Annotated in this window: 194 protein-coding genes, 1 tRNA gene, 2 pseudogenes and 1 riboswitch; of the genes and pseudogenes, 80 read left to right on the forward strand and 117 right to left on the reverse strand. The window is 57.6% G+C overall.

Annotation, left to right across the window (positions count from 1 at the left end):
* Positions 1 to 411 precede the first annotated feature (411 nt).
* Entirely contained in the window at positions 412 to 1455 is a 1044-nt protein-coding gene (locus WKI41_RS17985) for a porin (protein WP_340194845.1), read from the reverse strand.
* A gap of 601 nt (positions 1456 to 2056) precedes the next feature.
* On the opposite strand from WKI41_RS17985, the gene WKI41_RS17990 reads away from it, so the two are divergent.
* The 4 genes from WKI41_RS17990 to WKI41_RS18005 all read left to right on the forward strand — a co-directional run bounded on the left by WKI41_RS17990 (position 2057) and on the right by WKI41_RS18005 (position 3629).
* A tRNA-Ser gene (locus WKI41_RS17990) sits at positions 2057 to 2147 on the forward strand.
* 351 nt (positions 2148 to 2498) lie between these two features.
* Entirely contained in the window at positions 2499 to 2918 is a 420-nt protein-coding gene (locus WKI41_RS17995) for a hypothetical protein (RefSeq protein ID WP_340194846.1), read from the forward strand.
* Between the two features lie 114 nt (positions 2919 to 3032).
* A complete protein-coding gene (locus WKI41_RS18000; protein ID WP_340194847.1) occupies positions 3033 to 3383 on the forward strand; it encodes a hypothetical protein in 351 nt (116 codons plus the stop codon).
* 69 nt (positions 3384 to 3452) lie between these two features.
* Complete coding sequence (locus WKI41_RS18005) at positions 3453 to 3629, forward strand: hypothetical protein (RefSeq protein ID WP_340194848.1); 177 nt, start codon at positions 3453 to 3455, stop codon at positions 3627 to 3629.
* Between the two features lie 3 nt (positions 3630 to 3632).
* Here WKI41_RS18005 and WKI41_RS18010 read toward each other — a convergent pair whose 3' ends face one another.
* Positions 3633 to 4430, reverse strand: coding sequence for an aldolase/citrate lyase family protein (locus WKI41_RS18010; protein WP_340194849.1), 798 nt, complete (start codon positions 4428 to 4430; stop codon positions 3633 to 3635).
* A gap of 8 nt (positions 4431 to 4438) precedes the next feature.
* A complete protein-coding gene (locus WKI41_RS18015; RefSeq protein WP_340194850.1) occupies positions 4439 to 5656 on the reverse strand; it encodes an NAD(P)/FAD-dependent oxidoreductase in 1218 nt (405 codons plus the stop codon).
* A 287-nt stretch (positions 5657 to 5943) separates the two neighbouring features.
* On the opposite strand from WKI41_RS18015, the gene WKI41_RS18020 reads away from it, so the two are divergent.
* Together WKI41_RS18020 and WKI41_RS18025 are read left to right on the forward strand one after the other, a co-directional pair.
* On the forward strand, positions 5944 to 6297 hold the full coding sequence (locus tag WKI41_RS18020; RefSeq protein WP_340194851.1) for a hypothetical protein: 354 nt from the start codon (positions 5944 to 5946) through the stop codon (positions 6295 to 6297).
* A 128-nt stretch (positions 6298 to 6425) separates the two neighbouring features.
* Positions 6426 to 7538, forward strand: a complete 1113-nt coding sequence (locus WKI41_RS18025; protein ID WP_340194852.1) for a pyridoxal phosphate-dependent aminotransferase — start codon at positions 6426 to 6428, stop codon at positions 7536 to 7538.
* Between the two features lie 190 nt (positions 7539 to 7728).
* On the opposite strand, the gene WKI41_RS18030 is transcribed toward WKI41_RS18025, so the two are convergent.
* Positions 7729 to 7995, reverse strand: a complete 267-nt coding sequence (locus tag WKI41_RS18030) for a sel1 repeat family protein (protein ID WP_340194853.1) — start codon at positions 7993 to 7995, stop codon at positions 7729 to 7731.
* Between the two features lie 504 nt (positions 7996 to 8499).
* Between WKI41_RS18030 and WKI41_RS18035 the strand changes: the two genes are divergently transcribed.
* Positions 8500 to 8838, forward strand: coding sequence for a DUF2147 domain-containing protein (locus WKI41_RS18035; RefSeq protein ID WP_340194854.1), 339 nt, complete (start codon positions 8500 to 8502; stop codon positions 8836 to 8838).
* Positions 8839 to 8909: 71 nt separating this feature from the next.
* Here the strand turns inward: WKI41_RS18035 and WKI41_RS18040 are convergent, their stop codons facing one another.
* Positions 8910 to 9542: a LysE family translocator gene (locus tag WKI41_RS18040; RefSeq protein WP_340194855.1), complete on the reverse strand. Its 633-nt coding sequence runs from the start codon at positions 9540 to 9542 to the stop codon at positions 8910 to 8912.
* Positions 9543 to 9670: 128 nt separating this feature from the next.
* On the opposite strand from WKI41_RS18040, the gene WKI41_RS18045 reads away from it, so the two are divergent.
* The 7 genes from WKI41_RS18045 to WKI41_RS18075 all read left to right on the forward strand — a co-directional run bounded on the left by WKI41_RS18045 (position 9671) and on the right by WKI41_RS18075 (position 15006).
* Complete coding sequence (locus WKI41_RS18045; RefSeq protein WP_340194856.1) at positions 9671 to 10162, forward strand: Lrp/AsnC family transcriptional regulator; 492 nt, start codon at positions 9671 to 9673, stop codon at positions 10160 to 10162.
* Between the two features lie 119 nt (positions 10163 to 10281).
* On the forward strand, positions 10282 to 12192 hold the full coding sequence (locus WKI41_RS18050) for a PhoX family protein (protein WP_340194857.1): 1911 nt from the start codon (positions 10282 to 10284) through the stop codon (positions 12190 to 12192).
* 210 nt (positions 12193 to 12402) lie between these two features.
* On the forward strand, positions 12403 to 13503 hold the full coding sequence (locus WKI41_RS18055; RefSeq protein WP_340194858.1) for an esterase: 1101 nt from the start codon (positions 12403 to 12405) through the stop codon (positions 13501 to 13503).
* A gap of 280 nt (positions 13504 to 13783) precedes the next feature.
* A complete protein-coding gene (locus WKI41_RS18060; protein ID WP_296017907.1) occupies positions 13784 to 13993 on the forward strand; it encodes a cold-shock protein in 210 nt (69 codons plus the stop codon).
* A gap of 111 nt (positions 13994 to 14104) precedes the next feature.
* A complete protein-coding gene (locus WKI41_RS18065; RefSeq protein ID WP_340194859.1) occupies positions 14105 to 14407 on the forward strand; it encodes a cold-shock protein in 303 nt (100 codons plus the stop codon).
* 10 nt (positions 14408 to 14417) lie between these two features.
* Entirely contained in the window at positions 14418 to 14654 is a 237-nt protein-coding gene (gene rpsU, locus WKI41_RS18070; RefSeq protein ID WP_340194860.1) for a 30S ribosomal protein S21, read from the forward strand.
* A gap of 130 nt (positions 14655 to 14784) precedes the next feature.
* Positions 14785 to 15006: a hypothetical protein gene (locus WKI41_RS18075; protein ID WP_340194861.1), complete on the forward strand. Its 222-nt coding sequence runs from the start codon at positions 14785 to 14787 to the stop codon at positions 15004 to 15006.
* A 193-nt stretch (positions 15007 to 15199) separates the two neighbouring features.
* Here the strand turns inward: WKI41_RS18075 and WKI41_RS18080 are convergent, their stop codons facing one another.
* Positions 15200 to 15748: a GNAT family N-acetyltransferase gene (locus tag WKI41_RS18080; RefSeq protein ID WP_340194862.1), complete on the reverse strand. Its 549-nt coding sequence runs from the start codon at positions 15746 to 15748 to the stop codon at positions 15200 to 15202.
* A gap of 85 nt (positions 15749 to 15833) precedes the next feature.
* Between WKI41_RS18080 and WKI41_RS18085 the strand changes: the two genes are divergently transcribed.
* From WKI41_RS18085 to amn, 3 genes are all read left to right on the forward strand, one after another.
* The gene (locus tag WKI41_RS18085) at positions 15834 to 16004 is read left to right on the forward strand and encodes a hypothetical protein (protein ID WP_340195032.1); all 171 of its coding nucleotides are present in this window, start codon (positions 15834 to 15836) and stop codon (positions 16002 to 16004) included.
* A gap of 8 nt (positions 16005 to 16012) precedes the next feature.
* The gene (locus WKI41_RS18090; protein WP_340194863.1) at positions 16013 to 16186 is read left to right on the forward strand and encodes a hypothetical protein; all 174 of its coding nucleotides are present in this window, start codon (positions 16013 to 16015) and stop codon (positions 16184 to 16186) included.
* A 78-nt stretch (positions 16187 to 16264) separates the two neighbouring features.
* On the forward strand, positions 16265 to 17770 hold the full coding sequence (gene amn / locus WKI41_RS18095; protein WP_340194864.1) for an AMP nucleosidase: 1506 nt from the start codon (positions 16265 to 16267) through the stop codon (positions 17768 to 17770).
* Positions 17771 to 17785: 15 nt separating this feature from the next.
* Here the strand turns inward: amn and WKI41_RS18100 are convergent, their stop codons facing one another.
* Positions 17786 to 18721, reverse strand: coding sequence for a lysylphosphatidylglycerol synthase domain-containing protein (locus WKI41_RS18100; RefSeq protein ID WP_340194865.1), 936 nt, complete (start codon positions 18719 to 18721; stop codon positions 17786 to 17788).
* A 105-nt stretch (positions 18722 to 18826) separates the two neighbouring features.
* On the opposite strand from WKI41_RS18100, the gene WKI41_RS18105 reads away from it, so the two are divergent.
* Complete coding sequence (locus WKI41_RS18105) at positions 18827 to 19837, forward strand: glycosyltransferase family 2 protein (protein WP_340194866.1); 1011 nt, start codon at positions 18827 to 18829, stop codon at positions 19835 to 19837.
* A 4-nt stretch (positions 19838 to 19841) separates the two neighbouring features.
* Positions 19842 to 21335: an ArnT family glycosyltransferase gene (locus WKI41_RS18110; RefSeq protein ID WP_340194867.1), complete on the forward strand. Its 1494-nt coding sequence runs from the start codon at positions 19842 to 19844 to the stop codon at positions 21333 to 21335.
* A gap of 101 nt (positions 21336 to 21436) precedes the next feature.
* On the opposite strand, the gene WKI41_RS18115 is transcribed toward WKI41_RS18110, so the two are convergent.
* The 3 genes from WKI41_RS18115 to WKI41_RS18125 form a co-directional block, all read right to left on the reverse strand.
* Positions 21437 to 21907 (reverse strand): OsmC family protein, encoded by a 471-nt coding sequence (locus tag WKI41_RS18115; RefSeq protein WP_340194868.1) that lies wholly within the window; start codon positions 21905 to 21907, stop codon positions 21437 to 21439.
* Positions 21908 to 21909: 2 nt separating this feature from the next.
* Complete coding sequence (locus tag WKI41_RS18120) at positions 21910 to 23280, reverse strand: aminotransferase (RefSeq protein WP_340194869.1); 1371 nt, start codon at positions 23278 to 23280, stop codon at positions 21910 to 21912.
* A gap of 79 nt (positions 23281 to 23359) precedes the next feature.
* The gene (locus WKI41_RS18125; protein ID WP_340194870.1) at positions 23360 to 24271 is read right to left on the reverse strand and encodes a diacylglycerol/lipid kinase family protein; all 912 of its coding nucleotides are present in this window, start codon (positions 24269 to 24271) and stop codon (positions 23360 to 23362) included.
* Between the two features lie 254 nt (positions 24272 to 24525).
* Here WKI41_RS18125 and WKI41_RS18130 point away from each other — a divergent pair, with 254 nt between their 5' ends.
* Positions 24526 to 25773, forward strand: coding sequence for an MFS transporter (locus WKI41_RS18130; protein ID WP_340194871.1), 1248 nt, complete (start codon positions 24526 to 24528; stop codon positions 25771 to 25773).
* Between the two features lie 8 nt (positions 25774 to 25781).
* Here WKI41_RS18130 and WKI41_RS18135 read toward each other — a convergent pair whose 3' ends face one another.
* A complete protein-coding gene (locus tag WKI41_RS18135) occupies positions 25782 to 28787 on the reverse strand; it encodes an autotransporter outer membrane beta-barrel domain-containing protein (protein WP_340194872.1) in 3006 nt (1001 codons plus the stop codon).
* A 504-nt stretch (positions 28788 to 29291) separates the two neighbouring features.
* On the opposite strand from WKI41_RS18135, the gene mgtE reads away from it, so the two are divergent.
* Together mgtE and WKI41_RS18145 are read left to right on the forward strand one after the other, a co-directional pair.
* Positions 29292 to 30665: a magnesium transporter gene (gene mgtE / locus WKI41_RS18140; protein WP_340194873.1), complete on the forward strand. Its 1374-nt coding sequence runs from the start codon at positions 29292 to 29294 to the stop codon at positions 30663 to 30665.
* A 121-nt stretch (positions 30666 to 30786) separates the two neighbouring features.
* Positions 30787 to 31239 (forward strand): GNAT family N-acetyltransferase, encoded by a 453-nt coding sequence (locus WKI41_RS18145; protein WP_340194874.1) that lies wholly within the window; start codon positions 30787 to 30789, stop codon positions 31237 to 31239.
* A gap of 13 nt (positions 31240 to 31252) precedes the next feature.
* Here WKI41_RS18145 and WKI41_RS18150 read toward each other — a convergent pair whose 3' ends face one another.
* The 6 genes from WKI41_RS18150 to WKI41_RS18175 form a co-directional block, all read right to left on the reverse strand.
* Complete coding sequence (locus WKI41_RS18150) at positions 31253 to 32161, reverse strand: homocysteine S-methyltransferase family protein (protein ID WP_340194875.1); 909 nt, start codon at positions 32159 to 32161, stop codon at positions 31253 to 31255.
* A 42-nt stretch (positions 32162 to 32203) separates the two neighbouring features.
* Positions 32204 to 32893 (reverse strand): ABC transporter permease subunit, encoded by a 690-nt coding sequence (locus tag WKI41_RS18155; protein ID WP_340194876.1) that lies wholly within the window; start codon positions 32891 to 32893, stop codon positions 32204 to 32206.
* Between the two features lie 10 nt (positions 32894 to 32903).
* Complete coding sequence (locus WKI41_RS18160; protein ID WP_340194877.1) at positions 32904 to 33626, reverse strand: ABC transporter permease subunit; 723 nt, start codon at positions 33624 to 33626, stop codon at positions 32904 to 32906.
* Between the two features lie 18 nt (positions 33627 to 33644).
* Positions 33645 to 34418: a transporter substrate-binding domain-containing protein gene (locus tag WKI41_RS18165; RefSeq protein WP_340194878.1), complete on the reverse strand. Its 774-nt coding sequence runs from the start codon at positions 34416 to 34418 to the stop codon at positions 33645 to 33647.
* 20 nt (positions 34419 to 34438) lie between these two features.
* Positions 34439 to 35218 (reverse strand): ABC transporter ATP-binding protein, encoded by a 780-nt coding sequence (locus tag WKI41_RS18170; protein WP_340194879.1) that lies wholly within the window; start codon positions 35216 to 35218, stop codon positions 34439 to 34441.
* A gap of 186 nt (positions 35219 to 35404) precedes the next feature.
* On the reverse strand, positions 35405 to 36241 hold the full coding sequence (locus WKI41_RS18175) for an undecaprenyl-diphosphate phosphatase (RefSeq protein ID WP_340194880.1): 837 nt from the start codon (positions 36239 to 36241) through the stop codon (positions 35405 to 35407).
* 386 nt (positions 36242 to 36627) lie between these two features.
* Between WKI41_RS18175 and WKI41_RS18180 the strand changes: the two genes are divergently transcribed.
* On the forward strand, positions 36628 to 37791 hold the full coding sequence (locus WKI41_RS18180; RefSeq protein ID WP_340194881.1) for a sensor histidine kinase: 1164 nt from the start codon (positions 36628 to 36630) through the stop codon (positions 37789 to 37791).
* Between the two features lie 9 nt (positions 37792 to 37800).
* On the opposite strand, the gene WKI41_RS18185 is transcribed toward WKI41_RS18180, so the two are convergent.
* Together WKI41_RS18185 and WKI41_RS18190 are read right to left on the reverse strand one after the other, a co-directional pair.
* Entirely contained in the window at positions 37801 to 39201 is a 1401-nt protein-coding gene (locus WKI41_RS18185; RefSeq protein ID WP_340194882.1) for a coniferyl aldehyde dehydrogenase, read from the reverse strand.
* Positions 39198 to 39599: a winged helix-turn-helix transcriptional regulator gene (locus tag WKI41_RS18190; RefSeq protein WP_340194883.1), complete on the reverse strand. Its 402-nt coding sequence runs from the start codon at positions 39597 to 39599 to the stop codon at positions 39198 to 39200. Before WKI41_RS18190 ends, WKI41_RS18185 begins: the two co-directional genes overlap by 4 nt.
* 135 nt (positions 39600 to 39734) lie before the next feature.
* Between WKI41_RS18190 and WKI41_RS18195 the strand changes: the two genes are divergently transcribed.
* Positions 39735 to 40751 carry a zinc-binding alcohol dehydrogenase family protein gene (locus tag WKI41_RS18195; protein WP_340194884.1) on the forward strand — a complete coding sequence of 339 codons (1017 nt, stop codon included), beginning with the start codon at positions 39735 to 39737 and terminating at the stop codon, positions 40749 to 40751.
* A gap of 61 nt (positions 40752 to 40812) precedes the next feature.
* Here WKI41_RS18195 and WKI41_RS18200 read toward each other — a convergent pair whose 3' ends face one another.
* From WKI41_RS18200 to WKI41_RS18220, 5 genes are all read right to left on the reverse strand, one after another.
* Positions 40813 to 41469 carry a pentapeptide repeat-containing protein gene (locus tag WKI41_RS18200; protein WP_425341070.1) on the reverse strand — a complete coding sequence of 219 codons (657 nt, stop codon included), beginning with the start codon at positions 41467 to 41469 and terminating at the stop codon, positions 40813 to 40815.
* A 272-nt stretch (positions 41470 to 41741) separates the two neighbouring features.
* Positions 41742 to 42245, reverse strand: coding sequence for a GNAT family N-acetyltransferase (locus WKI41_RS18205; RefSeq protein ID WP_340194886.1), 504 nt, complete (start codon positions 42243 to 42245; stop codon positions 41742 to 41744).
* Between the two features lie 228 nt (positions 42246 to 42473).
* On the reverse strand, positions 42474 to 44138 hold the full coding sequence (locus WKI41_RS18210; protein WP_340194887.1) for an electron transfer flavoprotein-ubiquinone oxidoreductase: 1665 nt from the start codon (positions 44136 to 44138) through the stop codon (positions 42474 to 42476).
* 384 nt (positions 44139 to 44522) lie between these two features.
* Positions 44523 to 45443, reverse strand: a complete 921-nt coding sequence (locus WKI41_RS18215) for a cation diffusion facilitator family transporter (RefSeq protein WP_340194888.1) — start codon at positions 45441 to 45443, stop codon at positions 44523 to 44525.
* Positions 45444 to 45495: 52 nt separating this feature from the next.
* The gene (locus tag WKI41_RS18220; RefSeq protein ID WP_340195019.1) at positions 45496 to 46890 is read right to left on the reverse strand and encodes an anti-phage deoxyguanosine triphosphatase; all 1395 of its coding nucleotides are present in this window, start codon (positions 46888 to 46890) and stop codon (positions 45496 to 45498) included.
* A 166-nt stretch (positions 46891 to 47056) separates the two neighbouring features.
* Between WKI41_RS18220 and WKI41_RS18225 the strand changes: the two genes are divergently transcribed.
* Both WKI41_RS18225 and WKI41_RS18230 read left to right on the forward strand, forming a co-directional pair.
* A complete protein-coding gene (locus WKI41_RS18225) occupies positions 47057 to 47845 on the forward strand; it encodes an SDR family oxidoreductase (RefSeq protein WP_340194889.1) in 789 nt (262 codons plus the stop codon).
* 83 nt (positions 47846 to 47928) lie between these two features.
* Positions 47929 to 48132, forward strand: a complete 204-nt coding sequence (locus WKI41_RS18230; protein ID WP_340194890.1) for a hypothetical protein — start codon at positions 47929 to 47931, stop codon at positions 48130 to 48132.
* A gap of 3 nt (positions 48133 to 48135) precedes the next feature.
* Here the strand turns inward: WKI41_RS18230 and blaOXA (WKI41_RS18235) are convergent, their stop codons facing one another.
* Complete coding sequence (gene blaOXA / locus WKI41_RS18235; protein WP_425341071.1) at positions 48136 to 48930, reverse strand: class D beta-lactamase; 795 nt, start codon at positions 48928 to 48930, stop codon at positions 48136 to 48138.
* Between the two features lie 171 nt (positions 48931 to 49101).
* On the opposite strand from blaOXA (WKI41_RS18235), the gene WKI41_RS18240 reads away from it, so the two are divergent.
* The 4 genes from WKI41_RS18240 (at position 49102) to WKI41_RS18255 (ending at position 52771) form a co-directional block, all read left to right on the forward strand.
* On the forward strand, positions 49102 to 49986 hold the full coding sequence (locus tag WKI41_RS18240; RefSeq protein WP_340194891.1) for a LysR family transcriptional regulator: 885 nt from the start codon (positions 49102 to 49104) through the stop codon (positions 49984 to 49986).
* Positions 49987 to 50132: 146 nt separating this feature from the next.
* Positions 50133 to 51425, forward strand: coding sequence for an Hsp70 family protein (locus WKI41_RS18245; RefSeq protein WP_340194892.1), 1293 nt, complete (start codon positions 50133 to 50135; stop codon positions 51423 to 51425).
* A 132-nt stretch (positions 51426 to 51557) separates the two neighbouring features.
* Complete coding sequence (locus WKI41_RS18250; protein ID WP_340194893.1) at positions 51558 to 52433, forward strand: uracil-DNA glycosylase; 876 nt, start codon at positions 51558 to 51560, stop codon at positions 52431 to 52433.
* Between the two features lie 149 nt (positions 52434 to 52582).
* Complete coding sequence (locus WKI41_RS18255; protein WP_340194894.1) at positions 52583 to 52771, forward strand: hypothetical protein; 189 nt, start codon at positions 52583 to 52585, stop codon at positions 52769 to 52771.
* Positions 52772 to 52961: 190 nt separating this feature from the next.
* Here the strand turns inward: WKI41_RS18255 and WKI41_RS18260 are convergent, their stop codons facing one another.
* Positions 52962 to 53825 carry a hypothetical protein gene (locus tag WKI41_RS18260; protein WP_340194895.1) on the reverse strand — a complete coding sequence of 288 codons (864 nt, stop codon included), beginning with the start codon at positions 53823 to 53825 and terminating at the stop codon, positions 52962 to 52964.
* Between the two features lie 222 nt (positions 53826 to 54047).
* Complete coding sequence (locus tag WKI41_RS18265) at positions 54048 to 54986, reverse strand: DMT family transporter (RefSeq protein ID WP_340194896.1); 939 nt, start codon at positions 54984 to 54986, stop codon at positions 54048 to 54050.
* 414 nt (positions 54987 to 55400) lie between these two features.
* Between WKI41_RS18265 and pepN the strand changes: the two genes are divergently transcribed.
* The 3 genes from pepN (at position 55401) to WKI41_RS18280 (ending at position 61049) form a co-directional block, all read left to right on the forward strand.
* The gene (pepN, locus tag WKI41_RS18270; RefSeq protein ID WP_340194897.1) at positions 55401 to 58049 is read left to right on the forward strand and encodes an aminopeptidase N; all 2649 of its coding nucleotides are present in this window, start codon (positions 55401 to 55403) and stop codon (positions 58047 to 58049) included.
* Positions 58050 to 58168: 119 nt separating this feature from the next.
* A complete protein-coding gene (locus tag WKI41_RS18275; protein ID WP_340194898.1) occupies positions 58169 to 58477 on the forward strand; it encodes a carboxymuconolactone decarboxylase family protein in 309 nt (102 codons plus the stop codon).
* Between the two features lie 175 nt (positions 58478 to 58652).
* Entirely contained in the window at positions 58653 to 61049 is a 2397-nt protein-coding gene (locus tag WKI41_RS18280; RefSeq protein WP_340194899.1) for a PAS domain-containing sensor histidine kinase, read from the forward strand.
* A 19-nt stretch (positions 61050 to 61068) separates the two neighbouring features.
* Here the strand turns inward: WKI41_RS18280 and WKI41_RS18285 are convergent, their stop codons facing one another.
* From WKI41_RS18285 to WKI41_RS18350, 14 genes are all read right to left on the reverse strand, one after another.
* A complete protein-coding gene (locus tag WKI41_RS18285; RefSeq protein WP_340194900.1) occupies positions 61069 to 62184 on the reverse strand; it encodes a metallophosphoesterase in 1116 nt (371 codons plus the stop codon).
* 155 nt (positions 62185 to 62339) lie between these two features.
* Positions 62340 to 65315 (reverse strand): bifunctional [glutamine synthetase] adenylyltransferase/[glutamine synthetase]-adenylyl-L-tyrosine phosphorylase, encoded by a 2976-nt coding sequence (locus tag WKI41_RS18290; RefSeq protein WP_340194901.1) that lies wholly within the window; start codon positions 65313 to 65315, stop codon positions 62340 to 62342.
* Between the two features lie 92 nt (positions 65316 to 65407).
* Entirely contained in the window at positions 65408 to 66820 is a 1413-nt protein-coding gene (locus WKI41_RS18295; protein ID WP_340194902.1) for a sensor histidine kinase, read from the reverse strand.
* A 3-nt stretch (positions 66821 to 66823) separates the two neighbouring features.
* The gene (locus WKI41_RS18300; protein WP_425341065.1) at positions 66824 to 67606 is read right to left on the reverse strand and encodes a response regulator transcription factor; all 783 of its coding nucleotides are present in this window, start codon (positions 67604 to 67606) and stop codon (positions 66824 to 66826) included.
* A gap of 306 nt (positions 67607 to 67912) precedes the next feature.
* Positions 67913 to 69463 (reverse strand): Do family serine endopeptidase, encoded by a 1551-nt coding sequence (locus WKI41_RS18305; RefSeq protein ID WP_340195022.1) that lies wholly within the window; start codon positions 69461 to 69463, stop codon positions 67913 to 67915.
* A 156-nt stretch (positions 69464 to 69619) separates the two neighbouring features.
* Positions 69620 to 70084, reverse strand: a complete 465-nt coding sequence (locus WKI41_RS18310; RefSeq protein ID WP_340194903.1) for a cytochrome c-type biogenesis protein — start codon at positions 70082 to 70084, stop codon at positions 69620 to 69622.
* Complete coding sequence (locus WKI41_RS18315) at positions 70081 to 72072, reverse strand: heme lyase CcmF/NrfE family subunit (protein WP_340194904.1); 1992 nt, start codon at positions 72070 to 72072, stop codon at positions 70081 to 70083. Before WKI41_RS18315 ends, WKI41_RS18310 begins: the two co-directional genes overlap by 4 nt.
* Positions 72069 to 72536 (reverse strand): cytochrome c maturation protein CcmE, encoded by a 468-nt coding sequence (gene ccmE, locus WKI41_RS18320; RefSeq protein WP_340194905.1) that lies wholly within the window; start codon positions 72534 to 72536, stop codon positions 72069 to 72071. Before ccmE ends, WKI41_RS18315 begins: the two co-directional genes overlap by 4 nt.
* The gene (ccmI, locus tag WKI41_RS18325; RefSeq protein ID WP_340194906.1) at positions 72533 to 73681 is read right to left on the reverse strand and encodes a c-type cytochrome biogenesis protein CcmI; all 1149 of its coding nucleotides are present in this window, start codon (positions 73679 to 73681) and stop codon (positions 72533 to 72535) included. Before ccmI ends, ccmE begins: the two co-directional genes overlap by 4 nt.
* A gap of 233 nt (positions 73682 to 73914) precedes the next feature.
* Positions 73915 to 74355 (reverse strand): hypothetical protein, encoded by a 441-nt coding sequence (locus WKI41_RS18330; protein WP_425341066.1) that lies wholly within the window; start codon positions 74353 to 74355, stop codon positions 73915 to 73917.
* A 147-nt stretch (positions 74356 to 74502) separates the two neighbouring features.
* On the reverse strand, positions 74503 to 75903 hold the full coding sequence (locus WKI41_RS18335; protein WP_340194907.1) for an ATP-binding protein: 1401 nt from the start codon (positions 75901 to 75903) through the stop codon (positions 74503 to 74505).
* Entirely contained in the window at positions 75893 to 76564 is a 672-nt protein-coding gene (locus WKI41_RS18340) for a response regulator transcription factor (RefSeq protein WP_340194908.1), read from the reverse strand. Before WKI41_RS18340 ends, WKI41_RS18335 begins: the two co-directional genes overlap by 11 nt.
* A 107-nt stretch (positions 76565 to 76671) precedes the next feature.
* Positions 76672 to 76941, reverse strand: coding sequence for a hypothetical protein (locus WKI41_RS18345; RefSeq protein ID WP_340194909.1), 270 nt, complete (start codon positions 76939 to 76941; stop codon positions 76672 to 76674).
* Positions 76942 to 77291: 350 nt separating this feature from the next.
* Positions 77292 to 77600 (reverse strand): Dabb family protein, encoded by a 309-nt coding sequence (locus WKI41_RS18350; protein WP_340194910.1) that lies wholly within the window; start codon positions 77598 to 77600, stop codon positions 77292 to 77294.
* 685 nt (positions 77601 to 78285) lie between these two features.
* Here WKI41_RS18350 and WKI41_RS18355 point away from each other — a divergent pair.
* Positions 78286 to 79947: an alpha/beta hydrolase gene (locus WKI41_RS18355; RefSeq protein WP_340194911.1), complete on the forward strand. Its 1662-nt coding sequence runs from the start codon at positions 78286 to 78288 to the stop codon at positions 79945 to 79947.
* Positions 79948 to 79984: 37 nt separating this feature from the next.
* Here WKI41_RS18355 and WKI41_RS18360 read toward each other — a convergent pair whose 3' ends face one another.
* Positions 79985 to 80416 (reverse strand): Lrp/AsnC family transcriptional regulator, encoded by a 432-nt coding sequence (locus WKI41_RS18360; protein WP_340194912.1) that lies wholly within the window; start codon positions 80414 to 80416, stop codon positions 79985 to 79987.
* Between the two features lie 123 nt (positions 80417 to 80539).
* Between WKI41_RS18360 and WKI41_RS18365 the strand changes: the two genes are divergently transcribed.
* The gene (locus WKI41_RS18365) at positions 80540 to 81640 is read left to right on the forward strand and encodes a saccharopine dehydrogenase family protein (protein ID WP_340194913.1); all 1101 of its coding nucleotides are present in this window, start codon (positions 80540 to 80542) and stop codon (positions 81638 to 81640) included.
* 183 nt (positions 81641 to 81823) lie between these two features.
* Here WKI41_RS18365 and WKI41_RS18370 read toward each other — a convergent pair whose 3' ends face one another.
* The 8 genes from WKI41_RS18370 to WKI41_RS18405 form a co-directional block, all read right to left on the reverse strand.
* Positions 81824 to 82252, reverse strand: coding sequence for a MucR family transcriptional regulator (locus tag WKI41_RS18370; protein ID WP_340194914.1), 429 nt, complete (start codon positions 82250 to 82252; stop codon positions 81824 to 81826).
* 413 nt (positions 82253 to 82665) lie between these two features.
* On the reverse strand, positions 82666 to 83007 hold the full coding sequence (gene mnhG / locus WKI41_RS18375) for a monovalent cation/H(+) antiporter subunit G (RefSeq protein WP_340194915.1): 342 nt from the start codon (positions 83005 to 83007) through the stop codon (positions 82666 to 82668).
* A complete protein-coding gene (locus tag WKI41_RS18380; protein ID WP_340194916.1) occupies positions 83004 to 83420 on the reverse strand; it encodes a cation:proton antiporter in 417 nt (138 codons plus the stop codon). Before WKI41_RS18380 ends, mnhG begins: the two co-directional genes overlap by 4 nt.
* Entirely contained in the window at positions 83417 to 83896 is a 480-nt protein-coding gene (locus WKI41_RS18385) for a Na+/H+ antiporter subunit E (RefSeq protein ID WP_340194917.1), read from the reverse strand. Before WKI41_RS18385 ends, WKI41_RS18380 begins: the two co-directional genes overlap by 4 nt.
* Positions 83893 to 85455 (reverse strand): Na+/H+ antiporter subunit D, encoded by a 1563-nt coding sequence (locus WKI41_RS18390; protein WP_340195024.1) that lies wholly within the window; start codon positions 85453 to 85455, stop codon positions 83893 to 83895. Before WKI41_RS18390 ends, WKI41_RS18385 begins: the two co-directional genes overlap by 4 nt.
* 17 nt (positions 85456 to 85472) lie before the next feature.
* Positions 85473 to 85850: a Na+/H+ antiporter subunit C gene (locus WKI41_RS18395; RefSeq protein ID WP_340194918.1), complete on the reverse strand. Its 378-nt coding sequence runs from the start codon at positions 85848 to 85850 to the stop codon at positions 85473 to 85475.
* Positions 85850 to 86269 carry a Na(+)/H(+) antiporter subunit B gene (locus tag WKI41_RS18400; protein WP_340194919.1) on the reverse strand — a complete coding sequence of 140 codons (420 nt, stop codon included), beginning with the start codon at positions 86267 to 86269 and terminating at the stop codon, positions 85850 to 85852. The genes WKI41_RS18395 and WKI41_RS18400 overlap by 1 nt, the downstream gene beginning before the upstream one ends.
* Positions 86266 to 88650: a putative monovalent cation/H+ antiporter subunit A gene (locus WKI41_RS18405; protein ID WP_340194920.1), complete on the reverse strand. Its 2385-nt coding sequence runs from the start codon at positions 88648 to 88650 to the stop codon at positions 86266 to 86268. The genes WKI41_RS18400 and WKI41_RS18405 overlap by 4 nt, the downstream gene beginning before the upstream one ends.
* A gap of 173 nt (positions 88651 to 88823) precedes the next feature.
* Here WKI41_RS18405 and msrB point away from each other — a divergent pair, with 173 nt between their 5' ends.
* From msrB to bioB, 3 genes are all read left to right on the forward strand, one after another.
* A complete protein-coding gene (gene msrB, locus WKI41_RS18410) occupies positions 88824 to 89234 on the forward strand; it encodes a peptide-methionine (R)-S-oxide reductase MsrB (RefSeq protein WP_340194921.1) in 411 nt (136 codons plus the stop codon).
* Between the two features lie 431 nt (positions 89235 to 89665).
* Complete coding sequence (locus WKI41_RS18415) at positions 89666 to 90241, forward strand: biotin transporter BioY (protein WP_340194922.1); 576 nt, start codon at positions 89666 to 89668, stop codon at positions 90239 to 90241.
* Complete coding sequence (gene bioB / locus WKI41_RS18420; protein WP_340194923.1) at positions 90234 to 91229, forward strand: biotin synthase BioB; 996 nt, start codon at positions 90234 to 90236, stop codon at positions 91227 to 91229. The genes WKI41_RS18415 and bioB overlap by 8 nt, the downstream gene beginning before the upstream one ends.
* Positions 91230 to 91268: 39 nt before the next feature.
* Here the strand turns inward: bioB and WKI41_RS18425 are convergent, their stop codons facing one another.
* Positions 91269 to 91664, reverse strand: a complete 396-nt coding sequence (locus WKI41_RS18425; RefSeq protein WP_340194924.1) for a rhodanese-like domain-containing protein — start codon at positions 91662 to 91664, stop codon at positions 91269 to 91271.
* A gap of 89 nt (positions 91665 to 91753) precedes the next feature.
* Here WKI41_RS18425 and ftrA point away from each other — a divergent pair, with 89 nt between their 5' ends.
* Positions 91754 to 92782 (forward strand): transcriptional regulator FtrA, encoded by a 1029-nt coding sequence (ftrA, locus tag WKI41_RS18430; protein ID WP_340194925.1) that lies wholly within the window; start codon positions 91754 to 91756, stop codon positions 92780 to 92782.
* A 57-nt stretch (positions 92783 to 92839) separates the two neighbouring features.
* Here ftrA and WKI41_RS18435 read toward each other — a convergent pair whose 3' ends face one another.
* From WKI41_RS18435 to WKI41_RS18445, 3 genes are all read right to left on the reverse strand, one after another.
* On the reverse strand, positions 92840 to 93340 hold the full coding sequence (locus WKI41_RS18435; protein WP_340194926.1) for a GNAT family N-acetyltransferase: 501 nt from the start codon (positions 93338 to 93340) through the stop codon (positions 92840 to 92842).
* Positions 93341 to 93436: 96 nt separating this feature from the next.
* On the reverse strand, positions 93437 to 94108 hold the full coding sequence (gene trhA, locus WKI41_RS18440; protein WP_340194927.1) for a PAQR family membrane homeostasis protein TrhA: 672 nt from the start codon (positions 94106 to 94108) through the stop codon (positions 93437 to 93439).
* Between the two features lie 116 nt (positions 94109 to 94224).
* On the reverse strand, positions 94225 to 94635 hold the full coding sequence (locus WKI41_RS18445) for a universal stress protein (RefSeq protein WP_340194928.1): 411 nt from the start codon (positions 94633 to 94635) through the stop codon (positions 94225 to 94227).
* Positions 94636 to 94853: 218 nt separating this feature from the next.
* Between WKI41_RS18445 and WKI41_RS18450 the strand changes: the two genes are divergently transcribed.
* Both WKI41_RS18450 and WKI41_RS18455 read left to right on the forward strand, forming a co-directional pair.
* Positions 94854 to 95714, forward strand: a complete 861-nt coding sequence (locus tag WKI41_RS18450) for a VOC family protein (RefSeq protein ID WP_340194929.1) — start codon at positions 94854 to 94856, stop codon at positions 95712 to 95714.
* A gap of 106 nt (positions 95715 to 95820) precedes the next feature.
* Positions 95821 to 96990, forward strand: a complete 1170-nt coding sequence (locus WKI41_RS18455; RefSeq protein ID WP_340194930.1) for an AI-2E family transporter — start codon at positions 95821 to 95823, stop codon at positions 96988 to 96990.
* A gap of 9 nt (positions 96991 to 96999) precedes the next feature.
* Here WKI41_RS18455 and WKI41_RS18460 read toward each other — a convergent pair whose 3' ends face one another.
* The 4 genes from WKI41_RS18460 to WKI41_RS18475 form a co-directional block, all read right to left on the reverse strand.
* The gene (locus WKI41_RS18460; RefSeq protein WP_340194931.1) at positions 97000 to 97737 is read right to left on the reverse strand and encodes a polysaccharide deacetylase family protein; all 738 of its coding nucleotides are present in this window, start codon (positions 97735 to 97737) and stop codon (positions 97000 to 97002) included.
* A gap of 57 nt (positions 97738 to 97794) precedes the next feature.
* Positions 97795 to 98715: a dihydrodipicolinate synthase family protein gene (locus WKI41_RS18465; protein ID WP_340194932.1), complete on the reverse strand. Its 921-nt coding sequence runs from the start codon at positions 98713 to 98715 to the stop codon at positions 97795 to 97797.
* Between the two features lie 119 nt (positions 98716 to 98834).
* Positions 98835 to 100295, reverse strand: coding sequence for a protein adenylyltransferase SelO (locus WKI41_RS18470; protein WP_340195025.1), 1461 nt, complete (start codon positions 100293 to 100295; stop codon positions 98835 to 98837).
* Between the two features lie 85 nt (positions 100296 to 100380).
* Positions 100381 to 102828 carry an EAL domain-containing protein gene (locus tag WKI41_RS18475; RefSeq protein WP_340194933.1) on the reverse strand — a complete coding sequence of 816 codons (2448 nt, stop codon included), beginning with the start codon at positions 102826 to 102828 and terminating at the stop codon, positions 100381 to 100383.
* 232 nt (positions 102829 to 103060) lie between these two features.
* On the opposite strand from WKI41_RS18475, the gene WKI41_RS18480 reads away from it, so the two are divergent.
* From WKI41_RS18480 to WKI41_RS18490, 3 genes are all read left to right on the forward strand, one after another.
* Positions 103061 to 104776 (forward strand): GH32 C-terminal domain-containing protein, encoded by a 1716-nt coding sequence (locus tag WKI41_RS18480; protein ID WP_340194934.1) that lies wholly within the window; start codon positions 103061 to 103063, stop codon positions 104774 to 104776.
* A gap of 64 nt (positions 104777 to 104840) precedes the next feature.
* The gene (locus tag WKI41_RS18485) at positions 104841 to 105011 is read left to right on the forward strand and encodes a hypothetical protein (protein WP_340194935.1); all 171 of its coding nucleotides are present in this window, start codon (positions 104841 to 104843) and stop codon (positions 105009 to 105011) included.
* Positions 105012 to 105043: 32 nt separating this feature from the next.
* The gene (locus WKI41_RS18490) at positions 105044 to 105292 is read left to right on the forward strand and encodes a hypothetical protein (protein WP_340194936.1); all 249 of its coding nucleotides are present in this window, start codon (positions 105044 to 105046) and stop codon (positions 105290 to 105292) included.
* Between the two features lie 41 nt (positions 105293 to 105333).
* Here the strand turns inward: WKI41_RS18490 and WKI41_RS18495 are convergent, their stop codons facing one another.
* The 6 genes from WKI41_RS18495 to WKI41_RS18520 form a co-directional block, all read right to left on the reverse strand.
* The gene (locus WKI41_RS18495; RefSeq protein ID WP_340194937.1) at positions 105334 to 105534 is read right to left on the reverse strand and encodes a heavy-metal-associated domain-containing protein; all 201 of its coding nucleotides are present in this window, start codon (positions 105532 to 105534) and stop codon (positions 105334 to 105336) included.
* Entirely contained in the window at positions 105531 to 105956 is a 426-nt protein-coding gene (cueR, locus tag WKI41_RS18500; RefSeq protein WP_340194938.1) for a Cu(I)-responsive transcriptional regulator, read from the reverse strand. Before cueR ends, WKI41_RS18495 begins: the two co-directional genes overlap by 4 nt.
* The gene (locus tag WKI41_RS18505; RefSeq protein WP_340194939.1) at positions 105953 to 108481 is read right to left on the reverse strand and encodes a heavy metal translocating P-type ATPase; all 2529 of its coding nucleotides are present in this window, start codon (positions 108479 to 108481) and stop codon (positions 105953 to 105955) included. Before WKI41_RS18505 ends, cueR begins: the two co-directional genes overlap by 4 nt.
* Positions 108482 to 108668: 187 nt before the next feature.
* Complete coding sequence (locus WKI41_RS18510; protein ID WP_340194940.1) at positions 108669 to 109304, reverse strand: class I SAM-dependent methyltransferase; 636 nt, start codon at positions 109302 to 109304, stop codon at positions 108669 to 108671.
* Positions 109288 to 110115, reverse strand: coding sequence for a class D beta-lactamase (gene blaOXA / locus WKI41_RS18515; RefSeq protein WP_425341072.1), 828 nt, complete (start codon positions 110113 to 110115; stop codon positions 109288 to 109290). The genes WKI41_RS18510 and blaOXA (WKI41_RS18515) overlap by 17 nt, the downstream gene beginning before the upstream one ends.
* 232 nt (positions 110116 to 110347) lie before the next feature.
* Positions 110348 to 110827 (reverse strand): YcgN family cysteine cluster protein, encoded by a 480-nt coding sequence (locus tag WKI41_RS18520; protein WP_340194942.1) that lies wholly within the window; start codon positions 110825 to 110827, stop codon positions 110348 to 110350.
* 183 nt (positions 110828 to 111010) lie between these two features.
* Between WKI41_RS18520 and WKI41_RS18525 the strand changes: the two genes are divergently transcribed.
* Positions 111011 to 113188 carry a PBP1A family penicillin-binding protein gene (locus WKI41_RS18525; protein ID WP_340194943.1) on the forward strand — a complete coding sequence of 726 codons (2178 nt, stop codon included), beginning with the start codon at positions 111011 to 111013 and terminating at the stop codon, positions 113186 to 113188.
* Positions 113189 to 113201: 13 nt separating this feature from the next.
* Here WKI41_RS18525 and WKI41_RS18530 read toward each other — a convergent pair whose 3' ends face one another.
* Positions 113202 to 114374: an MFS transporter gene (locus WKI41_RS18530; protein ID WP_340194944.1), complete on the reverse strand. Its 1173-nt coding sequence runs from the start codon at positions 114372 to 114374 to the stop codon at positions 113202 to 113204.
* Positions 114375 to 114641: 267 nt separating this feature from the next.
* Here WKI41_RS18530 and WKI41_RS18535 point away from each other — a divergent pair, with 267 nt between their 5' ends.
* Together WKI41_RS18535 and WKI41_RS18540 are read left to right on the forward strand one after the other, a co-directional pair.
* A complete protein-coding gene (locus WKI41_RS18535) occupies positions 114642 to 115073 on the forward strand; it encodes a DUF2231 domain-containing protein (RefSeq protein WP_340194945.1) in 432 nt (143 codons plus the stop codon).
* A 2-nt stretch (positions 115074 to 115075) separates the two neighbouring features.
* A complete protein-coding gene (locus WKI41_RS18540; protein WP_425341073.1) occupies positions 115076 to 116581 on the forward strand; it encodes a PQQ-dependent sugar dehydrogenase in 1506 nt (501 codons plus the stop codon).
* A gap of 69 nt (positions 116582 to 116650) precedes the next feature.
* Here the strand turns inward: WKI41_RS18540 and WKI41_RS18545 are convergent, their stop codons facing one another.
* Positions 116651 to 117085, reverse strand: a complete 435-nt coding sequence (locus WKI41_RS18545) for a DUF1801 domain-containing protein (RefSeq protein ID WP_340194947.1) — start codon at positions 117083 to 117085, stop codon at positions 116651 to 116653.
* A gap of 254 nt (positions 117086 to 117339) precedes the next feature.
* On the opposite strand from WKI41_RS18545, the gene WKI41_RS18550 reads away from it, so the two are divergent.
* The 3 genes from WKI41_RS18550 (at position 117340) to WKI41_RS18560 (ending at position 119088) form a co-directional block, all read left to right on the forward strand.
* Positions 117340 to 117675, forward strand: a complete 336-nt coding sequence (locus WKI41_RS18550) for a hypothetical protein (RefSeq protein ID WP_425341067.1) — start codon at positions 117340 to 117342, stop codon at positions 117673 to 117675.
* Between the two features lie 281 nt (positions 117676 to 117956).
* Positions 117957 to 118544, forward strand: a complete 588-nt coding sequence (locus tag WKI41_RS18555) for a DUF1214 domain-containing protein (protein WP_340194948.1) — start codon at positions 117957 to 117959, stop codon at positions 118542 to 118544.
* Positions 118537 to 119088, forward strand: a complete 552-nt coding sequence (locus tag WKI41_RS18560) for a DUF1254 domain-containing protein (protein ID WP_340194949.1) — start codon at positions 118537 to 118539, stop codon at positions 119086 to 119088. Before WKI41_RS18555 ends, WKI41_RS18560 begins: the two co-directional genes overlap by 8 nt.
* 33 nt (positions 119089 to 119121) lie before the next feature.
* On the opposite strand, the gene WKI41_RS18565 is transcribed toward WKI41_RS18560, so the two are convergent.
* Positions 119122 to 119322, reverse strand: a complete 201-nt coding sequence (locus WKI41_RS18565; protein WP_340194950.1) for a hypothetical protein — start codon at positions 119320 to 119322, stop codon at positions 119122 to 119124.
* 639 nt (positions 119323 to 119961) lie between these two features.
* Between WKI41_RS18565 and WKI41_RS18570 the strand changes: the two genes are divergently transcribed.
* Positions 119962 to 120879, forward strand: coding sequence for a DUF2336 domain-containing protein (locus tag WKI41_RS18570; protein WP_340194951.1), 918 nt, complete (start codon positions 119962 to 119964; stop codon positions 120877 to 120879).
* Positions 120880 to 120916: 37 nt separating this feature from the next.
* Here WKI41_RS18570 and WKI41_RS18575 read toward each other — a convergent pair whose 3' ends face one another.
* The 3 genes from WKI41_RS18575 to WKI41_RS18585 all read right to left on the reverse strand — a co-directional run bounded on the left by WKI41_RS18575 (position 120917) and on the right by WKI41_RS18585 (position 123907).
* The gene (locus WKI41_RS18575; RefSeq protein WP_340194952.1) at positions 120917 to 121258 is read right to left on the reverse strand and encodes a DUF1491 family protein; all 342 of its coding nucleotides are present in this window, start codon (positions 121256 to 121258) and stop codon (positions 120917 to 120919) included.
* Positions 121259 to 121455: 197 nt separating this feature from the next.
* Positions 121456 to 122412 (reverse strand): peptidoglycan-binding domain-containing protein, encoded by a 957-nt coding sequence (locus WKI41_RS18580; protein ID WP_340194953.1) that lies wholly within the window; start codon positions 122410 to 122412, stop codon positions 121456 to 121458.
* Entirely contained in the window at positions 122384 to 123907 is a 1524-nt protein-coding gene (locus WKI41_RS18585; protein WP_340195027.1) for a sensor histidine kinase, read from the reverse strand. The genes WKI41_RS18580 and WKI41_RS18585 overlap by 29 nt, the downstream gene beginning before the upstream one ends.
* A 489-nt stretch (positions 123908 to 124396) precedes the next feature.
* On the opposite strand from WKI41_RS18585, the gene WKI41_RS18590 reads away from it, so the two are divergent.
* Positions 124397 to 124807, forward strand: coding sequence for a DUF5330 domain-containing protein (locus WKI41_RS18590; protein ID WP_340194954.1), 411 nt, complete (start codon positions 124397 to 124399; stop codon positions 124805 to 124807).
* Positions 124808 to 125028: 221 nt separating this feature from the next.
* Positions 125029 to 125445 carry a SufE family protein gene (locus tag WKI41_RS18595; RefSeq protein WP_340194955.1) on the forward strand — a complete coding sequence of 139 codons (417 nt, stop codon included), beginning with the start codon at positions 125029 to 125031 and terminating at the stop codon, positions 125443 to 125445.
* A gap of 36 nt (positions 125446 to 125481) precedes the next feature.
* On the opposite strand, the gene WKI41_RS18600 is transcribed toward WKI41_RS18595, so the two are convergent.
* Positions 125482 to 125883 (reverse strand): DUF930 domain-containing protein, encoded by a 402-nt coding sequence (locus WKI41_RS18600; RefSeq protein ID WP_340194956.1) that lies wholly within the window; start codon positions 125881 to 125883, stop codon positions 125482 to 125484.
* 231 nt (positions 125884 to 126114) lie between these two features.
* On the opposite strand from WKI41_RS18600, the gene WKI41_RS18605 reads away from it, so the two are divergent.
* Genes WKI41_RS18605 through WKI41_RS18615 form a run of 3 tightly spaced genes read left to right on the forward strand, consistent with a single transcriptional unit; the run spans position 126115 to position 128784 of the window.
* Positions 126115 to 128214, forward strand: a complete 2100-nt coding sequence (locus WKI41_RS18605) for a S9 family peptidase (protein ID WP_340194957.1) — start codon at positions 126115 to 126117, stop codon at positions 128212 to 128214.
* A 31-nt stretch (positions 128215 to 128245) separates the two neighbouring features.
* Positions 128246 to 128488 carry a hypothetical protein gene (locus WKI41_RS18610; protein ID WP_340194958.1) on the forward strand — a complete coding sequence of 81 codons (243 nt, stop codon included), beginning with the start codon at positions 128246 to 128248 and terminating at the stop codon, positions 128486 to 128488.
* A gap of 8 nt (positions 128489 to 128496) precedes the next feature.
* The gene (locus WKI41_RS18615; protein WP_340194959.1) at positions 128497 to 128784 is read left to right on the forward strand and encodes a hypothetical protein; all 288 of its coding nucleotides are present in this window, start codon (positions 128497 to 128499) and stop codon (positions 128782 to 128784) included.
* A 95-nt stretch (positions 128785 to 128879) separates the two neighbouring features.
* Here the strand turns inward: WKI41_RS18615 and dmeF are convergent, their stop codons facing one another.
* From dmeF to WKI41_RS18630, 3 genes are all read right to left on the reverse strand, one after another.
* Positions 128880 to 129929, reverse strand: a complete 1050-nt coding sequence (gene dmeF / locus WKI41_RS18620) for a CDF family Co(II)/Ni(II) efflux transporter DmeF (RefSeq protein ID WP_425341068.1) — start codon at positions 129927 to 129929, stop codon at positions 128880 to 128882.
* Positions 129930 to 129936: 7 nt separating this feature from the next.
* The gene (gene dmeR, locus WKI41_RS18625; protein ID WP_113262088.1) at positions 129937 to 130209 is read right to left on the reverse strand and encodes a Ni(II)/Co(II)-sensing transcriptional repressor DmeR; all 273 of its coding nucleotides are present in this window, start codon (positions 130207 to 130209) and stop codon (positions 129937 to 129939) included.
* Between the two features lie 109 nt (positions 130210 to 130318).
* Entirely contained in the window at positions 130319 to 131083 is a 765-nt protein-coding gene (locus WKI41_RS18630; RefSeq protein ID WP_340194961.1) for a sulfite exporter TauE/SafE family protein, read from the reverse strand.
* 160 nt (positions 131084 to 131243) lie between these two features.
* Here WKI41_RS18630 and WKI41_RS18635 point away from each other — a divergent pair, with 160 nt between their 5' ends.
* Positions 131244 to 131657 carry a MerR family transcriptional regulator gene (locus WKI41_RS18635; RefSeq protein ID WP_340195028.1) on the forward strand — a complete coding sequence of 138 codons (414 nt, stop codon included), beginning with the start codon at positions 131244 to 131246 and terminating at the stop codon, positions 131655 to 131657.
* 57 nt (positions 131658 to 131714) lie between these two features.
* On the opposite strand, the gene WKI41_RS18640 is transcribed toward WKI41_RS18635, so the two are convergent.
* Both WKI41_RS18640 and WKI41_RS18645 read right to left on the reverse strand, forming a co-directional pair.
* Complete coding sequence (locus tag WKI41_RS18640; protein ID WP_340194962.1) at positions 131715 to 132263, reverse strand: YbhB/YbcL family Raf kinase inhibitor-like protein; 549 nt, start codon at positions 132261 to 132263, stop codon at positions 131715 to 131717.
* Between the two features lie 98 nt (positions 132264 to 132361).
* Entirely contained in the window at positions 132362 to 133177 is an 816-nt protein-coding gene (locus WKI41_RS18645; protein ID WP_340194963.1) for a helix-turn-helix transcriptional regulator, read from the reverse strand.
* 342 nt (positions 133178 to 133519) lie between these two features.
* Between WKI41_RS18645 and WKI41_RS18650 the strand changes: the two genes are divergently transcribed.
* A complete protein-coding gene (locus WKI41_RS18650) occupies positions 133520 to 134008 on the forward strand; it encodes a GNAT family N-acetyltransferase (RefSeq protein WP_062425795.1) in 489 nt (162 codons plus the stop codon).
* A gap of 24 nt (positions 134009 to 134032) precedes the next feature.
* A pseudogene (locus WKI41_RS18655) lies at positions 134033 to 134561 on the forward strand (type 1 glutamine amidotransferase family protein).
* Here WKI41_RS18655 and WKI41_RS18660 read toward each other — a convergent pair.
* From WKI41_RS18660 to WKI41_RS18695, 8 genes are all read right to left on the reverse strand, one after another.
* Positions 134558 to 134875 carry a hypothetical protein gene (locus WKI41_RS18660; protein WP_340194964.1) on the reverse strand — a complete coding sequence of 106 codons (318 nt, stop codon included), beginning with the start codon at positions 134873 to 134875 and terminating at the stop codon, positions 134558 to 134560. The pseudogene WKI41_RS18655 and the gene WKI41_RS18660 sit on opposite strands and share 4 nt — an antisense overlap.
* Before the next feature lie 4 nt (positions 134876 to 134879).
* Positions 134880 to 135587, reverse strand: coding sequence for a CbtA family protein (locus WKI41_RS18665; protein WP_340194965.1), 708 nt, complete (start codon positions 135585 to 135587; stop codon positions 134880 to 134882).
* 11 nt (positions 135588 to 135598) lie between these two features.
* Positions 135599 to 135781: a CbtB domain-containing protein gene (locus WKI41_RS18670; protein WP_340194966.1), complete on the reverse strand. Its 183-nt coding sequence runs from the start codon at positions 135779 to 135781 to the stop codon at positions 135599 to 135601.
* A gap of 144 nt (positions 135782 to 135925) precedes the next feature.
* Positions 135926 to 136133: riboswitch (cobalamin riboswitch) on the reverse strand.
* A gap of 54 nt (positions 136134 to 136187) precedes the next feature.
* Positions 136188 to 137105: a c-type cytochrome gene (locus WKI41_RS18675; protein ID WP_340194967.1), complete on the reverse strand. Its 918-nt coding sequence runs from the start codon at positions 137103 to 137105 to the stop codon at positions 136188 to 136190.
* A 79-nt stretch (positions 137106 to 137184) separates the two neighbouring features.
* Positions 137185 to 137616, reverse strand: a complete 432-nt coding sequence (locus WKI41_RS18680; RefSeq protein ID WP_340194968.1) for a c-type cytochrome — start codon at positions 137614 to 137616, stop codon at positions 137185 to 137187.
* A 177-nt stretch (positions 137617 to 137793) separates the two neighbouring features.
* Positions 137794 to 138444, reverse strand: coding sequence for a LysE family translocator (locus WKI41_RS18685; protein WP_340194969.1), 651 nt, complete (start codon positions 138442 to 138444; stop codon positions 137794 to 137796).
* 136 nt (positions 138445 to 138580) lie between these two features.
* Positions 138581 to 139429, reverse strand: coding sequence for a metallophosphoesterase (locus WKI41_RS18690; protein WP_340194970.1), 849 nt, complete (start codon positions 139427 to 139429; stop codon positions 138581 to 138583).
* Positions 139430 to 139553: 124 nt separating this feature from the next.
* Positions 139554 to 140156 (reverse strand): superoxide dismutase, encoded by a 603-nt coding sequence (locus WKI41_RS18695; protein ID WP_340194971.1) that lies wholly within the window; start codon positions 140154 to 140156, stop codon positions 139554 to 139556.
* A gap of 217 nt (positions 140157 to 140373) precedes the next feature.
* On the opposite strand from WKI41_RS18695, the gene WKI41_RS18700 reads away from it, so the two are divergent.
* Positions 140374 to 140712, forward strand: coding sequence for a hypothetical protein (locus WKI41_RS18700; RefSeq protein WP_340194972.1), 339 nt, complete (start codon positions 140374 to 140376; stop codon positions 140710 to 140712).
* A 3-nt stretch (positions 140713 to 140715) separates the two neighbouring features.
* On the opposite strand, the gene WKI41_RS18705 is transcribed toward WKI41_RS18700, so the two are convergent.
* Positions 140716 to 141258 (reverse strand): GNAT family N-acetyltransferase, encoded by a 543-nt coding sequence (locus WKI41_RS18705; RefSeq protein ID WP_340194973.1) that lies wholly within the window; start codon positions 141256 to 141258, stop codon positions 140716 to 140718.
* A gap of 103 nt (positions 141259 to 141361) precedes the next feature.
* On the opposite strand from WKI41_RS18705, the gene WKI41_RS18710 reads away from it, so the two are divergent.
* Positions 141362 to 142261, forward strand: coding sequence for a LysR family transcriptional regulator (locus tag WKI41_RS18710; RefSeq protein WP_340194974.1), 900 nt, complete (start codon positions 141362 to 141364; stop codon positions 142259 to 142261).
* On the opposite strand, the gene WKI41_RS18715 is transcribed toward WKI41_RS18710, so the two are convergent.
* A complete protein-coding gene (locus WKI41_RS18715) occupies positions 142221 to 142829 on the reverse strand; it encodes a LysE/ArgO family amino acid transporter (RefSeq protein WP_340194975.1) in 609 nt (202 codons plus the stop codon). The genes WKI41_RS18710 and WKI41_RS18715 overlap by 41 nt on opposite strands.
* A 90-nt stretch (positions 142830 to 142919) precedes the next feature.
* Between WKI41_RS18715 and WKI41_RS18720 the strand changes: the two genes are divergently transcribed.
* Positions 142920 to 143855: an ArgP/LysG family DNA-binding transcriptional regulator gene (locus tag WKI41_RS18720; protein WP_340194976.1), complete on the forward strand. Its 936-nt coding sequence runs from the start codon at positions 142920 to 142922 to the stop codon at positions 143853 to 143855.
* Positions 143856 to 143884: 29 nt separating this feature from the next.
* On the opposite strand, the gene WKI41_RS18725 is transcribed toward WKI41_RS18720, so the two are convergent.
* Positions 143885 to 144769 carry a branched-chain amino acid aminotransferase gene (locus tag WKI41_RS18725; protein WP_340194977.1) on the reverse strand — a complete coding sequence of 295 codons (885 nt, stop codon included), beginning with the start codon at positions 144767 to 144769 and terminating at the stop codon, positions 143885 to 143887.
* A 235-nt stretch (positions 144770 to 145004) separates the two neighbouring features.
* On the opposite strand from WKI41_RS18725, the gene tam reads away from it, so the two are divergent.
* Positions 145005 to 145775 (forward strand): trans-aconitate 2-methyltransferase, encoded by a 771-nt coding sequence (gene tam, locus WKI41_RS18730; RefSeq protein WP_340194978.1) that lies wholly within the window; start codon positions 145005 to 145007, stop codon positions 145773 to 145775.
* A gap of 52 nt (positions 145776 to 145827) precedes the next feature.
* On the opposite strand, the gene WKI41_RS18735 is transcribed toward tam, so the two are convergent.
* Together WKI41_RS18735 and WKI41_RS18740 are read right to left on the reverse strand one after the other, a co-directional pair.
* Entirely contained in the window at positions 145828 to 146196 is a 369-nt protein-coding gene (locus tag WKI41_RS18735) for a VOC family protein (RefSeq protein ID WP_340194979.1), read from the reverse strand.
* Between the two features lie 44 nt (positions 146197 to 146240).
* Positions 146241 to 146945: a helix-turn-helix transcriptional regulator gene (locus WKI41_RS18740; RefSeq protein WP_340194980.1), complete on the reverse strand. Its 705-nt coding sequence runs from the start codon at positions 146943 to 146945 to the stop codon at positions 146241 to 146243.
* A 164-nt stretch (positions 146946 to 147109) separates the two neighbouring features.
* On the opposite strand from WKI41_RS18740, the gene WKI41_RS18745 reads away from it, so the two are divergent.
* Positions 147110 to 148390: a TadE/TadG family type IV pilus assembly protein gene (locus WKI41_RS18745; protein WP_340194981.1), complete on the forward strand. Its 1281-nt coding sequence runs from the start codon at positions 147110 to 147112 to the stop codon at positions 148388 to 148390.
* Here the strand turns inward: WKI41_RS18745 and WKI41_RS18750 are convergent, their stop codons facing one another.
* A complete protein-coding gene (locus tag WKI41_RS18750; RefSeq protein WP_340194982.1) occupies positions 148391 to 149290 on the reverse strand; it encodes a LysR family transcriptional regulator in 900 nt (299 codons plus the stop codon).
* A 137-nt stretch (positions 149291 to 149427) separates the two neighbouring features.
* Between WKI41_RS18750 and WKI41_RS18755 the strand changes: the two genes are divergently transcribed.
* Positions 149428 to 150609, forward strand: a complete 1182-nt coding sequence (locus WKI41_RS18755; RefSeq protein ID WP_340194983.1) for an MFS transporter — start codon at positions 149428 to 149430, stop codon at positions 150607 to 150609.
* An 88-nt stretch (positions 150610 to 150697) separates the two neighbouring features.
* A complete protein-coding gene (locus WKI41_RS18760; RefSeq protein ID WP_340194984.1) occupies positions 150698 to 151525 on the forward strand; it encodes an aldo/keto reductase in 828 nt (275 codons plus the stop codon).
* Positions 151526 to 151578: 53 nt separating this feature from the next.
* Here the strand turns inward: WKI41_RS18760 and WKI41_RS18765 are convergent, their stop codons facing one another.
* Together WKI41_RS18765 and WKI41_RS18770 are read right to left on the reverse strand one after the other, a co-directional pair.
* Positions 151579 to 152583 carry a sensor histidine kinase gene (locus WKI41_RS18765; RefSeq protein WP_340194985.1) on the reverse strand — a complete coding sequence of 335 codons (1005 nt, stop codon included), beginning with the start codon at positions 152581 to 152583 and terminating at the stop codon, positions 151579 to 151581.
* Between the two features lie 359 nt (positions 152584 to 152942).
* Complete coding sequence (locus WKI41_RS18770) at positions 152943 to 153701, reverse strand: SDR family oxidoreductase (RefSeq protein WP_340194986.1); 759 nt, start codon at positions 153699 to 153701, stop codon at positions 152943 to 152945.
* 103 nt (positions 153702 to 153804) lie between these two features.
* On the opposite strand from WKI41_RS18770, the gene WKI41_RS18775 reads away from it, so the two are divergent.
* The gene (locus WKI41_RS18775) at positions 153805 to 154224 is read left to right on the forward strand and encodes a winged helix-turn-helix transcriptional regulator (protein WP_340194987.1); all 420 of its coding nucleotides are present in this window, start codon (positions 153805 to 153807) and stop codon (positions 154222 to 154224) included.
* A gap of 47 nt (positions 154225 to 154271) precedes the next feature.
* On the opposite strand, the gene WKI41_RS18780 is transcribed toward WKI41_RS18775, so the two are convergent.
* The gene (locus WKI41_RS18780) at positions 154272 to 154664 is read right to left on the reverse strand and encodes a DUF937 domain-containing protein (protein WP_062438236.1); all 393 of its coding nucleotides are present in this window, start codon (positions 154662 to 154664) and stop codon (positions 154272 to 154274) included.
* Between the two features lie 215 nt (positions 154665 to 154879).
* Between WKI41_RS18780 and WKI41_RS18785 the strand changes: the two genes are divergently transcribed.
* Positions 154880 to 156445, forward strand: coding sequence for a helicase HerA-like C-terminal domain-containing protein (locus WKI41_RS18785; protein ID WP_340194988.1), 1566 nt, complete (start codon positions 154880 to 154882; stop codon positions 156443 to 156445).
* 121 nt (positions 156446 to 156566) lie between these two features.
* Positions 156567 to 156788 (forward strand): annotated as a pseudogene (locus tag WKI41_RS18790) (GNAT family N-acetyltransferase); the annotation flags it as partial.
* On the opposite strand, the gene WKI41_RS18795 reads toward WKI41_RS18790, so the two are convergent.
* The 3 genes from WKI41_RS18795 to WKI41_RS18805 all read right to left on the reverse strand — a co-directional run bounded on the left by WKI41_RS18795 (position 156777) and on the right by WKI41_RS18805 (position 158428).
* Positions 156777 to 157541: an RES family NAD+ phosphorylase gene (locus WKI41_RS18795; RefSeq protein ID WP_340194989.1), complete on the reverse strand. Its 765-nt coding sequence runs from the start codon at positions 157539 to 157541 to the stop codon at positions 156777 to 156779. The pseudogene WKI41_RS18790 and the gene WKI41_RS18795 overlap by 12 nt on opposite strands.
* Positions 157501 to 157881: an MbcA/ParS/Xre antitoxin family protein gene (locus WKI41_RS18800; protein ID WP_340194990.1), complete on the reverse strand. Its 381-nt coding sequence runs from the start codon at positions 157879 to 157881 to the stop codon at positions 157501 to 157503. Before WKI41_RS18800 ends, WKI41_RS18795 begins: the two co-directional genes overlap by 41 nt.
* A 121-nt stretch (positions 157882 to 158002) precedes the next feature.
* Entirely contained in the window at positions 158003 to 158428 is a 426-nt protein-coding gene (locus WKI41_RS18805; protein ID WP_296017204.1) for an organic hydroperoxide resistance protein, read from the reverse strand.
* 351 nt (positions 158429 to 158779) lie between these two features.
* Between WKI41_RS18805 and WKI41_RS18810 the strand changes: the two genes are divergently transcribed.
* Positions 158780 to 159226 carry a MarR family winged helix-turn-helix transcriptional regulator gene (locus WKI41_RS18810; RefSeq protein WP_340194991.1) on the forward strand — a complete coding sequence of 149 codons (447 nt, stop codon included), beginning with the start codon at positions 158780 to 158782 and terminating at the stop codon, positions 159224 to 159226.
* Positions 159227 to 159455: 229 nt separating this feature from the next.
* On the opposite strand, the gene WKI41_RS18815 is transcribed toward WKI41_RS18810, so the two are convergent.
* From WKI41_RS18815 to WKI41_RS18835, 5 genes are all read right to left on the reverse strand, one after another.
* The gene (locus WKI41_RS18815; RefSeq protein WP_425341069.1) at positions 159456 to 160193 is read right to left on the reverse strand and encodes a L,D-transpeptidase; all 738 of its coding nucleotides are present in this window, start codon (positions 160191 to 160193) and stop codon (positions 159456 to 159458) included.
* A gap of 194 nt (positions 160194 to 160387) precedes the next feature.
* A complete protein-coding gene (locus tag WKI41_RS18820) occupies positions 160388 to 161272 on the reverse strand; it encodes a L,D-transpeptidase (protein ID WP_340194993.1) in 885 nt (294 codons plus the stop codon).
* A 208-nt stretch (positions 161273 to 161480) separates the two neighbouring features.
* The gene (locus WKI41_RS18825) at positions 161481 to 162419 is read right to left on the reverse strand and encodes an alpha/beta hydrolase family protein (protein ID WP_340194994.1); all 939 of its coding nucleotides are present in this window, start codon (positions 162417 to 162419) and stop codon (positions 161481 to 161483) included.
* A gap of 93 nt (positions 162420 to 162512) precedes the next feature.
* Positions 162513 to 164138: a cisplatin damage response ATP-dependent DNA ligase gene (locus WKI41_RS18830; protein WP_340195029.1), complete on the reverse strand. Its 1626-nt coding sequence runs from the start codon at positions 164136 to 164138 to the stop codon at positions 162513 to 162515.
* Positions 164139 to 164140: 2 nt separating this feature from the next.
* Complete coding sequence (locus WKI41_RS18835) at positions 164141 to 165151, reverse strand: ligase-associated DNA damage response exonuclease (protein WP_340194995.1); 1011 nt, start codon at positions 165149 to 165151, stop codon at positions 164141 to 164143.
* A 140-nt stretch (positions 165152 to 165291) separates the two neighbouring features.
* On the opposite strand from WKI41_RS18835, the gene WKI41_RS18840 reads away from it, so the two are divergent.
* Complete coding sequence (locus WKI41_RS18840) at positions 165292 to 166116, forward strand: diguanylate cyclase (protein WP_340194996.1); 825 nt, start codon at positions 165292 to 165294, stop codon at positions 166114 to 166116.
* On the opposite strand, the gene WKI41_RS18845 is transcribed toward WKI41_RS18840, so the two are convergent.
* Complete coding sequence (locus WKI41_RS18845) at positions 166085 to 167605, reverse strand: MDR family MFS transporter (RefSeq protein WP_340194997.1); 1521 nt, start codon at positions 167603 to 167605, stop codon at positions 166085 to 166087. The two genes, WKI41_RS18840 and WKI41_RS18845, sit on opposite strands and share 32 nt — an antisense overlap.
* A gap of 109 nt (positions 167606 to 167714) precedes the next feature.
* Between WKI41_RS18845 and WKI41_RS18850 the strand changes: the two genes are divergently transcribed.
* The gene (locus WKI41_RS18850; RefSeq protein ID WP_340194998.1) at positions 167715 to 168221 is read left to right on the forward strand and encodes a MarR family winged helix-turn-helix transcriptional regulator; all 507 of its coding nucleotides are present in this window, start codon (positions 167715 to 167717) and stop codon (positions 168219 to 168221) included.
* Positions 168222 to 168256: 35 nt separating this feature from the next.
* Here WKI41_RS18850 and WKI41_RS18855 read toward each other — a convergent pair whose 3' ends face one another.
* Entirely contained in the window at positions 168257 to 169720 is a 1464-nt protein-coding gene (locus WKI41_RS18855) for a sensor domain-containing protein (RefSeq protein WP_340194999.1), read from the reverse strand.
* 321 nt (positions 169721 to 170041) lie between these two features.
* Between WKI41_RS18855 and WKI41_RS18860 the strand changes: the two genes are divergently transcribed.
* A complete protein-coding gene (locus tag WKI41_RS18860; protein ID WP_340195000.1) occupies positions 170042 to 170701 on the forward strand; it encodes a glutathione S-transferase family protein in 660 nt (219 codons plus the stop codon).
* A 105-nt stretch (positions 170702 to 170806) separates the two neighbouring features.
* Here the strand turns inward: WKI41_RS18860 and WKI41_RS18865 are convergent, their stop codons facing one another.
* Positions 170807 to 171811 (reverse strand): asparaginase, encoded by a 1005-nt coding sequence (locus WKI41_RS18865; protein ID WP_340195001.1) that lies wholly within the window; start codon positions 171809 to 171811, stop codon positions 170807 to 170809.
* 74 nt (positions 171812 to 171885) lie between these two features.
* Here WKI41_RS18865 and WKI41_RS18870 point away from each other — a divergent pair, with 74 nt between their 5' ends.
* Entirely contained in the window at positions 171886 to 172665 is a 780-nt protein-coding gene (locus WKI41_RS18870) for a DUF3750 domain-containing protein (RefSeq protein WP_340195002.1), read from the forward strand.
* Here the strand turns inward: WKI41_RS18870 and WKI41_RS18875 are convergent.
* The 4 genes from WKI41_RS18875 to betI all read right to left on the reverse strand — a co-directional run bounded on the left by WKI41_RS18875 (position 172608) and on the right by betI (position 178016).
* Entirely contained in the window at positions 172608 to 174017 is a 1410-nt protein-coding gene (locus WKI41_RS18875) for a chloride channel protein (protein ID WP_340195003.1), read from the reverse strand. The two genes, WKI41_RS18870 and WKI41_RS18875, sit on opposite strands and share 58 nt — an antisense overlap.
* A 166-nt stretch (positions 174018 to 174183) precedes the next feature.
* Positions 174184 to 175836: a choline dehydrogenase gene (gene betA, locus WKI41_RS18880; protein ID WP_340195004.1), complete on the reverse strand. Its 1653-nt coding sequence runs from the start codon at positions 175834 to 175836 to the stop codon at positions 174184 to 174186.
* Positions 175837 to 175923: 87 nt separating this feature from the next.
* Positions 175924 to 177387: a betaine-aldehyde dehydrogenase gene (gene betB, locus WKI41_RS18885; RefSeq protein WP_340195030.1), complete on the reverse strand. Its 1464-nt coding sequence runs from the start codon at positions 177385 to 177387 to the stop codon at positions 175924 to 175926.
* Positions 177388 to 177404: 17 nt separating this feature from the next.
* Positions 177405 to 178016 (reverse strand): transcriptional regulator BetI, encoded by a 612-nt coding sequence (betI, locus tag WKI41_RS18890; RefSeq protein ID WP_340195005.1) that lies wholly within the window; start codon positions 178014 to 178016, stop codon positions 177405 to 177407.
* Positions 178017 to 178300: 284 nt separating this feature from the next.
* Here betI and WKI41_RS18895 point away from each other — a divergent pair, with 284 nt between their 5' ends.
* The 3 genes from WKI41_RS18895 (at position 178301) to WKI41_RS18905 (ending at position 181580) form a co-directional block, all read left to right on the forward strand.
* Positions 178301 to 178528: a ribbon-helix-helix domain-containing protein gene (locus WKI41_RS18895; protein WP_340195006.1), complete on the forward strand. Its 228-nt coding sequence runs from the start codon at positions 178301 to 178303 to the stop codon at positions 178526 to 178528.
* A 169-nt stretch (positions 178529 to 178697) separates the two neighbouring features.
* On the forward strand, positions 178698 to 180491 hold the full coding sequence (locus tag WKI41_RS18900; RefSeq protein ID WP_425341074.1) for a bifunctional diguanylate cyclase/phosphodiesterase: 1794 nt from the start codon (positions 178698 to 178700) through the stop codon (positions 180489 to 180491).
* Between the two features lie 102 nt (positions 180492 to 180593).
* A complete protein-coding gene (locus WKI41_RS18905) occupies positions 180594 to 181580 on the forward strand; it encodes an NAD(P)H-quinone oxidoreductase (RefSeq protein WP_340195031.1) in 987 nt (328 codons plus the stop codon).
* A 354-nt stretch (positions 181581 to 181934) separates the two neighbouring features.
* Here WKI41_RS18905 and WKI41_RS18910 read toward each other — a convergent pair whose 3' ends face one another.
* The 4 genes from WKI41_RS18910 to WKI41_RS18925 form a co-directional block, all read right to left on the reverse strand.
* On the reverse strand, positions 181935 to 182972 hold the full coding sequence (locus tag WKI41_RS18910) for a sulfate/molybdate ABC transporter ATP-binding protein (protein ID WP_340195008.1): 1038 nt from the start codon (positions 182970 to 182972) through the stop codon (positions 181935 to 181937).
* Between the two features lie 11 nt (positions 182973 to 182983).
* Positions 182984 to 183871, reverse strand: coding sequence for a sulfate ABC transporter permease subunit CysW (gene cysW / locus WKI41_RS18915; RefSeq protein WP_340195009.1), 888 nt, complete (start codon positions 183869 to 183871; stop codon positions 182984 to 182986).
* Entirely contained in the window at positions 183864 to 184721 is an 858-nt protein-coding gene (gene cysT, locus WKI41_RS18920; protein WP_340195010.1) for a sulfate ABC transporter permease subunit CysT, read from the reverse strand. Before cysT ends, cysW begins: the two co-directional genes overlap by 8 nt.
* A gap of 130 nt (positions 184722 to 184851) precedes the next feature.
* Complete coding sequence (locus tag WKI41_RS18925; protein WP_340195011.1) at positions 184852 to 185877, reverse strand: sulfate ABC transporter substrate-binding protein; 1026 nt, start codon at positions 185875 to 185877, stop codon at positions 184852 to 184854.
* A 528-nt stretch (positions 185878 to 186405) separates the two neighbouring features.
* On the opposite strand from WKI41_RS18925, the gene WKI41_RS18930 reads away from it, so the two are divergent.
* Genes WKI41_RS18930 through cysN form a run of 3 tightly spaced genes read left to right on the forward strand, consistent with a single transcriptional unit; the run spans position 186406 to position 189634 of the window.
* Positions 186406 to 187173 carry a phosphoadenylyl-sulfate reductase gene (locus WKI41_RS18930; RefSeq protein ID WP_340195012.1) on the forward strand — a complete coding sequence of 256 codons (768 nt, stop codon included), beginning with the start codon at positions 186406 to 186408 and terminating at the stop codon, positions 187171 to 187173.
* Positions 187174 to 187205: 32 nt separating this feature from the next.
* Positions 187206 to 188159 carry a sulfate adenylyltransferase subunit CysD gene (cysD, locus tag WKI41_RS18935; protein WP_111847601.1) on the forward strand — a complete coding sequence of 318 codons (954 nt, stop codon included), beginning with the start codon at positions 187206 to 187208 and terminating at the stop codon, positions 188157 to 188159.
* Entirely contained in the window at positions 188159 to 189634 is a 1476-nt protein-coding gene (cysN, locus tag WKI41_RS18940) for a sulfate adenylyltransferase subunit CysN (protein WP_340195013.1), read from the forward strand. Before cysD ends, cysN begins: the two co-directional genes overlap by 1 nt.
* Positions 189635 to 190054: 420 nt before the next feature.
* Here cysN and WKI41_RS18945 read toward each other — a convergent pair whose 3' ends face one another.
* The 5 genes from WKI41_RS18945 to WKI41_RS18965 form a co-directional block, all read right to left on the reverse strand.
* A complete protein-coding gene (locus WKI41_RS18945; RefSeq protein WP_340195014.1) occupies positions 190055 to 190786 on the reverse strand; it encodes a methyltransferase domain-containing protein in 732 nt (243 codons plus the stop codon).
* Positions 190787 to 190829: 43 nt separating this feature from the next.
* On the reverse strand, positions 190830 to 191492 hold the full coding sequence (locus WKI41_RS18950; protein ID WP_340195015.1) for an NTP transferase domain-containing protein: 663 nt from the start codon (positions 191490 to 191492) through the stop codon (positions 190830 to 190832).
* The gene (locus WKI41_RS18955) at positions 191468 to 192142 is read right to left on the reverse strand and encodes an HAD-IB family phosphatase (RefSeq protein WP_340195016.1); all 675 of its coding nucleotides are present in this window, start codon (positions 192140 to 192142) and stop codon (positions 191468 to 191470) included. The genes WKI41_RS18950 and WKI41_RS18955 overlap by 25 nt, the downstream gene beginning before the upstream one ends.
* A 115-nt stretch (positions 192143 to 192257) precedes the next feature.
* Positions 192258 to 193823: a CDP-glycerol glycerophosphotransferase family protein gene (locus tag WKI41_RS18960; RefSeq protein WP_340195017.1), complete on the reverse strand. Its 1566-nt coding sequence runs from the start codon at positions 193821 to 193823 to the stop codon at positions 192258 to 192260.
* A gap of 91 nt (positions 193824 to 193914) precedes the next feature.
* On the reverse strand, positions 193915 to 195117 hold the full coding sequence (locus tag WKI41_RS18965) for a glycosyltransferase family 2 protein (protein ID WP_340195018.1): 1203 nt from the start codon (positions 195115 to 195117) through the stop codon (positions 193915 to 193917).
* Positions 195118 to 195572 lie beyond the last annotated feature (455 nt).

A 195572-nucleotide genomic window follows, 5' to 3' on the forward strand; every position in this document is an offset into this window, starting at 1 on the left:
TTATTGATCTGACACAAGGATGGATTCGTCTCCGATGATAGGATTCAAATTTGAGTGTACACAATTTTTATCTGATGCACTTAATATATTAGCGACATCTTACTTGAAAGTGCGGCGCTGGTGCCAATGCCCCTCGGTTTTGGACGAGACATGCGGACATGATAGGCGGGGCTTTTGCCACCGCCACTCCCCTTAGTGAGTGTGCCGTCTTACCTCTCGATCCAATTTGATAACGAGTTCCTCTCGCGTGGATAGCGGCGGGCGGACAAAAACACTGAAAATTGGAGTGTGGCTTAAGCCCCCAGCACATGCTCGGGCTCCAGGATCGCGTCCGGACAATACTCACATCACGTATCATAAAAAAACCCGGCTCGAGAGCCGGGTTTCCATCACTGACAAAGTCAGATCAGATTAGAACGAACGCTGAAGACGAACGAAACCAGTCCAAGCCTTCGGGGTGTTGTCAATGTCGAGGTAGTTGACAGCAAGCTTTGTGGAGAGACCGTCGGTGATTTTGTAATCAACCGTAAGACCGCCCTTCCAACCATCGTTGTTGGAGAAGTTGTCCTGAGAAACCAGGCCATAGTTGCTGTAGTACTGAACGCCAGGGGTGATGGTCAGCTTGTCAGTTGCCTTGTAAGCGTACTGAGCAGCAATCGCCCATTCAGAAACTGCGAAGTAAGCGTTTGCGCCGGAAGCCCAAGCAGCACCCAGACCGAGCTGGCCAGGACCAACGTCAGCCGTTGCGATGATGCGAGCAGCACCGTTGCTGCGGTCTACGTCGTAGCCACCGAGAACTTCAACGGCTGCGCCGCCGAACTTGCCACCGAGAGCGCCAGAGAAGCCAACGTTGTTAGGCTGGTCGCCAGTTACGGTGTAGGTTACGCCTTCCAGTTCGTCGACCGACAGACCAGCGTAGAACGAGCCAGCGTCGTAGGTGTAACGAATGGAGTTGAACAGCGTGTTGGAAGCGAGGTTGTCGGTTTCGCCAGAAAGACCAGCGTCCCACCAGTTGTAGAACTTACCGACCTTCAGGCCACCCAGCTCGATGAAAGCCTGTTCAACGAACACAGCGTCCGTAGCAACGGTTGTGCCAGCGTTGTCAGTGTTGCCCTGGAGGCCGATGTAGCCACGCAGAACGCCGAGCTCGGTGTCAGAGCGTGCGTCAATGTTGAACTGAGCGCGCGAGAAAGCATCCCAGTCAGACGTGCGGTTGTTGGTGCCAGTGCCGATGCCGGTACCACGGTTGACGTCAACCTGGAAACGAACGAAGCCGTCGAACTTCAGGCAGGTTTCGGAACCAGGAATGTAGAAGAAGCCAGCGCCGAAAGCGTCGCAAACGCGAACGTATTCCAGGGGCTCAGGCTCAGCAGCGACGATAGCGTCAGCGGCCTTTGCGCCAGATACTGCTGCAAGAGCTGCAGCGGAGCCAATGAGAAGGCTCTTGATGTTCATGTTGACCTCCAGTCAAGTTTTCATAAGGGTCTGGGTTCTTAAGCTGAAGGACAGCATTCCCTGCCCCATTCCCGTTTTTTTGAAAACGAGCGATCCACCGCCGCGCTTCCGGGGCCGAAAATACAAGAGCTTGCGTTGTGCGCAATCGGCAAACCGATTTATGACAGCTATAACTAGGTGCTTCACATAACCATGTTGCTGAAAAAACACAATTTAGGGCCCGACACGGTTGAGTTGATTACCAAATAGTTAATAAAAACAGACACAAAGACATTATATTAGTTATCTAAAATATAGATTTCACGCCACTTGATGAACAGCTTAAGAGCGACACGATAGACGCTATAAGAAGAATTTAAATCGCCTTATGGGTGTAAGGAGAACGCGGGAAGGCCTGGCTTGGAGTCCATAGCATCGAAGAATCGCATCTTCTCAGCTCGGGAATCACTCAAAATAGCGACTCGATTGTCACGCACTTGAAATCAACCAGTTGTCGGACACCCTCATGAGGACTGAAAAGCCGGTCATTGACAGGTCTTTTTCAACTCGCTCATTAAAAGCGCTTGCATTCGTTTTTCTTACGCAATAATCAGGCGGCACCGGAGAGGTGGCCGAGTGGTCGAAGGCGCTCCCCTGCTAAGGGAGTATACGTCAAAAGCGTATCGAGGGTTCGAATCCCTTCCTCTCCGCCATTTCCCAAATTGTCCGAACCGAAGACATAGGTAACAGTTTGCACCTGAGACATAGGTGCCAATCTCGTGCCGAGCGGCGTGAGCTGACTTCAACAAGACATTCAGATACGCATCTATCAGACGCGCTCCTATTCCTGAGTATTATCCAGGCTTCGTTGAGCGGTACCTGTAGGGCTAGTTTGTGACATGCCTGCAGAGGGACGGCCGATAAGTCTTGATCTCTTCTTTCCACTCAAGAACACTAGAACAGCGATACCGAGTTGCAGCATAAGTTACACGCGCTGAGGCTTGTTTCGTACGGCCCAGCGGGCGTATTGCTGACGAACATGACTTACCCGAGGACAATTGTCGGTGAGGATTTCAGGACTATTTACAGTCACATTGTTTCTCGCCTCGTTTGGCAGCGCTGCCGCAGAGCTTAAGTGCAATAAAATCGGCCCTGATCCCTATGGGCAGAAAGAGTCTCTGCTAGTGAATGGCTCAACTGGGGTCTTCAGCTACATCGCTGCGGATGGCAGCTTGCAAGTCGTCGAACTCAAATGCGCTTCATTCCTCGGTGACGAGGCCACCCGCAAAAATGGCGTTCTCTGCAGTTATGTGTTCGAACGCAAAGATGGCCTCACCACTGAGCATTACCTGATCCATTCAGTATCGAATTTCACAACACTCACTCGATCAAGCTTGGTCGAAAATTCGAAGCGCGAGAAACAAAGCGCAGCCCACTACGCTAGCGTAACGCAGGATATGGTGTCATGCGAGGGGGCGCCTTAGAATTGGAGGTTCATTCACCGGCCAAAAGTGGGGAGCATTTCACCTTTGTCTGCTTTGGAACATTCTCGTCTTTGGTTGCGTTATGGCCTCGGAAACAACATGAGGTGATTTCAAATGGCACAGACCAAATTGAACGTCGTTGAAGATTCTGTCGAAAACCAGATTGCAGAGCTTCGCTCCCAGATCGCGTCTCTTTCTAAGTCTGTTTCGGCCCGTGCAGGCTCGCTCTCCGAGGAAGCGTCTGACTTTGTGGACGAAGCAAAAGGTCGCGTACAGCGCGTGGCGCAGAGCGCAGCGGAAACCGTGAAGGCGCAGAGCCACAACGTGGTGGAAGCTGTCAAGGAAAACCCGGCGACCGCTACATCCGTTCTGACGGTCGTAGGCGCGCTCGGCTTTGCTCTTGGTTACTTCGTCGCGAACGCCTCCGCCCAGCATAACAGCAGCAGCCTGTATCGCTGGCGCTAACGGCGTCGATATAAAGGGCAGGAAGGTGACCCCTTCCTGCCCTATTTCTTTTTGGAATGGAGAAGCCAAGTGCAGCTCTCTCAAGAGATTGAAAACGCCTTGTCCGCCTATGCGCGGAACAATGGCATGACCAACGATGAGGCCATCGCTCGCATCCTGCGCGAGAGGTTGATCGCGGAAGGTCATCTATCATCCGGCCAGGAAGGCATCCCGCCGGAGAAGCTCAACGCCACCAACGACGACTGATAGTCAGTAGCTCGATGCTGTCGGCGCCGGTGCGGCGCTCTTGTATCGGGACGCAAGCCGACGCAGCACATTCGAGAATTCGAACACATCGGCACCGACGGCAACGAATGAAGCGCCAAGTTCAAGATAGCGCTTATTGTAATCCTCGTTGAACGTCAAAATGCCTGCAGCCTTGCCTGCGCCAACGATCTTGCGAATAGCATCTTCGATGACGCCTTGAACTTCAGGCTCATCAATCTTGCCGAGATATCCCATATCGGCAGCCAGATCTGCCGGACCGATAAAGACGCCATCCACGCCTTCGACATCCAGAATATTGTCCAGATCGGCAATTGCGGCGCGTGTTTCCGCTTGGATGAGAAGACATACATTGTCAGACGCCGTCTGATTGTAATCACCAACGCTGCCGAAAGCAGATGCGCGGGCAACGACCGCGCCCATACCACGGATGCCATGCGGTGGATAATGCATGGCCGAAACGAGCGCACGCGCCTGCTCGGCCGAATCGACCATCGGCACGAGAAGCGTGCGCGCGCCCGCATCCAGCATCTGCTTGATGATCCAGCTCTCGCCCATTGGCACCCGGACGACGGGCTCCGAAGCCGATGTCGCGAGAGCCCGCAACTGTTCGATGATGCTGCGAAGATCGTTCGGGCCATGTTCGCCATCGATGACGAGCCAGTCGAAACCGGCTGTGCCGGCAATCTCGGCGGTAATCGCCTCGCCCATGTCAAGCCAAAGCCCGATTTGCGGCTCGCCGCGATGGATAGCGGTCTTGAAGCGGTTCTCGGAGGTGGGCATGGCAGTCCTCATGTCAAAAGTAGTTTCAAATCGGCAGCGTGGTCAGCAAGCACAGCACGGTTCGGACACACGCCCGATTCGAGCAGCTTCTTGCCAGTGACGTACGCCTTGGCGTCGTTGATCGCATCGACGGCGACAAAGCGGCCTTTTCTGAAATACCAGATGGAATGGCTACCTTCACGCTGACCCGGGCGCAGCACGGTCTCATCGTACCCAGCGTTAAAGCCGGCGATCTGCAACTTCACCTCATATTGATCCGACCAGAACCACGGTTTTGGCTGATATGGTTTTTCTTGTCCTGCAAGCACCAGAGCTGCGGCTTCGGCCTGATCAACGGCGTTCTGTACCGATTCCAGCCTGACGGAGGCGCCCTCCATCGGCAAAAGCGCGCAGTCTCCCATGGCGTGGATATCCGGATCGGATGTGCGGGTAAATTCGTCCACCAGGATTCCGTTGCCGACCTGCAGACCTGATTCGCGGGCAAGGCGATCGTTCGGCGTCACACCAATACCGGCGATGACGAAATCGACATCCAGCGTCGAGCCATCAGAAAGCTCCGCCGTTGCGACGCGTCCGTCCTTGCCATCCAGTCGCACAAGGCCAGTCTTCTCGCGAATGGAAACGCCCTTTGCTACATGGACGTCTCGCATGATGGCCGCAGTTTCCACCGACGCCACGCGCTGAAGAATACGGTCCGCCATTTCGATCAGCGTCACGTCCAGCCCAAGCTGGCGCGCAACCGCGGCTGCCTCCAGCCCAATGTAACCGCCACCGATCACCAGCAACCGGCGACCGGGCTGCATTTCCTGCATGAGACGATCGGCGTCGCGCTTATCGCGCACTGTCAGAACGCCCTCGAGATCACCACCGACACCTGCCGGAAGTTCGCGCGGAGCAGCCCCGGTTGTCAGTGCGAGCTTATCATACTCTAGCAGGGAGCCATCCTGCATTCGCACCGTCTTTGCTGTGCGGTCGATCTCTTCCACCCAGGTCGAAAGACGGATATCGACATTGTTCTCTGTAAACCATTCCGCCGGGCGAAACTCCAGCCGATCGAAGGTCATCTCACCCATCAGATACTTTTTGGAGAGCGGCGGACGCTGATAGGGAAGCACATCTTCCGAGCCGATGATGGTGATTGGGCGCTCATCCTTCAAGGAACGAAGCTTTGCAGCAAGGGCAAAAGCTGCCTGTCCAGCGCCGACTATGACCAGTCTTCCTGCCATATAAGATGCTCCACCAAAACCGTCGTCTCAATTACTCGCGAAGGCGTAACGGCAAGTACGCTCCGCGTCAACTCTATGCGTCCTCTCCTGCTCGAAACACTTCAACAAGCTCGGCGCAACCTTCTGCAGGCAATAGTGTTTTTAGCGGTAAGACAAGCTCGGCAGGCCATGGAACTGCAAGCGTCCGAAACGAAACAGACATCTCGATTTTTAGCGATTTTATTCAGTATCCCGCAAGGCAGCAGGCGTATCATTCAAGGACGAGAAGAGGCAATCGGGAGGTTGTCATGACACTCAATATCGACATCAAGGCAAAGGACACCGCTGCGCAAGACGAGATGTATGAGAAGTATGTGATCGACCGCCCCGGCAAGATCACCTTCATCGGTCATCATCTCAGCACCAGCAACACGATGCGGTGCCTTATCCGCAAGATCTCGCTGTTTGGCGCGGATATCGAAGTCAGCCCACATCTCGATCTTCCCAACAACTTCTACCTTGAGATCATCGGCATCCGAGACGAGATCGGATGCACCCTGATCCGCCGGGAAGAGGAAAACGCGGCCGTCGGCTTCAATATGTTGATCGACCCTGAGTTCCTGCATCACATTCGCCGGTTGAGCTTCGAAACGTCGCTCTGACGAACCGGACGTAGGACGCCGCGAAAAACTCGGCTAAAACCGTCGCATTCATCTCGGCCTGCCTTGCGCGGGCCGATTTTGTTTCTATTGTGAGCCCCTCCGCCTCAAGAACCACGGAACGTACTGAAATGTCCGCCTTTTCCCGCTTTACACCGCTTGCCGCCTCGCTTCCTTCCACTGTTCCTTTCGTCGGCCCTGAGGCCATCGAGCGTAACCGAAAGCTTGCGGTGAAGGCGCGTATCGGCGCGAATGAAAGTGGTTTCGGTCCTGCTCCATCCGTTTTGGAGGCAATGCGCAATGCTGCGCACGAAACCTGGATGTACGCCGATCCGGAGAATTACGAGCTCCGTGAGGCGCTCGCCATTCATCATGGCATTTCGCGCGGAAATATCGCCATTGGCAGCGGCGTGGATGGGCTCTTAGGTGAAATCGTTCGCTTGGTGGTGGAGCCGGGTACGCCGGTTGTGACCTCGTTTGGCGGATATCCGACGTTCAATTACCACGTGAACGGCTATGGCGGTCGTCTGGTAACGACGCCCTATCTTGACGATCACGAAAACCTCGATGGATTGCTGGATCTCGTCATCAAGGAGAACGCGCCTCTGGTGTACTTCGCCAACCCCGACAATCCGATGGGAAGTTGGTGGGATGCAAACGAAGTTCTCACCTTCGCAAAGGCCCTGCCGGAAACCTGCCTCTTGATTCTGGATGAGGCCTATTGCGAAACGGCACCCGAGAGCGCTGTTCCCAGCGTCCGCGCCATGATCGGCATGCCGAATGTCTTGCGCATGCGCACCTTCTCCAAAGCTTATGGTCTGGCAGGCGCACGCGTCGGCTATGCGATCGGCACGCTCGGCAACGCCGAGGCCTTCGACAAGATCCGTAATCACTTCGGCATGTCACGCGTTTCGGTCGCGGCAGCTCTCGCGGCGCTGAACGATCAGGCCTATCTGCGCGACGTGGTCAAGCGCATCGCCAATGCTCGCGAACGCATTTCGACCATCGCGCGGCAGAACGGCCTATCGCCCCTGCCCTCCGCCACGAACTTCGTGACCATCGATTGCCATAAGGACGGCGCCTACGCCAAATCGATCGTGGATGGGCTTATGGAGCATGGTGTCTTCATCCGCATGCCGGGTGTAGAACCGCTGAACCGCTGCATCCGTGTGAGCGCGGGCCCAGATGACAAGCTCGATCTTTTTGCCGCGGCCTTGCCGAAGCTTTTGAAAGCGATCGCCTGATCACCACACAAGAAAAAACCGTGCCGGCCTTGTTTCTGCCGGTCACGGTTTTGATTTCTCGTTGCAAGCGTGCGGCTACGCCGTCTTCGTTCGCTTATGATTGATGTTCCGACAGGGACTGGAGGTAACCAGTCGGAACGAGTGGCGATCTTCTGACCGCTCCGTCTTTTTGAAATCGTCTTCTTGGATTTTAGTGCGTGGTCATCCAATCGCGCGCAGCACGAAGGGCTGTTGCAAGGTCGGCCTTGGTCATGTTCCGGGCAAGATCGGATCGCAGCGATGCTGCTCTTTCCGAACCCTTGATGGCTGCAATGTTCAACCATTTGTGGGCGGCAATGAGGTCTACCGGGCATCCTCGACCTGTCGCGTAGATCAGGCCGAGATTGCAGAAGACATCCGCGCGGCTTTGTCCACCGGCAACTGCCAACTCGATATCGCGCATTTCAAATCTTGCCATTTTTCTCGTTCCTGTTTGCCCGTATTCTTCCTGTTTCTTCTGCTTCTCTGTGGAAGCTTTTCAGCTTGGGAGCACTACCGTCTTCTGCGGCTTTTCCGTCTCCGGCTGTCGTCAGGTTGTCCCTGCTCTTTGTTGACCTCACTATGCCAAGCGCCTTTCAACGGGCGCTTAAAATCCATGATTAACGGGCGCCAAACAAAGTCCAAACGATTGGTAAAATTGGATTTTTGTTAAATATGGGAAGGCCTGCAAATTAAGGATTTGAGGTACAATTTTACGAAAAGTTTACAGGTCTATTTAAACGCTCTGCTAACCAAGGCAGAAGCTTGCGTTTTTCGAACGCGGCGATTTCGCACTCAATCCTCGCAAAAAGTTCTTCACGAGACACATGTCCATGTTTCCTTTTACGTGAACGTCAACTATAAAGGTCGACATTCGCATGGGAGTTGCGAAGGCAAACGACGGTGATGCGCTGTCGTGCCTGTTTTGGATTGGGAGGTCCATATGAAGAAATTGACGATTCTCGCTGGTCTTGCATTTCTGGTCAGCAGCAATGCCTTTGCTGCCGAAGCCATCGAAGGCAACTGGAAGACAGCAAGCGGAGAGACCGCAGCGATCGCCAAATGCGGCTCTGCCTTCTGCGTGACGCTAAAGACCGGAAAGCATGCGGGCAGGCAGATCGGCAAACTGTCCGGCAGCGGCAATAGCTATTCTGGTGAGATTACCGACCCCGCCGCCGACAAAACCTATAGCGGTTCCGGCACCGTGTCGGGCAATTCTCTCAGCATGAAGGGCTGCGTTTTGAAGGTGCTGTGCAAGTCGCAGACCTGGACGAGACTATAAGACATTCGGGGCAGCCGGGCGCTGCCCCTTTTTATTTGAGACTGCCAGGCGAGCCAGATCATCGCCGCGCTTTAGGGGTGAGGCATCACAACCAGCCGAAGAGCAAACCCGATCAATAGCACTGCGAACGCCCAGTTCTGCGCCCGCTGGGCAAGTGGACGCCTCGATATCCAGCCGCTCAGCCAAGAGCCAGCAGTCGCATATGTCAGGTCGAAGGCAAGGCCGACGACAACCAACGTCATCCCCAGCATCAGAAACTGAACGCCCAGCCCCTCCCCGCCGGGTGTGATGAACTGCGGCAACAAGACCGAGCAGAACAGCAGGGCTTTCGGATTCAGAATATTGGTGAGAAAGCCGCGGCAGAGCGCCGTGCCGTGTGAAGGAGGCTCCCTGCCTCTCTCGATTTGCATCGCCTCCCGCTCACTGTATTCGGATCGGAGAATCTCCAGGCCAAGCCAGAGAAGATAGGCAGCGCCGACAAACCGTACGACCTCGAATGCCATTGGGCTCGTCGTCAACAAGGCTGCCAGTCCCAAGCCGGCAAGCGCAACATGCGCTGCTCTCGCAAGTGCCAATCCTGCGCCTGTTGCAATCGCCGGGCCGCGCCCTGCATTCGCGCCGGTTTGCAAGACGAGCACCATGTCGGGCCCTGGCAACAGATAGACGACGACCAACGCGCCGATAAACAGAGTGAACTCGCTCATGATCAAGCCTCAAGATGCAGATGGCGCAAACTAGATCACAGGCTTGAGATGTGTCCTTGCGAATTGTATCAGTGATCGCCGCGGTAAAGCCCCATTTATGCTAACAAAATCTCTTTGAGTGCCAGTTTATGCCAATATTGAAATTTGATGCGATCGACCGTCGAATCCTGGCCGCCCTGCAGCGAGACGCGCGCCTGACCAATGTCGAGCTTGCCGAAGAGGTTGGTCTGTCACCATCTCCCTGTCTGCGGCGCGTTCGTGCATTGGAGAAAGCGGGCGTCATTCGGGGATATCATGCAAACCTGGACCGCGCTGGCCTAAGCCTTGGATTGACGGTCTTTGTTAGCGTCAAAATCGAGCGTCATCAGGACGCCTCTGCGGCTGCGTTCAGAGAAGCTGTCGCAGTGCTACCGGACGTCATCTCCTGCCATCTTGTGTCCGGCGAGGCTGACTTTCTTTTGCAGGTGGTCGTACCGGACCTCGCGGCCTATGAAAGGTTGCTTGTAGACCGGCTATTGAAGCTTCCAAGCGTCAGTGACATTCGCAGCAATTTTGCGATTCAGACTGTCAAATCTGAAGGCCCTCTCCCGCTCAGCCACCTTCCCCTCACGGCGACTTGAGGAGCAAGCTTGCCACAACCTGAAGACGCTCAACCCGTCCTGAACCGTCATATCGCTGTAATAGACCCGCTTTAGTTGCCCTCTCTGGATTTGTTCAAACGACGAGAATGGAGAGCGCCATGACCAATATCGACACAAGCAAGCTGAGCTGGGACGAGTGGGACGAGCTGCAAAATCCGCCGCCAGCTGTGACAGATTTCGATCGCGTCATCGAATCCGCGATCTCGCGCCGAGGCTTTCTCAGCGGTGTGCTGGCCTTTGGCTCTGCCGCTGCAGCACTTGGCACACTCGGCAATCTCGCGACCTCTACATCCGCTCAAGCTCAGGAGGCGACCTCTCGCTTTCCATTCAAGCCGGTTCCTGCCGCAACGGATCACACCATTCATGTGCCAGAATGCTACAGCTGGAAGCCGCTAGCCAAGTGGGGCCAGCCACTTTTTCCGAACGTGGCGGATATTGATCCTGCAAAGGGCGTGAGCCTGGAGAACTCGGACAAGGTCTTCGGTGAGAATACGGACGGCATGGAGCTTTTCGTCGTCGGCAGCCATCAATTGATTGCCGTCAATCACGAATATGTAAACAACGAGACCAACCTGCCTCACCGGGAAAAGGGTATGCCTGCCAATCTGGATGAGGTGAAGATCCTTCAGCACATGCAGGGCGTCACCGTAATGGAAGTGGCAGAGGGTAAGGATGGTTGGGAGATCGTCGTCGGAAGCCCGTTCAACCGACGCATTCACCACAACACGCCAATGAAGCTTTCCGGTCCTGCTGCCGGGTCCGAGCTCGTCAAGACCGCAGCCGACCCGAAGGGTGTTGACTGTCTTGGCACCTTCAACAATTGCGGCGCGGGCCGCACACCGTGGGGCACATATCTGACCTGCGAAGAAAACTTCAACGGCTATTTCGGCTCGACCAAGTCCGACTTTAAAATGCCAGATGATTACAAGCGCTATGGCATCGCCGCTGAGACCCGCTACGGTTACGAGAAGTTCGACGAGCGCTTCGACGTGTCGAAAAACCCGAACGAGCCGCGTCGTGCTGGTTATGTCGTGGAGATTGATCCTTCCGACGCCTCGTCCACGCCGATCAAGCGGACCGCGCTCGGGCGTATCAAACATGAGAACGCAGCGGTCGTGGTCGCACGCGATGGTCGCGTCGTCGTCTACATGGGCGATGATGAACGCGGCGAGTTCCTCTACAAGTTTGTCTCCAATGGCATTTACGTTCCAGGCGGTGACACCTCAAAGCTGCTGGACGAAGGCGCCCTCTACGTCGCCAAGTTCACCGATGACGGTAATGGCGAGTGGGTGGCTCTGACGCCGGAATCGACGGGTATGAAGATGGACGAAATCTGCGTCTTCACTCGCCAGGCAGCATCAAAAGTCGGGGCCACGACCATGGATCGTCCGGAGTGGGTCGCGATCAACCCGGTCGCCATCGAGGCGTACTGCGCTTTGACCAACAACAGTCGCCGTGGGGAGATGAAAGACGGCAAGATGCGCGCCAATGCGGGCGGCGATGTTATGGCTGTCAACGCGGCCAACCCGCGCGAGAAGAATGAATATGGCCAGATCGTTCGCTGGTACCCTGCCAATGACGATCACGCAGACGGCAAGTTCAAGTGGGATCTCTTCTGCATGGCGGGCAATCCGGACGTACATAAGGATGCCTATGCCGGCTCCTCCAACATCAACTCCGGCAACATGTTCAACTCGCCGGACGGCATGATGTTCGATTCAACTGGTTTGCTCTGGATCCAGACGGATGGCGAGGACAGCAACGAAGGCGAATTCGCCGGCCAGGGTAACAACCAGATGCTGGCAGGCGATCCGGTAACGGGCCGCATCGAGCGCTTTTTGACGGCGCCAAAGGGTTCGGAAGTCACCGGTCAGACGTGGTCGGCCGACAAGCGTACCCACTTCGTCGGCATCCAGCACCCGGATGCACCCTTCCCTGATGGCGAAGGCAAGCTGCCGCGCTCGACCGTCATCGCGATCAAGCGAAACGACAACGCAATGATCGGATAAAGCTCTGAAAAGCGACACCAGATTGAGGCGCCGGGTCTGCGGCGCCTCGTTTTTCTGCAGCGTATCCGTACATCATAATTTTCGAACGCATTGAACTCATGGGACCGATCTGCCAGTTTCCATCCGGGGGTATTTGAACCGGAGGAGAATGAGTTGCGTTTACTTTTGCCCTATATTCTTGTGGCCACATGCATCGTGAGCGGACCTGCCATGGCAATAGAACCACCTGCCGCACCGCCTGCCAACCGGCCCTTGAACGAATTCGTCACCGCGGTCGAACAGGACGGCTCCATCACCTTTCGTCTTTTCGCACCCTCTGCCAAAACGGTGTCCGTCGTGCTCGGCGCTCGCGCTCCGATGGAAATGAAGAAGTCGGAAAACGGTCTTTGGAGCGTAAAGACTGAGGCGCTGAAGCCCAATCTTTACGAGTACTACTTCAACATCGATGGCTTCCGCAGCATCGATACCGGCACGAATATGCCAAAGCCTCAGCGTCAGGTGAACACAAGCCTCGTTCTCGTGCCGGGCAGCGTCCTTGATGTCCGCGATGTGCCACATGGCGAGTTGCGCCGGGTGACGATTCCATCAAAGGCGTTGAAATCCCAGCGCCAAACTTACGTCTATACGCCGCCGGGCTATAGCGATGCCTCGGACCCTCTGCCTGTCCTCTATCTCTATCATGGTTTTGGCGATACGGTGGATTCATGGGTAACGCAGGGTCGCGCACCACAGATCCTCGATAATCTACTGGCCGAAAAGAAGATCGAGCCGATGATCGTCGTGATCCCAGATACCGAGGCCGACATCCCGGAGGCGATAGCGGAGAATTTCCCAGCCGCCGATCGTCGGAAAACCTTTTACCCAATCAACGCAGACGCAATCGATCGCGAACTGATGGAAGACCTCATTCCCTATCTGAAAGCGAATTACCGCGTGCGAGACGATGCGGATGGGCGGGCAATCGTCGGACTGTCCCAAGGTGGCTATCAAGCGCTTGTCTCCGGGTTGACCCATCTCGGCACGTTTGGCTGGATTGCCAATTTCAGCGGTGTTTCCACCACAACCGTGCCCAACAAGGCGGTCGAAGCCGCGCTCAACACGCCAGAGAAGATCAACGAGAGCTTGCGCAAATTCACAGTTACTGTCGGGACGGAAGATCAGGTAACGGGGAAGGATATCGCCGGGTTGAAAACGATCCTGGACGATAAGAAGATCAAACACGAATACGTGGAATATAAGGGCTTAGGCCACGAGATGGATGTCTGGCGTCCGTCCTTCGAGGCTTTCCTACAGAAAGTCTTCAAGCAGTAGCGACCTTACAAGAAATCAGCCGTCCCGATTTTGTCTATGGGGCGGTTGCCGAGGGCGGCGTCACATCTGGACTGCTGGGCGAAACGTCGGGACGCCATTTCTCAGGCTTATTCGCATTCGGTTCTTGCAAAACCAAAAATTGAGCCTATATTAAGGTCATCGACCATTGCTTGTGACGTCGGTCCAGAGCTTCGCTCCCGTCGGATTTCCTCTCAAAACATCGATCTAATCCCGCAAGGTATTTCGGGACCAACAACGATTGCTACGAAAGGAAATCGTTATGAACACTGGTACTGTAAAGTGGTTCAACGCCACCAAGGGCTTCGGCTTCATTCAGCCTGACAACGGCGGCACGGACGTTTTCGTCCACATTTCTGCTGTTGAGCGCGCCGGCATGCGTTCGCTCACGGACGGTCAGAAGATCAGCTTCGAAATCGTTCAGGACCGCCGGTCCGGCAAGAACTCCGCTGACAATCTTCAGGCGGCATAAATTGTCTCTCGCTGACGCTGACCACGGATGTACTGGCAGCTAAGCTGAGTGACTGAAGAAAGGTCGGGCCTATCGCTCGGCCTTTTGTCTTTATGGCTTGGGAGAATCCTGATGCCAAAAATGTCCTACAAGACTGGAAGCACTATCGTATTGAAATCGACGGTCAGCGGTGATCCTGCTTCGCAACGGAGCGCCCTGATTGTCGCGGCAATGCCGGAAACTCAAGGAAGCAGACGCTACCGGATCCGGCTCGACTGCGAAAATTTCGATCGTACGGTCAGTCAGGATGATATCGATGTAGCGGCGTCGGCCAATCAAACGCCAGTTGCCGTCGCCACCCAAGTTTCTAAACCAGGCGGCTGGATCAATCACGATCTGGTACGCACACGAAAATTGCGGCCTAACGCCGAGTAAGGAAAAGCCTTTGCAAGTCCTCGTCAGAGATAACAACGTCGAACAAGCGCTTCGCGTGCTGAAAAAGAAGATGCAGCGCGAAGGTCTGCTGCGCGAGATGCGCGCACGTCAGTCTTACGAGAAGCCTTCGGAAAAGCGCGTTCGCGAGGAAGCTGAAGCCGTGCGTCGTCATCGCAAGCTTGCTAAGAAGAAGATGCAGCGTGAAGGCCTTCTGCCTATGCCGAAGAAAGCCGTCCGCACGCGCTGATAGCGACAGCATTGTTCTGGAGGTCGAGGACGATTTCTAGGAAACCGCGATGCGTGGATCGAACAGTGAGAGCGTCTTTTGTGCGTTTAACGAGACGCACAGCGCTCTTCCGCAAAGAAAGGGTTTCAACATGACCGCTACGAAAGATGAATTCTTCAAGCCCGGCAAACTGACCCCTCAGCAAAAGGCCTCCGCAACCAACGATGCCGTTTCAGAAATCCTGGCTGCGGAAACCGCACAGCGACTGAAGAAGACCGAGCGCCTGCGCGAGGCACGTCTTGCGCGCGAAGCCGAGACCGTTGTCGTCACGCCACCCGCGCCCGCAAAGAAGAAAGTCAAAGCACGCGCTTGATAACGCGAAAATTGACAAACGGATGAGATCAACACTCGTTTGGTCTTTAATAGGCGCCATTTCCTGGCGCCTTTTTTGTTGTGGGAATAGCGAAAGCAGTCGCGCAACAGTGTTGAGCGGTTTTACGAAAACGACATTCGGCAGAAGAGGAAGCTAAAGCGCAAGGTGCGAATCGGAAAGATCGCTACACGCTCTAGATCGCGAGCCTCATATCGTAGCAGTCGAGCCCTGCACCGAAACCGCCCGGTGTAATCTTCGTGACCACGAAGCCGTGCCGGGCATAGAATCTGTGCGTGTGCTGGCTGGTCGAGAGCACCACCTCGTCGATGTCAGGCGTTGCCTTTGCAATTTTGATGCGCTCGAGAGTCATGGATGTCCCGATGCCTCTTCCATGGCGTGCCCGATCAACCATTCCCCAGACGAACGAGCCTTTTCGATTCTTTGCATCCAGTTCAAGTCCGTGACACGCGACCACCGCACCGTTCGCTATCGACACGAAGTAAAGATAACGAAGTGGATCCCTCGTCTGCAGGAATTGGACAAACTGTTCTCGTTCGGCGGGCGCAAAGTATGCGGGAACATTGCTGTCGAAGATTGATAGGCAGGACGAGAAGTCGCTAGCGGCATAGGGACGTGATTTTATTGTCATAATGTCAGCGATATACGCACAGGTCACGCCTCGCAATGATTGCGCTTCCTCAGTGTCACTTGCACTCCCGGTTAACCTCCCTGAACCCCACATGAACCTGCCTCTCAGGGTTGGTTCAGTCCAACTATGGCAATGTCATGTCCAGAGTAAGGGACCTGACACAGCAAGGGGAATGGACATGGCAATCTTGATACGTCGCTTCAGCATCATCGTTCTTCTGATGGCAATTTTCGCAATGTCGTTCGCTGCTCTCGTGGTCAATCCCAACCGCAGCTTCCAGCGTATGAGCATCGGCGCTGCCTACACCTGCCAGCACGGCTTTTCGCCCAGCTGCCACGTAACGCTATGAGGCCTGCGATGAGCAAAAATGTTTCCAACGCGCTGTTCTCAGGGCTCCGGGTGTTCATCATGGCATCTGTTTTTCTGGGTCCATTTGCGGGACTTGCCGTCTATAAGGCTGATCCAAGACCGGTGTCCAAAGGTGCCGGCTTCGTGTTGCTGATGAGCCTTCAGCGCGGCGCCATCAGCTGAAGCAATTTTTCGACGGCTTTTTCAAAACGCACATATTTCTGTCGCTTGCCTGTCGAAATAGGCTCCCTATAATGGGCCATGACAATAGCAAAGCACACGATTCCGCCCCTCGCCTTCATAACACCAGAGCCATTCGCGCCGCGCACTTTCGATGATCCGAAAGAAGCCGTCGACGCGCTGACCGCGCTTTATGATCGCAATACCGATTTTCTCATCAAGTCCTTCACCGATCTTGCCAAGGGCGCACCCATCGAAGGTCGCTACCGTGCCTGCTATCCGCAGGTCAGCATCGAAACCTCGACATTCGGACATGTCGATTCGCGCCTCTCCTACGGCCATGTGACCTCGCCCGGTGTCTACACGACCACGATCACCCGACCGCAGCTTTTCCGCCATTATCTCAAAGAACAGCTTGGGCTTCTCATCAAGAACCACAGCGTTCACGTCACGGTGTCTGAATCGGCGACACCCATTCCGCTGCATTTCGCCTTTGGCGAAGGCGCTTATGTGGAAGCGTCAGCGGCCTCATCGCTATCGGACGTACCGCTTCGTGATCTTTTCGATACGCCGGATCTGAATAACACGGACGATCTGATTGCCAATGGCGAGTACGATCAGGTACCGGGCGAGCCGGCACCGCTCGCTCCCTTCACGGCTCAGCGTATCGATTACTCCTTGGCGCGGCTCAGCCACTATACGGCGACGAGCCCGAACCACTTCCAGAACTTCGTGCTTTTCACCAACTATCAGTTCTACATCGACGAGTTCGCCACGTGGGCCCGTAAACTGATGGCGGATGGCGGCGACGGCTACACCGCCTTCGTGGAACCGGGCAACATCATCACCCATGCCGGGTCAGATCGGCCCGAGACGGATATGACGCTAGGCCGTCTGCCGCAGATGCCTGCCTACCATTTGAAGAAGAAGGGGCACGCGGGTATCACGCTCGTCAATATCGGCGTCGGCCCCTCCAACGCCAAGACGATTACCGACCACATCGCCGTTCTCCGTCCACATGCATGGCTGATGGTTGGCCATTGTGCGGGGCTGCGCAACAGTCAGCGACTAGGCGATTACGTGCTGGCGCATGCCTATGTGCGCGAAGACCACGTTCTGGACGACGACCTTCCCGTCTGGGTGCCGATCCCGGCGCTAGCGGAGGTGCAGCTTGCGCTGGAAGGCGCGGTCGAGGAAGTGACCGGCTATGAAGGTTTCGAGTTGAAGCGGATCATGCGTACCGGAACGGTCGCGACCATCGACAACCGAAACTGGGAACTGCGTGATCAGGCAGGTCCGGTGAAGCGTCTGTCACAATCGCGCGCCATCGCGCTCGATATGGAGTCCGCCACCATCGCCGCCAACGGCTTCCGCTTCCGCGTGCCCTACGGCACCTTACTGTGCGTCTCCGACAAGCCTTTGCATGGCGAACTCAAGCTTCCTGGCATGGCAACGGAATTTTACCGCACCCAGGTGGCACAGCATCTCCAGATCGGGATTCGCGCGGTTCAGAAACTTGCAGCCATGCCGACCGAGACGCTGCATTCGCGCAAGCTCAGAAGCTTCTACGAGACAGCCTTCCAGTAAGTCTCTCCTCTGGCGCTACTTTCGTGTCGGCACGAAAAGCGCCAGAGCCGTTCCCATCAGTGATGACAGAATGACCAGCAGGTGGAGGTTGACGGCTGCCTGGCCGAGCGCCGATAGCGCCTGCTCTTCCGCTGAAGCGCCAAAGCCAATGGCCCCTGCCGTAATGCCGGCCGGATAGGTGCCGACGCCGCCTGGCGCGTGGACCGGGAGCACGGAAGACAACTCGCCCCCGAGAGCCCCACCAAAACCTGCCGGAAGGCTGATCTCTCCCATCAGCATCAACACCCAGGCCAGCACGGCGATCTTGACGAACCAATTGATGAGAGTCGCACCCCAAGCTCGCAGGAAAGCTTCACCGTCCACCGGAAGCCCTGCCCTCACCTCGTCGATCATAGTGGCGAGTTTTGGCGAAGAACGGCTGCCGACAAGCCTGAAGACGAAGTCTCGCGCGACAAATCCCAGGGCTGGTAGCAGTAGAAATGCCAGCCAGCCAGCCCAAATCCAAGGGCTTCCCTGTTCAAGCGCCCAACCCACTCCAGCCGCCGCCAAAAGCGCGTGCAAATCGAAAAGCCGCATGACGAGCAGAGCAGACGTACCGCGAAGAAGATTGACGCCGAACTCCCGTCTCATCAGAAGCGGAAAGCTGGTTTCTCCGCTTCGAAATGGCAGCATGATATTGAGAATATTGTGGAGCTGGACGACACGGAAAAGCGTCACGAAGCGGCTTTTCGTTTCCCGCGGAAAGTAATCGTAGATGCGCCAAGTGCGCAGAACATAGGTGGCGACGAGAAGCGACAGCGCAAGTGCAATCGTTCCCCAGCCCGCATGGGACCAGAGGCTGACGATCGTGCCCCAACCCCAGGCCCACTGGATGAAGGCTGCGTAGGCTACGACGACAACCACCATGCCGAGAGTCAATGCGTTGCTTGCAAGCAACGCTGTCGGTTTCATCCTGTCTGAAGTGTCTTTCAAATGACGGCCTAACTGGACAATTGGCGGAACCGCGCCTATCCCGAAAAAGAGCATATTAATAATGTCTTAACTGGGGAAGCCTTCGTGCCCACAACGACAGCCCTTCGAAGCGATATTTCGACGAGCACTGCGCCGGAATTATCGCTTGTCGTGCCGATTTTCAATGAGCAGGAAAGCGTCTGCCCTCTGATAGAGCGCGTTCTTGAGGCAATGACAAGCTTCCCCGACACCTGGGAATTGATCCTGGTGGACGACGGCAGCACGGATGCAACGGTCGTCAATGCGAGATCCTACCTTGGTCGAGCAGGACTTGACCTCAAAATCGTTGCCCTTCAGCGCAATTTCGGCCAGACGGCCGCCATGCAGGCGGGCATCGACACCGCAAGGGGGCGACTGATCGCCACGCTTGATGGCGATCTGCAAAACGACCCCAAAGACATTCCGATGCTGGTTGCCGAACTTGAACGGCGCGAGCTCGATCTGCTTGTGGGCTGGCGCAAGAATCGCCAGGACGGGCTGATGCTACGCAAAATTCCCTCTTGGATTGCCAACCGGCTTATCGGTCGCATCACCGGCGTTCGTTTGCATGATTATGGCTGCAGCCTGAAGATTTACCGCACCTCCGTCATCAAGCAGGTCAAGCTGATGGGCGAGATGCATCGCTTCATCCCGGCCTGGGTGGCGGGCGTGGTGCCGAGCAGCCGCATCGGCGAGATGGCGGTCACGCACCATGCACGCCAATTCGGCACGTCGAAATACGGGATATCACGCACCTTCCGTGTCATCCTCGACCTGCTGTCTGTGATGTTCTTCATGCGTTACAAGGCGCGTCCGGGGCATTTCTTCGGGTCTCTCGGCCTTGGACTTGGCGCGCTTGCCGTCATCATCATGGCCTATCTCTTCGTCGACAAATTCATCCTCGGTAACGACATCGGCACACGCCCTATGCTGATGGTCGCCGTCGTGCTGTCGCTCTCCTCCCTACAGTTCATCACCACCGGAATCCTGGCGGAGATGATTGCTCGCCTCTACTACCGTGACGACCGGACGCCGAACTACATCGTCAGCAAAACATTCACCTCAAACGAGACCTGACACGATGCGCAAGGTTTTCTCCCGCAATCTCGATTTGACGCTGATCCTGATTGCAGGATACTTCCTCCTTGCATTCGTCGTCCGCATCGTCCGCTCGTCGGCGCTTGAAATCGATGAGACCCAACAGGCTCTTCTTTCCCAGCATTTGTTGCTCGGATACGGTTCGCAGCCTTTCCTCTACACTTGGCTGCAACATGGCGTGAACGTGCTTATCGGCCCCTCGATCGCCTCGCTCAGCCTGCTGAAGAACGGGTTGCTTTTCCTTTGCTGTCTGTTTTTCTGGATGACCGCCAGACTGCTGCTGCGCGACAAAGCGCTCGTCAACATCGCAACGCTCGGCGTTTTGACCATGCCTACCGTCTTTGTCATGGCACAGCGGGACCTGACCCACACCGTGCTGGCGCTGTCGTCCGTCGCCTTGTTTGCCTATGCCCTTTTCACTACCCTCAAGACGCCGAGCGTCGGGGGGTATCTTCTGACTGGACTTGCAATCGGCATCGGCGCAATTGCCAAATACAATTTCGTCCTTGTTCCGCTGGCAGCCGTCTTTGCTATTGCCATGGACAAGGATTTGCGCCAGCGCCTCTTCGACTGGCGCATGCTGTTGACGATCGGCGCAGCCGTGGGGCTGGTGCTACCGCACTGTCTTTGGGTGGTGAATCATTTCGATCTCGCCACCACACAGACAGCAAGGGAGATGCGCGACGTCAGTGATAGCACCACGCTCTATGCTCTCGACGGGGCTCTCGACCTTCTGCTTGCCTTCCTGAAGGGCGTCGCGCTGCCCACGGCGATCGGTGCCGCTCTTTATTTTCGCGATGTCAAAGCCATTGCCGGCGCAAGCGACCAGTCGACCCGTCTCGTCGGTCGTATCATTCTTTTTTCCATGATCTTCGTGTTGTTGCTCGTCTTCGCCATGGGCATTACGCATATGCGGCAAAAATGGCTCGCCGTTTATGTGCTGCTCTGGCCACTCTATCTCTGCCTGAAGGTTCAGGCTGCTGGATTGTCGGGTGAGCGCAAACTCAAGCCAATGCTGACCTCAACCTTCACTTTGGCCATCGGGTTCCTCGGCGTGCTGCTGACGCGCGGTCTGATTTCGCCTCATTTCGAACGATACTCGCTCGTCCATATTCCCTACAAAGGCTTTGCCGAGACGCTGCGCCATGAGGGCCCATTCAAGCCGGATTATGTGATTGCGTTTGGCGGGCTTGCGGGTGGAAACCTCAAAATCCAGTTTCCGGACTCGATGGTCGTCACGACAGATACGGATATCGAGACGATTCCCGCACTGTGGCCAGCAGGCGCGGTGATCCTCCTCGTCGATACCAAGGACGATGGCGAGTCGCCGGAAGACTACAAGGACGCGCTGTCTTCGCTCGCTCAGCGCGTCTCGCTTCCAGCACCCACCGATATCCGCCATGTGAACGTACCCTATGGCGATTCCGGTCGCAGTCACACCTTCTATTATTCGCTTGCAACAGCCCAAGCCAATTAAAGCATGTCGCGCGTAAGTGTGCAGCGGTTGTCCGATAACGACATGCGGCAGGGCAACGAGCTAAAGCGTAAGGAACGAATCCGAAAAGATCGCGACTGGCTTTAGAGCGCCTTGATCGTGGGCTCGACTCGGATCGGGAAATTGACCGAATTGGCGATAAAACACTTTTCATGCGCGTCATCGTGAAGTTCCCGCGCCGTCTGGAGATCTCCCTTGATAAGGGTGATCACGGGCTTCAGGACAACCTCGGTAAAATGACCGGCGCCATCGCGCTTCAACACCATCGTGCCTTCGGGATCATCCACATAATCGCTCACAACAACGCTCGAGACCGCGCAGAAATGCAGATACCACAGCTTGTGGCACGCGGAGATCGAGGCAAGCAGCAACTCCTCCGGATTCCAGCGGGCCGGATCGCCGCGAAAAGCCGGATCGGAAGAACCTGCAATATCTGTCTTGCCTTCCGCTGAAATGACGTGGTCGCGTCCATATTCTCTGTGACCGGATGTGCCAGTACCGCGGTTGCCGGTCCATGTGACCTTCAGCGTGTAGTGATGCTCGTGATCGGCCATCGTCAAACTTTCATGGTGTCGCGCAAGTGGTCCAAACCCTTGCGCAGTGTTTCGATGATCTGATCGACCTCAGGACGGCTGATAGTGAGAGCGGGCGAAGCCAGCATGCGATCTCCCGTGGCGCGCATTACCAATCCATTTTCCAGGCATTGATTGCGGACGATGACGCCGACATCGTCCGGCTTTTCGAAACGCTTCCTCACTGTCTTGTCAGCCGTCAGTTGTAGGCCGCCCATCAGCCCTACATTGGCCGCCTCGCCCACCACATCGTGGTCCAGCAGGCTTTGCCAACCTTGCGTGAAATAGGGGCCGATATCATCCCGCACCCGTTCGACCAGTCCTTCCGCCTCGATGATGCGCAGATTTTCGAGGGCCGCCGCAGCACAGACCGGATGGCCGGAATAGGTAAAGCCGTGGGCGAAATCGCCGACCTCGGTCAGCATCACCTCGGCGACGCGGTCTGAGACCAAGACACCACCAATCGGTAGGTACCCGGAGGACAGTCCCTTGGCAATCGGCGCCAGATCAGGCTCATAACCAAAATGCTGATAGCCGAACCAGGAGCCCAATCGACCGAAGCCGCAAATCACTTCATCGGAAACCAACAGGATGTTGCGCGCCTTGCAGATGCGGGCAATCTCCGGCCAATAGGTCTCTGGCGGCACGATGACACCGCCAGCGCCCTGTATGGGCTCTGCGACGAAGGCTGCGACATTCTCTTCGCCCAATTCGTCGATCTTGGCGTCCAGCTCACGGCCAACCTTCAATCCGAACTCTGCCGGGGAAAGGTCGCCGCCCTCCGCGTACCAATAGGGTTGGCCGATATGGGCTACGCCTTCGATCGGAAGATTGCCCTGCTCGTGCATCCACGCCATGCCCCCAAGCGAAGCACCGGCAACGGTGGAGCCGTGGTAGCCGTTTCGCCGCGCAATCACCTTCGTCTTCGTCGGATGGCCGAGCGCCTTCCAATAGACGCGCGCCATGCGAAACCATGTGTCTGTCGCCTCGGAGCCGGAGTTCGTGAAGAACACATGGTTCATCGTCGGCCCCGCATGAGAGGCAATCTTTTGTGCCAGAAGAGCCGCTGGCGGTGTGGTGGTGCCGAAGAAGGCGTTGTAGTAAGGCAGTTCGTTCATCTGCCGGGTCACGGCTTCGGCAATCTCATGGCGGCCGTAGCCGATATTGACGCACCAAAGGCCGGCAAAGGCATCAAGATATTTCTTGCCAGTGCTGTCATAGATGAAGACCCCCTCACCGCGCTCGATGATGCGCGTACCGGTGGCATTCAGCTTTCCCATGTCTGAAAAGGGATGAAGATGATGTGCAGCGTCGATGGCGGCGAGGTTGGAGGCCGATCTCGAAATGTCGTTCACGCCGTGTGTGCTCCCTGCTCTGGTGACAGGAAGCATGGCCGCTGGTTACTGATTTTGCAAGCGACGACGAACGCCGAAATCAGACGTTGGTGGTGTCTTTCGCGACGATCACCTTCAATTCGCCAGCGTGGATTTTGAGCTCTACATCGCGCTTCATCGGCAGCAACTCGCCATCAATGACGCAACGCACGTCGTGCCGCCTTTTGGGAAAATGCAACTCGACATTTTCGACAGCCATCGTCGTGACTGCCGCGTTTTCTTTCAGCCGTCCGCGCAGAATATCGATCGCAAGGCGCGCGACGCCGGACGGTCTCAAGGCTTCCGCAACGTAGAAGCCAAGACGACCGCGGGTGATATCATCCGCCACCAATAGCGGGTTTGGCCCGAACTCATTGTTAGAGGCAGAGATGGCGCAGACACGACGGTGCTGGGTCTCTCCAGCCACTGTGAATTCCACATCGAAGACTGGCGGATTGAGCACAACGCTCACAGCAGCGCGGATATTGGCCCGGATTTTTCCAAGTCTTGAGGCATATTGCATGCGGTCGCGGTAGCGGACCATGCGGGCATGGAGCCCGGCCGAGAACTGGTGAACGAAAGGATGACCATTGGCGCTGGCAATATCGACGTTCTGGACGTGTCCTTGGGCCAAGGTGTCGACCGCCTGCCAAATGTCGAGCGGCAGTTTGAGCGATCGCGCAAAGAGGTTCATCGTTCCGGCCGGCACGACGCCAAGCGCTATCCCATGTTTCCAGGCAATGCCTGCAGCAGCAGAAATGGTGCCGTCACCACCACCAGCAATCAAGCCATCCAGCCCGGCATCATCGGCGGTGCGCTCCATCTCCTGAACGATATCCTTGCCGGACACGAGGCGGCATTCGATCTCATGACCTGCCTCGGAGAATACCTTCCGTGTATGGTCGCAATAGGCGTCCAGATCGGTGGTCTTGAACGTTCCGCCATCGCGGTTGAAGATCGCAACCAGCCTCATCTATCCATCCAGCTATTGAGCACGAAGCGCGACCTAAATCGCCGAACGCAAAAAGGGTTCCATCAGAAGCAGCGACGATCCGGAATTCATCGAATCAACACTACCGCGACGCACAAAAACATGCTAGAAGCAACATAAGGTCATTTTGGTGGCCAACATCTCCAGTCAGGGCAAATCGACCATGTCGATCTTGCCCTTTTTTCTTCGTGAACGTCTCTTTGCATGGGAAGCGTTCCGTCGCAGCCGGGAAACCCATGAGCCAAAGCTGTCCACGCGAAAACCGCGCCGATGCGGAAGACGATTCTGTTGCGTCATCGGCGCAGACCGGCCTTACCCCAGTTGCCATCGCGCTGATCGAACTGGCGCTTGCCGCCGGCGGTTTCGGCATCGGTACGGGTGAATTTGCCATCATGGGCCTGCTGCCGGATGTGGCAACGACCTATGGCGTCAGCGTTCCGGTCGCCGGTTACGTCATCACAGCCTATGCGCTCGGTGTGGTTATCGGCGCGCCGATCATCGCGGTTCTCGCTGCGCGCCTCACACGCCGTCTGCTTCTGCTGTCCCTGATGGGCCTGTTTGCAGCCGGCAACATTCTCAGCGCCCTTGCGCCGGACTTCTGGACCTTCACCACACTGCGCTTCATCACCGGCTTGCCGCACGGTGCCTATTTCGGGGTTGCCGCGCTCGTGGCAGCCTCGATGGCACCGATCCACAGGCGTGCTCGCGCCGTCGGTCGGGTCATGCTGGGTCTTACCATTGCCACTCTTCTGGGCACGCCGCTTGCGACATTCTTCGGCCAACTGTTCTCCTGGAGAGCGGCCTTCTTGATGGTGGGTGGCATCGCACTTCTGACCGTCGCGCTTCTCTTCATGTTTCAGCCACGCGACAAGGTGCAGGAAGGTGCAAGCGTCTGGCGCGAACTGGGAGCTTTCCGTCGCGTTCAGGTCTGGTTCTCACTCGCTGTTGCAGCAGTCGGGTTCGGTGGAATGTTCGCGGTCTTCAGCTATATTGCCAAGACGACAACCGACGTTGCCATGATGCCGGTCTCAGCGGTGCCGATCGTGCTGGCGCTCTTCGGCATCGGCATGAATGTCGGCAACGTCGTCGGCTCGCGTCTTGCCGACCTCTCCCTGAACGGCACCATCGGCGGCATGCTGGCTTTCAACGTCGTCCTGATGACGATCTTCGGGCTGACGGCGCATAATCCCTACATGCTGTGCCTCTGCGTCTTCCTGATCGGCTGCGGTTTTGCCGCCTGCCCTGCTGTCCAAACACGCCTGATGGATGTTGCAGCCGATGCGCAGACTCTCGCTGCGGCCTCCAACCATTCGGCGTTCAACATTGCCAATGCACTCGGGGCTTGGCTCGGAGGCGTGGTGATCGCGCTCGGATATGGCTATGCTTCGACCGGCTATATCGGCGCGATCCTCTCCTTCGCGGGATTGCTGGTGTTCATGGTCGCGGTCGCTCTTGAACGGCAGGACAAGGTCCGCAGCATCTAGATCCAATTCTAGAAATTGACCGTGAGGTCGGCGAGGGCAGCGTTCGAACTGTATCCTTTCGCGAAATCACCGCTATAGCTCAGCATCAGACCCGCCGATTTCGACAGATGGACGGTAACACCGGCCTTCACCACCATCGCATCCTCCGGCACGCCAATCCCTTCCAGCACGAAGGGGTCGCCACCATCGAAGCGCGCCATCGCGAAGGATGCCGCTTGGCCGAAATTGTGGCGCCAACCGACCAGGCCGGACAGGAGAATTGGCACCTCGCCTATCTCCAGATCGGTCGAGACGCGCAGACCCAGGGTGGAAGTGGTCATATTGAAAGATTTGTCTTCGATCGCGAGCGCTGCCGCTCCTCCGTCTTCCCTGATCGCGCCACCGTCGATTGCGGTGTAGGCGAGACCGGCGAAGGGCTGCAAACGAAATTCATCTGCCTCGAAGGTCCAGCCGATATCGGCAAAAACCTGCGACGTGGAGCGACTGTAATCGGCCTTGAGCATATCGGAGAACGTGTCGAAGGCTACGTTTCTTCGCGTGACTATCTCGTTTCGGGTATAGATGGCGCCACCCGTCAAGTTGAACGGCTCCATCTCGGCGTGCGTGTACAGTCCGATGTGATAGGACTGGGCCTCGGCTCCGGCGGCGGCGTCAAGCGTGCTGTAACCCAGCACGCCGCCGAGGCGCCAATCGTCTCCAATCGGGGCGTCACCGCCGATCAGCGTTCCGACTGTGCTTACATCGAGGGTACCCGCCGTAGTATTCCCAGCAAAACTCTCTCTCGAGACAAGACCCGTCGCCCATAAGCTGCCGTCGGCCACCTCACCTTCCCTCGTGAGGCGGTTGGTCTTGTCGAGGATCGCTTCGCGAAGCAACATGTTCTCCGAGACGAGCGCGGATTTGAATGACGCGTGAAGCTCGCCATTGAGCTGGGCGAAGGCACTCTCCGCAGTCTGGATATCAAGCGGCAGGATGGCCTGAAACAGCGTGGCCGTTGGCCCCGCCGCTTCGATGGCACCCGCTGCCGCGCGGTCGTTCGACGTGCGCGCAACATCGGCAAAGCGCACCGCGTTACGGTCGAGTTGGAGATCGACGGATGTCAGCCCATAGGTGAGCGTTGGCGATAGGAAGGCGAAGTCGCTGGTCACTCGATCGAAAGTGCCATCGACTTGGCCCGCAGTCAGAATCCGGTAGTTTGTCGAAAGGCCGTAAGTGCCGCTTGCCGCACGCAGATCGACCACGCCGCCTTCCAGACGAGCCGTACCGGAGACATCGAGACGATCGGAGCGGCCGGTGGAGTCGATATCGACATCATAGACGGACCCTGCCCGGAAGGTCGCATTGCCGCTGACAGTCATCGTCGCCATGCCCGGCCCCGGAGCCAGCGCGCCGCCCGCGCGAACCAGCAGACCGCCCGACACACCGGTACCGCTCAGCAGGCCGCCATCGAAGATGTCCACGGCGTCAGAAATCGTGCCGTCGTTCGTCAGTTCGCCGCCTGTAATGGTAGCCTGACCGGTGATCGTCCCGGTGTTGGTGAAACGACCGCCCGAGTTGGTCAGCGACGCGACCGTGCCATCATTCGTCGCCATGCCTTCATTGACGACAACATCAGCTGTGGCGCCAAGATTGTTGATGAAGCTGCCGCCTGCACGGTTCTCCACATCACCGAGCGTGTCGTTGTTGACCACACGACCGCCGCTGATCGTCGTCGTCCCTGTCACTGCGCCACCGGTATTGTTGGTGAAGAGCCCGGCCTGATTGTCGAGTGAGGCCACTGTGCCGGCATTGGTGGTCGCGCCCCGGTTGGTGACAGCGCCAGCAGAAGCCCCGGTGTTGTTGACGAATGCGGCGGCAGCGGCAACATCCACATCCGTGACCACAAAATTATTAGTCACCGTTCCGCCCGCAACCCTCGTCGTACCAGTGATCCTGCCACCGGTATTGTTGGTGGTCGTTCCGGCGTTGTTTTGTAGTGAGGAGATCGTTCCGGCATTGGTCAAGGTGCCGGAATTGCGAACAGTGCCAGCCGTTGCGCCTGCATTGTTGGCAAAGGCCGCCGCGGCTGCAATATCAACATCCGTTACTACAAAATTGTTGGTGACGGTCCCGCCAGCAATTGTCGTCTTGCCGGTGATGTCGCCGCCCACATTGTTGGTAAAGCTACCGCCATCGTTTTGAAGCGAGGCGACCGTGCCGGCGTTGGCGACTGATCCGGCATTGCGGATGTTGCCCGCCGTTGCGCCACCATTATTGGCAAAGGCGGCGGCAGCTGCGACATCCACATCCGTCACCACGAAATTGTTGGTAACGCTTCCGCCCGATACGGTCGTCCTGCCAAGAATTTCGCCCCCGGCATTGTTGGTGAAATTGCCGTCCGTGTTTTGCAGCGTTCCGATCCGACCCGCATTCGATGCATCGCCTGCATTGTCCAGAGTGGACAGGGTCGCGCCGCCATTATTGGTGAAGGTGCCGCCGGCAGCGACCGAGGCGCTTGTCATCGTGCCATTGTTGGAAAGCGAGGTCCCGTTCCCGACGACGGCGTCCCGAAGCGTGCCGTTCACAGTGACGCTGCCATTTTGGAGCGAAAGCTTGCCGTCCAGCGTACCGTCGACAGCGAGACTGCCGCCTAAAAGATCAACATCGGACGTTAAGAGGCCACCGTTATTGATGGTGACGCTGCCTGACGTCATCGTCGTACCGCTGCTAACGCTCAAGGCACCTGTATCGGTGATCGTGAGATTTCCGCCGCCGACGTCGAGCCTGTCGATCGTCTCGCCAGTGGATACTTGCGGCGAGCCGGTGTTGACCGTGGCGCTATCGGTTGTGGCGGGTGCGCCTGGCGTCCAGTTCGCGTCTTTCTCGAACGCGTTATCCCCCGCACCTGTCCAAACCGATTGCGCAGACAGTGATGTCGCCACGAAAGCGACAGGCGCAGTGGCGGCAAGCAAGGCTAAAAATTTAGGTGCTGCGAAGAGCGGGCGGCGGACCATGAGCATACCGACAGTCGTCACGTGGCCTCATGCCGACGTTGGCGATCACCCTATGGCGGTTATGGTTAACCACCGGTTAAACCGGGTCGGCTCCAAGCCCCTATACCCCTGTCAATACAGTATATATTAGCCGCTCATTTGGTAGGTTCAGGCAGGATGAATCCCGTGCAGACGTCTCGACCTTTCGCCTGATTCCGGAGCCGGAACCGGCGACAATCGGCGTTTCTCAGACAAAGCGTAGGCGTCTGATTTTAGAGGAAAATCTGCTTTGCTTCTGGCACAGATCAACCTTGCAAAAATTTCATCTTCGGACCGCTTGACTATGACGCGGTTCAGGCGCACCACAGCCTCACGTGCAGGGTTCAACAACATCCTGGCACGGATATTCACGGAGCATCGTTTGATGTCTAGCGACAGTAGTAGTCGATTGCCTTTGCCGAGACCGGCGAGACGTGCTCTGATCTGACTCCTGTCGGCTCACCACGGCCCGCCGAGATCGGCGGATCGACTGGAAGGTGAGCAATCATGAACTTTCACACCCTCTCCCAGAGAGCCAGCAAGGCCGCACGTCTTTTTCGCAGCGGTGATGCAGGTCTTTCCACCATTGCAGAACGTGTCGAGCAGCTGAACGCACTCGACGTGCATGATGCCGTCGACGCTCTCTTGAAAATGCCGCAACCCAAGGCCGTTGCCATTCTGGACCGTCCGGAGTTGCACCACGCCGCCGATATCGTTGCCGCCATTCCGCTGGAGCAGGCAACCCGCTTCGTCAACCTCATGTCGGATGACCGCGTCGCGGACGTCATGGCCGAGATGGATGAAGCCCACCGCGCCAAGCTCTTTTCGCGTCTGGACCGGGCAACGGCTGCCGCCATCCAGCATCTGATGACCTATCCGCCCCGTACCGCCGGCTCCATCATGACGACGGAGTTCGTCAGCGTCCCGGACAGCTGGACGGTGGAACAGACCCTTTCGCACATTCGCGTCGTCGAGCGTTCGCGTGAAACGGTCTATGCCATCTATGTGCTGGCCGAGGATGGTACATTGAGCAAGGTCGTGACGCTGCGCCGTCTCGTCACTGCAGATCCTGAAGCATCGATCCTGTCCGCAGCATCCCGCGAGAGCGTCGTTTATGCCGATCCTCAGATGTCGCAGGAAGATGTAGCGCGCCTTATCCGCAAGCACGATCTGCTGGCCATTCCGGTGGTGGATGAGCATGCCCGTATCCTTGGCATCGTCACCGTCGACGACGTGATCGACACCATGATTGCCGATACGACGGAAGATGCCCACAAGTTCGGCGGCATGGAGGCTCTCGGCAAGCCCTATATGGCCATGGGCTTCATGGACATGATCCGCAAGCGCGCCGGCTGGCTGTCTGCCCTCTTCCTCGGTGAAATGCTAACGGCAAGCGCCATGCAGCACTTCGAAGGGGAACTGGAAAAGGCCGTCGTTCTGACGCTTTTCATTCCACTCATCATGTCATCTGGCGGCAACTCGGGCTCGCAGGCTACATCGCTGATCATCCGCGCTCTGGCGCTCGGCGAACTGAAGCTTTCCGACTGGTGGAAGGTGCTGCTGCGCGAACTGCCAAGCGGCCTCGCGCTTGGCGCAATCCTTGGCGCCATTGGTTTCCTTCGGCTCACCATCTGGCAGCAGGCAGGCTTCTACGATTACGGCGAACACTGGCTGCTGGTCGGCTTCACGGTCTTTGCAGCGCTGATCGGCATTGTCACCTTCGGCTCGGTCTGCGGCTCGATGCTGCCCTTCATCCTCCAGCGCCTGCGTCTGGACCCGGCAAGCGCCTCGGCTCCTTTCGTTGCCACGCTGGTGGATGTCAGCGGCCTTGTCATATACTTCTCCGTTGCCCTGGTCATCCTCAGCGGCACGTTGCTTTAATGTGCCTGAGCCCGGTCGCCCCTCGGCGGCTGGGCTCACTGTCGCGCAACGTCATTGCGCAGGCTTATCAATTGCTTGTAGCCTTGCTCTCGATTTCAGATTCAGGATAATGAGAGATTACATGCAGATATCCAACCTTCGTCAGCAGCCATCATTCGCCGACACGATCGCTCATCGCGGCTGGAACGCCTGGTGGACGGAAAGCGGCGTGCCGCTCGAAGATTATCGGGCACATCTCGACATGATGTTGGGAGAGGATGCCATCCCTTTTGCGCTGGTGGCGCACGAAGGCGAGATCTATATTGGCTCCGTGCTCGTCATCGACAACGATCTCGACGCGCGACCGCAATATGCGCCGTGGATCGCCGCGCTTTGGGTCGATCCCGATTATCGCAAACAGGGCGTCGCTGCTGTCTTGATCAAGCAGGCTCGCCAACACATCGGATCATTTGGCTATGGCACCTGCTATCTCTGCGCCACGGCCGACAAGAGGCCCTATTATCTGAAACAGGACTTCACTCTGCTGGAAGAGGACGTCACCGGTCTCGACGTGTTTTCGATCGAGACACGGTAGACGTCACCACCCTTCAACGAGCGTGCAGTGCGCCTGCCACTTTGTGGATATGGGCCGCACCAATGCCGCAGCATCCGCCGATCATCGTGGCGCCGGCATCCGCCCAGCTGCAGGCGAAGCGAGAATAGACATCGTCTGTCAGATCGTCGCGCGTGCCATGCAGGCCCTCATTGGCTGCCGAGTCACCTTGCTCGCCCTCGAAGGCATTGGCGTAGACGCCGATTTTAAGCGCGACACCCTTTTCCTTGAACGTGTCTGCTGCCGTCTCGACGGCAGCTTTCATCACTTCTGGCTTGCTGCAGTTGAACAGCAGCGCGGCAGCACCGGAACCGGCGGCCCATTCAGCAGCGGCGCGAACCGTCTCGCCGGAGCGCAGCTTAGGTTCAGCGCCGTTTACCTGCGCCGGTTCGTCATCCAGGGTGAAGGAAATCCAGAAGGGCTTGCCCGTCCTCGAGACCGCTTGTCGGACAGCCTCGCCCTCGGCGATCAGGCTCAGTGTTTCACCCAGCCAGACGTCAACGAAGGGCTCGAGGTTATCCACCAGAACGCTAAGATAATCTTGGACGCGGGACGCATCGAAATTCTGCGGCTCGTAGGAGCCGAAAATCGGCGGCAGTGAGCCTGCGACCGTGACCTTCCTGCCTGAGGCATCGGCTGCTTCGCGCGCCAGTCGTCCTGAGAGGGCGATCAGCGACGCGCCTTCTTGCTGGAAGCGTTCTTCGCCGATGTGAAAGGGCACGAGTGCGTAGGAATTGGTGGTGACGACGTCGGCACCGGCCTCGATGAACTCGGCATGAACCTGGCGAACGATGTCGGGCGCGTTGATGAGGGCAAGTGCGGACCATTCGGGCTGCTTCAGTTCGGCACCGAGACGCTGCAATTCGCGGCTCATGCCGCCATCGAGAATGCGAATATCGCCCATGAAAAAACTCCTTTGTTTGTGGCGCCGAACGAGCGTCGCCGCTTAGCGTCGTACTGGCACCTGCGCTTCGATGATGCCGAAGCAGCGGGCAATGATAGCCGTGAGAATGAGATAAAAGATGGTAACGACCAGAAGCGGCTCGTAGACCAAAAGCGTGTCCTGCCGGACCTTGTAGGCCACCGCGTAAAGATCCATCACCGTGACAGTGAAAGCGAGCGGCGTGGCTTTCAGCTGCATCACCACCTCACCCGCGATGGTGGGCAGCGCGTTGCGAATGGCGCGCGGCAGCCAGATGCGGCGGGCAAGCTTGAACGGGCTCATGCCGAAAGCGCGTGCTGCTTCCAGCTCGCCCTTTGGAACACCAAGCAACGCGCCGCGCAGCACTTCCGCTTCGTAAGCCGCGTAATTCAACGTGAAGCTGACGGCTGCGAAGAAAAAGCCTTCCCTGAGGATCGGCCAGAGGAAGCTTTGCCGCAAGCCAGGGATCATCGGCAGAAACGAACCGACGCCGTAGTAGAGAAGCCAGAGCTGGATCAGCAGCGGCGTACCGCGGAAAAAAGTGCAATAGCCGCGCGCCAGAAGCCGCGTGAACCTGCCGCCGCTGACCTGGGCAAAGGCGAGGCCGATAGCCAGAATGAAGCCAAGGCTGACGGAGATCACCAGCAAGGCGATGGTCTGCCATGCTCCACTGAGGAGAAGCGGCCAATATTTTTCGATCCAGGAAAAGGTCATTTTGTCCCCCTTACGCCAGCGACGGCTGACCGCGACGCACGCGCCGCTCGATCAGCCGGAAGACAAAATTGGAGACAAGGGTGATCGCCAGATAGATCAGCGCGGCGGCCATGAAGAACAGGAAATAATGCTTGGTGCTGGCGCCGGCCAGACGCGTGGCAAGTGCCAGCTCCTGGTAGCCAACGACCGCCACCAGCGCGCTGTCCTTGGTCACCGAAAGCCAGAGGTTCGACAGGCCAGGCAGAGCGTTCGGCAGGAGAGCGGGAAGGACCACACGGCGAAAGCGCAAAAACGGCGACATGCCGAACGCTTTGGCCGCTTCGATCTGCCCGTTCGGGATCGACAGGATCGCGCCTCGCAGCACTTCCGTCATATAGGCACCCTGCACAAAGCCGAGCACGGCGACAGCGGCGACGAACCCGTTGACTTCCAGCGGCGGCAGTCCTGCCATCTCCAACAGGCGGTTCAGGCCGTCCGTTCCAGCATAATAGAGGCCGACGATCAGAATGAGTTCAGGCACCGAGCGGATCAGCGTCGTGTAGAGATTAAGAACAATACCGAGAGCCCGGTTGTCGGAAAGTTTGCCAAGCGCACCCACCATCCCGATGACGAGACCGATCAGATAGGCCCCGGCAGAAATGGCGAGCGTCGCAGCAGCACCAGACAGCAATGTGCCTCCCCATCCCGGGGGATAGGGAGACAAAAGCTGGATGATGCTATCAGGAGCTGCCATTTGCGAGAGGAACCAGACTTACTTCGCGCCGTAGATATCGAAGCTGAAGTATTTCTTGGTGATCTCGTCATACTTGCCGCTGGCACGAACGGCAGCGAGCGCCGCATTCAGCTTCTGCTTCAGTTCCTGGTCGTCCTTGCGCACACCACCGGACACGCCAAGGCCGAGAATCTCAGGATCGTCGGCAACATTACCGGCATCGGCGCAGCAATCCTTGCCAGTATCGGTCTTCAGGAAATCGTCGAGCACCAGTGAATCGCCGAAAACGTAGTCGATGCGGCCAGCAGCGAGATCCTGGAAGGCTTCATCCAGTGTCTGGTACGTCTTCTCGTCGGCGACATCCTTGAAGTACTTGGCGTAATAAGCGGACTGGATGGTAGCGACCTGAATGCCGATCGTCTTGCCCTTCACGTCCTCCGCCGTCGCGCCCGGCTTGCCGTCTTTCGCGCCAATCAGTTTGCTTGGCGTGTTGTAATATTTGTTGGTGAAATCGATGACCTTTTGGCGCTCGGCCGTGTTGGACATCGACGACCAGATGACGTCGAACTTCTTGGTTTCGAGCGCCGGGATCAAGCCATCCCAGGAGAGCGCAACGATGGAGCATTTTTCCTTCATTTCCGCGCAGACGGCATCCATGAGGTCGATTTCCCAGCCGTGCCACTTGCCGCTGGCATCCTGGGCGAAAAAGGGCGGGTAGCTTTCGTTCATGACGCCAAAGCGGACTTCGGCACTCGCCGTGAAAGCCGACAAAGCGAAGGCCGTACCGGCCAGCAGGGAGGCAACAAATTTCATATCAAACTCCTATGGGATTATCAGTTGGCAAGCGCGCCGGTAAACTCACGGGTCCGCGCGCTGCTGGGATTGTTGAAGACCTGCTGCGGAGACCCCTCCTCCTCCACGCGGCCTTGATGCAGAAACATAACGTGGTTTGAGACATCTCGGGCAAAGCGCATCTCATGCGTCACCAGCAGCATAGTGCGGCCCTCTTCCGCCAGATCGCGGATTACCTTCAGCACTTCGCCGACCAGTTCGGGATCCAGCGCCGACGTCGGCTCGTCGAACAACATAACGGCGGGTTCGACGCACAGCGCCCGGGCGATGGCGGCACGCTGTTGCTGCCCGCCAGAAAGGAAGGCCGGATAGGCATTTCTTTTCTCAAAGAGACCCACTTTGTGCAGCAAGGCCTCTGCCTTTTCGACTGCCTCGGCACGCTTCACGCCCATGACATGGACTGGCGCTTCGATGACGTTTTCAAGAACCGTACGATGAGCCCAGAGATTGAAGCTTTGGAACACCATGCCCAGCCCGGTGCGCAAGCGCTCCACCTGACGCCAGCTCTGCGGCACGGACTTGCCATCACGCCCGCGCCTCACCGCCACCTCTTCGCCATTGACGCTCACCCGGCCGCTATCCGGTATTTCCAGAAAGTTGATGCATCGAAGAAAGGTGCTCTTGCCGGATCCGGAGGAGCCGACGATAGAGATCACGTCGCCCTTCTTGGCCGTCAACGAAATGCCCTTGAGAACCTCGTGATTGCCGAAGCTCTTGTGGATGTCCTCCACTGCAAGGGCGCAAGGAACGTCGGCGGTCATTCATTCTTCCCGAAAGTTTAGAAAGGCGTTGCACCATCCGGAAGGGAGGTGATGTTGGAGCGGAGATAACCGCTCTCGCACCGTATCGAAAGGAAAATCATTCTACGCGAAGCAAAAGAGATAAAATTAACCCGGCGCGGAGGACCGCGCCGGGTGAAACCGTTGTCTGATGTCTACCGAGAGGCGTCAGATCGGATTGATGACACCGGCAAAGAGCAGACCAAGCAGCACGACACCAATAACGATGCGGTACCAGACGAACGGCATGTAGCTCTTCGTCGAGACCAGCTTGAGGAAGACGACGATCACGGCATATCCGACGATGAAAGATATCAAGGTCGCCAAAGCCGTTTGGCCCCAGCCCACAGGGTTTTCCTGTCCGATGCTCTTGAAGAGCTGGTAGAAGCCGGAGCCGAAGACGGCAGGAACCGCCAGGAGGAAGGAATAGCGGGCCGCGGCTTCACGCGTGTAGCCGAGCAGCAAGCCAGCGGTGATCGTGCCACCGGATCGCGAAACGCCGGGGATCAGCGCCATGGCCTGGGCAAAGCCGAAGATGATGGCATCCCGCCAGATCAGCTTCTTGATCGGATACTTCTTTTGGCCGATGCGATCGGCAAGGCCCAGAATGATACCGAAGACAATCAGCATGACCGCGGTGATGTAGAGATTGCGCAGCGAATGCTCGATCGCATCCTTGAACAAAAGTCCGAGCAGTACGATTGGCACCGAACCGACGATGATCATCCAGCCGAGGCGAACATCCGCCGGATCATACTGTCCGCCGAGCCGCAAATGATGGCGAAGCCATGCAAAGGCGATCCGCATGATATCGGACCAGAAATAAACCAAAACGGCCAGTTCCGTGCCGATCTGGATGATGGCGGTAAACGCCGCGCCGGGGTCTTCCCCTGTCCCTAAAAACTCACCGGCGATTCTCAAATGTGCGCTGGAGGAAATTGGCAAAAATTCCGTGAGTCCTTGAATAAAGCCGAGGATCGCGGCTTCTATCCAACCAATACCCATGCTGGTCCGTCCCTGAACTGACAATCACTGCGCGCGAAATTATGAACCAATCCGGGCAGTTCGATGTTGCGGTGCAAAAAAATGTGAATGATGAGGAGCCGGCGAACGCCGCGGCAAATCCTTCGTCCCAAATTGCGGGAAAATCAAGGGCGGAGTTGGCAAAAACGGGCGTAGTGCAGGCCAGCAAAATCCACCCTCACGTCTAATTCGTGAAATCTAAAATAAAAGATTTTAGAAAATGCGAGATCATCTCACGTTACTTCGAAAGTATCGCGCTTCACTCAAGTATTTTATCCATTAGACATTTAATATCGGGCTTCTTATATCTTCTTGATATTGCCGTTGTCGCAGACACATGGCCTTCTCTTTCAGGTTGGACTGGGCCTTTGATTAATACGCTGTCGGTAACATCGGACCTTCTCACGGCCGAGCGCGATATTCTGGCACGAGTGGCGTTGGGAGGCCCGCTGAAGGATGTGTTGCGCGATATCGTGCTGCTGGCGGAAAAGCCTGCTGGTGGAGAGTTGCTGGCATCGGTGCTGCTCACCACGGAAGATGGCAAGCGGCTAATCCATGGTGCTGGGCCAAGCCTGCCTTGTGACTATAACGATGCCATCGACGGTATCGCCATCGGTCCCGGCGTCGGATCCTGCGGGACCTCAGCGCATTCAGGCAGTCCCGTCATCGTCAACGACATCGCGACCGACCCGCTTTGGGCGAATTTCCGCAAACTGGCACTGGCTCATCATCTTCACGCCTGCTGGTCGATGCCGATCCGAGCCGCCGATGGCCGAATTCTGGGCACCTTCGCCAATTATTACCGCGAACCCCGCAAGCCTTCCGAGCGCGATCTTGAGGTGATCGGCATGGTGTCCCGCACCGCGGCCATTGCCATCGAGCGTTCGCAACACGAGCAGGCGCGTGACCGGGCAGAAGAACAGCGGATGCTTCTTTTGCGAGAGTTGAACCACCGCGTGAAGAATGTCTTTGCACTGGCCGACTCGATGCTGGCGATGACTGCACGCACGGCAACGAGCGCCGAACAGCTTTCCTCGACGGTTCGAGGCCGGCTACGTGCCTTGGGGCGGGCGCATGATCTCGTTCAGCCGACCTTTTCTCTTGAGCATGTGGCCTACGCACCAGACGTGCCGTTGCGTCAGATCATCGGCGATATTCTCGCACCTTATATGGAAGCGACGACCGAACACGTCGTCTTCGTCGGAACCGATGACGTGCGCATCCGGGCCGATAACATTACCAGCGTAGCTCTGATCTTACATGAGCTTGCCACCAACGCAGCGAAATATGGGTCGCTCAGCACTGAGGAAGGCCGGCTCGTGGTTGCCTGTACCAAGGCTGAGACAGTGCAGATCATGTGGAGCGAGCGCGGTGGGCCGGTCTGCATTGCCCCAAGCCACAAAGGCTTCGGCTCCACGCTGATCCAACGCACGGTTGACAACATGCGCGGAGAGATTTGCTACAACTGGTCGCCGGACGGTTTGGACATCACCATCTGTTTGCCCATCAACATTACTTCCGCCTCCGAGTGAGTACCGGTTTTATCGCAAAAGAAAGTCGAGCCCGGCCTTGACCATCCGCCCGAAGGGCGGGCGTAGAAGGCTTGGTACGCTGAAACGTCCTTGGGAGAATACGCCCTTGGCATGGCTCATGCGGCGAAAGCCTTCGATGCCGTGATAGGCGCCGATGCCGCTTGGACCGACCCCGCCGAAAGGCAGATCATCCTGCGCCACATGCAGCACTGTGTTGTTGATGCCGACATTGCCCGACGTGGTGCGTGACAGGATCGCCTTACAGTCCTCACCATGCGCCTCACCGAAGACATAAAGCGCCAGTGGTCTTGGCCGCTGATTGATATGGGCAATGACTTGCGAAACATCTCGGTAGCTCAGCACGGGCAAGATCGGACCAAAGATTTCTTCCTGCATCACCGCCATATCATCGGTTGGATTGACGACAAGCGTTGGTCGAAGGACGCGGGTTCTCGTCCCCGCATCACCCTCTTTGCCCACTGGACGCAAGGTCGCGCCTTTGCCCTGTGCGTCATCGAGCAATCCGTTCAGCCGGGAAAGGTGTCTGTCGCTGACAATCGAAGCGTAGTCGCGGCTTGCCACTCCATCCGGATAAGATCGCGCGACCTCGTTATCGAACGCATCGACGAAGCCCTCAATGTCGGCTTCGTGGACGAAGACGTAATCCGGTGCAACGCAGGTTTGACCGGCGTTGGCAAGCTTGCCAAAGACGATAGAGCCTACGCTTCGGGCATTGACGTGACCTGGTAGAATGATCGTCGGGCTCTTGCCTCCGAGCTCGAGTGTGACTGGCACAAGGTTCTCGCTTGCGGCCTTCATCACCATACGACCGACCTGCGTGCTGCCAGTAAAGAAAAGATGATCGAAGGGTAAGCCGCTGAACTCTGCCCCCACACTGGCGTCTCCCAGAACCACGGCAACCTTTTCTTCCGCGAAGACCTCAGCCAACATCGTTTGCATCAAAGCGCTGGTGTCCGACGTCAGTTCGGAGGGCTTCAACATCGCCCGGTTCCCCGCGGCAAGTGCGGTCGCGAGGGGCACCATGGCGAGCAGAAACGGATAGTTCCACGGCGACAAAATACCGATTACTCCGAGCGGCTGATACTCCACCCAGGCGCGTCCGCGCTGAGACAAGGCGCCCACATGGCGCCGCTCCGGCTTCATGAAGCGCTTCAGGTTGCGATCAAGGTAATCGATGGCCTGAACCACCCCGACAATATCGAGAAGTGCGGTCTCATTCGGCGATCGTCCGCCAAAATCTGCATCGACCGCTTGTTCGATCCGGCTTCGATAGCGGATCACGACGCTACGCAATGCCTTCAGATCGGCTCGGCGTTGCTCCAGCGACGGCGGCCCATCTTGGACATAAGCGCGGCGCTGCTTTTCAAGAAGGTCGGCGGCTGTGCTCATTCGGCAGCGGCGAGCGTTGTGACGCGATCAGCGGGCGCGGCGACGATCTTGACCCCGTCCTTGCAGACCACATGGGCTTCGCCCCACGATTTGAGCGCCGAGATAACCGGCTCCAAGCTCTGACCAAGTGGTGTCAGGCTGTAGTCGACCCTTGGCGGCACAACGGGAAAGACGGTGCGTGAAATCAGACCAGCATCTTCCAGCTCGCGCAGCTGCTTCGTTAACATGCGCTGCGTGACGCTTGGAATGTATCGACGCAGCGCATTGAAGCGCAGCGTGCCCTCATTCAGCAGATGATACAGAATTACGCCTTTCCACTTGCCATCAAGGTAGCACAGCGTCGACTCCACAGGGCAACCCGGAAAGTTATCCGTCAATTTGGCGCGAGGGCGAGACATAAGAAACTCCGTTTTCCTTGATCCGTGACGGCTACAGTATCCTTTTTGTCAGTATAGACAAAAAATGTGCATTCTTGCAGCCTTTGCTCATAGCTATCAAATAGACGCCGAAGCAACAAGCGAAGGAGAAAGAACATGCGCGCTGTCGGTTACAAGATCTGCAAGCCCGTGACGGAAGCAGACGCTTTGGTGGATTTCGAACTGTCTGCCCCGGAGGCGAAAGGCTACGATCTTCTGGTAGAAGTGAAGGCCGTTTCGGTCAATCCGGTCGACACGAAGGTCCGCCGAAACCAGGCACCTGAGGCGGGTCAGACCCGCATCCTCGGCTTCGATGCCACAGGTGTCGTCAAGGCTGTGGGCGACAAGGTCAGCCTGTTCAAGCCGGGCGATGAAGTATTTTATGCAGGCGCTATCAACCGCCCCGGCACCAATAGTGAGTTTCACCTGGTGGATGAGCGGATTGTTGGCAAGAAGCCCAAAAGCCTAAGCTTCGAGGAAGCGGCCGCCCTGCCACTGACGGCGATCACTGCCTATGAAGCACTCTTTGATCGTCTCAAGGTAAAGGAGCCGGTTGCGGGTGGTGCCAATGCAATCGTTATCATCGGTGGTGCGGGCGGCGTCGGGTCGATCGCGATCCAACTGGCGCGGCATCTGACAGATCTCACCGTCATCGCGACGGCATCGCGGCCGGAGACGAAGGAATGGGTCGCGCAATTCGGTGCGCATCATGTGCTGGATCACAGCAAGCCCATCGCCCCTCAGGTCGAAGCACTTGGACTTGGCGCGCCAAGCTTTGTCTTTTCCACCACCCACAGCGATGTCCACCGCGCGGACAGCATAGAAATGATTGCACCGCAGGGGCGCTACTGCCTGATCGACGACCCTGAGGGTGGGTTCGATGTCATGCCCTTCAAGCGCAAGGCTATCTCGGTTCACTGGGAGATGATGTTTGCGCGTCCGGTGTTCGAAACAGCAGATATTCTGGAGCAGCACAATCTGCTGGACCATGTGTCGGAACTGGTCGATCAGGGCAAAATCAAAACGACGCTGACGGAGACGTTCGGCACGATCAATGCTGCAAATCTCATCAAGGCGCATGCGCTGATCGAAAGTAGCAAAGCCAAGGGCAAGATTGTGTTGTCAGGCTTTTGAGGAGGCGTGTAGCTGCCTGATAATAGGACAGCCGGAAACAATGTCCGGCTATCTCCTCTCATCAATCGTCTTCAGGATCGGCAGGGCAAGGCCAAGTCGTCGGTTTGGTCAAGCCTTGTGGCAGCCTGGTCTTGTCGTCGCCGCAGGCAATGTCGAGTTGCTTTTGATCAAGCCCGGTTGCGGCAGACAGGTCGAGGCCTTCGATGCGGGCAAGCAGCAGGAACGAGTCGGAGAAATCGATAGGCCCGGTGAATTTGGCGCCTGTGAAGCTGGCGCGTGACAGATTAGCCTTCGTGAACTTGGTCCCCGTCAGCACCGCACCATTGAAATCCGCCCGGCCCAGCTCCGCCTTGGAGAAATCGGCATTGACGAGCTTGGCGTTCTCGAAATTGGCGCGCTGCATTTCCGCGCTATTGAACTTGGCATTTTCTGCATTGGCATCGCTGAAATCGCTGCGATACGCCTCGATCTTGACGAGGTTGGCGCCTTCCAGCTGCGATGATGCAAGGGAAGTACGGATGAGCTTAGCCTTCTCCATGTTCGCCTTGTTGAAGGAAGAGCCGCGAAGATCGGTGTAGGTGAAGTCGGTACCGTGCAAGTCGGCGCCGTCCAGGACACTACCGCCCAGCATCAAGAGACGCTTGTTGCACTCGCTCCAGTCGATGCCAGCGGATGCGTCGGCTCGGCAGCTCGCTGCCATGGCGGGTTGGCTGCTCATAAACACCGTGCCGATCACGGCTGCAACTGCGGCCAGCAGATGATGGCTGCGCAAAGCCGAAACCATTTCAGCAAGTTTCCTCATTGGCTCACTCCCAACCCCTTTCTGGGGCACATTGACCCTCTCAGTCTACGAGGGATACTCTTAACATATAGGGACTCCGTTACGTCTAGATAATCCCGACCCTGGCTGTAAACGCATCTCTGATCACCATCGCTTATCCCCTAAGCTTTCAGGTTGCAGGTTGTTCAGCCGCGATATCTTCCTGCACATCATAGGGTCTTCAACATCGCCACACGACGCTCCGGATCAAGGCCGGAATCGATTTGAGCCTTTAGCCTTTTGCGCAGAAAGTCCGGTGTTTCCGCCGCTTCGAGAATGCGAAAGCCGAGCTTAGAGTAAAATGGGGCATTGAATGGTACGTGTCGATCGGTCGTGAGAGCAGCATCGGAAAAGCCTCTTTCACGTCCCCGCTCCAGTATAGCCAAGATCAGCGAGCTGCCGATGCCCCTGCCCTGCGCCGCGGCCTCCACGTCGATCTCGACGATGTAGAGGGTGTCTTCCTCTTTCAGCCCGAGCGTAAAGCCGACAACACGTCCCGCTTCTTCGGCCACGAGAAGCAACCCCTCCTCTACGCTCTGTTCAAGAAGGAGTACCGGTGCGGAGGACGGCTCATGCGTCACACCGCAAGCTTCTGCCCAGACAACAAACGCATCCAGTTCAATTTCCGCCAAACGTGGAAAGTCATCCTGCCGTCCGGGACGGATCCTCGCCATGTTGCATCATCCCCTAATCAGGCGCGCCGTCTCACTCGTAAAATGAGACAGTAGCTGGGCGGTCCAGACGGGCCGTGCCAATATTACACATTGGCGTATACCGGCCCTTCGCCGACCATCCTCGTTGTCGGCGGTCCGGGCGGGCCGCGCCAATATTTACATATTGGCGTATACCGGCCCTTCGCCGATCATCCTCGTTGTCGGCGGTCCGGGCGGGCCGCGCCAATATTACATATTGGCGTATACCGGCCCTCCGCCGCCTTGTGGCGGTACCCAGTTGATGTTCTGGTTCGGGTCTTTGATGTCGCAGGTTTTGCAGTGGACGCAGTTCTGCGCGTTGATGACGAAGGTCGGTTCGCCTTCCTTCTCTACCCACTCGTAAACCCCGGCGGGACAGTAGCGCTGCGATGGACCGGCGTAGACGTCATGTTCCGAGCGCTTCTGAAGCTCCATGTCCTTAACCTGAAGATGGACCGGCTGATCCTCCTCGTGATTGGTGGAAGAGAGATAGACCGAAGACAGGCGGTCGAAGGTCAGCACGCCGTCCGGCTTGGGATAGGCGATCGGCTTGTGGTTAGCCGCAGGCTCCAGGCTTTCCGCATCGGTCTTGCCGTGCTTCAGCGTGCCGAAGATGGAGAAGCCGAAAAGCTGGTTGGTCCACATGTCGAGACCGCCAAGGCCGACGCCAATAGCCGTGCCGAACTTGGACCAGAGCGGTTTGACGTTGCGCACCCGCTTCAGATCCTTGCCGATATCAGTGTCACGCCATTCGTTCTCGATCTCGATTACTTCATCATTGGCGCGACCAGCGTCGAGAGCCGCTGCAATCTTATCCGCCGCCAGCATGCCGGAGAGCACGGCGTTGTGGCTGCCCTTGATGCGTGGAACGTTGACGAGACCCGCCGAACATCCGATCAGCGCGCCGCCTGGGAAGGTAAGCTTCGGCACCGATTGATAGCCGCCCTCAGTGATAGCGCGCGCGCCATAAGACACGCGCTTGCCGCCCTCGAATGTGCCGGCAATCGCTGGGTGCGTCTTGAAGCGCTGGAACTCTTCGAACGGGTAGAGATAAGGGTTCTTGTAGTTCAGGTGAACAACGAAGCCGACAGCGACCATGTTGTCTTCCAGATGATAGAGGAACGAGCCACCGCCAGTCTTCATGCCGAGTGGCCAGCCGAAGGAGTGCTGCACGAGGCCCTGCTTATGGTTCTCTGGCTTGACCTGCCAGAGTTCCTTGATGCCGATGCCGAACTTCTGGACGTCGCTGTTCTTCGATAGGTCGAATTTCTTGATGAGTTGCTTGGCAAGCGAGCCGCGCACGCCCTCGCTGATCAGCACGTATTTGCCCATCAGCGCCATGCCGCGAGTGAAATTCGGACCTGGCTCGCCATTGCGTTCGATGCCCATGTCGCCAGTGGCGACGCCGATGACCGCACCGTTTTCGTCATACAGAATTTCCGTTGCGGCAAAGCCTGGATAGATCTCGACGCCGAGGGCTTCCGCCTTTTCCGCCAGCCAGCGACAGACGAGGCCGAGCGAGACGATGTAGTTGCCGTGATTGTTCATCAGCGGAGGCATCAGGAAGTTCGGCAGGCGGATCGATCCGGCAGGACCGAGGAACAGGAACTGGTCGTCCGTAACTTTGGTCTTGAAGGGATGCCCTTCTTCCTCGCGCCATCCGGGCAGCAGACGGTCGATGCCGATCGGGTCGACCACAGCACCGGACAAGATGTGCGCGCCAACTTCGGAGCCCTTTTCCAGCACCACGACGGAGAGGTCCGGATTGACCTGCTTCAACCGGATTGCGGCAGAAAGCCCAGCAGGTCCGGCGCCGACGATCACGACGTCGAATTCCATCGATTCACGTTCCGGCAATTCCATTTCTTCCGTCATAAGATCCTCGTCTGTTCGCCGGTCCCATCCGGCTTTTCGTTATTCCTGCCCTACATCATCCAGCACCTTCGCACCGGTGAAAAAACGTCGCCGCAACAAGCAGTTCGCGTCATCTTTCTTGGCAAAGGACAAGAACTTTGTCGAGACAAATAGCAAGGAAGCGCGGTCGCCGCCATCAAATTGTCTGACAACCTGATGACTTCGATGACCTTTACGTGCACGTAATATGAAGAATAGGAGTGATGATTTGCATCGTCAAGTGAGCGGCCAAGGAGGATGGTCGTTAAACCATGTCGCACAACTGCATGTGGCGGGCTTGCGATAACGACATGCGATAGAAATACGATCAAAGTGCCTGCGCTAATCTGAAGATCGCGACGCGCTTTAGATAGCCCATTCTTCATCGGTCGTGAACACGATAGTGAGCCAGCGATCGTGCCCTTCTCCACCCAGTGCCACGCCTATTTCATCGCGAATGCCGTCCCATTCCTCCAGGCGGCGGGCAGGTGCGTTTTTTGGGACGATGAAGAAGAGTTCGATCTGGCGACCGCGTCCGACGCGCGCGACGTAGGAATAGTGAGAGGAGAAGCCGAATTTTGCCACCACGTCCCGCGCTACCTTATCGACGTGCTGTTTGAATTCGGCCGGCGTGACGAGAAGGATGTCGGCAAGCGCCTGCTTCACATTGGCAAAGGGCATCGGGATGATGACGAGGCAGACGAGCGCCAGGACTGCCGGGTCGGTATAGGAGGCGAGCCAAGCATAGGGAGACTGTAGCAGGGCATAACCCGCAACAAAGGCGACGAACAGTGCTGCACTCAACATGGCACTCATCAGCCAGCTTTTGGCGTCGAGCGCGACGAAAGCAGATTTCAACGTGCGATTCTGCCGCCGGATAAACCAGGCCATGCCGAGCGAGACGGCGAAGGTCAGAAAGGTGACGACGATCGCATAGTCGAAGGCGATCATGCGCCCGCCATCCATCAGGCTGTCAACGGCGTTGATCAGTGCATAGATCGCAGCTCCCATCAAAAGCGTGCCGTTCAAACCCAGGACCATCGGCTCCAGATGCCAGAAACCCATGGTGAAGCGTTCCGCAAGCTTACCACTTGGGTTGGGAAGTGCGGAGGCTGCGATCAACCGCGCCACCATCAGCGCCAGCATTGTCATGAAGGCATCGGTCAGGGAGTAGATACCATCGAACACCACGGCAAAAGAGTCGGCGTAAAGACCGGCACCAATCCCGCACAATGCCAGGATCACGGTGACGGCAATCGAGAGTTTGAGCAGCGATTGTTCGGTCATGAAAAGATAACTCCTAAAATTTCCGGGATGTGCAATGAGTGATCTTGCGCTTCTAAAGCCTGTCGAAGACGGACCCTGCGCCAGGTGAAAAGAGACGTTCGTAGGTTCTGACGAGATAGCCATCCGTCATGCTGGCGACGAAATCGCAGATGATGCGCAGGTCGCCGCCGGATTTTTCATAGAGCGGGAAAACATCTTCGGGCAGCAGCCGTTCAGGATCGGATTGCAGCGCTTCGAACACAGCGACGACCATCCCCTGCCCCTTGAATTCCATGTGCTGAACCCGCGGGCTTTTGATGACGTGTTTGCGCACCACATCCTGAAAGGCCCTCAACAATCGCACCCTGTCATCGCCAAGCTTCACGCCGTGACGCAAGAGCGGCGTTTCGAACCGATCGTCGTCGGCATAGCGCGCATCGGTGATGAAATAGCCCACCAGCATGCTGATGAACATTTTGCGTTCGCCACTATCGCCGAAGAGTCCATCGACGATTTCGCGATAGACATCATTGCCGCGCTTGTCCTTATGGTTCTTATTAAGCATCGCGATGAAGCTCTCGCAGTCATCCGCCGATACCTCCTGCTTAAAGGCATCTCGGCTGATGAGTTGCATCGCAATCGCGTCCTCAAGATCATGGACCCCGTAGGAAATATCATCCGCCACATCCATGATGGTGCAATCGAGTGATTTGTACAGCGACTTGGCGTGTTTTCCCTCGCCCTGCGTCACCGTCTGGAAAAGATCGCGGTCAGCCTGCGGCAGAGGATCGAGCACCCAATCGACCACATCCGCCTCGCAATCCATGTAGCATTTCGGCGGCTTGGAGGCATGCGTGTCGATGATGCGCAGCGTCGAGGGACCATCACGCAGTTTTGGCACGCGCGCGGGATTGGCAGCTTTCGAATAGACAACAGGGTACTTCAGAATACCCAGGAGGGTGCGCCGCGTGAGATTGGCACCATGGGCTTTAGAAAATGTCTCAAGTCGGCTCAGAATGCGCAAAGTCTGGCCGTTTCCTTCAAAGCCCGCTTTGGTAATGTCGATGATGACGCCATTGCCGTTGCGCCCTGCTTCAGCCGGATTTGCGGCCACGCGCATGCAATAATTCAGCGCGACCTCGCCCCCATGACCGAAAGGCGGGTGGCCAAGATCGTGGGCACTACCGATCGCCTGTATGAGACTATGCTCCGGCAGTTCCGCCGTCACCGGATGATGAGGAAAGGCCTTGCGCAGGTGCTTGACGAGACCTGCTGCGATCTGCGCCACCTCGAGGGAATGCGTCAGGCGCGTGCGGTAAAAGTCGCTATCCCCGAGGTTGAGAATTTGCGTCTTGCTCTGTAAACGCCGGAAAGAGGTCGAGTGGATGATGCGCCCGTAATCGATGTCGCTTTCGCTGCGAGCGTCGTCACTCTTGCGGTTTTCGACTTTCTGACGCTCGTTCCACACGTTCAAGCCCGTCCCGTACAAAGATGAAATTCACGGGTTGTCTTATCGAGGCGCAAGAGGGGGTGCAAGCAACTGCGCTTGAAGCCTCGACCGAAGGACACTTTCCAGGGCTGGACGCAGGCGCTACAAGAATGACCAATCGCTATGAGCATGAAAGGACACCGTTATGGATTTGGGTATTTCCGGCAAGCGCGCACTGGTTCTGGCTTCCTCTCGTGGTCTCGGACTTGGCATCGCAACCGCCCTGGCGAAAGAAGGTGTCAACGTGCTTCTGGTTGGCCGCAGCGGTGAAAAACTGGATGCCAATGCCAAGACGATCAATGCGCTGGGCAAGGGCAAAGCGGATTGGGTCTGGGGCGATCTTGGCGATGAAAACTTCGTGCCGTCCATGATCGAAGCGGTCAAGACCAAGCTCAGCGGCATCGACATTCTCGTCAACAACACAGGTGGCCCAACGCCTGGGCTCGCGCAGGAGATGACGTCGGACAAGCTCGACACGTTCTTTCAATCCATGGTGCTGCGTGTCATCACTCTGACAAATGCACTTGTGCCGCAGATGAAAGAGCAAGGCTGGGGTCGTATCTTGACGGTTGCCTCTTCCGGCGTGTTCGAGCCGATTCCCAATCTCGCGCTCTCCAACACGCTGCGCGGGGCACTCGTCGGTTTTAACAAGACGCTTTCCAGCGAACTCGCGGGCTTCGGCATCACCGCGAACATGCTGCTGCCCGGCCGCATTCATACCGATCGGATCGATGAACTGGATGGCGCCAACGCCAAGCGGCTTGGCAAAAGCATGGAAGAAGTCCGCGAAGCCTCAGTCAAGAGCATACCTGCCGGCCGACTAGGCACGGTGGAAGAATTCGCCGCAGCAGGCGCGTTCCTGTGCTCGCAACCGGCCAGCTATATCACGGGCACCATGCTGCACGTGGATGGAGGAGCGGCAAAGTCGATCTGATCTCCCGATCGGCTATCGTAACGCTTTGAAGTGGAAGCCTTTCCGGATAGCATTCGGAAAGGCTCTGCTTTTGGGAGAACATCATGAAGGCACTTCGCACAATTTTAAGCATTCTCGGCGCTCTGATCGTGCTGATGGGCCTGGTTTGGATGGGACAAGGTAGCGGCTATTTCCCCTACCCTGCCTCCAGTTTCATGATCAATCAAAGCCCTTGGATGCTGCGCGGCGCGCTCACGGCAATCAGTGGCATCGTTCTCATCGTCGTCGCGCGCCGGGCGCTTCGCTAACCGTCATTTGATGAACTTCGGTAGATCGGCAATCAGGGCATCGCGTGTTGCGAAACTGATCGGCTCTTCGCTCTTCCAATCCTCGATATGCAGGCTCGCAAACACGACCTTGCGTTCGCCCTTTTGCGCCCAACCGACAAACCATCCGAGCCACCAATCGCCATCATAGGTGTTGGCCTTCGTCCGCATACGGCCAGATCCCGTCTTGCCGTGGACCTGCCATCCGTCTGCCGCGGAAAACTGCGGGATGATGGCTTGCGTCTTTGTAATTGCCTCCTTCGAGACCGGCAACTTTCCAGTGATGAAGCGACGTAGGAAATCGACCTGCTGATCGCCCGAGATTTTCAGGGAGGACATCAGCCATGCCTCCGTGAGGCCTTCCGTTTGCCCTGGAACACCACTGACATCGGCATTGCCGTAACCGAAACGCTGCACATAATTAGCAAACTTGGCCTTGCCCAAGCGAAGGGTAATTTCCTGCGAGTACCAGACAATCGAATCCCGCTCCCAAATTGTCGGATCGACAGATTTCTGTTCGCGCTTGGGTCGCTTCCATTGCGCCTTGTAGTCCCAGCGCGGGGTGATCGCGTCCTTCAGGATTCCCGCATCATAGCCCATGACAGCGAGCGGGAACTTGAAGCTGGATTGTGGGGCAAAAGCTTTATCGCAAAACCCATCACGCGTAAGAACCGCGCCGCTTTCGGCGTCGAGAATGACAGTGCAATGCAGCTTTTCCGCCGCCTTGGCTTCCAGCGTGTAAAGACCGCTGAGCGCCAGTGTGACGACGAAAGTCGCCATCCGTTTCTTCGTCATCATCTTTGGAAAGGGCATTAAAAATCTCCTATATGCGATAATGCTCAAGTGTCGATACGGAAGACTTAGGATGGTTTGCGCCGGCTGGACAAATGATGATATCTGGCTTCAGCCATGAATTAAATTTAGCCTTGCTGTTTTCTGGATACGCTCCCAATGGTTCGCCCTCACCTGCCGTTGAATGCGCTTCGCGCCTTTGAAGCCGCCGCCCGGCACTTGAGTTTTACCCGTGCGGCGATCGAACTCTGCGTGACCCAGACGGCCATCAGTCATCAGGTGAAATTGCTGGAAGATCGTCTGGGCGCGACGCTCTTCAAGCGCTTGCCACGCGGATTGATGATCACCGACGAGGGGCTGGCGCTCCTGCCGACACTGCGCGATTCTTTCGACCGTATGGCCGATATTCTTCAGCGCTTCGAGGACGGACATCTGCAGGAGGTGCTGAGCGTGGGTGCGGTCGGAACATTTGCCGTCGGCTGGCTGCTGCCCCGCCTTAGCGAATTTCAGGAACTCTACCCCTTTATCGATCTGCGTCTCTCCACCAACAACAACCGCGTCGATATTGCCGCAGAAGGGCTCGACTTCGCGATCCGCTTCGGCAACGGCGCATGGCATGACACGGAGGCGGAAGAGTTGTTCTCAGCACCGCTCTCGGCGCTCTGTATTCCCGCGATTGCCGTTCACCTCAAAGGCCCTCACGACGTGGCTCAGCAGACGCTCCTACGCTCGTACCGCGCCGATGAATGGCCGGACTGGTTTTCCGAGGCTGGCGTTGCCGCTCCAAGGATCAAGGGGATCGTCTTCGACTCCTCCGTCCCCATGGTCGAAGCCGCACTTCAAGGCGCCGGCGTCGCACTCGCTCCATCACTTATGTTCCAGCGTCACCTCTCTTCAGGCGATCTGGTCCAACCATTTCCGGTCTACGTTTCGAAGGGTTGTTATTGGCTGACGCGGCTAAAGTCTCGGCCTGTCACCAATGCCATGGCAATATTCGCTGGATGGTTGAAGGACAAGGTTAGCGGCATGCCGCCACCCATCTGAAAATTCGGCCGTCGCGCTTGCCATTCACAATTCGCTGTGCCATCACGCGCCCTCTTCAAAACAGGCGGGCGCGGCTGCGCGCCTTTTATTGCCCGGATGCCTGCAGTCCGGGAATGCTCTCTCGTTGACTGACAAGGATCCTCTCCATGGCACGGACACTCGGGCTCGATTTTGGCACGACCAACACAGTTATGGCGCTTTCGGACACCGGCAGCAGCAGCCACTCCATGCGCTTTACCTCCAGTGCCGGAACGACTGACAGCATGCGCACCGCGCTGTCTTTCATGAAGGACAAAGGACTCGGAGCAGCAGCGCTTCATGTAGAGGCGGGACAGGCGGCGATCCAACAGTTCATCGAGAACGCTGGCGAATGCCGCTTTCTCCAATCGATCAAGACTTTTGCCGCCTCTTCGTTGTTCCAGGGCACGCTGATCTATGCCAAACGCCAGAGCTTCGAAGACTTGATGGAGGTCTTTCTGCGCAAGCTGAAAACCTATGCAGGCGATGAATGGAAGGACGATGTATCCACCGTGATTGCCGGTCGCCCTGTGCGTTTCGCGGGCTCCAATCCCGACGAAGCACTAGCGCTTGCCCGTTACAACGAAGCACTGACGCGCGCCGGCTTTCCCGAGATCCACTATGTCTATGAGCCGGTGGCAGCTGCCTATTACTTCGCGCAGAGCCTTAAAAAGGATGCCAATGTGCTGGTGGCGGATTTCGGCGGCGGCACCACCGACTACTCGCTGATCCGCTTCGAAACGCATGGCGGCAAGCTTTCTGCTACCCCGATTGGCCACTCAGGCGTGGGCGTTGCCGGCGACCACTTCGACTTCCGCATGATCGACAATCTCGTCTCACCGGAGATCGGCAAGGGCAGCAAGTTCAAAAGCTTCGACAAGGTCTTGGATGTGCCGTCGGGCTACTATGTCAATTTCGGCCGCTGGAACCAGTTGTCGATCTTCAAGACCTCCAGAGAGTTCTCCGATCTGAAGTCCCTGCTGCGCTCAGCACTTGAACCGGAAAAGCTTGAGCTCTTCGTCGAACTGGTCGAGCATGACGAGGGCTACCCCCTCTACCAGGCGATCTCCGCTACCAAGATGGCACTTTCTTCTCAGGAAGAGGCGGAATTCAACTTCTCGCCGCTCGGTAGCGCGGGCAAGAAGGTGGTGAAGCGGTCGGACTTCGACCAATGGATTGCCGACGATCTCGCAAAGATCGAAGAGGCACTGGATGAGGTTCTGACCAAGACGAACACGGCGCCGCAAGCCATCGACAAGGTGTTCTTGACGGGTGGCACCTCCTTCGTGCCTGCGGTGCGTCAGCTCTTTACCCGCCGATTCGATGCCGACAAAATCGAGAGCGGCGGCGAACTTCTTTCGATCGCCCACGGTCTGGCGATGATCGGCGAGAGCGGCGACATTGCGCGCTGGACAGCGTAAGACACCTTGGCGGCATCGTGCTTTCGTCTGACGAAAGCGATCCACGGGAGGCATGAGCAACCATGGGGCAGCCGGGAAGATCACCCAGTAGAACTGCTTCCATTTAACTCGGAAAGGCTCTAGTTTGCGGCCATGATCTCGGCACAGGACCTCTCCCCGGCAGAACTCGCTGCACTTCTGCATTTTCATGCAGATGCTGGCGTCGATTGGCTGATCGAGGACGAGCCGCTGGATCGATTTGCGGAATTTGCGGCAGGGCATCAGGCGCGAGCTCCGCAGAGAAGTAGTGAGCCACAACAGCCTGAGATACGAGGCGCACCGCAGCAAGCTGCCCCCTCTCCCCGACAGGCTGCTCGTGCGTCCGCGCCTGCGCCCGCCGCACCAGTTAACGTTGCCGTGCCGGACGATCAGGCCATTGCTTCAGCCCGCTTTGCCGCGGAAAGCGCGCGGTCTCTCGCAGAGTTGAAAACGGCGCTGGAAAGCTTCAACGGCTGCAATCTGAAAAACAGCGCCCGCAACACTGTGTTTGCTGAAGGCGATCCCTCCTCAGGAATCATGATCATCGGCCCCATGCCGGATGCCGATGACGATCGCGAGGGGCTGCCCTTTACCGGCAAGACCGGACTTCTTCTCGACCGCATGCTTGCGGCGATCGGGCTTGACCGCACCAAGCTGATGCTCACCAATGTCGTGCCCTGGCGTCCACCCGGCAACCGCTCGCCGTCTGGTCCGGAAATGGAAATCTGCCGTCCCTTCATCGAGCGTCAGATCGCTTTAGCCGAGCCGAAAGCACTGTTGCTTCTCGGCAACTTCACGGCCCGTTTTTTCTTTGGCGGTTCTGGCACCATTCATACGCTGCGCGGACAGTGGCGTGATGTCGCAGTTGGCGCGGGAACAGCGCCTGCAATTGCAACGCTGCATCCACAGGAGCTTTTGAATGCTCCGGCAAGTAAGTCATTGGCGTGGAACGATTTATTGGCATTTCAGGCGCGCTTGTGCGATTTATGAATGCTTCCTTTTTCATCATTGTAAACGGATTATGAAAAAAGCCATGCAAATGGCGCATAACAGCGACGCATCAGGTCGGATTGCCGAATCCATACCGCACTGCAATAAGAACCTTGTCTTGGGAGGACAAGGTTTAAGGAACCAAGGCAATGACCACTCGCTACCGTCCGGTCCATTCCGGCTTTGAAACGCTTCGACTGGCGGGCCTCGGCCCACGTTCCAGTCAGGGCTACCACCGTTTTGGTGTAACGAACGAACAGTTGACTGCTCGCGCTTCGACGCAGCAGGTGCGCACGACCCGTCCTTCGGCGGTTTTCGCGGACTATCGTGAGCGTTGAGACGATACTGGTGCGGCCTTAGCCGCACATGCTGCATGTATCACCATGCTGATGAGGCGCCTTTCATTTGGAGGGCGCTTTTGCATTTCAGACCAACGTTTCCTTGCGATCGCCCGATCTGTTCTGCGGTTGAGATAGGCGTTAGGTCACCGTCCCCTGTTACAAACCAGGTTCTTGCGGGCCTGCCCGTCTACCGAGCTACGTTCAACTCGCCAGGAAGCAGTGCTTTCGCTTCGAAGAATGCGTCTTCCACGTGCTTGAACTTCCTGGCTTGCCAGCCGCAATACTCGCGAAGATAGTCGCGTGACAGCCACATGGCGCTGCGTGGTGTATCATCCACCCAGCCAACGCTGCCCTGCTCTGCCGCCTTGTTCAGGAGCCGCTGTAGATGCGTGCGTGACATCATGAAGGTAGAGGCCATCGAGCGGACATCGACATAGCCGATATCGATCCGCTCGCTCTGCGTATCGCGCACGCGGGTGACGATATCGTCCATAACGAGACCGCCCGCCTCAACCCACTGGAATTGTCCGACACGTTCCGGCGGTTCGACCCAGTGCGCGTCGGCAAGGCAGGCACGCGCTGCAGCGGGTTGCGCATGGACAACGATCTGCGGATAGGCCATCAGCGTGGCGGCACGGTTTCCATCGTCCATGCCGTCGATGGCGGACAGGTTTGCCAGATACCAATTAAAGATCCCCTGCTCGCTGATCTGCGTGGCGCGGTACCGCTTGGGCCTTGTCGCTGCAGAGCGATTGACCTTCTCAAGGTAGCGATAGATCTCAAGCTGATCGAGATAGTTCTGCACTGTATTTCGGCTGGCAACCCCGGTCGATGTTACCACTTCGCGCAGTTGCGCCACCGTAAATCCCTGCGCACGCTGTTCGGCACTGAGACCCATCGCCATCTGAGTCAACAGCCATTTCTGGTGCGCAGACAGCAGCCGCGCCAGGCGGGGATTTTCATCAAAGCGTCCACGCAACACGCGTGCCAGGTTTTGAATGGCACCGAGCAGACCCGGGTGAGCAATAAATTCTTCATAGGAAAAGCTCATCAGCGCGTCTCCGCGCCCGATGAGCGCGCGGAACATCTCTCTAAAAGAAGAAGAGAATGCCTCACATTGTTTCCGCGCTGGCGATCAATTTTCTCTGGCTCTAAATCACAACCCAAGATGCATCACCCAAAACCCACAACCTGAAAGGCACATATCACATTTCTGCGTGTGACTATGAACTTTTCTTAAAATTCACAGGTGTTTATTCATAGGTGTACAAAGTCAGCCGGACGGTGTCGAGGCCTTGCGCGCTGCTTTTCGCTGAAGCCCCAACTGATGCTCGCGGAAGATAATGAAGATGCCTGCGCAGACGACGATACTGGTTCCGATCAACATGGTGAGGGTCGGCACATCGCCGAAGAGAATGTAGGAAACACCGATGCCGAGCAGGATCGAGCTATATTCGAAGGGCGCGATCGTCGATACTTCCGCATGACGGTAGCTTTCCGTCAACAGAATCTGGGCGATACCGCCAGCGATTCCCGCAGACACCAACAGGCTAGCCTGCTGGATATTCAGCCATTCCCAACCGAAAGGCATGCTGAAAGCTGAAATCAGGGTGCCGGTGAGTGAGAAGTACAGCACGATGGTCGGCGTGCGCTCGGTGACGACAAGTTGGCGTACTTGCACCATTGCCAGTCCCCCGAGCACTGCACCGAAAAGGACGGCCAGTGCGCCGATGCTTTCGCCAGCCTCAAGACCGCCATTCTGCAACAAGGTCATCTTGGGCCATAGGATGATGACGACGCCCATCATGCCGACAACGACCGCCGACCAGCGATAGATACGCACGGTTTCGCCAAGCATCAAAGCGGCAAAGACGACGGACATCAGCGGTGAGGCGTAACCGATCGCGATGAACTCCGGCAGCGGCAGCAAGGTAAGGCCGTAGAAGCCGCACATCATCGACAGAATGCCAAGAAAGCCGCGCTTGAAGTGGCCGAACAGGTTGTTCGTGTGAAAGGCGCGCGTGAGACTGCGGAGCCATGCCAGATAGAGGATGATGGGAAGGATGGCAAAGGCCGAGCGGAAGAAGGTGATCTGACCGGCAGGAACATCCGGCCCGGCGGCCTTGATGCAGGTCTGCATGACGAGGAAGAACGCGACGGAGGTGAGTTTGAGGACAATACCCCGAACGGGATTGTACGTGTCTGCACTCATGGGAATATGCGATCGGGATTTGCAGACGCAGCGCCCGCAGAGTTGGAGTTTGACCCGAGCGCACCGCACAGCAGATCGACTTTCATGTTTATTAGATCATGCTGGCCGACGCAGGTAAACCGATTCGGCGCAGACCGCTGCGCCCCGGCGATTGAGGGTTGCGATAGATGCCCAAGCGCGATCGATTTTCGAGATATTCTCTTCCTGCGTGTTGGCGGCTTCAGTAATCGTTCAACATTTCATGAAATCATGCGCCGATGAGAAATGCCCAGATGCGGGTTTAAGCTTCCGTGTCGCAGTGTTTCCGGCCCCGCCTCTCCATGACGGTGAAGCGCATCGGCAAGTTTACTTTCACCCCTCATGTTCGCATGATGGTTAGGCAGCGGCAGAAGCAAAGTTCATTCGGGAATAGTTATGCGAACAGATACGGGTCAGATTGTTCAGTTGGCGGATTATCGCCCAACGGATTTCGTGCTTGAACGGGTTGACCTGACATTCGAACTGGATCCAAAAAATACCAAGGTGGAAGCGCGGCTGATCTTCCACCGTCGCGAAGGCGCCGATAAGGCCGCGCCGCTCGTTTTGGATGGTGACGAACTGACACTTTCGAGCCTGCTTCTCGACCAGATCGAGTTGCCGACAGGACAATATGACGTCACGCCGGAAAAGCTGACCATTCGCGATCTGCCGGAAGAGACTCCTTTCGAGATCTGCGTTACCAATTACATAAACCCGGAAAGCAACACCCAGCTGATGGGTCTCTATCGCACCAATGGCGTCTATTGCACGCAGTGCGAGGCCGAGGGTTTCCGCCGCATCACCTACTTCCCGGACCGTCCAGATGTGCTGGCTCCTTACACCATCACCATTATCGCCGCGAAGGAAGGCAACACCTTCCTTCTGTCGAATGGTAATTTCCTCGGTGGCGGCAATTACGACGAAGGTCGCCATTTCGCCGCCTGGTTCGATCCGCACCCGAAGCCGAGCTATCTCTTCGCGCTCGTTGCTGGCGATCTTGGCGTGGTGGAAGACAGCTTCACCACCATGTCCGGTCGCGAAGTCGCGCTGAAGATCTATGTGGAGCATGGCAAAGAGCCGCGCGCGACCTATGCCATGGATGCGCTGAAGCGCTCCATGAAGTGGGACGAGGAACGCTTTGGCCGCGAATACGATCTCGACATCTTCATGATCGTTGCCGTGTCCGACTTCAACATGGGTGCGATGGAGAATAAGGGCCTCAACGTCTTCAACGACAAATATGTCCTGGCCGATCCGGAGACTGCGACCGATGCCGACTATGCCAATATCGAGCGCATTATTGCGCATGAATATTTCCACAATTGGACCGGCAACCGCATCACCTGCCGCGACTGGTTTCAGCTTTGCCTGAAGGAAGGCCTGACCGTTTATCGCGACCAGGAATTCTCCGCCGACATGCGCTCGCGCGCCGTCAAGCGTATCGCCGATGTTCGCCACTTGAAGTCGGAGCAGTTTCCCGAGGATGGCGGCCCGCTGGCGCACCCGCCACGTCCTGACAAATATCGCGAAATCAACAACTTCTATACGACCACGGTCTATGAAAAGGGTGCCGAAATCACCGGCATGATTGCAACGATCCTGGGCGACGAAGGCTTCCGCAAAGGAACAGACCTCTATTTCGAGCGCCACGACGGTGAAGCTGCGACGATCGAAGATTTCGTCAAATGCTTCGAGGATGCGACGGGCCGCGATCTGAAACAGTTTTTCCGCTGGTACATCCAGGCCGGCACACCACTCGTCAGCGCCTCCACGTCCTATGACGCGGCAAAGTCGACCTTTACCCTGTCGCTCGAACAGACGGTCGCACCGACGCCCGGCCAGAGCCGCAAGGAACCGCTGCACATTCCTCTCTCGACCGCACTCATTCTGGATAACGGCCAGCTTGCCACACCGAGCAAAGTTGAAGGCGGCGAGTTCAAGGACGGCGTCCTGCATCTGACGGAACGCAGCCAGAGCTTCACCTTCTCCGGCATTTCGTCACGTCCGGTTCTGTCCATCAACCGCAGCTTCTCGGCCCCGATCAATCTGCATCTGGAGCAATCGTCAGACGATCTCATTCAGATCGCCCGCCACGAGACCGATCTCTTCTCTCGCTGGCAGGCGCTGACCGCCCTTGCGCTGCCGAACCTGACTGCAGCAACGCAGGCCGTGCGCTCGGGCAACGACGTAAGCGTCGATCCAGCCTTTATCTCGACGCTGATCGAGATTGCCGGCAATGACACATTCGAGCCAGCCTTCCGCGCGCAGGCGCTGGCTTTGCCGAGCGAGGCTGATGTCGCACGCGAGATGGGCAAGGATAATGATCCTGACGCCATCCACACAGCCCGCAACGCTGTCATGCGTGCGGTCGCCAAAGCCGGCATCGAAACCTTCAAGAACCTTTTCTCCGGCTTCGAAGAGAAGGGCGACTATTTGCCGGACGCGACAAGTTCCGGACGCCGTTCGCTGCGCAACCTCGCTATGAGCTATCTCTCCTACGCTGAAGAGACGCCCGATCGAGCCGCGCAAACCTTTGCCAATGCTTCCAACATGACCGACATGGCGCATGCGCTGAGCGTTCTGACGCAGCGTTTCCCGGATTCTGCCGAGGCATCCGAAGCGTTGGCGAGTTTTGAGGCACGCTTTGCCGATAACGCACTGGTGATGGACAAGTGGTTTGCTCTTCAGGCTGCTATCCCGGGCGACGGCGCATTGGCACGCATCAAGTCTCTGATGGCGTCCAAGCACTTCACCGCCACCAACCCGAACCGCGTTCGCTCGCTGATCGGCACCTTCGCCTTCGGCAATCCGACGGGCTTCAACCGCGCGGATGGCGCAGCCTACGACTTCCTGGCCGAGCAGATCATCGCTATCGACAAACGCAATCCGCAACTGGCAGCGCGAATCCTGACCTCCATGCGCTCCTGGCGGTCGCTCGAGGCCGTTCGCGCCGATCATGCGCGTGCGGCGCTGACAACGATCGAGCGTAGCGCCGGGCTCTCCACCGATGTGCGTGATATTGTCGAGCGGATGCTGAAGGGCTGACAGACGCCATCCATTTCTTCAGAAATGGCCGGTCTGCCGGCCTTTTTTGTTTCAGATCAAGAATGGCATCGCCCTTTCCTCGTAGACTTGCCTGATCAATCGGCACGAGGAGACGCGACATGACCATCAGCCCCGCATTCCAGAGCTTCGCTAGGCAAGCGCCTCACCACCACGCGGCCTGGGTTCAGGCGGTCTCTGGACTTGGCAACGCTTCAGCACTTAGTGCCAAAACCCAAAGCCTCGTCTATATCGGCATCCTCGCCGCAGCCCGACTGGAGAGCGGTCTTGCCTTTCATGTCGAGGAAGCCAAAGCCCATGGTGCATCCCGAGACGAGATCATCAGTGCGGTTCTTGCAGGCCTGCCTGCAGTCGGAAATTGTGTGGTCCAGTCCCTGCCCATCGTGCTTGAAGCCTTAGACCACAACTGACGTTAGGGCAGTCAAAACCGCCGCACCGGGCCTTCGAAAAAAAGCGCGAGTCGGTTCAAAGGGTTAAAAATCTTTTAACTTTCAGCTCTGGACAAGGCGAATCGGCTTTGATTCATTAGACGCAGATTCGAGCAGCGGCGCTTCGAATTTACACGAGGGACATCAAGGCGGGACAATGACGAACGTGCGGCGGGCGACTGCGGGCGATGAGCGACCGTATGCCAGATTTGCTGAAATGGCGGCGTTGGCCTACAGGGCGGCGGAGAGCGTTTCTTCAGCTATAAGCCTGCCAGCAAAGCTGTGGCAGGCCCGCAGGCTTGAAACATTGCTCAAGCGTCTGATCCCCATTCTTATTCTGGCATTCCTGGTCGTTATCGCGGCATCCCGCATGTTCGGCATTACCGCGGAATATGGCCGTATGGAAAATGCCGCACGGCAGACTACGGCGCTTTCGGCGCTGACGGCGCGTGCGGCGCTCTCCGGGGTCGAGACGCTTGCAGCCACGCAGGACCGAGCAGCCGTCGAGCGGCGTCTCAATCAATCCTTCCCCGCTGGCAGCATGGATGACGATACCGTCGTTCTGGTGGCTGGCATGAATGGTCGCATCTTCGGCGGTGTCGGCCTTCGCGCGGCGTCCTACGTCGGAACATCGCTCACTGCCCTGCTGCCGGAGATCGCGATCGTTCGGCGCTTTCCAGGCGCGCCCGGAACGATCGAGACCGATATCGACAACACCCCGCATTACGCCACGATGCTGCCGCTTGGCTCCGATGGCGGCATGATCATCACCGCCCGTTCCCTGCAGCCCATGCGCGCCTTCTGGCGCAGCGAAGTGGCTATGAATGTCACCCTTTTTGCCGGCATTTCCTCCATCCTGCTCGTCATTCTCTATGCCTATTACATGCAGGTGAAGCGGGCGCGCACCGCTGATGAGGTGTTCGTCGAATCCAATCTTCGCGTCGAGACGGCGCTGTCGCGCGGTCGCTGCGGCCTGTGGGACTTCGATCTCTCCACCCGCCGCATGTTCTGGTCCACCTCGCTCTACGAAATCCTCGGCCTTCCGCCGCGCACCGAGCCGCTTTCCTTCAGCGATGCGGCGCGCATGATGCATTCCGAAGACGGCAACCTTTATGAACTTGCACGCTCTGTCGGTTGCGGCGACCTGCGCCAGATCGACCAGATCTTCCGCATGCGCCACACCCATGGCCATTATGTCTGGCTACGCGCCCGTGCGCAGGTGATCCACACGGCAAACGGCCCGCGCGTCATCGGCATCGCCATGGACGTGACCGAGCAGCACCGCTTGGCACAGCGTTATGCCGAGGCCGATCAGCGCCTTGCCGACGCCATTGAGTGCACATCCGAAGCCTTTGTCCTGTGGGACAAGAACGATCGTCTTGTGATGTGCAACACGCACTTCCAGCAGGCCTATGGTCTTCCCGATAGTGCACTCGTGCCCGGCACGGAACGCTCCGTCGTCTATAGTGCTGCAGCCCGCCCAATCGTCGAGCGCCGCGTGGCGGACTCCGATCAGTCCGGTCTGTCGCGCACCACGGAAGTGCAACTTGCCGACGAGCGCTGGCTGCAGATCACCGAACGCCGGACACGCGATGGCGGTCTCGTTTCTGTCGGCACCGACATCACGCTTCTCAAGCGCCATCAGGATCGCTTGCGTGAGTCCGAGCGCCGCCTGATGGCGACGATCGGCGATCTGTCCGCCTCCCGCCACAAGCTGGAGCGGCAGAAGACCGAGCTTTCCGACGCGAACGCTCTCTACCAGGCGGAGAAGGAACGCGCGGAAGCCGCCAACAAGGCAAAGTCCGAATTCCTTGCCAATATGAGCCATGAGCTGCGCACACCGCTCAACGCCATCCTCGGCTTTTCGGAAATCCTGGTTGCCGAGATGTTTGGCCCGGTTGGGTCGCCGAAATACGGCGAGTATGCCCGCGACATCCACGACAGCGGCCAGCATCTGCTCAACGTCATCAACGACATTCTCGACATGTCGAAGATTGAAGCGGGCCATATGCGCATCAATCGCGAAAAGGTCGATCTCGCGCCGCTCGTCGAAGAGAGCTTGCGCTTGACCGCTATCCAGGCCGCGCAAAAGAACATCACTATCCAGCAGCGCGTCTGCCGGAATATGTATATGAGCGGCGACCGCCGCGCCATGAAGCAGATCATGCTCAATCTGTTGTCCAATGCGGTCAAATTCACCAATGACGGCGGACGTGTCGAGCTTCGAACCCATGTGCACGAGAGCGGCCTGATGCTGACGATTGCCGATACTGGCATCGGTATCCCGACAGCCGCGATCAACAAGATCGGCCAGCCCTTCGAGCAAGTACAGAGCCAATACGCCAAGAGCAAGGGCGGCTCGGGGCTTGGTCTCGCCATCTCCCGCTCGCTGGTCAAACTGCATGGCGGCAAGATGAAGATCCGCTCCTGTGAGGGCAAGGGAACAGTCGTTACCATCCTCATCCCGCATGTACATGCGGCCAAGGATTTGCCGTATCTCGCTTATCAGGCGAGAAACAAGCTTGACCTTCTGCGCTCGCACAAGCTGAACTGACCTGGCCGGTGGCCGGGTCTTAACGCACCCGTAGCGTGATCCTGGTCAGTTCGGACGGAATGCCAAGGCGAAGAGCAAAGCCTGGCCAGAGTGCTGTCCCGTTGTTGACGTACAGCTTCATACCGCCGACATCGTAGAAGCCAGAAACGAAGCCGTTATTCGGGCGAGCGACGATCCGATCCAGACCAACGACCATTCCGCCATGCGTGTGGCCGGAGAGTTGAACCGCAACGCCCAATGCCGCATTGTCTGCCGCTTGGCGAGGCTGGTGGTCCAGCAAGATGATGGGTGCACCGGACGGGGCGCCTCTGAGCGCCGCTGCCGTGTCATGTGCAGGAAACGCCGTTCTCGTCGAAGACAGATCCGTGACACCAGCGATCACGAGTTTCGCATTGCCGCGCTCGATAACTGCGTTGCTGTTGGCTAACGTCGTCATATTGAGGCGCTGGTAATAATCCATCCACTCTTGGTAACCGAAGAAGTATTCGTGGTTTCCGGGAATGGTGTAGACGCCATCTCGGGCTTTCAAGTTTGCCAATGGCGCAATGTCACTGGTTCTGGCTTCCACCTTGCCATCGATGAGATCGCCGGTAATAACGATCAGGTCGGCATTGAGCGCATTCGTCTTTTCGACCACTGCACGCGTCCAGAAGGCAGGAAAGAGACGGCTGATATGCAGGTCCGTCAATTGCACGATCTGATAGCCATCGAACGCCGGATCAAGCCCCGGAACAGCGATCTCGATGTCCTTTAGCGGCGGCACGCGGATCGCCTGACTGACGGCGAAGGCGGAGAGAGCAAGAGCAACAGCGGCCATCCCGTAACGGACACCGGCAGGCACGAGCGGGAAGTGCCACTTGAACAGCATCAGGATCAGCGACACCACATCCAGCACGATCTGAAGAACCGCGAGCAGGAGCATGAAGCCGAAAAGCAGGTTGAAGCCGATAATCAGAGGCCTGGGAAACTCCGGCGAGAAGACAGAGCCGGAGGAGAGTCGACTGAAGAGGTGATACTGAGAAGCGGCGAGAAGCAGCAGTGCGAGCGCAAGCTTCAAAGGCCAAATCCAAGGCAATGGCTGGATGAAGCGAACAGCAACCACCAGCCATGGAATTCCGAAAATAAGGTGAAACATCAAGACGCTCTCGTTTTAGCTTTCGCCATAGGTGGGGATGCCGCCTTGATCAATCCAGCCCGGGAAAATCCGTTCCAGCGCCGAGCAAAGATCCGTTCTTGTGGAGGTGAAACGGATATCAAGCCTTTGTTATGTCGACGGGTCTTTCCACGCTCTCACGATTCACCTTTTGTGGTGACCAATGCCGAGAACGTCTTACGAACCGCTTTCGACAGTCGCTTGACCTCGCCCTCCAGTGTTGCGATATCCGGGCAGTCACCTGCCCTGCAGACAAGATCAATGAGACCAGCGGGCGCCTGTTTGGGATCGAAGTCCGTATCGATGCACAGCCTTATGATCTGCGACAACTCGGTGAAGAGCCGCATCGCCTCTAAGCAGTCATCCTGCGCCTGCGGCTCAAGTGCTTTTGGTGCCATACGCTTGAGTGCATCAGACGTACTTTCACCCGGCTCATGCAATGGGAGATCCTTTGCTGGTGCAACCAATGCCAGATACTGAGCGATAAACTCCAGGTCGACCAATCCGCCGGGAATGAGTTTGAAGTCCCAGCGGCTTTCGGCTGGCTTTTCCTTGTCGATCAACTGGCGCATATCTCGAACATCGGCAGCGATCTTTGCAACGTCCCGCTTCTGCGACAGGACCGAGGTGATAATCCGCTCGGCATCGGCAATCAGGGTCGCGTCGCCGCAGACGAGACGGGCTCTGGAGAGCGCCAGATGCTCCCAAGTCCAGGCCTCTTCGCGCTGATATTTCTCGAATGTGGAGATACGGGTCGCCACCGGCCCCTTGTTGCCGGAGGGTCTGAGGCGCATATCGACCTCATAGAGCACGCCTTCGGCGGTCGGGGCGGACAGTGCAGCAATCAGTCGCTGGGTAATACGGGTGAAGTAGCGGACTGCATCGAGTGGCTTGGCGCCATCGGATTCGGCTGCTTGGTCGTCGTAATCGTAAAGAAGGATGAGATCGACATCCGAGCCGGCTGTCAGTTCAAAAGAACCAAGCTTACCCATGCCGATGACGGCGACGCGTCCGCCGGCGTAGGCTCCATGCGCCGTCGCCATCTCTACCATCACGGCATTCAAGGCGGCTTCGATGACGAGATCGGCAAGGTGGGTGAAAGCGCGGCCTGCTACCTCTCCCGTAATCGCCCCGGTCAAAAGCCTGACACCGATCAGGAAGCGCTGCTCGGCGGCGAAAATGCGCAAGCGGTCGAGGATGTCCTCATAATGACGTGCGGGCGAGAGAAAGCCCCTCATGCGCTGAGAGAGATAGTCGCGTGTCGGAATCTCGGTCATCAGCGCCGGGTCCAGCATGCCGTCGAAGACATGAGGACGGGCCGCGATGATTTCGGCCAATCTCGGGGCGGACGACATGATCGTCACCAACAGCGACAGGAGCGCTGGGTTGTTACCAAGAAGAGAGAACAGCTGGATGCCAGCTGGCAGCCCGGACAGGAAATTGTCGAAGCGAAGCAGCGCTTCATCGGCGCGCTTGCTCTCGCCAAAGGCCTTCAGCAAGTCCGGCGTCAACTCTGTCAGTCGCTCGCGCGCCTCAACGGATTGCGTCGCGCGGTAACGCCCATTGTGCCAAGTGCGGATGACGCGTGACATATCTTCGGGGCGCTCAAAACCCAGGCGCTCCAAGGTCTTCAACGTGTCCGGATCATCCTTCTGGCCGGTGAAGACCAGATTACCGCTCTCGCCAGAGAGCTTCGTTTCCTGTTCGAAGAGAGCGGAGTATTTGCGCTCCACCAGTCGCAGCACTTTTTCCAGCTTTTCGGAAAATGCTTTGGTATCTGCAAAGCCCAGCATGAAGGCGATGCGTTTCAGCTCAGCTTCCGTGTCGGGCAGGATATGCGTCTGCTCGTCGCGCACCATCTGGATACGATGCTCCACCTCGCGGAGAAACCAATAAGCCTCTGTCAGACTGTCGCGTGTTTCCGCGTCGATCCACTTTGCATCGGTCAGCGCCGCCAGCGCTTCCTCGGTCGAGCGCACACGCAATGGCGCCATTCGCCCGCCTGCGATCAACTGCTGCGTTTGCGCGAAAAACTCGATCTCGCGAATGCCGCCCCGTCCGAGCTTGACGTTGTGCCCCTTCACAGCGATCGCGCCATGGCCCTTATGCGCATGGATTTGCCGCTTGATGGAATGGATGTCTGCGATTGCCGCATAATCGAGATATTTGCGGAAGATGAAGGGGGTCAGTTCGCGCAGGAAGCCAGCGCCGGCCTTGATGTCTCCGGCCACCGGTCGCGCTTTGATATAGGCCGCCCGCTCCCAGTTCTGCCCCCTGCCCTCGTAATAGAGCAGCGCCGCATCCACGGGAATGGCGAGCGGCGTGGAGCCGGGATCTGGCCTTAGTCTGAGATCGGTGCGAAACACATAGCCGTCGGCGGTGCGCTCCTGCATGATGCGGATCAGACGTCGCATCATGCGACCAAAGGTTTCCAACGCGTCCAGCGGGTCAGGCACAATGCCCGCCATCGGCTCGAAAAACACCACGGCGTCGATATCGGAGGAGTAGTTCAGTTCGCGCGCGCCGAGCTTACCCATGCCAAGCACGATCAGGCCGGACCCTTCGCTCGGAGTATTTGGGTTCTTCAGCGTCAGCTTGCCGCCAATATGGTTGGCGAGAAGAAGATGATCGATTGCCGCAGACAGCGCCGCGTCCGCCATGTCGCTCAACCATCGTGTCGTATCGCGGGCGGTAAAGATACGTCCGAGATCGGCTAATGCTGCAATAAACGAGAGGCGGCGTTTGGCGACGCGCAGTGTCGTCATCACCTCCGCCTCTGTCGGAACGGCTCCATCCTCACGCGGTCGCCAGCAATTGCGCGCCTGCTCGACCAGTCGGCTGAGCGATGTCGCAACCGGCTCAGAGATAGCGAGCGTCAGCAGCCCCTCGTCGGCGGTAGCGGCATCACGAAGATAGGGTGAAAGGGTGAATGCGCTGGCAACAAAGTTTTTGAGGGGAGTCTCGCCGGACATCAAGTCGGAAACAGCGGGTTCACGCTTGGCGATATCTTTCAAGGATGAGAAGACCGATTTCAGTTCGGTTTGGGTAAGCGTGCGGATCGTTCCTGGCTGCACCTCATCAAGCCGCGTTCCCGCGGTTGCCGCATCTGTCATGGTCTCTCCTCCTGCATGTCACCCTGTTGCACGGGTTTTCTTACGCTTTGACCGCGTGAGATCTCACAGCAGTCAAAGAAAGAGACATAACCTTAAGGCTTGGAGGCTGGAAACACCATGGAGACGGTAAGGCCGGGTGAAGCCGGATTGTCCGGATCGGTATCGGAAAGACGAAGCTCGCCACTATGAAGTTCCATCACCGCTTCAACCAGCGAGAGGCCCAGGCCCGTCCCAGGCTTGGAGCGGCTTTCATCCAATCGCACGAAGCGTTTGGTCACCTCACCGCGTTTTTCAGCCGGAACGCCAGGGCCGGTATCGGCAACCGATAGGATGATCCCTTCGTCGTCTCGCGTGAGATGAACAGAGAGACGTTTCTCACCATCATGCCCACCCGCATATTTGATCGCGTTGTCGATAAGATTGGTCAGCGCCTGACCGATCAACTCGCGGTTTCCCTGCACCACGAGGCCCGGTTCGATGGCGGTGGTGAGCGTCAGCCCTTCCTCTTCCGCTACGGGCTCGTAAAGCTCTGCACTGTCCTCGGCAACGGCTGAGATATCCACATCGGTCATTTCAGCGGCAATCGAGCCCGCCTCCACGCGCGAAATCATCAAAAGCGCATTGAAGGTGCGGATCAGTTGGTCGGATTCGGCAATGATGCCCTCAAGGGCCGCGCGGCGCTTGTTGTCGTCCTTGTCGTCCAGCGCATCGGCAGCCTTGTTGCGCAGGCGCGTCAGCGGCGTCTTCAGGTCGTGGGCGATGTTGTCGGAGACCTGACGCAGGCCTTCATTCAGCTTTTCGATGCGGCCGAGCATGGCGTTGAGCGAACCCGAAAGACGATCAAATTCATCGCCGGAGCGGCCTTGCGGCAGTCTCTGCGACAGATCGCCTGCCATGATCTTCTTTGTCGCAGCCGACATCCGATCGAGTCGCTTTAGCGCGTTTTGCCCGATGGCAAACCAGATGATCAGCGCGCCGCCGCCCATGATGGCGAGCGCCACCATCAACGCCTTGCGCACCAGAAGCCTGAACTTCGTCGGTTCACCCAGATCGCGACCGACGAGAATGCGAAGACCATTGTCGAGAGTAAAGATATTCGCGGTCGCTAGGTGTTTTACGCTGTCGCCGCTTTCCGAGTAGCGTTCATAGGTGAACGGAAAATCCGTCCAGCCTTCATTGTCGAACACACCGGGCTGTACCGAAGCGACGTTGCCGCCCAGGATTTCGCCATTGGGTCCGGCCATGACGTAAAGGCTTGCCCCTGGCTGGCGGGCGCGTCGTTCCATCATCCGTAATAACGGATTGATGCCGCCACGCTCATAAACCCGCTGCACATCGTTGACCTCCTGCAGCACGGCATCGCGCGTCTGCTGGTTCAGCAGACGCTCCGAAAGGGCCGTGACGTAGAAGACGAGGAAGGCCGCGCAGAGCGCAAAGAGAAGAATATAAAGTGCCGAAAGACGGACAGCGGTGGAGCTGAAAAGCAGGCGCAAGCGCGAAGGCATGGCTTAGCCTTCATCCTTCATCATGTAGCCCGCACCGCGGATGGTTTTCAGCAACGGCTTGTCGAAATCCTTCTCGATCTTGGAGCGAAGGCGCGACACATGGACGTCGATAACGTTGGTCTGGGGATCGAAGTGATAATCCCAGACATTTTCCAAGAGCATCGTGCGGGTCACCACTTGGCCGGCATTCTTCATCAGATATTCCAGCAGACGAAACTCGCGCGGCTGCAGCAGGATTTCCTTGCCGTTGCGGCGCACATCATGGGACAGCCGGTCTAGCTCGAGATCGCCCACTCGATAAATCATGTCCTGCTCGGGCTTCCCCTTGCGGCGGCCCAGCACTTCGATGCGGGCAAGCAGTTCGTTGAAAGCATAGGGCTTTGGCAGATAATCATCGCCACCGGCACGAAGACCCGTCACGCGGTCATCGACCTGACCAAGCGCCGAGAGGATGAGAACTGGCGTCTCTATGCCCTTCTTGCGCAATTCGGAAATGACGGAGAGGCCGTCTCGACGCGGCAGCATGCGGTCGATGACCATGACATCGTAAACATTCTCGCAGCCCATAAACAGACCGCTTTCGCCATCGCTGGCGTGATCGACAACAATACCCGCTTCACGAAACGCCTTCGTCATATAGGCGGCGGCTTCCAAATCATCTTCAATAACAAGTATTTTCATGTGCGGAACATTAACGTCGATATCGTCCAGCGCACAACTGGAAAGAGGTTCGCCCGGAGCATTATGCAGATGACTTTCCATGGATTGGCTCATGAGGTCTGTCATGATGATGCCTCCTTTCTGCTTGGCCTGCCACTCTTGTCAAAAGCAGCTTGCCGGTCGGAAAGCGCCGTGCGCCCGAGTGAGCGCTCAAGGACACCGTCCTTTTTCAACTTCATGCATCGTGCTTTTTTAGAGATGGATCCCGATCTCGGGCCGATGCTGTCTTGGCTTCGCCTTGGATAGCCCAATACCCGCCATCCGGCTCGCCGATCGTAAAATGCGAAGGCGCCGCAGATTTCGGCGTCCTCCCTGGTGTTCTGCGTTTGAAAAATGAGAGGGGCCAAATGCCCCTCTCTCATCTTTGCTAAATCAACCCTGATCGATGTCGAGGGCGATAAAGCGGCTGCCTTGCTCGGTTTCGATCTGGAACAGAGCCTTTGTGCGGCCGTCCTTCTTGGCTTGCGAAATCACCTTCTCAACATCGGAAGCAGATGCGACCTGCTGGTTGTTGACCGAGGTGATCTTTTCACCAGCCTTCAGGCCACGGGTCGCGGCATCGGAGTCCGGATCGACATCGGTGATAGCAAGGCCATTGCCATCCTCAGCTGGAGCGACCGTCAGCCCGAGGCTGGAGAGAGCCTTCTCGCTGGAGGACTGACCGCCGCGCTCGTTGTCGTTTTGACCCTTGGCGCCTGCAGATGCATCATCGCTTGCCAGATCGCCGAGCGTGACACTGACCGACTGGGACTTACCATTGCGCCACAGCGACAACTCGACCTTGGTGTTTGGTGCCAGCGCGCCGATCCGGCGAGACAATTCGCGGGCATCCTTGATCGGATCGCCATTGACCGCGGTGATGATATCACCTTGCTTGATGCCGGCCTTATCACCTGGAGAGCCTGCCTGCGGAGCGACGACCAGAGCACCCTTGGCTTCGGAGAGACCGAGCGATTCGGCGATATCCTTGCTCACCGGCTGGATCTGCACACCGAGCCAACCGCGCTCGACCTTGCCGTCCTTGATCAGATCCTGAACGACATCCTTGGCAACGGACGCGGGAATGGCGAACGCGATACCAACGTTGCCGCCGGAGGGAGAGAAGATCGCGGTGTTGATGCCGACCACTTCGCCATTGAGGTTGAAGGCAGGACCACCGGAGTTACCACGGTTCACGGCCGCGTCGATCTGCAGGTAGTCGTCATAGGGTCCGGAGCCGATATCACGACCGCGGGCAGAGACGATACCGGAGGTCACCGTGCCGCCGAGACCAAAGGGATTACCGACAGCCACGACCCAATCGCCGACGCGGATCTTGCTGTCATCGGCAAACTGCACGTAGGTGAACTTGCGATTCACATCGACCTTTAGCACTGCGAGGTCGGTGCGGCTGTCGCGACCGATAAGCTTGGCGTCATATTCGGTGCCGTCATTCAGCACCACCGTATAGGCGGAGCCGTCATCGACCACATGGTTGTTGGTGACAATGTAACCGTCCTCGGAGATAAAGAACCCCGAGCCCTGCGCGACGGGGCGAAGCGGGCCTTTGCCTTCACGATGGCGGTTCGGACCACGCTTTTCTTCATTTGCACCCGGACCACCGAACTCCTTGAAGAAGCGCTTCAGCGGGTGATCGTCAGGAAGCTGGTCGAGACCGCGACCGCCGAATGAAAAGCCGCTGCTGTCGTCAGACACCGGCTCGACATTGGATTTGACGCGGACCGAAACGACCGCGGGAGAAACGGCATCAACCACATTGGCAAAGCTCGGCACCTGAGGCGCATTGACCTCGACAGGTGCTGCAAAAGAACGGGCAATGGGCCCAGCGACGCCGGTCGTCAGCATCAGCGCTGCAAGGCCGCCGACGGCGGAAGACTTCAAAATCGTCTTCAACGAGGGGCGTCCGTTTTGCAATTGAGACATGTCGGTACCTTCTTTCTTCATCTGACTGGAACCTCCGATTGGAACCGGAGTAGCGGTGGATGATGAAAGATATAGGGACTTCCACCTTACAGCGAAGTGTCTGCTGAGTGAAAAAATCGTAATATTGCTAAACAGCCTGAAACGCCTGAGGAAACGTTAGCCTTCCAGCAAATCGCGGATGCGCGCTTCTTCATCGGCTGTCAGTTTCTGGCCTTCAGAAGGAGCGGCGCGGCGACGCGAAAAGACGAAGACGGCAACGCCGCCGATCAGGAGAAGACCGATTGGTGCTCCCCACAAAGCCAGTGTTCTTGTACTGAAGCGCGGCTTCAACAGGACGAACTCGCCATAGCGGGAGACGACGTAGTTGATGACCGCTTCATCGCTATCACCCTTGACCAGCCGGTCGCGCACGAGAAGACGCAGATCGCGGGCAAGCTCTGCATTACTGTCATCGATCGACTGGTTCTGGCAGACCATGCATCGCAATTGTGCCGTCAGGTTCCGCGCTCTTGCTTCAAGGGCTGGATCGGACAACACCTCGTCCGGATTGAAGGCGAAGGCGGGGAACGCGCCAAACGCGAGCACGAGAAGCAATGATAGTCTTGCCAGCCACGCTCTCATTCCGCAGGCTCCGGGGTCGCCGATTTTGCAGGCTTGGCTTTACGGTTCGGAGCACCAACACGCAGGCGGCGGTCGGAGAGCGAGATGAAGCCACCCAGCATCATGAACAGCGTGCCGCCCCAGATGCAGAGAATAAAGGGCTTCCACCAGACGCGCACCACGATGCCACCATCCTGCATTGGATCACCCAGAGAGACGTAGAGCTGCGAAAGACCGAAGGTCATGATCCCGGCTTCCGTCGTCGGCATGCGGCGGGCGGTATAGAGGCGCTTGGACGACCAGACGTCTGCAACCTCAACCCCCGCCTCGCGGGCGGTGAAGTGGCCGCGATCTTCGGTAAAATTGGGGCCGACATGGTGGCGAATGCCGTCGAAGGTCAGGCTGTACCCCCCCGCCTCGACAACCATGCCCTGCTTCATCTCCACGACGGTTTCGGTCTCAAACGTCGTGACGGTGACGATTCCAAGCACTGTGACGCCAAGACCGATATGGGCTAGCCCTGTTCCAAAAGCCGAGCGCGGCAAACCCTTGAGGCGGCGAACCGCAAGGCCAAACGCAAGCTTGCCGAAGTTGGCGCGATACCACAGATCAGCAAGCGCGCCGAAGATCAGCCAGAAGCCGGCAGCGATGCCGAGCGCTGCCAGTACCGGTCCACCATTCTCGATGTACCAGAGTGTAAGGCCTGCGAGCGCTGCAAGAGCCGCGGCCACATAGAGCCGCTGGAAAGCGCCCAACAGATCGCCGCGCTTCCAGGCGAGCATGGGCCCGAAAGGAGTGACGATCAGGATCGGTATCATCAACAGGCCGAAGGTGATGTTGAAGAAGGGCGCACCGACGGAAATCTTCTCACCGGTCAGGGTTTCAAGAACCAGCGGATAGAGTGTGCCGATCAGGACTGTCGCGGTCGAGACCGTCAGGATCAGGTTGTTGAGAACCAGCGCGCCTTCACGCGAAATCGGCGCAAAAAGACCGCCCGCCTTCAGGGTCGGAGCGCGCCAGGCAAAGAGCGAAAAGGCACCGCCGATGAAGATCATCAGGATGCAGAGAATAAAGATGCCGCGGCTTGGATCGGTGGCGAAGGCGTGAACAGACGTCAGCACGCCAGAACGGACGAGGAAGGTGCCGAGCAACGACAACGAAAAAGTCATGATCGCCAGCAGCACCGTCCAGATCTTCAACGCCTCGCGCTTTTCCATGACGAGCGCCGAATGCAGCAGTGCGGTTCCGGCAAGCCAGGGCATGAAGGAGGCGTTTTCAACCGGATCCCAAAACCACCAGCCGCCCCAGCCAAGTTCATAATAGGCCCAGTAGGAGCCCATCGAGATGCCGGCGGTCAGGAAGGTCCAGGCAGCCAAAGTCCACGGACGTACCCAGCGTGCCCAGGCGGCGTCGATTCGGCCCTCCATCAATGCGGCAACGGCGAAGGAAAAACAGACGGAGAAACCAACATAGCCGAGGTAGAGGAGCGGCGGATGGATCGCGAGACCAAAATCCTGGAGAATGGGATTGAGATCCTGCCCCTCGGCCGGCACGGGGTCGAGACGTAAAAATGGATTTGAGGTCAGCAGAATGAACAGCAGGAAGGCAGTGCTGATCCAGGCCTGGACCGACAGAACATTGGCCTTCAGCGTGTCGGGCAGATTGCGGCCATAGACGGCCACAAGTGCGCTGAAGAACACCAGGATTAGCAGCCAGAGCAGCATCGAGCCTTCATGGTTGCCCCAGACGCCGGTCAGCTTGTAGATCATCGGCATCAAAGAGTGCGAGTTTTCGAAGACATTCTTCAGCGAGAAGTCCGAGACCGCATAGGCGTGCGTCAGCGCAGCAAAGCTGAGACCAACAAGAAGAAACATCAGGAGCGAGCCGGTGGACGCGACATCCATCAGGGCCCGGTCGTGACGGAGAACGCCGATCACCGGCAGAATGGAGACCACCACGGAGACCGCAAGCGCAAGGATCAGACAGTATAGACCGATTTCGCTGATCATTTGGTCGCCCCGGTCTTGTTGCCATCTGCAGTGTGCTGCCACAGACCCTTGTCTTTCAAGCGGTCGGCAACTTCTTTCGGCATATAATTCTCGTCATGCTTGGCCAACACGCTGTCTGCCACAAAGGCGTGGGTCGCGGCATCAAAGACGCCTTCGGTCACTACGCCCTGCCCTTCGCGAAACAGGTCCGGCAAGATGCCGGTATAGCTGACGGGGACGTTCCCAGACCCGTCCGTTACGGTAAAGCTGACCGTGCGGCCTTCGCCCCGCTTCACCGAACCTTCGGCAACAAGTCCGCCGAGGCGGATGCGCGTGCCCGGCGCAACAGACGTCTTCTCAAGATCAGCCGGCATGTAGAAGTAAGCGATGGACTGACCGAAAGCGAACATCACCAGGAATACGGCGAGCATGATGAAGCTCACGCCCCCACCGATGATCGCCATTCGCTTCTGCTTGCGTGTCATCGCGTCACTCCCTCAGCCGGAATGCCAAGCTGCTGCGCCAAGGCCAGAAGCTTCTTGCCCTGCTCGCCCTCGGGCGGGAAGGTCTTCAGCCCGTTTTGCAGTGCTTCCCGCGCCTTGCCTTCATTGTTCAGCATGGCATAGGAGCGCACGAGACGCATCCAGCCTTCAAAGTTGTCTGGTTGTTCTCGAAGCTTGCCATCCAGGCTTTCGACCATGCCGGCAATCATCGCCTGGCGATCTTCCGGTGCCATGGCGTTGGCAGCCGCCATATCTTCAGCCGTCGGATTGCCCGACGCGTCCGGCTCCGGTGTCGCGGCAACGGCCGCATCGCCACCTGTCGCCTCCAAGTGTGCCTGAACGAGTGGTATCCACGGTGCGCCAGCTGGAGAGGCCTTCAAGATCGCCGCAAAAGCATCGCGCGCCTCATCCTTCCTGCCGGCCTGCTCCATTGCAAGCGCCAGATAGAATTGTGCCCGCGGATTACCGGGACGCAGCTTCTCCGCGTCAGCGAAGGCCAGCTGGGCCTCCTGGGTGACGATACCTTGATTGGCTGTCACCAGCGTTTCGGCCAATCCGGTCAGGCGTGCGGGGTTGTCGCCGAGCAAACGGATCGCATTGCGGTATGCCATCTCCGCGTCGCCGAAGCGCATCGTCTTGAAGTAGATCGGTGCCAGCACATCCCATCCCGCCCCGTCCTCAGGGTTTTGCGCCAGATGGCGCTCCGCCTTCGCGATCAGCAAGTTCATATCGTTGCCGGGATTCTCCAGACGTGCCTCCAGCGGCATGTCCGGGTGATTGGGGCTTCCCATGAACAAGTAAAGACAGAGGCCGGTGATCGGCAAAGCTGCTGTTACGAGGGTTGCGATCACACTGTGCCGGCGCGCTGTCAGCGCCTTGTCTTGCTCAGTCTTTCCCGATGCTGCGGCCAGAAGACGTCGGCCGATCTCGGCCCGGGCATATTCCGCTTCCGTCTCTCCGATCAGGCCAGAGACACGTTCGCGCTCAAGCTCGGCCAACTGGTCACGATAGACGGCTACCTCCCCTTCGCGATCGGCAACGGCGGCGGCCTGCCTGCTGCGCATCAAAGGATGGGTGAGAAGGATGGCGACTACCGCCGTCAGTATCGCAACGAGAATCCAGAACATTCCCACTCAACTACTCGAATGCGCGCTGCTTTGGAACAAGCCGCAACGGGATGACACGAATTTGAGGCCATCGGCCGCGCGACGTTCTCTCACAGGAAGACCTACGACTTCCTTGACACAAGTCAAATGGAAGAATGCGTCTTGATGAGGATCGCGCCGAAAGCGATCATGAGCGTCATGCGCAGGCGACAACCTTCTAAGTTCGCCGAGCGAGATCGACTGCGTGACGGGTGTTAGGTTAATGGCGTCCAGGTTCCGTCCGCGTTGCGGCAGGCAGCCCCGCGCACTTTCGCTTCGCGGCCATTGTCATTGATGGTGTGGGAATATTGACGGCAATTCTGGTTGCCCACCTGATAGGGCGCGTTGGCGACAACCTCGCCACTGGCGCTACCGCTCCAGGTGACAGCCTGTCCGCCAGGTGCCGTCTCGAGTGCACGATACTCCGCTTCCAACGCCTTGTTATAGTCGCCGCGGCTCAGTTGAATGCCGCTGCGCGACACGATGCCACCCTGGAGATTGGCAATATAGGATACCGAAGACGATCCACGGCCGCCAAACAGACCTCCACCGCTAGGGGTTCCACGTGTGTTGGATGTCGTGCAGGAGCTTAAAACGGAAACGACAATCAGGGACAGCACAGCGGGTCGAGCCAAGCTAGGCCTCGTTGTTCTCATATCTGCACTGCACATCGCTACCATCAAGACACCACTCCTTGCCAATGCCGAGCGACTAGGATCTGCAGATCAACGGCGATATGCCGCCTATCATCAAGCAGATCTTCTTCGCTCTTCCGGCTTGAATTAATTGCTTTTTCGCTTGTCTTAAGCAAGCTCTTTCGACAGGCCCGGCAAAAGCAGCGTGGCCTTCAATCCACCGATTTCGCTGCGCGATAACGTGAATTTGCCGTGATACTCGGAAACCACTTCGCTGACGATCGATAGGCCGAGACCAGTACCGGGCCGGCTCTCATCCAGTCTTCGACCGCGCTTCAGCGCCTCGGTAATTTGGTCGGGTTCAAGACCCGGCCCATCATCTTCCACAGTCAACTCGATCCAGGCACGTCGGGTAATATCGGGGTCGGAAGATGGATGGCTGCCATTTGTCATGCGCACGACAATGCGCTTATTGGCAAAGCGCGCTGCATTTTCGAGAAGATTGCCGACGACCTCCTCCAGATCCTGCTGCTCCATTGCGAGAAGCGTGCCGGGCTGGTGGAGATCGAGTTCGAAGGCCTTATCGGGATTAAGGCGGCGCATCACACGAATCAGGCGCTCCAGCGCCGGTTCGGCTTCAGCGCGGGCGAGGATCGAGCCGCGCTGCGCAGCAATACGGGCGCGCGAGAGGTAGGATTGCACCTGGGCCTGCATGGCGTCCGCCTGCGCCCTGACCAGATCACCATGCTGGCTGTCCAAGGTGCGCGCTTCGTTCAACAACACGGCGATCGGCGTTTTCAGCGAGTGCGCCAAGTTGCCTACCTGCATACGGGCGCGTTCGACGATGCGTCGGTTGCTCTCGATCAGCGCGTTGACCTCATGCGCCAGCGGCTGGATTTCACGCGGGAATTCACCCTCAAGCCGCTCAGCCTCACCGCCGCGGATCTTGCCGAGCGCCACACGCGCCCGGTCGAGCGGACGAAGACTGTAGAGAATGGCAAGACCGTTGACGACGAGGCTGCCGACGCCGAACACAGCGAGCGCGAGATAAAGGCTGTTGGAAAAGTCCCGAACGTCATCCTCGACGACATTGAGATTGCCGGTCACGCGAAACCGGGCCGCCCTGCCCTCACCATCCAGCACGACTTCGGTCTCGGCCACCTGGATACGATTTCCAGCTTGGTCTGTGAGCGTGTAATAACGCTCGTAGCGATTGTCGAATGGAACATCGAGAATGCTTGGAACGGCAAGCTTGGACACACCGAGCGACGAGGAGACAAGCGGTGCGGTCTGGAAGTTGCCGAGCGGTTCCACCACCCAGTACCAGCCCGTATCTGGCTGGGAGAAACGCAGGTCTCCGAGCTGTGGGCTACCGGCCAACGTGTTCTCGTTGGAGATCGTTACCGAATTGATGACGTTATAAAGCTGTGCGCGCAACAGGTCGGTAAAGCTGCGCTCGACGCCCTGGCGATAAAGCGTCGAAATCACCACCGCAATCACCACCAGTGCCAGCACGGACCATGCCGAGGCCAGCAAGAGAACGCGTGCGGTGAGTGAATTATTTCGCATCTTGCGGCGCTTGCATCCGGTAACCGAGACCGCGAATGGTCTCGATCAAATCGACACCGAGCTTCTTGCGCAGACGGCCGACAAAAACTTCGATCGTGTTGGAGTCACGGTCGAAATCCTGGTCATACATGTGCTCGACCAGTTCGGTGCGCGAGACGACCTCACCCATGTGATGCATGAGATAGGACAGAAGACGGAACTCGTGCGACGTCAATTTCAGGGTCGTTCCATTAACCGTCGCCTTGGACGATTTCGTATCGAGTCGCACGGGACCACAAACGATTTCAGAGGATGCATGACCGGCAGCACGACGGATCAGAGCACGCACACGCGCGAGTACTTCTTCAACATGGAAAGGCTTGGTCACATAATCGTCGGCGCCAGCATCGATGCCGGCAACCTTGTCGCTCCAGCGATCACGTGCAGTAAGGATCAGAACCGGCATGGACTTGCCGGAGGAGCGCCATTTTTCAACGACGGTAATGCCATCCATCTGTGGCAGGCCGATATCAAGCACGATCGCATCATAGGGCTCGGTGTCGCCAAGATAATGCCCTTCCTCGCCGTCGAACGCCTGATCGACCACATAGCCCGCTTCTTTCAGCGCGTCGGTCAATTGCCGGTTGAGGTTGGTATCGTCCTCGACCACGAGAATGCGCATCGTCTGCCCCTTTTTAGTCCAGCCGGCAGCGGAGCCGCCATTCGAAATGTGTCTATAGCAGATGTATGGAGATTTCGATCGGGGTTCAACTACATCGGCACGCGGATCTACATCGGCACGCGCATAGTGACCTTGCGCGGACGCTCGCCATTGCCCTGCACCAGAACGGTAACAACGCAGGACTGACCGTCGCCAGACGGATAGACGGAGAGAAGCTGCCCGCCGGTTTCGCGAACGACACGGGACACCGCGCCAGTGCAGTCGCTGGCAACGCGCAGGATGGGCGTTTCGATGGCACCGACCCGCAAATCAGCCTGCGGCGCAGGGAAGCCGGACATTCCAGCTGCGAGCGTCGCGATGATAAGAGGTGATGCCATTTGCAAAAACTTCCACAAAAAGTCGGATGCACGTCGGAATAGTTTGTCGAGGCAATATTTAGCTCAAAGCGCCTGAATGGCAAATGAATGTGGGCTTTTGCTTCGGTTCAAGCTGGGGATGGCAGTACTGCCCACGTGCAAGCGGAACAGTCAGCTTTCACAGATATGAAAGCATTTCTATGTAGGATATGACATCCCTCGACCGCCGTGGCAACGGAGCGACGGCTTGTCTCTTTTCCATTTCCTTGAGTCTTCTGAATCATTTGCGGTTAAGACTTCGCAAGCAGCTTACGCTTGTTGAGAAACAGGTTGAGGAAGCGCCGGGCGCGATCGACCACCGCGAATGTGAATTACTTGATCGGCGACGTCACCGCTTTCGCGGCGTCAAAATCCGCGGCAATCCGCGTGTCGCGGAGCGGCTTTACGGTCCTGGTCGAGAGATCATAGGCCGGGTCTGCCTTATAGGCGGCAAGCGCCTCTTCACTTTCGAACTCGCCATAGACGATAAAGTCCACGGAGTTCCCCCACTGATCCTTCTTCACATTCTCGCCGATCTCGAGCTTCGAGGCGTGGGCGATCGCTGTCAGGCCTGAGAGACCCTTTCGCACTGCGTCTCGATTGGCTTCCGGGACGGTGAAGAAAACGATGTGGCGGATCATGGGCATGCACCTGTCATTGAAAATGTCGCATCAGAACACTGCAGCAATCGCCTATCATTGTGTCGCCACGGGTTCAATCCAGCAGGCAAAGACGCCCAGTCTCGAGCAGGTTGCGATAAAGGGAAAGCGTTATGCAAAGACGAGGAATCGCTTGCGTCAATTGGTGTTGCTGTCTCTTTAAAAGAACAACAGCGCGCAAGTTGCGGATTTTGCACATCCTGCCGCAGCGAGTTAAATCGATTTGAAAATTTATTAATCGATTTTAATATCTGCGAACCGATTTAAGAGAAAATTATTGCTTGAATCCGGGAACCTCTCGCTCTCTAACTTGGTTTCAGAGCCCGCAAATGGAGCTGCATCAACCCAGTCAGGAGGAATGCCATGACAGCGACAATTCCCCAGAACATTTACGACCGCCTCGAAAGCGAGTGGCGGCAGATGCGCGAAGGTGGCAGCCAGCCAAAGCCTTCGCAGTCTCCAAAGAAGTGATTGCCGCACGCACGCCATGACGGCGTGTTCCGGCAGATGAATAGCCCGCGATATGACGAACGTCTGTCGCGGGCTTTTTGTTGTTACAGTTTCTTCCCTCCGTCGCAAAGCTTGTATTAGAGTGCTGCTTGCGCCGCAGTTTGCGCGGTCGGCTGGGGCCACTTCTCAGTTGCAACGATACCTGGAGTGTAGCACCTTGCGGTGGATCAGGCGTTTTCTTGGACCGTTATCCAGCACCGGTATTGTCTTCGGCACCGTGCTGTTTTGCGCTTCGCTGACACCTTCTCTTCTACCGCGCACCTTCGTCATGCAGGGCGTGCTCTGCGGCTTCTCCTTTGCGATCGGATATCTCATCGGCGTGGCGATGAAAGAGGTCTACCTCTATCTGGACCTACCGCAACTTTCACGGCATGACAGGCGCGGCGTTCGCTTCGTCCTGTCGCTTGGCGCAGCTATCGCGGCGATCGGATTTCTCTGGCAGGCCGCGACATGGCAGAACTCCATTCGTATCTTGATGGAGATGAACCCGCTCGATAGCAGCCACCCGATCAGAACCGGGGCGATCGCAGTCGCGGTCGCAGCAATTCTGATTGTGCTTGGCCGTCTTTTTCAACTTGTCCGTCGATTGCTCGCTTTGCGTAGCCGTCGCTTTCTCCCTCGCCGCTTGGCAAATGTCGTCAGTGTTTTTGCGGCAATCGGGCTTGCCTGGATGGTGTTGAATGGGCTGATCTTCGACATTGGTCTGCGCTTTGCAGACAGTTCGCTCAAACAAGTGGATAGCCTCATCGAGCCGGACGTCCCTCAGCCGAGCGACCAAGTGAAAACCGGCAGCGACGCTTCGCTAATCACCTGGCAATCGCTCGGTCGTCGCGGGCGGGAGTTCGTGGCGACGGGTCCCACGGCGCAGCAGATTTCAAGCTTCACCGGGAAAGCGGCGCTCGAACCGATCCGTGTCTATGCCGGTTTGAATTCTGCAGACACGCCGGCTGCACGGGCCAAGCTTGCGCTAGAAGAGTTGAAGCGCTCAGGTGGCTTTGAACGCCACGCCCTCCTCGTCGTGGTGCCGACCGGCACTGGCTGGATCGACCCAGAGGCGCTCGATACGGTGGAATATCTGCACAACGGCGATATTGCCAGCGTCGCGGTGCAATATTCCTATCTCTCCAGTTGGATCGCCCTGCTGACCGAACCGGATTATGGCGTCGAGACGGCGCGTGCCCTGTTCGAAGAAATCTACGGTTATTGGACAACATTGCCGAAGGAGACCCGTCCGAAACTTTATCTCCATGGGCTAAGTCTTGGCGCGCTGAACAGCCAGAAGTCCTCCGATCTCTACGATGTTCTGGCAGATCCGTTTCAAGGCGCGCTGTGGAGCGGCCCGCCCTTTGCCAGCCCCACCTGGCGGATGGCAACCAATGGCCGGCTACCCGGCACGCCGCAATGGCTGCCGAAGTTTCGCGATTCCTCTGTCATCCGCTTTGCCGACCAGTATCAGAATGCGACGATGCCGAATGTTCCTTGGGGACCGATGCGCATCGTCTATCTGCAATATGCCAGCGACCCGATCACCTTCTTCGAAACCTCCTCCGTCTACCGACGGCCGGAATGGATGAAACAGCCGCGTGGCCGTGACGTCTCCTCTTCGTTCCGCTGGTTCCCCCTCGTCACCTCCCTGCAATTGACGCTGGATGTGGCTGCGGCAACAACCGCACCGATGGGCTACGGGCATGTCTACGCGCCCGAACACTACATCGACGCATGGATGGAGGTGACGGCCCCGGAAGGCTGGAGCGCGGGCGATCTTCAACGACTGAAGATGTTCTTCAAGGCACGTCGTGGCAGCCTCGATGAGACGTGACTGCTTTTAGAAAGGCATCAGGCGCGAGAACATAGCATCAGCGGGAAATACGGGTCGACAGGATGATGGATGAGAGCGTGCGCTCCACCCCGTCCAGTGCGCCGATCTTGTCGATCAACCCATCGAGTTCAGCGATCGATGGAGCAGCAAGGATCGCAATCAGATCGAAGCTGCCGCTGACGGAGTGCAGCGTCGTGACCTCCTTAATGGCAGACAACGCAACTGTTACGGTTGCCAAGGCCTTCGGGCCAATGGTGATCAGCACGTGAGCGCGCACCAGCCCGGACAGATAGTTCTCCGACAGCCTTAGGCCGTAGCCTGCGATAACGCCTTCCGCTTCCAATCGCTCGATCCGCGCCTGAACGGTCGTTCGCGACAAACCGAGTTTTCGAGCGAGTTCCGCAACAGGCATGCGCGCGTTGCTTCCAAGGAGAGACAGCAGCGCACGGTCTTTGTCTGAAATGGTCACTATGTACAATCCAGTTGGCGTTATGTTTATATTTACACGTCTATCTGATCAGATCATAGCTACGAATCAAAAGGCTGTGGCGGCATTCTGTTACCTCAACAACATGTCTTGAGGGGACGGATCATGAAACACATCATCGTCGTCGGTGCTGGCAATATCGGCTCGGCTATTTCCTGGATGCTTGCGGTCACAGGCGACTATCGTATCACCGTTGCCGACCGTGCCGTCGATCAACTGGCCAATGTGCCATCGCATGAGCGGATCGATACCGAAGTGGTGGACATCACCGACAGGCTTAGCCTTCAGGCACTCCTCAAGGACAAGTTCGCAGTTCTTTCAGCCGCCCCCTTCCATCTGACTGCTGACATTGCCGAGGCGGCGGTCGCGGTGGGAACCCACTATCTCGATCTGACCGAGGACGTCGAATCCACTCGCAAGGTCAAGAAGCTGGCAGAGACATCCCAGTCGGCATTGATCCCCCAATGCGGCTTGGCGCCGGGCTTTATCTCCATCGTTGCCGCCGATCTCGCGTCGCGGTTCGACAAGCTGGACAGCGTGCGCATGCGCGTTGGCGCCCTGCCGCAATATCCGTCCAACGCCTTGAACTACAATTTGACCTGGAGCACGGACGGGCTGATCAACGAGTATATCGAGCCTTGCGAGGCGATCGTCGAGGGGCGCCTGACCGCCGTTCCGGCACTGGAGGAGCGTGAGGAATTTTCTCTGGACGGGATGACATACGAAGCCTTCAACACGTCGGGTGGGCTCGGCACACTCGCCTCGACACTGGAGGGCAAGGTGCGGACCATGAACTACCGCACCATCCGTTACCCCGGTCACGTGTCTATCATGAAGGCGCTGCTCAACGACCTGAACCTGCGCAACCGTCGCGATGTGCTGAAGGATCTCTTCGAAAACGCCCTTCCCGCGACCATGCAGGATGTCGTCATCGTGTTCGTCACCGTCTGCGGCACGAAGAATGGCCGCTTCATGCAGGAGACCTATGCCAACAAGGTCTATGCAGGTCCCGTCTCCGGTCGCATGATGAGCGCCATCCAGATCACGACCGCGTCCGGCATCTGCACCGTCCTCGATCTTCTCGCCAGCGACAAACTGCCAAGGCAAGGCTTTGTCAAACAGGAGGATGTGGCGCTTGCAGATTTCCTGGCCAACCGCTTCGGCCAGTATTACGTGCCGCGCGAGGGTCTGGCGAAAGTCGGCTGATAAAGCCCCCCTCATCGTCCCACGACTGTAAGTGATTGACGTTTTTAGGCTGGAGAGATGGCGACATTGCTCCAGCCTTTGCTCGCTCCAAGCGAAGGCAAATTTGGGAAGTAACCCGGAAAAGCAAAAAAGCCGACCAAAGGGCCGGCTTTCCTGTCTTCGCGACTACTGATGCGAAAGGGATTAGCGGCCAGACTTGCGGCGCTGGCCAAGGCCCATTTCCTTTGCCAGGCGCGAACGCGCTTCTGCATAGGCGGGTGCAACCATCGGGTAATCCACCGCGAGATCCCACTTTTCGCGGTACTCTTCCGGGGTGATGTTGTGATGCGTCGTGAGGTGACGCTTGAGCGACTTGAAAGAACCGCCACATTCCAGGCAGATGATCTGGTCATCCTGAACCGACTTGCGAACTGAAACCGCAGGCTTCTGCTTTTCGACGCTCACCGATGCCACAGCCGGGACAGAGGTGCCGCTCAGCGCATTGTGGACGTCGGAAATCAGGCTTGGAAGTTCCGCAACCGGAACAACATGGTGGCTAACATAGGCAGCAACGATATCCGCAGTCAGCTCGACGAGCAGATTCTGCGCTCCGCCATATGTAGTTTCCGTCATTGAAATGTCTCCTGTTCATGTCACGCGTAGCGACGGGCAAAGCCACATGCGCCAGTAAAGCAAAGTACGGCCAGCGAAACTGCATTTGTGTGTATGACACGAAGCCAGCCCCGAGCCTCATGCAGAAAAGATGGGATAGACTGACGCGATTTACGTCATTCGTGACTGTATTTCCGGCAAATCACCCAGCTAGACTTTCAGCCCAATATAGGCAGACGCGGAACGGCAATAACGAATAGCAAATCAACATCAGCAACTTTGCGTACCGTGGATAGCACTAAACCAAAAAAAGTCCAGATATTATTTTCGAATATTTTCGACAATACTCACACAAATTCGTATGTAAAAAATAACGGGTAACAAAAATTTTCAGTAGCGAAGCGACAATACAAGTTAAAGGTGAAGCAGTTTTTCTAATTGGACTTTCGATCTGCTTTCAGGTCGTCTTTGACCGCAGGAACTGACAATTTATAGCCAACTTGATGCGCAGATTTTGCAAGCAAATGCGCAGATATTGGGGCGGTGAGAACCACGAATAGGAAGCCGACGAAACTCCTCACGAACACTGCAAGTTCTTGGGAATAAAGGCCAACTCCAAGAAGAAGAAGACCTGAGCCGACGGTGCCGGCTTTTGAGGCAGCGTGCATTCGGGTGTAGAAGTCCGGAAAACGGTTGAGACCGATGGCTGCCGTCAAGGAAAACAAGGCTCCGCCGATACACAGCACAGCTACAACCGAAGCGATTATCCAACTCATTTTCTTTTGCCTTTCGCCTTCTTGCCGTGGCCTTTGCCAGCTTTATTCCGACCTTTATTTGTCGCATTTCGCAGCGCTGGCGGAGCGGCAAGAACGTCTGGCCCGTCGAGAATTTCACTCGTCTGGCGTCCATCCTCTGGTCGTCGAGACAGAATAAAGCGTGCAAAAGCGACCGTTGCCAGGAAACCAACCAAGCAAAGCGCAATGGCGATATCGATGTAGAGGTTAAAACCGGTGCGAATCGCAATCACCGCAATGAAGCCGATCGCTATCCCCACCAGCATATCAAGCGCGACGACGCGATCCGGCAGCGTTGGCCCGACAACGACCCTGTAGACGGTGAGAAGAAACGCGACGCATAAAAAGAAGAGAGCGGCTATAGAGGCGTAGGAGACAAGTATTTCCGGTGTCATCTGGTAAAGGCCTCCATGATCTTGCGCTCGAATCCGTCAGCGATCGACCTTTTCGTCGCGTCCACATCGCTACAGTCCAGCGCGTGTACATAGAGCGTCCTGCGATCCTCAGCCACGTCTACGGAGAGCGTGCCGGGCGTCAGCGTGATCAGATTGGCAAGAAGAGCGATCTCGAAATCGCCTTCCACTGTTAGCGGGTAAGCAAAGATGCCGGGCTTCAAGTCCATTTTCGGCTGCACCACCAGCTTGGCCACCGTCCACGCGGATAGAGCCAGTTCCTTGATGAAGAGCATCGCCAGCAACAGGACAGAGAGAGGTCGAACACGCCTGCTTTCGCTTTTGACGATCTGGTGGCGGATGAGACCGAGCGACAGGGCGGCGATCAAAGCGCCGAAAATAAGGTTAGGCAGCGTATAGCTGCCGGAGATTGCAAGCCAGATGAGGACGAACAGAAAGCCGGTCAAGATGAGGTTCATGGACGCGCTCCTTCCGGGAAAACAGAGCGGATGTAAGCCGACGGATCGCCAAGCGTTTCCGCCGCGTTCTGGCTCAATCTCATCACCGGCTCGGGCCAAAGGCCCACCCCAACGATCAAAACCGTCAGAACCGCAACCGGCAATATTGACGGGCCTTTAGTGATTTCGGCAGCCCGCGCTTTAACGCCGGGTGCAGGCCTCCAAAAGCAAAGGAGAAACGCTCTCCCAAGAGCGATGGTCGAGATGAAGCCTGAAACGAGGATGGCCGCAGCAAGCCACCAGGCGCCAATGTCGATCGCGGACTTCGTTAACATAGCCTTTGGCCAGAAGCCGGAAAACGGCGGCAGGCCGGCAGCCGCAAAGAAGAGTGCGAGCACCATCGCAGAGAACCAGGGAGCCTTTGCGTAAAGACCGCCAAGGCCTGACAGTGTCCATACTCCACCAAGACGCGCCGCATGACCGACAGCGAGATAAAGTGCCGTCATCAAAACCATAGAGTTCAGCGCATAGAACACCACGCCGCTGAGTGCTGCTTGCGTGCCGATTGCAACCCCCGCCATGATGTAGCCGATGCCGGAGATGACGACGTAGCCGAGCATACGGCGCAGGTCGTTTTGCGCCAGCGCACCCATAGCGCCAAGGACCATCGTCAGGGCGGCGGAGATGGCGATGACGAGGCTTAGTTCCTCGCGTTGCACCGGAAACAGCATCACCATGACGCGCAGCAGAGCGTAAGCTCCGACTTTGGTGAGCAGACCGCCGAAGAGCGCCGCCACGACAATCTTCGGCGTGTGGTAGGATGCTGGCAGCCAGAAATTGACGGGGAACGCGGCTGCTTTCATCGCAAATGCCAGCGTGAACAGCGAGGCAAGTGTGACGAGCGGCGCGGTCTCGCTGAGTGGCGTGGCCTTTCTGGCGATATCGGCCATGTTGAGTGTGCCGAATATCGCGTACAGATAGCCGACCGCGATCAGAAAAAGCGTCGTTCCGAGCAGATTGAGAACAGCGTATTTCAGGGCACCATCGATCTGCTCACGTGTGGAACCCAAGACGATGAGGCCGAAAGAGGATATCAGCAACACTTCGAACCAGACGTAGAGGTTGAAGATATCGCCGGTTAGAAAGGCGCCAGTCACACCTGCCATCAGCAGCATCAGAAACGGATAAAAACCGTAGCGTCTCCCCTGCTCGTCGATCTCAGCGCCTGCATGAATGGCGCAGGCCAGTGCGGCGATTGCGCCTACCAACGCGAGCAGTACGCCTGTCAGATCGGCGGTAAAGGCAATACCGAAGGGAGGCAGCCAGCGGCCCATCACCATCGTGAAAGGACCATTGAGTGCGACGCGCCAAAGCAGTGCCGCATCCAAGACCACGACAAGGACAAGACCAGCAATCGCGATCGGCGCGTGAAGGCGTGTCGTTTGACGGATCATCATCAGGATTGCACCGACACCAATGCAGAGCGCAACAGGCAGCACGATCAGCCAATCGGCGAGTGTGCTCGGCTGCATGACGAGCGCAGCTGAAAGATCGGCAGCAGCTGGGCCGGACGCGGCCATGAGAAATTGCATGAACATCAGTACCCCACCGGCGGAAGCGGCTCGGTTTTCGGCTCGGCCGCACGCATCTCGTCCGTGTCGTCCGTCTTCAACTCCTGGAATGCCCGCCAGACCAGAACCAGCAGAAAACAGAAGAAGCAGAAGGAGATGACGATCGCCGTCAGGATGAGCGCTTGAGGCAGTGGATTGGCTGTGTCTGCGGGCAATACGTCGAGGCCCGTAGGAATAATGGGCGGGACCTCACGATGCAGGCGCCCCGCGGTGAAAAGCAGGAGATTGACGGCGTTGCCGAGGATCGCGATGCCAAGCAGAAGCCGCACACTGTGGCGCGACAAGATGAGATAGATTGCAGTCGAGAAAAAGATGCCGACAAGGATTGAGAAGATTGCTTCCATCAGTCGCGATCCCTTTCTTCCAGCGCAAGCGCGATGGATGTGAAGCCGCCGACAACGACAAGATAAACGCCGATGTCAAAGGAGATGACGGTCGCCAGTGGCACTTCGACGCCGAAGAGGCTCGGATATATCCAAAGACCCGTCATGAAGGGGACGCCGACCGCAATCGATAGTATACCGGACAGTGTTGCGATCAGCAGGCCGAAGCCGGCGATTGAAAGCGGATGAAAGATAATCGCGCGCCGCACGGCTTGGACGCCGTAGGCGATACCATAAATGGCGAGCGCGGCGACGGCAATCAGCCCACCGATGAAGCCGCCGCCCGGTTCGTTATGACCGCGTAACAGCACAAAAATGGAAAACAGCGTCATCAGGCTGGTGATGACCGGCGCTGCGGTTCTGAAGATCAGCGTATTCATGCCCTGCCCCTCCCGACGCGTTCATAATCGTCATCAGGATTGTTATCCCGGGGGCGCACTGGCGTTGCCGATCGAATGCGGATCAGCGCCAACACGGCAAGTGCGGTGATCATCACCACGGCGATTTCGCCGAGCGTATCCGTTCCTCGAAAGTCGACGATGATGACATTCACGACGTTATTGCCGTGGGCGATAATTTTGGAATAGGCGTTGAAGAAGGTCGTCAGGCTGTTGTCGAAGGGCTGCTCGGTCGATTTCAACAACATCAACGCAAAGCCAGTGCCGCAGGCAATTGCGATCATTCCATCGAGAATCTTTTGACCGAGCCCGCGATGATCGGAGGGGGAAAGACGCAGCCGCGTCATGACAAGTGTCAGGATCACCACCGAGAGCGTCTCCACCATGAACTGGGTAAAAGAGAGATCCGGCGCGCCAAACAGCAAGAAGAGAACGGCGACGGCAAAGCCTTGAATGCCAAGCGCAATGATTGCCGTCAGTCGACTGGACGCCATGAGAACTGCCACGAGGCCGATCACTGCTATCGCAACAAACGTCACTTCCTGGATTTGCGCATGGTGGGGCCATATGGGCATCACCGGCAACTCGTCATATGCAAAAAGCGGGACCAGAAGTGCCGCGGCGATCATGACGCACGTGGCGGTGACGTAGAATTCCAGACGGCCCGGTTGGAGCACGCGCGTCAAGCCGAAGGAGAAACGAACAAGTCCGGAAATGAAGGCGTCAAAGCCTTTATCTGGCCCGGGGCCCATAGCCTCGAACGTCCGGTCCATCAAAGCACGCGCAGTTCCTAGCATCGTGAAGATGGCAATGCCGAGACCGACCGTAAAGAGTGAAAGCGCCAATGGCACGCCGATATGGGGCACGAGCGATATGTCCACCCCCCGCGGCTCGCCAGCGATGGCACTCGCCATAGGCGTCGAGATCGCGGTGTGAAAGGCACTCGACAGCATGGCAGCCATAAGACCGAGAAGTGCGAGCACTGCCGGCCCTAGCCACAAAAGCGCCGGCCCCTCATGTGCTTCTTTCGGTGTTTTCAATTGCAGACCGACGAATGGCTTTAGTCCCACGGCCAAGGCAATGGCCAGCATCAGCGCATTGCCGATGATGGCGACGCCGGTAAAGAGGATCGCCCTTGGATTGGCGTGAGCCAGCGCATAATAGATCTCTTCCTTCGCCAGAAAGCCGACAAAGGGCGGCAGTCCGGCCATGGAAAGCGCGGCGGCAAAGGCTGCGACGAAAGTGATCGGCATGGCCTTTCTCAAGCCTGAGAGTTGGCGCAAATCGCGCGTTCCCGTCTCATGATCGATAATGCCGGCGACCATGAAAAGCGCGCCCTTAAACAGCGAATGCGCTACGAGGTAAAGCACCGCCGCTTCGAGCGCATGCTCCGATCCGAAACCGATCAGCATCACCAGAAGGCCAAGCGACGACACGGTCGTATAGGCGAGCATCAGCTTTAGGTCGGTTTGCCGAACGGCCATGAGCGCCCCGGTCAGCATCGTCAGACCGCCGAAGAAGGGCAGCAGAATTTCCCAAGCCGCGGTATCGCCGAGAACTGGGTTGAGACGCATCAAAAGATAAACGCCCGCCTTTACCATGGTGGCAGAATGCAGATAGGCAGACACCGGTGTGGGTGCCTCCATGGCGTTGGGCAGCCAGAAGTGAAAGGGAAATTGCGCGGACTTCGTGAAGGCCCCGCCAAGAACCAACAGCAGTGCGGCAAAGTAGAATGGGCTTTGTCGCAGCACATCGCCGCCATGGACCAACATCGAAAGCTGCGTCGTGCCGCTCATGTTCCAGATGAAGATAATGCCGGCAAGAAGCGCCAAACCGCCACCGCCGGTAACGACCAGCGCCTGAAGTGCCGCCCGGCGGGAGGCCTCTCTTTCATGGTCGAAGCCGATCAGCAGGAATGAGGTAATGGACGTCAATTCCCAGTAGACAAACAGCATCATCAGGCTGTCAGAGACGACGACGCCAAGCATGGCTCCCATGAACAAAAATAGGAAGGCGAGGAAGCGGCCTTGCTGCGGGTGCCCGGCCATGTATCCGCCAGCATAGAGTATGATCAAAGTGCCGATGCCGGTGATGAGCAATGCAAAGGTCAGCGACAGGCCGTCAATGAACCAGGAGAAGCTGAGGTTGAAACTCGGCACCCACACGTAGCCGCCGGTTACCACTTCGCCGGCGGCGATCTCCGGCACGAAACCGAGGAAGTGGAGAAAGGCAAAAGCGGGGATGAGCGCCAGCAACCAGGCAGCCTTCGACCCGATCCGTCGCATGAGCAGCGGAGCGATCAGCGCCGCGAAAAACGGCAAAAAGAGCGCGATGAATGTCAGCGACGTGACATTGAATGCCATCTGGCCTCCTTTTCGAGCCCCCTGCGGGCTCCATCAGCGATCACTGCGTACGGGAAACGTTGAACCCCCTCAACCCTTTGAGCGGCGAAATGGTTTGAGTACACGCCGATTTGTCCCCTCTTTTATTAGGAGAACCGGAATACTATATCAGTGACAACAGAAAGGGGCCTCTGATGAGCGATCTCAAATCTCCGAGAATCACCAAGACTGATGCCGAATGGCGCGAACAGCTGACGCCTGAACAATATCGAATCCTGCGCGAGCACGGAACCGAGCGCGCCTTTACAGGCCCATACTGGAACAGCACGGAAAAGGGTCTTTATCGCTGCGCCGCCTGTGACGAGCCGCTTTTCATTTCCGACACGAAATTTGACGCTGGTTGCGGCTGGCCGAGCTATTTCGAACCGGTGAAACCGGATGCGGTCACCGAGCATCGCGATGTGAGCCACGGCATGGTGCGCACGGAGATCCGCTGCGCCAATTGCGGCGGTCATCTGGGCCACGTCTTTCCTGACGGCCCTCCACCAACGGGCCTGCGTTATTGCATCAACGGCCATTCGATGGTGTTCGAGCCACAGGCCTAAAGAATAATAGTCAGGGCCGGCGTGCGAGCGCTGGCCTTTACTTCTTTGTCGGGGATGTCCAGCCTTCGGACACTCAAGGATCCCTTCGAAGAGGCGCACTCCTGTCGCCCATGCTGCTCAAGGGCGCTGCGTCCCTTGATCAAAAAAAATATTGGACGGCGTCTCTCAACGAAATTTGCAGAGCTGTTACGCACACTGCCCGAAACGCATTCGCGTCGACGCTGCACTCTTCCTGTTTTCAAGCTTTCCCCTGCCCTATTTGCCATGCCTCCTGATCGGACGTTCTTCCTCCGGTCGGACACTTGCATCTCGTGTGTCATTATATTTTATAGATAATCATGTTTTTCCATGCGATTTTTTGCGCCTTGACTCTCTGCGGACTCTCGATAAGCTCTTCTTCATCGAAAAATTATCTATAATTTGAGAGTATCATGATCAAAGCTGATATATCTTCCTCCTTGCCTACAAACCGCACTCTGCCTCGCCAAGCACTGGTGATTGTTGTTGGCGTGGCGCTAATGACGCTTGCAGCGAAGACGCAGGTTCCCTTTTGGCCGGTGCCGATGACGCTTCATACGATGGCAGTCATGGGCTTTGCCGTGACACTTGGGCCGCGCATGGCATGCGCGATCTTCATTGCCTATCTGGCTGCGGGCGCTGCAGGACTGCCGGTATTTTCCGGTTCCCCCGAGCGCGGTGTCGGTCTTGCCTATATGATGGGGCCGACTGGCGGCTATCTTGCCGGCTTTCTCGTTGCATCCGGGTTGGTTGGATGGATGAGTCAGAGCGCGACGCTATTGCGCCGTGTGTTCGCCATGCTGGCGGGACTTGTCGTGGTTTATGCCTTCGGCATGGCAGGGCTGCTAGCCTTCGTTCCTGCCGCAAAGGTGCTGTCGGTCGGCATCGCGCCCTTCATCCTCGGCGACCTCGTCAAGATCGGCGTCGTGGCGGCTGCTTCAATGGTTCTTCCCAAGGGCAAAGCATCTGAGCAGGCCGATAATGACTGAGCTTATGACAGAGGATGGCGTGATCCGACATGACTGGAGCGTCGACGAGATTGCCGCGCTCTATCGGCTTCCACTTCTCGAACTCGTGGGCCGCGCTAACGCGGTCCACCGACAGTATCACGACCCGAACCGAGTGCAGAAAGCGAGCCTCCTGTCGATCAAGACCGGTGGCTGTCCGGAAAATTGCGCCTATTGCCCGCAATCGGCTCATCATCGCGAGGTTGATCTGACCCGCGACCTGCTGATGGATCCTGGCAAGGTACTGGCGATGGCTCAGACGGCGAAGGCTGCAGGTGCCGAGCGCTTCTGCATGGGCGCTGCCTGGCGCCAAGTTCGCGACGGCAAGGAGTTCGACGCGGTCATCGAGATGGTGGAAGGCGTGCGCCGCCTCGATATGGAAGCCTGCGTCACGCTCGGCATGCTGAAACCGCATCAAGCAGAGCGCCTGGCCCAAGCGGGCTTGACCGCCTACAACCACAATCTCGATACCAGCCCGGAATTCTACAGCCGCATCATTACCACCCGCACCTATCAGGATCGGCTGGAGACGCTTTCCACTGTTCGGGCTGCAGGCATCGAACTGTGCAGCGGCGGCATTATTGGCATGGGCGAAAGCATTCGCGATCGCGCGGCGATGCTGCAGGTTCTGGCGGGCTTCGCGCCTCACCCGGAGAGTGTGCCAATCAATGCGCTGGTCCCGGTCGAAGGCACACCGCTTGCCGAGCGGGGGCAGATCGACCCGCTGGAACTGGTCCGCATGGTGGCAACCGCGCGGCTGGTCATGCCGCAATCCACCGTGCGCTTGTCGGCTGGTCGCTCCAGCCTGACGCGGGAGGCGCAGATTCTGTGCCTGATGGCGGGCGCGAACTCGATCTTCTATGGCGATACGCTGTTGACCACGCCCAATGCCGGCATCGGTGAGGATGCCGAATTGCTGGCTTCTATTGGACCAGTCCTCGACGATTCGGAAAGAGCGTCTGCGGCGTAAGAGAGAAGTAAGGGCTGCCGTCAATGCAGCCCTCTTGTTTCAGTTGGTCGCGAAGGCAAAGCCTTCATCCGCCCAGCCGGTCATGCCGCCGATCATGATCTTCACCTTTCGTCCCAGTCGAGCAAGGTTCAAAGCCGCCCTATCCGCGCCGTTACAATGCGGACCGGCACAGTAGACAACGAAGAGCGTATCCTTCGGCCACGCCTGCATGCGCTCTTCCGTCATATCGGCATGGCGAAGATGGATGGCGCCCGGCACGTGGCGCTTTGCGAACACCTCCGGCGCGCCGACGACATGCAAAAGCACGAAGTCCTGCTTCCCCTTCTCCATTGATGAAAACACATCCCAACAATCGGTCTCAACCGAAAGGCGCTTGGAGAAATGGTCGATAACGATCTCAGCCGGGGCCGCAGGTATTTCAGTGATGTAGCTCAAGGTTTGTCTCCTTCTGATCAAGTGCGCCGAATTTAGATCAGGATTTTCCGCCTTGGCAGATGGCGGGATTGCCATATATCGTAAAGATCATGACAAACCATTCGCAGCATATCAGTAGCCCTAACCGTCTTGTCGTGGCGCTTGCCTATGACGGGCTCTGCACATTCGAATTCGGCGTTGCCGTGGAAGTCTTTGGTCTTGCTCGCCCCGAGATGGGAGAGGAATGGTATCGCTTTTCGGTGGCGGCCGTGGATGAGGGCGAGATGCGCGCGGCTGGTGGCGTCCGCTTCGTAGCCGATGGAGGCCTGGAGCTTATCGAACAGGCTGGGACCATCATCGTGCCTGGGTGGCGCGGACGAGATGCGCCCGTACCGGATGCACTATGTGTGGCTTTACGGAGGGCGCATGCGAATGGCGCGAGGCTGCTTTCCATCTGTTCCGGTGCCTTTGTTCTGGCGGCAAGCGGGTTGCTCGACGGTAAACGCGCGACCACCCATTGGCGCTACACCGAAGCTTTGAAGGAGCGTTATCCGGCCATCACCGTTTTGCCGGATGTGCTTTATGTCGATGAAGGCAGTGTGCTGACGTCTGCCGGAAGTGCTGCGGGCATCGATCTCTGCCTGCATCTGGTCCGCCGCGATTACGATACCAGAGCGGCCAATATGGTGGCACGCCGGCTCGTGGTGCCGCCACATCGCGACGGTGGACAGGCACAATTTATCGACAAGGCCGTGCCGGAGCCGCATGAAAAGGCAAGGCTCGGGCCGCTACTCGACGCCATGCAATCCAATCTCATCAAGACGTACACGGTCGCGCAACTGGCGGATATGGCAGGCATGAGTGCGCGGACGCTGTTGCGGCGTTTTGAGGCAGCCACGGGCACCACGCCGGCAAAGTGGCTGTTGCTGCAGCGGCTTTCAAAGGCTAAGGACTTGCTGGAAGCATCGGCGCTCACGGTCGAAGAAATCGCTGAGGGCTGCGGGCTTGGGTCCGCCGCCAATCTGCGCCATCACTTCCGCCAGCAGTTTTCTACCACGCCTGCCGCCTATCGCGGCAGTTTCAGTTCTACAGCATCGGCACGAAAATCGGACTCGATTTTCGGAAAGCACGATGCGTAGGTTCAAAAAATAAAGCGTCCTTTGTGCGTCCAATAAGACGCGCGGCGCTTTAGCCGCTTATGACGGAACTCTAAGTTCCATCGTGGTCAGGTCCAGCCACCTGCCGAACTTCTTGCCGACCTCCGAATATTGGCCTGCGATGCGGAAGCCAAGCTTCTCATGAAGACGAATTGAAGCGACGTTTTCCGACTCGATCGCCCCGATCAGCACATGCACACCCGCGGCTTTAGCATGTTCGATCAACGACAACATCAGCAACCTGCCAATGCCGTGTCCGCGCGCATCCTTGTGCACATAGACCGAATGTTCGCGCGTGTGGCGATAACCGTCAAAGGCGCGCCAGTCCCCGAACGATGCGTAGCCCACGACTGCGCCGTCCTTGATCGCGACGATGACCGGAAAGCCGCGCTCCTTGCGCAGCTTGAACCAGTCTTTGCGGTTATCGAGGTCCACCAGAATTTCGTTCCAGATGGCGGTCGTGTTCTCGACGGCATCATTGTAAATTTCCATGATGCCGGTCAGGTCTTCGACTGTGGCGTCGCGCAGGTGAATGCTCATTCTCGATTTCCGCTTCGTATCAGTGTCTGCCCCGACCATAGGGATCAAGGCAGAGAGTGTGAAGCGATTTTCAGAGGATCGAGAAATAGATTCGGATCAGGAACCGATTGCTGGCGGGAGGCTAAAGCTCGTCATCACGGCGGTGTAGTGGACGGCTGCCGCAACCACGACGAAGCCGTGCCAGATGGCATTCTGGAACCGCAGCCGCTCCCATACGTGGAAGATCACACCCATCGAATAGATCATGCCGCCGATGACGATCAACCACATGGTGATCGGCGCAAGATGGTTCGACAGAGGCCCTGCGACCATAACGCCGCTCCAGCCCATACCGAGATAAAGCAGGATCGCCAGCCGGTCATACCGACCTGGATAAAAGCATTTAAGGAAAATGCCTGCAAGAGCCGCTATCCAGATCCCGGCAAGCGTCAGCGCAATCAGAGGATCCTCGATGCCACGCTGAAGAAAGGGCGTGTAAGTAGCCGCGATCAAGATGAAAATCGCCGAATGGTCGAGCCGGCGCAGCAGCCATTTTGCCCGTGAATGCGGCCAGATATTATAAGTGAAGGAAATGGATAGGCAGAGAATAAGGCCGAGGGCATAAATCCAAGCAGCCGCAATGGCGCTGAGGCTACCCCACAGGGTGACATAAAAGATGAGCGCGGTCGCTCCTACGAGAGCAAAGGCAATGCCGACGCCATGGACGATGCCATCGGCCACAATTTCATGAAGGTCGTACCGGCGGCCAAAGGGCCAAAGCTCACTCATTTCGTATTCCCGTCTGTCGTCCGCTCATAATGACGCCAATATGAGACGGGAACAAGACGACGGAGACGGTCAGACTTCACTTTCCATTCCCGTCTGTCGCAAAACCGGAGACGGGTTTACCGATCCACCAGCACCGAGCACCGGGCATGGCGCACAACGCGATCTGCGGTGGAGCCGATGAAGTAGTTGGTGAAATCCGGCGTATGCGACGAGATGATGATGAGATCCACGCCGATCTCTTCCGCGAACGCCAGAATTTCCCGCGCTGGAGCACCGCTTCGAATTTCCGTGGAAAAGATATGAGGAGACGCCTCTTTCAAGATAGCGAGCTGGTTCTTGGCGTCTTTCACCGCGTTTTCGATGATATCCATCGGCACATCGATGGCCAGATAACCGGGCAGATCTTCAACCACGTTCATCAACATGATCTGCCCGCCTTGATCGAGAAGCGCCTCTGCCTTTTTTACCGCACGTTCCGCCTTGTCGGCGTTGCTGAGATCCACCGGTACCAGAATTTTTCTGTACATCGCTTGCTCCCTTCCTTTGAAAAAATTCTAAGGCTTCCTGCCAATGATTATAGTCCTCCTCCGAGAGGCGCGCCATAACGGACGTCAATTCGCAAGCTTGACCGTCAACGATTATTAGACAGTTTATCGCCGAATGGTGAGCTTCTCCGAACGACCGACCATCTCCATATTGACGTCAACAGGTTCGCCAACGAACGGACAAAATGGAGACAATTCCAATGACCACCGAAAAGCAGTTTGCGTTCACACGTCCTGGCTATGTGGGACAGGCGCATCTGGTAGCGAAAGATCTTAGCCAGGTCTCACGCTTTTATCAGCATATCATCGGCCTCTCGGTCATCGAGAAGAGCGCCAGCGGAGAGGTTCTGGGCGTCAACGGTCTGCCGCTTCTAACGCTGACCACATCCAGCGAAGCAGAAAAGGCACCACCCACGGCGGCGGGCCTCTTCCACACCGCCTTTCTGCTACCGAGCCGTACGGCCCTGGCGGACTGGCTTGCCCATGTGGCGAACAACAATTTCAGGCTTGAAGGCGCCTCCGATCATCTCGTCAGCGAGGCGATCTATCTGTCCGATCCGGAAGGAAACGGCATCGAGATCTATCGAGACCGACAGCCGGATGAGTGGAATTACCAGCCGGATGGAATGGTGGAAATGGCGACGAAGAGGCTCGATCTCCAGGCCCTCTATGACAGCGCCAGCCAAACCCCGTTCAGGAAAGCCGCAGACGGCACCGCGATTGGCCACATCCATCTACAGGTCGGCGCATTGCCGCAGGCGGATGCCTTCTATCAGGATGTTCTTGGCCTGAAGATCATGGCGCGCTACCCAGGCGCCAGCTTCTTTGGCTACGGCGCTTATCACCACCATGTTGCAGCCAACATCTGGAACAGCAGAGGTGCTGAAGCGCGCAAAGAGAATATGACAGGACTGTCAGGCTACTCATTGAAATTTAACGAGAAAGTGACCTTCGAAAAGGCGCTTTCCGCGCTAGAGCGCTTGGAAATTCCGACCGAGCGTCAGAGTGATGGGATTGCCGTCAAAGATCCATGGGGTATCGGGTTGAAGCTGTCAGCCTAACGTCTTGAAAAGGAGGCTCATCGCGCCTCCTTTTTCTTATTTTAGCGCTTCTGGAACTGCGATCCGCACGGTGAGTTATAGGTCACTATGAGGGGTCGGGAAAAAGATGAACAACCACGTTTTCAGCCGGAAAAAAAAGAAGAAAGCCGAAGTGCTTCCTGTCGAACAGACGCGTGATCCTGTCATTAAAAGCGCACTTGCCACGGCACAGGACGATGCACGAAGCCAGCAGCCGCTTGGACGCGAAGCGCTCGACGTCGCGGTCGCGTGGTCGGTGGTCGGTCTCTTTGTCATCGTTTTCATGAGCGTCATCCACGCGCTGTCTCTCGTCCTCATCCCCATCGTCATGGCGATCGTTGTGGGCATGATCCTTGGTGTCGCTGCGGAAAAGCTTGGTTCTTACGGCATTCCGGGTTTTGCTGTCGCGCTTATTCTGTCCTCAGCCGTGGCGCTCGTGCTTTTTCTCGTCATCAACTCCCTGGTGGAGCCTTTGTCGGCGCTTGCGAATGAAGGTCCGGCGTTGCTGGAACGGACGCTTGACCGCTTCCTGCCCTATCTGCAGGGATGGCGATGGATCAACATTTCCTCGGCAACGTTCAGCCTAGGCAATATCTCGATGGAATCGCTGATCTCGCGCAGCGGCGAGATCATATCGGTGGTGGGTGCCAACCTCACGCCGGCCATCGTTCAGGGCCTTATGTTCTTCGCTGCACTGCTGCTCTTTCTCTACAGCCGCCTGCGACTACGCAAAGCGGTCATCATGGCCTTCCCGCAACGTCATCAGCGCCTAAGAACTATCCGCACCATCGCATCTATCGAAACCGTTCTCGGTTCCTACTTCGCGACCGCCTCGCTGCTCTATGCAGCACTTGGCGTTTCCATGGTTATCATCGCATTTCTCGGCGGGCTCGCCATGCCGTTTCTCTGGGGGCTGTTTGCTTTCATTTCCAGCTTTGTGCCGTTCATCGGCATTACTGCGATGACGCTGGCGCTGGCGATTGCGGGTATCATTACGCACGACAATTTGTTTCTCGCGCTCCTTCCCTCAATCGTCTTCTTCACCATCCACCTCTTGATGGAAAATCTGGTTTTTCCGGCGGTCGTCGGCAAGAACATGGAGATCAACCCGTTCCTGGTCTTCGTTGCGATCATCTTCTGGACGTGGATGTGGGGGGCTGCGGGTGCGATGCTGGCCCTGCCGCTGTCGCTGATCGGAATGACGATTGCGCGCGAACTCTTCCCGTCGCGCAGGGTCGTACCAAATCTTCCGGCCTAACGTATTTGGTTAGTTGGATGGCGGATTGAAGGCCGGATCATCCAACCGCACGAAGGTCACGCCGCGTGCTTTTAATGCCAGAAGACCTTTGACGACGCCCTCGCCTGCCTCATGCGTTGGCTGGTTGATGTGGGAGATCACCACATCGCCATCTTTCGCCGCTGCAATATGCTTTGCCGTCATCGCACTTCCGAGCAGCGATCCGCCGTCGCCATTGATGGAGTAACCGGCGACACGCTCGCCAAGTTGATTGATCGTCGTCATCGACGTGTTGGTGTATTTCGCCGTAGCGCCGCGAAACCATTGCGGCTGCCTGCCAGTTGCCGCGAGGATCGCCTGTCTGCCGCCCTCGACCTCTTGAACGACGCCTTGTTCAGAACCGGCCGCTGCAATGCCATAGATCGACACCGGCTTATCGACCGCCGGAATGTGATTCTCGCCGTGGTTCTCCAGTTCGAAGAGATCGGGATGAGCCATCAGGATCGCCAGTGCGTCGCTGTTGTGCTTCAGCCAACGCGCCGTAACGAAAATGGTGGCAGGGATCCTCTCCTGCACCAACGTGTTGAGAATGCGAAAGTCGGTTTTGCCCATGCAGGCATCCAGCGTGATGGCGACACGGACCGGCTCTCCTTTCACACGCACCTTGGACACAGGCATCTTGAGGCTTGGCTCAAGAAGGCCCGTTCCGGCAAAGGCGGGCACGGCAAAGCTCGCAACAAGAGCGGCAAGAACAAACGGCTTCAACATCTCAAATAGGCTCTCGATCAAATACTACTCGGCAATGCGGCTTCCAAAACGCCGGAATTATGGCGTGGCTGCTGGCAGCGCGTCCAACTCTGCGAGTTTCGCCAGTGCTTCCTCTACGCGTTGCGTATCGCTGACGCCGAGCGGCATGATCGGTAGCGGTGGCTGGCGGTGGGTGAGTGACAGGAGATTTGCGGCTGTATAGATCACGCGGTAGCTGCCGAATGTTTTGAAGAGCGCCCAGAGCGGTTCGAAGAACGTCTGCAAACGCTGCACCTCTGACTTGTCACCGGCCTTAGCCGCCGTGAATAGACGCTGCGCCGGAACCGGCAGAAGCCCGGCAATCACGCTGTACCAGCTATCCGCCCCTTGAAGCAGTGCGTCGGCGCAGCCCCAGTCGCCGCTGTATCCTATGGCAAAACCTTCGCCGAGGCGCGGGCGTAGCCGCTCAAGTTCCGCCTTGAACTGCATGTCCAAAGGCAGCGGCATCTTCACCGAAAGGATATGCGGAATATAGGCGAGCCGAACCAGTAGCTCTTCCCCGAAGGTGAAATGGGTGGTGGACGGGTTGTTGTAGATGCAAACTGGCAGCGCGGTGGAACCGGCGACTGCAGCAAAATGATGATAGGCCTCTTCCTGCGTCAATGGCGTATAGGAAACGGGTGCCAGCAAAAGCGCATCCGCGCCCGCCTTTTCCGCATCCTGAGCCAGAGCGAAAGCGTCATCCGTGCGGAGCGCCCCTGCCCCGACGATCAGGGTCCGCTTTCCCTTCAGGCATTCGACCGCCGCTTGGACGGCACGTAAGCGCTCTTCTCGGCTGAGGTAGACATAGCTGCCGGTGCTGCCCAAAAGCCCGATGGAATCGACGCCCGCCGCATCCAGCCTTTCGATCAGGCGAGACAACGCTTCCACATCGACGCGGCCGTGCTCATCCGCTGGCGTCAGCGGAAATGCCGAAAGGCCGTGAAACCTGCTGCTCATAAGACGTCACCCCGAAATCTCTCTCAGACAAGGATTACGGGGCAAATGATGGAACGACAATAACGATATGAAATCATTGAGATATGGTTGCAGATAAGCAACTACTATCTCGTGCAGGCCTAGGTTCCACAGAAGGTTCTGAATACTCTCTCATGGCCCATAGGCGCCTGCATGTAGATCGAGAATTCCGGCAGTTCCTCGAAAGGACGGGCGGTTGCCTTCAGCATCTCGTGGAACGGCTCGAAATCATTGTCCTCGACGGCGGCGGCAATGACTTCCTCGATCCGATGATTGCGGGGGATGACGGCCGGATTGACCGCGCGCATGGCGTCTGCGCGTTGCTTGGCCGAACGACCTTCCTGCGCAGCGCGCGTGTTCCAGCGCGCAAGCCACTCATCCGCGGCGGCGAGGTCGATGAACATGCCACGGAACGACTCGGTGTCGCCGCTTGCCGCGTCGCAGAGCCTACGGAAGGTCAGGGTGTAATCCACTTCCGACCGCTGCATCAGTGCCAGAAGGTCCTGCACCAATTGCTCGTCGCCCTCTGCTTCGCTCTGAAGGCCGAGTTTGGCGCGCATGCCGGTAATCCAGCGTTTCGGAAACGCCTTGGCAAAATTCGCCAGCACGCCATTGGCCAGATCGACGGCCTTGTCCTGATCCTCATCCAGAAGCGGGATGAGGCATTCGGCAAGCCTTGCAATATTCCACTGGGCAATGCCTGGTTGGTTGTTATAGGCATAACGGCCCTGCGCATCGATCGAAGAAAACACCTTGTTCGGGTGGTATTCATCCATGAAGGCACAAGGGCCAAAATCGATGGTTTCGCCGGACACAGCCACATTGTCGGTGTTCATCACCCCATGGATGAAGCCCACCATCAGCCAGCGGCAGATCAGATCGCATTGCCTCTCGGCGATGACCTGCAGCATGGCGAGGTAAGGCTTTTCGGCTTGGCGGACTTCTGGATAATGCCGGTCGATGACATAATCGGACAGCGCCTTCAGAGCCTCCGTATCTTCCCGCGCCGCGAAGAACTGGAACGTGCCGACGCGGATGTGGCTGGCTGCGACGCGGGTGAACACTCCGCCCGGCAAGCCGGTTTCGCGCTGCACACGCTCACCGGTCGTTACCGCCGCAAGGGCGCGGGTCGCGGGAATGCCAAGCGCAAACATCGCCTCCGAAACGATATACTCGCGTAGGACCGGCCCGAGTGCAGCACGTCCGTCGCCCCTTCGGGAGAAGCGGGTTGGGCCAGAGCCTTTCAACTGGATGTCGCGCCGCTTGCCGTGACGGTCAATGATCTCCCCCAAAAGGATGGCACGGCCATCGCCGAGTTGAGGCACGAAATTGCCGAACTGGTGTCCGGCATAAGCCATTGCCAAAGGTTCGGCGCCCTTGGGGACTGCATTGCCTGAGAAGATCGCAGCCAGCCGGTCGTCGTCCGTGCCTTCCACATCGAGCCCAAGCTCTTCCGCCAATGGACGGTTGAAGGCGATGAGCTGAGGCGCTTTGACAGGCGTGGGAAGAACGGCAGCGCTGAAGCGCTCCGGCAGGCGGGCGTAGGAATTATCGAAACGGATCACAGGCTTGCTCCCTTTTATCCCTATATCGGGTCTGGAGCCAGACTTTGCCAGTGTTGAAGATGATACCAAGACGTAAGAACGATCAGCCAGCGGCCGATTGGTTGTCCGTGTTGCGTCGCAATTCCGGCATAGCGCAAAGCAATTCGTCGATCTTGGCCGCAGCCAATGGCGGCGCAAGCAGGAAACCTTGAATTTCCTCACACCGATCCGCTGTCAGGATCAGCAACTGCTCATTGGTTTCGACACCTTCCGCCGTCACCTTCAGGCCAAGCGCGCGACCCAGGTTCAAAATAGCCTGGACGATGGAGCGAGCGCTTCCGGTTGCGTCGAGATCGGTTATGAAGCTCCGGTCGATCTTGATCACATCGAAGGGGAAGTGGCGCAAATAGCTCAGCGACGAATAGCCGGTGCCGAAATCGTCCATAGCAAGTTGCACGCCGAGCTTCTTTAACTCTCCCAGCACGACCATGGCGCGGTCCGAATCTTCCAGCAGCACACCTTCGGTGATTTCCAGCTCCAGCAATTCCGGTGGAAGACCCGTCTGCTCCAGAACCTGACGCACCTTGCTGACCAGCGATGGATCGCGAAATTGCACCGGGGAAACGTTGACGGATACGCCGATGCCATCCCACGAGACGGCAGTCCGGCAGGCCGTTTCAAGAATCCATTCTCCGAGCGGAATTATGAAGCCGTTGCGCTCTGCAAGCGTGATGAAATTGCCGGGCGCGATGCGACCAAGTTCCGTGTGATTCCAGCGTACCAGCGCCTCGACGCTCCTTACCGTGCGAGATCGCGTGTCGAAACGTGGCTGATATTCAAGGAAAAAGGCTTGAGCCGGTAGACCGCTGCGCATGTCTTCGGCAAGTTTCTGCTGAGACACCAGCCTGTCGTTCATCCTGACGGAATAGAAGCTGAATTGTCCCCCGCCGTTCTTCTTCGACTTGTAGAGTGCGGCATCGGCTGCACGCAGCAGATCGTCCGTCGTCTTTCCATCGGTCGGCGCAAGAGCGATGCCGATCGATAGTCCGACGGCAATCGGCAAGCCTTCCCAAACGAAGGGCATACTCACAATCTCGATCAATTTCTTGCAATAGGCGTCGATCTCGCGTGTTGGCAGGCCTGGGCAAGCGATGACGAATTCGTCCCCGCCGATGCGCGCCACCATGTGGTCGGGATCAATACTGCGCCGGACGCGATCGGCCACCTCGCCCAGCGCAAGATCGCCCACATGATGACCGAAGATTTCGTTGATGGGCTTGAAGCGGTCGAGATCGAGATAGAGAAGGACGAGATTGGGGTCGCGGCTGGCGAGGCAGCGATCGAGAAAAGCCGACAGTTTGAGACGGTTCGGCAACGAGGTCGCAGGATCGTGCTGCGCCTGTCGGCGCGCGTCCTCGAAAGCTTCGGCCATCGCCACGTTGGAGCTGACGTCGGTTGCGTATTTGACGATTTTGACCGGCTCGCCGTTCAAGTCGAGCGTCGGGTTATAGGATGCCTGCAACCAGATTTCCCGACCATCGCGGCCCAAGCGCCGGAAGAGACCGGATTGATATTCGCCGACGCGCAGTCTTCGCCAGAAAGCTTCATACTCCGCCCCTTCGGCTTCAGAACGCTCCATGAGCATGGAATGATGTCTGTTCAGGACTTCCGATTGCGTATAGCCAAAGATCGAAAGAAAACGCGGGTTAGCCTCCGCGATCGTGCCGTCCAGATTAAAGACGGCTACAGCCTGAGACTTGTTGATGGCCTCGATACGACCGCGAAAATCCACCTGCGCCAGCTTGTCCTGGGTAATGTCGACGGCATATTTGACGATCTTGAACGGCTTACCGCTCGTATCAAAAATCGGATTGTAACTGGCTTGAAGCCAGACTTCGCGCCCGCCTTTGCCAATGCGGCGATACTCGCCGGAGCGATACTCACCGCGCCCCAGAGCCTTCCAGAACTGAATATAGGTGTCGCTGTAACGATCTCGCTCATCCACCAGCAGCGCGTGGTGCCGACCTATCATCTCGACCCAACTGTAGCCGGTTGCGGCAAGAAAATGCTCGTTGACGTCGAGGATTTGACCTTCGAGTGAGAAATGGACGACGGCATGCGCGCGACTGATGGCGGCGACCTGCCCGCGCTCGTCAGCCTCTCGCGCCAAGCGCTCCGTGACATCGTCAACGACCCGCAGCACCTCGAAGACCCGACCCGCCTCATCCCGCAAAGGCAGATAGCGAGACTGGAACCACAGTTCTCTTCCGCCTTTGTCAAACCATGAAACCGTTTGCCGCTGTGGCTCGCTCTTTTCCAGTCTTGCCCAAAAGCGCGGGCTGAGAACGTTCTGCGCGATCAGCGAAACGAGAAACTCATCTTCCATCCCGACCAACTCGTCCAATGTGCACCCGGTCAGGTGAAGAAAGCGCTCATTGGCAGAAACAAGCTTGCCCTCCGGCGTGTAGCGTACGACAGCATACGAGTCGTTGAAGGCTTTCAATTCTGCACTGATAGATGCGGAAGATGCTGAACTGGGCGTAGAAGACATGAGCAAACCGTTTTGATCTTGGCTGACCATAACAGGGAGGCTCTAAGTAATTGTGAACTGAAACCATCGTGACGGACAGCGATATCGTCATGCCTGTGTGACATGCATCCGTCTCTGCCGAGGAGGCGGGTGCTGCAACATGGAGAAGCTGGGGCAGGGTTTTTGCCGGTGAACTTTAACCTGCCATTTTCATTCCTATTCTGAGCTTGGTTTGCAAAGAAAGGATAGTGGAATGAACGACATCGCTGCGCCGGCAGAGAGCGAAAGCGCCATCCGTACCATTCACACCGATCTTCCCGTCAACGCCACTTTCCATGTCTGGCTGAAGGCGAAGAAGTCGGATGTTTCAGGAGCAGTGTCGTTTTCGAACGCCAATGGCAAGTTCGGCGAAGTCTCCACGTCCAATCTGGAAGAATACAGTTTTCGCATCTACCACGTGTTTGGCGGCGGGCGCGTTGACATCACCTACGACACGATGACGACGGCTGTCTCGGTCATCTACTGGTTCATCGCATCCGACGTGCTGGAGACCGGGATTACTGTCGTCCACACCAAGCCCGACAATGCCCCGCCGGATTTGCCCGACAGCTATCACTTCCGCCCCCCCTTCGGCTGGATGAACGACCCGAACGGATTTGGTCGTTTCGAGGGTCATCCGCACCTCTTCTATCAGCACTACTCGCACGGGCTTCGTTGGAACACGATGCATTGGGGCCATGCGATATCGTCGGACTATCTGCGCTGGCGTCATTTGCCGATCTTCCTTTTCCCGTCGGAAGATTTGACGACGCGCCCGGACAAGCGTGGCGGAGCCTATTCCGGCTCCACGATCCCGCTGGTTGAAGGAACGGGCATCCGCGTGTTTTTTACCGAACAGGTGCAGGACCGGGTACCCGAACAGCAAATTCAGCTGACTGCCACCTCCTCTGATCTGATCATGGCGGGGCAAGCGCAAGTCGTGCTTGGCAATCGTCCAGATGGGCAAGGTCTGACGCCGGACTTTCGCGATCCCTATGTGGTGCGCGGCCCCGATGGGCTTTGGAAGATGCTGCTTGGCAGCCAAAGCGACAGCGGCGGTGTCATCCTGCTTTACGAAACGCAGGACCCGACAGCCGCTTCCGGCTGGACCTATGTTGGCAAGCTTTGGGTGGAAACCCGTTACAAGACAACCGCAATCGAGTGCCCCTGCCTGCTTCCGCTCGATGGACCGGCCAATGCCCGCTCTACTCGCTGGGTGCTGACTTATGGTCTGATGCATTCGGAAGATCCGGTTACCGGCCGAAAGAACCTCACCATGGCGGATGTAGGCTGGTTCGATGGCAAGAATTTCGTCAAGGAATTTGGCCAGGAGCTTGATTTTGGCACCGACAACTATGCGTTTCAGGCATTCCTCGATGGCGACACGATCGTTGGCATAGGCTGGCTGGCGAACTGGGCGGATGCAACGCCTGAGATTGATTTCCCGACGTCGATGACATTGCCACGGCGGCTGCATTTTTCCAACGGCGCGCTGCTGACCCCGCCGATCGGCGCAGCAGAGAGCCTACGCCACCGCATTCTGGACCGTACGCGGCTGGCGGCTGGCGACCGTGTCGATCTCTCGACCGGCGCTGTCGAATTGCTATTCGAACTCAGCAAGCCAGGCATGCCCTTTGAACTCGAACTTGACCATCCGGATGTGCGGCTCGGCGTGGTCTGTGACGAAACGGGCCTCTGGATCCGTCACGAGGACGGCAAGGACGGTCCCTCACCGCGCTATCTGTCCGAAGGCGCGCGCCCCTATCGCCTACGCATCTTTGTCGACTATGGCTCGATCGAGGTATTTGCCGATCGGGGACGTTATGTCGGCACAAAGCGCATCGCCAGCTTCAAACCCGTGCGTGCGGCCCATCTGAAAGCTCTCGGAGGCACCGTCTCACATGCGACAATCTGGAGCCTGAAACAGTAAAGTAGGAACCTTTGCGCCCCTGACGCCTTTCCCAAATGAGTGAGTTTGAAGAAAGGGCGATCAGATGACACAGATCAGAGAAACCGATCCGGTACATTTCCCCACGCAGCCGAATGAAAACAAAGGCGAGAAGCGCAAAGCGGGCAAGGGCATCGTGATGGCAATCGCCGGCATCGGCATCTTGGCCTTCGTCATCTACATGGCGGCAATCCTGATCGCTTCTACACAGTCTTAAATCAAAACGGCACACACCGAGGAGGATATCCAATGGACCCGCGCGAACCGCTTCTGGAAAGTGAAGATGCACTGGATCAGGCCGTTACAGGCCTCGATGTAGAGGAGCTTCCGGCCAAGGGAGAAATCCCGCAGGAGCTGGAACACGAAATTGAGGAAGATGAACTCGAGACGGAAGACGACCCTTATCAGGAAAGCGATGAGGCCCTTCCCGACGACGCGGAAGAGCGGGTTATCGACCGCAATCCATCACGCGAAGGCGGCGCTTTCGACGAGGTTTAAGGCGGCCTCATAGAGGCGCAGTTGCTTACTGAGCAAGCCGATTATTCGGCTCGCTCTGGCGTATATCCAACCTCCTTGATCGCGGCAATCGCCCTATCGGCATCGCCATTGACGACAACCTTGTGCGACGGCAGGTCGATCCTAACCTCAGCACCCGGTAGCGCCTCGTTGAGGGCGTTGCGGACGGTCTCTTCACAGTGGCCGCAGGTCATGTCCTGCACGATGAATGTAGTCTCAGTCATGGCTTTTCCTTTCTTGCAACAGGCATTGATGGCTCGATTCCAGCGAGATCGTCGAGGATCGGGCAGTCCGGCCGGTGGTCGCCGCCGCAGCAGTGGGCAAGGTGCGACAGCGTTTTTACCATTCCTCTCATGTCCTTAATCTTGCGCTCCAGGTCGGCGATGTGAGTGAGCGCGATCTCCTTGACAGCAGCACTTTCCCGCGCTTTGTCCTGCCAGAGTTTCAGCAGCGCTTCGGTTTCCTCCAGCGAAAAGCCAAGCGTGCGGGCACGCTTGATGAAGCGTAGATTATGAACCTCTTGATCGCCATAAAGCCGGTAATTGTTATCGGCACGCGTTGCGGGTGAGATCAGGCCGATCTGTTCATAATAGCGGATCATCTTCGCAGATACTCCGGACGCCTGAGAGGCTTCGCCAATATTCATGACGTCTCCTTTGCGCCGGTTACGCGAGTGGCCTTGAGACGAAGTGCGTTACCCACGACGAAAACCGAGGAAAGTGCCATCGCGCCTGCGCCGATCATTGGTGAGAGTGTGATGCCGAAAGCGGGGTAAAGTGCGCCCGCGGCCAGCGGAATCAGCGCGACATTGTAGCCGAAGGCCCAGAAGAGATTCTGACGAATGTTGCGCATTGTCGCGCGGCTCATTTCGATTGCATTGACAGCGCCCATGAGATCGCCGCCGACCAGTACTACGTCGGCGCTCTCGATGGCGACATCGGTGCCAGTCCCGATGGCGATGCCAATATCGGCTTCGGCTAGCGCGGGCGCATCATTGATGCCGTCACCGATGAAGGCGAGGATCTTTCCGCCCTGGCGCAGGTCATGGATTGCATGCACCTTGCCTTCCGGCAGCACGCCAGCAATGACCTTGTCGATGCCGACTTCATCGGCGACCGCACGCGCCGTCGCCTCATTGTCACCAGTCACCATCACCACGTTGACGCCCATGCCTCGAAGTGTCTTGATTGCCTCGACGCTTGACGGCTTCAACGGATCGGCGACAGCGATAATGGCCGCAAGCGTGCCATCGATAGCGGCATAGATCGGCGTTTTTCCCTGACTACCAAGGCGCTTGGATGCCCCGGCGAACTGTGCAACGGAAAGGCCAAGCTTTTCCATATAGCGATCCGCGCCGACATCTACCGTACGGCCATCGACCACCGCCCTTATACCGTAGCCGGTGATACTTTTGAATCTCTGGACATTGATGGGTTCGAGTTCTGCGGTGGTTACCAGTTCTTCCCGTCCTGCACGGACGATGGCCTCCGCAATCGGATGCTCCGAGCGCGCTTCGACGGCAGCGACCAGACGCAGCACGTCGTTCTCTTCAAAGCCATCTGCCACGATGAGGTCGGTCAGTTCCGGCCGACCTTTGGTAACCGTGCCCGTTTTATCGACCACGACGATCTCCGCACTGCGCAATTGCTGCAGCGCTTCGCCCTTGCGGAAGAGTGCGCCGAGTTCGGCCGCGCGCCCGGTGCCGACCATGATCGAGGTTGGCGTTGCAAGCCCCATGGCGCAGGGGCAAGCGATAATGAGGACAGCCACGGCGTTGATGAGTGCAAATGTATAAGCGGGATCGGGACCGAAAACCGCCCAGATGACAAAGGTTAGCAGCGCGATCCCGATCACAACGGGAACGAACAGCGCAGTGACCCTGTCCACGATCAACTGAATGGGAAGCTTCGAGCCTTGCGCCTGCTCCACCAGCCTGATGATCTGCGACAGCATCATATCCGCACCGACCTTCGTCGCCCGATACTTAAACGCACCGGTCTTGTTGATCGTGCCTCCCACGACGCCCGCGCCCACTCCTTTTTCGACCGGAACAGGCTCACCGGAGATCATCGATTCATCCACATAGGAATGACCATCGATCACCTCGCCATCGACCGCTAGCCGTTCGCCAGGCCGAATGACGACAAGGTCTCCCGCCCTCACCTCTTCCAACGCGACATCTACAACCTGACCATCACGCTCCACACGAGCGGTCTTCGCCTGAAGGCTCGCGAGTTTGCGGATTGCATCACCGGTCAGGCCGCTGGCGTGGGCTTCGAGCAGCCGGCCAATGAGGATCAGCGTGACGATGACGGTGGCTGCTTCGTAATAGACGTGCCGTGCATTTTCCGGCAGCACGCCCGGCGCGAAGGTCGTGACCAGGGAATAGAGATAGGCCGCGCTGACACCGAGCGCCACGAGCGAATTCATCTCCGGCGCCCCATGGAAAAGGGCGGGGAAGCCACTCTTCAGGAAGCGCCGTCCCGGTCCAAAAATCACCGCCGTCGCCAACAGGAAATAGACGTAGTAAAGGTTCTGGGTATCGATCACGCCCATCAACCAGTGGTGCATCGGCGCATAGATATGCCCACCCATCTCCAACACGAAGAGCGGCGCGGTCAGCACGGCCGCAACGATCACATCGCGCTTTAACGTCGCTTCGTCATCCATATGGTGGCTGTGATCATGAGCGCCATGCTGATGATGAGCAGAGTGGTCATGCTGCATGGCCTTTGCCGCGGCAGGTGGGAAACCAGCGCCTTTCGCCGTTTCGATGACCATCTCGCGCTGGCGCAAGCCGCCCATGCCTTCGACGAAGACCTTGCCGTCAGCCTCGACCTTTGCATGGACGACCGTCGCGATGGCCTCCAGCACGCCCTTCAACCGTGAGGCGTCCGCCTCACCTTTCACGCCATCGACGGAAAACTCGGTTCGCGTCGGCTCGATCTCATAGCCGATTTTCTTGACCGCCGCCGCCAGAGTCTTGGCAGAAAAGCCTTCTGCAGGCTCCACCGTCAGCTTCTTCGTGGCAAAGTTGACGGAGCTGGAGACAACACCCGGAACCTTCGCCGCCGCCATCTCCACGCGACGAACGCAGGACGCACAGGTCATGCCTTCGACGGGAATCGACAACGGCTCCTGCAATTGTTCGGGTCTGACCATCTCGTTCATCGCTCTCCCCTTTCGAGGTCTGTCACTGTCATGATTATGACGGGCGGAATTTCAAAATAGTTCCGACGTGAAACAATACCAATGTAGGGCTTCCCATCATGGGAAGGTCAAGGGAGGAAATTGCATTTTATGGCAAGTGCGCCAAGACCGGCGCCGCGATCCAGGCGCACGCTCTTCGCGAGAAAAGCTAACCGCCGCTACGTCTTGCCAAATAGACCGTCGCCCCACCACAGCTCTGGTCGTCGATCGCATGTGCGATGATTTGAAACCCACCGCCAGCGAGGATCAACCGATACTCCTCAAAGGCCAGGCTAGCATGATAGAGCGGCTGACCACAGAAAAGGCCAAGCGTTTCGTGACGGTCGGGGCCCGCGGTAAACAGCAGGACAGCCTCTGCCGCTGCAAGACGCATGCAGGTCTTGAGAACACGTTGCTGGTTGTCTGGCGTCAGGTGAAAAAGGCTGTGCCAGACGATCAGACCATCAAAGCACTTGTCCGAACTCATATCGCGCATGTCACCGACATGCCATTGATGGTTGGGAAAGCGCTCACGGCAAAGCGCGATTAGTGAGGATGAGCCGTCGATACCGGTCACCTCATGGCCGCCTTCGATGCAGTAGCGCGCGATGGGTTCACCGCCTCCACAGCCGATGTCCAGTATCGATGCCTTCAGCGGCAAATATCCCAGAAACGTGTCGAGCCAAGCTTTCTCGATCAGCGCGCGGCTGCGCGATCGATCGAATTCTGCCGCATGTCTCTGATACAGCGCGACCACGTTCTTTGCCGCGTAGACGACATGATCGCTTCTACCGGTGGGTGGCATAGCGCTGAATATCGCGCAGGAACTCGCCGCGGACGACCTCACCCATTGGCTGCTCCGAGGGCTTGTCGCCAACGCGCAGGCGAACGAAGACAATGTGCTGTCCTTCTCGTTCGGCCCAGCCGACGAACCAACCGAAGGGCCGGTTCGGATCGGGCTTGCCGTCCGGCCCCTTCATGTTGCCGGTACCGGTCGTACCATGGGCACTCCAAGCTTCCGCACCATCGAAGACCGGAACGATGGCCTTGGTCTTGTTCTGCGCATCGCGCGCGAATGGCAGATTATTGGCCAAGAGCCTACGCATGAAACCAACCTGCTCGACAGGTGAGATTTCGAGTGAGGTGCCGACCCAGGAATCGGTCAGCCCATTATCCTTGCCAGCTTCTCCGGCTACATCTCCATTGCCATAACCGAGACGGCGAACATAGGAGGTGAATTTATCCTTACCGAGACGGCTGGTGATTTCGCGCGAATACCAACGGATCGACTCCTTCTGCCAAGTCGTAGGATCAACCGTCTTGCGCTCCTGCGGAGTGGCTTCCATGCCTTTTTGCCAGTCCCAGGCGGGATTAAACTCGTCCTGAAGAATTCCGGCGTCATAACCGATCAGAGCCAAGGGGACTTTGAACGTGGAGCCGGGTGAAACGCGTCTATCGCACGCGCCTTGCTGGTTGATGACGGCACCGGTTTCCACCGAGGTAACCAGGGTGCACTCAAAAGGCTGCACGGCTTGCGCGCGCGCTGGTGCAGCACCCGCTGCAAGCAAGCAGATCGGCACAATAAGCGCCAAAGCGCGACGTGATCTTCCAGTTATGCCCTTCACGCTTGAAGCCCTGGTTTTTGTCGCATCCCGCCGTCGCAAGACAGTGTCACATGTTTGCGCTGACTGTGCTTTTGACTTGGGCGCATGCATGGTCCTTGATTGGCCGGCCAATTATAGAAGCCGGAAATGGATATCAGAAAAGTAAGCTGGCGGGATACAGGCGTGATGCGGCAGGAATAGGACGACATTTTGCCAGAGGCGGAGCCAGCGCTCTGGTTTCCGTTCAACGCGGTTTTTGTGCCTCCGGCCTCTCGCCGACGGTCAGCGGCCAATCCACCACATAATCCTCGAAGTCGTCTACCTTGACGTCCTTCTCGTTGACCGTGCGGCCACGTGCCGAGATGCCGGCAACATGCACTGTTTCGGGATCGCCGGAGACCAGATGGTGCCACCAGTAGAGATCCTGTCCGTCGCGCACCAGCGCGTAAGCACAGGTCGGCGGCAGCCAGCCGATCTCATCGACCAGCTTCAGATCGAGTTGGATGCAATCGGGCACGGTGGCGCGGCGGTTTTCGTAATCCGAACAGCGACAGCTGGTGCCATCGAGGAGCTGGCAGGCAACGGAGGTGAAGACCACTTCGCCCGTATCCCAGTCCTCCAGCTTGTTGAGACAGCAAAGGCCGCAGCCATCGCACAGGCTCTCCCATTCGCTGTTACTCATTTGCGCCAGCGATTTGGTTTTCCAGAACGGCGCGTCACTCATCGTTAAGATTTCCGTTTCATTTTGCGTCTTCGGGCATCAAATAGGAAAGCCCGTTTTGTCGTATCGCCATGGGCTGGATTATAAGATAATTCTTAAATCCGGCGGAGTGGTGGTGAGGAATGACCCGCGCAAGGTAACCGCGTCAAGCGTTCACTCGCCACATCGAACAGGAATACGTTTCAGGTGCAGGAAGACAACAACAAGAAACCGGCGCGCCGCAAACGCCATATTCTGCTTCGCATCGATTCCTGGATCGATTCGAGCCTGTGGACAGCCGCATCCCGCGCATTTGATTTCTGGGAAGAGGTGACGATCGCCTCTCGCAAACTGCATGTGCGCGGCTGGAAGAAATTCCTCGTCAACATGACCTGCAACGCGCTGACCGTCGGCACAGCCGGTTCAGTTGTCATGCTGGCGCTTGCTCTTCCCGCCTTCGAGGAAACCAAAAAGGATTGGCGCTATCGCGGCGACTTTGCCGTGACGTTCCTCGATCGCTACGGAAACACCATCGGCCATCGCGGCATCATTCACGAGGATTCGGTTCCGATCGACCAGATGCCGGACCACTTCATCAAGGCGGTTCTGGCGACCGAAGACAGGCGCTTCTTCGACCATTTCGGCATAGACTTTATCGGGCTTGCCCGTGCGATGAGCGAGAATGCCCGCGCCGGCGGCGTGGTCCAGGGCGGCTCGACGCTGACGCAGCAGCTTGCCAAGAACCTGTTCCTCACTAACGAACGCTCTTTGGAACGCAAGATCAAGGAAGCCTTCCTGGCATTGTGGCTGGAAGCCAACATGTCGAAGAAGGAAATCCTCGCGCTCTATCTCGACCGCGCCTATATGGGCGGCGGCACTTTTGGCGCGGCAGCAGCGGCACAGTTCTATTTCGGCAAGAACCTCACCGATGTAACGCTGTCGGAATCCGCCATCCTCGCCGGTTTGTTCAAGGCCCCGGCTAAATACGCGCCGCATGTTAACCTGCCGGCCGCACGTGCGCGCGCCAACACGGTTCTCTCCAACCTCGTCCAAGGCGGATTGATGACTGAAGGTCAGGTCGTCGGCGCGCGCCGCAACCCAGCAACCGTCATCGATCGTGAGGAGGTCCAAGCCCCCGATTACTTCCTCGACTGGGCTTTTGACGAGGTGCAGCGTCTGGCCAAGGACGGCAAGATCAAGGATCACACGGTGGTGGTTCGTACCACCATCGATACAGGGCTCCAGCAAGCCGCAGAACAGGCCATGGAAGGTAGCCTTCGCGAGTTCGGCGAAGGCTACAAGGTCAAGCAAGGCGCGATGGTGATGATCGAAAATGGCGGCGGCATCCGCGCCATGGTCGGCGGCCGTGATTATGGCGAAAGCCAGTTCAACCGCGCAACAGCCGCCCTTCGCCAGCCGGGCTCGTCCTTCAAGGTCTACACCTACTCCGCCGCCATGGAAAAAGGCTACAAGCCGGAGACGCTGATTTCCGATGCGCCTGTCACCTGGCGTGGCTGGTCGCCGCAGAATTACGGGCGCTCTTACGCTGGCAAGGTGACGTTGCAGACAGCGCTGGCAAAATCCTACAACACGGTACCGGTGCGTCTTGCCAAGGATGTGCTGGGCACGCAGATCATCGTCGACACGGCCAAGGCCATGGGCGTCGCGACACCGCTTCGCAGCGACAAGACCATTCCGCTCGGCACCTCTGAGCTCACCGTGCTGGACCAAGCGACCGGATATGCCGTCTTCCCCGCTAATGGGATGCAATCGCGCCGCCACGGGATCGAGCAGGTTCTCGATTACGAAGGCAAGGTGCTCTACGATTTCGATCGCGACGAACCGCCGGCCCACCGCGTGCTGTCGGAAGAGGCGACGTCGAAGATGAACCGCATGCTGGTGACTATTCCAGTGGAAGGTACCGCCCGGCGCGGCGCGCTTGACAATGGCATCGTCTCCGGCGGCAAGACGGGAACGTCGCAGGCCTATCGCGACGCCTGGTATGTCGGCTTCACCGGCAACTACACGACGGCCGTTTGGTTCGGTAACGATGACTTCACGTCGATGAACAACATGACCGGTGGCGCCCTACCCGCGATGACCTTCAAGCGGCTGATGGACTATGCCCATCAGGGCATGGAGTTGCGCCCCATTCCCGGCATCCAGAACCCGCTACCGACAGGCTCACGTCCACAACCCGCCGCCAATGGAGCGCAGATAGCCTCCGCCGATGCCAACCCACTTCCAGCCCTCACCCGCCCTCGCTCGCTTTCAGCAGAAGCCACCCGCGTTCTTCGCGCGGTAGGCCAACAGCTGAAGGACGCTTCCGCGCCGACTCTTTCGCCGCAGAAGGTGGCTGATGTTGGTGACGGGGTTAAACGTTGAAAGACTGACGCCTTCAGGCAACCAACCCGCGTTGGCGGTTCTTGAAATGGCCAAGCGCCAGCAATGAGCACAGCGCCGCTGCACTGCACACCACCATCAGCAAGAGCATGGCGGAGGGGCCAGCAGATGCCATGAGGCCCGACAGAAGCGGCGGTGCCGTCGCATTCACCAAGCTCATAGGCAAGGTGATCACCGACATAGCAGGGGCATAGTCGGATCTCTCATAAAACTCCAAAGGCATTGTAGCCCGTGCCACGGCAAAAGCGCCGCTGCCAATACCGAAAATGACCATGTAGGCAAAGATGGCACCGCTGCTGGGGCCAAACACCACAGGTATCAGCATGGCAGCAGGGATCATGGCTCCTGATACAATTCCAGTCCAGATCGCGTTCCATCTCTGGCCTCCCATCACGTCAATCAGCCGCCCGCCAACCTTGAGAACACCCATGAAGGAGGCCAAGCCAACCGCCAAAGTCAGATCAGCACCCAGCGCCTTGAACAACTCTATGCCGACTGATTCCATTCCCAGGGTGACAAAACTGTTCAACGAGATGGCGGCGACGAGAAACCAGAGAATGTGACCTCTACGGTTTTTAGTTCTGCCGGAAACTGGTGATGCAGAGGTGCTTCTGACATCCGGAAGGATCAAGACGAGCAAGGGAAGGACTAGCAAAAGCATGCCGCCCCCATAGATTTGCGTTACACCGCGCCAACCGAGGATGTGATCAAGCCATGCCGTCAGCGGCCAGAATGCGCTGCCCGCAAGGCCCGTTACCAACATTAATGACCCGATCATGCCCCGCGCGCTCTCGCCTGCGAACTCCGCGAGATAGGCATAGGCGGACATTGTTAAAAACATAGCGCCACCAACTCCTATGGCGCACCAGCATGCCAGGTAGGCCGCGACCGAGTGGACGATTGCCATTGCAGCAAAGGCGACACCGATCACGCTTGCACCGCATAGCATGACGTGTTTCACCCCCAATTTCTCAAAAGCTTTTCCCACGACAGGCGCAGACAGGCCCATCACCGCATACATCGCCGTCACACCCATGAACGCCGTCGCTAGGTCGACCTGAAGATCTTCGGCGATGAAGGATGCCAACACCGGCAGGACGCCAACAACGCCCCATCCGGCGACTTGCGTGATAGCTAGAATGATAAAAACAAGGCGGCGCGATCGCATTATTGCATGCTAATGCGGTTGCCTGTCAGACATGTAACAGGGATTTGACATCCTCATTTGGACGATCGCTACGCAAGTGGAATTACGTGAACGTTCGTCGCACCGAAATCAAGAGCCGCAGTCAACCAAGCCGTTCGGCGCGTCAGCAAGCTCGCCTGCCAAAAGAGCTGCAACCAAACGCCCTCTCCAATCGTTTGCCAAAGCACAAAAGCGCCCAATGCCAACCAGCACCAAGGCGCTCCCTTCAATACCGGTTGGAGCCAAGACATGAGTGATGCATCCCACGGGGAAGCTTCCGCCTATCCTTTCCAGTTGCTGTTCGTGCCTTTTCCCTTTGTCTGCTTCTCGCTGGCTCTCGGAACGGACATTGCCTATTGGCGCACAGCCAATCTGATGTGGTCGAATTTCTCGTCGTGGCTCTTGTTTGCGGGATTGGTTGCAGGTGGTGTGGCAATTCTCGCCGGTCTCATTGATCTGTTACGCAGGCGCACGCGGCCTATGCGCCCGTCCTTCGTCTCCATCATCCTTTTTATCGTGATGCTGATCCTCGCTTTCATCAACAGCCTCGTCCATGCCGGCGACGGCTGGACGGCTGTAGTGCCTTACGGGTTGCTACTTTCCGCCATCACCTTCGTGGTGTCGCTGATGGCTGTTTCCGCCTCCTCCCGCAAATATGCCCGTCTGGCTTGGAGAGTATGATGATGGTTTCCCGCACTCTCGCTCCAGCCCTTCTGCTTGCAAGCGTCGCCTTCATCCTGCCGGCTTGCAGCGAGCAAAACGACAATTTCGATATTTCCCAGCAGATCGGCCCGGACCCTGTTCTTCCCGAGCCCTCCATGAGCCTCATCCCCGATTTGAAGGTCGCGGAGGTGGTGGGCTGGAAGGACGGCGAAACGCCGACGGTGCCGGAGGGCTTGAAGATCTCCGTGTACCAGAAGGATCTCGTCAATCCGCGAACCGTCCACACGCTGCCAAATGGCGATGTTCTGGTCGTGCAGTCGCGTGCGCCGGAGGGCGGACAGTCTTCGTCTCGTCCAAAAGACATCATTCGCGGCTTCATCATGTCGATAGCACATGGCGACACAGGTGGCCCGCCGAAAGAAAGCAACATCATCACACTGCTGCGCGACACCAATCGTGACGGCACCGTCGATGAGCGCCACGACCTTCTGAAGAAGCTCGACTCGCCGTTCGGCGTCGCTTTTGCTGACAACACGCTCTATGTTGCGACATCGAACGAAATCCTGGCCTATCCATACCAGCTCGATCAGACCGAGATTACTGCCGAACCGCGTGTGTTGACTCAGCTTCCCGGAGGCCCGATCAACCATCACTGGACGAAGGATCTGGCGTTGAGCCCCGACGGCAAGTTCCTCTATGCCTCTGTCGGTTCGAACTCCAACATCACCGAAAATGGGCTGGAAGCCGAAAAGAACCGCGCCTCTATCCTGCAGGTCGATCGGCAATCGGGAGCGTGGAAGCTGTTTGCGTCCGGCTTGCGCAATCCCAACGGTCTTACCTTCAACCCCGAGAGCAAAGAGCTCTGGGCCGTTATCAACGAGCGCGACGAACTCGGCCCGAACCTCGTGCCGGACTACATGACATCGGTGAAGGAAGGCGGCTTTTATGGCTGGCCATGGAGCTATTACGGCAACCATGTGGATGATCGCGTGCATCCTCTCCGGCCTGATATGGTGGAAAAGGCGATCAAACCCGACTATGCGCTCTCCAGCCATGTCGCAGCACTCGGCCTCACCTTCTCGCTGAATTCCGCTCTTCCCACACCGTACCAGAACGGTGCCTTCATCGGCGAACATGGAAGCTGGAACCGTACGGCCTTCAACGGCTACCGCGTGACCTTCGTGCCTTTCGAAAATGGCAAGCCGGTTGGCAAAACGCAGGACGTGGTCACCGGGTTCATTCAAGGCGACAAGGCCCGCGGACGTCCCGTCGGCGTCGGCATCGATGGCACCGGCGCATTGCTGGTCGCGGACGATGCGGGCAACACCGTCTGGCGCGTCGCAGCGGCGGATGGCACTGTTACACCGACACCGATTGCGACCGACGATGTCTCTGGCGGATCTACGGGCGCTGTCCAACCGGCCCAGCCGGCAGCCCCCGCGGCACCAGCTCAACCGGCACAGCCAGCCACGCCGGCATCGCCTGCAGCTCCGGCCTCGCCGGCGCAACCCGCTCCGGCGAATTGAGCAATACCGACTATGAGAACTGGCCGGCGATCTAACGGATTGCCGGCCTTTTTACGTGGACCGATTCGCTTAACGCGCCGCCACCTTGGCGTCGTTTAACGCGATTGCCGAGCGGATCAGCGCGGCCAGGGCATCGTGATCGATCTCTTCACCTTCACGAATGTCGATGGCCCGGCGCGTCCCTCCGTCAAGCGAGGCATTAAACAGACCTGCGGGATCATCGAGCGACGCGCCGTGGGCGAACGTCATCTTGACGATAGAGCGATAGGTCTCCCCGGTGCAGATGATGCCGTTGCATGTCCAGACCGGCACGCCGCGCCACTTCCAATCTTCCTCGACACGCGGATCTGCGCCACGAACAACCGACCTGATCCTCGAAAGCACCTGCCCGCGCCAGTCCGCTAACTCGGCAATCCGCCCGTCGATCAGCCGAGAGGCCGGAGAGCCTTCCTCATCCTCTTTCGAAGCGGTGCCCTCGAAGTCGGCAGCGTCCGTATGAAGCACGTATAATCCTCCACTGGCAGTTTTGCGTTGGCGAATCTTAGCACATCTATGCGGCACTTGAACTTCGGAAAATACTGAAACACGACACAGTCAGCACACGAAAAAAGAGTGTAAATTCTTGAGGTTCCTCCAATGCCAAAAAAAGTCCCTGCCTTGAGCACGAAAGGTCATTCCGGCCGGCGCGAGCGACTTGAATATATCCGAGGAAGGTGCGCAACTGAATGCGAGGGACATCTCATCTAGGGGAAACTATTTTGGCGAAACTCAATCCAATTCTTGCTGCGCTGGCAGTGTTCATCTGTGCGTCTGCCACTGCGCAGGCCGAAGACCTGACCTTCACCCTGAAAAACGGCACGAAGTCCGTCCTGACGCGCTTCTACACGTCACCGGTTGGCGTCAACGAGTGGGAAGACGACGTCTTCGGCGAACAGGTTCTGGAGCCTGGCGAAAGCATCGACATCACCATCGCAGACGGCCGCTCGGTGTGTCGCTACGACATGCGCTTCGAGTTCGAAGAAGGCTCCAATCTCGACACAACGCAGGACAGACAGGACCTCTGCAAACTCGGCTCCTACACGATCCACGAATAAGACACATTCTGACAGCTGCTGATCCGTCAGCGCGTCGGCGACAGGGCCGATTGTGGGGTGTCGCGCGCAGACCGTGCGTGACACCTTTTTCAATGCATACAGAAACATTCGCTTGCCCTAGCCGTCAGTAAAGCGGGTGATCCTTATGTAAGACCTCTTGCCTGAGCGCATATCTTACAATGGGAATATTCCGGTAGAGGCCACCCCATCCTTCATGCGGGGCATTTCCCCGAGTCGGAATCAGTGCTAACCGTGACGCTGCTCCAAATCGGGAAAGCAGTGTGTTTCGAGTTCCGTTTCTTGTCGCCATCTCGCTCGTCATCGCCTTTGGCGGTGGCATTGCCTCCACGCTCGTGGCGCTGGACGCCACATCCGGTTTTGGGTCCATCAAGATCGGCGCTTGGGATGCGTTTCCTGAATCGCAGACGATCGAGGCAGACCCATATGCCAAGGCGCACCGCGCAGATGCCGGCAAGCTTCTCTATGGAACAGCTGAAGGCTTGGCCTTCACCGCGGCCAATGACAGCAGCGGTCAACGCTTGACCGGTCAGTGCCGATACACCCTAACCGGCAACTTGCCCCCTGCCCGCTTCTGGACGCTCTATGTTGCCGATCAGCAGGGCAACCTGCTGGATGACGGCTCCGGACGGCCGATCGCATTGAATTCCCGAAACTTGTTGCATGGACCCGAAGGGGGGGTCTCCATCACGCTCGCTTCGACAGCAACGCCGTTCAACTGGCTCGCCGTGCCGGCAAATGGCAGTTTCAAGCTGGTGTTGACGCTACTCGATACCCCAATTGCTGGCAGTGCCGGCCTGATCGACATTACCATGCCAGCCATCAACAAGACGGATTGCAGCAATGCTTAGGCTCGTTCTGGCAATCTTTACGGGCCTCGTGGGTGCGGCGGTGCTTCACCTCGTCATCCTGTTCTCGATCCCGCACTTCTCCAACCGCGATGCCTATACGCGCGCGGAATTTCAGGCAGTGCCCAATCGTTTTCATCTCGTCGATAAGGATGGTCATCGCAAAGGTGGACTGGGGAGCGAGGACCCGTTCATGCGTGTTGCCGTTTGCACCTACAATGTCGAAGAAAAGCCGGTCAGGCTTTCGGCTTTCGGCGCCGTGCCCTTCTGGTCGATTGCAATCTTCGACAGCGCATCCAACGAGATTTTCAGCATGAATGACCGCACCTCGGCTGGCGGGGAACTGGATATTCTGATTTCCAGTCCGGAGCAAAGCGGCGCCATTCGTAAGGCGCAAGTTCAGGCGCTGTCGAAATCGATTTTGGTGGAAGCAGGTCGCAACGAGGGCTATGCCGTTTTGCGAACGATGGTACCGCAGGCGAGCTTCCTGGAGGAGGCAGAGCGGTTTCTCGGAGAGGCTACATGCGAGCCTGCGCCGCTAAAGTAAGCGTGCGCTCATCAGTCGCCATGCAAAGAATGTTCAGGAATTGAGAGCGGCTTCTGAAGTAGCCGCGGCGCTCACCTTGCGTTTGCGCGTCTTTGTCTTCTCCGCAAAGTCGTAACGCTCGTAGCGTACGCCCGTAAAAAACAGCAATTGCGCCGGGCCAGCTGAAATAGCGTTGGCCTCGGTGGTTTTTTGAGGACGGCGTGTTGCCGCCGATATCGAAATAATGTCTGCCATTGCCATCTCCTTTCACAGGCACGACGGATGTTGTTGACCGGATCGCGATGTATGACGTTGCATGCGACGATCCAGCATCGGGAAGCGCCATATCGAGCTTTTCAGCAAAAATTTCTTTTTGATCTGCGTGCCGAAGTCTTGGGGACGGCGGCATCAAGCCGATATGGAATGCCAGTACCACTACATTGGGTATCACCAGTCCACAGACTGGGCATTAGCCGGTGGTTGGACGCGTCGTCCGCCCTGACAGGCTGGTTCTCATCTAGACCCTAGCACCGAATCTCGGGCTTGCCCACGACATTAGAATCATCAGGAGGTTAAACAAAGGTTAATACTAATATGCCGCTTGCGGGCCGTCCTCCGATTATGAAGTCCATTACGCCCTAACCACTGTGGACACGAGATAAACGTCAAAGATGGGCTTGAGGTTCCATAGCGATCAGAAATCCTTTCGTTAACAAAATAGCTGTGAATAGGCCGAAAATTCTCCTTGGCCACGTCCGTGGTTAACAGGGCGTCAACGCATTCGTTATAGTTTGAGCGCTCCTGTAGTTTTGCGTCTGGTTGGGTATTGCGTTGACAGACCGTTTTCGAGAACTGGAACGGCCGAGGGCCGAGAGGAAGAAGGACGTGGTATTGATGGCGACCGTCTCGAGTTTCGAAGGCTTGCCTCACCCGTCAAAATCAGAGTTGCGGCAATTCGCGGAGCTGTTTCTCCCGCTCTTTTCGGCCTCTACGGCTGAAGCGAAGAGAGAGGCGATTGCAGCACTGTCGCAAAACCCGAACGTGCCGTCGGCCGTTGCATTCTTTATCGCCAGTCAGCCAATCTCGCTGTCTGCGCCCTTTCTCGTCTCCTCGAAAGCACTGGATGACGAGACGCTGATTGCGATTGCGCGCACGCAAGGGGCAGCTCATGCCCGGGCAATCGTGCGACGCGAAGACCTGTCTCCCACTGTGGTCGATGCCTTGGTGGGCTTGCGCCACTCCCGCCATGCTAACAGTGCGACGCATGAAGAGCTTCATACATCCGCGCACCAATCAGCACAGACCGAAAGCGAGGCGCGTGCCGAGCGTGAGGAGAAGCTGCGTAGGCAGTTGCGCACGATGGCACGTCAGATGCATCGCCCTGCCGGCGACACGCTTGGTGTCCGCCGACTGACCGATGTGCAGGAAGCGCTGCTTGTTCGCTTTGCCCGCGAGCGCGACGCAAGCCGTTTTGCCGCCACGCTCTCGGACTCGCTGTCTGCAAGCCATTGGCTATCGGAGCGCATCCTCCTCGATATCTCCGGTCGGCAACTGGCAACGACTCTTGTCGGCATCGGCATGGATACCGACGACGCCATCTTCATCCTGGAATGCTTCTACCCGCACATGCGCCAACTCGTCGGCGAGATCAGCCGTGCCGAATCCATGCTGGATTCGCTGGAGACTGCCGAATGCGAAGAGCGGATCGAAAGCTGGCGACGGGCCGATCGCTACACGACGAGTGCAGGCAGCGAAGCAGGTGAACGACGTGAGCGGCCGGTCGATACACACAAGCTGGTCGTGCGCCGTTAAGATGGGTCGCCGGTTGCGGTAGATCGCAACGGTCCTTTTACCCCACAATGGTGAACAGGTCGCCGACGTTCTCTGTTTCGAGCTCGACTACCCAGAGATCACCATCAAAACGGCGTTCCTTCTCTAGAAGCGTGTCCACCTCCTGCGCTTGCGCCTGTGTCAGGCGCCGTTCGAAGCGACGTTCGGCGCGGATCTCCTCGTTATCCGCAAAGCTCTGCGGCGCGGGACCGTAGAGATTTTCGCAACCCTCGCGCAGTCGTTGACGGATGAAGATCGCACCCGCCTCCTCTGCCCCCTTGCGTTCGATAGCGGCAAAATCACCGTTGGCGAACACACGGCGTAGAAGGGCGGAAACATAGATTTCGGATTTGAGGCGCATGAGATGCTTATAAGGCCGGACGGATAAGGAGGCTATGCTCTTGTGAACAGCAACACTTGCTCCAGCCGATACGCGCGAGACCGTGAAGCGACGGGAGAAGTCTTAACGAATTGAGCATCTTGGCCACCCTCCTTCGCGTCTTGAATCAGAAACGATGAGAGATCGCCAAAAGTCTCAGTTGCAGATTCAATTGTGGGTCACAAGGCCCCGATAGATTTCAACTTTTTCAGAACCGCATCACTCGGCTCGCCTGTCTCGGGCAGACGATAGTGCTTTTCGAAATTGCGGATGGCCTGACGGGTCTGTTCGCCAGCAACGCCATCTACCTTCACATCGGCATAGGCGATATTGACGAGCCCCTGCTGTATCTTGGAAACGAGATCCTTGCCGACCGGCTTTGCACCACTTTCGGACGTGAGGGACACATTCTGCGCCTTCGGCGGATGCACCTCCGCATTGCGAATGGCGGCTGCGACGGGGTCGATTGCCACGCCGCCACCATTCGCAGCCGCGGGCCGGTCCTTCGGCAGGGCTTTAGGAATGGCAGCGACCGTTGTCGCGCTATCGATCTTCAGAGCCGAAAGGATACGGCTTGTCGGCTCACCCGTCTGCTCCATGCCGACAGTCTCTTCGAAAAACAAAATTGCTGCCGTCGTACGTGGACCTGTCAAGCCATCGGCAGGACCATCGTAGAGGCCGCGCCGCGCGAGTTCGCGCTGGATTTCTGCGACAAGTTCGGACGGCGGATGGCTGCTGGCAGGCTGTGCCTGACCAGCAGCCGCTGTTGTTGCCTGACCTGCGGGAGGTTGTGCCGCAGTCTGCTGCGTGGGTTCTGGAACGTCCGTCTGGCGCTCAATCCGGAACGTCGTGACATTGCCGTGCTGGCCGAGCGTCGAGGTCATGCGATAACCGGCGATGCCGTTCGGATCTTCCTCATCACGGGTGCGCAGGAACGGAGATGGATGGTGACCAGGTTGATACCAAAGAGCATTGGCAGCGACGAAGCCGAAGACGATGAGGAACGCGGTGGAGCCGCCAACAAGTTTGGGATGGCTGAGAATTTGCTCACCCAGCGCGCGCGCGGCCACGGACAGCAATCCCGGCTCCTTTCGGACCGTCTTTTTCCTAGGCGATTTTCGCTTTGGCGCGGCCATCCGCAGTATCCTTCCTCTTCATCATGTCGGCGCCACCCGCCGTCTCTTTCAGGCGCGGTGGAAATTCCACCGGCGCATCGGGGTCTTCAGAGCTGCCGAGCGGCTGGCCGGAGCCATCCGCTGGCATTAGTATGGTGACGACCGTTCCTTCGCCCGGCTTGCTGGTGATGACAAGACTTCCGCCATGCAATTCCACAAGCCCTTTGACGAGCGACAGTCCAAGCCCCGTGCCCTCATAGCGACGAGTGTAATCATTCTGAACCTGCATGAACGGGCGGCCTAAAAGTTCGATCTTGTCAGCGGCAATGCCGATGCCGGTATCGCTTACCGTCAGTTTGAGCATCTCGCCCTGCTTAGCGGCATCAATCACCACCACACCACCGGATTCGGTAAACTTGATGGCATTGCTGGCGAGATTGATCAGAACCTGCTGGATGGCGCGCTGATCGGCAACGACTTCGCTCAGATCGCGCTGGATGCGGCTCGTCAGCGTCAAGCCCTTCTGCTTTGCCTGAAGGCCGAGCATGCCTTCGCAGGATGCGATGACATCGCCGATGCGGAAAGGCTCCATCATCAACTCGTAGCGCCCGGCCTCAAGCTTGCTCATGTCCAGCATGGTGTTGACCACCGACAGAAGGTGACCGCCCGACTGGCGGATGAGCTTGACATATTCGCGCTGTCGATCGTTCTCCAGCTTGCCGAAATATTCTCCAGCGAGGATGTCGGAAAAGCCCAGAATGGCATTGAGAGGGGTGCGCAACTCATGGCTGACGGCTGCGAGAAAACGCGACTTCGCCTCCGTTGCTGTCTCGGCCTCGGTTGTTCTGCGTGTCGCTTCCCGCCGCAAGGCTTCCATTTCGCTGACATCGATAAGCTGTCCGATGACGCGGACCAGGCGGCCGAGCTGATCCCGCTCTGCGGTCATATCCATGCGGGCATAGACGAACTGGATCTGCCGATTGACGGACGCCGTCTCGAAGCGCAGGTCGGCACTGGCGTGATCCTCGCCTTGACGGAGCGTATCGAAAGCCTGCATCAGACCGATGCGATCGGAAACATGCACCATCTCGGCAAGGACGTGACCGGCGCAGTTTTGAAGATGAAGCGGAAACTGCCGAAGATCACGACCCGATACCGCGTGAACGACGCCCTGTTCGTTGAAGAACAGCAACATCCCTGGAACCTGTGATGCAGCAAGCTGCTCACGGTGGCTCACGGTGCCCGCAGCCTCGCGCGCGGGCTTATAGACTGTCAGGAGTACGGCGCAGGATGCCAGAAACACCGCGACGACCAGGGCCGCACCGAGCGGCAGCGCGACAGACGCCGGCAGGACAAAGCAGATGATCGCAGGAACGATAAAAAGCGCCACAACAGAGAACGCAACGAGGCGACGCAGAACGGCGATGACCGCGAAGCTTTCGTTGGCATCGTCTTCCATACGCGATAGCCACATGCCTGCGACATGATCGACCAACGCAATCGCTTTTTCCGCTATGTTACGCAATACAAGTACACCGCATTCTAAAAGCAGCAGGCTCGAACCTGCCTTCAAACATGCCCCGACAATAGGGCTCCGCGGCTTAAGGAATGGATAAAAGCAAGCGCGCCACAGCCCCTCCAATCCCTATCAAGTCCCATTTCGAGGCAAATTGGGCGCCCTTTGTCGGTTATGGTTAATGGCGCGTAAGCAGAGGATTTTCTTGTATTTTTTCGGCAACGTTAAGATTTAAGGCAGGTGCCTGCGGCGTCAGCCCCTGCATTTGCGAGACGCTGCCGCAATTATGCTTAACATCGATTGCTAAAATCCAAGAGAAGGCCACAATCGTCGTGGGCAGAGGGAACAAGTCGCTAAAATTTGAATTAAATCACGCGGTTTTTTGCAAAGGGGTATTGGTCTGTTGGCTCTAGGGTGTCTGCAAGCCCGAACAACAGGGCAACAGTGGATGATCCGAAAAGGGCGCCGGTCAAACAGGGTAGTCTTGCAATGTGGTTTCTGATCAAGGGAACGATCTGGTTTTCGCTGGTGCTGGTCGCACTGTCCTACTTTGGTGGCAACAACACCGATAGCCAGAACTCGCAGATGAATGTCGCCGGCGCTGTTTCCGCAGCCAGCGAAGCCTACCGTTATGTCAGTGCAATCTGCGTCGAAAAACCTGACGTCTGCGTCAAGGGTGCAGAAACCTTTCATGCACTTGGAGAGCGGGCTCGCGAAGGCGCCAAGGTTGCCTACGAGTTGATCGACTCCCATCTGAACGCGGCCGATGAACCCAAGGTCGCCACTGCTAGCGCGCCCGCGACCAAAGTCGAAACTGTCACGGTCAGCGACGACATCAAGACCGGAACCATCAAGGTCGAGAACACCATTCCTCTGCCGCAGAAGCGCCCCGCGCTCTGACGATAGATGAGGCTTTCAAGTCTCGCTCCAAGCCAAACGAATTCGAGAGACCTTGCACACACCCCTTGCGGCCATCCCGCTATAGATGCGCCGCCTGACTGCCCAACTCCTGATGCCCTGCCCGAAGCTCGTGCTTCGCCGCAGGGCTTTTTTCTTGGTGCAACGGTTCAATTTTCGTCGCCATTGCCCTATATCGGGGCGGTAACATGGATGGCAGGCAAATGGCTTCTCTCGACAAGATCATGGACGACTTCTCCTTCCTCGACGACTGGGAGGATCGCTACCGCTACGTGATTGAACTGGGGAAGGAATTGCCGGATCTGGCGGACGAGAAAAAGACCGCGGAGAACAAGGTTCAGGGCTGTGCCAGCCAAGTGTGGGTCGTGAGCCACAGCGATGGTGGGTCGGATCCCGTCTTGACCTTCGAGGGTGATTCGGACGCGCATATCGTCCGCGGTCTGGTGGCAATCGTTCTTGCCACCTATTCCGGCAAAAAGGCCTCGGAAATAGCCGCACTCGACGCCATCGAAGTGTTCGGCAAGATCGGCCTGGTGGAGCATCTCTCCTCCCAGCGCGCCAATGGCCTTCGCTCGATGGTCAATCGTATTCGCGAGGAAGCACGGTTGCTCGCGGCCTGACTCAAGCGGTCAAAGCCGCCGCACGCTTCGTCTTTCTCAGTCGTAGAGGTAGTGCTTCGCCCATTGCGATTCCGGCACCTTGTCGCCCACCTTGTAATCGAAGTTGCGGATGCCGAGCGTTGAGGGTGCCACTTGGCACTTGTATTTGAGGCGATACCACTCACCAGCGCTGCGGAAGACGGCGCCTGAGGCCTTGATCGAATCCTTGGCAACATCGGGGTCGCCGAAGGCATAAGCAATAACCTTATCGGGCTTCATGCCTTTCTGTTCCTTGGCAATCCGCTCCATCGCCTCGATATCGCAGCGCTGCTCCAGCCGCTCCTCGGGCGCGAGTTGGTTCAACTGTCTCAAGACATTTGCATCGATGGCGTAGGACGGAAGCGAGAAGGAGAGGAAGGAAAAGGCGGTCAAAAGGGCGATCGTTAGAGGCTTTTGCATCGGATTCTATGAGGCTTTCTCAAGTCTTCTTGTCAGTCTTCGGCGGGAACCGCCTGCTGCATCTCCTAGAAGCAACAGGCCTTGGTGTCGTCTACCGCCAGAATGTGATCGAAACCCGACCAAAATGTGCCCTGCTGATATTCCATCGGGGACAATCAAACTTGATAGCGCCGCAGGGGCGCTTTACATCATGAAAACGCAGAGTGATTTTCTTATGAAAGCGAGTTTGTCTTGACCATTTTCAAGAACCTGCCCACCCCGCCCCATGCGCAGAAGAAGGCAGTGAGCGATACGCATCACGGCATTACACGCACGGATGATTATGCCTGGTTGCGGGCGGATAACTGGCAGGCGATGTTCAAAGACCCGTCGCTGCTCGACCCTGCAATCCGCGCGCATCTGGAGGCCGAGAACGCCTATATGGACGCGGCGATGGCAGATACTAAGTCGCTGCAGGCAAAGCTCTTCGAGGAAATGAAGGGCCGCATCAAGCAGGACGACTCTTCTGTTCCGGTCAATGATGGACCTTACGCCTATGGCACGCTTTTCGTGACTGGCGGCGAGCAGCCGCATTACTTCCGCACACCACGCGATGGCGGCGACAAGCATGTGCTGCTGAACGGCGACAAGGAAGCGGAAGGCAAGGACTATTTCCGTCTTGGCGGCCTCGATCAATCCTCCGATCACAGCCGCGGCATCTGGAGCTATGACGACAAGGGCTCGGAATTCTACACGCTGCGCATTCGCGATCTCGCGACCGGCGTTGATCTTGACGACGTGGTGGAAAATACCGGCGGCGGTGGTGCGTGGGCGCCGGACGGCCAGAGCTTCTTCTATACGCTTCAGGACGAAAACCACCGGCCTTCCAAGGTCTTCCACCACATTGTCGGCCAGCCGCAGTCTTCCGATCGGCTGGTCTATGAGGAGAAAGACCCGGGCTTCTTCATGGGCGTCGGCGCCTCGGTTCTCGATGACTTCATCTTCATCGATATCCACGATCACGAGACCAGCGAGTACCGCCTCCTCTCTACCAAGGACCTGATGGCCGAGCCGCAGATCGTGGCCGAGCGAGAGGAAGGCATCGAATATTCGATGACCGAAGGCGGCGACGTCTTCTTCATTCTGACCAATGATGGCGGTGCCAAGGATTTCCGCATCGTCGAAACCCCAGTCGAAGCGCCCGGTAAAGACAATTGGAAAGAGGTCGTACCGCATGAAACAGGTCGTCTCATTCTCTCCGTCGACGCCTATGCCCGCCATCTGATCTGGCTGGAGCGACGCGACGGTCTGCCGCGCATCATCATCCGAGACCGGTCTACCGGTGAAGAACACGCGATTGCCTTTGAGGAAGAGGCGTATTCGCTTGGCCTGCATGGTGCTGCCGAATACGACACCGACGTTATCCGCTTCAGCTATTCGTCCATGACGACGCCGAGTCAGTTGTTCGATTACAATATGGTGACCCGCGAACGTACGCTTCTCAAAACTCAGGAAGTGCCATCCGGCCACAACCCGGATGACTATGTGACGCGACGCGTGATGGCGACATCGCATGATGGCGCGCTGGTGCCGGTGTCACTGCTATACCGCAAGGATACGCCGCTCGACGGTTCTGCTCCCTGCCTGCTTTACGGCTACGGCGCTTATGGCATCACCATTCCCGCTTCGTTCAGCACCAACAACCTCTCGCTTGCCGATCGCGGCTTCATCTATGCGGTCGCGCATATCCGCGGCGGCAAGGACAAGGGGTTCGAATGGTACGAAAACGGCAAGATGGAGCACAAGCAGAACACCTTCAAGGACTTCATCGCTGCCGCCGACCATCTGGTGAAGGAGGGCTTCACATCCTATAGCGGCATCATCGCCGAAGGCGGATCTGCTGGCGGCATGCTGATGGGCGCTGTCGCCAATATGGCGCCGGAAAAATTTGCCGGCATCATCGCAGCCGTTCCCTTCGTCGACGTGCTGACAACTATGCTTGACGATACGCTGCCACTCACACCGCCCGAGTGGCCGGAATGGGGCAACCCACTGGAGTCGGAAGAAGAGTATCAGTGGATTGCCGCTTACTCGCCCTATGACAATGTCGGCGCCAAGCCATACCCGCCTCTCCTGGCGATCTCGGGTCTGACCGACCCGCGCGTGACCTATTGGGAGCCCACCAAGTGGGTGGCGAAACTGCGTGAAAAGACGACCGGCGATGCGCCTATCCTGCTCAAGACCAATATGGCCGCAGGCCATGGTGGCAAGTCCGGTCGCTTCCAACGGCTTGAGGAGATCGCCTTCGAATATGCCTTCGCTCTGAAAGTAGCGGGCAAAGCCCAAGTGTAAGGCGATTCAAGCCATATTAGGGAGATAGGCGGTGCGTTTTGGCGCATCGCTGATTCTGCCCGGCTTCAACGTGATTCCCCGCGTGATGCAGGCTCAAAGGCGCTTGTTCGCCAAAGAATCGGCATTTGCGGGGTTTTTGTTATTTTGCAAGCCCCTAAAATGCGAAAACGAAGCAGGGGTTTACCCCCTGTCAAGCACTGTCAGCCCTTCCGAACGATATGCGGCAAGTTTCGCGCAAGCTTCACCGGTTAAAAAACTATTAACAGCTTGGTGAGGCTAACGATGAACATCGATAACAACATTGGCGGAGCGCCCTATCAAAGTCGCTCACAACCTATTGAGAAAGTGCAAACAGAGGCCGCCGTCTCAGAGGTTTCTTCGGCTGCCTTTTCCGGCAGTACCATCTCATTCGTCAACGCCCTTCAAGCAGGCGCGCTGGCGAGCGTGCTCTGGACCGTCAACCGCGACGCGGTGAAAAACGCTGCGCCGGCACCATCATCTACAGTCGCGCTATCCCCTGCGGACGATGCCGATGCGGCGTGGGTGCATCAGGCTTACACGGAACACTGAAACCGCCGGGTTCTCCGGCGGCGCTTTCCCCTGGCGGGCAGCCGTAGCTTTAACGAAGCGCCGAACCCTTCAGATGGACGCGATGACGGTGCTGATCACGCAATACCATTGACCTCGACTGTCACATGCGACAGTTCTTCGATTTTCAAAAGCTTCTCACGATAAACAGCGGCCGATCTTTCGCCTTTCGTGGACAACGACACGATGGCCGCATGGTGGCCTGGGCCAACTTGCCAGACATGCAGGTCGGTAATTTTCTCCTCGCCCGTCTCAACCGCACCGCGGATTTTCGCCAAGAGCGAGCGCTGTTGCGGCATCGCATCCACCAGCACCGCGCCCGTGGTACGCAGGAGACCCCAGGACCAGCGGGCGATGACGACGCCGCCGACAATTCCCATGGCTGGATCTAGAAAGGTCCAACCGTTCCATTTACCCAGCAGAAGCGCGACGATGGCCAACACCGAGGTCAAGGCATCCGCCACAACGTGCAAATAGGCTGCGCGCAGGTTGTTGTCTTTGCTTTCATGGTGCGCGTGGGAGCCATGTGAGCGCAAGCGATGAGCGCGATCGTGGTGATGATCCGTCTCGCCTTCATGAGAATGGTGATGATCGTCGGTGTCATCTTGATGAGCGTGATCTTGCGCGTGATCGTGCGCGTGATGATGTCCATGATGGTGGTGATCATCCTTCAGAAGAAGAGCGCTGACGAGGTTGACGACGAGGCCGACGATCGCGACGATGATCGCCTGGTTGAAGTCGATCTCCACCGGCGAGACGAAGCGCAGAGCGCTCTCCCAGGCAATCAGCAGCGCCACGACACCCAGCACAACCGCACTGGCAAAACCGGCGAGATCGCCGAACTTGCCAGTACCGAAAGTGAAGCGCGGATCATGGGCGTGCTTGCGTGCATAAAGATAGGCAAGCGCCGAAATCAGCATCGCGCCAGCGTGGGTAGACATATGCCAGCCATCGGCAGTCAGGGCCATGGAGCCGAACCAGTGACCGGCTGCTATCTCGACTACCATCATAACGGTGGTCAGAGCGATGACCATCCAGACGCGTCGCTCGTTACGCTCGTGATCGGCCCCTAAGAAAACGTGGCTGTGCGCGCCATCCACGTGGCTGTGTTCCATCGTCGCCATCATCGTCACCTTATCGAATGTAGGTTTTGAGAACCTGCGCCAGCTCTTCCGCGGCCTTGGCGCGTTCCTCGTCATTTTCCGCGTGCAGCACATGTTCGTGCAGATGCTCCTGCATCACTTCGCCCGTCAGACCAGAGAGCGCGCCGCGCACCGAGGCAAGCAACTGCAGGACATCCCCACAGGGCTTGCCGCTTTCAAGCGCACGTTCCACCGCTTCCATTTGCCCCTTCATGCGCCGAATACGCGCCAGAAGCTTATCCTTGTCTCGGATCGTGTGGGACACCTGCTCACTCCTATATAATATAGGGGGGTATACTATATAGCCTCTTGTGAAGCCGCAAGCTTTTCCTCGCTACGAGGGACGAGGCTGATGTCAATGGAGGGATATGGCGTCAGTTCTTCAGGGCATCGAACAACGGCATGCCGATCACCGCAGCAGTCGCGATCATCGCATAGCAGATGCGACGAAAGGTTTTTTCCTCTGCCAATCCAAACATTCTACTGCCAAGCCACACGCCGAGTCCGTAGCTTGGTGCGACCAGAACCACCAACCCGAGGAGCTTCACGGTAATGAGACCGCTCCACAGATAGGCCGTGGCGTTGAGGACCGTGGAAATGGCAAAGTAGAGAATGATATTGGCCCGAACGATGATCGCCGGGACTGCGCCGCCCAGCCAGTAGGCCACGACCGGCGGCCCGCCGATCTGCGCTACGCCGGAAAACACGCCGGCAATGAGACCAACAGTTACGGTCAGAACTGCCTTCGGCTTATTCCGGTAGCGCCAACCGGATATCAAGAGCGACAGCAGCACCACGACGATGACGACGATCGCCCAGCGTATGGTGACGGGATTGAGTGTCATCAAAAGGTGGACACCAAGCGGCACACCAATGATGGCGCCGACCGCCATGGTGAGCACTTCGCGGCGATCCGCACGGCGCACAGCGGCCGGTATCATGCCAATCGTCATCACCCCGTCGACCACGGGAATAAGTGGAACGGCAATCTGCGGCCCCAGCACCGAACTCGCCAGCGGCACAAAGATCAGTGCTGCACCAAAGCCGGAAAAGCCGCGAGCCAGGCCCGCACTCAAGGCGACAAGGACCAGAAACGCCAGAGCGGGAACGGAAAGATCGGTCGATAAGATACTGGGCATGACGATGATGATTGAAGTGAGGCGTTTTCGTCATACTCCATCAGCGCTCGTAAATAGCCAACGCTTTTCTCAAATGTCTGACGGCGACTACGGCAGAACGATTGCGTTCGATTTGGCTCAAACCTATCTCTCTACAAGCTATAGGTATGAGGATGAGGGCATGTATTCTATCGGCGAGTTATCGAAGCGGACCGGCGTGAAAGTCCCGACCATCCGGTATTATGAGCAGATGGGCCTGCTCAACGAGGCGGACCGCTCAGAAGGCAACCAGCGCCGCTATGAGAAGGCTGATCTCGAACGTCTCGCCTTTGTTCGGCACGCCCGAGATCTCGGTCTCAACATAGACGCGATCCGAGAATTGATCGCGCTTAGTCAGCATCGCGAGATGCCGTGCGCGGGTGCGGACCGCATTGCGGCCGATCATCTCGCCACCGTGCGGGAAAAGATCGCCAAGCTAAAGAAGCTGGAACACGAGCTGGAGCGCATCGTCTCACACTGCGACGGGCATTCCATCGAGGACTGCTATGTCATCCGCGCGCTATCAGATCATGGTCTGTGCGATCACGATCATTGAGACGTCATGCCGGGAAAGGACAGTCACCATCGCGAGCGACTGTCCTCTGCTACACCCTTAGCGGTTATAGACCGCTGTGATCTTTGCCGTGGCAAGGGTGTGGGCGCCAATCATAAATCCCGCAAGCGCGTTGCTGGCATTGTCCGGTAGGTCCAGATGCTCCGTGCCAAGCGCATGGACGGTGAAGATGTAGCGATGGACTTCACCCGGCGGTGGGCATGCCCCGCCAAAACCGGCTACACCGTAATCGTTGCGGATTTCCAAGGCGCCTGAGGGGAGTGTCTTCCCGCCGCTTGCGCCAAGTTCGAGCGACATTTGCGAGGCCGGAATATTCACGACGTTCCAGTGCCACCAGCCGGAGCCTGTTGGCGCATCCGGATCGTATGCCGTAATGGCAAAGCTCTTCGTGCCAGCCGGTGCATCAGACCAGGATAGCTGCGGCGACTGATTTCCGCCCTCGCAGCCGAAGCCCTTGAAGACGAAGTTAGGCGCAAGTTGCTGACCCTCGGCAATCGATGCGCTCGACAATTTGAAATCCGCGGCGCTTGCTGTCGTGGCGGTCAGAAGCGCCAGAATGACGCCGGTCGTAATTTTCTTTTTCAGCATTATGAGGTGTCCTTTCCAGACGTTGATCATGCTCAAAGAAATAAACCGGCCAGGAATTTCGAGCTTCCGGCTCGCGATCAAAGACTATCGAAATACGATCAGAATTCAGCTGCGCGGATGGAGCGTGGCTTAAGGCCGAATCTCTTGCGGAAGGCCTCGGAGAAATGCGAGGGCGTCTTGAAGCCGCATTCCAACGCAATACTGGAGATCGGCGTATCCGTCGATTGCAGCATCCCTAGGCCCTTCTCCAGCCTCGTGTTCAACAGGATCTGCGAAAATCCCGGACCGGATTTCGCCAGCCACCTGCGAAAACTGGCCTCACTCATGGCAAAATGGTGCGCGACGTCTTCGACCCGCCAAGGCTGGCTGATGTCGGTCTCTATCAGCCGCCGCACCTTGTTCCAGGGTTGATCTTCCCCTCGCCGCGGTAGATGGACACCGTGATGGCGCAGCCAGACCAACGGCTCCAGAAGCCGATGGCGTTTGACCGCCAAGGGTAGAGTGTCATCATGCAAGGCCTGCCGCGTGACCTCCACCACATCATAGTCCGCGCTCGCTGCCTGGCGAACGATCTGGACACCGGGCGAGCCTGACGCCCGCGGTGGACCGGCGAAGACCGCGTCAATCAGTTCATGATCGAAATAGATGCCGGTCGCCCGATAATTCGTAGCGCTGACAGGACGGTTTTCCAAGGTGACGATAGAACCAGAGGGAAAAATCAGGAGGTCACCCGTCTCGCCCACGAACTCGCCATTTACGGGACAGACGACCCTTTTGCTCCCGGCGCAGATGAAGCACAGGAAGGTCACGCCGATGAACAGATCCGTGAATGTCACGGCCGTGGCTTGGGTAATGGGAAAAATCGAGACGCCTGTGCCCTGAAAACCCAATAGCTCTGCGGATTGCGCCGTCATCGATGTTTTTGTCCCTGCCATTGACTTACCAAGCGCGAGAGCACGCCGCGCAGACACATAGCGGACTGAAGGGCGGGCGATGTCAATGTGCCGCTCGCCCTCTGGGCGATATGGAAACGGACCTATCCAAAATGCAAAACCCGCCCCTTGACAGCGTTCCGATTCGAGCGCATTGAATCGCGCATGATCAACGAACGCGCACCCATCTCCTGCACGTATTTTTGGGCCTACCTGTAAAGGGCGGCTCGACAGATCATTTTGTCAACAAGCCGCCGTTAGGCGGCTTTGTTGTTTTCCAAGCGTCCTGACGGCAAAAGACCAGAAAACCGAAGGACCAGACCCATGACCGAAGACAGCCTCCTGACACTGCCAAGACCTCCTGTCGTTACCATTCGTGGTGCGCGCGCGGCCGATCTTCCCGAACTTAACGAGATGATCACGCTGCTTGCCGCCCATCATGGCGACGCCGCCGCAATCACGCCGGAAAAGCTGGAGCGTGATCTGTTTGGCCAGGTTCCGTGGATCACCGCACTGGTGGCGGAAGCTGCAGGTGAGCTCATCGGCTACGCCATTCTCGTGCCGCTCTACCGCGCGCAGGAAGGCCGCCGCGGAATGGAATTACACCATCTCTTCGTGCGTGACGGTCATCGCGGACACGGCACTGGCCAGCATCTGGTGGCGCGCGCGCGCGATGTTGCCAAGCGCTGCGGCTGCGACTTCCTCTCCGTTGGGGCTGCAACCGGCAACTTCGCTGCACACAAGTTCTACGAAAACATGGATTTCGTTCCGCGTCCCGTCACTGGCATGCGCTTCATGCAAGCGATTGCCTGACCTTCTTCACTTCTGGAGGATGACATGACCCGTATTGCCATCGCGCTGACGCAAGACTTTGCCGACTGGGAGCCTGCGCTGCTGGCCGCTGCGGCCCGCAGCTATCTCGGTGTCGAGATCGTCACCGCTTCGCCCGATGGCCAGCCTGTGACATCCATGGGCGGGTTCAAGGTGATGCCGGAAGCGTCCTATGATGCGCTCGACCCGGAGACAATCGACGCGCTGGTTATCCCGGGCGGATTGAGTTGGGAAAAGGGCCAAGCACCCGATTTTAGCGATCTGGTCCATCGCTTTCGGAGAAAAGGCCGCGTGGTTGCAGGCATCTGCGCCGCGGCCAGCGCCCTCGCCGGTACCGGTATCTTGAACAGTGTGGCCCATACAGGCAACGCACTATCGCGATCAGCCGCAAGCCGTCAGCGATCAGGGTGTTGTTACAGCGCCCGGCAATTCACCGGTCAGCTTCGCGAAAGAAGTGCTGAAAGCTCTCGGTCTGTGGGGACCGGAAGCCGAAGCGGAAGTGTCGGCATTTTCTGCGGAACACTTGCGGGCTTAACGATCCAAGATACGGCAGCGGCGCGCCGGTCCTTGCGCGCCTTCCGCTGTCATGGCTCGGCGAAGATCGCGGCTATTGATATGGAGGCTGCGCTCGAAGGGGATACTCAGCCGCTGGATCTTGTTGGAGGCCGCCGCGAGAAATGCTTCGCGGTTTGCCAAGAAGTAAGTGCGACAGGTTTCTTCTGTCAGCGCATCATCTATCAAAACCTTGAAAGCAAGACGGTGCATGGCGCATGGCGCGCCATGACCGGGAACGGAAAAACGCAGGCAATCGAGTTCAGCGCTCCAATCGACTGCGTTCTCCTCTGTCATATTTTCACTTTGCAGCGTCGAAGCGCTTGAGGAACAGGCCGCTGAGCGAGCCGAGGATCAGCCAGAACACGAAACTGGTGACGGTGGCAAGCACGACGAAGCGGCGTTCCAAAGGCAGCGGCGCCAGCGCATGTTCACCTGCAGGCGGCAAGGGCGCACCGACAACATGTGGCGCGACGATCAACACGACGGCAAGGATCACCGCCCAAGGCTCCGCGCGCCGGAAGGCGAGAAGGCCAATGCCGCCGGCCGTGGCCGCGGCGGTTGCGATCCACCAGGTCTGACGCGCACCAAGGTCGGCAGCGGGGCTGCCCGGCAGCTCCGGCGGCAGGCCGATCATCGGCGCGAGCATGACGGTGGCGAAACCGGCGAGCCCCCAGAACAGACCTTCGCGCCAGCCGCCCTGAGAGCCACGAAGCGAGATCAGACCAGTGAGTACCAGCGCATAGCCGATGGCCGTCAGCACATTGGCAGCGACGGTGTAGGCGTTGCGCTCGAAGCCATCCGCAGGCGCCCAGGCTTCCGCGTCATGGTGATGATCCGCGGGGGTGGCGGCATCATGAGAATGACCGGCCTCGCCACCTGCACTTTCAAAAGTTTCCGCCTGCAGGATCAGTGGCGTGGTGCCGACCGCCTGCATGGCGCTGACGGCAAGACCTGCGATCAGGCCAACGAGGACTGCGGTAAAGACAATGTTTCTGAAAAATGGCATCTCACATTCCCTCAATGGCAGGGGAATGCATTGGCGTGGCGCGTATCATGCGCCGCATTATGCATCGCCTCGACATGCGAGAAGCCGACGAAACCCACGATGAACAGGCCGAGCGCGACAGCACTCAGCGCCTGCAAGAGTTTCGATGTGCTGGAGGAAACGGCGCTCGACGCCGTGTTCTGTTGGATAGACATGGTGACCCTCTTTTTCAGCGGCGCGCTGCTTTCAGGCAGCCGGACGCACGCGTTCAACATTCACCACGGGGAAAGACAAACAGGGCTTTTCGGACGGAAAACGCCAACCCGAAAACCGTGCTCTTCCGGACACCCCGCCGGCATTGACGACACTTCGTGATGGCAGGTCTCCTGGCTCGCGGGTCATAGCCTCGAAAACACCTTCCCGATGCCAAGAACAGCATCAGTGGATTTCGTTTTCAGGCTCGCCGCTCACAGTTGCGGGGGCAGCCACGAATGAGAGCATAGCTCCTATCGTGTTCCCTTTTCACTTTCCGGCAGAACCGGAAAGACCATCACGCCTCTGTTATCGGTCAGGGGTTGTGTGGAGTCAATGCGAGAAGCATGGCCTCTTGCACACATGATGTCAGCGGGCCGGAACAGCCTTGAGGTAAGCGGCAATCGCATTTCGATCTTCGGCCGAAAGCTTGGACATATTCTGCTGCACCTTGACCATGGAGCCGCCGACGCTGTCGAAGTCCGGCGTAAAGCCAGTTTCGAGATAGCTGGCTATATCGGCAACCGTCCAGGAGCCGATGGCTTGTGAGCCCGGCGTGATGTCAGGGATCGTCCCCTCACCCTCCGGGTTCGGGCCGCCTGCCAGCCACTTTTCATTGATCAGACCGCCAAGTGCCGTGCGAGGTGTGTGGCACTCGCCGCAATGGCCTGGGCCTTCCACCAGATATTGGCCGCGCGCGACATCCGCGCTGGCATTGGCCAGTTGAACGCGTGGCGCGCCCTTGTCGAAATAAAGAAACTTCCAGCCGCCGAGAGCCAGTCGCATATCGAGCGGAAATGGCAAATCGTGAGCGGGCGCGTCGTTGGTGCTGGTCGGCAGCGTCTTCAGGTAGCCGAACAGATCGTTGATGTCCTGCGCCGTCATTCGTGCATAGGACGTATAAGGGAAGGACGGATAGAGATGTTCGCCATTCTTTCCCACACCTCGGGTCATGGCATCGCCGAACTCAGCTACCGTCCAACCGCCGATCCCATGCTGCGGATCGGGCGAAATGTTGGGAACATGGAAGGTACCGAAGGGGCTCGGCAGAGCCTGACCGCCGGAAAGCGTCTTCAAGGCATCGCCAGTGGCATTCGGAGCGGCATGACAGCTTGCGCATCCGCCCGCCCAGAACAGCGTCTCTCCGTTGGCAAGGTCCGGCTCGCCCAGATTGGCCCAATGGCTTGGGGGCTGGCGCTCAGGTGCTGTCACCCACATGAAAATGCCGAAACCGGCAATACCTGCGACCACAACGCCGCCTGCCAGCTTTGCCCATATGGATGCCATCTTCCTCTCCGCTCAATCGATAAAACATCAAAAAAAAAGAATAGCCCGCCGCTGAACCGGCGGGCGTATCTTGGCTGTCTTATTTCTTCAGACGATAGGCCTGATGGCAGGAGCTGCAATCGGCACCGAGCGTCTTCAGGGCAGCACCCGTGCTCGCCTGATCGGTCGGCAACTGTGCGAGCACTGCGTCTGCATCTGCGCCGAGCTTTTCCGACTTCGCCTTGAAGTCCGCAAAGTTCTGCCAGATGGCAGGTGACGCAGCGCCACCCTCAGAGCCAGCCGGAAACTGATCCGGGAATGCCTTGGCGTTGGTGCTGATGGTGGTGACGGCTGTTTTCACGGTCTCGGCGTCATAGGGCTTTTCGCCCTTGGCAATCGCGCCGAGTGCGCCCATGGCGCCACCGATCTGCTTCATCAAGCCTTCGCGCTTTTCAACTTCGCCGGCCGCGGAAACCGCTCCGGCGCAAAGACAGCCTATGAGAATGGATGCGGCAATCGTCTTGAGTTTCATGGTCTCTCTCCTTGTTCCGGTGGCACCGGAGGGTGGTTGTTCGCCGTTACCGCATCGTCCCAACGACACGCGCATGCGTGCCGGGCGGCACACCGAGTCGAACAGAGATGAAGATGCCGTTTCCACATGGCAAAAAGAAGTCACATTCGGGTGATTTTCCAAAGGAAAATCAGGGACCTAAACTTGGCGTTTCCAGTTGCCTTTCAGTCCTTCCCACAGCGTAAAAGCGGCCACCACAATTAGCACAAGTCCGGCTATCCTGCCGATGAGGATCGTGGTCCGGGGAGACGAGACTAGGAAATCGCGGCTCTTCCCCGCTGTCAGCGCCAGTGTGCCGTAGACGGCAAGCTGAGTTCCCGCAGTCATCAGCCCCATGATGATGCCCTGAATCCATATCGGTCCATAAGCGGGCTTGAGAAATTGGGGGTAGACGGCCATCATGAAAAGATAGGCTTTCGGGTTGCTGAGGCATGTGATGATGCCCCGCCGAAAGGCCCGCCAGGCGGAAGTGCTGGCACTGACCTCATCTCCTTCGATGACCATCGAGCTTCGTATCAGGCTGAACCCGATCCAGATCATGTAGGCCGCACCGAAGATCATCAGCGGCGTGAAGAGGACAGGGATAAGTGTCGCCAAAAGGGCAATACCGATAGCGCCATAGAGCGAATGCACGACCCCACCCGCCATAATTCCGGATGTCGCCGCGAGCCCTGCCCTCCGTCCGCCGGTGAGCGAGCTGGTGAGAACGAGAAGCATGTCTATTCCGGGCAAGACAATGATGCCAAAGAGCAGCGTGAAATACAGCCAGAGGTTTTCAGTGTAGGTCATGTCGGTCCGAGCACATGGCGGGAGATGATTGAGAGGCGTTCTCGAATGTTATCCACTCACTGCCGGGGCCGTATCAAATGAATAAGTGTGGTGAATTCACCTCGCTGACGAGCGGGTTTGGGCACGCCTCCTGCTGTCAAAACATCAGAATGCGGCTCGTTTCCCGACCGAAACCACGGATGACAATACGGTCCGGATAGACATCGGCGATCGCAAAGGCGTTCTGGTCCGGAGTGTCCACCATGCCTTTAATATTGACGAAGTGGGTGTTGCCGATCACTCCGTAGTTACCGTCGTGATTATGCCCGCAGAACCACGCTTTGACGCTGTGATGGGCAGCCAGCACTTTGAGCACCTCGGGCGCGTCCCACATATTGTGGGCGTTTTCAGGATAGAGAGGATAGTGGCAGAAGAGCACGACCTGCTCCTGCATGGCATCGGCCTTTGCGAGGGTCGCTCTCAGCCACGAAAGTTGCTTATCGCTGAACGAGCCGTTCCAGTCCTGCGCATTGAGAGCACCCGCCTGACGTAGCGTCTCCAGACGAGTTTCGGCGAGCCCCCGGCGCGGATCGCCGAGCGGCGGCGCGAAGGTGCTGACATCATTGCCGTCGAGCACGATGAAGCGGAAATCGCCGAGGCTGAAGTCATGCCATCTCGCCGGCATACCAAGCCGATCGTGAACTTTCGCGAGATGCTCCGGCCCAACTGCAAAGTCGTGGTTACCGGGAAGCAGCAAGGAACGATGCCTAAGCTGATCGTAACAGTCGAGGATGGTGTCAAAGCTGTCCCAGCCGCGGTCGATCAGGTCGCCAAGGGTGACGACAAAAGCGAGATCCTCTTGGTTGAAGGTGTCGATCGCATCCGTCAGCTTTTTCGTGCTCTCGGCGTAAAAGCGGTTCATCTCCGGTCTTGCCGGGATGTCGGCATATTGCGGGTCGGCGACAATGCCGAAGGAAAAGAGAGGTGCTGCGGATGTGTCTGTCATGATCGCTACCGCTTAAGAGCGACGCATGACAGCGATGTGACAGCGGTTTTCGTGGATGGAACCAAGCCGCAACGCAGAACACCCGGCGCGAGGCCGGGTGTTGCTTATCCGATCGATCGGAATATTACTTGGAAGCGGCTTCGTAGCGTTCCAGAACGTAATCCCAGTTGATGAGATTATCGACGAAGGCTTCGAGGTACTTCGGACGCAGGTTGCGGTAGTCGATGTAGTAGGAGTGCTCCCATACGTCTACGCCAAGGATCGGCTCTGCGCCGTGGACCAGCGGGTTTTCGCCATTCGGCGTCTTGGAGATTTCAAGCTTACCGTTCTTGACCGAGAGCCAAGCCCAGCCGGAGCCGAACTGCGTGGTGCCGGCTGCGATGAAGTCAGCCTTGAACTTGTCGTAACCGCCGAGATCGGACGTAATCGCCTGCTCAAGCTTGCCTGGCAGCTTGTTGCCGCCACCGTCTTTCTTCATCCACTTCCAGAAATGGACGTGGTTGTAGTGCTGAGCGGCATTGTTGAAGAGACCGGCATTGGTACCGAAGGACTTCTTCACCACTTCTTCGAGCGAAAGGTCGGAAAGACCGGCTTCAGCAGCGAGCTTGTTGCCGTTGTCCACATAGGCCTTGTGGTGCTTGTCGTGGTGAAACTCCAGCGTTTCGCGCGACATGTAAGGCGCAAGCGCATCGTAATCGTAAGGGAGTTCGGGAAGTTCAAAGGCCATGGTCTTACTCCTTGTTGCAGCGGCTGGGCCGCTCCTTGAAACCTGTGCGCGGACCATAGGATCAGCACTCAATTCAGGCAACCTATGAATTATCAAAATGTTCCGGCAAAAGAGAAAATTCCTCTTTGCCTCTTCAAAAACATGATTGGGACCCACGTTACCGTACCAATTCCGAGCGATCCGTTCGGCCAATACGACGAGAGACTATGACAAGGACATGGCAATGAAGCGACAGGCTTTGGTTTTGATCACGGCAACCCTCATAGCGTTCCCCGCGGCCGCCTCATCCGACAGTGCCTGGGAAGAGTTCGTCGCAGATGTACAGGCAAAATGCCTTGATGCGGGTGCAAGGTTGATGGACGACGCGAAGGCTGTCGTCGATCCGACTGGAAGCGAGAACTACGGTCTTGCGATCCTGACCGGGAAGGCAAAGGGAGCAGACGCAACGATCAGCCACATCTGCGTCTACGACAAGAAGACCAAGGCCGTGGAGCTAGGAAGCGAGCTCTCGGCCGATTCCGTCAAGGTCGAGCTTCCGGGCTCTACCAAGCCGTAAGACCTAAAGCCTGGGCGTCGTGTCCGCCTCGCCCAGCGGTCGCTGCATAAGAACGATATCCAGCCAGCGGCCGTGCTTCCAGCCGACGGATTTCAGCGTTCCCACCATCTCGAAACCCGTAGCGCGATGAACGCCGACTGATGCGGCGTTCTCAGAATCGCCAACCACCGCCACCATCTGGCGAAATCCCCTCGCCGTTGCTTCTTCGATCAGCGCCAGAAGCAGGGTCTTGCCGATCCCTAAGCCCTTTCGTTTCGGATCGACATAGATGGAATCCTCCACCGTGGCGCCATAAGCCGGGCGGGCGCGGTGCGGTCCGGCATAGGCATAACCGACAACCGTCCCTTCCATTTCCGCAACGATGTAGGGAAAGCCGCCGGCAAGCAGTGCCGCGCGGCGTTCACGCATCGTTTCCACCGTCGGCGGCTCGATCTCGAAACTGGCGCTGCCGTAGAGCACAGCGTCGCGGTAGATTTCGACGATTGTGGGGATATCCTCCTCCTTGCAGGGGCGGATGAACACGGCGTTTTTTGTGAGGGAGGTCATTGCAGAAAGTCCTGAGCGGGTATGCGGATCGCCGCAATCTGCACCAGAGACATATCAAAATAAAGATTATAGATCTTATGCATGACATAAGGATTTCTTTGATATGGATTTCGACCTTCGGCAGTTGAAAAGCTTCATCGATGTTGCCGATCTCGGCAGTTTCTCTGCGGCGGCGGAAAAGGCCGGGCTGACACAGCCTGCCATCAGCCTCCACATTCAGTTGCTCGAAAAGCAGCTCGGCGTGCGGTTGATCGAGCGGGTGGGCCGACGGGCACAGCCGACGGCGGCGGGGCGCGATCTTCTGGTTCATGCACGGCGGATCGCTGACGAGGTGTCCCAGGCGATCGAAACCGTTGCGCCTCATCGAAGTGGCCAGAGCGGACGCTTGCGCATCGGCACCGGCGCGACAGCCCTCATCTATTTCCTGCCGAAAATACTAAGAGAAATCCGTCAGCTCATGCCCGGCATCGAGATCCGCGTGGAAACGGGCAACACACCGGATATCGTACGCCGTCTCGAAGACAACGAGATTGACGCTGCGATCGTGACGCTGCCGGTCACCGGTCGAAGCCTTGATCTTCGCAAGGTTTATCGCGACGAATTGGTGGCAATTGCCCCAACAGATGCTGTGGACCTACCAGAAGACATCGACGTCGACTATCTCTGCGCTCAGTCCCTGCTGCTCTATCAGGGTGGCAACACGCGAAAGCTCGTGGACGGATGGTTGAAAGCTGAAGGCAAACGCATTCAACCGATCATGGAACTTGGAAGCGTCGAGGCGCTGAAGACATTGGTGGCGGCTGGTCTTGGTGTTGCCATCGTGCCTGCCATGGCTGTTGTTGGCTCTGCTTCGGGCGAGTTGCAGACGCGCTCGCTTATGCCGAAGCTGGAACGCGATCTCGTACTGGCGCTAAGGCGCGACAAGCACATGACGGCGCCGCTCCGCGCCCTTGTCTCAGTCCTCAACCACCAGTCAAAAGCGTCAGCGCAATCAGCCACATGACGAGCGCAATGACACCTTCCAAGATGCGCCACGCCGCTGGATTGGCAAAGACCGGGCGCAACCAGCGCGCACCGTAGCCGAGCGAGAAGAAGAACACGCATGAGGCTGTCGCGGCGCCGGCACCAAAGATTGCTTCCTTGCCGGGAAACTGCGTCGAGATCGTGCCGATGAGCACCACCGTGTCGAGATAGACGTGCGGGTTCAACCATGTCAGCGCCAGACAGGTCAGAAGCGTCGGCGCAAAGGGCGTGACCGTTCCGGATGCCGCGGCCAAAGCCTCTGAGGACCGAAGAGCCGATAGCAGGCTCTTGGCGCCATACCACAGCAGAAACGCGGCACCTGCGTAACGCATGGCCGGCTCGACTGCTGGCATGACGGCGGCGATCTGGCGGAAGGCTGTCACGCCAATGGTGATCAAGACTGCGTCGGACAGCGCGCAGGCGAGACAGACGGCCAAGACATGCTCACCGCGAAGGCCCTGCCGCAGAACGAAGGCATTCTGCGCGCCGATGGCCATGATCAAAGTCAGCCCCATGGTGAAGCCAGTGAAATATACCGAAAAATCCATGCGATGCCCCTAGTCTTCGGCATCGAATAGGTGGCGGCGTCGGCTTAATCCAGTTAAAGATGCTTACCTCGATTAAGCAGGGCTAACTCAATGGATTACGGGGCGCTTCGTGCGGTGGCAATGGTTGTGCAGACCGGCAGTTTTGAAAAGGCAGCGGTCGCGCTCAACGTCACGCCATCGGCCATCTCCCAACGGATCAAGCAACTAGAGGAGCGGCTTGGCGCTGTTCTGATCCTACGTGGAAGCCCCTGTACGACTACGGAAAAAGGCGCTTGGGTCTGCCGCCACATGGAACATGTCGGGATGCTGGAGTCGGAGCTTTTCAGCCAGCTCCCGGCTCTTCTCTCATCCAATGAGGCCAGCAGCCGCGTGACGCTGCACATCGCAACCAATGCTGACAGTCTTGGCACCTGGTTCCTGCAGGCGGTGTCCGCTTTTACGCACCAGTCGGGCTTTCTCCTGAACGTTGCAGTGGATGATCAGGATCATACGGCGGAGTGGCTGCAGCGCGGACGAGTGCTCGCGGCAGTCACGAGCCTGGAGAAGCCGATCCAGGGCTGCCGCGTCACGCCGCTCGGCTTTCTTCGCTACCATGCGACGGCAAGCCCGGAGTTCATCGACAACTACTTCGTTGACGGTGTGACGGAGGCGAGACTTTCGCAAGCGCCTGCCCTCACCTTCAACCAGAAAGACCGGCTGCAGCAGCAATGGATCAATCAGGTCTTCGGCGCATCGATCGTCCACCCGACACACTGGCTCCCATCCACCCAGAGCTTCGTGGATGCAGCGCTGCTCGGCATGGGCTGGGGCATGAACCCGGCGCTTCTCGTGCGGGATCATCTAGCAGACGGGCGATTGATGGAGCTCGTTGCCGCAACGCCGCTCGACATCCCGCTGTTCTGGCAGGTCAACCGGCTGGCTGCCGATCGACTCAGATCGCTAACGGAAGCCGTGGTCGAGGTTGCGCGTCGGGAGTTGGTGCAGATCAAGAGCGACCAGAAAACCTTGGGACGCGGATCACACTAGTCGTCCGCAAGGCGTTCCAATGTCATATTTTACTCAGCTGACGCCGTCGATTTTGCCCAGTCCATGTAGAGATCGAGCGCCTTTCGGGCGACCGGGCCTGCCTGGAGTTCGCGGTCGTCGAGCTTGATGACCGGCGACACCTTCGAATAGTTGCCCGAGCAGAAGATTTCATCGGCGTTGCGGAAGTCTTCGACGGACAGCGTCGCCTCACGCACGTCGAAACCAGCCTGGCGCAACAGCATCATCACGCGAGAGCGAGTGATGCCAGCGAGGAAGGTACGATTCGGCATCGGTGTATAGACTATGCCGTCCTTGACCATGAAGACGTTGGAGGATGCGGACTCCGCGACATTGCCGTTCATGTCGCGCATCAACGCATTGTCGAAGCCGCGCGAGCGAGCTTCAATGATTGCGCGACCGCTATTGGGGTAGAGACTACCCGCCTTGGCATCGGTCATGGCCGTTTCCGGCGACGGACGGCGCAGCGGCGAAACGGTCAGCGTCAGCGGCACGCCGGCATCCATCGGCGCTTCGAACAGGCAAAGGGCAAAACGGGTAGAGTCGGCATCGGGCGCGACGACCGAGCCGCGCATGCCATGCTCGGCCCAGTACATCGGCTTGATGTAGATCGCCATATTGCCGTCGAACTTCTTCACGCCCTCCAGCGCCAATTGCTCGATCTCTTCCGGCGTCATCGTCGGCTTCATGCCCATGTTGACGGCAGAGCGATTGACCCGCTGGCAATGCAGATCGAGATCGGGCGCCAGACCATCGAACCAGCGAGCGCCATCGAACACCGTGGAAGCCAACCACATGGCGTGGGATGTCGGGCCGATCAAAGGAGGATTGCCGGGAAGCCATTGACCATCGACATAGGTCCAGGTTGTGGAACGGGGTGCGGTATCGACGGACATGGCATTCTCCTTCTTGAATGCGTCGGAATGAATGCCCGCGCGGCCATGAGGTCAAGATGAAATTCCCCGCGACGATCAAAAGGAAGGATTGTTGCCCGATTCTTGGCGTGGAACGCGCATTTATTGCGTGCAGCCAAGAGCGTGGCCCACGCGTTGATGCACCGATTAAGGTGATCTGGCAGCCATAAGACTGCTGTGGCATCTTCAGTGAAACGTGAGCGCACGGAGGCCTCGAATGGCATGGTCGGCACAGCAATATCTGAAATTCGAAGACGAGCGGACCCGTCCGGCTCGTGACCTTCTGGCGCAAATTCCGCTGGAGAAAGTGATGACCGGGTACGATCTTGGCTGCGGGCCCGGCAACTCCACCGAGCTTCTGACGGAGCGTTATGGCGTCAACGTCATTACCGGCGTCGATAGCGACGAGAACATGCTGGAAGAAGCCGTGGTAAGGCTGCCGATGACCGAATTCGTCCAAGCCGATCTTTCATCCTGGCTACCGGATGAGCCAGCCGATCTTCTTTACGCCAATGCGGTGTTCCAGTGGTTGCCGAACCATATCGACCTTCTCGAGAGGCTGATGGATCATTTGACGCCGGGCGGCGTCCTTGCAATCCAGATGCCGGACAACCTCAACGAGCCGGGTCATCTATTAATGGATGAAACCGGCCGCTCCGGACCCTGGAGCCAAAAGTTTGAAGGGCTCCAACTGCGCCGAAAGCCGCTGCCCGCGCCCACCGACTATATCAATCGATTGTCACCAAAGGCGCTGCGCGTCGATGTCTGGCACAGCATCTACAATCATCCCATGGCCGATGCCGGAGCCATTGTGGAGTGGGTGAAGGGAACTGGTCTTCGTCCTTATCTGGCAGTTGCCGGCGCTGAGCACCAGGAGGCCTTTCTAGAAGATTACAGACAGCGCATCGACGCCGCCTATCCGCGGCTTGCGGATGGACGGCGCCTGCTGCGCTTCCCACGATTGTTCATTGTCGCCGTCCGCGGCTAGTTCTGAACAGACAGGCATAGCCTGATGCCTGCCTGACCCGCGTAGCTAGACCTCAACCGTGAAAGGCATAGACACGTAGCCGGTAGCCATCTGGATCTGCGGCGAGGAACGTGCGCCCGAAGTCCATGACGGTCGGTTCTTGCAAGATCGGCAGGCCCTTGTCGGACCATGCACGATGGCATGTATCGACCTCGCTGTCCGTCTCCACGATAAAGGCGATCTCTGCAGCGTTGCCGTCGGAAGCAAGTTGCGGCTCGACTGTTTGGCGGGACCAGAGGCCAAGTCGCATCCCGCTATGCAGATTGAAGAGCGCGAAGGTATCGGAGAGTTCGACGGGCTCAGCGCTGAGCAAATCACCATAGAAAGCAGCGCTGTGGCGCGGGTCGTTGACGAAGAGAATGATAAAGTTCGGGTGCTTCATGATGGTCTCCTTTGTTGATAGGAAGACCATAGTGCGGGCGAGTGTCAGTTTCTGTCAGCAGTCTCCTGGCGCGCCTTCATCATCTGTCGCCAGCCTTTAAGCAGCACCTCTCGTCGCTTGGGATAGCGCGCCTCAAGAGGTCTAAAGGCCGCGATGCGATCGGCGCGGAAGCTGCGATAATCCTGCCTCAACTCGCACCATGCCAGCAGCACGCGAACCTGATCGAAAAACGCCAGTGCGAATGGCCAGACGATCCTGCAGCTGTTGCGCCCTTGCTCGTCGGCATAGTCGATCTCAATTTTTGCCTGGCCGCGGATGGCGCTGCGAATGTTGCCGAGATCGATGTTCGGCATATCGATCACCTTTCCGGGGCCGACAAGAAGCGTGGAATTGTCCAGTTCCTCCGCCAGCGTTTTGGGCAACACGGCGGCGATCTTCGAAAGTCCGGCGCGCGCGGCATCAGCCAAGGCGCCATCCGCCCTTCCCGCCACCCAGCGCGAGCCAAGAACCAAAGCCTCGATTTCCGCTTCGGAAAACATCAGGGGCGGCAGAAGATAACCTGGCCGTAGCACATAGCCAACGCCGGCTTCTCCTTCGATATTGGCACCTTGCGCCTGAAGGGTGGCGATATCTCGATAGAGCGTGCGCAGACTGACTCCCGTCGCCGCAGCCAATTCCGCGCCACCCACTGGGCGGCGGTAGGTGCGCAACAATTGCAGCAAATCAAGCAAGCGCTGAGAGCGTGACATGCTTTTCCCCGGGCGGTAAATCGCCCCTACAAGTTTTAATCATCTATTTATGCCGGTTAGGTAAAATCTGAGCGATCAAAGTCACCTGTTATTATTCATTTTGAGCCACTTATTCTCAATATCAGCAAGCTATACAGGCTTCATAAGATTTTTCAGAGGCACTTATGCTTAATTTTTGGCGAGACAAAAGCGGCAATTTTGCCATGCTCACTGCACTCCTGGCTGTGCCGCTGTTTGGAGCAGCAGGACTAGCCCTGGACTTCAGCAAGGCGCTTGCTGTCAAGGAAGATTTGCAGCAGACGGCAGACGCAACCGCACTGGCCGCAGTCGCCAAAAACTCAGCCTACGTGATCGAGGCGCGCAAGATGAGTGGTGATGGTCCGATCACCGTGACCGGCCGCTCCGGAATGGATTTCGTCAAAAAGCCCGACGACAAGAAAGAAGACTTCGACATCGAGACAACAAGTCTGCTCGTCAAGAAGACAGGCAATGTCGTTGAATCTTCTGTGGAATATAGAGCCACTGTCCATACCTCGCTCTCAGCGATTCTGGGTAAGGACTTGTTCACCGTCAGCGTGAAATCAACGGGTCGATATCAGACAGAAAAGTACATGAACTTCTATCTGTTGCTGGATAACACGCCCTCCATGGGTGTGGGTGCAACGCCTCAGGATGTCGCTACGATGGTCGCGAACACACGCGATCAATGTGCCTTCGCGTGTCATGATATTCAGAGCGGCAAAGATAGCTATTACGAGCTTGCAAAAAGACTGAAAGTGACGACACGCATCAACGTGGTGGGGAAAGCAACGGCCTCGCTCATGGACACCGCGGCGGATACGCAGACGGTTCCTAATCAGTTCAGAATGGCTGTCTATACCTTCGGTGAAAAAGCCGAGGATACAAAACTGCTCGAAGTGGTTCCCCTTACGTCGAGCCTCCCAGAAGCGAAAAGCAAGTCGAGCAAGATTGACCTCATGTCGATTCCTTACCAAGGGTACGACAACGACCAGCAGACGAATATCGACCGCGCATTGACGCAGATTGCCTCGAAAATGGGACTGCAGGGTACCGGTAACAGTTCTGTCACTCCGGAGAAGGTGCTCTTCTTCGTGTCAGATGGTGTTGGCGACAGCTACAAACCGACAACCTGTACCAAAAGAACAACGAACGGCCGTTGTCAGGAGCCAATCGATACTCGGCTGTGCACAGCTCTGAAGAGCCAAGGCTACCGTATCGCCGTGCTTTATACGACTTATCTGCCGCTTCCAACGAACGGCTGGTACAATGACTGGATCCGCCCGTTCCAGTCAGAAATCTCCACACGGATGCAGGATTGCGCGTCTCAAGGATTGTTCTTCGAAGTCAGCCCAACGCAGGGTATCAGCGATGCCATGTCGGCACTGTTCAAGCGGGTGGTCTCATCTCCTCGCCTATCGAGCTAGTCAACTCGGTTCGATCCTTTCGACGAGGAAATCGATGAAAGCGCGGATACGGGCGGCCAGATGCTCGTGTCCTGCATAGACGGCATGGACAAGCTCCGTGTCGCCGCCATTGTAATTCTCCAGAACAGGCACAAGGTGGCCCGCCTCTATGTCGGGGCGTACATGGAATTCGCCAATCCTGCCAATACCGACGCCTAGCAAGCACAACTGCCGTTTGATCGATCCGCTCGACACCTGGATGTTGCCGGTGATGGCCTTGATAAAGACGCTATCGGTTTGAGGATCTCGAAACGGCCATTCGTCAAGGCTTCGACGGAAGTTGAAGCCGATGCAATTGTGCTCATCGAGATCGTCCGGCGTCTGGGGCGTTCCATGCTTCTTCAGATAGTCAGGTGAGGCGACGATGACGCGTCTGCTGGAAAACAAGCGCCTGGCCATCAATGAGGAGTCGCGCATCGGTCCCACACGGATGGCGATATCAGTCCGCTCCCCGATGAGATCGATCACGCCGTCCGTCAGCGTCAGATCGAGCCGCACCTTGGGATGGCGTTCTGCGAACTCACCCACCAGCGGCAGGATACACCGCTCGCCGAAACCGACCGAGGAGTTTACACGAAGCAGGCCTCTTGCCTCCTCCCTGCCGCCTGCGACGAGTTCTTCTGTCTCATCGATTTCTTTGAGAATGCGCCTTGCGCGACGCAGATAGATGTCGCCTTCAGGCGTCAGTTCCAGCGTTCGCGTCGAGCGCACCAACAGCCGGGTGCCCAACCTCTCCTCGACGCGCGAAACGAGCTTGCTGACGGCGGAAGGCGAAAGTTTCAGCCGTCTTCCAGCGGCGGAAAAGCTCTTCAGCTCCGCAGCCAGCACGAAAACCTCCATTTCACCAGCGCGATTATCCATGCTCTCAACTGTGACTTCAATTCCAAGATGATTATCGATTAATCTATATTATCAAACAAGTGTTTGACGCCGATATTCGTCTCCGAAACATCAACACCTTCGGGACGGCCGCACTGATCGGCCGGAAAGGCACAGCCATGCCCCTTGCTCTTTTTGCTCTGACGATTGCGGCCTACGCGATCGGGACTACGGAATTCGTTATTGTGGGACTCTTGCCCACCGTCGCCAATGATCTTCACATCACACTGCCACTCGCCGGGCTGATCGTCTCGGTCTACGCGCTTGGCGTCACCTTCGGCGCGCCCATTCTCACGGCACTGACCGGTCGCATCGAGCGCAAGCCGCTGCTGCTCGGTCTGATGGGCCTCTTCATTCTCGGCAATGGCGCTGCGGCACTCAGCCCAAGTTACGAGATGCTGCTGGTAGCGCGGGTCATCTCCGCCTTTGCCCATGGGGTCTTCTTCTCGGTTGGCGCCACGATCGCGGCGGGGCTGGTGACCGAGGATCGGAGAGCTTCCGCCATTGCAGTGATGTTCATGGGACTGACGGTGGCGATCGTCACCGGTGTGCCGCTCGGCACGCTGATCGGCCAGATCTTCGGTTGGCGCGCGACCTTCTTTGCGGTCGCAGCACTCGGCGTCATCGCCTTCATCGGCATCGCCGCACTGCTGCCCTCGACGCTTCAAAAAGCACCGGCGGCGGGTCTGATGGAACAGGTGCGCGTGCTTGGCTCGGGCCGGTTGTTACTGGCCTTTGCCATGACGGCACTCGGTTATGGCGGCACCTTCGTCACCTTCACCTTTCTTGCCTCAATCCTGCAGGATCTGACAGGCTTTGCCCAAAGCACTGTCAGTCTCGTGCTGGTGCTCTACGGCCTGGCGATTGCGGCTGGCAACCTTGCCGGGGGACGAATCGCGGACCGTGATCCAGTGAAGGCATTGGGCTGGCTCTTCGGGCTTCAGGCGCTTGTTCTGGCGCTCTTCACCTTCACCGCGCCATCGGCGCCTGCAGCTCTCGTCACGCTCGTTGCACTCGGCTTTCTGTCCTTTGCCAACGTGCCGGGTCTCCAGCTTTACGTTGTGCAACTTGCCAAGCGCTTTCGCCCGAATGCCGTCGATGTGGCGTCGGCACTCAACATCGCCGCCTTCAATCTCGGTATTGCGGTGGGCGCCTGGATCGGCGGCCTGGTCGTCGCCTCGCCGCTCGGCCTTGGTGCAACGCCATGGGTGGGTGCTCTGCTGGTACTAGGCGCGCTTGTGCTGACACTCATCAGTAGCAGCCTCGACCGTCGACGCGCAGATCTTGCACAACCCGTTTGAACCAAACCCGACCCTCAAGACTTAGGGTGATGACCTTCCTGCCCTGCCAAGCTTAAGCGGGGCTACCTTCCGCAAATGGAGACATACAATGCAGACAGTCAACGCCAATGGCGCAAACATCCCCGCTCTCGGGTTCGGCACCTTCCGCATGCCAGAAGAAGATGTGCATCGCATCTTGCCGCAGGCTCTTAAGCTCGGCTTCCGGCATGTGGACACGGCGCAGGTTTACAAGAACGAGGCAGCCGTGGGCGAAGCGATGTCCAGGTCCGGCATTGCGCGCGGCGACATCTTCCTCACCACCAAGGTGTGGGTGGATCAGTACAAGCACGACGACTTCATCCGCTCGGTGGATGAGAGCCTGACGAAGCTTAAGACAGACTACGTCGATCTGCTTCTTTTGCACTGGCCAAAGAGCGATGTACCGCTCGCCGAACGGATCGGCGCGTTGAACGAACTGCATAAGGTCGGCAAGGTGCGCAATATCGGGATCTCCAATTTCAGTGTCGCGCTGATGGATGAATCGATCCGGCTTTCCGATGCGCCAATCGCCAACAACCAGATCGAGTACCATCCCTATCTTAACCAGACGAAGGTGATCGAGGCCGCCCGCAAGCATGGCATTTCGATTACCGCCTACTATCTGATGGCAGATGGCAAGGTGCCGAAAGATGAGGTGCTCCGAGACATCGGCACGAAACACGGCAAGACCGCAGCGCAGGTTGCGCTTCGCTGGGCCGTCCAACAGCCAGACGTGATCGCGCTCTCCAAGACCGCGACCGAAAGCCGTCTTGCCGAAAACTTCGATATCTTTGATTTCGAGCTTTCGGACGAGGAGATGAAGGCGATCTTTGCGCTGGCCAAGCAGGATGGACGTATCGTCAATCCTGGCCATCTAGCGCCCGAGTGGGATAACTGAGTTCCAACCCCATTGTGGTTCCCGCCTCTAGTCGGGCGGGGGCCACGGCATGATCAGGTCGAAAGGTGGCTTTTCTTCAGACGAAGTCTCACCACGACGCCACCCTCAACCCATTCATAGTCGATTGATCCGCCGAGCTGCCCAGAGATTGTCCGGTGAAGGAGCTTGCTTCCGTAGCCTTCAGGTGACTTTGGTGCTTCAACGTGGTCAGGACCGCGCTCACTCCAGATGATCTTGACCTCGTCGTCTTCCAAACTTCCGGTAATGTCGAGCAACGCCGTGTCGTTTGAAAGCGCACCGTATTTCAATGAGTTGGTCGCTAGCTCGTGGATGACGAGCGCCAGACTTGTGGCTGCGTTGTCGCCCAAGCCCATTCGAGGCACCGCGACGCGGATGCGCCCGGCGAAAGCGCCGACATCATCATATGGAGCAAGCAGAACGGTGAAGAGGTCGCCTAACAAGGCAGCACTTCCCTGCCCGTCAGGGAGCGGGCGCACCAACTCATGGGCGCGTCCCAGCGCGGCCAGGCGCTGGGTGAGTTGCTTTGCCATTTCCTCTTTAGTTTCGGTCGTGCGTGAGGTGATGTTCGTCAAGCCCGACGCCAACGCCAGAAGGTTCTTGACGCGATGGCTCATTTCGCCGGCAAGGAGCTCATGCCCCTCTTCTGCCTGTTTTCGCCCGGTCACGTCAAGAAAGATGCCGGTCATCTTCTTGACAGCGTGATCCCCCTCATTGCCTTGACCTCGGGCGGATATCCACCGGACGTCGGATGCGTTGGTGAGAATGCGAAAATCGATTTCGAACGGCCCGTTGATGGCTTGGGTGGCAACGAAGGCTGCTCTTACTCGATCCCGATCACTTGGATGAACCTTCGCTGAGAGATGCTCGAAAGTCAGCTCCGTTTCGACCTCGATGTCCCAAAGCTCGTAAGCTTTTGCGTCCATGACGAATGTGTCGTCATCAACACGCCACGTCCAAAGTGCTACTCCCGCTGATTTGATGGCACGCCGGAGCTCTTCCGGACTCCACTCTGACTGAGTTTTTGCTTGGCTCGTCATCAAAAGTCTTTCGCGCGATAGAAAACTGGCACAGGTCCAGAACTAGCGGGCTTGCCTTGTATTATCAATGATCAGGGAAGAATTGTCTATTTCAGACAAAACTCAGCGAGAGCCGCTTTTTATCAGTCAGTGCCTCCCCGAAGAGAGGTCCATAGTGCAGCGCGAATGGCGCATTCAGACCTTGCGTAGCGGCGATCGAGAATGATCCACAACACGGCTGCGCGTCCTGCCGCCGTGATATACAGACACAGGTTAGAGACGCCGAAGCAAATCGTACGGCACCTCCATCGCCCTGTCATCGAAAGTTTGTTCGGAACTCACGGATGATCATCGCGACGCTCCGAACGACCTCCACCGCTTCAGGAATGCAGGCTGTTCACCATGCCGAAGACATGATCGAAATTGCCGTTCTCCGCTGCAAATCGTAGCGGCTTGCAGCGCTCGACGATGACTTCCTTATCTTGGGGTTTATTGGTCAGTATCTCCATGACTTCCGAGATAAAGGCGTCGAGCGGCATGGCGCGCTCGTCTTTCGCCTGCTTCTCACCCTGAAGCGTGGTCTGCACATAGGGCGGCGCAATCTCGATCACCTCGACAGAGGTGTCCTTCAACTGCTCGCGCAGCGCCATTGAATAGGCGTGGATAGCGGACTTGGTGGCGCTATAAGTGGGTGTTACCACCATAGGTACGAAAGCAAGCCCTGATGAGACGGTCAGGACCGCTGCATTCTCCTTTTTCAGAAAATGCGGGATCAAAGCCGCGGTCAATCGGATCGGAGCGAGCAGATTGGTTGCAATCGTTTCCTCCGCGATCTCCAGATAATCCGGTGCTGCGGTGATGTCCTCGTTCTTCATGATGCCGGCATTGTTGATGACGACATTGAGATCCGGATGGTCGCGCGTCAGAGTTTCGGCAAAGGTCCGAATGTTCTCCGCCTTCGTCGCATCGAGCACGGCCGATACCATGCCGGGATTGGCACCGGTCACGTCGTCCAGCGCGGACTGACGGCGACCGGAAATGATGACCTTGTTGCCAAGTGCATGAAAGGCTTCGGCAAGTGCGCGGCCGATACCGGAACCACCACCGGTGATGAGTATTGTGTTTCCTGTCATCTTCATCTGGTTATCCTCGCTTGTTGGATAAGTTCAAAATAGCTAGCATGCTCTCTAGTCGAAAGTAGGCACCCAAAAGATTTATACTTACCCGAAAGAGAGTGTCGGAATGAAAAGGCATCTGGCAGATCCAGCCATAGAGGAAAAACGCCTATATCCACCGCCGAATGAGACCGATCCCGCTATCGAGGCGCTGGTGCAGGATATTATCGCCAGGGTGGCGGACAAGTGGACGATGTTGATCCTTGAGGCTCTGGAAGAGCATGGGACGATGCGCTTCACCCAGATCGGCAAGGTCGTCGGCGATATCAGCCAGAAGATGTTGACGAAGACGCTTCGGCAGATGGAATGCGATGGGTTGGTGAAACGCACCGTGCACCCCGTCATCCCGCCGCATGTGGATTACAGTCTGACACATCTCGGCAAGACGCTGGGTAGCGCCTTTTGCGGCGTGTGGATTTGGGCCGAGACTCATCATGCGGAAATAGAGAAAGCGCGGAAAGCCTTTGAAGAGCAGTCCCGCGCCTGAAGTAATGGAAGCGCTTCCCATGGGAGCACTTCAAATTGTCTGGCCGGTCAGGCGAACTGGCTGAGGCCCGGTACGGACGCGATCACCTTGTCCACGACCTCGTCGCCGGCATGCTGGCGTGCAATCGATATGGTGGTCTTGGCGAGCGCCGAGATTTCGCCCATGCCGAGGCCCTGGCTCATCAGTTGCTGGCCGAGACCCATGATGCCACCGCCGCCGATCGCGCTCATCAGGCCACCGAGCAAGCCACCGCCGCCCTGACCTTCGCCGTTGAAGCGCGCAACGAGATCCGGCGCGCCGGGGATCGATTCGATCATCTTGGCAACCGCTGCGTCATCGGCTTCGCGCTGGAGGAAACCCAGCATCATGCCGAGAGCCTTTTCCGCCTTGTCCGGCGCAATGCCCACTCTGTCTGCAACCTGGGTTACGATTTCGCTCATAAACTTCCTCCTGAATGCGAAATTACGTTCACGTCAACGTAAAACAATTGAACCCCAGACTCAAGACCGTGCGGAGCTGCGATACAAAGGTTTTTCGATCCGCTGTTCTCAACCTTATCAAACAGTTGTTGAGGGCCAAAACAGTTCCTATAAGTATAGTGCGGAATTTAAAAAACGGGGCACCGTTGCCCGGACAGCTTGGGAAGGATCGCCATATGTTGCAGGACGGAAAGCTTTATATCGGCACGAGCCGCAACCCGGACGACAGCCTCAACAAGGGCGAATATCTCGATCTTCGTTTCGGCAATCGCCACGGGCTGATCACGGGCGCCACCGGCACCGGCAAGACCGTTTCCCTGCAGGTGCTCGCGGAAGGTTTCGCTAAGGCGGGTGTCCCGGTTTTCTGTGCCGACATCAAGGGCGACCTTTCCGGCATTGCCAAGCCTGGTGAAGCCAAGGACTGGGTGACGAAGCGCGCCGAGCAGATCGGCTTTTCCGACCTCTCCTTCGAGCAGTTTCCGGTGATCTTCTGGGATCTCTATGGTGAAAAGGGTCATCGCGTGCGCGCGACGATCGCCGAGATGGGCCCTCTCCTTCTCGCACGCCTAATGGATGCCTCGGAAGCGCAGGAAGGCGTGCTCAATATCGCCTTCAAGATCGCCGATCAGGGCGGCCTGCCGCTTCTGGACCTGAAGGATTTGCAGTCGCTACTGAATTATATGGGCGAGCATGCAAGCGAACTCTCCAGTCAGTTCGGCTTGATTTCAAAATCTTCCGTCGGTTCCCTGCAACGTGGTCTGCTGGTTCTGGAGCAGCAAGGCGCGCAGCACTTCTTCGGCGAACCGGCGCTGAAGATCGCCGATATCATGCGCACCACCAGCGACGGGCGCGGCGTGATCTCGGTTCTCGCCGCCGACAAGTTGATGATGAACCCGCGCCTCTACGGCACCTTCCTGCTGTGGATGCTTTCCGAACTCTTCGAAGAGCTGCCGGAAGTGGGCGATCCGGCCAAGCCGAAGCTCGTTTTCTTCTTCGATGAGGCGCATCTTCTCTTCAACGATGCGCCGCGCGTGCTGATCGAACGGGTCGAACAGGTGGTTCGCCTTATCCGATCCAAGGGCGTTGGCGTCTATTTCGTCACCCAGAACCCGCTCGATGTGCCGGAAACAGTTCTGGCGCAGCTTGGTAACCGCGTCCAGCACGCGCTCCGCGCCTATACGCCGCGCGAGCAGAAGGCGGTGAAGACAGCCGCCGATACGTTCCGCCAGAACCCGGCCTTCAATACGGCAGAAGCCATCACCACGCTCGGCACTGGCGAAGCGCTGGTCTCTACACTACAGGACAAAGGCGCACCCTCCATCGTTGAGCGCACGCTGGTACGTCCGCCATCAGGCCGCGTCGGTCCGGTAACGGAGGATGAGCGCCGCAGCATCATGGCGTCCAGCCCGGTGGCGGGGCTTTACGACCAAGATATCGACCGCGAATCCGCTTTCGAAATTCTTGGCGAACGCGCGCGTAAGGCGGCGGAAGCGGAAGCTGCCAAGCGCGCGGCAGACGAACAGGCAAGCCAGCAGCCGGACAGCGCCGCGGGCCGCTGGAAACTGCCGGGCTTCGGTGACGAGGAACCGAAGCAGGCTTCCACCACCGGCGGCGGCAGACGCTCCAGCGGCTACCAGCGTGAGACGGTGATCGAGGCGGCAATGAAGAGCGCGGCTCGTTCTGTCGCGACTTCGGTGGGCCGGGCGCTCGTTCGCGGCATCTTAGGAAGCCTGCGGCGCTGAAGCGTGTCGCGAACCTTCAGATTCGCTTCCCACGCTTTAGCTCCTTCTTCTGTTGCGTGTCGTGATCGCAAAGCCGCCGCACACTATTGCGCGACGCCATTTGATGTCGCCCCTTTTGGGGCTCGGCTATCATAGGATTGTCGCGAGGCTCGATGCGAAGAATCAAGGCTCCATCGGCATTGTCGAACGATTGAAGATGCGCAAGGAAGCCCATCTCATTCAGAACGACCGCTTCAATGGCATATGGGGCGATGAGTTCATCTACGCCACCCCTAGGGGGAGTGGGACGGGTGAAGTCCTGATGACCAAAGCGACCCCGATCTTTGCAGAGTCAGGCCTTTAATAGCCTGGCAATCCGCGGATCGGCGGAAAAATCCTTCAGGGAAAATCCGATGCGCTGCACAGGCTGCTCGCAGAGCGCCTGTATTCCTATTTTCGACAGACGGATGCGCCAACTGGTGCGCGCGACCGGACGCTTCGACTTGAAACCGAGAGGCGTCAGCAGCGCGATGTTATTGCCCCTTCCTGGGTCTCGTACCGAACGATAAAGGATCGCCTGAATGCTCGCCTCACGCGCTGTATCGGCCAAGTTCTGACACGGCCCGTAGTTCGTCAGGTCGGTCCAGGAAGCCGCATCGCGAGATAGCGCAGGCTTCGTCAAATCGATTGCCGCATCGGTGTGAATGTCGGTGGCAAAGGCAGTGTATTCCGCCGGATTGACGGGCATCGGCGTTGCAGGAGACTCGGCATAGAACAGTAAGCGGTAGAAGGCCATTTCGGCCAGCGCTGTCTCTATCCTCTTGGCAGCGTAAAAAACGCCCTTGGTAAAGCCTGCTCGACGAAAGCGCGAGCCGTAGGGATACGCGGAATCATATCGGAAGGGCGTGGCCAGCAGATAATCGAGGCCCTCGCATTCCGGCGGAAACCGTCGTTTGCTGCTTTCCAGAATATCCTCGAGCAGGGACTGCTCATCGACGGTATCGACGAGCTTCATGGTCGATACACGGTGCTGCGCCTCGACAAGGCGCCACCAGCGTCCGGACGATGGAAAGCTTTCAGAGCGGAGCGCGTCTGGCGTCCAGGTAAGAGAGGACATCGAGCAATCCGGTAATCGAGGTGAGCTTTTCAGCAGGCACGCCCGCGAGCGCATCATTGTGGTTTTGAAGCCAGGCGCGGGACACGGCATCATCTCCGCCGACAATGGCGTCGAGCGAGCGGAAGACACGGATCAGAAGTACGGCAAGTTCGAACGGCTTGCTGCCAGGCTCGAGACATAAATCCTGCTTCTTCATTCTCGATATGGTTGGGGCTGAAATACCAAGTATATCTGAAAGGCGAGCTGCATTCAGGCCGAGTCGCTCCGATGCAGCAAGAACAGCTTTTGTGATGACCGTTCCTTCTTGCGAGGACGGCGCAGACCTGAGCTGAATATTCATCGCATACCCTTTCTTGAGAAAGAATATACCGCACTTCTTTCAGAAAGCAAGAACGGCCGGTTGGGGGTCAACCGGCCGTCCGAGTCGACGTCACCGCATTAACGGTGACAGTCCAAAAAGATTATTCGACCGAGACTGGCACTTCCGTGGAGGTGCGAAGTGCGTGCGAATACGGGCAAACGATGTGCGCCTTCTTCACGAGGTCTTCTGCTGTGGCCTTGTCGAGGCCTGGGATATTGACCTTGAGCGATACGTCGATGCCAAAGCCGCCGCCATCTTCGCGCGGGCCGACACCGACGCTTGCCGTCACGGTCGTGTCATCAGGAATCTTCACCTTTTCCTTGCCGGCTACAACGCGCAACGCGCCGAGGAAGCAGGCAGAGTAACCGGTTGCGAAAAGCTGCTCAGGGTTCGTGCCGTGGGCACCGTTACCACCGAGTTCCTTTGGAACAGTCAAGGTTACGTCCAAAACACCGTCTTCGGTCTTGGAATTGCCTTCACGTCCGCCACCGGTTGCCGTCGCCTTGGTTGTGTAAAGAATTGGCATGTCATGTACTCCCTTGGTTTGCGTTGGGTATCTTATAGCGCGTTATTGAATTGCGCGCAATATAATTTTGCGCATTGAAAAAATTTCTCTGGTCTGCGATAAGGTTAATAAGATTGCTCGGCCTTCGCATGCAGCAGGAACCGAGTGACGGGATAAAATGTTCCCTAGAGCGCTTCCCTGCCGCGCGGAATTGCTTCGCCGGAACGGAATTTCGCAGAATGGAGAAACATCGGCAGTCGGTCTCTCAGAGATGGACGCCAAGGATGCTTCTATTCTGGTGAAACTCTTTCCGATGAAGGCTGTCCGAGCAGCAAGAGAGCGCTTCAACAGCGCATTTTGGAGCTCACACGAATGGACGACGGGACAATGGAAGGCCTTCTAAGGCTGGACGTGCAGATATGTTTCGCGCTTTACGGCGCAGCCCATGCGTTTACGCGGGCCTACAAGCCCCTGCTGGAGCCGCTTGGCCTCACATACCCGCAATATCTGGTGATGATGGCGCTGTGGGAGGAAGACAACGCCACAGTGAAGGCACTTGGCGAGATGCTCGGTCTCGATTCAGGCACACTCTCCCCTCTCCTGAAGCGGTTGGAACAAGCAGGCCTCATTACGCGCAAGCGCGGCAAGCAGGATGAGCGCCAGGTCGTCATCAGCCTGACGCAGGAAGGCGCCGACATGAAGAAAAAGGCGGTGAATGTCATGCGCTCGATTGGCGAGGCGACAGGATGCAGCCTTGAAGAGCTCGGCCAAATTCGGGATCGGCTGAATTCGTTGAAGGACAATTTGGCGCGAGCGTAGTGTGCTGCGCAATCTTTCAGATTTGCTCCTTGCACCTCAAAACATGTCGGGCAAAGTGTGCGGCGGTTTTGTGCGACACGTTTAACGCCGACCCTTTCACCCGTGTCCCAGAATACGTTTTCGCCGTTGAAGGATTGGCGAAACAAAGATCGGTAGCGTGCTTCACGGATGCGCCTGCACCACCCTCACGCCTCAGCATGAGGGTGGTAGATAGGGTAAGGAGGTCAGCTTACTGCCAGACAACCACACGTGCCTTGTTCGGGACGCGGTCATAAAGATCGATGATGTCCTGGTTCATCAGGCGAACACAGCCAGACGATACGGCCTTGCCGATGGAATTCCACTCCGGCGACCCGTGCAGACGGTAGAGCGTATCCTTGCCATTCTGGAAGATGTAGAGCGCGCGTGCACCCAGCGGGTTCTTCAGGCCAGGCGCCATACCGCCATTCTTGGAGGAGTATTTGACCAGCTCCGGCTGACGCGCCACCATTTCATCCGGCGGAGTCCACTTTGGCCACTTCTGACGCCACTGGATGACACCCTCGCCCGACCAGGCAAAGCCTTCGCGGCCGATGCCGACGCCGTAGCGCATGGCAGAACCGCCGGGCTCAACAACGTAAAGGAAGCGCGACCGCGTATCGACGACAACCGTGCCGGGACGCTCGCCCGTCGGATCGACGACCCGCTGGCGATAATAACGGCGATCGATTTTCTGGTACGGCACTGCCGGGATAACGAAACCGCCATCCTCAACCGTGCCATACATGACCGCCAGTTCAGCGTCCGAAATCCCGGACGAGAACATCTGTCGGAAATCGTTAGCAACGCCACCGGCAAAGCCGAGCGGTTGCGTGCTGTCATAGGGGCCGACACCGGAAGATGCACAACCCGCCAACAGCGACGCGGAAGAAAGGCCCAGAAGGGAAAGGAAAGTCCGTCTTGAAAGATCTGTGTCGGTGCTCATCATAAGTCCGGTTTTCTCACATCGGAGGCGAAGAGGGAGGCACTGTACCGAAGCGTGCAGAACCTGCCTTTCAATCTCGCCGTACGTCGTTTGTTCCACGATACATCAGCTATTGCTATAGTGGTTAAGACATACTGAAAGCCAGTTGCACCGCTGCAACATTAACGCTCTCGGAGCGCTTTCATCCGAAGCCGTGTTTAGATCACCACAATCGGCGCGCCCTGCGGCACACGATCGTAAAGATCGATCACATCCTGATTGAGCATTCTGACACAGCCAGATGACGTCGCTTTGCCAACCGACTGCCAGTCCGGCGTTCCATGCACACGATAGAGCGTGTCCTTGCCGTCCTTGAAAATGTAAAGAGCCCGCGCACCGAGCGGGTTATTCAGACCGGGGACCATTCCGCCGCGCGCCGCCGAGATCGACGCCAGTTCCGGTTGTCGCTCTACCATTTCGTCAGGCGGCGTCCAGCGTGGCCACTTTGCCTTCCACTGGATCTTACCACGCCCCGCCCAGGCATAACCGGAACGTCCGAGCCCGACACCATATCGGACCGCCTTGCCGCCGGGCTGCACCAAATACAGGAAATGCTGTCTCGTATCGACGACGATGGTGCCTGGCGCTTCAGCCGTCTGGTAGCTGACCTCCTGGCGCAGGAACCGCGGATCGATGCGGCTATAAGGGATGGCTGGCAGCGTGTGGCCGTCATCCGACAGCACATCATACATGGCGCGGTGGAGCGGGTTGGAGACCGGCAGACCGTATCCCATCGTGCGATCGCGGTAGGCCGGTGACAATGCCGGCCCTGGACGCGCCGTTGTCGGCGGGCCGTAAAGCTGCTGGAACTGTGAGCGGAAGAGATCAGGCGGGCGGCTGTTGATCGATCCAGGCGTCGGCGGGAGCGGATCGCGAGGGATCGAGCCCACATTGTTGTAATTGAAGACTGGCGCCGTTTCCCGCACGAAGACGTCGGCGTTCATGCGGCTGGTGTCGGTGATGAACAGGCAGCCGCTGAGAAGCGGCGTGGCCATCAGCGCGCAGGCAAATCGACGCAGGGTCTTCAGGGAAAATACAATCATCGAACCGCTTCAGAGAAAGATCACTGGCGGCACAATGACTCGCGCGGCTGGCGCGAAGCTGGAGACATGGACGACCATCGCGGCCGTGGACGAGCGCGCCTAAAGCACGTCGCGCAAAAGTGTGACTCGGTTTTGCGGCAACGACATGCGGTTAAACAACGACCTAAAGCATATGAGCGAATCTAAAAGATTGCGCCACGCTCTAGCGTCAGACGAAATTGTTGAAGAAGCGGATACTCTCGTCGACAGCATGCGGCACAACGCCATTATGCGTGCCGGGCAGCAGCCTATGATCGATCTTGGATCCCACGGACGTTGCTCGCTTCACAAGAAGCTTGTGATCGGCATCGAAAGGCCGCTCCTCCGTGCCGCGAAGCAGCAGCGTCGGGCATTTGAGGCTGTGACCGAAGCAGACCGAGGAGCGCATGATGAACTCCTGCTGATCGCTCTCATCGAAACACAGCTCATCCGTGTAGCGATTGAAGTAGCGCCAGGAATTGACACCAGCCGAGATCGGTACGGCTGCGCGGAACTTCCGCGTCATCGCCGCGAGCAAGGAAAGCGTGCCGCCATTGGAGTGACCGGCCAGGAAGAAGCGATCCTTGTCGATTCCAGGCAGGTTTTCCAGATACTCGGCTGCCGATAGCGCATCCGACGTCTCGTCGTAGAAGCCGGAGTAATATCCCTTCTGTCCGTTCTCACCGCGGAAGGATGGCAGCATCACGACAAAGCCCGCCTCCCAGTAAGGCTTCATCAATGCCCAGTGGCCATCGCCGGTGGCGTTACCACCATGGAGGAAGAGAACGGCAGGCTTGAGCTTTTTCTCCGGCACATATTCCGACAACCAGGCGACAAGCTCGATCGAGCCGTTCGGCCCCCCTGGATAGGTGACGCGTCGTGCGCCCGGTGGTGTGCCGAGTGGTTCGGATTTTTCAGGTGCCGACATCTTGCGCAGAAGGTGGGTGCGAAACTTTTCCCGCGCCTTGGCATAGTCCTCGCGCTCAAGCGGAAGAACCGGCGGCTGGTCCACCTCCGAATGCGCGCCTTTCGGCAACAAGGCCGCGGCGCCGAGACCAAACGTACCCGCCAGCAGGGCGCGGCGTGTCGGAGAAAAAGGAAAAATCTTATCCATGCGCTTGTCTGTCATGTGGGAGATCCGATCAGCGTTGCACAACACAATTTCAGCACCGGAATGTCCGATTGTCTACTTAATGTTTTTCTTTAATAGCGTCATATTCATTCATTTCTCCCGCTCATCTACCATCGCCATCAGTGTGACCAGCCGGTCGGCTTCGGAGGGGAGTTTGTCGGCACGCAAACGTGCGATCCGTGGAAAGCGCATCGCCACGCCGGATTTATGGCGGGCCGAACGATTGATGCCTTCAAAGGCGACTTCGAGCACGAAACCAAAGGACGGCGTGGCGCGCACCGCGCGAACGGGGCCGAAGCGCTCGACGGTGTTGTCGCGCACGAACTTGTCCAACACTTCAAGCTCTGCGTCGGTGAAGCCGAAATAGGCCTTGCCCACCGGCACGAGTTGCTCGCCATCTTCGCCGTCCGCCCAGACCCCAAACGTGAAATCGGAATAGTAGCTAGAGCGTTTGCCGTGACCACGCTGCGCATACATCATCACCGCGTCAATGTTGAAGGGATCGCGCTTCCATTTGAACCATGGTCCTTTGGCGCGCCCCGCTTGATAGACGCTATCCTTGCGCTTGATCATCACGCCCTCGATCACCGGATCGGGCGGTGCCTTGCGCAGATCGTTGAGTTCCTGCCAGTTCGAGAATGGCACCAGCGGGGAAAGATCGAAGCGATCATGCGGCGCCGTGTCGATAAGATCGGTCAGCTGTTTGCGCCGCTCCAGGTAGGTGGTGCCTCGAATATCCTCCTCGCCTTTGAACAGCAGGTCATAGGCGCGGATGAAGGCGGGATACTCCTCCATCATCCGTCCGGTCACCGTCTTGCGGTTCAGACGTTGCTGGAGATCTGAAAAGGTTCGCGTCGCACTATTGGAGCGCGCCGTGCCACCGATCAGAAGCTCACCATCGATGACGCCATCAAAATTTGCTGCTTCGAGAATGTCCGGAAAAGCGCCCGATATGTCATCGCCGGAGCGCGAGTAGAGCTTGCGCGTGTCGCCCGCGCGTGAGAGCTGGACGCGGATGCCATCCCACTTCCATTCGGCGGCGAAATCCTGCGGATCGAGATGGGTAAGGTCGTTGTCGCCGACTGGCGTCGATAGCATGACGGAATGAAAAATAGCGGGTGTCGCGAGAAGTGGCCGGTCGGTCTTCCCTTCCAGCCAGGCGAAGAGCGGCTCATAGGGTGGCTCCAGACCATGCCAGAGCGTTTCGATCTCGGTGATATCCTTCCCGGCAAAATCTGCGAGCGCCTGACGGGCCAAGCGCGCAGACACCCCGATGCGTAGACCGCCCGTTACGAGCTTCAGAAAGGCGAAACGCGAGGATGTGTCCAGGCGATCCAGAAGTTCTCGCACCGCGCCACGCACTTCCGTTTTGCCGAGTGCATTGATCTTGCGCACAACTTCGCCGAGGCCGGGATCGTTTGCCTTGGGCAGATCGGCGTTCTGGCTAGTATCCCAGACGAGCGAGATCGTTTCGGCCAGATCGCCGACATAATCGTAGGAATAGCGGAAGAGCACCTCGTCCATGCGCTCCAGAACGAGTTCTCTCAGCATGGCGGGCTTAACGCTCTTCAGGTCGAGGGTGCCTGCAATCGCTGCGAGCCCGTATCCGCGATCGGGATCAGGCGTATCACGGAAGTAATCCGTCAGAAGGGTCAGCTTGCCGTTTCTGGATGGGGTGAGGACAAGACGGTCGAGCAGGGTCGCAAAGGCTTTCACGCTCAATCCCCCTCATCTTCATAGCCGACGAGATGTAGCGGCCGCGCGGGAATGCCCTGGAGCTCGCACCAGCGCACCAGGGCCTCTTCTCGCCCATGCGTGACCCAAACTTGCGATGGCGCGACTTCCTTGATCGTCTCCAAGAGTTCCGGCCAATCGCAATGATCGGAAATCACCAGAGGCAGTTCGACACCGCCCTGCTTTGCGCGCTGGCGCACCATCATCCAGCCTGAAGCAAAACAGATCATTGGCTCGTTAAAGCGCCGCGCCCAGCGCTCCTGAAACGCCGAGGGCGGCCCGACGACGATTGCGCCCTTGAATTGCTCAGGGCTGCTCTTCTCCAAGGTCGCTGGGCGAATATCGCCCAGATCGATCCCTTGAGAGACGTAGTAATCGCACAGCTTTGCCAGAGCGCCGTGAATGTAAACTGGCCCGGAATAGCCGTTATCGCGCAAAAGTCGCAGAACGCGCTGGGCCTTACCGAGCGAATAAGCGCCGACGAGATGCGTTCGTTCGGGAAACTGGCGGATAGAGGTCAGAAGCTTTGCGATCTCGCGGGCTGGCGCCGGGTGATGAAAGACCGGAAGGGCGAAGGTGGCTTCGGTGATGAAGACATCGCAGGCGACTGGCTCAAAGGGTGCACAGGTGGGGTCTACACCACGCTTGTAGTCGCCCGACGCGACGATGCGCAGACCGTTATATTCTATGGAAATTTGGGCTGAGCCAAGCACGTGCCCAGCCGGATGAAACCCGACCGTCACACCATTGACCTGCGCGGTCTCTCCGAAGTCGATGGCCTGCTCGCTGACGGTAAAGTCCTCGCCGTAACGCAGGCGCATGATGTCGAGGGTCTGGCGCGTGGCCAGCACGTTTTCGTGGCCCGCCCGCGCGTGATCCGAATGACCATGGGTGATCAACGCCTTCGGCACCGGCTTGACCGGGTCGATGTAAAAGTCACCCACCGGGCAATAGAGCCCCTTTGGTGTCGGGCTGAGTAGTTTTTCTGGTTTCATGGTGTCGGGATCGACCGAAATTTACGATGCTTCAAAACGTCTTGTGCAAGACAAAACGAACCGTGGGGAATAAGGTTCATTCTGCGTGGGAGTGCTTTGGCCAGTGCAAGTGGTTTGGCCGGCAAAGGGGTATCGGCACAATGCAGGCGTTCTGGTCACGCATCATCTTTCGCGCCTTGCTTGCCGCCTTCGGATCACTGGTGGCATCACTGCTCATCGTTTCGGTACTCGTTCCACAGATGGGCGGCACAGTTGAAGGTGTCGGCCTCCTGATGGCCATCATCTGCCCCGTTGCCATTGCGGGTCCAGCCAGCGGCGTTCAGTTCTATCAGTTGGAGCGGTTGAAACAGGCGCGCGTTGCGCTGACGCGTTCGCATCTGGAACTCGACAATCTACATCGCGATCTCATCGCAGCACATGCTGCGGTGATAGAGGCGTCCCTGCGCGATCCCATGACCGGGGCCTATAATCGTATCGGCTTCATGCAGCGCATGAGCGAAAGCACCAGTACTCAAGGCACCGTGCTGTTCATTGACGCAGACCGCTTCAAGTCCATCAACGACCGTTTCGGCCACCGGACAGGCGATCAAGCCTTACAGACCATCGCCAAGGCTTTACGTAAAGGTCTGCGGCCAGACGATTTTCTAGGCCGGATCGGCGGCGAAGAGTTCGTCATTTTCCTTGATGGCGTTACTGCGCCGGCGGATATCGACCGCATGGCGAACGTGTTTCTCAAGTCCGTATCCTCGACCCCGCTTTTGACGGATACCGGAGCGATTGTAGATCTCAGCATCAGCATAGGGACCGCAAGTTTTTCCGCGCTTTGCGATGCGGACGAGCTTCTCAGAGAAGCCGATGCCCGCATGTATGAGGCAAAGCGAGACGGCCGCAACCGAGCCGTCATCGGTCGCGATGTGTCGACACCCCTAACTTTTAGTCTTGCCGGGCCTTCTGCTCCGTGCTGACCGGCAGTCGAACGTTCTTCAGCATCACCGCTGCGATGAGGCCAATCACCGCCGTTCCCGCGGCCGCGATAAACAGCGGCGTGAAGGCAGCGGCATAAAGATCGGCGACAGCGTGCTGAGAGGCGGCAGGCAATTGCGCCAGCATTTTCGGCGTCAATTCCTGGACGCGCCCGACGCCCGGGATGTCGGCCCCGGTGCCCTTCAGATTTGAAGATATGACAGCGCCATAAATAGAGATGGCGAGAGCAGCACCGCCCATGCGTGTCAGCGCAACAGCCCCGCTTGCAGCGCCGACATCTGCTTTGGACGCGGAATTCTGGACGCCGATGATCGGCGCCTGCTGGCCAAGGCCAACGCCAAGTCCCTGCAACAGCATCAGCCCTGCGATGATTGAAAGAGGAGTGCCCGCATGAACTTGCGAGAGCGAGAGCATGGCAACCACTGCAATCGACAGACTGATGATCGAAAACGGCTTGTAGCTACCGGTCTTTGAAATCAGCCTGCCCGCGGTCAACGATCCCACGACGATGCCGCCGGTGACAGCGATGAAGAACAGGCCCGCTTGAGAGGGCGACAGCCCAGTCGTCGTCTGCAGAAAAAGGGCGTAGTAGTTGACCATGCCGATGCCGAGACCACCGCTGACCACCGAGATGATCATCAGCAGCGGAAAGGTCGAATCCTTGAACAGCCGCAGTGGCACGATAGGCTCGGGCGCCCTCTTCTCCACCTGGACCCAAAGCGTGCCGCAGAGAACGGCAAAGACGATGATGGCAATGCTCTGCCAGGCAATCAGCGATCCGAAAAGTTCAGCACTGTCGGCCCAGAGCACCACACTCGAGATCGTGGCAGCCAACAAAACGGCTCCGATATAGTCGATCTTCGGCTGACGATCCGGCCGACGGTACGGCAGGAGGAAGGCGAGACCCAGCAAAACGACAATGCCGATGGGCAGATTGATGAGGAAGATGGAGCGCCAGCCGAAGAGATCGCTCATCGTGCCGCCCAGGATCGGCCCGACACTTCCGGATGCCATGATGACGAGGCTTGAATAGCTCTGGTAACGTGCGCGCTCACGCGGAGCAAACAAATCCGCATTGACGGAAAAGATCGAGACCATGATGCCACCGCCGCCAAGACCCTGAAGAACACGGGCGGCGATCAGTGAATCCATCGACCAGGCAAGGCCGCAGGCAAGCGAACCGACTGTGAAAATGACGACAGCAGAGATCATCACATATTTGCGACCAAAGAGGTCGCCGAGCTTTCCATAAACCGGCATGACGGCGCTAGTGGCGAGCAAGTAGGCGGAGCCCACCCAGCCGAAGCGCTCGAGCGCGCCGAACTCGCCCACGATGGTCGGCAACGCAGTAGAGACGATCTGGTTGTCGAGTGTAGCCATGAACATGGCCAGCATCAGAAAAAGGAAGACAATCAGCCTGCGACGGGGCTCCGTCACGAGTGGAGCCGCAGAGTTCACCGACATATCCATGGAAAGATCTCGCGTTAAGCGTCAATTTATGTGCTTTTAGCATATATATGTCAATAGCATCTTTTGAAGGATTACTGTAAGGTGGCTCGATGAAAAGCGAGGCCAGTACATGAACGATCAGATCCTCAAGCGCGCAGACGAGAGCTTAGCCGTGCAGGACGACGTGCTGGCCATCAGCCACACGATGACACGCATGCGCATCATGATCGGCCGGCGCGTCATCGGCCGCACCGCAATCGCGAAACTGGCGCCGGGGCTTGATCTGTCGCATCTCGATGTTCTGGATGTAGTGCATCGGACTCAAGGCGATGCGACTGTCGGCTCAATCGCCGAAGGCATGCGCCTCGATCCATCGCGCGGAAGCCGTCTGGTCGCCGATATGGTTGGCAGGGGACTGTTACAGCGGGACGTCTCGCAGGAAGATGGCAGGCGAAGCGTCATCGCCGTCACCGTGCTTGGCCGCAGCATTCTCGAAGACATGCGCGATGCCAAGATCGCCATCATCCGCGACGTGGTCAGTGATTGGCCGAAGGAGGATGTTGCGGTTTTTGCGGAGCTTTTCGACCGATTCATCGGGCGCTTCGAGACGCGCCTCTCACCTGACGCGCGCCCTTAAGACGTGTCGTGATGTCACAGATTGGCTCTCATGCTTCAAGCGGCGTTCTCGACCTCGCCATCGCATTTCACTCGACCAGCCCTCTTCGCCTCATACATGGCAGAATCGGCTTTTGCCAAAAGGGTCTCCGGCGTCTTGCCGTCGCTTGGATAGAACGCTGTTCCCATTGAACATGTGACGGAAATCGGCCCTGTCGAAATTGCGATCTGCTTTTGCACTGCTTGGCGAATATCTTCAAGCCGGGCCATTACGCCAGCTTCATCGCGCTTGGGGTTGCTAAAGATAATGGCGAATTCATCACCTCCAAGCCGTACTGCGATATCCGAAGCGCGCGTATTTTCCGTGATCCGCTGGGCGATGGCGCGAAGAACCTCGTCTCCCGCCGCATGCCCATGAAGATCGTTGATCTGCTTGAACTTGTCGACATCGAGATAGGTAATGGCAACCAACCGATCTTCCCGCTTCGCCTCGTGAAGTGCGCGACGGAACTGTCCCCAGAAGAGATTACGGTTCGAAAGACCCGTCAGCGGATCGTGATGGGCCATGTAATGCACGCGCTCTTCAGCGCGACGGCGATCGATTGCGATGCCCGCAATGTTGGTCGCCATGTCGATGATGTCTTTCTCCATCTGGGTCGGCATGCGGACCGCCTTGGAGTAAAGAGCGAACGTTCCAAGCAGAACGTTGTTGTTGCCGAAGACCGGCGTCGACCAGCAGGAGCGAAGACCATGCGGCTCGATTGCCTCGATATAGTCGGCCCAGAGCGGATTTTCCAATGTATCGCTGACATAGACCGGCTCTTTGCGGAAAGCCGCCGTACCACAAGAGCCGCTGGCCGGCCCAACGGGAACACCATCTATCTTCGAGACGTATTTTGTCGGCAGTGAGGGTGCGGCGCCGTTGTGCAGCAGGGCAGTCTTCTCGTCCAGAAGGAGAACAGAGCCGTAAACATCGTCGAGGAGACTTTCAACCTCGCGCACCACGGCGGATAGGATATCCTTTAAAGGCTTCCCCTTGACGATCATTTCTAACAAAGCCGCGTGGCTCTTGCGCATCGTCTCCTGACGTTTAGCGAGCGTGATCTCGCGCGAAATACCGGCGAGCCCGATGGCCAAGCCGTCGTTGCCACGCAAAATGATGCGTGTTCCCGAAAACCAGCGCGTTGTTCCATCGTCTGCGACGATCGGTTCCTCCGCGTCGAAAATGTCCGTGTTGGTAGCGAGGATACGACGATCCAGCCGATCGATACAATCTGCGATTAGCTTCGGGGCGAGGTCGAAAATCGTCATTGAGCGGCCATTGAGGTGATCCCGCTTGTGGCCTAATGAGGCAAGCGCGGCAGCGTTCATATATTCGTATCGACCTGAACAATCTTTGATGAAGACCATTTCAGGGACGTTATCGAGCAGGAACGTCAGACTGTGTCGATGTATTTCCGGTATCAGCATTTCGATTGATGGCGCTTGTAAGCTTGACGGGATCGGACCGTTTTCACGCATCGTATTAAGACTCCATAAAATCTTATTACCGGCACGATGCTTGAGCGAACACCAATAAAGCTGCGCCGGTTATCAATGATTTCAGGCTATAGCGAAGGTTCTTATACACAATTAACGAAATGCGTTGCTCACTGGAGTTCCTTTATAGGCAACGAATTCTTCGTTTTATTACTAAAACGATATTATTGTCCCGCGCTGCTGGAGCACAAAGGCCAAAGTGGAAATTTGGCTCACGGCCAGCCTTCTGTCGAAGAGTAACATAGCCGTTGGATTCGGCAGAAAATGACTCTAGTTTTGCCTGGAAAATCGGAGAGGCTTCCTATGCTGACAATCTACGGCGTCTATCGTTCTCGTGCCACGCGGACATTATGGCTTGCACGCGAGCTGGATCTTGCGTTCGAACATGTGCCGGTCATCCAGGCGCGGCGTCTGGCCGATCCAATGGCGGCCGACGCGCCGATGAACACGCTGACGCCGTCCTATCTCGCCATCAACCCGATGGGAACGATTCCCTGCATCGACGACGACGGCATGGTCCTTTACGAGTCCATGGCTATCAATCTTTATCTGGCGCGCAAATACGGTACATCCGTCGCGCCGAAAGACGCTGCAGAAGATGCCCATATGATGCAGTGGTCGTTCTTTGCCGCGACGGAAATCGAGACGAATGCCCTGAAAATCTCTTCGACCTTTGCCGAAGGACTGGCCGATAGCGAAGCCGGCAAAGCCGTAATCGACGTGGCAGCGCGCATGTTGCGCCGACCGTTCCGTGTTCTGGAACAACACTTGAGCGACAAGGACTATCTGGTTGGTGATCGCTTTACGGTGGCCGATCTGAATGCCGCTGAAGTGGTTCGCTATGCGCAGGCGCACGCCCCGCTTTTCGGCGCACACCCAGCCGTCAAGGGGTGGCTTGAGCGTTGCCAGTCCCGCTCGGCCTTCAAAGCGATGTGGGATGCGAGAACTGTCGAACCGGCGTAAAGCCCCGTTCGTTCTCAAGCACGCACGAAGGGAGCTTTAGCGTTTGCATCGATGCATCACGCTTTGCCAAAATCGATCCGGATTTTCAGGCCGATGCTGTGAGGTTCAAGACAAGACTGAGGTGACGCGGATGTCGCCGACGTGTATACCGTTCCAGTTTCTCATGGAGCGGTTTGCCATTGCGTCGAGCGCGCGCTTCTCCATGCTGTCCTTGTCGAAGTGACGCGCCAACAGCGCGGCAATCATCGCCTCGGCGGCACGGGTCGTCCCGTCCTCGCATTTGACGGCAATCGCCAATCCCTGCTCCGGCAGGATGCCGATAAAGACGCCTTCTGCACCGTTCTTGGCAAAAATTTTGCCCGGAGCAATTTCCATCAGCTTCGTGCAGGTACGACCTGAGCCCGCAACGTAAAAAGGTTCTGCCATGCACGCTTCTATCAAGCGGCGCGAAGCCTGAGCGCGGACCGGCTCCAGCCCTTGCCCGGTCGCCATCTTGGCGAAACCATGCGCCAATGATTTCAGCGGCACGGCATAAGCGGGAATGGAGCATCCATCGATGCCGCAGCTATCTTCGGCGATAGCGACGCCCGTCAGGCTTTCCATCGTCGCGCGTATCTCTCGCTGCAGCGGGTGCTCTGCATTCACGTAACCCTTGGTTTTCATTCCATTATGGCTACAGGCACAGATGAAGCCGGAATGTTTGCCGGAACAGTTGTTGTGCAGCGCTGTCGGCTTCTCGATGCTGCGCGCCTGTCCGATAAGGGCTTTCTGGTCCAACGACCAGTGCGCGCCGCACTCGAGTGAGCCGAGATCATGACCCGCCCGCGCGAGCATGGAGGCGGCGAGTTCGACATGCGCGTCTTCGCCTGAATGGGAGGCGCAGGAAAGCGCGAGTTCTCGGTTGCCGAAACCGTAAGCATCCGCAGCACCGCTCTCAACCATGAACAAAGCCTGCATCGCCTTGCAGGCGGAACGTGGGAAAACCGCGCTTTCAACGTCGCCAGCCGAAAACATGACCGTGCCATCACCATCGACCACAACGGCCATGCCCCTATGACGGCTTTCGACGAGGTTGCCGCGTGTGACTTCAACGGTAACGGGGTTGTGCATGATGCCGGCCTCAAAAAATTCGAAATGCGATCCCTATCTAACCCTATTGTTCGCATCATGCACGGGGCTCTCCATTGAAATTTGCCAAGCGGTTCCTGGCCGTCGTCATTATCGTCTATCTCCTGCCTGCGCTTGCCTCCGCGGGCCTATGGGCGATGAAGGAACATCCGACCGGCTATCGCAATGCGCGCTGGTCTTCCGCCGGCATATTGCCGGAAGCGGAAGCGGACAAGCCTGCGGCGATCTATGTCTACTCCGCCATGACCGGCGGCTTCAAAGGCTCGATTGCCAGCCACGCCTGGATCGTGATGAAACCGGAGGGCGCCACAAGCTATGAACGATACGACAAGGTCGGCTGGGGTTCACCCATTCGGCGCAATGCCTACGCGCCGGATGCCTATTGGTATTCCAACATGCCCCGCAAGGTTCTGGAACTGCACGGAGAGGAAGCCGAGAGGCTGATCCCGAAAGTTCAGCAGGCCATCGCTGACTATCCTTACGCCAAGGCGGGCGGCTACCGGATTTATCCCGGCCCCAACTCGAATACCTTCATCGCCCATGTGCTGCGCAGCGTGCCTGAGCTTGGCGTAGTGTTGCCGCCAGACGCTGTCGGTCGCGACTATCTGCCGAATGGAGAGTTCTTCCATATCGCCGAGGATTGGAAGGATGTGAGCGTTTCGCTCGGAGGTCTCTTCGGATTATCTGCCGGTGTGCGGAGCGGCTTCGAGGTCAATTTCCTTGGTCTCGTCGCTGGGATCGACATTCAGAACCCCGGCATCAAGATCCCAGGGCTTGGTTACTTCGGGGTCAACTCGTTCGGGCCGGCGCCGGAACGCAAGCCCGCCTCCGCATGAGCATCAGCCTCGTGATGCTCGGCTTCGCTGGCGCGCCTTGCCCTGATCCCCTGCGCAATGAAGACGCGCGACAGACCGTGATAGAGCGGCTCGGGGGAAATCATGCGTGAGGTCAGGTAGCCCAGCATCGAGGCGGCCATGATGGCGATGACGCCATCATGGTTGCCGGTCATTTCCAGAATGATCACGAAAGCGGTCATTGGCGCCTGAACGACGCCGGCAAAATAGCCGGCCATGCCAAGAATGGCACCGAGCGCGATGCTGGTGCCAAGCAGCGAAGACACTGTGCTGCCGAAGCCCGCACCGACGGACAACGAAGGCGCGAATATGCCTCCCGGAATGCCCGACAGCATGGCGAGAAATGTCGTCATCAGTTTTTCGACGAAGAACAACATGGGTGCCGCCTCACCTTCGACGGCTGCTCTCGCCTGCTCATAGCCGGTTCCAAAGGTCGCGCCCCCGCTTACGACGCCGATGACGGCCGAAGCCAAGCCGCAGATGCCCGCGACGATCAGCATGCGCTTCAATGGAACCGTATGCGCCCAACGGCGAATACGTTGCGAGGCGCGTAAAGCGCCCGCGCTGAAGATGGCTCCGAGAAAGCCGCCGCCGATGCCGCAAAGCAGAACCAGGCTCCAGTCCTTTCCGGTCTGCATCACGACGGTGCTGGTGCCGAAATAGGTGTAGCTGCCGACAAGTCCGAGAGAGGCGAGACCCGAAAGGATAACGGCCGTCAGCACCAGGCCGTTGGCGCGGGACTGATAGGAACGGCTCATCTCCTCGATAGCAAAGACGATGCCGGCAAGCGGCGTATTGAAGGCCGCTGCAATTCCTGCAGCTGAGCCGGCGAGGATCAGTCCTCGCGCCTGCGCCATGCCGCCTACCCGTGCCGCCAAAAGCATGATGGAGGCACCCACCTGCACAGTCGGACCCTCACGCCCTATGGACGCGCCGGACATCAGACCAACGATCGTCAAAACGATCTTGCCGACGGCGAGCTTGATCGACAAAAGCCTTGAACGATCCTCATCATCGTGAAAGTGGCGCGCGGCAATGGCTTGCGGAATGCCGCTCCCACCGGAGTTGGGAAAGACCACCATTGCTAACCATGCGCAGAGAACGAAGCCCATCGGCGTGATGATGAGTGGCAGAAGAAAGGCCCACTGGCCTGACGATGTCGTGGCGGCAAAGATCTGTTGAGCCCAGTCCGCCGCCTTGGCAAAACCAACGCTGATCAGCCCCACCGCAATGGCACCGAGCCAGAAGACGGCTCTCGGTTTCCATACTCGCCATGATCCCCACATGACGCGGGAGCGGCGGACCATCTTCATGTTCTTGTAAGTGGCTGGCATGGCACGTTTGTTTCTGCATTTCAATGGCAGGGTTTCTTATCAGACCCGAGAGCCCCGATTGCAACCATGTCTTTGACAAATGCCATGAAAAAGCATCTGAAGAACGCAAGTTGAGAACACCGTAGCGTTTTCGCCCTATCAGCACGAACCAGCATCGCGGCCAAAATCAGCGATCGCTGATCGCCGCGCGCGGATTGACCCAGGGTTCCTGGTTGGAGCGCGGCAGAGGCTGCCTTCCCAGAATATGATCGGCGGCCTTCTCTCCCGTCATGATCGAAGGGGCATTGAGATTGCCGTAGGTGACATGCGGAAAGATCGAGCTGTCTGCCACACGCAGGCCATCCACGCCGATGACGCGGCATTCCGGATCGACGACGGCCAGGGGATCGTCCTTGGCGCCCATCCGGCAAGTGCCGCAGGGGTGGTAGGCGCTTTCCAGATGTTCACGCAGGAAGGCGTCGATCTCTGCATCGGACTGAACCTTTTCGCCTGGCTGGATCTCCGGGCCGCGGAATTCGTCGAACGCCTTCTGGCTAAAGATCTCGCGCGTCAGGCGCACGCAATGGCGGAATTTTTCCCAGTCTTCAGCGTGGCTCATATAGTTGAAACGGATGACCGGGTCGTCCTTTGGATCGGAAGACCGAAGCGTGACATTGCCGCGCGATTTCGACAGGTTGTAGCCAACATGCACCTGGAAGCCATGGCTCTTTGCAGCTGCCTTGCCGTCATAGGAAATGGCGACGGGCAGGAAGTGAAACTGAATGTCGGGCTGCTTCAAACCCGGTGCGGAGCGCAGGAAGGCGCAGGCTTCGAATTGGTTGGAGGCACCCAGCCCGCCCTTGGTCATCAGCCACTGCGCGCCTGCCACGCCCTGCCAGAACCAGGGTAGCCATGAATAGAGCGAGACGGGTTTGGTCGAGACCTGCTGGAAGTAGAATTCCATATGGTCCTGGAGATTAGCACCAACGCCCGGGCGATCCACTTTGACCTCGATGCCCATGTCTTGCAAATGCTGCGCCGGGCCGATACCGGACAGCATCAGAAGCTTCGGTGAGTTGAAGGACGAGGCGGCAACGATCACCTCGCGGTTCGCTCTTATCGTCTCGATGGCGCCCTTGCGTTCAATCTCGACCCCTGTTGCGCGGCCATCGTCAATGACGATCTTGCGCGCAAAGCCGCGGACCAGCGTGACGTTGCCACGCTTTAGCGCCGGCCTCAGATACGCATTCGCCGCGGACCAGCGGCGACCGTCGTGGATCGTCTGCTCCATCAGGCCGAAGCCTTCCTGCTTCGAACCGTTATAGTCGTCTGTCAGTTCAAATCCCGCCTGCGCTCCCGCCTGAATGAAGGCATGGAAGAGTGGGTTCTTCACCGGACCACGTTGCACGTGCAGTGGGCCATCCGTGCCACGCCAGCCGGCCTCCCCACCATGACTATGCTCCATGCGCTTGAAGTAAGGCAGCACATCCGCATAGGACCAGCTCTGTGCTCCGCGTTCTTCCCATCGATTGAAGTCTTCCGCATGGCCACGGACATAGACGAGACCGTTGATGGAGGAAGAACCACCAATCACCTTGCCGCGTGGCGCGGTGATGCGACGATTGTTGAGGTTCGGCTCGGGCTCGGAAAGATAACCCCAGTTGTAACGCTTCATGCTCATTGGCCAGGCGAGTGCCGCCGGCATCTGGATGAATGGCCCGAAATCCGATCCGCCCGCCTCGATGACGATGACAGAATATTTGCCGTCTTCCGACAGGCGATAGGCCATGGCTGAGCCAGCGGACCCGGAACCGACAATGACGAAATCTGCCTGCTGCATCTTCTTATCTCTCTCGATGGCGGTGCCCGCCTTAAAAACGCGGGCTGACGGACCGATTGGCCACTCCCCTGCTAGGGGAGTATCCGGTCAATAAGGCGCTTCAACCTTGCCGGTCGACACGTAGACGGTCTTCAACTCGCTATAATGATTGAGTGCCGCCGCCGAGTTTTCTCGACCGAAGCCGGATTGCTTGGAGCCGCCAAACGGCATTTCGACCGGGCACAGATTATAGGTGTTGATCCAGAGCGTGCCGGCTTCCAGCTGATCGACCACGCGGTGCGCGCGAGATAGATCGGCAGTGAAGACGCCGCCTGCGAGACCGAATTCCGTCGCATTGGCGCGGGCAATCACCTCGTCTTCATCATCGAAATCGAGCACGCACATCACCGGCCCGAAGATCTCTTCGCGGGCAATGGTCATGTCGTCCTTCACATCAGCAAAAACAGTGGGCTGGACGTAGAAGCCCTGACCGGAGACATTGTTGGGGATGCCGCCACCGGTCACGACCGTCGCGCCTTCTGACTTGCCCTTCTCCATATAGGCCAGCACCTTTTCCTGCTGCGCCTTTGAGACAAGCGGGCCGATCTGGGTTGCCTCATCCATGGGGTCGCCGATCGCCATGGCATCGGTGCGGCTCTTCAGATTATCGAGGAACCGCTGCTTTGCGCCACGCTGGACGAAGACCCGCGTGCCATTCGAGCAGACTTGGCCCGACGAATAAAAGTTGCCGAGCATCGCGCCACCGACAGCGCTTTCGATATCGGCATCATCGAAGACGATAAGCGGCGACTTGCCGCCGAGCTCCATCGTCACATGCTTGAGATGACCTGCTGCTGCAGCGGCGACCTTGCGGCCCGTCGGAACCGATCCTGTCAACGACACCTTGGCGACGTCCCGGTGATTGACAAGAAGCGGGCCGGTATCGCGGTCGCCCTGAATGACGTTGAAAAGACCTTTGGGCAGTCCGGCCTCGATGAGGATTTCCGCAATCTTCAAAGCACCCAATGGTGTGTTTTCAGACGGCTTGAAGACCATGGCATTGCCGGCGATCAGGGCAGGCGCGGCCTTCCAGCAGGCAATCTGCTGCGGGTAGTTCCATGCACCGATACCGACGCAGACGCCGAGGGGAACGCGCTTGGTGTAAGCGAAATCGCCACCAAGAGGGATGTAATCACCATTGAGCGCAGAGGGCGCGATACCGCCAAAGAATTCAAAGGAATCGGCACCCGATGTCGGATCGGCAACGATGGTTTCCTGGATGGGTTTGCCCGTATCGAGCGTTTCCAGTTCGGAAAGCTCGCGGTTGCGCTCGCGCATAATGTCCGCCGCGCGCCGCAGGATACGCCCGCGGGCCGTTGGGCTCATCGCCGCCCACTCCTTCTGCGCGCGCTTGGCCGAGGCGATCGCCTGCTGAACGATGGCGGGAGTGGCTGCATGAAGGCGCGCGATGACTTCGCCGGTGGCCGGATAGATGCTTTCGATCAGCGTACCGTTCTCGTCTTCGACATAGTCGCCATCGATGAAATGCGAGGCTTTGGGCTGGGCTTTCAAAGTCATAGTCGGTGTCCTCAAAGAATGCTGGTAGACGGCTTGTTGTCCGAAAAGCGTTTCAGCTGCATGTCGAAGTAGTCTTCAACCAGCGCAGCCGCAGCGGAGATGCCAAGCGGTGCGGCATGGAGACTGTGGCGAATGTAGAGCCCGTCAATCAGGGCCGCGGCACCTTCCGCGATCCTTGCTGCGTCGTCCGGTGGGCACAGCCGGCCGAGGCTATGCATGATGTTGGAGCGAAGTCGCTTGGTATAGACGACAAGCAGCCGGCGGGTTTCCTCCGAGCGCTGCGCTTCAACGTAAAAGGCGAGCCACGCCGCTACCGTTTCCTGGGTGAACTGGTCACTTTGAAACGATACCCGAACGATGGCGCTGAGGCGCTCGCGCGGCCCGGAGGCTCTCGTCAAAGCTGCGACCGCATCCCTTCGCAGATCGCGCAGCAGGCTGCGGATCGTTTCCAACAGCAGTTGCTGCTTGCTGCCGAAATAGTGATGCGCCAGAGCTGCAGAGACGCCAGCCTCTTTTGCAATATCCGACATCGTCACATTCAGCGAGCCATGATGGCCTATAGTGCGTAGAGCTGCATCGACGAGCGCCTTGCGCCGCAAAGGCTCCATTCCGACTTTGGGCATAACGATCTCCTTTGCAGCTTTTATTATTATTGATTAACTGATCAATCAACATAAAAGACCGCGTGTTTTCGATCGCTTTGAGCCAAGTCCGAGCATGCGTTGAGCGCCCGCCAAAAACTCTTCTTGGTCCGCGCCATATCAGCCGGAACCAACGGTGAGCTTTGACGTTTGCTCCGACCGCCACCCCGCGATGTGTAGATGATCATGTGCTCCACGGATGTTGATGGCGGCCAATGCGGCTGACGGGGAATAAACCCGCAGCTTGGTAATAGGGAGGACTAACCATGCCAGTGTTGACCGTATCGATCTCTCCGGAACAGGCCGCGAAGATGCACGAGGCCGTCGCTTGCGGTTCTTATGCCTCCAGCAGCGAAGTCGTCCGCGCGGCGCTGAAGCTTTGGGCGGAGACTCAGCAGCGAGATAAGGGCGGCTTTGCCTCGCGTCGGAAGATGGAAGGTGAAGCGGTCAATGTGGCGGAACTTTACGCGTTCCACAACACGCATAGACGCTGAACGGAACTGTCTCCGTACGCAACCTGACCAGACATGAAACTGTCACCAAAGTTTCATCTGTCGTAAAGTTTTCATTGAGAAATCTTCTCCACACTCCCGCCTAAAAACATAGGTCCGAGTGGCTTTGCCACGAACGGATCTGCAATGGTGGAGAGAACCTGTGGTTTCGATGAGTGCCGAGCCGAATATCGTCAGACGGTTTGCCAGCGGCCAGATGATTTCGATGGCGAAGCTGGTTCTTGAATGCGCCTTCCAGCCGATCGTCGAAGCCACGACCGGCTCAGTTTTCGGTTACGAATCCTTGATGCGCGGACACGATCGCATCGGCTTTTCCAACCCTCTCGAACTTCTCGATCATGTCGAAGCCGACGGACAACTCGTCGAATTGGAGAAGATGATTGCGAGCCGGGCACTCGCCAAGTTTTCGACGCTTCCGGACTTCTCTTCGGCCACGCTGTTTCTCAATCTCGATGTCCGGCTGATACGCCATGGAGACATCATTCTGGACAAGCTGCTGGAGCAATTGGCGCAGGCAAAAATCCCGCCCTCCTCCATCTGCTTCGAGCTTTCGGAGCGCTTCGACAATACCAGTGTGCCGGAGTTCAGCACCCTGATCAACCGCATGCGCAAGGAAGGCTTCAAGCTCGCCATCGACGACTTTGGCGTTGGTCATGGCGAAATGAAGCTGCTCTGCGACTTCGATGTCGATTATCTGAAAATCGACCGCTACTTCATCCAGGACGTCGAGCGCAATCCGCGCAAGCGTCACATGGTCAAGAACATCGTCAACATCGCCCATGTGCTCGGCGTCCGCGTCATTGCTGAAGGTATAGAGACGGAAGCGGAATTTCTCGCTTGCCGCGAAATGGGTGTCGATCTGGTGCAGGGCTGGTTCATCTCCCGCCCTACCACCTTCGTCAAGGAGTTGCAGACGTCGTTTCCGCATCTCCAACTGCTGGGAGAAACCCGCCGCAACCGTCAGACGCTCGATGAGATCCTCATCCGCCGCCAGATCGAGCATCTTCCCACCGTCTATGAGAACGACAGCATCGACAGCGTCTTCGAGCTCTTTCGCCGAAACCCGGAACAAGCCTTTTTCCCCGTTCTCAACGCCAATGGCGAACCGCGCGGGGTGATCAACGAGTACCACATGAAGGAATATATCTATCAGCCCTTTGGCCGCGATCTGTTGAAGAACAAGGTCTATGAACGGACGATCTCGCACTTCGTCGATCGCGCTCCCATCGTCGGCCTCGATGCGGATGCGGATCGGCTGATGAATATATTCGCCAATATGGGCGGAAGCGCCTGCGTCATTCTGACCGAAAACATGCGCTATGTCGGCGTGGTCTCCGCGGCGTCGCTGATCAAGGTCATCAATGAAAAGCAGTTGAAGCTGGCACAGGAACAGAACCCGCTAACGGCTCTGCCCGGCAACCGTGCGATCAGCGGCTTTATCGAGGAGTCCTGCCGAGACAGTGATGAAGATCGCTTCTTCTGCTACTGCGATTTCGACAACTTCAAACCTTTCAACGACAAGTACGGCTTCCATGTCGGCGACCATGCCATCAGCCTGTTTTCGGCGTTGATGAAGCGCTATTTCTTCTCCGGCGATTGCTTCCTTGGTCATATCGGCGGCGATGATTTCTTCATCGGCGTTCGCGACTGGACGAAAGATGAGGTGACCGAAATCCTTGAGCGGTTGCTCAGCGACTTCCACGACGATGTCACCTCGCTTTACTCGGAAGAAGATCGCCTGGCGGGCCAGATCAAGGGCTTCGACCGTTTCGGCAACGAGCGGGAGTTTGCGCTTCTGCGATGCTCGATCGGCGTCCTTCAACTGCCAAAGGGCATGTTGATCGGCAATCCGGAGGGTATCGGTACAGAGATTGCCAACATCAAGAAAGCAGCCAAGGAGAGCGATGCCGGCCTTGTGATCTGCAGCCACGGCGAAACGAAATGACGGGAGCGGCATTACGCCTTCTTTCATAAGCCATATGGGTCACCTAAGTGTAGCTGACTCTAGAAAGCTTTGAGGAGGCCACCCGTGTCACTGCCAACCACCATGCGTTTTGTCGATCTGCCAAGCTTTGGCGGCCCTCAAGTCATGACGTTTTCAAACGGGCCTTTACCTTCGCCCAAGGCCGGAGAACTTCTAGTCAAGGTTCAGGCAGCAGGGATCAACCGACCGGATGTGGCGCAGCGTCAGGGCAATTATCCCGCACCAAAAGACGCAAGCCCGGTTCTCGGCCTTGAGGTCGCCGGAGAAGTCGTCGCGCTCGGCGAAGGTGTCCGCGATTTCCAAGTTGGCGACCGGGTCTGCGCGCTTGCCAATGGCGGAGGCTATGCCGAATATTGCGTCGTGCCCGCTGGCCAGGCCCTGCCCTTCCCCAAGGGTTATGATGCGGTGAAAGCTGCCGCAGTGCCAGAGACCTTCTTCACCGTATGGGCCAACCTTTTCCAGATGGCGGGCTTGACGGAAGGCGAAAGTGTTCTGATCCATGGCGGCAGCAGCGGCATCGGGACGACGGCAATCCAGCTCGCAAAGGCTTTCGGCGCTGACGTCTATACCACCGCCGGCTCGAAGGAGAAATGTGACGCCTGCGAGAAGCTTGGCGCCAAGCGGGCGATCAATTATCGCGAGGAAGATTTCGCCGCCGTTATCAAGGAGGAAACCGCCGGCAAGGGCGTGGATGTCATTCTCGACATGATCGGCGCATCCTATTTCGAAAAGAACATCGCCTCGCTTGCAAAGGACGGCTGCCTGTCGATGATCGCCTTCCTCGGCGGCACCGTCGCCGAGAAGGTCGATCTACGACCCATTATGGTCAAGCGCCTCACCGTTACGGGCTCCACCATGCGCCCGCGCACCGCCGACGAGAAGCGCGCCATTCGCGATGAGCTTGTCGAGCAGGTCTGGCCGCTGCTGGAGAGCGGCATGATCGCACCTGTCATTCATGATGTGATCGATTTTGATCAGGTTGCCGAAGGCCACCGGTTGATGGAAAGCAGCAGCCATATCGGCAAGATCGTGATGCGGTTTGGTGAATAAAATCAAATGCTTGCGTTTGCGTCGGAGAAGACTTTCAGCTTTTCTGACGCAAGGCTACCGTTCTCAGTCGACCGCAGCTTGCTCGGATTGACGCATCGATATAAGGGCGCCCCCTTGCAATCAGCGCGAATCGGATTACCTTCATACTATGTTCAACGTAGCGAAAGGAAGGTGATCCAATGTCTAGTGAGATTTCGGTCTTCGTAGCAGGCAATGGAAAGGATTTGATTTTGACGAGGCAGCCCTCGGCCTGATCCGCCTTCCCTTCGAAACGTTGCAAAACGTTTTGGGTCTGAAACAACGACCAAACTCATGGAAGGGCCGCTCGAAGCGGCCCTTTTCCTTTTGTCTGTTTTACTTCTTGAAAATCTGCCAGCGTGTCGGCCGAAAGCGAACTTCGTTACCGACGGATACCGACGCATCCAGAGGCACTTCGATTTCCAGATGGTAAGGTTCGTGGCCATTATTGGCGATATCGATCTCCGCAATACGGGTGCCGGCAAGACGACGACAGGTGGTCACTTTGCCGTACAGTGCGTCCCGCTCATTCGTCAGCACCACATCTTCCGGACGGAAGAACAGATCCCCCTCACCGTCCCCCGTCTGCGCAAGCCCAATGCTTTCCCCCTGAAACAAGACTTGGCCATTCTGGAACTTGACCGGAAGATTTGAGGATTCGCCGATGAAGGAGAAAACGAAGGGGGAATTTGGTGTGTCATAGACATCGTCCGCCGTGCCCACCTGCTCGATCTTGCCTTGGCTCATCACCACCACGCGGTCGGCCAGTTCCAGTGCTTCTTCCTGATCATGGGTAACGAAGACCGTCGTGTGGCCGGTGCGGTCGTGAAACTCACGCAGCCAACGGCGAAGTTCTTTGCGGACCTTGGCATCCAGTGCGCCAAACGGTTCGTCGAGCAGCAGCACCCGTGGCTCGATGGCGACGGCACGAGCCAGCGCAACACGCTGACGCTGGCCGCCGGAGAGCTGATTGGGATAGCGCTTTTCCAGCCCAGAAAGATGCACCATGTCCAAAAGTTCGGAAACACGTTTACGGATTTCTGCTTTCGGAGGCCGTGTCGCCGATGGGCGGACCTTGAGGCCAAAGGCAATGTTTTCCGCAACCGTCATATGCCGAAACAGCGCATAATGCTGGAAGACGAAGCCCACATTTCGTTCTTGAACAGAGCGGTGCGAGGCATCCTCATCGCCAAAGAAAATATGTCCGGCCGTCGGCTGCTCTAGCCCTGCGATCAGACGCAGAAGCGTCGTCTTGCCGGAGCCGGAAGGACCGAGCAGTGCAATCAACTCGCCGGAGCGGATATTGAGCGACACGTCGTTCAACGCCGGAAAGCGATCGAACTGCTTGGTGATACCGGAAACTTTCACTTCCATGGATATGCCCTTCAATGCTTGCCGGCAGCGTTGCCCGCGCCAAAGCGTATTTCGAGAATGGTTTTGAGTACGAGGGTGACGAGCGCAAGCCCTGCCAGCAGGGTGGCGACAGCGAAGGCCGCTCCGATATTGTATTCGTTATAAAGAATTTCGACGTGGAGCGGCATGGTGTTGGTTTCGCCACGGATGTGACCCGAAACCACCGAGACGGCGCCGAACTCGCCCATGGCGCGGGCATTACACAACAGCACTCCGTAAAGCAGGCCCCATTTGATGTTGGGCAGCGTCACATACCAGAAGGTCTGCCAGCCGGACGCGCCAAGCGAGATCGCCGCCTCCTCATCTCCGGTTCCCTGATCCTGCATCAGCGGAATCAGTTCGCGGGCCACGAAAGGAAAGGTGACGAAGACAGTTGCAAGCACAATGCCCGGAACAGCAAACAGGATCTCGATTCCATAGCTTTTCAGCCAGGGCCCCAGCACGCTGTGGGACGAAAACAGGATGACGTAGACCAGACCGGAAATGACCGGAGAGATGGAGAACGGCAGGTCGATCAGGGTGATCAGGAACGCCTTGCCCTTGAATTCGAACTTGGCGATGGCCCAGGCGGCAGCGACACCGAAAATCAGATTGAGCGGCACGGCGATGGCAGCGACCAGAAGCGTCAGGCGAATGGCAGAGAGCGCATCCGGCTCGACGATCGCTTCCCAAAAGGATTCCACGCCCTTGCGGAAGGCTTCGACGAATACGGCCACGAGTGGCAGCACAAGGAAGAGCGCCAGGAAGAGGAAGGCGACAAGAAAGAGGGCTAGCTTTGCTGCCGGCCCTTCGCTCGCAGGATCGCGAAACGACTTGGAAGACTTGGACGGGTAGGACAAGGACTGAACGCTATCAGGCATAACCATACCTCTTGCGGCTCCAGGCCTGAATGAGATTGATGACGAAGAGCATCGCAAAGGAGATGATCAGCATGATCGTGGCAATACCCGTCGCACCTGCATAGTTGAACTCCTCAAGGCGGATGACGATGAGAAGCGGTGCGATTTCCGACACGTAGGGAATGTTGCCTGCAATGAAGATGACGGAGCCGTATTCCCCGACACCGCGCGCGAAGGCGAGCGCAAAACCCGTCAGGATGGCGGGGACGAGTCCCGGCAAAAGAATGCGGGTGATCGTCTGGAAACGGTTGGCGCCGAGCGTGGCCGCAACCTCTTCCACCTGCCGGTCGATCTCTTCCATGACGGGCTGCACCGTGCGCACGACGAAGGGTAGACCGATGAAGATCAGCGCAATGACGATGCCGATCGGCGTAAAGGCGATCTTGATGCCCAGCGGTTCGAACAGCGAACCGATCCAACCGCGGTTGGAATAGAGGGTCGTCAGCGAAATGCCGGCAACCGCTGTTGGCAACGCAAAAGGCAGATCGACGATTGCATCGACGAAGCGGCGCCCCGGAAAGCGATAGCGGACCAGAACCCAGGCGATGATGACACCGAAGAAGGCGTTGACGAGTGCTGCGATGAAGGCGGTGCCAAAGCTGACGCGGAGCGCATTCAAGGTTCTGCTGTCAGTGGCAATCGCCAGGAACTCTGAAAATCCAAGATGGGCGGTGGACCAGATGAGGCCGCCGAGGGGAATGAGAATAATGAGAAAGAGATAGGTAATCGTGTAACCAAGCGTCAGGCCGAAACCTGGCAAGACGCTAGACTGACGCCACTTCCATCCGCTTTGCGATGGGGTACTGCTCATCGAGGCTCCGGGTAAACGAATGGCTTGAACCAGCCATCATACGCGCTTTCGACCGGCGGTGAAGCCAGTCGATCGATTCTGCTTCACGCCGGGCGGCACGTGGCCGCCCGAACGCTTGCACATCATTCACTTACTTGGCGGGCTTGTAAATCTGGTCGAAGATGCCGCCATCGCCGAAGTGCTCAGGCTGCGCCTTGGCCCAACCGCCAAAAATAGGATCGTCGATGGTGACGAGCTTGATATCCGGCAGTTGCTTCAAAAGATCCTTGGAGACAACGGAAGGATTGCTTGGACGATAGAAATGCTTGGCAGCGATATTCTGACCCTCGTCGGAGTAGAGATATTGCAGATAGGCCTCTGCCACCTTGCGCGTGCCCTTGGCATCGACGTTGGCGTCAACCACAGCAACGGGCGGTTCTGCCAGGATCGAAATCGGCGGGACGACGATATCGAACGCATCTTCGCCGAATTCCTGGCCGGCAAGATAAGCCTCGTTTTCCCAGGCCAACAGAACGTCGCCGATCTGACGCTGAGCAAAGGTCACCGTCGAACCGCGGGCGCCCGTATCAAGCACTGGGGCGCGTTTGTAGAGTTCGCCGACATAGGCTTTGATCTTATCCTGATCGCCCTTGAACTCTTCATTCGCCCAAGCCCAGGCTGCGAGATAGTTCCAGCGCGCGCCGCCCGACGTTTTGGGGTTTGGCGTGACGATCTGCACGTCGCCCTTTACCAGATCACCCCAGTTATGAATGCCTTTCGGGTTACCCTTGCGGACGAGAAAGACGATAGTGGATGTATATGGTGAAGAGTTGTGCGGCAGGCGCGTGCGCCAGTCCGGATTGATCTTGCCACTGTTCTTGACGATCGCGTCGATGTCGCTCTGCAGCGCAAGCGTGACGACATCAGCTTCCAGGCCATCGATGACCGAGCGTGCTTGCTTGCCGGAACCGCCATGCGACTGCTGGATGCTGACATCCTCACCCGTATCGGCCTTCCACTTCTTGGCGAAGGCCTCGTTGAAATCCTTATAAAGCTCGCGTGTCGGATCATAGGACACGTTCAAGAGCTTTGTATCGGCCAATGCCGGTCCGACTGCACCCAATGTGACTGACAGGCTGAGCGCGATGGCGCTGAGGCTGGAAAGAAATTTCGACATCACTACCCTCCTGGATGCGTATGCGCTCACAGTAGCGTTTAGGATTTCACGGTCAATCTGCTGCGATTTATTCGCAAAAGTGTTTCCCTCGGGCTTCCTGCGACAATAAGAAAAACGCCGCGGAGCGAAAGATCGGCGCAACAACTCATGCGCTGAAGCCCCCATACGCGCAAAACCAGTTCGCAGTTTTGCCCGTTTTCACCCTGTCTCTCGCGAAAAAATCGCGTTACCGGAATGGTATTGCGTAAAGCACGGGAACAAAACCTGCGTGAAGAGCCCTACCGAGGCGTGCAGCAATATTCTACAAAAATTACAGAAAATATCGCAATCCTCTTGCAATTCGGAACAGTTGAGGTTTTATTGGCACCGTTGATCTGGGAGCTATCTTGTCATCTTGGGAGTCTTTTGCGCGTAACGACGCAGCAGGAGAGATATTTGCTCGCGAGCGACCGACAGAAGCACGCGCGTTTCTGTAAAAGATGACGCCTTTCGAAGATTATCGGGACAGTAAAGTTTCGGAATCGAGAAATGACGATCAATACGCCTCCGCAGACCTTTTCCAGTCAGGATGTCACCTCGCTCGACGCGGGTTTGAAAGACCTTTCTCTCGCCGAAAGGCTTGCCCTCGTCGCAGGTCTCGGATCGCGTGCCGTCTTTACCACCAGCCTTGGAATTGAAGATCAGGTCATCACCGCGGCAATTGGCACACATCGCCTGCCGATCGACGTGGCTACCCTGGAAACCGGGCGCCTTTTTGCGGAAACGCTTCGCCTGATCGAAGAGACCGAAGATCGGTATGGGATCACCATCACCCGTTTTTACCCCGAACAGGACGACATCGACGCCTATGCCGAGACGTACGGACTGAACGGTTTCTATGAGAGCGTCGAGGCGCGCCATGCCTGCTGTCATGTGCGCAAGCTGATCCCACTTGCCAAGGCACTCGAAGGCGCTGGCTTCTGGATCACCGGGCTTCGCCGCGGCCAGTCCGGCAATCGCGCTGCCACGCCCTTTGCCGAGTTTGATGCGGATCGCAATCTCATCAAGATCAACCCGTTGGCGGACTGGGACATCGACGCGATCAAGGCCCATGTTGCGGCAGAGAACATTCCCGTCAATCCGCTTCATGCACGCGGGTACCCGTCTATTGGTTGCGAGCCCTGTACCCGCGCCATCAAGCCCGGCGAACCAGAGCGTGCCGGGCGCTGGTGGTGGGAAAATGACGAGAAGCGCGAATGCGGCCTGCATGTCGCTGAAGCAACGCAAAGCTCGATCCGTCCCGCCTCTCAAATTTGACAGTTCAATTCAGTACATTGCCGGAGTTTAAAATGTCCAATGCAGTTCCGGAAACGGAAGGCACCAGCGTCAGCACACCCAAGCAGCCGCTCGATCCCCATCTGAAGGCCCTCGAAAACGAAGCCATCCACATTTTCCGTGAAGTTGCCGCAGAGTTCGAGCGTCCGGTGATGCTCTACTCCATCGGCAAGGATTCGTCCGTGCTGCTGCACCTTGCGCGCAAGGCCTTCTTCCCGGGTCGCATCCCCTTCCCGCTTCTGCACGTTAATACCGGCTGGAAGTTCAAGGAAATGATCGAGTTCCGCGACAATATCGTCAAGGAGTATGATCTCGACCTGATTTCGCACACCAACCCGCGTGGTGCGGTGGAGAATGTGACGCCATTTACACATGGATCTGCGCTCTACACCGACATCATGAAGACCGAAGCCCTGCGTCAAGCACTCGATGCCGGCAAGTTCGATGCTGCCTTTGGCGGCGCGCGCCGCGACGAGGAAGCCAGCCGCGCCAAGGAGCGCATCTATTCCTTCCGCACGCCCGACCACAAATGGGATCCACGCAACCAGCGCCCGGAACTGTGGAATATCTATAACGGCATGGTCCGTCAGGGCGAGAGCGTGCGCGCCTTCCCACTCTCCAACTGGACGGAAGTCGACATCTGGCGTTACATCCAGGCGGAAAACATTCCGCTTGTTCCGCTCTATTATGCCAAGGAACGCCCTTATATCGAGCGCGACGGGATGATGATTCTCGCTGAAGACGAACGGCTGGAACTGCAGCCTGGCGAAGAAGTAAAATATGATTCGATCCGCTTCCGCACACTTGGCTGCTTCCCTCTGACGGGCGCGATCCACTCCGAAGCCACGACGTTGGACGAGGTTATCGCCGAGCTTGAAATCGCCACCGTCTCGGAACGACAAGGCCGCGCTATCGATCGCGACCAGTCCGGCTCCATGGAAAAGAAAAAGCGCGAGGGATACTTCTGATGACCCAGACCTCCACGGCGCAATCCGCCACCATCTTGCCCTTTGTCGAACCTGCAAAAGCCGTCAAGGATACCCGCCCGCTACGCCTCATCACCTGCGGTAGCGTGGATGACGGCAAGTCCACCCTGATCGGACGCCTGCTCTGGGACACCAAAGCGGTGAAGGAAGACCAGGCTGCGACGCTGAAGCGCGATAGCGGCAAGCAGAACGATCTCGGCCTTCCCGATTTCGCGTTGCTGCTCGACGGTCTTCAGGCCGAGCGTGAACAGGGCATCACCATCGATGTCGCCTATCGCTATTTCGCAACCGACAAGCGCGCCTTTATCGTCGCAGATACGCCCGGCCATGAGCAATATACGCGCAACATGGCGACTGGCGCTTCCACTGCCGATCTTGCCGTCCTTCTCGTCGATGCGCGCACCGGCATCCTGGAGCAGACGCGCCGTCACGCCACGATCGCAGCACTGATGGGCATTCGCCAGTTCGTGCTCGCCGTCAACAAGATCGATCTCACCAACTACGACAAGGCCGGGTTCGAACTGATCGCGCATGACTTCAAGGAATTTGCGCTGTCGCTTGGCATCAAGCAGATCGTCGCCATTCCGATGTCGGCGCTGAAGGGCGAGAACGTCGTGCTTTCCGGCAAGGCTTCCATGCCCTGGTATGATGGCCCGACGCTCGTCGAAACGCTGGAGCTTGCGACGGTGCGCTCTACCCAGACCGGAGGCTTCCGGCTTCCCGTTCAGCGCGTGTCTCGTCCCGGCGAAAGCTTCCGCGGTTATCAGGGCACCGTTGCAGGCGGCGCTGTAAAACCCGGCGATTCCGTTGTCATCCTGCCGTCCGGCATGGTGGCGAACGTCAAACAGATCGTCACGTTCGATCTGGTGCGCAACGCCGCCGTTGCCGGTGATGCGATCACTCTGGTGCTCGACCGTCAGGTCGATGTCTCGCGCGGTGACATGATCGTGTCCATTGATGCGCAGCCTCAGACGGGTCTGGCTTTCGACGCTCAGATCGTCGCACTACAACCCGGCGGCATCGAACCGAACAAGCGCTACTGGCTGAAAAGCGGTAGCCGCCGCCAGCGCGTCAGCGTTCAGCCCTTCACGCAGCTGGACCTGAAGAACGGCCACTGGCAGACGCATGACGGAACGCTGCCGATGAACGCCATCGGCAAGGTGCGCCTGAGCTTCGACGAAACAGCGATTTTCGACCCCTACGAGCAGAACCGCTCCACCGGCTCCTTCATCCTGATCGATCCGGACACCAACAACACGGTGGCGGGCGGCATGATCGTCGGCAAGCGCAGTGACACGGGCAAGATATCCGATGGCGAACGTGTCATCCTATCGCTGCCTGCCGATCTTGCAGAAGCGCTGCTGGCCGGCGAGTTGCTCTCCTCGCGTCGTGATGAAATCGAGATCCGCAGAACGAGTGCAAAATCGGCTTCCCGACTTCTGGACGATCTCGAATAAAACGAAAAGGCGCCGGAAAATCCCGGCGCCTTTTTCGATTCCTCGACGTTTGCTTCGTGCATCTGCCCGAAAATCGGAATCGATTTTCGGAAATACACAATGCATAGATCCCAAAGCGAAAGCGTCCCTTGTGCGTCCAATCAGAAGCACGGCGCTTCATGCTCAGAAGACAAACATATAAAGCAACACAATGACGAAGAACGGGACGCCCAGCGCCCACAATAGCAATCCTTTTAGCATCTTTCACTCTCCTATTAGCAAAGAGTGAACTACTGCTTTGAGAGAATGTTCCACTTGCGCTTAAGAAACGCTGGCTCCAGGTGGCCAACTTGCTCGCGTCAATCAGGCGCGAAGATGTGACGGGGTGCCGACCTAGAGCGTTTCGGTGAATTAAAAACGCTAACTTGCCCGGGCTCTCTCTCAGCGGGAAAGAAGAAAATACTTCTGAGCCGTTTCGGCGCGATTGCGCAGAGCGGGCGGGAAGGCGTACTCACCGTTCACTGAATAGGAGAACCCTTGGGCGATGAGTGTTTCGTCCATGACGGCTCTAAGTTCATCGCTTGTGCGATAGATGGCGTTATACGTATCGCCAAGCTCTTCTGAGAAATGCTCTTTTAAGGTCAAGCGAACATCGATATCCGACAGCGATTCCCGCAGATAGAGCATTGCTTGTGGTGCTGCGAGGTCGGCAATCAAGCGGAACGTGTCGAGCACCGCTTCGTCGTTCAGGTAGATGAAGAGGCCCGTGATCAGGAAGAAATCGAAGGGCGGTTTGACCTGCAATTGCTCGACATTGACGTAAGGGACTTCTCCCACCTGAAACCAGGTAGTTTCGTCCATCCCCACCTCAGCATTCGCCCGTGCGATCAACTCCTCTGAGAAATCGATCCCGAGATAATGATTGCCTGCCCCGCGATAAACGGTGGCCAGCCGCCCGGCGCCACATCCCAATTCCAAAATCTTGGAAGGCTTCGAAAGGTGCGGTATCAGATTTTCCCGCTCGTGCTTGTCGCGGTCTATCGCCAGCGTCGATCCATTCGATTGCAACATGACGGCATCGACGGCATTGGCCTCTTTTTTTGCTCGCGAGTTGAAGAAATCGTGGACCTGTTTGCCATCGATCGTCTCAGCCTTGTCGTAAATCCTGCTCATCTCAATCTTTCCATCAATCGACCGGCTATATGCGCACGCCCAGTTAAACCAGGGCTTCCAACTGGAACAGGTGAATATTGTCCTTCGCCAAGGCGAGATCCTGCTCGTTATCGATTTCGTACGCGACCAGTTCATGCGCTCGCATGGGCAAGAACTGCTTCAACTGTTCGTAGACAGGGGTGTTGCCGATGTCAGCGAAATAGGCATTCGGTAGCCAGGAGATGTTTGCCCACTCGAACGTTGTGGGATCATCACGCCTGAAACTGGTCACCATGCCGTCTTCGACCGTGGCGAACACCGCATCGCGCGTTTTGGTCTTGGTGATGGCGAGGCAGGCCTCGTTCGGCCGGCACGCTTGCAGGAAAGCCTTGAAGCTTTCCTTCTCAATCAGCATGTCGCCATCCATGAAAAGGCAGTCGCCCGTTATGTGACGAGCGCCCAGCTCGTAACTGTGCAGCGTGGTGGTAGAGCGGAAGCCGGGATTGCGAACGACGAGGACATCGGGCCGGATTTTGCGCAGCTCCGAAATGACTTCCTTTTCCTCAAAGCCAACGACGACACGGACATCTTCCACATCATCAAGAAGATGCAGCAAATGCTTGAGGATCTTTACGCCTTCCACTTCAACGAGGCATTTCGGCTTGCCATGACCAAGGCGCGAACCGAGGCCCGCAGCAGCGATTACAGCGTGCTTAACAATCGACATAAGGATTTTCCGTCAAGAGCGACATAGTTGGAGACTGCCACGAGTGCATCCGGCGCTGTATGGAGCCCCATATAAGCAACGCCAATATCGGCAACATCGAAGATTGGTACGTCGTTGAAGCCATCGCCAATCGAGACGACCCGATCGAAACGCTCCTTCAGCTCCAGTCCGGCGACATTCTTGCGCATGACCGTACCAAGACCCGTTACATTGCCATCGGCGTCCAACATGGCCGTGGAGGTATAAAACAAGCAAGGAAGGCGCTCTTTCAGCGGCTCGATCCACACATCGAGATTGCCGGTCACGACGAAGCAACGCTCGGCGTTCTCGCTGATGAAGGCCTCAATATAAGGATCGAACTCCACCTCCGAGACGATCGAGCGAATACGCTCCAGGCCGGCACTTCTCAATATTGCAAAACGCAGCCTGAACGAATCTTCAAACGGGATTTTTCCTGCCATGGTCAGTTCGGTCAAAAGGCGCATTTCCGCCTCCAGACCCAGCTCCGATGCGATCATCGGCAGCAGCTCGGCCTTGGTGATCGTACCATCCAAATCGAATGCGAACGCCGTACGTCGCGCCGCTACTTCCGTCGAAGTGGAATGGGTTTCGTAGGCAAGAGCTTGCTCTTGAACAGTCTGACGATACATCTCACGACCTTACGATAGAATGCCGCTAACAATTACTGCAATAACGAGACGACACGCTCGCGAAAGCCAGAGGACCTGTGAGGTTTCCGGGATACGAGGACCGTCTGACACAGCATTAAGACACAGAACTTTTCTCAGGCTGACCAACCACACCCAACCCTTCGGCTATCGTCTCAAGAATAATCTCGGATGATGGTCGCTCAGTGGGAAACAGCATTTCGCGTAGGCGGGCTCTCTCACTTTCATGCCCCCAAGGTTTGCCCGCCGCATAGGCTAGAGTTGCGTCCTTGGCCTGCTGCACCGTCATCACCCTGTCAGCACAGGCTTCGGCGGCTTGGCCCAATTCATTGAACGGGACATGCCTTTGCGAATCGAGGAAAAGAAGTGGCTTATCGAATAGCTGGTATTCCGTCAGGAACGACAGCCCGTCAGTGATCATCAGGTCGGATGCTGCGAAAAGTTCGCTATATTGATCCTCGCAGAGTGCGCAGTTCGGCAGCGATTTCCATTCGCGTATAAATGCATCCAGACCGGCCTGCGACACGTAGCCCATTCTGACCACGAGAGAAAAAAGTGCCGGATGCGGCTTCAGGACAAACTCGATGTCCGGTGACTGTTGCGCCCACCGCAACATGTCCATGTAGATGTTGTGAAAGACGCCAAATGCCAGCCAGTCGCCCCCGACCGAGTGGTGCGGAGCCCAGATGACCTTGAAGACCTTTTTCCCTGTGTCAGGCAGCGGCCAAACGCCGTTGCCGACAGCCTGAAGGAGACGCTCATGCTTTGGATAGCCCGACAGGACCAGCTTGCTGGGCTGCCCACGATGAAAGGTCTCGAAGTAAGCTTTCGTCTGATTCGTTTCGCAGAAAATGCGCCAAGCTGAGCGATGGTAGGGCTGGTCGAACGCCATTGGCGATATGGATGAAGGTGTCGGCTCCGAGTGGCTGAACTTCTGGACGATGGACATACCGTATGGGATGACGCAGAGGCGCGCGAACGAGAGTGCCTCTGTACTGAAAGCAGGCGGATAATCGACATCCCAGTGCGACTGGCGGAAAATGACATCCGGCGAGAGATAGATCAGTGTGTCTTGTGCCTCGTGGACATTCTGCGTGCCGAGGCGAAGATGAGGAATGCCAAGACCATCCAGTGCGGCGCTGACGACGTCCTCGCCGCCGAACCCGCCTTCACCGGAGAACGCGCGATTGATGCTGACGACGACCGGATCGAACCGCGGATCACGTAGCATGGATCGATAGACATCGACCTGAGCATCCCAGGCTTCGATCATGTGGACAAGGAAGACACACCTGATCCGAGATGATGCGACGGGAGCATTGCGCAGACCAGCGCGTGCAAAACGCAGCAGGGTCCGATGACGTTCACCCGCCACCCCTTCGAGGCTCTTTGCTACGTCCTTCACACTCGCTCCCACTGCAGCTCCCAACTCGGCGCTAGAGCGTGCGAGTGTACTCATCGTCGATACGATGGACTGGGAAGCCTGCTGATTGGCATGCTGGCCAGCTTGGGCTTCCTCTCGGAACGCCTGGAGGAAAGTGACAAGCTCCACCATGATCTCTTCATGCAGTTGTTGACGCTCGGCAATGGCCGACACACCCGCCAATAGCTCGTTGAGCTTCTTGTTCACTTCATCAACTGATCCGGATTTGGCTTGATCCATCATAAACTTCCACCTGAGCCTGCGGCTACAATATCAATATTCGCTTTTGCCGGACGCCTTGATCCGTATCAGAGCTCAGTGAACTCGGCACTTAAATGAACTGATCCAGATACGTGGACACATCAAACCCTGCATCGCCGCGCTTCATCGGCTCGCCGAAACTCGGGTCCATCCTCAACCAGGCGTGAGGACCGCTTTCGCCAGCGGGAATCTGCCGTGTCAATCGTCCCTTCAGACCAGCCGGCAACAGGTTGACGATCTCATCGGTAATCATGGGATCTAGAATGATCGGCTGTAGGCTGTAGGCTTCCGCTTCCTTGGTGGCGACGAACAGGCCAGCAAGCTTCTTGATCGTATCCGGCGAGGAACCAGAGATCGGCAGGTCGGCATAAGCCGACATGCGATGATAGAGGATGTAAGCCTCCGGCCAGTTGCCAGTTTCGATATGGAGCCTCAGTGCGACGCTCTGACGATTGATCATGAATTCCGTCAACTTGCGCAGGAACTCTTCGCGCTCAAACGAAGATGGCGTCTTGTCGCGCCACATCAATGACGCAAGGTATTCCAGTCCGCCGCGATAGGTGTCCCACTGGAACATGCACTCATTGTTGCCCTGCTGCATGCGCGGATCATCCGACACGGCCGTCACGCGCGCAAACGGCTCAGGCATGAACAGGATGTCAGTCTTATCGAGCGCTCGCCCGGTGTAGAGATAGGCCCAGAAAATGAAGGGCGTGGCGCTGGATATGGATTTTGCCAGGACGTCGCGACGGACGATCAGGAACTCCGGGAAGGCGTGATTGGCAAAGATGAAATTGAGGAAAGCGGAATAATCATTTTGCGAAATGCGTGTCGGTCCAGGCACGCGGTAGAATGGCCCGACGTCGCGCTGCCCGCCGCGCGCATCCACCAACATCCACGGCGCCTGCACCATGCCGATGCCGGGGTCGCGCTCCATGATTTCCACATATTCCTTGACCTTCTCCGGGATCAACAGATCGTCATCTCCCAGGAACACGGCATAGCGACCGCGCGCGCGGCGCATGGCAAAAGCATAATTGCTGACAAAGCCTGAGTTCTTTACCCGGCGGTATGCGTTGATTTCAGGAATACCCTCAAGAGACTGGATATAGGCCGCGGTATTGTCCGTCGAACAATCGTCTACGAGGACGATTTCGAAAGGTACCTGCAGTTCCCGGAAACGCTCCAGATGAAACGATACATTTCGCTCTAGCAAGAATTGGCGGTTGTAGGTGGGAACACAAATAGACAGAAGAATCTCAGAATTCGACATCGCGACGGCCGCCTGCAAACAACGATGACATCGACCAACAGGACGAATTGTCCTTGGCAGTTACGCGACTTAAAGCCACGCCGCTCAAGGAAATTCGCAAAGCCCGAAGACGGATGCGGATTGATCTTTGGTCCGACCCACCCTCTTTCGCCCCTTAACAAAAGCGGGAAGACGGATCATCGGGACAGCCATAGCGCGTCCGGCTTTTGCGAAACTTATGGTGCTGAAATGCTTATGCGCGACCGACGAAGGCGGGGATCCACGAATGTCTGCGACGCTCATCAATCAAGCAGGCAACGAAAAGCCCCCATGCTGAGGCGGCGTCACATGCGATCGATTTAGGAGGGATGGCTGAGGCCGACGCCTTAGGTATAAACTGTTACCTATGTTCCCGGTCCGGACAGCTGTCCGACTTGAGAGATAGGTGACGTTTTGTACCGGAGACATGGGTAACA

Origin of the sequence: Agrobacterium larrymoorei (assembly GCF_037722385.1) — a bacterium.
In the GTDB taxonomy this organism is placed as follows: Bacteria; Pseudomonadota; Alphaproteobacteria; order Rhizobiales; family Rhizobiaceae; genus Agrobacterium; species Agrobacterium larrymoorei_C.

What these genes read in the sequence shown, in the direction of transcription:
- WKI41_RS17985 (WP_340194845.1), bottom strand. Translation starts at nt 1,455, where the DNA reads ATGAACATCAAGAGCCTTCTCATTGGCTCCGCTGCAGCTCTTGCAGCA.
- WKI41_RS18000 (WP_340194847.1), top strand. Translation starts at nt 3,033, where the DNA reads ATGGCACAGACCAAATTGAACGTCGTTGAAGATTCTGTCGAAAACCAG.
- WKI41_RS18010 (WP_340194849.1), bottom strand. Translation starts at nt 4,430, where the DNA reads ATGCCCACCTCCGAGAACCGCTTCAAGACCGCTATCCATCGCGGCGAG.
- WKI41_RS18015 (WP_340194850.1), bottom strand. Translation starts at nt 5,656, where the DNA reads ATGGCAGGAAGACTGGTCATAGTCGGCGCTGGACAGGCAGCTTTTGCC.
- WKI41_RS18020 (WP_340194851.1), top strand. Translation starts at nt 5,944, where the DNA reads ATGACACTCAATATCGACATCAAGGCAAAGGACACCGCTGCGCAAGAC.
- WKI41_RS18025 (WP_340194852.1), top strand. Translation starts at nt 6,426, where the DNA reads ATGTCCGCCTTTTCCCGCTTTACACCGCTTGCCGCCTCGCTTCCTTCC.
- WKI41_RS18030 (WP_340194853.1), bottom strand. Translation starts at nt 7,995, where the DNA reads ATGGCAAGATTTGAAATGCGCGATATCGAGTTGGCAGTTGCCGGTGGA.
- WKI41_RS18035 (WP_340194854.1), top strand. Translation starts at nt 8,500, where the DNA reads ATGAAGAAATTGACGATTCTCGCTGGTCTTGCATTTCTGGTCAGCAGC.
- WKI41_RS18040 (WP_340194855.1), bottom strand. Translation starts at nt 9,542, where the DNA reads ATGAGCGAGTTCACTCTGTTTATCGGCGCGTTGGTCGTCGTCTATCTG.
- WKI41_RS18045 (WP_340194856.1), top strand. Translation starts at nt 9,671, where the DNA reads ATGCCAATATTGAAATTTGATGCGATCGACCGTCGAATCCTGGCCGCC.
- WKI41_RS18050 (WP_340194857.1), top strand. Translation starts at nt 10,282, where the DNA reads ATGACCAATATCGACACAAGCAAGCTGAGCTGGGACGAGTGGGACGAG.
- WKI41_RS18055 (WP_340194858.1), top strand. Translation starts at nt 12,403, where the DNA reads ATGGCAATAGAACCACCTGCCGCACCGCCTGCCAACCGGCCCTTGAAC.
- WKI41_RS18060 (WP_296017907.1), top strand. Translation starts at nt 13,784, where the DNA reads ATGAACACTGGTACTGTAAAGTGGTTCAACGCCACCAAGGGCTTCGGC.
- WKI41_RS18065 (WP_340194859.1), top strand. Translation starts at nt 14,105, where the DNA reads ATGCCAAAAATGTCCTACAAGACTGGAAGCACTATCGTATTGAAATCG.
- WKI41_RS18075 (WP_340194861.1), top strand. Translation starts at nt 14,785, where the DNA reads ATGACCGCTACGAAAGATGAATTCTTCAAGCCCGGCAAACTGACCCCT.
- WKI41_RS18080 (WP_340194862.1), bottom strand. Translation starts at nt 15,748, where the DNA reads ATGTGGGGTTCAGGGAGGTTAACCGGGAGTGCAAGTGACACTGAGGAA.
- WKI41_RS18085 (WP_340195032.1), top strand. Translation starts at nt 15,834, where the DNA reads ATGGCAATCTTGATACGTCGCTTCAGCATCATCGTTCTTCTGATGGCA.
- WKI41_RS18090 (WP_340194863.1), top strand. Translation starts at nt 16,013, where the DNA reads ATGAGCAAAAATGTTTCCAACGCGCTGTTCTCAGGGCTCCGGGTGTTC.
- amn (WP_340194864.1), top strand. Translation starts at nt 16,265, where the DNA reads ATGACAATAGCAAAGCACACGATTCCGCCCCTCGCCTTCATAACACCA.
- WKI41_RS18100 (WP_340194865.1), bottom strand. Translation starts at nt 18,721, where the DNA reads ATGAAACCGACAGCGTTGCTTGCAAGCAACGCATTGACTCTCGGCATG.
- WKI41_RS18110 (WP_340194867.1), top strand. Translation starts at nt 19,842, where the DNA reads ATGCGCAAGGTTTTCTCCCGCAATCTCGATTTGACGCTGATCCTGATT.
- WKI41_RS18115 (WP_340194868.1), bottom strand. Translation starts at nt 21,907, where the DNA reads ATGGCCGATCACGAGCATCACTACACGCTGAAGGTCACATGGACCGGC.
- WKI41_RS18125 (WP_340194870.1), bottom strand. Translation starts at nt 24,271, where the DNA reads ATGAGGCTGGTTGCGATCTTCAACCGCGATGGCGGAACGTTCAAGACC.
- WKI41_RS18130 (WP_340194871.1), top strand. Translation starts at nt 24,526, where the DNA reads ATGAGCCAAAGCTGTCCACGCGAAAACCGCGCCGATGCGGAAGACGAT.
- mgtE (WP_340194873.1), top strand. Translation starts at nt 29,292, where the DNA reads ATGAACTTTCACACCCTCTCCCAGAGAGCCAGCAAGGCCGCACGTCTT.
- WKI41_RS18145 (WP_340194874.1), top strand. Translation starts at nt 30,787, where the DNA reads ATGCAGATATCCAACCTTCGTCAGCAGCCATCATTCGCCGACACGATC.
- WKI41_RS18150 (WP_340194875.1), bottom strand. Translation starts at nt 32,161, where the DNA reads ATGGGCGATATTCGCATTCTCGATGGCGGCATGAGCCGCGAATTGCAG.
- WKI41_RS18155 (WP_340194876.1), bottom strand. Translation starts at nt 32,893, where the DNA reads ATGACCTTTTCCTGGATCGAAAAATATTGGCCGCTTCTCCTCAGTGGA.
- WKI41_RS18160 (WP_340194877.1), bottom strand. Translation starts at nt 33,626, where the DNA reads ATGGCAGCTCCTGATAGCATCATCCAGCTTTTGTCTCCCTATCCCCCG.
- WKI41_RS18165 (WP_340194878.1), bottom strand. Translation starts at nt 34,418, where the DNA reads ATGAAATTTGTTGCCTCCCTGCTGGCCGGTACGGCCTTCGCTTTGTCG.
- WKI41_RS18170 (WP_340194879.1), bottom strand. Translation starts at nt 35,218, where the DNA reads ATGACCGCCGACGTTCCTTGCGCCCTTGCAGTGGAGGACATCCACAAG.
- WKI41_RS18175 (WP_340194880.1), bottom strand. Translation starts at nt 36,241, where the DNA reads ATGGGTATTGGTTGGATAGAAGCCGCGATCCTCGGCTTTATTCAAGGA.
- WKI41_RS18185 (WP_340194882.1), bottom strand. Translation starts at nt 39,201, where the DNA reads ATGAGCACAGCCGCCGACCTTCTTGAAAAGCAGCGCCGCGCTTATGTC.
- WKI41_RS18190 (WP_340194883.1), bottom strand. Translation starts at nt 39,599, where the DNA reads ATGTCTCGCCCTCGCGCCAAATTGACGGATAACTTTCCGGGTTGCCCT.
- WKI41_RS18195 (WP_340194884.1), top strand. Translation starts at nt 39,735, where the DNA reads ATGCGCGCTGTCGGTTACAAGATCTGCAAGCCCGTGACGGAAGCAGAC.
- WKI41_RS18200 (WP_425341070.1), bottom strand. Translation starts at nt 41,469, where the DNA reads ATGAGCAGCCAACCCGCCATGGCAGCGAGCTGCCGAGCCGACGCATCC.
- WKI41_RS18205 (WP_340194886.1), bottom strand. Translation starts at nt 42,245, where the DNA reads ATGGCGAGGATCCGTCCCGGACGGCAGGATGACTTTCCACGTTTGGCG.
- WKI41_RS18210 (WP_340194887.1), bottom strand. Translation starts at nt 44,138, where the DNA reads ATGACGGAAGAAATGGAATTGCCGGAACGTGAATCGATGGAATTCGAC.
- WKI41_RS18215 (WP_340194888.1), bottom strand. Translation starts at nt 45,443, where the DNA reads ATGACCGAACAATCGCTGCTCAAACTCTCGATTGCCGTCACCGTGATC.
- WKI41_RS18225 (WP_340194889.1), top strand. Translation starts at nt 47,057, where the DNA reads ATGGATTTGGGTATTTCCGGCAAGCGCGCACTGGTTCTGGCTTCCTCT.
- WKI41_RS18230 (WP_340194890.1), top strand. Translation starts at nt 47,929, where the DNA reads ATGAAGGCACTTCGCACAATTTTAAGCATTCTCGGCGCTCTGATCGTG.
- blaOXA (WP_425341071.1), bottom strand. Translation starts at nt 48,930, where the DNA reads ATGGCGACTTTCGTCGTCACACTGGCGCTCAGCGGTCTTTACACGCTG.
- WKI41_RS18240 (WP_340194891.1), top strand. Translation starts at nt 49,102, where the DNA reads ATGGTTCGCCCTCACCTGCCGTTGAATGCGCTTCGCGCCTTTGAAGCC.
- WKI41_RS18245 (WP_340194892.1), top strand. Translation starts at nt 50,133, where the DNA reads ATGGCACGGACACTCGGGCTCGATTTTGGCACGACCAACACAGTTATG.
- WKI41_RS18250 (WP_340194893.1), top strand. Translation starts at nt 51,558, where the DNA reads ATGATCTCGGCACAGGACCTCTCCCCGGCAGAACTCGCTGCACTTCTG.
- WKI41_RS18255 (WP_340194894.1), top strand. Translation starts at nt 52,583, where the DNA reads ATGACCACTCGCTACCGTCCGGTCCATTCCGGCTTTGAAACGCTTCGA.
- WKI41_RS18260 (WP_340194895.1), bottom strand. Translation starts at nt 53,825, where the DNA reads ATGAGCTTTTCCTATGAAGAATTTATTGCTCACCCGGGTCTGCTCGGT.
- WKI41_RS18265 (WP_340194896.1), bottom strand. Translation starts at nt 54,986, where the DNA reads ATGAGTGCAGACACGTACAATCCCGTTCGGGGTATTGTCCTCAAACTC.
- pepN (WP_340194897.1), top strand. Translation starts at nt 55,401, where the DNA reads ATGCGAACAGATACGGGTCAGATTGTTCAGTTGGCGGATTATCGCCCA.
- WKI41_RS18275 (WP_340194898.1), top strand. Translation starts at nt 58,169, where the DNA reads ATGACCATCAGCCCCGCATTCCAGAGCTTCGCTAGGCAAGCGCCTCAC.
- WKI41_RS18280 (WP_340194899.1), top strand. Translation starts at nt 58,653, where the DNA reads ATGACGAACGTGCGGCGGGCGACTGCGGGCGATGAGCGACCGTATGCC.
- WKI41_RS18285 (WP_340194900.1), bottom strand. Translation starts at nt 62,184, where the DNA reads ATGTTTCACCTTATTTTCGGAATTCCATGGCTGGTGGTTGCTGTTCGC.
- WKI41_RS18290 (WP_340194901.1), bottom strand. Translation starts at nt 65,315, where the DNA reads ATGACAGATGCGGCAACCGCGGGAACGCGGCTTGATGAGGTGCAGCCA.
- WKI41_RS18295 (WP_340194902.1), bottom strand. Translation starts at nt 66,820, where the DNA reads ATGCCTTCGCGCTTGCGCCTGCTTTTCAGCTCCACCGCTGTCCGTCTT.
- WKI41_RS18300 (WP_425341065.1), bottom strand. Translation starts at nt 67,606, where the DNA reads ATGACAGACCTCATGAGCCAATCCATGGAAAGTCATCTGCATAATGCT.
- WKI41_RS18305 (WP_340195022.1), bottom strand. Translation starts at nt 69,463, where the DNA reads ATGTCTCAATTGCAAAACGGACGCCCCTCGTTGAAGACGATTTTGAAG.
- WKI41_RS18310 (WP_340194903.1), bottom strand. Translation starts at nt 70,084, where the DNA reads ATGAGAGCGTGGCTGGCAAGACTATCATTGCTTCTCGTGCTCGCGTTT.
- WKI41_RS18315 (WP_340194904.1), bottom strand. Translation starts at nt 72,072, where the DNA reads ATGATCAGCGAAATCGGTCTATACTGTCTGATCCTTGCGCTTGCGGTC.
- ccmE (WP_340194905.1), bottom strand. Translation starts at nt 72,536, where the DNA reads ATGACACGCAAGCAGAAGCGAATGGCGATCATCGGTGGGGGCGTGAGC.
- ccmI (WP_340194906.1), bottom strand. Translation starts at nt 73,681, where the DNA reads ATGTTCTGGATTCTCGTTGCGATACTGACGGCGGTAGTCGCCATCCTT.
- WKI41_RS18330 (WP_425341066.1), bottom strand. Translation starts at nt 74,355, where the DNA reads ATGAGAACAACGAGGCCTAGCTTGGCTCGACCCGCTGTGCTGTCCCTG.
- WKI41_RS18335 (WP_340194907.1), bottom strand. Translation starts at nt 75,903, where the DNA reads ATGCGAAATAATTCACTCACCGCACGCGTTCTCTTGCTGGCCTCGGCA.
- WKI41_RS18340 (WP_340194908.1), bottom strand. Translation starts at nt 76,564, where the DNA reads ATGCGCATTCTCGTGGTCGAGGACGATACCAACCTCAACCGGCAATTG.
- WKI41_RS18345 (WP_340194909.1), bottom strand. Translation starts at nt 76,941, where the DNA reads ATGGCATCACCTCTTATCATCGCGACGCTCGCAGCTGGAATGTCCGGC.
- WKI41_RS18350 (WP_340194910.1), bottom strand. Translation starts at nt 77,600, where the DNA reads ATGATCCGCCACATCGTTTTCTTCACCGTCCCGGAAGCCAATCGAGAC.
- WKI41_RS18365 (WP_340194913.1), top strand. Translation starts at nt 80,540, where the DNA reads ATGAAACACATCATCGTCGTCGGTGCTGGCAATATCGGCTCGGCTATT.
- WKI41_RS18370 (WP_340194914.1), bottom strand. Translation starts at nt 82,252, where the DNA reads ATGACGGAAACTACATATGGCGGAGCGCAGAATCTGCTCGTCGAGCTG.
- mnhG (WP_340194915.1), bottom strand. Translation starts at nt 83,007, where the DNA reads ATGAGTTGGATAATCGCTTCGGTTGTAGCTGTGCTGTGTATCGGCGGA.
- WKI41_RS18380 (WP_340194916.1), bottom strand. Translation starts at nt 83,420, where the DNA reads ATGACACCGGAAATACTTGTCTCCTACGCCTCTATAGCCGCTCTCTTC.
- WKI41_RS18385 (WP_340194917.1), bottom strand. Translation starts at nt 83,896, where the DNA reads ATGAACCTCATCTTGACCGGCTTTCTGTTCGTCCTCATCTGGCTTGCA.
- WKI41_RS18390 (WP_340195024.1), bottom strand. Translation starts at nt 85,455, where the DNA reads ATGGCCGCGTCCGGCCCAGCTGCTGCCGATCTTTCAGCTGCGCTCGTC.
- WKI41_RS18395 (WP_340194918.1), bottom strand. Translation starts at nt 85,850, where the DNA reads ATGGAAGCAATCTTCTCAATCCTTGTCGGCATCTTTTTCTCGACTGCA.
- WKI41_RS18400 (WP_340194919.1), bottom strand. Translation starts at nt 86,269, where the DNA reads ATGAATACGCTGATCTTCAGAACCGCAGCGCCGGTCATCACCAGCCTG.
- WKI41_RS18405 (WP_340194920.1), bottom strand. Translation starts at nt 88,650, where the DNA reads ATGGCATTCAATGTCACGTCGCTGACATTCATCGCGCTCTTTTTGCCG.
- msrB (WP_340194921.1), top strand. Translation starts at nt 88,824, where the DNA reads ATGAGCGATCTCAAATCTCCGAGAATCACCAAGACTGATGCCGAATGG.
- WKI41_RS18415 (WP_340194922.1), top strand. Translation starts at nt 89,666, where the DNA reads ATGATCAAAGCTGATATATCTTCCTCCTTGCCTACAAACCGCACTCTG.
- bioB (WP_340194923.1), top strand. Translation starts at nt 90,234, where the DNA reads ATGACTGAGCTTATGACAGAGGATGGCGTGATCCGACATGACTGGAGC.
- ftrA (WP_340194925.1), top strand. Translation starts at nt 91,754, where the DNA reads ATGACAAACCATTCGCAGCATATCAGTAGCCCTAACCGTCTTGTCGTG.
- WKI41_RS18435 (WP_340194926.1), bottom strand. Translation starts at nt 93,340, where the DNA reads ATGAGCATTCACCTGCGCGACGCCACAGTCGAAGACCTGACCGGCATC.
- trhA (WP_340194927.1), bottom strand. Translation starts at nt 94,108, where the DNA reads ATGAGTGAGCTTTGGCCCTTTGGCCGCCGGTACGACCTTCATGAAATT.
- WKI41_RS18445 (WP_340194928.1), bottom strand. Translation starts at nt 94,635, where the DNA reads ATGTACAGAAAAATTCTGGTACCGGTGGATCTCAGCAACGCCGACAAG.
- WKI41_RS18450 (WP_340194929.1), top strand. Translation starts at nt 94,854, where the DNA reads ATGACCACCGAAAAGCAGTTTGCGTTCACACGTCCTGGCTATGTGGGA.
- WKI41_RS18455 (WP_340194930.1), top strand. Translation starts at nt 95,821, where the DNA reads ATGAACAACCACGTTTTCAGCCGGAAAAAAAAGAAGAAAGCCGAAGTG.
- WKI41_RS18460 (WP_340194931.1), bottom strand. Translation starts at nt 97,737, where the DNA reads ATGTTGAAGCCGTTTGTTCTTGCCGCTCTTGTTGCGAGCTTTGCCGTG.
- WKI41_RS18465 (WP_340194932.1), bottom strand. Translation starts at nt 98,715, where the DNA reads ATGAGCAGCAGGTTTCACGGCCTTTCGGCATTTCCGCTGACGCCAGCG.
- WKI41_RS18475 (WP_340194933.1), bottom strand. Translation starts at nt 102,828, where the DNA reads ATGTCTTCTACGCCCAGTTCAGCATCTTCCGCATCTATCAGTGCAGAA.
- WKI41_RS18480 (WP_340194934.1), top strand. Translation starts at nt 103,061, where the DNA reads ATGAACGACATCGCTGCGCCGGCAGAGAGCGAAAGCGCCATCCGTACC.
- WKI41_RS18485 (WP_340194935.1), top strand. Translation starts at nt 104,841, where the DNA reads ATGACACAGATCAGAGAAACCGATCCGGTACATTTCCCCACGCAGCCG.
- WKI41_RS18490 (WP_340194936.1), top strand. Translation starts at nt 105,044, where the DNA reads ATGGACCCGCGCGAACCGCTTCTGGAAAGTGAAGATGCACTGGATCAG.
- WKI41_RS18495 (WP_340194937.1), bottom strand. Translation starts at nt 105,534, where the DNA reads ATGACTGAGACTACATTCATCGTGCAGGACATGACCTGCGGCCACTGT.
- cueR (WP_340194938.1), bottom strand. Translation starts at nt 105,956, where the DNA reads ATGAATATTGGCGAAGCCTCTCAGGCGTCCGGAGTATCTGCGAAGATG.
- WKI41_RS18505 (WP_340194939.1), bottom strand. Translation starts at nt 108,481, where the DNA reads ATGAACGAGATGGTCAGACCCGAACAATTGCAGGAGCCGTTGTCGATT.
- WKI41_RS18510 (WP_340194940.1), bottom strand. Translation starts at nt 109,304, where the DNA reads ATGCCACCCACCGGTAGAAGCGATCATGTCGTCTACGCGGCAAAGAAC.
- WKI41_RS18520 (WP_340194942.1), bottom strand. Translation starts at nt 110,827, where the DNA reads ATGAGTGACGCGCCGTTCTGGAAAACCAAATCGCTGGCGCAAATGAGT.
- WKI41_RS18530 (WP_340194944.1), bottom strand. Translation starts at nt 114,374, where the DNA reads ATGCGATCGCGCCGCCTTGTTTTTATCATTCTAGCTATCACGCAAGTC.
- WKI41_RS18535 (WP_340194945.1), top strand. Translation starts at nt 114,642, where the DNA reads ATGAGTGATGCATCCCACGGGGAAGCTTCCGCCTATCCTTTCCAGTTG.
- WKI41_RS18540 (WP_425341073.1), top strand. Translation starts at nt 115,076, where the DNA reads ATGGTTTCCCGCACTCTCGCTCCAGCCCTTCTGCTTGCAAGCGTCGCC.
- WKI41_RS18560 (WP_340194949.1), top strand. Translation starts at nt 118,537, where the DNA reads ATGCTTAGGCTCGTTCTGGCAATCTTTACGGGCCTCGTGGGTGCGGCG.
- WKI41_RS18565 (WP_340194950.1), bottom strand. Translation starts at nt 119,322, where the DNA reads ATGGCAGACATTATTTCGATATCGGCGGCAACACGCCGTCCTCAAAAA.
- WKI41_RS18570 (WP_340194951.1), top strand. Translation starts at nt 119,962, where the DNA reads ATGGCGACCGTCTCGAGTTTCGAAGGCTTGCCTCACCCGTCAAAATCA.
- WKI41_RS18575 (WP_340194952.1), bottom strand. Translation starts at nt 121,258, where the DNA reads ATGCGCCTCAAATCCGAAATCTATGTTTCCGCCCTTCTACGCCGTGTG.
- WKI41_RS18580 (WP_340194953.1), bottom strand. Translation starts at nt 122,412, where the DNA reads ATGGCCGCGCCAAAGCGAAAATCGCCTAGGAAAAAGACGGTCCGAAAG.
- WKI41_RS18590 (WP_340194954.1), top strand. Translation starts at nt 124,397, where the DNA reads ATGTGGTTTCTGATCAAGGGAACGATCTGGTTTTCGCTGGTGCTGGTC.
- WKI41_RS18595 (WP_340194955.1), top strand. Translation starts at nt 125,029, where the DNA reads ATGGCTTCTCTCGACAAGATCATGGACGACTTCTCCTTCCTCGACGAC.
- WKI41_RS18600 (WP_340194956.1), bottom strand. Translation starts at nt 125,883, where the DNA reads ATGCAAAAGCCTCTAACGATCGCCCTTTTGACCGCCTTTTCCTTCCTC.
- WKI41_RS18615 (WP_340194959.1), top strand. Translation starts at nt 128,497, where the DNA reads ATGAACATCGATAACAACATTGGCGGAGCGCCCTATCAAAGTCGCTCA.
- dmeF (WP_425341068.1), bottom strand. Translation starts at nt 129,929, where the DNA reads ATGATGGCGACGATGGAACACAGCCACGTGGATGGCGCGCACAGCCAC.
- WKI41_RS18630 (WP_340194961.1), bottom strand. Translation starts at nt 131,083, where the DNA reads ATGCCCAGTATCTTATCGACCGATCTTTCCGTTCCCGCTCTGGCGTTT.
- WKI41_RS18635 (WP_340195028.1), top strand. Translation starts at nt 131,244, where the DNA reads ATGTATTCTATCGGCGAGTTATCGAAGCGGACCGGCGTGAAAGTCCCG.
- WKI41_RS18640 (WP_340194962.1), bottom strand. Translation starts at nt 132,263, where the DNA reads ATGCTGAAAAAGAAAATTACGACCGGCGTCATTCTGGCGCTTCTGACC.
- WKI41_RS18645 (WP_340194963.1), bottom strand. Translation starts at nt 133,177, where the DNA reads ATGACGGCGCAATCCGCAGAGCTATTGGGTTTTCAGGGCACAGGCGTC.
- WKI41_RS18650 (WP_062425795.1), top strand. Translation starts at nt 133,520, where the DNA reads ATGACCGAAGACAGCCTCCTGACACTGCCAAGACCTCCTGTCGTTACC.
- WKI41_RS18660 (WP_340194964.1), bottom strand. Translation starts at nt 134,875, where the DNA reads ATGACAGAGGAGAACGCAGTCGATTGGAGCGCTGAACTCGATTGCCTG.
- WKI41_RS18665 (WP_340194965.1), bottom strand. Translation starts at nt 135,587, where the DNA reads ATGCCATTTTTCAGAAACATTGTCTTTACCGCAGTCCTCGTTGGCCTG.
- WKI41_RS18670 (WP_340194966.1), bottom strand. Translation starts at nt 135,781, where the DNA reads ATGTCTATCCAACAGAACACGGCGTCGAGCGCCGTTTCCTCCAGCACA.
- WKI41_RS18675 (WP_340194967.1), bottom strand. Translation starts at nt 137,105, where the DNA reads ATGGCATCCATATGGGCAAAGCTGGCAGGCGGCGTTGTGGTCGCAGGT.
- WKI41_RS18680 (WP_340194968.1), bottom strand. Translation starts at nt 137,616, where the DNA reads ATGAAACTCAAGACGATTGCCGCATCCATTCTCATAGGCTGTCTTTGC.
- WKI41_RS18685 (WP_340194969.1), bottom strand. Translation starts at nt 138,444, where the DNA reads ATGACCTACACTGAAAACCTCTGGCTGTATTTCACGCTGCTCTTTGGC.
- WKI41_RS18690 (WP_340194970.1), bottom strand. Translation starts at nt 139,429, where the DNA reads ATGACAGACACATCCGCAGCACCTCTCTTTTCCTTCGGCATTGTCGCC.
- WKI41_RS18695 (WP_340194971.1), bottom strand. Translation starts at nt 140,156, where the DNA reads ATGGCCTTTGAACTTCCCGAACTCCCTTACGATTACGATGCGCTTGCG.
- WKI41_RS18700 (WP_340194972.1), top strand. Translation starts at nt 140,374, where the DNA reads ATGGCAATGAAGCGACAGGCTTTGGTTTTGATCACGGCAACCCTCATA.
- WKI41_RS18705 (WP_340194973.1), bottom strand. Translation starts at nt 141,258, where the DNA reads ATGACCTCCCTCACAAAAAACGCCGTGTTCATCCGCCCCTGCAAGGAG.
- WKI41_RS18710 (WP_340194974.1), top strand. Translation starts at nt 141,362, where the DNA reads ATGGATTTCGACCTTCGGCAGTTGAAAAGCTTCATCGATGTTGCCGAT.
- WKI41_RS18715 (WP_340194975.1), bottom strand. Translation starts at nt 142,829, where the DNA reads ATGGATTTTTCGGTATATTTCACTGGCTTCACCATGGGGCTGACTTTG.
- WKI41_RS18720 (WP_340194976.1), top strand. Translation starts at nt 142,920, where the DNA reads ATGGATTACGGGGCGCTTCGTGCGGTGGCAATGGTTGTGCAGACCGGC.
- WKI41_RS18725 (WP_340194977.1), bottom strand. Translation starts at nt 144,769, where the DNA reads ATGTCCGTCGATACCGCACCCCGTTCCACAACCTGGACCTATGTCGAT.
- tam (WP_340194978.1), top strand. Translation starts at nt 145,005, where the DNA reads ATGGCATGGTCGGCACAGCAATATCTGAAATTCGAAGACGAGCGGACC.
- WKI41_RS18735 (WP_340194979.1), bottom strand. Translation starts at nt 146,196, where the DNA reads ATGAAGCACCCGAACTTTATCATTCTCTTCGTCAACGACCCGCGCCAC.
- WKI41_RS18740 (WP_340194980.1), bottom strand. Translation starts at nt 146,945, where the DNA reads ATGTCACGCTCTCAGCGCTTGCTTGATTTGCTGCAATTGTTGCGCACC.
- WKI41_RS18745 (WP_340194981.1), top strand. Translation starts at nt 147,110, where the DNA reads ATGCTTAATTTTTGGCGAGACAAAAGCGGCAATTTTGCCATGCTCACT.
- WKI41_RS18750 (WP_340194982.1), bottom strand. Translation starts at nt 149,290, where the DNA reads ATGGATAATCGCGCTGGTGAAATGGAGGTTTTCGTGCTGGCTGCGGAG.
- WKI41_RS18755 (WP_340194983.1), top strand. Translation starts at nt 149,428, where the DNA reads ATGCCCCTTGCTCTTTTTGCTCTGACGATTGCGGCCTACGCGATCGGG.
- WKI41_RS18760 (WP_340194984.1), top strand. Translation starts at nt 150,698, where the DNA reads ATGCAGACAGTCAACGCCAATGGCGCAAACATCCCCGCTCTCGGGTTC.
- WKI41_RS18765 (WP_340194985.1), bottom strand. Translation starts at nt 152,583, where the DNA reads ATGACGAGCCAAGCAAAAACTCAGTCAGAGTGGAGTCCGGAAGAGCTC.
- WKI41_RS18770 (WP_340194986.1), bottom strand. Translation starts at nt 153,701, where the DNA reads ATGAAGATGACAGGAAACACAATACTCATCACCGGTGGTGGTTCCGGT.
- WKI41_RS18775 (WP_340194987.1), top strand. Translation starts at nt 153,805, where the DNA reads ATGAAAAGGCATCTGGCAGATCCAGCCATAGAGGAAAAACGCCTATAT.
- WKI41_RS18780 (WP_062438236.1), bottom strand. Translation starts at nt 154,664, where the DNA reads ATGAGCGAAATCGTAACCCAGGTTGCAGACAGAGTGGGCATTGCGCCG.
- WKI41_RS18785 (WP_340194988.1), top strand. Translation starts at nt 154,880, where the DNA reads ATGTTGCAGGACGGAAAGCTTTATATCGGCACGAGCCGCAACCCGGAC.
- WKI41_RS18795 (WP_340194989.1), bottom strand. Translation starts at nt 157,541, where the DNA reads ATGTCCTCTCTTACCTGGACGCCAGACGCGCTCCGCTCTGAAAGCTTT.
- WKI41_RS18800 (WP_340194990.1), bottom strand. Translation starts at nt 157,881, where the DNA reads ATGAATATTCAGCTCAGGTCTGCGCCGTCCTCGCAAGAAGGAACGGTC.
- WKI41_RS18805 (WP_296017204.1), bottom strand. Translation starts at nt 158,428, where the DNA reads ATGCCAATTCTTTACACAACCAAGGCGACGGCAACCGGTGGCGGACGT.
- WKI41_RS18810 (WP_340194991.1), top strand. Translation starts at nt 158,780, where the DNA reads ATGGACGACGGGACAATGGAAGGCCTTCTAAGGCTGGACGTGCAGATA.
- WKI41_RS18815 (WP_425341069.1), bottom strand. Translation starts at nt 160,193, where the DNA reads ATGATGAGCACCGACACAGATCTTTCAAGACGGACTTTCCTTTCCCTT.
- WKI41_RS18820 (WP_340194993.1), bottom strand. Translation starts at nt 161,272, where the DNA reads ATGATTGTATTTTCCCTGAAGACCCTGCGTCGATTTGCCTGCGCGCTG.
- WKI41_RS18825 (WP_340194994.1), bottom strand. Translation starts at nt 162,419, where the DNA reads ATGACAGACAAGCGCATGGATAAGATTTTTCCTTTTTCTCCGACACGC.
- WKI41_RS18835 (WP_340194995.1), bottom strand. Translation starts at nt 165,151, where the DNA reads ATGAAACCAGAAAAACTACTCAGCCCGACACCAAAGGGGCTCTATTGC.
- WKI41_RS18840 (WP_340194996.1), top strand. Translation starts at nt 165,292, where the DNA reads ATGCAGGCGTTCTGGTCACGCATCATCTTTCGCGCCTTGCTTGCCGCC.
- WKI41_RS18845 (WP_340194997.1), bottom strand. Translation starts at nt 167,605, where the DNA reads ATGGATATGTCGGTGAACTCTGCGGCTCCACTCGTGACGGAGCCCCGT.
- WKI41_RS18850 (WP_340194998.1), top strand. Translation starts at nt 167,715, where the DNA reads ATGAACGATCAGATCCTCAAGCGCGCAGACGAGAGCTTAGCCGTGCAG.
- WKI41_RS18855 (WP_340194999.1), bottom strand. Translation starts at nt 169,720, where the DNA reads ATGCGTGAAAACGGTCCGATCCCGTCAAGCTTACAAGCGCCATCAATC.
- WKI41_RS18860 (WP_340195000.1), top strand. Translation starts at nt 170,042, where the DNA reads ATGCTGACAATCTACGGCGTCTATCGTTCTCGTGCCACGCGGACATTA.
- WKI41_RS18865 (WP_340195001.1), bottom strand. Translation starts at nt 171,811, where the DNA reads ATGCACAACCCCGTTACCGTTGAAGTCACACGCGGCAACCTCGTCGAA.
- WKI41_RS18875 (WP_340195003.1), bottom strand. Translation starts at nt 174,017, where the DNA reads ATGCCAGCCACTTACAAGAACATGAAGATGGTCCGCCGCTCCCGCGTC.
- betA (WP_340195004.1), bottom strand. Translation starts at nt 175,836, where the DNA reads ATGCAGCAGGCAGATTTCGTCATTGTCGGTTCCGGGTCCGCTGGCTCA.
- betI (WP_340195005.1), bottom strand. Translation starts at nt 178,016, where the DNA reads ATGCCCAAAGTCGGAATGGAGCCTTTGCGGCGCAAGGCGCTCGTCGAT.
- WKI41_RS18895 (WP_340195006.1), top strand. Translation starts at nt 178,301, where the DNA reads ATGCCAGTGTTGACCGTATCGATCTCTCCGGAACAGGCCGCGAAGATG.
- WKI41_RS18900 (WP_425341074.1), top strand. Translation starts at nt 178,698, where the DNA reads ATGAGTGCCGAGCCGAATATCGTCAGACGGTTTGCCAGCGGCCAGATG.
- WKI41_RS18905 (WP_340195031.1), top strand. Translation starts at nt 180,594, where the DNA reads ATGCGTTTTGTCGATCTGCCAAGCTTTGGCGGCCCTCAAGTCATGACG.
- WKI41_RS18910 (WP_340195008.1), bottom strand. Translation starts at nt 182,972, where the DNA reads ATGGAAGTGAAAGTTTCCGGTATCACCAAGCAGTTCGATCGCTTTCCG.
- cysW (WP_340195009.1), bottom strand. Translation starts at nt 183,871, where the DNA reads ATGCCTGATAGCGTTCAGTCCTTGTCCTACCCGTCCAAGTCTTCCAAG.
- cysT (WP_340195010.1), bottom strand. Translation starts at nt 184,721, where the DNA reads ATGAGCAGTACCCCATCGCAAAGCGGATGGAAGTGGCGTCAGTCTAGC.
- WKI41_RS18925 (WP_340195011.1), bottom strand. Translation starts at nt 185,877, where the DNA reads ATGTCGAAATTTCTTTCCAGCCTCAGCGCCATCGCGCTCAGCCTGTCA.
- WKI41_RS18930 (WP_340195012.1), top strand. Translation starts at nt 186,406, where the DNA reads ATGACGATCAATACGCCTCCGCAGACCTTTTCCAGTCAGGATGTCACC.
- cysD (WP_111847601.1), top strand. Translation starts at nt 187,206, where the DNA reads ATGTCCAATGCAGTTCCGGAAACGGAAGGCACCAGCGTCAGCACACCC.
- cysN (WP_340195013.1), top strand. Translation starts at nt 188,159, where the DNA reads ATGACCCAGACCTCCACGGCGCAATCCGCCACCATCTTGCCCTTTGTC.
- WKI41_RS18945 (WP_340195014.1), bottom strand. Translation starts at nt 190,786, where the DNA reads ATGAGCAGGATTTACGACAAGGCTGAGACGATCGATGGCAAACAGGTC.
- WKI41_RS18950 (WP_340195015.1), bottom strand. Translation starts at nt 191,492, where the DNA reads ATGTCGATTGTTAAGCACGCTGTAATCGCTGCTGCGGGCCTCGGTTCG.
- WKI41_RS18955 (WP_340195016.1), bottom strand. Translation starts at nt 192,142, where the DNA reads ATGTATCGTCAGACTGTTCAAGAGCAAGCTCTTGCCTACGAAACCCAT.
- WKI41_RS18960 (WP_340195017.1), bottom strand. Translation starts at nt 193,823, where the DNA reads ATGGATCAAGCCAAATCCGGATCAGTTGATGAAGTGAACAAGAAGCTC.
- WKI41_RS18965 (WP_340195018.1), bottom strand. Translation starts at nt 195,117, where the DNA reads ATGTCGAATTCTGAGATTCTTCTGTCTATTTGTGTTCCCACCTACAAC.